We start from the raw sequence: 224,419 nt of genomic DNA, 5'->3' as shown, positions 1-224,419 counted from the left end.
CAAAGACCTGAATTGCATCTAATTTTTCCTCCTGCAAGTGCTGCATGAGAGAATATTACATACCAAAGTAATCTAAGAGATTCCATATACAGTCTATTGACAAGATGTAAACCAAAATTCAAAGCAACTTTGAGAGCGGCTAACCAAAGGACGAAAATAAGAAAATACCTAATATATGATAAAATTACAAGATATCATAATGGTTCTAATAGACAAAAGGATTCTTGCTGGAGGAATAGCACTCTTAGTGGTAGGATTTACACTGACAATTAGCATAAGCAGCACCATGCCTATAGGCCAGGCAGGAATGACCGAAGAAGAGGCAATGAACCTTTTGATAGCCCAGCAGGAAAATGAAGATTATACAACATTATCTGGAATGTTAATCGGAGTTGGATTTCTCTTGATTTTGATAAGCTTTGGTGCTAGAAGAAGAAAGGGAAGTGCAAAAAAAGAAGAAAAAAAGCCAGCTGCAACAGAATAAAAAACAAACACAAGCACCACGTGCTCAATTTGACAAACTTAAAACAAAACTGCCGACAGCATACAGATACGCATGATTCAAGCTGAAATCAGTATTTACCCAATGGCTACAAAGACAACAAGTGCAAGTTTTTACATTGGAAGGGCAATAGAGGCAATCAAGAATTTGGAAAATTTAAGATACGAAATAAATTCGATGGGAACCATTCTAGAATCAAAGGATATTGATGTAATTTATGATGCAGCAAAAAAAATGACAGAGGCAGTTCACAATCTTGGAATTGCGAGAGTAGAGACAATAATCAAGATTGATTCAAGAAAAGACAAAGACAAGAAAATGGAAGAGAAGGTAGAATCTGTAAAAAAGATTATCGAAGGTTAAAGAACAAAAAAATAGTTTAGAATTTTCTTAAGATATCAAAGTGGGTGTTTCTCTGTGCAGGGTTCCTTCCAATCTCTTTTACCATAGTTGCTAGTTCTTCAACAGAAGATGCAGTTGGCTTTCCTGCAGCACGGTAAATTTCTTCAGAAAATGCAGTGCCAACAAGATCACTTCCGCCATTTGATAGTGCCACTTGTGCAAGCTTCTTTCCGTATGCTACCCAGTAAACTGAGATGTTGTTAAGATAGTTTGCAAGCATTAATCTTGATAGAGCAATTACTCTCAAGTCATAAACTGATGAACACTCGTTGTTTACCAAGTGTTCTTGCTCTAGCTCTGTGTTATCAAGACTGAACTTTAGCGGAATAAGAGTAATGAAGCCGTTTGTTTTTTTCTGCAGTGCTCTGATTTTTATTAAATGATCAATGATATGTTCAGGCTTTTCAATGTGACCGTAAAGCATTGTGACGTTGCTTTGAATTCCCATGTTATGGGCCTCTTCAATCACATCAAGCCACTGCTGTCCTGTGCATTTTCCTCGAACTATCTTGCCTCGAATATCAGGATGAAATAGTTCTGCTCCACCGCCAGGCATTGAATCAAGTCCTGCAGTCTTTAGTCTAGATAAGATTTCTTTTGTGGAATTTTTTGTAAGTTTAGACAGATAGTAAATTTCAGCAGCAGTCAGTGCTTTGATGTTAAGGTCTGGATGATTCTTTTTTATTATTTTCATCATGTCCTCATAATATTCCAGAGGAAGTTTTGGATGAAAGCCGCCAACAATGTGAACTTCTGTTGCACCCATCTGTTTTGCAATAGATACGCGTTGCTCAATCTCTTGAGGAGTTAGTGTGTAGGCATCATCTGCGCCATCCTTTCTGTAAAATGCACACATCTGGCAGCTAGCAGCGCAGACATTTGTGTAATTCATGTAGTAAGATGCAGCAAAGGTAACAGTATCTCCAACAAGTTTCTTTCGAGCGGTATCTGCTACTGCGCCTAAAAGATGCAAATTATCATAATTCATTAGTTCCAAGCCATCTTTGTAGGATAGTTCCTCTCCTGCAATTGCTCGGTCTAGTGCCTGAGAGTCGCCTATAAGCTGCTCTAACATGCTCTGCGGTATCTTTGTCATGATATATTCCTTATCTGTTTAAAGAAGCCATGAGACGCTGCATTTTAGACATTATAATTGGCCAGCAACAAAAAACTTCCTAATCACCATAATCAAAGATCTATTTTAGAATTAACAGATGTTTTGATTATTGCTATCGGTCTTGTAGATGAAGCACGTGAAAAAATTTCAGTACAAAAGCCTTTCTAATCTTTGTACCAATTCCTTTATTATTTAAAATCACTAAACAAAGACAAGCGCTTATTCATATCGCTTAACCGACCGACTGACATAGTTGTCATCCAGACCTGACTGCACTGCCATCGAGTCATTGAGTTGCAGTCAGGTTTAATTTTAAAATTAGACGCTAGGAGTGTTTGTAATTCTCAACATGAATAGCAACTCTGAAGAAATAAGTACTCAAATATACAATTAGCATCAATGGTGCTTCCATTAGTTGATGAAGATAATCCAAAATGCTACTTGTGCCATGAAGGATTTGAGAACCTTGAAGGACTCAGAGACCATCAGAATACGGTGCACAAGGACTTTTTTGAAGAACATGAAAAACAACTGGCAAAAGAGCCTGCGCCAGGAGATGTCACAGTTTTTTAGACAATTGGGCCTTTTTTTCTGTATTTATCGATTTTAGCAGATCTTGGGCAATCTCCTTTGAAATGCTTGCCAATTCAAACTGACTGTCAATAGACAGTGCTTTTTTGAAATGTTTGATGGCATTTTGTAATTCTCCCAATTCACCTAAAGAGAGTCCTTTGTAGGCAAGTGCCATAGCACATTTTTGATCAATTTTCAGAGCAGCATCATAACACTCTATTGCATGAGAGTATTTTTGAGCAGAATGAAATGCCGAACCCTTGTTGATTAAAGCGTCTAAATTTTCAGGCGACAAAGACAAGGCCTTATCATAAGAGCGAATTGCAAGTGAGAGTCGTCCAAGATTCTGCAGTGTGACACCCTTGTCAATCAATGCCAAAACGTTTTGAGGATCTTCAGCTAAAGCCAGATTATACAATTTTAGGGCATCTTCAAAATTTCCATCTTCAACATTTTCATATGCCTCAGCTAGCATCTTGTCTATTTTCTTGTGCACTATACCAGATAATGTTTTGTTAATAATATACACTTCTTTTAAGTCGATTCTTAGAATATTGTAAGTTTTTAACTAGTTTTACAAGATGCGAATCAATAAACCGACTCTGATTAACATAATGACAGAGATAAAATCAATAGTCCTCACTTCTGCTTTTTAGCCATTTGAGCCATCGTTGTAAATCACTTTCAGACATGTTCTGTTTTACGTACTTTGCAGCGCCCCTCATTATGTCTCTTGGTTGTAGAAAGTCTTCCAGTATCATATATGGGGTTGACATGGTATTTCCAGGTTCTGGATCATGTGACAATCCAATACCGTGACCAAATTCATGTCGCAACACCCCATCCAAATCAATAGTAGAGCCACGTACATGGGTGCCCGGAGAATAATTCTCGGGATCTATCAAATTCATCGGAACCCCTTCACCATTAACAGTATAATAGAAATTGGGATTTATAACGCATAAACCTCTCAAAGGATGATCCACATCCATGATTGGAAAATAATGATACATTATTGTGTTATCGTCCATCTCCCCACGTTCATCATTTTCAGGAGTCCTGATGAGTACACGAAAATCAGGTTGTTCTCCAGATTTTGCTTGTCTTACATCAAAATTCAGCCTTATTGTCCAAGATTTCCATGCAAATTTTGATGCACGGTTCAGCATCTTTTCTGTAATTTCTTCATTGTTTTTATCTAAGATTTTAAATGTAAAATACTCACACCATTACGTGGTTGCATTATTCCATATTTTTTTGTCATCTTCTATAATATCACCAGTATCGCTACCTACAGGGGCAGCAAAATTTACTTTTTTTGAATCAGCAGCATATACAGCTCGGCAGAAAATAGGTTTATTTTCGGTTCCAGAAGTTCCGGTTCCAGAAGTTCTGGTTCCAAGTTTATTCACACCAGTTTTTTTAGCAACAGCATCAATTCCGGCAACAGTAGCTATCAAAGTGCGAGAATAAGATTACCTATAAGATCATTTTCAGTCATTTTTTGAACTTGGGGCAATACCAAAATCAATCCGCTGATGGTACCCACTAGAGCAGAACGGCCTAACTTTGATAGATCAAAAGACGCCCCATCAGGTTTTATTGTCTTGGTTTTCTCAACATCACTTAGTAGATTAAATTTAAGAATCTCCGATTCGTTTTGTTTTCTAGCACGTCCATATCCTAATGTAGTATGCAATATTATGCCCAATCCAACAATAATTACAGAAATAATGACAACTTGGATATCAGATAACATCTTGGTATCTATGTTGTCAGAAGAAAGAGCAGTTTCGGCAAATGCAACCGAGTCTGTCAAAATACCTATTGCAATAAGTCCAAAAAACAAGATCCTATGATGTTGAAACTCCCAATTAGCAATTTCATTAAATTAATATACTCATATAATATTCATAAGCTTTTCTTTTATTCTTATTTTAACAACATTAAGATGCAGTAAAGAAAATCAAAAATTCTTGCATATATGATGTGTAAACTATTTAAGAAAATAAAAGAAAAAAAGGAAATTTTGAAGTTATACTTTGTGAGTTCTATTTCTTGTCAGATGTCTCGTCATCAATGACATTCAATGGATCTAGTTGTGAATCCTTTAGGGATTTTAGATAGCTAGTCATTTCACTACCACATAGATCAGCCTTGAATTTGCCTTTTGACTGACATTGTTCAACAGTTTGTTGAATCCATCCTTCGTAAACATTTGGAATTGCCAAGACGCCTTGACCACCCATACCATCATAACCAATTACTCGGTCATCACTATCAGTGTCAAAGGTACTTGTTAGAACAATAGAACCTGCAATCTTTGCATCAGAGCCATCACCGTCTCCGTTTGGATCAGGATCAACTACATGCATTGCATTTGAGAATTTACTTGATACGTATGCATAGTATCCACCGTCCTTCTTTGCACCCCATTGTACGCCATGACAGCCAGGATCACAAGGAAGTATTGCAACTACATCTCCAGGATCTGAGGAAACATCAACAACACCTATCTTGCCTCCAAGTGTCAATGCAACAACCATCCAACTATCTGTAGGATCAATCGGGGATTGAATTGGAAGACCCACGAGTCCTGCACCAAGATCTGCACCTGCCTCAAGCCAGTCAATGTGACCTACAATTGAACCATCAGATGGATCTATAGCAGTCATTGAATTTCCAAGGAAGTCAGCAGTATAGAATACTGACTCGTCACCTTTCATTCCAGTTGCAATCGGACCATACAGGATAGACTGAGAGCCAATAACACTTGTTGTGTCTGAACCCAGATCAATTATAGATGCTTTGAGGCCAAGGAAGTCAGGAGTCACGACATATTGTCCTGAGCTGCTAACCCAATGTCCATGTGGATGAGATCGGAAACCAGTTGAGATTTGTCGAGTCAACTCAAATGTTTCCTCGTCAAATTCGTTTACTGTTTCTTCACCATTCATTGCAACGTAAATCTTTCCAGTGTCAGGAGAGGTCATAACATGAGATGGAGATTGTCCTGTAAACACTTCTGTAATGAGTTCACCACTCTCCCTATCAATTATTGCCATATCAGTTCCAAACCATTGGGTCTGATAGACTACCTCATTTTTGGCATCAGCCCACATGTTGTGGGGATGATTCATATCAATTTCCGGTAATGCTATCTTTTGATCAATATTCCATGTCTTTGTATCAACTACAGTAATTGTTCCGGGTTTGTCACCGGGAGTTCCTTCATGGTTTTTGTCTGCCGTTCTCTCAAACTGAGTATCAACCCAGACCTCACCTACGCCTTTCTTTTTTGGCGCTTTAACATCAGGAATTTCCACGGTAGAATCCAATCCAAGTCCAATAACAGTAGTGGGTACAGAACCATTCAATGTGGTCAGATGCAATTCACCGGCAGCAAACTTTGTTGTTGCCGTGTCATATGCAAGTGCTGCCACGATATTCTCATCTCCAGGAGTTACCAAAACAGGAGGCAAGCTTACCGTCCAGTTTTCCTCATTGTAATCCTTCCAGTTGTTAGGATCAGTAATCACATAGAATGTTTTGAGCAAGGTTGTTGCCAAAACATGAGTTGGTTCAACTGTTGTTGGGAACGTTGTTGCAGGACCAGGCGCCACAATATCACCAGTTCTAGTCAAAACAGTAAGATTTGGAGACAAGTCAAGCAATGGGAATGGCAATAATTCATCAGTTGGTTTAATGGTTCCATCCTCATTTAATGTTCCACCAATGTAGAGATTAGTTGTAGGATCATCTACAATGACTGCACTGAACATGTATGGATGTATTTTACATACAAAGACATACAGCCCAGGAGTGTCTAATCCAACCGGATGGCCAGCAGCATTAAGAATCATAGTAGATCCACGAATTCCTAATTGTTGATCAAAGTGTCCAATACCTGCGGCTGTAAGAATTCCGTTTCCTCCAGGAGGAATGTCAGGGAGACCACCATCAGGATCAGTAGCAGTTTTTGGATAAATCAGGGTAGTTATCGTATGCTTTGTCTGAGAATCTTTCATTCCAAACAGCACTGTCTCTCCAGGATTGATTACAGCAAGTGAACGTCCTTCAGAATTTGAAAAGTTAGTACCAGCTCCAGGAACTGCATTTTCTAATGCATCGCTAATGTAAGACAATGGGAAACCTGTTCCATCTCGTGCTTCAATTAGTCCTAGTTCTGCAAGATGGTTATCCAGTTTGTCTGCAACACCTGCATCAAGTGTTTTCATCCATAGTCCGGGCTCATCACTTAATGTGAAGGTTGCACCAATTACAGGAAGATTATCACTTTGTCCTGCAGGCAAGACATGCATCATACCGGTCATTCCCTGTTTCATGTGATCAAGCACATGACAGTGATACATCCATCCTTCATTTCCATCTGTGGTGTCAGCTGAATCATTGTCACTTGCAGTAATCAGGAATGTATGTCTCTGTAGAGGTGTTATTTCCTTTACATCGATGATGTCTTCAACTGCAGCACTTTCATGAATATCTTCAGTCCATCTATGCCCATGAAGATGGAAAGCATGTGTTTCATCTCCCAATCCAAGAACATGAATTCGGTAGATTTTTCCTTCTTCAGTTACAAGGTTAGGATTTGTCCATAATGCAGTCTCACGTATACTACTAGGAGAACCAGAATAATCAACAGTGGAATAATCTATTTCATTTCCATAGAAGATGCTTCTTCCAAGAGTTTCAGTAGAGACCATCCACAAAACAAATTCTTTTTCTACGTTGTCTATATGTACGGAATCAACAACACCGTCATCTCTGACTAGTCCATTGACCATGCCGTCATATGGGTTAATTATCAAAGTTCCAAACAGCCCCAATTCCTCAGCACCAACTTCGTTTATTGCAAACGTATGGTCATGATATGGCCATGCACCTGCAGTACCAGCTGCTGCAACCCATTTGTATTCAATGGATTCACCACACATTGCACCGGAACTCTCTTGCATATTCATCCTAGCATATGATGCATCATCCGTGATGTCATAGTGAACACCATGAACATGCATTCCTAGCAAAGACGTCTCAGAAAATTCGGGCAATAATGGATTCAAGGGATGCTCAGGACCATTAACAAAATTATCATCACAAGCATCATTAAACAGAGTAACTGTTGCAGTATCACCTTCAGTCATGATTATTGTTGGTCCTGGAATCGATGGTTTGTCAGTATATTGACTTCCAACCAAATCAGGCCCATCAACACCTTCATTCTCGATGACATAAGATACCATTCGATATGCATACATACCATCAGGCATCGCAACTGCTTCCATCGTTATTTTATGATGATTGTTAGATAGAGCTTCTGCGGCAAATGGAATATCATTATTGTTTATTGATAGATTATCGTTTGTATCAAATTCAAATGCAAAAACAGATGTTAGTGCAATTGAAAGTATAACTGTCGTCATTATCATTGTATTTGTTCGTTTCATAAGTTATTGGTACAACTGATAAAGTAGATTAATATAAGTAAATCCTTTATTCATACAATATTAAAAAGCGTATTTCAAAATTAATGTAAAAAGCAACGATATTAGAATCGATCTTTTCTTTCAAGGCTAAACAACAGATATTTTCAACAAGTCAATAAATAGCAGAAATGTACAATTATACAAGCAAGTCAAGTCAAATTCAGATTTGAGGGTAACTGAGAAATGAATAGTACAAATCATTCATCTTCCATAAATACAAATTTTGCAAAAGACATTCATGACAATAATGTTTGTACCTGTTAGACCTGCCCGTAGAGAAGAAGATTCAGACGATAGAGATGGGGATTAAGCCAAATTAGGTTTAAGAGAAAGATCTTAACGATATTCATCACCACAATCTCCGATAGATTCAAAGAGATTGTTGGATTTATCAAGAACAGAGTTTATTTTAGAATGATCCTCATCATCAAGGGACACATCAAAGGTTTTCAGATTATCTTGAATGTGTTCAGATATTCCAAGACGTGTGCCAACAATTACTGCAGACACTGAAGGTTTATCCAAAACATATCTAGTAGAGATATTAGATATGCTGACATTGTGTTTTTGGGCAACGTCATTTAGCACAGACAAAAGTTCTTGGAATAGATTCCAGCCACCCCAAAAATCAATCATGTTCTTGTATTTTTGAAGACTGGAGGTTGTCAGTTCCATCCTTGTGGGTTCAGGTTTATTCAAATATTTTTCAGATAAAAATCCCCCAAGCAACGTCCCATAACAAAGCAAGGTTATTTTATTTTCCTGACAAAAGTCAGTCATTATTACTTGAGGTCTTTGGTCAAGTATTGAATATTGAACCTGATTAGAAATAATTTTTATTTTCTTGTCGACCATTATTTGCATTCTGTCAGTATCAAAGTTGGTCAGACCAACATGACGAATTTTTTTTGCGTCATCACGTAGAATTTCTAATTGTTTTAGCGCATCAAGATATCTTGAATCATTATAGTCCCACCAGTGAAACTGCAACAAGTCAATTATCTCCAAGTTCATCCTTTTTCTTGACTCATCAACATAATGCTCAACAATACTTCTAGTCATAGGTCCAGGATTTGGGACAAATTTAGTCAAACCAACAGAATTTTCAAAATATTTTTTGTCTTTTCTTTTTTGGAACTCCCCAAAAAAACTTTCAGCAGGACCGTAAATATCTGCCATATCCCAAGCAGTCAGGCCTGCATCATGATATTGAAACATTTCAGATATTGCTTTCTCAGAGTCAATAATTCCATGACCTCCTGAAACTTGCCACATGCCATTGACAATTCTAGGAATCTCAAGTCCGGGTGCCAAAGTAGCATAATCAATGTTAGTCAACTATATCTTCCAAAGAAGCATTACATTATAAATTCAAAGAAAAATCAAATCCCAAACCAGCAACAAATGCAAAGCATTGTACTAAGAGGCTTTTTTATCACGAGGATCAATCTCCAGTGATTTGTTAAAACAATCCATTGCCTCTTGGTGTCTTCCTATGCTTCGAAGGGCCACGCCCTTGTAGTTCCATAAATCAGGATCATCTTGGTTTAACAGCAAAGCTTGTTCAAAAAAAGCAAGGGCCTCATCAAAACTTCCCTCTTCTAGAAATGATTTGCCCCTCTCTACCAATTCCTGGATTTTATCCATACATTTGATAATGTTGTGTTTGTATAAAGTCTAAGATCACAGAAAAATATCAGGCACATCAAACATATTTTTAAGTATTTTATGAAAATTTAAATAAATTTTTCTTCAATATTAGATGTGAATTTAGACAAAACAGATGAAAAAATCCTAAAAAACCTCATGGTAGATGCAAGGCTATCTGCAAGGCAACTTGCCTTAAAGCTAGGGATGTCAACTGTAACAGTGCTCTCAAGAATAAAGAAGCTAGAAAAAGAAAAGATAATTCACGGATATACTGCAATAATTGATCACGAAAAGCTTGGGTATTCTCTTACTGCGATAATTGAGATTATGGCCAAAAAAGACAAGATTGTAGATATTGAAGAGGAGATATCAAAATTTGAAAACGTGTGCGGAGTCTATGACATTACAGGATCTACAGATACTGTAGTAATAGCAAAATTCAAAGAAAGAGGGGAACTAAGCAAATTTGTGAAAAGCCTAGCTGCAATCCCAAATGTAGAAAACACGAATACACATGTAGTCCTCAACACAATCAAAGAAGACTTTAGATTAACATAGTAGGCAGACCAAATTGAAGCAACAAGTAATATTTCTAATTTTTGTAATTTTCTTTAGCAACATCATACAAACATCATACCAACAATCGGATGAATTAGACATGGAATTGGTAGTGTCAGATGAAGAAAAGATAATGCTTTTTGGCGGTTTTGCAATTGCAATCATTGCAATTTTCCTGTTTTTGGCAAGAGACATCATACTTAGAAAGAAAACAACATACGACAAAGAAAACCTTGAGTCAAAAAAAGACAAGACTTTTGAAAAATATCATTCAGATTGGGGGGATGATTATGAAGATTTAGGAAAGAGAAGGAATACAAAAAGAGACAAAAAATTCAGAGAAGCTGCAAATAAAGGAAAGATGCCAAATTATTATGAGGTTCTAGGAGTTACACCAGATGCAACATTTGACGAAATAAGAGATAATTTCAGAGAGCTTGCAAAAAAAATTCATCCCGATAAAACAAAGGATGAAGACTCTGAAGAAAAGATGGCAGAGATAAATGAAGCATATGAAATACTCTCAGACAAAGAGAACAGAGAAAGTTATGACAGATACTTGAAAAAAGATTAGAGAAAAATCAAACAAACATCAGAAAAAAATTTTTCTTTAGCAATAGTCAAGTTCAATTATTATCATGCTAAGTTCAATAGAGTTTGGGCTCTGAACGCTGTTTGTAAGATTAGTAAAGATTTGAATTGGCATTTTTTTTCCATCAACCTCAATGTTGCTAGTGATCTTGAGTCTGCCAAATTCTGTATTAGGACCCAACATTTTCTTGGTCAATGAAGATACGACAGAAAGATCATGCAGAGTTCCCTTCATTTTGTATGCAAATTTGTCAGAAAAGTAAACGCCACCACGGGTAGTGGGCTCATTTACAGGGGTCGGAGAATTCATTATAGATACACCGCCAATTGGAAAAACAAAATCATTAAGATGTAAGAAAAATTCAAGTGTGTTGTCCTCCTGAGTGTTTTTCATTAGAATTTCAAGAAGATCTGGGTTTACTGACATTCAAGATTAGCCAGACCATAATTCTATTGAGTGTTTCTAAAAACTTCAAAAATTAATCAAAGATTTGGAATTTCCAAAGTCAACTTTAAAAACTTCAGCCATAAACGATCTGTATTGCAGCAGTATGCAAATACCCACTCAATGAGAAATGAGATTCTAAGTTTAATGGTACAAAATGAGTTTGAAGGAGACTGCTTTGTAGAAATGCTAGACTATACCATTGATTTATTTGAGAGTCAAGTTCTAGGTAGTGATTATTACGGATACCACAATATCGACCATGAACTAGAGGTTACCTACGTTTCCCTTTTGGCATCAAGGCAAGAAAAAATTGCTTTTTCAAAAGATGATCTGAAATACCTGTATGTGGCAGCCTTGTTTCACGACTTTGATCCACAAAAAAATGTGGACAAGCCACACGAAGAAAGTGTTTTACGATTTATTTCAATGGATAAAAAACTAAGAGAATTAATCACTACTGCTAATTTGGATTTGGAAATAATCAAGGCTCTAATTTTAAGAACCACATATCCATGGGCAGGAAAACTAAAAGAGAAAGCCCAAGAGCAAATCAAGCAGTGTTTCCAAAATTCAGATTTGACTCGCAATGATCAAAAATATCAACAGCACATCATGGATATGGGATGGTATCTCTCAGTAGTAGATAGAATAAGTGGTTATGCATTGGGCGATTTTTCAAAGGCAATGGAAATGGCAAAAATGAACGCACATGCTCTTGCATGGAGTCCATCACTGATTGTAAGAAGTTCAGTCGCATATTTTGAAGAGTTGCTAAACAAAGAAACAGACATGTCAAAGACAATTCTCAAGGCTATTCCAAAACAGATGCGCAAGAATTTTTTTGATACTGTGTTGTCATTTATGAAAATAAGACAGCAAGAGATAAGGATTCAAGCTGACTATTCATATGAAAATTTGAAACTAGTACCAACAATAGAGAACATGTCTATGAGAAAAGATGAGAATTTCAAAGATGCGTTGTATGACATATTTTTAGAACTACCAAGACCTTTGCAATTTGAAAAAGAAAAATTCAAGGAATCATTAGAAGATCCTCAGACTATTCTAAACACACTTCGATTAAATGGTAAAGATGGGGAAATTGTAGGATTTTCAAAAGGAGGCCCACTAGAAAAATACAAACTTCGCGAGGAGATTAGAGATGAAAATTATGGATTAGGAAATACGATATTCCTAGAACCATTAGCGCTGAAAATGGGGTATTGGGGACTCAAGGGAGGAAGCGAGATGCGCCACCTATTCATAATGCAAGCTCACTCAATGAAATACAGATATCTTACAAGCTTTGCACTAAGAGATGTGATACGTGCTAGAATAACCAAAGAACAAGCAGAGTTTGTAACTCTATTTGATCCCGAAAGATGGGATTATTACAGAATCAAAATATAGTCACAATCAAATGAAAAAAACAATATTCACCACTTTAGAGAATAAGATAGAAGGAGAGGTACATTATTCAAAATATTTCAAAGAGTTTTATTCTTTGGATGCCAGTTCGTACCAAATCATTCCAAAAATAATAGTTATTCCAAAAAATGACAGCGATGTAATCAACACAATAAAGATTGCAAGAGAATTCAAGATGGGAGTTACACCAAGAGGTGGCGGTACAGGACTAGTTGGAAGTGCATTAAATAAGGGAATAATTTTAGACATGAAAAATTTCAATTTATGTAAGATACGAAAAACTCATGTCAAAGTAGGTACAGGAATAACAAAAGGATTTCTGGATAAAAAATTAAAAAAACATGGAAAATTTTTTCCGCCAAATCCATCCATTGGTATGTTTTGTACAATTGGAGGAATGCTTGGCAATAATTCTAGTGGAAGTAGGAGTTTAAAATATGGAAGTATGATAGACAATGTCTCAGAAATTACATTTATAGATGGAAGAGGGAAAAAAATTATTCTTCCAGGAGATGAAAATCAATACGTAAAAAAGATCTTAAAGATTGCAAAAAAAATAGACAAATCCAAGATCCCAAAAGTAACCAAAAATTCATCAGGATATAGATTAGATAAAGTAGAAAAGTTAAGCGACATCTACAAGACAATTATTGGATCAGAAGGAACGTTAGGGATTATTCTGTCAGTAAAATTAAAGATAAAAGACATTCCAAAACAACGCGTTCTGTTCATAACAGGATACAATTCAGAAAGGGACGCCTCAGAAGAATGCATCAGCATAATCAAAACAAAACCCACAGCATTAGAGTACGTTGACAGAAATACAATAAAGAAAGTAAATTTGGAATTAGGAGAAAAATTCAAGAGTTTTTTATTTGTAGAATACGACAGTGAGATTCAATCAAAAAAGAGTAGATTCAAAGATTCTATAAACAAAGGAGAAATAATAAAAGAAACAAAGAAAGAAGAAGAGATTTCTCAATGGTGGCGATACAGAGATTCTTCACTTCATTATAGCCTAAAATCGATTAAAAAAGAACAGCAAATACCACATGTGATTGAAGATGCTGCAGTTCCTCTGGAAAAATTACCAGCATTGTTTGAAACAGTCAACAAGATAAACAAAAGATACAACACAAAATCCATAGCATATGGGCATGCAGGAAATGGGAACATCCATGTCCGATTAATCGCAGATAGAAAGAATACAAAAATGATTAAAAAAATTGCAATTGAGTACTTTGATGAGATAATAAAGATGAGAGGAACAATTACTGCAGAACACGGAGATGGTCTTGCTCGCTCAGAATTCATAAAAAAACAATACGGACCAAAAAATTACAGACTATTTACAGAGGTCAAAAAAATATTTGATCCGTGCAACATTCTCAATCCAGACAAGATCATTACAGATCATAGTACAGTTATCAAAAACATGTAAGAAATTTTTACAGATGAGCACATAAAGAAGATAGATTAGAGAAACGCTTTATTATCAAAAAAAAATCCAAAAAATCGTGATTATTGAGAAAACAGGATTGTTATTTGCCCTATTAACAATATCAATAGGAATCATACCAGCATTTGCTTTAACGGAATTAGAAAGATCGTCAATTGAAAATCCAAGACTTGAAAATGCATTTGGAGCACCAATTGCAGATACTGTCAATGTTTATCAGCAAATCCTAATTTCATCAGACGTAAAAAATCTTCAAAATGAATCTCAGACATTTGTATACATTGTTCAAATTAAAGACAAATCAGAAATGACCGTTTCAGTAGGTTGGGTCAGTGGGGCACTTGCACCAAACCAGAAATTTAGTACATCATTGTCATGGATTCCAGAAAAAGAGGGAGAATATGTTGCAGAGGTTTTTGTATGGGAAGAGTTGTTAGAGCACAACGCATTATCAAACTTCAAGACACTGAAAATCAACGTAAGTTAGACGAAAGAGACATCAATTTAGAGGACATATTTAATGAATTCTAACAAATTGTTCATTTTTTTCAAAAATAAATATCAAAAAATCGAAAAAAATCAAAAATGCCACAATTTCAGATACAGGATTTGCCTAATAGTGAAAAAAAATCAACTCGATCTCGCTAATACGACATAATAGTTTTAGCTAGTATGACAATAGGATATTGTGTAAAATGTCGAGACAAACGCGACATTAAAGGTGCAAAACCATACACGATGAAAAACGGCAAACCAGCAGTCAAAGGCACATGCCCAACCTGTAAAACAGCCATTTTCAGAATAGGTAGAGGATAAACTCACTATTAAGAAAATTCAGTAATGCCATTCATCGGTAAGACCATTCCAAAGCGAACGCATTGAGGATGGATCTTTTTCTATTTCTTCCATAATTCTGTTCTTCAAAACGAAGAAGAAATTTTCCAAAGCATCAACACCACCATCATCATACAACTCTTTTCCAATTTCAGAAATTCGTTTATGCTTTTCAGGTACTTCAGAAGATTCTGGATTTTGTAAACAAAAAGTCATCAAATCAATGAGTTCTTCTTCTAGCATAAAATCCATAAAAAATTACGATTTGTTAATAGATAAAAATGATTGTTTTGCAAATATGGTTTTAAAAAAATTATTCAACAATAATTTTTTAGAATAAAATTGAAAAGAGAAAACAAACTACTTCAAGCGTTTGTAAATCTCTTTGAATTCAACAGACAGATTATATGACATGTTAAGAAGATGAGCAAGTTGGTTCATAGAGGTCTTGTCATGTCCTAGCTGCCTTAACAAAGTCAATGCTTTTTGTGGAGAGCTCACTAAGAGAGGACTTTTTCCAGACCACGTCTTAAAAGCCTCTTCCACATCCAAACTGAAATTCAGGACAAATTCTTTCCAATTTGGCATGGATTTGAGTGCCTTTTCAGTTAAAAGCACCTGACTAAGTTCTCGAAATTCATTTTTGCGATCCATATATAGCATTTCAAGAGCCTGTGGTATCTTTTCTTCTTGGTACTCACTAGAGTTTAACATATACATTCCTGCAATACTCATGGGTTTTTTTCGCAATAGTCAAAAATAAGTAGGCCACTTGATTATCTGAAAATTTATTAAATTTTTAAAAAAAAAATTAACATTTGTCTAGTTTTAAAAAAATGAAAAAATAGTGGATCTTCATTGGAAGGGGTCAATGAATGGACAGTTTACAATATGATCACTATCCATTGGACGTGCAATACCAATGTCGATTAGGCCAGCTTCTCTGTATGCGTTGATGTCATCAATGGTTTCAAGTAACTGAGCTTGATCTGGATTATCCCAACCAATCATGAATATTCTCCACATCGGGGAATAGTTATCATCACCAGGAGCACCTGCTGCTATTCCAGGTTGGAATCCCAATGGACCAGTACTTTTCAGACCATTTTTGAACTGATACAAGTCTACAGCTGCTGAATTTGCAATCAAACTTGCAGAGGTAGGGGAACTAACAACACCCATCATACCAGCAGGACCACTAGGAGTAGCATCAGTTACAATGTAATAGATTGTTCTACCATCAGGTCCCCATCCACGATGAGCAACGAAAGTTACAGTCATCTCTTCTGTATCGATTTCAAGAACTTGTCCGCCACCGTATGGAGTTTCATCTGTGAGAGTTTTGTCTTCTTTCACAATCATCTGACCTTCAGGCCAAATGATTTGTGGCATGTTCAAGACTACTTCAAGTTCTGCTAGAGAAATTTCTCCATTATCAGCTGCTTCCATAATTGCAGATTCAGAATCAAGTACTCTCGGAGTAGCCTCTTGTGTCCATGTTGCATGTACATGAGAGGTCAATGCACTGTATACATCAGGTTGTGCAGGAGTACTAGTGAAGACTTCACCTTGAAATCCGTGAATGCCATCACCTTCAACACCATTTGTAAACACAAAAATTTTAGACAGTGCATCTGCAGGGGTGTTTTTCAGTAGAGGGGCAAGTTCCACTTTCCATCCTTGATTTTCTGTAATCACATCGGCGTGAGTAGGATCACTAGAATCAGTGACGATAAAATAAACATCTCCACCGTTGTAGTATCCCTTATGCATTGGAATTTCAGCTGGGACATTTGCTCTTGATAATCTAAGTTCAGAGCCCAAGTCAGCATCAGTCATCTTAGAATCATGATCTTCATCAGTCATCTGAGTTTCTGGTGCATCAGCAGGAGTTGTGCTTGTTTTTTGTTCTGCCATCCATGCGGCTTTTCCGCCTGGAATTTCCGAACACAGTTGTAATCCACAGACATCAGTTTGAGAACCATACTTTGAAGTTCCCACTCCTTGGCTTTTTAGGGCCTCAGCTTCTGAGACATAATCAGTGCCCAATCCGGCTGTAAACAAGGGCAAAATTGCAAGAAGTGCAATGTATCTTAGACTCTTGTTCATGTAGAGAAAAATTCGATTTAACTTTAAAAGAATTTGTCCAAATCAGACAATTATCCAGAAACTTCAGCGAATCTGTTTTCAACAAAATCCCAATTAATTACATTCCACCATTCATGAACATAATCAAGTTTTTGGTTTTGATATTTCAGATAATATGCATGCTCCCACATATCTAAAGCAAGTAAAGGAGTTTTTTGCATAGTCCAAGGACTAGTTTGGTTCGGAGTGGAGATGATTTCGACTTTATGAAAAGTATGATTAAACACTAACCAACACCAACCACTTCCTTGTATTGATGTTGCAGTATCTGAAAAAATTTTTTTAAAATTTTCAAAGGTATCAAAATATACTTCAATTGAATCTGCAAGTTTGCCACCAGGAGCATCACCGCCATCAGGAATAAGCACATCCCAAAAAAATTTATGATTCTCAAAACCCCCTCCAAAAAAATCAACATAGATACGCATTTCCTCAGGCACAGATTTCAGATCAGATAAAATAGATGAAATGTATTTAGGATGAGATGCAGCTCCTATTTTCAGAAGAGAATCATTCAATCCATCAACATATGATTGATGGTGGATCTGATGATGTATTTGCATTGTCTTTTCGTCAATGAAAGGTTCTAGATCACCATAATGATAAGACAGTTTTGGCAGTTCATAATGAACCATAAAAAAAATGATTCATGACCACATATAATTTTGAAGAAAGGACAAATCACGTTTTTAAGGATATAAAAAAATAGAAATTAATGATTCATCCACAAATTCAAAATTTTTTCCCAAATAATGAAGAAACATTAGAGACATTCTCAGATATCTGTAATCATTCATCAAAAAAAAATACAGAGTTGTTGGAATTTATCAAGTGGCATAAGGACACCAACAAACAGGTAATACAAGAAATCGAAAAATCTCAAGAGATAGATTTTGAAGATGAAATTAAAGGTAAACGATGGGCAGAAAATTTTTTGTCAGATTATGATGAAAAAATTAGAAAAATGAGAACGATAAGCAACAGCGTTTTTGAGAGATTTCATATTTTGAAAAAAACTCAATTTGAAAAGTTGATTTTACTAAAGCCTGAAAATGAGAAAAAAATAGTAAAAATTATGAATGTTTTTCTTAACAAGGAAGAGTTACTGATTGGGAAAATAATTTTTGCATACAGGGAAATGTGGTTTTTGGCAAAAAGTATCAATGACCCTAAATTTCGACTGGGATCAATTAATGAATACAAAAAGTGGGTTAATGCCAACATAGCCAATTTAAAAAAATTAGATAAATCTTTAGAAATTATTTCAATGGAAATTAAAAGGTGGAAAGAGTGATAAATATTTGGGAATTTAAAAAATCATGAGAAAGTTAGGTACCGTAGATTTAGAAATTTTGCACCTAGCTATAAAAGAAAATGGAACATTTGATGAAAATAATCTAGAGAATTCAAATCTTAAGAGACTAGGGGTTGGTAGATTATTAGATGCGCTTGCATCACTCAAAGATAGAAAATTAATTTCATTAAACACCAACGGATCATTTTCAATTACAGAAATTGGAAGAGAAACATTATGGAGTGAGAATATTCCAAAATGGGCCAAAATATTGAGATTGCTACAAGTAAGATCTTGTAATACAAACGAGATAGCAGATTTTCTTAGAGAAAAAGAAGAAAACCTCACTGAAGATATTGAAAAATTAAGAAAAAATCAATTTATTCTAATGTCTGCACAAAGGCAGGAAGAAAAAATAATCAAAGTTTATGAAATACTTCCAGAAGGAATAGAAAAAATTGACAGTACTGAAACTTTAGGATTTGAAAATAACGAGATTTCAAATCCAACTGTAGACACAGAAGTTTTTAGCATAATTAATGAAATAATAAAAGAAATACAAGATTCACAGATTGAAGAATCAAGCAAGAATGAAATTGTAAAAAAAGTATTCAAACTAAAAGAAAAATTAAGAATTTAGGGTAGCAGAAATTATTTAGTGCGGATTTTATCTTGTATTTGAGCCAAGATTAGTTCGGCTTTGGTTTTGTTTTCATAATTATCGGTAGACTCATCCATTATCTCATCAATCTCATAGCTCTTATCAACCAAAATATTTGCCACATGATCATCAAGAGTGCCGGTGCCTATCAAATAATATGCAAATACAGTATTCTTTTGTCCTATCCTATGGAGTCTATCTTCAGCTTGCCTATGAATGGCAGGACTCCAATCAAGCTCTGCAAAAATAACATACTTGGCACGAGTCAGGTTAATACCTACATTTCCTGCACGTAGGCCAGCAATCATTAGTTTTGATTCGCCTTTTTGGAACTTGTCTATTTGATCTTGCCTCATATTATCAGATTGGCCTCCAATAATAGATACAGGAGAGAATTCCTGAAGACTCTCATGCAGTAATTTGTGGATTACCTTATGATGACAAAAAACAACAACACTTTCTTCTATTTCCATTATGTTTTTAACAAAATTGATTACGTGAGGTAGCTTGGCAACACCTGCAATTTGTCTTTCACTTTGAATTGCTCTGTGATATGACGCAGATTTTGAAAACTCTGTTTCTGCTTCTTTTTGTTCTTCTTCAAGTCGTTTCCATATTTTATCTAATTCTTCAAGATAATAATCAGTGTCAGAAGCAATAACTTCCTTGTAGCGTACCTTGTCTTTTAATTCCTTTAGCACATCAGATTTTTTTCGTCTTAGCATCACATGCTTTTGTAATTCGTTTCTTAGAGAAGCACGTTTGTTTTCTAAAACAATTGCTTTTCCTTTCTCATTGACATAACAAAAGTATTCACAGAATTCCTTAAAGCTTCCAAGCAACCCAGGTTTGATAATATCAATGATAGGCCAGATTTCAGAACCCCTATTGTAAATCGGAGTTCCTGAAAGACCAATTCTATACAGAACAGTTTTCAATGCTGCAAGTTTTTTTACAGATTTGTATTTTTGAGTAGTCTTTGATCTCAGGTTGTGTACCTCATCACACACTATTGTTTTTATTCCAACTTTGGCAAGATCATTATATCTCTTGAAGAGTAATTCATAATTAATTACATAAATGTCAGTTTTTGGAAGTTCTTGTGATTTTCCTGTTCGAATAAGTGTTACACTAGGGGATTCTGATTCAATAATACGTCCATTTCGGCTCTTCTTTTTTAGAAATTTTCCTATTTCTCTTTCCCAATTGTTCAATGTTACCAATGGGGCAACCACCAATAATGGGAAAGTTTGTTTTTCAGTCGCCACATATGATAGAGTTTGAACTGTTTTACCAAGTCCCATTTCATCTGCAAGTAATGCATTACCTGAAGATTTTAGAAGAAAATCAAGTCCTTCTTTTTGAAAATTTAATAGTTTTCCACGAAATTGAGAACCAGTTTTTGCTCGTTTAAGTTTGTGTTTCACAGGAGGAAGCGTAGGTTTAGGAGCAAATGTTTTGACAATTTTTCTTTGCCATGCAGATTTTGACAGTATTTCAAGAGGATACCTATCAAGGATGAGCTTAATCTGTTTGACGCTTTCTTCGCTATCAGGGATAATCACTTCATTAACATTTTCGCCATACCAAGCCTCTGGAACTAATCTAGAAATCATACCAACTGCACGATCTCCGGTAATTTTCCAACTCCAAATTTTAGAATATTTGTCAAGCACATACTCTAATGTTCCAATATTTTCCATGGATGTTTCCATAATTTGTGGATAAGACAATTTTTTGCCTTATGAATCTTCATATTTTTGCAGATCAAAAAAAAAATACAAATAGACTGTAATGATTAAAATATGATGAAATACTAATTTTTAGGGAAAATTCATCAATTTTTTCAAGCCTAGACTTATTCACAAAATTCAAAATTAGCATACATATTAGAAAAGAAATAAAGAATTCGATCAAATAGAAAGAATAAAAAAAATAAGATCAAATTTTTTAAAATCTAGGAATTTTCTGCAACAACATATGTTTAAACAAGATTAGGTTTGAGAGAAGAGATGGAATTCATTCAAGAAGATGAACCTGTTGTAAAAAAACCAATAGTAATTGCAGCAATGCAAGACATGGGAAATGTTGGTAGTATCGTAATAAATTTTCTAAATGATTCCTTAAGAACAAAAACTTTCAGGACAGCAAAGACATCGTATCCAACATATGTAGTTGATAAAGGAGGATGCATTGATGTTCCAAATGAGAGTTGGGAATACAGATACACAGAAGATCTTATAATTTTTGGTGGAGGGAAAGGTCAACCTCAAAATAACAATGAGTTAAACGCATTATGCCAAGACGTAATAGACATTGCAAAAAAATATTCTGCAAAATTTATCTATACATTAGGAGGGTTCCACACTAAAAGGAGATTCCAGAACACTCCAAGAACATACATAACTACAACATCAAGGGAATTAACAAAACAGATGGAAGGATTAGATATGCAGACTACACCACAAAAATCTATAATTACTGGATTTAATGGCTTGATTTTGGGATTTGCAAAACAAAACAAAATACACGGAATTGGTATGTATGGAGAGTTAAATGAGCCTGAAATTCCACAATACAGATCAGCAATAAGCATCATCAAAACACTTGAAAAACTAACCTATAGAAAATTAGGAGATACAAGCCATCTAGAAATAATGGCCCAAGAAGTGGAAAGAAAGTTTAGAAATTAGGGTTAGTGAGACTTTCCAACTTCATGAGGTTCAGTATTTTCATCATGACAATCACAAGAACAAAGGTAAGTTTGATGATTATTCATACAGTCTATACACTCATAGTGTTTACGAGTTTCACATGCAGCGCAGATCATCAAAAATTATTAAACAACAGATGAATTTGAATTTTTTCTAAGCCAATTCAAACTAGTATTTAATTTGGCCATACCCAAGAAGGTTTTGAGTCAGTTCTACATATCTTTGTGGATCGATTTCCTTTGCAAAACTTTTGTCTATATTTATTAGATAAATAGAATGCAAACGAGCATTTAGAATATTTTCATAGGATATAGGCGGATTTTTGTAATAAAGATCACAAAGAGATTTTACAGAATCTATATCCTCAGGCTTTCTTGCACTTGGGGGCAGCATAAAGATTTTAGGAATAGGTAAAATTCCAGTAACAGGAGTAGCAAGAGAAAATTTTGAGCAATATTGGCTATATCTTGCAATTTTACTCATAATTCGAGCTGCAAAATAGTCAGTAGTATCCATAGCATGCTCAGGTGGGGTAAATCCAGTCTCAATCTCAATAATAGTGTCACCGCCTCCCTTTTTTGCATAAATATCGCAAACAAGAATGTCAGAAACGCTTTTTTCAACATCAACAGCATATCCTCGGGAAATGAGATTACTTGCACATATCAATTCCAGAATGGAGTGATTGATTTTTACCAAATTTTTCTTATACATTCCAATAAGTTGCAACCTAACATAGTCAAGTTTTGGAAAATCAGATTCGCCTACATGCTTAGATAAGCTATTAGTCATAGCAGAAACATCTTTTTTGAATTTTTCCAAGTCCATTAAAAAGAATAGAGAGTTTCAGGGTTTAAGAATTGGTAGTAGAAGAGAATAGACCATAATAAGCAAATACAGTTACTTAAAAAAAATTGAAAAAAAGCAAATTTTTTTTCATACTGGATTTTAACAATTCAAAATGAAAGCCAAATCGTGCACAAAATTACTCTAACAGCATTAACAGTAATGTGTGCTTTATCGTTTTTTGTGGGAATTTCAACTAATGCCAATGCAGAACTCTGGGAGTTGATTGTAATTTCAGAGGTTGACAAAGGAGCAATATATCAAGGAGAATCAGTGAAAATTAAAGGCAAGATAGTTGATCATGCCTATGAGCCTATTAGAGGGGCAGAAGTGCAAGTAAGAACAGGGACAGATACAATAAAGACATTCACTGATCCATATGGTAAATTCACAGCAGAGTTTAAGGATTTTAAGAAAACCCCAGGAACTTACAAAATCAACATAGTAGCAACATGGTATGAGATGATGGGTCTTACCAGTATGGAATTTCAAGTGAAAGGAGAAGTAACACCAATATCTGCATTACAAGAAAAATTATCTACAGAACAAGCTAGAAAATATTTAGGCTCAAAAGAAACAGATTTTGAGAAAGACCCAATAGGTCAAACATTATTCAAGTATTACCACAAACTTCTTGTAGAACTAATTGAGGAGAAGAGCAAATTGAGAGAACCTATTAAAGATCAAATTTACTTGGAAGAGCAAAGAACCATAGCAGAAAACATTAGGAAAGAAAAATTAATTGAATCAAAAGTAGGTGCTGGAATTTATGAAGGATATTTCTATGACAGTTATATTCAAAGTCTCAATCCAGAAATAAGAGAAACAATAGCATCACAAATGAATTTTACAAAAAATATGTTTAAAGAAGCTCAAATGATTCAAGATGAAATTATTGCGAGTGGAGGAACATTTGAAGAAGCAAGAAAAGCATACTTGGATAAAATTTCAATATCCAAAAAAGAATTAGAAAAATTCAATGAAGAAAATTCTGAAGAGATTCCTGAAAAAAATCAAGATGAAAAAGAATCAGAAAGAATAGAAGAGGTTCAAAATGAAGACAAAGATTCTCAGAATGATGAATAATTGATAAATTCTATGTTGAGTTTATAACATGATTTAGAAAAGAAAAAAAATGAAAATTGCATATCAACACCTTGTCTAAAATGGAGAGGAAGGGTACATTCTATTTCCTACAAACTCACATTATCGATTTTAAAGAAAAGAAGTTGGCAGATATGTAAGGAATGTAGTTTTTAGCAAAGTTCTGAAGATTTTAAAAAATTGATTCGCAGTACTTGAATTGATTTTCAACCCTGTAAACAATTTTTAAGGTAAAATAATCTATTAAAATATTGAAAATATATCACAAATCATCTTGTATTACATGTAAGAAAACAATTTCAGAACTAGAAAGATTGAATTCAGATATTGAAAAAAGGGATTTTTTCAAAGACCCATTATCAGAAAAGGAACTTACAAAAATATTGAAGTTAACAGGTAAAAAGCCATCAGAACTTATCAGAAAGAGAGACAAAATGTACAAACAGTTGAATCTTGAAAATAACGAAAAAACAGAAACAGAGATCATAAAATTAATGGTGAAATATCCGGGTTTGATCATGAGGCCAATCATAGTAAAAGGAAATACCGCCGTTGTAGGAAAGCCAAACAAGACATGAAAAATAAATCATTTATCAGACTGTGTTTCTTTGAATATACGTATGGCCTCAAGATGAGAGCAATTTGCTTTTAATCCCTTGCCATGATGAAATTTATAGAAATTTTTGAATCCAGGGCATTCACATGTATCAGATGTTACAAAATAAGATTTAGTTGGATCAGATAGAGATTTTATCTGAAATAAATCATCTTCAATTTGAGCTACGCCACCACTCTCAACTAATTTTTTTGCTTTTCTAATTGTATTTGCACTCATAATATCGCCTGTACTTTGTTATCGTTATTTTTTATTTTTTTAATTTTTTCATGGTATTTGCCCATTCCTTATCCTCTTTTGCCATAGCATTCTCATAAAGCAATTCAAATGTCCATTGAATAATTTCACCCCAAATTGCTTTTAGCGATTGGTCATCAGTCCATAAAATACTTGTTTTGACTGCATTCATAGCTAGGATATTTTGAGCATTCGCAGTTGGATCTTTATTCCATTTTTTTAAAACACGATCACAGAAATTCAATATTTCAGGTTTTGTTAGATTCAGTACATCTGGATCAAATTTTGTTTGCGTCATATGAGTATATGAGTAAACTAAACTATAACATTTTTTAAATTAAAAAGAGATTTAGATAATACAAGATAACAAATATTTCAAATTTCGATCAGTATAAAATTCAAAAAAAATAACGACAATCATTAGTATTACCTGTACTCAGAGTCAGTATGCAGTGTATTGGCAATTGTAAAAAATACAAATCAAAAATCAATACATATGAAGGAGGAAGGTACGAACAGGGACAAAAAAGATGTCACAAATGTGAGACATTCATCACGTGGGAAGGATTATGGTGTCCATGTTGCGGACATCTATTAAGAACAAAACCCAGAGCTACAAAACCAAAAAGAAGAATCTCATTAATGAGAAAGAGGAGAAAAGAGGACTTTTTAGAATACATCACAAGTTACAAGAAATAGTTTTGGAAAATATTGATCAATAATAATTACAGGCAAATAAGAGATAAAAAGAAAAAATCACAAATCTGAAATTATTTGTACTAATGAACGAGATGAATTTAGATAATCATTATAACCTGTTTTTCTCATTTTAGAGTGTGGGATTAAAACGGTATATCATAACAAGAGGAATTACAATGTTTGGGGTGTTAATGATCACATTATTCATCACAATAGCACTAGTAGGTTCCAACATGGATACAATACTCAAACAAGGAATTACATTTCAAGTGCGAAGTGAAATTACCGAAAATCCCGGAATAGCTAAAAGTTTTTCAACAGTAGAAGAATTTGAAGAATTTGTACAGAATAGTATTGACCAACGGATTAAGGAAACAGGGTTAGATCAGCCATGGTATTCACCAAAAAGAATAGGATTAACAATGTACAAGATTTTATTATTAGATTTTGGGCATGCGACATTTCTGAGTAGTGATTCTGGATCATCGGATGTAAAAGACATAATTTTTGAAAAACTGCCAAGAACAGTGTTATTATTTACAAGTGCCACAATAATCATCTCAATCATAGGAATTTTTTTGGGATCAATTTCAGGAAACAAAGTAGGTTCATTAGTAGACAGATTTACGTCAAGTTTTGCAATAATTAGTTCCAGTTTTCCAGTATGGTGGATAGGAATGTTAATGATATTTTTATTCTCCTTTACATATCAAATCTTTCCTTCAAGAGCTACACCAGATATTGGTCCATCAGAACCTGGATATTTGGTTGCTTTACTATATCATATGACATTACCAATAATAACAATCGTAATGATAGGATTTGGATCTTGGGCATATCTTGTAAGAAATTTCATGGTGGGAATAATGCAAGAAGACTATATCATTGCAAAAAAAACAATAGGAATCAATCAGAAAAAAATTGTATATTCACATGCTCTAAAAAACGCTGCACCACCAATTGTCACCATTTTAGCTTTGAGTCTATCAGGATCACTTGGTGGAGCAATAATCACAGAAGCAGTGTTTGATTGGCCAGGAATGGGAAGACTGTATTTTGAGGCAATCACAGTGATGGATCTACCAGTAATCATTGGTGCAACATACATACTTACTGTATTTTTTCTAGTCAGCATATTCATAGCAGACTTGCTTTATGGTTACTTTGATCCAAGAATCCGCACCAGTACTAACACTTGAATCTATTTGTAACGCATTATCGGATTGAATCTTTACTAATTTGGACCATAATTGCGTTGAATCTGACTCTCATTTCTTCAAATCACGTCTTGTTCAAAGAATTCAAGAATGCAAAGTATTGCATGAGAAAAATTGTTGAAAATCAGATAACGAGAAATGTTTATTTGATTCCAAATTGAACATGATCAATTTCGATTGAACCATAGCTAAAACCTACATACATTTGTTTAATTCCTTTATCATATATTGCTCCAACAAATAGATCATCAGATGTAGGTGGCCCAATATTCTGGTGAGGAATAATTTGATTTTGGACCACTTTACCATCAACATCCATAACCATAAACATTAATTCGACATTTTCAGGACTGTTCTCTGCCCAAGTATTGTCAGTAACAACAATTCCAACATGAGTGGGTAAATCACCAAGAAGGTTTTCATCAAAGGTAAAAATTAGATAGTTGTTATCTTTATCTGAATGATATGAATGTCCAGAATAACCATCACCATCAATATTTCCATCATCACCATCTACCGAACTAACGGCTGTTGCAAATTCAGGATTTAAGATTCGGCCTACATTTACACTGACGCCCTTTACTTCCCATTCATTTTCCTCAAAATCTTCCAACTCAAACAAAGTCAAATCAGATTCAATATTTGCAAAGGGAGAATCAGAAAATGAAGAGTACCCTGATTTTAAAATTATTTTTTCAGGCATTTCCGACATACAAACATCATTAATTATTTCACCTTGTGGACAAACGTTTTCTTTAAACTCGTCAAATTGCATTTGGAGATTATTTTTTTCTTCTTCGTAATTATCAAGTTCTGACTGCTTTAACTGAATTTCTTTTTTCAAATTATCCACCTCTATTTGACTATTTTCAACAGTATTATCAGATTTTCCAAAAATAAGATTTTCAGTTTCCTTATTCAAATCGTCAATTTGTATATTCAGATCATCAATTATGTTATTCAAATCGTCAATTTGTGTATTCAAAAATGCCACCTCAGAAATATGTGTAGTTAATTGTTCTTCAAGATTAGACTTGGTGTTTTTTCCCTCTTGTAATTCTTTCATTAATTGTTTATTGTCATTGTTTAACATCATCTTTTCTTCAGTTAGATTATTGTTAATTGATTTTAGAGATTCGACAGATCGGTTTAATATCTCAATTTTGTTCTCAAGTTCATCACTGTTGATAATAGTCAAATAATGAAAAAATCCTGCAATTGTAAATCCAATTATTATAGAAATGCCGAGAACAGAAATAGGAGACAAGAGTAATTTTATCTTAATATCATATATTTAAATTTTCAAATAGTATTACTTCCGGTTCATCTCTACAACTTACCACCACAAAAGTGGCAGGTAACTATGTTGTTATCTGTCAAAGAACCCCTGCCGCTTTGCCTTGAGAATCGTTCCCATACTGTCAATACACTCAATCACTTCATCAAGTCTTGAAATGACAGAGTCATCATAATCCATGGCAAATGTATTCAGTTCAACATCCAGCAGAATCTCCCGAGCCCTGTCAAGCACATAGTCATCCGGAATGTCTTCTCTGAGCAGTCTGAGAAATCTTTTCAGATCATCCTTACGGTGTGTTTCGATGATGTCACAATAGTGACCTGCAATGAGTTCTGTTTTTTTCTGTTCATCTTGACTGGAAAGTTGTGATGCCTGTTCCTCATACTTTTTGTCACGGGATGAATCAGGTACCTTCTCCAGATATTTTGGAATCAGTTTTGTCGACAGTCTGACCTTTGGATACATCATTATGCTGTCACCATTTCCTTTTCGTCTTCAAGTTCATCAAGCAACAGTTGTGCCTTGACGTAATCCGGTTGCTTGATTGCATCAGCTGCTGCCTGTGCCTCATCAAATCTCTTGATGAAATCAAGTGCCTCTTCTATTTGGTCACAGTATTTCATGGCATCAATACCAGTGTCAAAGCCGTCTGCGATGACGGCCCATCTGTTTTTTTCGGACTGGATGATTTCGAAAGGCATCAATCTAGCAGCCTCCTTCGTTGAAGCTCCAGGTGGGCTGCGATGCGGATGTCCGGATCAAAGCCTCCGCGGTCTGAGACGACCTTTTGGAGAAAGGCACTGTTGGACTTGTAAACAATGCCCAGAATTTTCTGTTTTCTTGGTGTGATTTGGTTGATTGTTTTTTGCATAATAGTATATTGTCGGGCCGACATAAATAAGTGTCGGTTCCGACATGCTTATTAAATATCGGTACCTACAATAGGTAATGATTAAACAAGAATTGAAGCTTCAAAAACAATTTGATAAAAAACGAGAGACGAAGAAAGGTATTACTGAATATCATAAGTATGTGTTTGTCATTCCCCCAGACGTCATCAAGCTGATGGGTTGGGACGATGACAAGCTAAAGGACGTGGAGTTTGAGGCAAAGGCCCATCCGAAGACAGGCAAGCTGACGATTGAGAGGAAATAATAGTAACTCATAACTACAAGCCCTCTTTGAATCATAGTAGTGATATCTGTATTAAAATTCAGTTTCATTTTAGGTATGCTTTTTGTGGTTGCAGTACCAATGTCTTTTGCACAAGAGTCCACAGATAACGCACCCACAAAGACACCTTTCGATAACAAAGTAACAATCACACCGGCCCCAGGTTCAGGCGCACTAGGATGTGAGCAGACATCTGACGGATGTTATTATCCTAAGACTGCCTTTGTGGAAGCCGGCGGTATTGTTGTTTTCAAGAACACAGACACTACAGCTCACACATGGACAGCCGGTGATCCTGATGGAGGACCATCAGGTGAGTTTGACACAGGTCTGCTCATGGTAGATAACTCATACAAATGGAAAGCAGAAACCATTGGAGAGATTGAGTATTTCTGCATGGTACATCCGTGGATGAAAGGTGTAATTATGGTTGGTGAAAAATACAATGATACTCCTCAACCTCAACAACCACCAACATCAACTGAAGTAGACAAATTGTTAATGGAAAACAAGAGAATGCAAAATGAAATTACAGAACTGAAATTGGAAAATAAAGAACTAAAGAATGAGATAAACAGACTTAGAGAACAGATTACTTCCATGTCTGGAGAATTTATAGAAATGATAAAGACACAGATGGAATGGTTTAGAGGACAAATCAGTTCTAAGTAAATCGCGCTGATGCATTAAATGAATACCAACTACCATCTGAATTTCTTACAAACAATCTTGCGTTGTCAGTACCCGGAGTTGTCGGTTCATCAAGTCCCGCCGCACCTTTGTGATCACCAAACTCCGCGTCAAGCTGTGCAGCTGTTGGTGAAGTTACCATGTTATGTGTTGGAATTGCCATCATACCACTTGTACCGACTGTAAATGAAACATTATCCTCTACTGCAATTCCAAGCTGGTTGACAACAGGATAGACCTTCAAGTCGGTGCTTCCGGATTCCTGACCAAACAACAGATCCGATGCAATCCGCGTGTTTACCTTGTGACTGTGAGACTTTGAGCTTATATGCTCGAAATACGATTCCCTAGTCAATGGCTTGTCAAGGTATGACGACGACATTACGGTATTTTTGTGGCATTTTGGCTAATAAGCATTCAAAGGGTGAGTATGAATGCGAACACTTTGATCCAAGGGTGAAGACATCCCAATGAGTAGTTTCACCCCAAATGAGATCAGACAAGAGTTTCTCAAAAGTAAAATCGGGTTAGCAGGCATAGCAATTTTGACTATTCTCATAATCACCTCAATTGTAACCATTGTTTTAATTCCGATTGACACATTTCAAGAATGGAACAATCCAAGCAACTGGATTTCAAATCCAAAAATTGCTATGCCAATTTGGTTCAATATGTTATTGATTGAAAAGATTCCAGAGCATTTGATTTTGGAAAATCCAATAGTTCAAACAATTTCAACAGGAGATACGCATCTAACATCTCATGTATTTGAGTTTATTTTTGAGTATGACCAATTTCCAAATGATTTCATCTATGAATTTTCATCAGAATATTCAGGATCGCCGTTATTGCAAATATCTGTAATTAGACCAGACGGAATTAAATTTAATTTAGTATCAACCTCAATGCCACATTCAGATTTAGAAAAAAGTCACAGTCAGAAAATATTTTCTACAGATTCCAGCATAAAGAAGAACATAACATTACAGTCAGAAAATTTTTCTTTTGAATTAGATAGAATGTCATCTGAAGATATTTTATTTTCAAAAATGGATAAAAATGAACCACTGAAGGGAAACTACATCTTTGTCATAGATATGTACAGTACAAATACAAACAATCAGATTTCAGAATCAAAATTAATCATAGGTGGAAAAGCCTTTGGAATCATGGGAACAGATGAGTTACGTAGGGATTTAGCAATTGGCTTGTTATGGGGAACACCCCTTGCTTTGTTTATTGGTCTTGCAGTATCGATTGCATCAGTTGTCGCAGGATTACTTTATGGAGTTTATGCAGGATTCAAAGGAAGAAAGACCGATGAAGTGATGATGAGGTTCAATGATGTGGTATACGCTTTACCAGCACTACCCTTTTTGATCATATTATCAGTGACGATAAGCAACAGTATCTTTGTCATGATAGGATTTCTAATGATATTTGGTTGGGTAGGAATAGCAAAAGTTACCAGAAGCATGTCTCTTCAAATTAAGACCAAGGGATATGTAGATGCAGCAAATATGATGGGTCAAAAAAACTCCAAGATAATTCTCAAGCACATATTACCACAATTGTTGCCTTATGCTTTTGCAAGCATAGCAATTTCAGTGCCAGCTGCAATCACCACAGAAGCGGGACTTAGTTTTTTGGGTTTAGGAGACCCAACATTTCCCACATGGGGACAAATTCTTCATGACGCAAATACATTTGGTGCAGCGGCTAGAGGATTATGGTGGTGGATTGTTCCGCCAGGAATCATGATTGCAATTACAGGTTTGGCATTTGTGTTTATTGGGAACGCACTAGATGCAATAGTGAATCCAAAGTTAAAACGATGATCAAAAGTAGCTTCGTATTATTCCTAACGCACTATCACTCAATTTGATGGTATAAACCAAAGAGTTAGGATCGTCTTTTGTTTCAGCAAGAGTTTCTGCAAATTTTGTTTTTTCCTCTTCAGTTGCTCCTGCATCGTGTGCACATAGATTGAAGGCCTTGAGGTTCAAATTATTTTCAAGCAAGTGGGAAATGAATTTTTTGTAATCTTCAGTATTTGTCCAGGGAATATTTTTTTCGCCACACGCTGCAATCCAAACATCAACCGAATTGTGAAAAATTACTTTTTTACGTATATCATCAAGGGACATTTTATTTCAGTCAGAAATCAGCACGTTGCATTTTTGAGCCACAGCGTGGACATGAACCACCCTTGTGTTTATTGTTGCATACAAGACAAACATATCTAACACCGCCAGAGCCAGCATTAGAGCCCATTCCAAAGAAGCCTCCACCGCTTCCACCTCCAGAGCCAGAACCGCTTCCACCATAACCACGCATACGATTCATGTATTTTCTTCTCAGCAATAATGGAAATGCAATAAAAATTGCCAGGGCAGCACCTAATCCATATGGGAAAGGAAGAATCATCTGCAAACCTATGCTTATTGCAAGTGAAGCAAATAGAAATGTCAAATACGACTTATAATTAAACAATACATTATCATTACTTCGAAAAAAGCTTATAAAGTTTTGTCAATTTTTTTGGGCTTTGATTAAAAAGTAATCTAATCAATGGCAAGAGGAACAGAATTGCCACCACTATCCCATGCAAAAATTGAATCATCATCATAAGGAGATGTTACAATTAGCAATATCAAACCAAAAAAATTATTGAGATCAGTAACAGAAGGTTCAGCACTTCCACTAGGATGAGAATGCACTATACCGACATAGCTCATATCAAAAGGTAAAAAAGAATGAGGAAAGCCTGCAAAGGTAGAACCAGTATAATCAAACGGAGGAACAACTAGTCCATCAATTTTGATTTCGCCGTTTTTGGACTTTCCTTTCAGAATCAGAATCCCTTCATCGGGATGCTTCATCTGACAATAAGATAAAATGCTATCTAGAACATCTTTTCTTAACAAAACTTTACGTTCAAATTTTTTCTTTTTCAGGAACATACAGATAATTGATTTCAGAGCTAATTTAGTTTTAAGATGAAGATAATACAGTGTATCTGGTGTTTGAGAGTGTCCTTAGATTAGATTCGATTTCAGAAATAAGTCGCGGAATTTTTGTTTTTATTTCAGAAAGATCATCTTCAATTGAACTAAACTTGGTTGTAAAATCTTCTTTGTCAGAAAGGTGTTTAGAAAGATCTGTTTCCAGGGAGGTTAAGTTTTGAGGATAAGATGAATTTAATTCATTAGTGAGCCGTTCTTGCTCCTCTAAAAATTCAGACACATTTTTGGCAAATTCATCAAGCATTTCTTCTGTTTCAGTTATGTAAGAAAGAGATTTTTCAACATCTTTTACAGAGATAGAACCAGCAGAAATTGCTTTTCGTACATTTTCCAAGATAATAATCACGTTGTCTTTATTTTTAGGAAGAAGGGCATCAAACGGGTTCTCCACTAATTGAGTCAAAAGTATTTTTTGATCCTTTTCTAACGAGGAGCCGTACTCATATCTCCCAAGAGGTCGAGAGATCTTTGTAAACTGAGAATCAATGTCATTTTTTATCTTTAATTTTTTTTCATTAAATAATTCAAGTTTGTTTTTTAAATCAAGATAGTTTTTGTATTCATCAGATGACTTTGTTTGGTCAATATCCTTTTCAAGCTTTGAAATTTCTTTATCCAATAAATTTAGGCGTTCTATAAAATCAGAATGTTTTTTTACTTTTTCAATTTTTGAATTTTCAAGTGATTTGATTTGTTTTATCTGATCATTTATTTCTGAAGCAAGTAGGTTGGTGGAATCGTAATTTTTAATCAGTTTGTCAATTTCAGAATGGTTAGAATTCATAACTTCAAGATTATCTTTTAGTTGACTGGCATATTTTTTTGCAAAGATGTGAATTACTCGAGTTTGTCGTCCCAACACATCTCCAACTTTTTTAAGAATTTGATTTAAAGAAGAATTTAGTTTCTTTACGTCATCAATAGAAGATAATTCAGGTAGATGGGTAACATCTTTTTTTATCACATCTATAACCTGTTTTTTTCCTCTGACTACAATTATTGCAAGATGTTTATCAATATCATCAATTTTAAGATTATCTTTTGAGAGTAAACTACCTATTTTGATTAATTCATCAATTAGTGGTTGGGTACTATTTCTCAAATGTTTTATCTCAGATAGCGTCTGAGTTGTACGTAGTTGTTGAATTTCAGAAACAGTCGTAGGTACATCAGATAAGGAAATTTCTTTACTTTGAGGGGTAGGAACGTCAGATTTTTGAGGGATTTCCTTTTGCTTCTTTTTTCCCCATCCAAATACCATTTGGTATTATAAAGAATAAGGGATTAAAAAATGTGTTATAATAAAAATTTAAAACTCTATGAATTTTTTTAAATGATAAATGGTAAGAGTGTCAAATAGAACATTTCATACAGGAACGATAAAAAAAACAATAACAATCAAGGCTGCAAAAGAAAAGGTTTGGAAAAAAATAAGTGATATTGCAGGTCTCCCAAAATGGGTAATAGATGTTAAAAAAACAGTTTATCTTTCACGTACAAAAAAAGGAGTAGGAACAATCAGATTAATTACATTTGCAGACAAAAGTCAGATAGAGGAACATGTCGTTGCATGGAAAGATAAGGAATATTTCACATACATTGCAACTGAAGGATTACCATTGCGCGCATATGTCGCAACAATATCGATAAAGATAAAATCAAAAAATAACATCATTGTAACGTGGCAGTCATACCTAAACAGCAAGAAAATGCCCGAAAAAGAATTTTTAGAGTTTCTGGCATTCATGGGATCATTTTATGAGGCATCACTTGAAAACCTGAAAGAGCAACTAGAAAAATAACACCAGGACTGTTTTAGACTAAAGTGTAAATACGATTAATTTAAAAAAAACGTATGAGTGACATGCGATTTACCATTATCGGGATTGGGTTAATTTTTGTAGGATTTATCATTTTAGGAACATTAGGAGAAAGTTATCAAGCTGCAACGTTTGAATCAAATGAATTTGGGACATGTTACGAATATTCAGAAGATATGCCGCCAGTAGAAATCAATTGTTCATACAAGATTTTTGATCAGACAGTATTCTTTGGAGTCGTCATAGGATTCATCATTGCAGGAATAATATCATTGGTAAAGGGAGTGAAAGGAGATTGGGATAACAAAGTAAGGCCAGAAGACATGATAGGTCCTGGAAACAACAACACAAACAGCCAGAATAGTGATTCTGATGAATCAGACAAAAAATAAGAGTCAGCCCATAAGAGATTTTTTAAATTTTAATTTCTTAAAATCTTCTGGGTCTTCTTCTTCCAATCGTTGCAAATAGATTTCTTCATAAGGCATTTTAATCAAATAGTTATTGCAAAATTTACATTTAAGCGCATGATTATTCTAAAAATAAGCAAAGTATTTTCAGGATTCAGATTCAATAATGTTTTTCATAGAATCTACCATTTGACCAATCTCAGACATCCTCTGATCAAATTGCTTATCAGATAGTTGAGAAGGTTTATTCAAAGTGATCATAACCTCCGAATAATCCCCACTTGAGACTACCCTCATAGGAACATCCCAAACAGATTCTTCATCCTCATAATTATGATCTAAAATACCAAAATCTCTATTTTCATTGAACTTTAGTTTTGATTTCCCATGAGGTCCTGTAAATGACCACCAACCATCATCATTTAATTTTGCATCTGGCATCATCTTAGGTGGAATTTTCAAGATTGCATCAAATGCATCTCCAATATTTTTTTTAACTGTAATACACAAAGTCCTAGATCTAATCACGTAGTTAATGTCAAATAATGATTAAAAAAGATATAGTAGAAATAATAGGTATCAAAGATACTGGTTCTTTAAATTCCATAAAATGCAGTGGTCAGGATTTGTTAAGAATTTTTTTGATTTTTTTTAGATTTACAACATTTGATTCATGAAACATGGTTACAGATTCGGAGAGAGTTTTGGGGAGAACATTTTGTAGATTTTTTACTAATTCATCTCCACTGGATATCATATCGTCAATTAAATTATCAATTTCGTTTTGCTTATCATCAGTCATGTTGATGTATTGAGAGGTAGTTTAACTTAATTATCTTTTTTTATCAAAGTCGAAGTTGAGCGTACCTTTGGTAATTTTTGGATATTCCAAGACACGATTTCCCTAACCTTTTCGAAATTTTCTGCTTGTAATTTTACCAGCATATCATGAGTTCCTATAGTTTCAAAAACAGCAGTTACTTGTTCTAGTTCCTGTAGTTTTTCAATAATTTCAGCCTCTGCTCCCAAATCACAGTTAAGCATTACATATGCATCAGTCATTAATAATGACAAAGATCAATGATTATTTAAAGATGGAGATTTTCAGGATCACCAAACAACATGCACTAGATCTTTGAGATTTCGCCTTGGTTTTGGGAACTTTGTTTGTTTTGGATAACCAATACACAAAACAGATGAAGGGATCAAGTCAGTTCCAATGACATCCATTACTTTTTGTTCATCAAACATGCCTATCCAAATTGAACTCAATCCTAGTGCCTGAGCTGCCAATTGAGAATATCCAGCAGCCAATGTAGCATCTTGAATGGCAAATTTTTTTAGCACATATTCTGGAAAATCAAATTTAACTCTAGAGGGATTTTTGCAAAAAACCAGAACAACTGGTGCGTTCACATAAGGCTGACCATTACATGCATCAACCAACAATTTTTTCTTTTCAGGACCTTTAACATAGAAGATTTCAAAGCCTTGGTAATTGCCAGCAGTTGGTGCAGTGTCAGCAGCTGCAATAATTTTATCAATTTTTGTAGTTTCAACTGGTTTATCAGAAAACTTGCGTGTTGAACGACGTTTTGCCATGACCGCAAAAAGATCAGTATCAACTACTTCTGATGGTCCAGACTGCAAGATAAGATTCAGCAGCTGGTTTCTAATCATGACATCAGGTTTATCTGGGACGGTTTCAGGCTCATATCCTTGAGGATAGATCTTTTCTGGTTCGCCATTATTATCAGAATTCACAGATAAACTTAGAAAATTATCCTATTAAAGAATTGGATTGAAGTAAAAATCAACTATCATTCTGGATCAAAGTGATCACATCCGGAACTACATGGTTTATTCATCACACCCTCACAAGATCCAAGATCATTATGCATTATTCGATGATGACCACATACCTTACATTTTTCTCGAAAGTGTGCTATTAACTCAGCAAGAGGGATTCCAGATTCAGAAATTTTGGATTCAGTGGTACTTGTCAATAGATTTTGTTAATTGATTCAACTTAAAAATTTTGAATAAAAATTAGGCATAATAGATGTAAATATTCAAAGTAGAAGATCTTTTAGAACATACAGTAAACATCAAAAAAAAGAGAATCGTCTAAGGAAGGATAGAAAAAAACGGCTTTTTGGAAATTGATTATACCCTACATGTTCTTTGATGTTCTTTTACTTCATCTTGTATGAGAAAATGCCTATTGCATTTATCACATATGTTATTGATGTAAAATACATCAACACCAGGGATTCCAACCGGTGGTTTCATTTTTTTATAAAGGCAAATCCAAAATAACTCAATGCTGAATAAATTTAACACACTTTATTGTTAATTTTTTACGCATCAAAATTGAACTGTAAATCAACAGAAACTCTACTTGTTGAATCCTTGGTTATGGATCACATTTATTGTGGTTGTAGATTTAAGATTGGGAATTTTTCGAATCTTTGTACTAATGATTTGAGATATTTCATTATATGTAGGGGCCACTATTTTGCAGATTATTTCATAATTTCCAACCAGAATATCAGCAGAGATAATTTCAGGAATTTGTTTCAAATTTTTTAATACGTCAGATTCGTTTGTTGTAGAACAGCGAATCAAAACATATGCTTGTGCCATATGATCCTCCAAAACTTTTTCTTCTGATCTATTTGTTTTTGAAATTCCAGGTTTGGAATCTACAAGCAGTGTCAAAGTAGATCTGATGTTAGATATTTTTCGTATTTTGTCAGAGATGTCTTTTTGGATATTATCTTCATTCTCAGATTCTAGTTTTGCAATTATATCATAAGCACCAAAAGTCCCAAATGCATTCTTTACACTTGAGATTCCATTTAGGTTAGATAGAACAGAATCTTCTTTACCAGATTCGTTAACAATTAAAACAAATGCTTTTGCATCCATGTCTTTAGCTTTGTCCTTTGATTCCCATCAGAGTAAGAGTAGAACGAACATGCTGTATTTTACGTATGTTCCAAGTAATAGTATCTCGGAGTTTCTCTCTTTCAAGATTTTCAATTTTTGCAATTATATCATAAGCACCAAAAGTTCCATGTACTTCTTTAACAGTATCTATGTGTTTTAGATCTTCAATAACAGATCCTTCAGAACCAAGATCACAATTAACCAAGACATAAGCAGTTTCCATAATGAAACTACGAATAAAAATTATTTAAACTATTTTCAATTTTAAGTAAAATTTGTAAGTAATATTAGAAAATATTTGTATAAATAATAAAACTTTAAGAATAAATTTTAACAAAAATGAATTATTCATACAAAGTATCAAATTAAAAGAATAGATGAATTGCACGACAAACCTATAACCAATATGAAATGATTTTCAAAAGTGAACTATACAAAATATCTTAATTGTATAGAGTGTCAAGAAGCAGGTCTATACTGTGTAAAACATAGAATAGAAGTTGAAAGAAATTTAAGAAAAAGAGAGATTAGAAAGACATTACAAATCAAGGATCAGCAATCAGATCAATACAAACATGCAATCAAAGGTTTGTTAGAATCTTATGATATTTGGAAGTGTACTCCTTGAATAGAAGATAGATAGTTTGAAAAGTTATTGCTTGATTATAAATAGAAACAACAAGTCTTCATAGAGAATACTCATCCCAAAATTTTCGTCTACAATTAAAACAAGTACCTCGAAAGTATCTTGTATCTTTTTTACATATCTTACATCTCTCATTGTTTAACATTAAAATCACCTACAGTGTTAAGAAACAAGAGCATTTGAAATCCACATTTTTTATATTATCTTTTTCTTTCATGAAATAATTTTTGAATTATTGTTTAAAGGTTCTATGAAAACATTGTTAACTTTGTTATCATCAAGACACAGATTAAAAATGGAAAAATTCTTTAGAAAATAAAAAATAATTCAAATGTCGTACCATGTTAGTAATACACCCAACAAAAGTAATTCAAAATAAAGTCAGGCATTCAAATAATCGTAAAAATTTCAATTAATGAAAATTTAAAATTAAAATTGTTATTCGGCGAGATCATCAACTATAATGTTTGGCATTAGAGACTATAGATGTTTCAACAACAGAAAATGAAAAAATAATGAAGAAATCATGAGATGTTCAAGTGATTTTTTTAAGAAGAAATGACCTGACTGTGAAAACAACTCCTAGGTCCAGCCAGGCAGGCAATTGGTCGGTACGTGAAAATTAAACGATTAGGACGTTTAATACAAAAAAACTACATCAAAATAATATTTAAGTTGTACTAAAATTTTTAGTAGGTACTAGTACCATTGATTACAATAACAGATCAAAAAAATAGAAATTCTTTATTATAAAAGAGGAAAATATTGCTTATTGGAACCTACTTTAGTAGCATCATTCATCATGACTATCGTAATAATGAATTTTGGGCATGTTTATGGAGAAGACAAGGAAGAAATTGTGTATTTTTCTCTTGAAGAAACCCCAGAAATAACCAAACAAAAGGCATCAGACGCTTTTTGGAAGAATCCATTAGATACACCGGCCTTCTTGATCCTTTTAGGACCAATAGCAATACCCATCTTTGTAGCATGGAAACGAAAATGGCACATACATGAAAAACAAAACAAACAAGAAAAAAGAATGAAAACAATCACAAGAAAAAAGAATTGAAAAAGAAATGACCTAAAAACAAATTAAATTTCAAAAATCAACCATAATCGATCTTCTTTATTCTTACATTACTACCCTTAGATTCAAGATAATGTCCAACAAAATTTGTTAACTGTTCACCTATTCGGTAACCCAACGCGCCTTTCATCATACCAGATTTTTCAATTATGTCAACAAGGTCTTCACTTAATTGAATGTTAAAAAAAGTCCAGCCAAACTTTGTAAAAGGTTCTTCAATTTGATATCCATTTTTGACATTACATTCCTTTTCTAAATCAATTAGTGCTTGAGTCACTAAAACAATTTCTTCACCATATTTTCTTGTACTAAGCTGGAATAAAGGGTTCAAGTCACTTTTAAAAAAAGATGACGCATATATGAATACAGATTAACAAATTTTTTACCAGAACTTTACATCTTAGACAAAATTGATGTAATAGTTTTTATTCAAATGGTTTTTGATGTACTACAATATGGCAAAAAGAGTAACCATAATGATCGATGATGATTTGGATAAAAAATTACGACAGATACAGGCAAGAATGATTCAGAAAGAAAACAAGTCTATCAGTTATTCTCATGTAATAAACACAATGTTGAAAAACCAAAACAAAAAGTAATTAGAAAAACCTAGAAAAGTTCACAACAACTTCCACTCATAGTCAAACAAATCACTACACCAAGAGACAAATCTTTGATCTTTGCTAAACATAACATTATCAAAATCAATGGAACCATTTTCATAAAATAGTGCAAGAAATGCTGCTTTTTCAGAAACGCACAACAAAAGAGGCATATTTTTTGTCACTTTCATTTCAAAATATGAAGAAATTTGAGATTTCTTATCAGAGATTCCTGTAGCATCATTTTTTGAAGAAAAAGAGGAATTTTCATCAGCAATATAGGATATTTTGACCTTTTTTTCTACTATTTTGGAAGTTAGTTTATCATCTAAAACAAAATAAGGTTGTTTTGAAAGAATCTTTACATATTTCTTGGATTCACTAAAAAACTCATCAAATAGAGTATCATTCATGCTAGGAGATACAATTTCAAAGTTTTCTAAAGCTCCAATTCTCTGCAAAAATTGAACAGGTAACAAAGATAGCAAATGACTTTGCAGAAAAGATTTGTTATCAGATAAAAAGTCTATTGAAGAAAGGTTCATTATCAAAACACGACCTATTTCAGTTAAGTAGCCTTTACCATTGTTTTTCTTTTGAATAATTTTTGCATCAATTAGCTTAGGAAGATGTTTTTGCATTGCTTGCAATGTCATTTTTTGAGTTTTTGCTAATTGAGAAATAGTCATTTCTTTTTCATGTAGTTCCATAATCATAGAACGACGCAATTCATTACTTAGTACAGAAAAAAGATCATTTTTTTGAGGGTTTGTTTTTCTAGAAAATTCTTTAATCTTTTGATTAGCAGGAACAGCGTTTTTCCACAAGCTGTTAAAAAATTGTTGTTGTTGTTCTACAATATCACTAACGTTACTGTATACAACCTGAGTCAAAGGCTTGGATTCATGTAAAATATTAGTTGCCATGTATTCTTTTTCATTAATTGCAGTGCCACCTTGAACATTGTCAAGATGACGAAGCTCATCAACAATTTTTGATAGTTCCCTACATGATTCAAAATTATTTTGGGTTATTTCTGTAATGACTCTTATTTTTCCTCCTCTTTTTCTCACATCAATATATCCATTTTTGTAATCATCAACATTCAATACAATAGATGGAGCGTTGCTGTCAAAACACAGATCCATTTTTTTTTCTACATTTTTCATAAATTCAACTCCTTTAGAAACGGCATCTTTTGCACCATAGATAATCTGCATTGTGTCATTTGCATGAGAATAGTTTGTTACCTTCAAATTGGGAGTTTTTTTTTTTTCAGAACCTTTTTTGTTTGATTTGTTCATTGTTGGTGTTACTCACCTAATGACATTACTAAACTATTTGGTTTATTTATAATCTCTTTTGTTGCTAATTTTTTTTATATTTTCATTCCTGAGGAAAAAAATGAAACCAGAATCACGCAGTTGTGACACATGTAAATCAGAAATCACAGATGACTTGTGTAGGTTTTTTGTTTTAGATGATAAAGATCATAATCCACGAGTAGTTTTTTTCCATTGGTTTTCCCCTTGTTGGAAAATCGAAGAATTTTCTCAAAAGTATTCCAATTTCAAAATCATCAAAACAGGATGTGATGTGGATGAAAAAATATACAAAAATCCAAAATTCAAAAAACAGTTAGAATCAGATTTAACACTTTGGTTGTAATTTTCTTATTTTGAAACGCCAGGTAAGGGATTCGAACCCCTGCACGCTTGCGCGTAGCCGTTTTCGAGACGGCCGCCTTACCACTTGGCTAACCTGGCATCAAGTCTTGAATTTTCAGGGTAATAAAGCAAATCCATTATTGAAAAAACTTAGAATTTTTTATCGATATCAAAAAGTTCGTCATTGAATTTTTTTTTAATCTGATCTTTTGTTTTCTCCCATTCTGAAGCAGACACCCTATCTACAAAAATAGAAGTAAACCCATCAAAGGATCTTCTTTTTAGGATCAAGAGTATTTCTTGTTTTTCAGATTCAGAAAATGGGAAATAAGAAACTATTTTTGAGATGTTGTTATTTGAATCAGATTTAATTTCAAATATTTTATCCTTGAGACGATTAGGAAAATCTACATTCATCGAGTTTATAACAAAATTCCAATATTAAAAGGAAATTCAACAAGAAGAGTACAACAACATCAAAGAAAAATACAAAAGTGTATAAATAAATGAAAATTTGCATGGGATTAAACCTCAAAGACATTGTAATAAGAGAAAAAACAACATTAGAGGCATTTTCAAATAAAATAATTGCAATTGATGCATACAATGCAATATACCAATTTCTTGCAAGTATTAGAGGTCCAGATGGATTACAATTATCGGATTCAGAGGGAAGAATCACCAGTCATCTAAGCGGGTTACTTTACAGAAATGTCAATTTTTTATCTTTGGGAATAAAACCAGTATATGTTTTTGATGGGAAACCACCATCATTAAAAACAGCAGAAATTGAGCGTAGAAAACAAATCAAAAAAGATGCGACCGTCAAATATGAAAAAGCAATCGCAGAAGGAAACTTGGAAGATGCAAGAAAATATGCACAACAAACAACCAGCATGAAAGATGGGATGGTACAAGACTCCAAACAATTACTAAAATTATTTGGAATTCCATTTATCGAAGCTCCCTCTGAAGGAGAGGCAACTGCTGCTCACCTTACCAATACGGGTCAGGCATATGCATCTGCAAGTCAAGATTTTGATTCAATTTTATGCGGTGCCAAAAGACTAGTGCGTAATTTTACAAACAGCGGTAGAAGGAAAATCCCAAACAAGAACACATACATCGATATCGTACCAGAAATAATAGAAACGCAGAAAACTCTTGATTCTATAAAATTGACAAGAGAAGAACTAATTGATGTGGGTATTTTGATTGGGACTGATTTTAATCCAAATGGATTTGATAGAGTAGGCCCCAAGACAGCTTTGAAAATGATAAAACAGTATTCAAGATTAGAAGATATTCCACAGATACAAGATCAGTTAAAAGAGATAGATTATGAACAGATAAGAAAAATATTCTTAGAACCAGATGTTGCAGATGTAGAAGAAATAATTTTTGATGATGTAGATTATGAAGGAATTACAAAATACCTGACAGAAGAAAGGAGTTTTTCTCAAGACAGAGTTCAATCAACATTAAACAGATTGAGAAAGGCAATGGAGAAGAAGAGTCAAAATCTTGACCAATGGTTCTAAATTATTTCAATTTAATAAGCAGTAATAATAATTTCAAAAAGTGATTCAAACAGAAGCAAGAAAAACACTCAAAGACGCTCCGATAATGTGGAGAAGAATTAACTCCATTGGAATAATATTAGATTGTAATTCAACTTATGCTGCAAATCTAGGATATGCAAAATCAGAGATACTCGGAAAGCCAATATTTGAACACGTTCCAAAAGAATCTTGGGAATCCATGAATAATTCTCTGAAGGTATGGTTTGAGACAGGAAAAGTCACCAACAGAAGAATTACTTTTAAACGACAAGATGAAACAACATTTCCAGGATTATTGCAAGCCACTAGTCTTTATGATGAAAATAAAAATTTGATTGGAAGTAATACCGTAATTTTTGATTTAACAAAGATGAGTAATGAACAGATTAGAGAATATCAAAAATTTGTAAAAGATGCAAACAAAAAACTAGAGGAAATAAAAGAAAAAGAATATGACAATTTGGATAAAAATTCAAGGTCAGAACACGATGGTCTAAAAAAGATGTTTGAAATGCTATCAAAAATAGATTTTGAAGTGTTAAAAAAACAATAACTAATCAGAGTAAACGTATCAAATATTCATAGAGCGTCTAAGATCTTCAACGGATTGTTGTACTTCAGATACAGCAGCACCATCCTCTAAGGTACTTACATCTCCAATTTTTTCATTATTTGCAATAGATTTTAGCAATCTTCTCATAATTTTACCACTTCGAGTCTTTGGAAGTTTTGTTACAAAATAGATTTGTTTTGGAGTTGCAATGGCACCAATATCATTCCTAATTTTTGTAGATATCTCTTTTTCCAGAAGAGCAGAATCAGTAACACTTGCATCAACATCATGGTTTAAGACAGCAAATGCAATTATGACCTCACCCTTAACATCATCTGGAATTCCACATACAGCAGCTTCTGCGACACTATCATGAGACACAATACAGCTTTCAAGTTCTGCAGTTCCAATCCTATGACCTGCAACTTTTAGAACATCATCTGCCCTTCCGAGTAACCAAAGATAACCATCCTCATCCTTGAGAGCATAATCACCGGGATAATAACAGTTTTCATATTTTGACCAGTAAACTGTTTTGTATTTTTCATCATCATTCCATAAGGAAAGCAGCATGCCAGGCCAAGGGTTTCGAACTACCAGATATCCTTTGGTGTTCGGAGGCACATCAACTCCATTCTCATCAACTACAGATATATCCACTCCAGGAATTGGACGTGCTCCAGATCCAGGCTTTAATGGAATGGTTTCAAGACCAGGAAGAGGAGAAATAAGCATCCCACCAGTTTCGGTTTGCCACCATGTATCAATGATAGGACATTTTTCTTTTCCAATTGTTTTGAAATACCACTTCCAGACTTCGGGATTGATAGGTTCACCAACAGTACCAAGTAATCGTAAAGAAGAAAGATCAAATGAATTTGGAATTTCATCTCCAAATTTCATAAACATTCTGAGTGCGGTAGGAGTAGTGTAAAAAATAGTAGCTTTGTATTTTTGTAAAATATCCCACATTCTAGAGGCATCAGGATAGTCAGGAGCTCCTTCATACATTATTTCGGTAGCACCATGAAGTAATGGTGCATATACGACGTAGCTGTGTCCAGTAACCCATCCAATGTCAGCTGTGCAGAAAAAAACATCAGTATCTTTTATGTCAAATGCCCATTGGAATGTAGAATAAAGATGTGTCAAATAACCTCCAGTACCATGTAAGACTCCTTTTGGTTTTCCAGTAGTTCCAGAGGTATACAAAATGTATAGAGGATCTGTACTGCTCAATTTCTCAGCAGAGCAAATTTCTGAAGCATCTTTCATCAAATCGTCCCAGAGATGATCCTTTGAAGTCATGGAGATTTTATTCTTGGTTCTTTCCAAAACTATGACATGTTCAACAAAATCAAGATCAGATACAGCATCATCAATTACATCTTTTAGTGGCACAGTTTTACCACGTCTGTATCCACCATCAGCAGTTATTATCACTCTAGATTTAGAATCATCAACCCTATCTTTGATAGAAGCAGAACTAAATCCAGAAAACACAACAGTATGGATTGCCCCAATTCTTGCACAAGCAAGCATCGAGATAGGCAGTTCAGGAACCATAGGCAAGTATATTGTGACTCTGTCGCCTTTTTTCACGCCCAATGATTTTAGCACATTTGTAAATTTTTGTACAGATTTGGCCATATCTCCATATGTTAGAGAACGAGAATCACCATTTTCACCCTCCCACAAAATAGCAGGTTTCTCTGCTTTTTTGTCCAAATGTACATCTAGAGCATTGTATGATGCGTTGATTTTACCATCGACAAACCATCGTGCAAAAGGGAATTTCCAGTCAAGAGTCTTACTCCATGGAGAAAACCAACTAAGTTGTCTTGCTTGTTCATCCCAAAAAGAAACATAATCAGAAGAGGCTTTTTTCCGAATCTCAGAATCATTGTTTCCAAGTCCTATATCATAAATCTCCGACATCAAAAATGGTATACAGGTAGAGCTTTCTAAATGTTAAAGAAAAAATATTTAAAAAAAAATTATTGAGCTTCCATTCGGGCTAACCAATCATTATCATTATTATCTTCTTTAGGAGTTTCTGTTTTCACCTGTTGGGGCGGTTCTGGAAAGTTGACAGATACTTCAGGTTCAGTATTAGGAGGTTCAGGTATCGAAGTAGATGGATTACCTGCCTCAACAGATTCTGAAGTAGTTGATTCTACTGATTCAGTTGGTGCCTCTGGAAGTATGGTCTGGACTACTTGTTCTGGTCCAGGTGTCTCCAGATATGAAACGGCTGATTCTTGGATATTTTGTGGTTGGTTAGAAGTACTGGTTATTTCCCTTACCTCTAACTCAAGATTTGAAATTCTAGTCTGCACATTTGAGATTTCTGCGGTTTCGTGAGTTACATGTTCAATTACTTCAGTGGTACATGATTTCACTTTCTCAAAAGTTGCATCAGAGATTTCATTGCTCTTGTATTGTACTTTTGCATCAAACAATAACATCTTTGCAGACTTCATTTGTTCATCTAACTCTGTCAATCTTGCCTCAAGTTTGGCACTGATGTGTCTTTGTGTTTCATCCAATGTTACAAGTTTTGACTTGTATTTCTCATGAATAATTTCTGCATCTGCTTTCATGTCATCATTTTCAGAAACAATGTCAATCAGAGCCTTTAGACGACGTAGCGTTAGTTGTTTTTCACGAATGAGTCTTTGAGAGTCTAATCTCCATTTTGGAATGAAGATAACGACATCGCTTTGTGTAACAAGCTGTTCATATGAGATTTGCTGTAATCCTTGTGAACCACAATCAATACCTACAGATTGGATGCTACCATCAATGTCAGTTACTGTTCCTATGACTTTACCCATGAATGTTCCGTACATGTCTTTGACGTTTTTACCGATTAGATCGATATCGTCTTGGGTCATAGTGCAAAGTCATGGGATCTATATAACCAACAAAGTGTAAGTAATGTTTTTAGTTTTAGTAAGATTATTTTTACAAACTCAAAAAAGAGGTTAAATTGCAGTAATTTTAAAATCTAGAGAGGGTTTAGAGAAGACATGATTCAAAGAGAAGAACTTGAGCAAATTCTAAATTTTGTGGCAAGTAGATGGACAGAAGCAACAAAAGATCCAAACAACAAGGCCTTGGAGAGTTTGCCAAGTGATTTTTGGATGAATTCAGTGGGAGGAAAAACAGCAAAAGGCGGACATTGGATTACAACTCTGATGTACACCGAAAATGACATGGATGCCATCTCCTTCAAAGAAGTGCTGCTAAGATGGCAAGCAAAAGGAAATGAAAAAGACAAAGACAAGGGTCCAGATCTAATTCAAATCGGCAAAAAGAAACAGAATATTAATAATTGAAAATCTCAGACAAACATTGTCAGAATTTTCAACTAAGGAAAAAAAGATACTTTCAGATCATTTTTCAAACACAGATGGTAACGTATTTGCAATAATAACTCCGCGTCAGGTTGATCGTGGAGCATTAATGTCAAGATACAGCAGAACCGATAAAAGCATGAGACGAATTTTTCTTGATGAGTTTTTAAAAAATAAAAACAGAGGAGAGGAATTTTACAATAGAGTTCTTTTAGAATACGGAGATGATTCAGTTGCAGAATTAGGGGAGGCACAAATTGCAATTGAAGGTTTGACAAACATTGCTGTAAAAAAAATAGAAGACAGAAGAATTGGTTTATCATACTTGGAAAAATCTTCAAGATATGTTGCTTGGAATAAAAAAGAAAATGGAAAATACAGATTTTACAGAGATCCTGAAATTATTAAATCAAAATTTTCTGATATGTACGAAGACGCATGCAATTATTCATTTGATGTATATTCAAAAAATATAGAACCGATGATAAAATATGTTAGAGAAAAATATCCAATTGAAAAATACAAGTTTAAAGATTCTATAGACAAAAAAGAAAAATCATTTTCTAAATTAAAAAGAGAAGAAGACATCAAGTCTGCAAATATGATTTACAAAGGATCTACCAAAGCAAAAGCACTGGATATCTTACGAGGATTACTTCCAGCATCAACTATGACAAATGTTGGAATCACAGGAAACGGTAGAGCGTTTGAATACCTCTTGACTGTTTTGTCATCCTCAGAATTAAAAGAAGAGCAAGATTTAGCCTCAAAAATTAAAAAAGAATTAGACACAACAATCAAATCTTTTGTAAGAAGAGCAGACGACAAATATGGTAAAGAGTTTCAAAAATACCTCAAAACTCTAAAAATAAAATCAAGAAAAATAACCCAAAAAGAGATCATTCCAAACCAAAAAATCGGAAGTATGACAAAGATTGTAGATTGGGAGAAAGAGGAAAATGCAATAGACAAAACAATCACCAGTATATTTTATGAACAATCTCCCAGTACATCATATCAAGACATTCTAAAACAAGTAAAAAAATTCTCAAAAGCAAAAAAACAAAAAATAATTCAAGAGTTTGTAAAAATTCGAAAAAATAGAAGACACAGACCGTCACGCGCGTTTGAAAATGTATTTTATACTTTTGATTTGTGCAACAATTTTGGAATGTTCAGAGATTTTCACAGGCATAGAGCACTAACATTAGAGAGACAGTTATTGACAACAGACCATGGATACACCATTCCAGAAGAAATCAACACGCTTGGAATTACAAAAGATTTTACAGATTGTATGTACAACACCAAAAAAACTTTTGAACAGATTAGAAGGAAAAATCCAGAACAAGCACAATATGTTGTAAATTTTGCTTTTAATTATCGCTATTTTATGAAGTTTAATCTAAGAGAAGCATGTCATTTAATTGAACTCAGAACAGTACCCCAGGGACATGTAGATTACAGAAGAATAGCTCAGCAGATGTACAATCAAATAAACAATGTTCATCCTACATTGAGTAAGATAATGAAATTTGTGGATCTGAAGGAATATGATTTAGAAAGATTTGAATCAGAAAAAAGGACTGAAGAGAAACGTAAAAAACTAAAAAAATAAAGAATGTTATAATAATTGAAAAACATAATCACATCATGGTAGATAAAATAACCAAAACTCCTGAAGAATGGAAAAAAGAGCTTACATCAGATCAGTATGAGATTTGTATCAACCACGGTACCGAACCTCCTTTTTCTGGAAAGTATAACAGTACAAAATTAGAAGGAATATTCGAATGCACTTGCTGTGGAGAAAAATTATTTTCATCAGATGCAAAGTTTGACTCAGGTTCAGGATGGCCAAGTTTTTGGGAACCCATTTCAGAGGAAAAAATAGAATATGTTTCTGACAACTCCTACGGCATGTTACGCACTGAAGTCAATTGCAACAAATGTGGAGCGCATTTAGGCCATGTTTTTGATGACGGACCAAAACCCACCAATCTAAGATATTGCATCAACTCAATTTCTTTACAACACGAAAAAGACAAAGAAGAAGAATTAGCATAAATGGGACAAACAGTCACAATATGGAATCAACAATGATGCAACATTCAAAAATTATTAATAAAACACCACAAATGATAAGAAAATTAAACGAGAAAAAATGAAAGGCAAATTCAAAACAAAAAGAGATGATAAAATCTGAGGATAATATTATGTGGTTTTGGTGTAGTAGGACAGAGCCTGGTGAAACTATTTGACTCCAGAGCAGAGGATCTGTATGCCAAATATGGATTAAAACCAAGAGTTGTTGCAGTGTTTGACAGTAAAGGAAGCGCAGTGGATAAATCAGGATTAGACTTTGACAAATTGGTAAATACAAAGAAAAAATTTGGCACAGTAAAAAATTATGCAAACGTCAAAAACAAGATGACAGGTGTAGAAATCCTAAAAAATATTGAAGCAGATGTGTTAATTGAAACTACTGCAAGTAACTACAAAGATGCAGAACCAGGAATGACACACATTACAACTGCAATGAAAAAAGGAATGCATGTAATTTCAGTTAACAAAGGTCCACTTGCATTAGCATTCCCATCGTTAATGGAATTAGCAATATACAATCAAGTGATACTAAAATTCAGCGGAACTGTAGGAGGAGGCACTCCAATTCTAGATTATGCAAAAAATAGTTTACGAGGAGAAAGAATAACATCATTTGATGGAATTCTAAACGGAACTACCAACTACATTTTATCAAACATGACAACGGGATTAACATTTGAAGATGCGTTAAAGGATGCAAAAGAGAAAGGATATGTTGAAGCAGATGAGTCTCTGGACCTTGACGGATTAGATGCAGCAGCCAAATTAGTGATACTTGCAAATTGGATAATGGGAATCAAGGTCACTATGCCAGATATTGATTGTACAGGAATAAGAAAAGTTACAACAGAGGACATCAAACGGGCCGCAAAAAAGAATTGTGCAGTAAAATTGATTGCATCATGTAATGATAAACTTGTAGTAGGTCCAAAAGAGATACCAAAAGATGATCCATTGTGCGTCAATGGAACTTTGAATGCAATAGCATTTACTTCAGAACATTCAGGAACTCAAACAATAATTGGACGGGGGGCTGGAGGAATTGAAACTGCAAGTTCAATCTTAAGAGACCTATTAGACATACGAGAAGAGATTTCGCGAGCATGAAATCAAATTTAATTTCAAAAAGCGAAACAACATCACTCTTGAAAACAGTTTCAGAGAGATGGTCAATAGAATTACCTAAGAATAAAAATCTAAAAGTTCATCAGATTTCAAATGAAGCCCAAATAATTACGGGTAACGGGATAAAAATACTAAAAATCAACGAGGATTATTTACCATTTTTGTCTGAAACAGAGATTTTGAAGAAATTCCCAAACGTTACTGTAGACATGGGGGCAATCAAATTCATGTGTAAAGGAGCCAATGTGATGAGGCCAGGAATAAAAAACTATACAGAGTTTGAAAAAGACAAAATGGTTTGCATAGTGGAAGAATCACAACACAAGTATTTGGCAGTAGGTAAATCACTAGTAGACAGTTCAGAGATGGAATCAATAGACAAAGGAGAGATAATAAAAAACATGCATTATATCTCAGACAAATATTGGGAAATCGGAAAGACTATCTACGACTAGAACAAGAAATTTTTCAAATATAGAAATTAATTGATTTTTTCAGTGTATTCTTCTGTACCGTCATTTGTGATGACAAGAACATCCAAACCATCACCGCTTGCAGAATCACGTAAAGATGCAGAACGAACAGCGCGTTTTGCTAGATCAATTGCTTCATCTTTTGACATATTTGGTTTGTATTGAGGATCTAAGACTCCCAATGCCATTTCAGCACCTGTTCCAACTGCAGCATACTCATCAGGTAAAACAGAACCGAGAGGATCAAGAGTATACATTATAGGTTTATCCACAACACCGCCAACTATTACCTGAGTCAATAAAGGAAAGTATCTTCTTTCATACATCATATTTGACATCATTTTAGCAACAGTGTTAGGAGGAACGTCTCTTTTTAGTTCCATCTTTCTAATTTTAGCAAGAGCAGAAATTTGTAATGACAAAATTTGCATGTCTGCTACCAGTCCGGCACATGTTGCGCCAACTTTGGGAGTTATTGGAAAAGTCTTTTTTGTAGATTTACTGACAAGAAAATTACCAAATGCGATCCTTTTTTCACTTGCAAAAACGACACCTCCATCAAAGGTAATTCCAACAGCAGTTGCCCCTGGCATATACATTGACATAATTCAAATGAATTTGCAGCATAATAAAGGGCTTTCTACATATAGTATGGATTAATGAGCAAAATAATTATACTAAAAATTGGAAATTTACACATTGGCCACAAGTGAGATCAAGGAAAAAATTCTCAACGACGCGGTGTTTATGGGATTACGATCAGCAATAGGAGTAATCTTCATAGTTCACGGTATGGGCAAATTCAATCCAGGATTTGCAGAATTTTTGCCGAACTTGGGACTTCCACCTGAATTGCAAATTCCAATTGCATTAGCAGAACTCGTACCAGGCATACTCCTAATAATCGGGGTGCTTAGCAGGTTGTCATCAGCATTACTTTCAATCATAATGATTGGAGCAATATTTCATGTTAAAGGAGCACAAAGTCTGACAGGAGATTCAGGAGTAGAACTAGATTTGATATTGTTGGCTGCTGCCCTAGTGATAATGGTTGCAGGGCCAGGAAGAATTGCGCTAGCACAAGCAGTTAAAAAATTACCAAGATGTTTGCATTAGAATTGGAAATGGCAGTTTTCAAAAGACAGGAACAATAACGAAATTTAGATTGTCTGCAAAATGAGATCAAGAACGAGTAGCAATTTAACACAGTAATTAATGTCAGATTATCATCATCCATCATCGGATTTTTCTGATTCTTGGGCACACATAGGGCAGGTTTTATCATTTTCATCACCATAAAAATAGAACTGCAGATCATGTATTTCACATCTCTTCCTGACTATTGAGCCCCTAGGATCGTTAGTAGGGGTTATCCCATAGGTTATGTCCTTCATAGTTTACCGTTAGTTTCAGATTAGATAAATTTTCTGACTAAAGTATTTTCAGATAAACATCACAAAAGAAGATTCATAATTATTCATATGGTTAGTATGTTTTGTGCTTTGGTATTTTGTTTTGTTTTTATTTTGTAGAGCCAAAATTTTGCAAAATCAAACAAATGCATTTTGTTGTTTTCTTTAGCAAGTCGATTCTTGCAAATTCGTTTGGAGAATGAATTCTTGAGAACATGTACGTACTTCCAATAGAGATACAGGGAGCCTTTAGGATATCAACAAAAGGAAACATAGGTCCCGTGCCGGCATTTGACACGTTAAGAATTGAAGTTCCAAATGACTTGTCTGCAGCACTCTTAACTTGAGAGACAAAAGGCAAAGAGGAATCAGTTCTAGCTGCAGCCTCTCCATGATAAATCTTAACTGTGATGTCAGAAAATCCCTTTAATTTTAGGTGTTTTTTTAATCTCATGATTTGTTTTTTTGGATCCATTTTAGGAACCAAACGAAAATCAATTTTTACCAGAGCCTCAGAAGGAAGAACTGTTTTGGCACCTTCACCAGTATAACCAGAAACAAATCCTGCAATGTTACAGGTAGCACCTCCAACAAGAGCCTTTTTAGCATCAAGACTGCTCTTTTTATTCCCAACAAAAGATTTGATTCCAAATTCTTTTTGGAATTGATTTGCATCAAAGGGTTCTTTTGAGATTAGTTCCAAATCTTTCTTGGAGAAAGGAGTCACTTCTTTGTACCAGTCCTTTATCAAAATTTCACCATTAGAATCTCGTAGTGTGTTAATTGCCTCAATTAATCGCCATGTAGGATTTTTAATAATGGCAGCAAGACTAGAATGAGCATCACGTATAGATTCTTTTACAGAGAGTTCAACAAACAGCAAACCTTTCATGCCCAGACCTATGATAGGCCTATTTTTTGCATCTACATACCCAAACTCCCAAATTACTGCATCTGTGGAAAATTTCTTTTTGAATTTCTTCAAGTATGATTCAATGTTGGCGCTTCCAGTTTCCTCTTCACCCTCAATTACAAATTTGATGTTACATGGAACATCACCACTAGTTTTCAGACAAGCTTCAACTGCTTTGATTCTAGTGATTAATTCTCCTTTATCATCAGTTGCACCTCGACCAAATATTTTATTACCTTTTCTTATTCCATCAAATGGAGAATATTCCCAAAGATCAAAAGGCTCAGCTGGTTGAACATCATAATGGTTATAAAACATTATAGTTTTGTTTGGATTTTGTTTTGATTTTACTTCACCATAAACAATTGGAGCCACTCCTTTCCTAAGCCTCAATATTTCTGATGAAATTCCTGACTTTTTCAATAATTTTTGTACAAGAATAGCACATTCTTCAATACCTTCATTTTTTGCAGAAACACTAGGTTGTTTGATTAAAACTTGCAGGTCATAAATTAGATCATTCATGTGATTATCTACATGCTTTAGTTCATCCATACAAATCACACAATTCTATCAAAAGTTTTCATTACAAATGGTAGCTCCTCAAGAACATCCATTGATGTAATGTGTAAGCCTAATTTTTTCTGAGCTGCTTTGCCTGCCAGTCCATTGATAAAAGTAGCTGTTGCTGCAGATTCCAAAGTATTGCGGTTTTTTGATAGGATACCTGCAACTAACCCAGAAAGAACATCGCCTGTTCCACCAACAGTCATGGCAGGTATTTTTTTTGAATACAAGAAGGTGTCAGAACCATTTGAGATAACATCAGTTGAACCCTTTAGTAAAACTGTAATTCCATATTTTTTTGCATTTTTCTCCACCAATTTGATTCGTTCATTCTTTGAAGAAGGAACAGTTTGTCCAAACAATCTTTTAAACTCTCCAGCATGAGGAGTCACAACGACATTCTTATTTTCTAAAAGCGGAAGAACATCAGGAATTAAAGCACTAGCATCTAAAGAAAGTCTCACATCCCTATCTAACAAAGATTTTACCAAATTAAGTAATGCATTTTTTTCTTGTATTGCCAAACCCATTCCGATAGTAGCAGAATCCAGATTAGGTGGTATTGCCCCTACTAATTTATTCACAGCACCACGAGTAAGTTTTTGATCAACTAGAGGAATAACAATAAGATTTGGAGATATTGCACGTGTTGGAGCCACGTTGATTTTTGGAACAGAAGTATAAACTAGATCAGTACCACACCTGAGAGCAGCTAAAGAAGATAAAATTGGTGCGCCGTGATATATGTAGCTTCCCCCCACCACCAAAACTATACCGTTATCGCCTTTCCTAGATGTAGATTTTCTTGCAGGAATGAATTTCTTAACGATTGAAGGTGAGAGGTTTTTTTCCGTCAACACAAAATGTTTGAGAATATAGACGAATAAATCTTGTTTTGGTTAATAATTGGAGATAGGATCATTGTTTTTTTGTTAAATTCTTATCCTTGGAATTTTTTCGTGATTCTCTGTCAAAAAATGCTTTTCTTGCAAAACAAAGGTATGTAGTGTGTCCAATGCCTTGAAATGAATGACGAGTCTTGCCTTCTCTTGCCTCAATGGTTCTCAAGATGTGTTCAGTGGATTCTATGTCTGTGAACTCATTTTCAACTAAACTGGCAGTTAATTTTTCTAGCTGATTCATCGTAGGACAAATTGCAAAAATACATCCACTTCCTTTTAGCATTTTTCTTACCTGAGGAATTACAGTCCAAGGATCACCCAAGTCAATTAGTGCTACATCCATTTCTGAAAGTGGCATTTTTTTTGCAGTTTTCAAGTCTAGGTTATGCTGTGTTACATATTTTGAGACTCCTGCTTTGAGTATGTTTTTTCCTGCAATCTGCATGAATTTCTCATCTACATCAAAAGTAAACACGTGCCCACGTGGTTTGACAATATTTGCAACAAAAGATGTAAGAGAACCACTTCCAGTCCCAATCTCTAAAATTTTCTGACCACTTCCAATTCCAGCTCGAGCAACAATGTAACCAAGATCTTTAGGATAGACAATCTGGGTGCCATGTTGTATTTTCATCACATAGTCATACATCGTAGGCTTTAGAAGATACACATACTTTTCTTTGTTTGTGACTAGTCGTGAACCATATTCTTTGCCGATTGCATCAACATGTTTAATCACACCGATATGAGTGTGAAGAGATTCTTTTTTTGAAATCTTTACAAGCCACTTTTTTGAATTATTAAAGTAAAATAAGACTGATGAGTTTTGTTTGATTTTATCCATAAAATTAGCCTTAAAATTTTAGATAAGAATCTACTGATTCGTAAGCAAATCAAGAAAGAAGACTCACAGGGATTAAAACACAAACAGGAATTACCAAAAAAATAGAAACATTACAAATAGTTTTTAATAACATAAAGAAAAGTAAGACAAGATGGCAGAATTCAAAGTTCAGGGTTCAGGAGGATACATCATTGCAGAACTTACAGAAGAACAGGCAAAAAAGGCAGATTTAGGTGTTGGAAAATTGTTTTTGGCACCAATTGGAAAAATCGAGAAAGAAAAGATGTCAAAACATTATTGCAATAATTGTGAAACAGAATTTCCAAATCCTCCCAAAATACAACTAGAAGAAAACAACAATGAAGAAGTTGCGGAGAACTTGGTATTAGTTGAAAGAGGTCAATATACATGTGAAAAATGCAACTCAATAATTGGAGAGTACAGAGTTTTCCAGAAAAATGATGAATCCGGAGAAATTGGAAAAGCTAAACCATCAAGCTAAGATCAAGAATTCTTAAGGATAACAAATCACGTATTCAATAAATAACCGAGTTATTTTAGCATCATTATGACAAGCATAAAATGTGTATCGTGTGGAATTAGTTTCTTCTCTCCAATGGGATCAGACAAATGTTCCAGATGTTCAGGAAAAGAAGTAGAGGGTCATGGAGGCCATGATTCTTGTGGCTGCGGTCATAGCCATTAAGAATTTTTTTTCTTTAGTTCTATCATGCATATATTACACAAATAAAATTGAAAAATAATGGTCAAGACATCTGAAGAAATGAAAAATGCAGTTGAAGAATTCATCAAAATAACAAATATCAATTATGAAGATCAGACAGAAAAAGTCAGAGAGAAAAGCGAGATAATAGAATGGCAGTTTCGTGTAGGAGTAAATGTAATAGTCAGCAAGAACAGAAACAGAACAGACAGGATACACATCAACGTAAACATGCGATTTCCTCCAGAAGATTCCAAGTTATTGGAAATCAAAAACCCATCATTCTCAAGGGCAATTATGGAAATCAGTGAGATTTGTACAATTTGCGGCGTAGGCCATCAATGGATAAAGGACAAAGAGAGGGTAATCGGGTTAGCTATTTTTTCACATGTGGATGAAAGTATTCTGGATAGGGTTTCATTTCATAATGCATGGGATAAGGTGTCAAGAGTGTCAGCACACATACAAAAAATTCTTCGCTCTAATTTCAGTGGATTTTCATCCAAGACAAATTCATCTGAAGAGACCACAGACAAATCCATGTATGGATAAAAGAACGATTCAAGATCACATACACATTATTTTGAATTAAGTAAAACAACGAGAAATACGTGGAAAACGCTCGAACATAGGACCACGTTCATAACATGAATTGTTTTCCATACCTATCTCCTACTACGCAGAAAGACGGCTTCTCGTTATTATAGTTACGTCAATATCATATTTAACAATGATCTAAATTTTCCACTAGTAGCAATAACCAAACAACACAAAAAGATTAGAAATTTGGATTATTAAAAATAGAAACAGATGAAGGTTATTCTTCAATCATACAATGAATGCACATTCTTTTTCCCTGAATGGCAAACCATGAAAAATGATGTTTGTATCCATCTTTACAATCAGTCAAGAATTAAGATAGTATGACATTTTGATTTGAATCATCAATGTTTGAAATAACATCGATCAGAGTCAACTATCTTCTCGATCAGAAATGTATGAAACTAAACATATTCAAACAAATTTGAGCTTAAAATACAGAAATAAGAACAAACTATACCAGTCAAGAAAGCCCATAGAAGAGAATTCGGCACAAGATAAATTATCAATTCAAATCCAAAAAATATGGCAGAGCATGAATCTTTAGCAATAATTTATGATGCAATGATCGCCATAGGCATCGGTATTGGAGTGGCTGCAGGATTAATGCTACTTTCACGAGTATTTTCAAAGCTACGAAAAAAGAAAAAAACTACAGAAAAAAAATAGCAGGTTATCCTGCAAAACTATCTAATGAATATGAAGGAGCTTTAGTGGATTTGCTTTTCAGTTTTGTATGCACATTCATAAAATGAATGTATAATTCGCCTGGTTCCTCAGTAGAAAAGGAACATTCTACACAATGATTTTCCATGAGAGGATAAACATGATCAGAAATTAATTTTGTTGTTTTGAGATAATGTTGATTGATAGTTTAATGGATTTTCATGAAAAAACAAATTCAGGTACACGTCCAGTTTAGAATAATTCAAAGAAATTGTTTTTAATATATCAAAAAATAAAATGGCAATTTTTTAGAAAAAAGCCCAAAAAAGAAGTAAAATTATGAATCAGATTCAATCATGCAGCCATGTTTCTGAGCCCATGAGTCAGATCCAAATTCACTGGAACTACAGAATCTAGAATCCAAATATCCTAGACCTGAATCTAGTAATTCTTGATTCAAAATCATATCATTGCAATGAACAACTCCAATTATTCTACTATGACCTTCTGGGATTTGTCCATCATCCTCGTTAACTAGAGCTTCAGAGCCAACAGGACAAATAGTTTGAATGAATGTTTTAGAGTCAGCACCATCAAAACCTTTCAACTCAGGTGCAGATGCCAATGCAAAACGTACGGATTGATCATTCACATGAATAGTATCACCATCAATTATCTTAGTTACAGTTCCTGAGAAACATTTTGCACTTCCAGAACAAAGTGGGTTAGAAGACATAAGAGAAGGAGAATCAGGAGTGTTAGGATCAAGAGAGGTTTCAACATCAACATCCTCAGGCATATCTGGAGTTTCAGAGCCAGATGTAGCAAGAATGAAAATCAAACCAATCACAGGAATTATTGCTAATCCAATTTTCTTCTTATCCATAGCATTTTTAGAAAAAGGTCATTAATTTTGTTTTTCTTTTCAAGTCAGACTATATTGAAAAAACTAGTAAAATTAGATTTTCAGGCTATTATGACAAAGAATCAGATAATTTGCGATAAGTTTCACTACGAACCTTTTGCTCTTCCATTACCAAGGGAATCAATTCAGGATGTTCTTTTTTTGAATATTTTTTAAGGAAATTGATAGTTATGTCACAGTCGTGAATCATCCCCAATAATGTTTGAAAAGATTTCATATTATCTACCATATGTTGATGTTTTTTTTCAGGATCAATTTCTAAAATGTAGCGTAACTTTTTTGCGTTCTTTCTCATAGAATGCAATTCTTTCATTTTAGATTCATCAGACAAAACAATTGGCAGATAATTTTCAATTTTTGTAAGTAATGAGAAAATTAATTTATCATGTTTTTGAGTGATTTTTTTATTATCAATTTTTTTGAGGTTCGAAAATTTTAGATCAGATAATTTTTTTGCCTCTTTTAAGATTTTTTTTAGTTTCTTGTTCTTTTGTTTAACAATATTTTGCATTATTTCAGTATTTTTTGGCAAATTATATTGCAACAGCTTTTCAAAAATCACATCCAGATCCCGAATTGAACTATTTTTTTTAAACAATGAGTTGTAGGAAGATACAAAGTAATCAGTTTTTTTTCTTTTGCACGAGTTTGGAAAAATAATGTATGATGCTTGTAGTCTCCTAATTGATGTTCGTAAATCATGTATTTGTTTTTCACCAGGTTCTTTTAGAAAATCGTCTAACTGTTTTTTTGACTGAACTTGTTTTTCATGAAAAATGTTTTGAAAAAAATCATTTTTCATACTCATGATATTTTTGAGAGATATTTGCTAATTTGTCTTTCTAATCTTTTGTGGGTTTCCTCAATCCCATAGTTTCCATTTACAGAAGTAAGACCATATTTCTTTTTTAGGACCAAAAATTCTTTAGCTAGTTTTTGTTGATAGGTGATAAATGATTCAAACATATCATCAGACAAGCCCAAATCTGCGCCTGATTCATAATAATCTAAGCTTTGTCTTTTTTCAAATACACGATGGACCAATGAAAATGGGTCAACATCAATGTAAAATGTCATATCTGGAATCAAGGCAAAACTAAAAAGATCACTAGACCATTTTCTCTTAATTCCTCTGACAGTATTTCGGGCCATTAATGTATAGATATATCGATCTGCCAGAACTACATATCCAGCTTGAAGTGCAGGAATTATTTTTTGTTCTAATTGGTCGGCAAAATCAGCTGCATAAAATAATGCAAGAGTTCTTTTACCAAGTGAAACATTTCTTTTAGCTTCCAGGATTCCTTGACTGATTAAATCAGAACGATTCAAACCAGTATTCAGAACAGCATAACCATCTGCCTCAAGTTTTGCAGTTAGCATTTCAATTTGAGTACTCCTTCCAGAAGCGTCTGGACCTTCAATTACAATTAATCTTCCAGAAATTTCCAAATCAGGAAGATAAGGCAAGCCTCCAAATTTTTTCGTTCCATACCATTTTGGTTTCCTATTTTTTGTTCCACGAACTAAATCAGATATTTAAGGCACCTCCATCACTGTTTTCTTTTTTAATTTCTTTGGAAGGAGTTTCCGTACTTTTTCTCTCATAATTTTTTGCTGTTCTTGAATTTGAGCAGTAGCATCCATTATGTAGAAATCCTCTCGCTTACTCATTTCTTCATATTGATCTACAATTTTACTTTGAAAGATTCTAAAACTATCATAGATGTCTTTTGATAAATTAAGATCCATTCCAGCCTCATAAAATTTTAGTTTTGGCCTACCTGAAAGAATTCTATCCATTGCAGTGTCTAGTGGAACTCGAAAGTAAAATGCAATGTCGGGTTTGATTGCAAAATCATAGACCTTTCTAACCCAATTAGGGTTACATCCTCTTGTAACATCTCTTGCATATGCAGTATAGACATATCGATCCGCTAAAACAAAATAGCCAGATCTCAGAAGGGGCAGTATATTACGTTCAAATCTATCTGCAAAATCAGTAGCATGAAGTAGGCTAAAAGTAGTAGGAGTGAGAGTTTCTTTCTTTTTTCCTTTTGAGGTGATTGATTTAACCAATTCAGAAGAATTCCATTCGGTTCTAAACACCTCAAATTCATTATATCGTAACCACTTTTCCAATAAACGGAGTTGGGTAGATTTGCCAGACCCATCTATTCCTTCTACAACTATTAGTTTTCCAGGTATGTCATAATTCTTGGAATTTTTTCTCACATATAATGACAATTCTATTTTATCGATATGACAAAGTATCTATAAATTTTCTATATGTTTTACGGAAACTACGTGATTCCAAGGGGTTTGAACTTAGATTGTTCTGATGTTTCATAATAAATTGCAAGTTTGACTTGGATCCCAAGAACATTTTCTAATTTTTTGCATGCTTGATTCAATAACACTTCTGGAAAATGATTTTTGGAAACATGAACCTTCAAAAGTATTGAATCAGGATTGTCAGATTTTGATGTAAGTAGCGTTCCAGTTTTATGAGATATGTCACAAAGGGAGACCACAGCAGATATTTTTTTGATAGTTTTCTTGTCTGCAGAATCTAGAATTTTTTCAAATCGTGTAATCAACGATTCAGATTTCTTTTTCTTTTTTGAATAAATTAGCGATAATGCAACGATTAATTGTTCTCTATGAGATAAAATACTGTCATTATCAAGGATAGTGTACAAAACATTATCCACATCTCTAAAAGATGACAATGTGTCAATATAGGAAATAGATTGAGCTAACAAAACTCGTTCTTTGTCTGAAATTAATTTCATTGAAAACAATAATCTGACTAAATCTTCTACATATTCAGACAAAATGTCAGGTTGACATGATAATTGAATTAATTCTTCTACATGAGATATATCAATTTCATGTTTAGAAAATTCTTGTCTGTATTGTAACGACAAAGACAGAGTGCCTTCTCTGAGACCCTGAGCACTGACAACCAAAGATGAAAAATCAAGTTTTTTCATCAATTCAGATACTACAACAAGTCCAGCTTTAATGGTGTCAGATCTGCCACTACCGATAGATTCTATTTTTGAAAGTTCTTCATTATTTTTATTGGAAAAATCATTTAAAGTGTTCTTTAGAGAGTCAAGAGATAACAAGTAATTATGCAGTTTTTTTAATGGGTAGTTTGTTTTTTCTTGATTGTATTTCGCAATTGCACGAAGGGTACCTCCAACTCCAACCAAGACTATAGAATCAGAGTCAGAAATGCCCAAAGATTCTCGTCCAGGTAAGAGTTTTTGAACATACATTTTGATTTCAGATAGCGTTTTTTCAGTAAATTCCGAATCATTAGAAAATTTTTGCGTTAATCGTAAAGAACCAAGAGGTAAAGAAATCACTTTTTGAATCTCGAAATTTTTTGAAGAGACTATTTCAAGGCTCCCGCCCCCAATATCAAAAAATACGGTTGAGGGCAGATTTAATGATCGAACGGCACCAGCATGAGAGTAAATAGCTTCTTCATGTTCAGATAATATTTTAAAATTGAATCCAGTTTCTTTTTGAATTTGTTCAATAAAATCTTCTTTATTTTTTGCATCTCTAACTGCACTAGTGGCGACAGCTAGAACATAATCAATTTGTTCAAAATCGATAATGCTTCTAAATAATTTAAGAGAATCAAGTGTTTTTTCAATGTGTTTTTGTTGTATAACCCCATCGACTAGCCCTTCAGCAAGCTTGATACGAATTGACTCTTGATGATATGGCTTGTATGTGTTATGAGAGTCAATGTTATAGTTTACCAGTTTTACTGAATTAGAGCCAAGATCAATAACAGATGCTTTTCCCGATCCATCTCTAGAATTGGGCAACTTTTTCAATTCAATATTTTTTTCAGCAATCATAGATTTATTCTCACCAAATTAAAAAAAATTACCTATCTGCATAATTTCTTAAGTTGTTTAGGAGTCATTATACTACGAAGAGATCCAGATACAGTATTCTTCGTAACGTTACATTGAATGTGAACAAGTCCACCCTTTTTTAACAAAATGTCCAAAGAAGAATCGTTGGAGATTATCGTTGCGATCAAGCTTGTCAAATGAGGTTCATGTCCAACTAACAAAACAGAAGATTCAGGTTTAAGGGAAGATAATTTTGCAATTGTGTTTTTTATATCGATTTCAGGTTTTAACTCATTCCAAATTTTAATCGAGTTTTTGTTATTTTTGAGATGTTTTTTGACAATTTCTGCAGTTTGTTTTGCGCGTATCAAAGGACTAGAAAAAATATCATCAACTTGAATTTCCAAATTTTTGATTGCTTTTGCAATAACCTCCAATTCTTTTTTTCCTGCTTCGGTCAATTGTCTTTTAGCATCACCTGAGATAGTTGTTGCATGTTCTTGGGCTTTACCATGACGTAACAGGTATAATTCCATATACCTAGTAGGAACATCAGTTATTTTATTGATCAGGAATTATTTTGTAAGAACTATATAGAATTTCATTTGATTTACATAAAGTTTATCGAAAAATTACAAATTATTCAATATGTGTAAAGTAAAATCAAATCTTAACCACCAAGATTGTTTTTTGAAACGGATTAAGGATGTTTATTCCATATGAGATAATTAGTTATCAAGGTATCAACCCCAAACCATTGGCAACAATAACACCATCATTACAGTAATGATTGGAATGCAGATTAGATCAAAAGGAAGTCCATATCGTACCATCTGTTTTATTGACACATGTCCACTACCGATTGCAATTGCATTTGGAGGAGTTCCAACTGGCATCATAAATCCATAACTTGTAGCAAAAGCGACTGGTGCCATAAATAAGATAGGGTCCAATTCAGTGGCAGAACCTAAAACAGCTATTATCGGCAACAGTAAAGCAGCTACTGCAGTATTGCTCATCAGCTCACTAGTAAGCATTGTAATGGTAACAATAATCAGAACAATTAAGAAGAAATCAAGATCTCCAATAAACAACAACTTGTCAGATATCCAAGTATCAAGTCCTGTTGCAGTAAACCCACTAGCTAAAGCCAGGCCACCCCCAATCAAAACTAAAACACCCCATGGAATCTTACTTGCTGTTTTAAAATCCAATAAACGTTCTCGATTTTTTCCAGATGGCAATATCATCAAGGCAGTTACTGCAACTAGAACTATCACATGATCTCCCACAAAGGGTGCTAAATCTTTCCAAAACAATCCTCGTGTCACCCATGCAATTGCTGTTGCAGCAAATATTATCAGAACAATTTTTTCATTCCTACTCCAGTTTCCAAATTTTTTTAATTCTTCTGTGATGACATTTCTGCTTTTTAGAACTGGCATACGATTATCCAGCTTTGTTGATGTAGTCATGTATATCCACAAGACAAAAAGAGAAACAGCACTAAGCGGAACACCAACTAGCATCCAATCAAAGAAAATCACTTCAACATCAACCAAAGACTCACTTAATGAAGCAAAAAGAGCATTTGGTGCAGTACCAATCAATGTGGACATACCTCCCAAGCTAGCAGCATATGCAACTGAGAGTACCAAGCAAACTGCAAATTGTTTTTTCTGTGCAACATCTACTTGCGAGATTACTGCAACTGCAATTGGGAGTATTAACAGAGTTGTTGCAGTATTTGTGATCCACGCACTAAGGCATCCAGTGACAATGATGAATCCTAAAATGATATTTTTTGGTTTTGTGCCAACTATTTTCAGAGTATTTAATGCAAATCTCTTGTGGAGATTCACTTTTTCTATTGCCTTTGCAACAAGAAAACCACCCATCAACAAGAAAACTAGTTTGTCACCATACGCAGAAATTACTTTGTCAATATCAGCCACATTAAGCAGAGGAAATACAAACAATGGAATAGATGCAGTAATGTAAAATGGAATGGCCTCAGTACCCCACCATATTGCCATCCATACGGCCAAACCTAAAACAAGTTTTGCCTCAAATGTCAGATCATCAATAGGAGAAGATAAAATTATCATAAACAAAATAGGCGAGAGTATTAAACCTGAAAATCGCAGTCTGCTGCGAAATGAAATCCACTTGTTTAAATTATTCATTAAATTATTCTTAGGGGATTGTATTTAAGATTGAATTAGACAGAAGAACTTATTTTGTATGTCCTAAATGTTTATTGGAAAAAATAGATCACCAAGTATTGATTGGTTTGGATCCGACAAAGTTAACAAATGTTTACGAGATTTTAATCAGAAGTTAACCACAGGATTCATTACAAATCAGAAAATATCACCCACATCATGAAAGGAATGTGTCATCTTTGTCATTCATCAGGAGTGGAATTGGTACTTACAGAAGTTGAATCCACAGTAGAAAATCCTGTAGGGGTCATTTTGGTTCCAGTATGCGATAAATGCAGAGCATAATCAAATATTTTTTTATTTTTTAATTGTCAGACTATGTTGAAGACAAAAAAGGTTAGTTTTGTTTGGTTTCCCAAACACCCAGTAGAACAGTTTCCCTATCAAAGGAATCAGGATCTATTTTCTGTATTAACACTTGTTTTACCAAAGTCGTCACCTAACATCGTTTGAGATTTGTTCTTTTAAGTAGATAGTATACAGTGCAATCAATCATTCGGTAAGTAACGGTAAATGATCGATTGAATATTGGGAATAGTATACAGTTCTTCTATAGTAATTGTGTCATTCAGTTCATGAATCATTAGATCCAAACGTTTATGGCATAAAATAATTCGATAAACAGTAATTGGTTTGCACGCCAACAACCCAGAGAGGACAGAACATGTTTTCTCTGGGACATTACATTCTTTGAGGAGTTGTAATTCCAAGTAGGTTTGTTGCTTTTTCCAATGTTGATTTAAAAGACTCAACTAGACACAACCTACACTTTTCAAGTTCTTTATCATCCAAATCCAAAACCTTGACATGTTCATAAAACGAGTTAAAAGAAACTGCCAAATCATGACAATATCTTGCAATTACTTTTGGAGACAAGTTATTTGCAGAATCTCTCACTTGAATTCCAAACATTCCAATGGTTCTAATCAAATCTAATTCAGATTTTTCAGACAATAAAGAAAAATCAACATCAATAGTAGGAGTTAAGTTGGATTTTTCAATAATTCTTGATGCACGTGCAAATGTATATTGTATGTAAGGAGCAGTATCACCTTCTAAGCTGAGTGATTTTGTAAGATCAAATGTAATGATTTTATCCAAATCCTGTTTTATCATTTCATAACGTAAAGTACCTACAGAAACACAATGTGCAATGTATTCAATTTCAGAGTCATTCATTTCAGGATGTCTTTTTTTTGTCTCATCTTTTGTTTTTGTTTTTAAAAGATCATAGACAGAATCTGCATTAACATATACCCCCTTTCTTCCAGACATTTGTGCCTGTTTTCCATCAGTATTCAATCCAAGTGTTTTTGCAGTTTGAGAACTAAGAGTTACTGATTCATAGCCAAGATGGACATAAGCATCAGAATCAGATTTGAACTTTCCCATAAGAGAAGTTATTATCTTCTGTAGGCGTGCTTGGCGTGAATCAATCACTGTAATCACCTTATCTCCAGTAAAATCAGGATGAGAAGGGGAATCATTTGCATCAGAAGTACCATTTAAGGTCGTTTGCCACAAAACACGCGAGCCAGGTTGCTTTTTTTGATATTCTTCGTATCCAAAAGGATCTTCTAGCAAACCAAGTTTCCATGCAGCGTATGGAATATCTTTTGCAATGTATGTTGCCGTGCCATTACTTCTAACAATGACCTTATCTTCATCTTTATCATCTCCGGGAATTACCCAACAACCAGAATTTTTTCCATCTGTTTCATATTTTATCAGATTCATTTGTTGGAGTTTTTCAAAAATTTTACCCCATAATCCAGATCGAATGATTTGAGATTCAAAGTTAAGGCAATCATAAGACACTGCAAGATTCCAACATGTTTCCAATTGGCTTTCTAGCACTCTTCGAGTAACCTTGTCTGCGAAAACTGCAGTTTCAGAATCACCATCTTCAATTTCCTTTAACACATCTTTTCGAATTTGTTCTAAGCTTGAATCCTGTTCGTATTTTGCAGTAGTTTGAACATAAACATCATCACCACAATAATGATCAAATTTTTTGCCATCAGATGGTTCTAAATCAAATCCAAAGTGTCTGAATCCAATAACAATATCAGCTACCTGAAGACCAGAATCATCAATATAATTTAGAATCTTAACGTCATAATTTGATTTTTCCAAAATTCTTGACAAGGTGTCTCCAATGACAATATTACGAATGTGCCCGATATGCAGAGCCTTATTGGGATTAACACTTGTATGCTCTACAACTACACTTGAGTTGTTACCAATATCCACATCTCCATATTCATCAAGATAAGATTCAGATAGAATCAATTGAGAAAGTTTAGTCCAATCTGCATAGAAATTCAAGTATCCAGAATTATGTGGTTGGGATCTCAAAACAAGAGTAGAAGTACATGAATTGTATTTTTCAGAAAGCATTTCACTAATCTCTTTTGGGCTTTTCTTCAAAGTCTTTGCAAGCAAAAAGGCAATATTTGAGCTAACATCGGCAAATCCAGGTTTTGCAGGCTCAACACTAAACTGCACATCAGAAATATTTAGATCAAATAAGATTTTGTTTAAGTTATTTTCAATTTCATCAATAATAGATTTAAAAGTCATCTTATATCTTCGAAAATGTAGGCGCTAATTTATCTAATGCCTCTAGAACTCCATCACCAGCTTTAGCAGAAACGACCATGCTTGCTTCAGATTTTACTTGATCGGATGCGTTTCCTAAAGCTATGCTAGTAGCAGACACATTAAAGAGTGGTATGTCAGTGGCACTATCGCCTATGGAAATAACATCTTCTTTTAGAATAGAAAATTTTTTCATTATTTCACTAAATCCTCGGCCTTTATCAATCCCGGCAGAATTAATATGAAATGCGTATTGACTGTCAGATAATTCAACATGAATATTATTTTCAGACAAAATCTTTCTTGCATCATTCAAATCAAACGTGCGTTCTAAAACAACTTCAGTCATCCTTGGAAAAACAGGTTTTTTTTTCACACCATCTAAATTTTTTTTAATTACATTTAGAGCCGTGTTACATTCATCAATGTTTCCTAACAAGATGTGTTCATTTGAATCAGTGGTTATACAACCACCATTTTCACCAACTGCAATTTTAGTTGTTCCTCCAAATACAGATAGTAAGAATCCTTCAACAGAAGAGCGGCCTGTTACAAAAATAACATTATGTCCCATTATTGTCAATCTTCGTAATGCATCAAGGGCTGCAAGATGTATTCTTCCACCTCCATTTTCAGTAATGGTTCCATCAATGTCAACTGCAAAAGTTTTTTGTTTCATATGCACCAATTTTAATGCCAGATAATATTTGCTACGCAAAAAAAAATTATTTTTCAACCATTAGAATTTTTTTAGAGAGTATTTTTGAGACTAAAACACCTGCAATACCGGCAACAATAGCAGGAATAGTGGTTAATAGTAACACAGTTTGAATCAATTCAAAATAAACAAAATAGATCAAGCTTGGTGAAACCAATTTCCCAAGCAAGATTTCATTAAAAGTATACATGACATATGGATACTGAACCATATAAAATACTGAGCCTAGAATACCTCCAACAAATAGAAAATATTTTTTAGATTTATTGAGAAATAAGATAAAATCAGACAAAACAAAAGGTATCAAATTCAAAGAATAGAACAAAACAGAATCAGAAATTGCAAAATTGGGAATAATTGCAGTAGAGCTAGAAACCAGTAAGAATAAGCCACCTAACAAACTCAACACACCAAATCTTCCACCTACAAGTCTAAAGCACAAAAGTAAGGAAAATGAAATCAGAAATGGAAATCCAACAGTAGCAACAACAAAAGCAAAAGTAGGTTCAGGATTAAATTCAAAGTAATCAGTATTAGAGAAAGGAAGAGAAAGAGAAGACACAATTCCGGATCCCGAAAGCCATACTGGGAGAACTGCTAAAACCAACAAAAGATAAAATAATTTTTTTTCAAAATTATGGATTTTTAGAAATCTGGAAATTCCAATCATTGCACCAATACTACACAAAAACATTCCCGAAATTAGTGTGAGATGAGGAGGACTCAATAATCCATCTAAGCCAAAATTCGAATGCCAAACAAAATCAAGAGGTCCAGCACCTACAAGTAATGCAATTCCAATCAATTCAATTTTCAGAGATAAAAAATAGACATCACTATGATGTTTTAAATTTTTCCACCCAACAAAAGAAAATACAGTTCCAATCAAGGATATTGCAACGCCAATATAGATCAAAGCATGTGGAGGAGAGAAGAAAGTTTCAGGTTTATTTAACAAATGATTTGTAATATCCCAGCTACCACCAACAGTAACAAGTAAAATACCAAAACTAACAAAAATAGTTCCAATAAGAAAGATTTTTTCAGAATGATCTCTAAAAAATAAATTTAAAGAAAACGCATTACCACTCATAATGAAAACATCTCCGTAATTTTCAAGGAGTTACACCTACAACAAATGATAAGACATGTTCATTTTGATGATCCAGAATCCCAGTTTGAGGGAAATGAGAAAGAACATCAGTGTGAGGAATATTAATTGATTTTACATAAATTGTAAAATTTCCAGTACTTTGTGGAGTAACAATAAATTCAATGTTATGTGTTTGTCCTGAACGAATAGGCCTACTCATTGATTCAATAGATGGGTATTTGGATACAACAGATTCTAATCCTCCGCTATAGTTTGAGCCTATCGCATCTCCAGGAAGAATGTATTGCGGAGATTGAGTAAAATCATAGGTAGTTATCTGTACAACATCGTTCTCAATTTCATGAAGGTCTGGAAATGCAACAGAAACAATATGAATATCACCATAATCACCAATATTTTTTGAAAAAATACCAATATCAAAAGACTCATCCAAATTGATTTCAGATTCAGACAAATTGATTTCAAGATAAGGTTTTGGAACAAGTTGATCATTTGAAAGGTAATTTTCAGGAAGTACAAAAATAGTCAATACAAAGTACACAGCAAGAAAGAAACAAGCGATTGTCAATCCAAGCTCTTTTTTCATAAAAAAAATCAACTTGACACTGTTAAAAAAGGATAAGAAAATTTGAACAAAGCCAAAATTGGTTATTCAGGACAAAAAACAACCAACATAGCAACAAAAAAAGAAATTTTTGAATAATAAGATTTTATTTGAAAGTATTTTTTTAAGAAATGATAACAATTGGGAATTCCTGAAAAGATCAAAGCCATACAAGATGAGATGGCTCGTACTCAAATTAACAAAGCAACAGAACATCATTTAGGGCTACTTAAAGCCAAAATTGCCAAGTTAAAAAGAGAACAAGAAGAAAACATCACAAAGAAATCAGGAGTAAAATCAGATGGGTTTGATGTCAGAAGATCCGGAGATGCCACAGTTGTTTTCATAGGATTGCCAAGTGTAGGAAAGTCCACATTACTCAACAAGTTAACAGATGCAAAATCAACAGTAGGAGCTTTTCAATTTACAACACTAACGGTAGTTCCAGGAATGATGGAATATAGAGGTGCAAAAATCCAAGTTCTGGATTTACCTGGAATTATCAAAGGAGCATCTACGGGAAAAGGATTAGGTAAAAGAATTCTTTCAGTTGCAAGATCTGCAGATTTAGTATTACTTGTTTTGGATGTGTTTCAACCTTACCATGAAGACGTGTTAGTAAATGAGCTAGGCAACATAGGAATTAGATTAAACCAACTACCACCAAACATTACAATAGAAAAAGCATCCATGGGAGGAATTGCAGTTGCACAACAAGTCAAACTTACAAAGATTACTGAAAAACACCTAAAAGATATTTTGCATTTGTACGGAATTGTTAGTGCTCGTGTAGTTACAAGAGAAGATATTACATCTGAACAGTTAGCAGATCATATTGCAGGAAACATTAGTTATTCCAAATCTCTTACAGTTCTAAATAAAATTGATCTAGTAGATGAAGAATTTCTTGAGGATTTAAAAACAAAAATAAAATCAGAAGTAATCAAAGTTTCAGCAAATTCAGAGATAAACATAGAAACATTGAAAGAAAAAATCTATGAAAAATTGAAATTTATCAGAATATACATGAGGCCAAAAGGCGGAGAAACGGATTTTAAAGAACCACTAATTGCTCGTGAAGGAGATAGTGTAGAAGATATTTGTAATAAATTACATCGAAGAATGAAAAGAGAATTCAGATACGGTTTAGTTTGGGGCAAAAGTGTCAAATTCGGAGGACAAAGAGTGGGTTTGAATCATATTTTGCAAGATGAAGATGTACTAACAATAATCAAAAGACGAGGAATATGATCAAAATTACAACAAAGTTAGAAGTTAATTCATCAAACAAAAAATAAGAAAACAAAATTAAAAGATCAAAAAAGTAAAAAGAAAAACACAGCTAAAAAGATAATGAAAATTCCGATCATTAAAAAAAATTAGAAAAAAATTACTTGACAAATTGTTATCACTTAGTGTAACTTTCTTTAGTTTCACCACTGAAAAACAATGAAAATGTCGACACAACAATGGCTATAAAAAGAAAAGCAGCTCCAAAGAGAAAAGCTTCTACTAAAAAAGCAGCAGCTCCAAAGAGAAAAGCAGCTCCAAAGAGAAAAGCTTCTACTAAAAAAGCAGCAGCTCCAAAGAGAAAAGCTTCTACTAAAAAAGCAGCAGCTCCAAAGAGAAAAGCTTCTACTAAAAAAGCAGCAGCTCCAAAGAGAAAAGCTTCTACTAAAAAAGCAGCAGCTCCAAAGAGAAAAGCTTCTACTAAAAAAGCAGCAGCTCCAAAGAGAAAGACTGCAGCTAAAAAAGCAGCAGCTCCAAAGAGAAAAGCTTCTACTAAAAAAGCAGCAGCTCCAAAGAGAAAAGCAGCTCCAAAGAGAAAGACTGCAGCTAAAAAAGCAGCAGCTCCAAAGAGAAAGACTGCAGCTAGACGACGATAAGATCGTTAAAAAACTAACAATCGTCAATCAAACGGCGAATTGTTTTCCTTTTTCTAAATTTCAAGTTAGTGGTAACTAAATTAAAAAATATACAACAAAATATTGTAAAATAAACATTATAAAAAATAAGAAAACAAACTTGCTTCGGATTATACATTAAACAAAAAAATCAGTACAAATAACTCATTAATTTAATTTGTTCTTCAGTAGTTATGATATTTTTGTTTGTGAGGATCTCTAAAAGATCTTTAAAGATTGCTTTTTGTTCTGAAGACATTCCACCAGCAGGTCCTTTCTCACCGGGTGGACCGGGTGGACCACGTGGACCAGGTGGGCCTACAGGACCTTGTCCTCCTAGTGGGCCTTGTTCCCCTAGTGGACCGATTGGACCTACAGGACCTCTTTCGCCTTGTGGACCTTGAATTCCCTGTGGACCTTGTGGACCTTTTTCGCCGGGAGGACCGGTAACTCCACGTTCTCCTTGAGATCCTTGTGGACCTTGTGGACCTTTCTCACCTACGGGTCCTTCATTTCCAGTAGGACCTTTCTCACCTTGCATCCCAGTAGGACCTTTTTCGCCTTTTTCACCTTGTGGACCTGGAACACCAGTAAGACCTTTAGCTCCAATCGGACCTTGCGGACCTTGTGGACCTTTCTCACCTACGGGTCCTTCATTTCCAGTAGGACCTTTCTCACCTACGGGTCCAGGAGAACCGGTAGGTCCTTTTTCTCCAATCGGTCCAGTAGTTCCTTTGTCACCTTTTTCACCTTGCGGACCAATAGGTCCCTTGTCACCTTTTTCACCTTGCGGACCAATAGGTCCAGTTAATCCTTTAGCTCCAATCGGACCTTGTTGTCCTTGTGGACCTTTCTCACCTACGGGTCCAGTTAATCCTTTGTCACCTTTGTCTCCCTGTTGACCAATAGGTCCTTTGTCACCTGTTGGTCCGGTAGGACCTTTTGAACCTATTACACCAGGAGGCCCCTGGATTCCTTTCTCACCCTGAACACCAGCTTGTCCGGTAGGACCTTTTTCACCTGCCAGACCTGTTGGACCTGTAAGACCTTTGTCGCCGGGAGGACCTGTTGGGCCTTTTTCTCCTTTGTCGCCGGGAGGACCTTTAATTCCGGAAGGGCCTTTGTCGCCGGGAGGACCTGTGAGTCCTTTGTCACCGGTAGCCCCTGATGGTCCCTTAAGACCTACAGGACCTTTATCACCAATCATTCCGGTAGGACCTTTTTCTCCTTTGTCGCCGGGAGGACCTGTTACTCCTTTGTCACCTTTGTCTCCTTTATCACCTTTGTCTCCTTTATCACCGGTAATTCCTTTATCTCCAGTTAGTCCTTTGTCACCTTGCGGGCCTTTGTCACCAGTTGGGCCTTTGTCGCCAGGTGGTCCTTGAGGACCCGTTGGACCCTTAAGACCTACAGGTCCAGGAGAGCCAGGAGGTCCTTGTTGTCCTTTGTCACCTGTTGGGCCTTTGTCGCCAGGTGGTCCTTGAGGACCCGTTGGACCTTTGTCTCCTTGAGGACCCGGATATCCAGTGGGACCTTTATCACCTTGCGCGCTAACAGTAGGTTTTTGAATATTATTTTTTGTAGATTTTGTAACAGGTTTTTCTTTTGTTTCAACTTCAGCAGGAGTATAAGCAGAAACACTAGGCCTTTGTAATGGAACTTTAATGATAGAATGTAGAGAGGAAAATAGATCGGTCACAACAACCCATACGGCATCCAATTGTTCAATAGATGAAGGGATAGGATTTGCAGTTGAGCCCAGAGTCTCAGAAAATTTGCCATCACGTACTCTTAAATGATAATTGCCTCTCCATATTGAAGAGAATTTTTTAATTTTAACTGCCTCAGGAGAGGGTTCATGTTCAGATATAGCAATTTGAACCTCATATACACCTGATTGCTTAAATGGTGCCTGTCCTTGAACTGTTAATCGTGACTGAGATGACACATTCGTTTGTGTATATTCCAAGTATTTCTGTATTTAGATCGCAAAAACCATTCAATGTTAAAAACTAGACATGATTTTGAGCTTGAGGGATAGTATTTATCTAGATTAAATTGCATTTTGAGCTAGTGAAAAGACCTTTCGGAAAAAAATCAAAGGAACCAAAAGAGGAAGAATCAGAAAAACCAGAGAAAAAAGAGATCACTAGTTTAGTTGATTCAGACTATAACAGGAAAAAGCTGTTCAAGAGAGGAGTCAATTTAATGGCAGATGAGAAGCTGGAAGAAGCAATAGTAGTTTTTGAGCAGGCGTTAAGAATAGATCCGGACAACATTGAAACTTTGATGAAATTAGGATATGCAAGATTCCATTTAGATGAACACGGAGAAGCACTCAAAGTATATGATAAAATTTTAGATATTGATGTAACCAATCCCGAAGCTTGGAATCTAAAAGGACTAGTTCACTATGAACAAAAAAATTGGGCAAAAGCATTAGACTCTGCAGAAAAAGCTATTGAGTCAGATCCTACATACGGAATGGCATGGTATAACAAAGCATGTTTTTTGTCACTTCTAAATCAAGTACCAGAATCATTAGAAGCACTAAAACGTTCAATTGAGATAGATGTGAAGAATGCAAGAAAATCAATACGAGACAAAGATTTTGCAAATGTAAGAATCGAGGAAGGGTTCAAGAGAATTGAAGAAGTAGTGGTTTTAGAATCAGTAAGACAAGGATATCACACGATAGGATCAATTGTATGGACGACATTTCTTGACAAAGTAGATGCAGAAAAAGCGTTAAGAAAATTAATTGAGAAAGGATTAATCATACAAAATGAGAAAAGAGACGGTCTCAGTAAAATTCCAATATATGATCTTGCACCAAATGTTGCAGAAAAAATTGGAAGGGAGAAGAAAGGATTATTCGGAATTACGAGAAAGAAATTACCAAAGCCGGTAAAGAATCTAAAAGAATTAAGTCAAGTAGTTCAAGCAGCAAAAGAGTCAATAGAAGAAGAAGACGTAGAAAAAACCATCGACATTTTTGAAGAATTTATCGACCCAACAAAATTAGGAGAACAAATGATTGAAACATTCTTTGATGAACATAGAGAGATTAGATTGTGGAAAATTAGATTAAAAGACAGAGGAGAAGATTACCTAATTGAAAACAAAGAAAAGATGTTAGTCTTGTTTGACAACATAGAAGCAACAGTTACAAAAAAGCTTAGAAATGAAATTTCATAAATTTATTCAGCAGATAGATCCCAATAACTTGCATCTTCTTGTTTTGCAGTTGGTTTTTTGAGATTTTTCCATTCTTTAAATGAGCGAACATATAGTTTTGTGTTTGGTAATTCAGCAGATTTTAATGCATAATAAGCAAGTCCAGAAAGAGTACCAACGCTACCACAATAAGTAATGATTTCAGCATCACCAGAAATTCCTCTATTTCCAAGTAGTCTGCACATGTCATCCTTTGAACGTAAAATCTTGTCATTACTTGCAAGTGTTCGATAAGGAAGACTGATTGCTCCCGGAATATGTTGTTCAAGAAAATTTAGACGTTCGCGATTATCAATCAATATGACATCGTCTCGTTGTTTTGCGCTCTCCAAGTAGTCAGAAGTTGCCAAAATTTCAGGTCTCAAGTTCATAGAATGCTCTTTGTTTTGGATTTCAGGAGTTTTAGAATCAGTTTCAAGCCCCAATTTTTTCCAATTGCTGTATGTTGTTTCAAGAAGTTTGACGTCAGAATGTCCAAGATATTCCAAAGTCCAAGCAACACGAGATGCAAGTGCACCAAAAGTGTCATCATAAACAACAACCCTAGTTTCGTCATCAATACCCATGGAATTGACCAATTTCAAAACGCGTTCTGGAGAATCATCAGATAAGAGATTAGCAAGAGGTAAATTTACAGAATCAGGAATATGATCTTGTTTGTAATCATTTTCTCGTCTTACATCAATAACCCTAACACTCTTGTCTCTTATTTCAGACCGTAATGAATCAATGTCAGATAAAACATTTTTTTCAGAATCTGTCAAGCAGCACATTCACCCTTACCAGTCTTTGTATGATAGCTCGTATCACTTCCGTAATCCAAGTAAAAGTCAGGATCTTCATCTTTGGTAGGAGGAATAATAAGAGGCTCCAATATTTTTTTAATATCACTGATCGATTGTATTTGAGAATCTTCATTTCCATTGACAATTCTATGAAGCCAAGACTTTAGAGTATCACCATCTTTTTTGTTTTGTTTGAACAAATCAATTATTTTTAAGATAACAGGAATTACTCTTTTTGCAGGTACTCTAAGACATGTTTGTCCCAACATAGTATCTCCATCAGAACGTCCTCCCAGAGACATTTGGTAATTAGGATACATGTCGCGGCCTACTCGTGCACCTCCACCAAAGAATCCAATTGTCGCAATTCCATGTTGTCCACAGGAATTTGGACAACCACTGATCTTAATAGAAGAATCACTTAGATCTTCGTCTTCATCAAGTTTCAATTCTAAAAATTTCCTTTGAATCTCTTTAGCGAGTCGATGAGAATTAGTCAAGGCCAAATTACATGACGTAGTACCAGAACAACCAATTGGAGAAGTCATTGTCAAGGCACCAGATTTTGCCAAACCTACGCTTAGAAGTTTAGAGTATAAAGCAGGTAAATCGTCTTCGTGTACATAACGTAAAGCTACGTTTTGGACAAACCCAGATCTAGCTTTTCCTTCTGCAGAATATTCACGAATTATTTCAGCTAAATCCCCTAATTGGTTTGCAGTAATATCACCTGACTCCAATGTAATAAACACAGAATAATTTTCAGATTGTTTTTGTTTTACGGCGTTTGTTTTAAGCCATCTAGCAAAACCATCAGGAGTTCCTGAACCAGACTCATCAGAGATTCTAACAGGACGTTTTATTTCAATTGGAGTATGATCAACATCGAGTTGTGTTACCACTGATTGAGTAGCTTTGACAATAGCACGCTCTTTTAGTACAAGGCTTTGAAACTTTTCCCAGCCCATATCATGTACAAGATAACGCATACGATTCCTTGCAAGATTTTTTCTATCACCTAGTCTATCAAAAATTCTCATTACAGCAATAGAAGTATAAAGTAAATCTTCTTCTGGAGTAAATTCTTCAAATTGATGTCCAACGTAAGATTTGTTTCCCAAGCCACCGCCAAGAAAGATCTTAAAACCTCTTTGTGGTTTTCCATCTATATTTCGAATTTGAGGAATCAATCCAACATCAACCATTCTCACCATTCCATGTTTTTCACAACAAGTGAAATTGAATTTGAATTTTCTAGGTAGATTTTGAGCCATTGGATTTCGTAAAAAGAATCCAGCAGTTGCTAAGGCATAGGGGGTAGCATCAAATTGTTCATCAGGACAAACTCCAGACAACGGACTACACATTACATTTCGTACTGTATTGCCACATGCTTCTCTAGATGTCAACCCAACCTCAGCTAGGCTGCGTAAAATTTCTGATACATCTTCAAGAATAACCCAATGCAGTTGTATATTTTCTCTTGTAGAAAAATGAGCGCTTCCTATAGAGTATTGCTCACTTAGTTGAGATATTTTTTCAATTTGATTAGGATAAATCTCACCTGCAGGTAATTTGATTCGGACCATAGCATAATCACCGGTCATGCGAGTTCCATAAGCACCATGTTGAAGTCTAAATCGTCTAAAGCTGTCTTCATCATACTTGCCTTGTCTATACAATTTTACGGTTTTTGCAAAATTGTCTGCTTCCTCCATTCTAGCCCAATTGATTTTAGGAGTAACAGAAGAATCAGATTTGATAGTGCTTAGGTCAGAGACAGTCAATACAGAAGGACTTCTTTGAGTTTGGTTATAAATTTTTGACATTTGGAGGTTTTAGGCAGATAAATTTCAACATCATACATAATTTTCCTCTTTTTTAGAGAAACAAACAGAAAATGAAAATCAATACTTAGTATGACCTAATTTTCAGAAACATTGTGGGAAAGTATTAATTGTTTATAGAATGACCAACGACATGCAAGAAGCAACAATTGCAGAACAATCATCTAAAATATTTACAGACGTACGAGAAGTTGAAATTACACGTGCTATTGCCAATGAATTTCATGATGTTTTAATTGATAGAGCCGATTCAGATGTTATAATTATAGGTGCAGGCCCTGCAGGACTTACTGCAAGCAGAGAATTATCCAACATGGGATTCAAGGTCCTAGTCATTGAACAAAACAACTACCTAGGAGGAGGTTATTGGTTAGGAGGATATATGATGAATCCTGTAACTGTGAGAGAACCAGCTCAAAAAATATGGGATGAACTAGGGGTACCTTACAAAAAAGTTGCAGAAGGATTGTATTTGACTCCAGGACCACATGCAGTATCAAAACTGATTGCAGGAGCTTGTGATGCAGGAGTGAAGTTCCTAAATCTTACAAAATTTGATGATCTAGTAATGAAGGATGGTAGAGTGGCAGGAATTGTTGTCAACTGGATGCCAGTATCTGCATTACCACGTAATATTACATGTGTTGATCCAGTCGCCTTTGAAGCAAAGATGATTATTGATGCATCAGGTCATGATTCAGTTGCAGTAAAGAGATTGGTAGATAGAGGATTAGTAGATTGGAAAGGAATGAATCCAATGTATGTAAATGAAGGAGAAGAACATGTTGTGAACAAAACAGGTGAAGTATATCCAGGACTAGTTGCAGCAGGAATGTCAGTTACAGAAACACATGGATTAGCAAGAATGGGACCAACATTTGGTTCAATGCTATTTTCAGGAAAACGTGCAGCTGAGATAACAGCAGAAAAAATAAAAGAATTAGAAAGGTAGAAACTATTCGCCTGTACATCTTGAAGATATCAAAAATCATTCTATATGATGAGCCTTCTATTCCAGAAATAAAGATAAAAGAAATAGAAAGATTTCTCATAGACACATTTTCAGTCAGAGTAGAAATAAGAGGAAATTTTATCGATTATTTCAAAAATAACGTTGCAGAAAAAATCGAAAAAACAATAGTATTTGATACAAAAAAACCATTTCAAAAACAAAAAGACAAATCACATACAAACACAAACCAAGAAAAAGAGACACCACTATACGACGGATTTGAAGTTTACAAAATAATCAAAGAGGCAATACCAAAAAAAGAAAACAAATTAGATATTTTACACATCATCATTACAGAACTATTAACATGCACATACGATGATGATGATTTCAAATATCATGCAAGAACTTCTATCAATTCAAATCCAACAATAATTTCAACAACAGGAATTGTAGAGGGACCAGCCAAACCTAGAGAATATTATTTAGATTCAATGATGTGTTTTCATCCTGAGGAGTTAGATGAGATTAAAAAAAAATACAAGGATCAGTTTGTAGATTATCATGATGTGAGATTATCAGAAATAATCAGAGGCCTCATTTTACAAAGCATATTGTATTATGAAACAGGAAATGCATTTTGTAAACAAAAAGATTGTAGATTGTTTAATGCACATTGGCAAAAAGATCTAATATTTTCACAATTAGAAAATAGAAAATTATGTAAATTACATTCAGACATTCTAACAAAATTAAAAAAGACAAATTGATGTGATGAATCAAAAATGGATCAGTTAGAAAAGACATTCACTTAAATTATTGAAAGATAGTAGATGAAACATAATGATGGCAGCAGATGCAGGAGCTACAGTATTAGAAACTAATGATGAAAATCCAAAAGCCCCAGACAAAAAGAAAACAAAATTTGATATTGTAATTATAGGTGCAGGCCCATCAGGGTATACTGCAGGGATTTACTGTTCAAGAGCAGGATATGACACACTGATTTTATCTGGAATATTACCAGGAGGACAACTAGTCAATACAACAGAAGTTGAAAACTATCCAGGATTTGAAAATGGGATTATGGGGCCTGACCTGATGATCGATATGAGAAAACAGTCTCAAAGGATGGGCACAACAATAATAGACGATGAGGTAGTGAATGTAGATTTCAGACATAAGCCATTTAAGGTTTTGACAGCATCAGAAGAATATGAAGGACGTGCTGTGATCATTGCAACAGGTGCAAATCCAAGAAAACTAGGATTAAAGGGAGAACAAACATTTGGAGGAAAAGGAGTTTCATATTGTGCCACTTGTGATGGACCATTTTTTAGAAATCAAGAATTGGTAGTGGTAGGAGGAGGAGACTCTGCAATAGAAGAGGCCACATTCCTAACAAAATTTGCAACAACAGTACATCTTGTCCACAGAAGAAGCGAGTTACGAGCAAGCAAAGTAATGCAAGAGAGAGCCTTTAACAATGAGAAAATAAAATTCCATTGGGATTCAGCAGTAATAGACATCAAAGGAGACCAAAAAATGCAACAAGCAGTTTTAAAAAATTTGAAAACTAATGAGGAGACTACCATTGATGCAGGAGGTCTTTTTGTTGCAATAGGACATGAACCAAATACAAGCTTATTCAAAAACCAAATTGACTTAGACGATGAAGGATATGTTGTCTTAAAAAATAAAACACACACAAATATCGAAGGAGTGTTTGCAGCAGGAGATGTACATGACAGAAATTACAGGCAAGCAATTACTGCAGCAGGATTTGGATGCATGGCAGCAATCGATGTAGACAAGTACCTTACAGAAACTTCTTAACAAAATATGAAAAACGCAAAGTGCCAAAAATGCTTAAACAAATTTCATGAAAAAGATATTTACACAATACAGCAATTTCAGTATAGAAAGATACCATCATACAAGTGGTCCATAGAATTTTTCAAAAAACTAGAAATTACTGAATGGGATTCATTTTGTGAAAATTGTATTACGGCATATTCACAGATGTCATACCAGGCATGGGAAAATGAAAAAGACAAGTAGATACTCTTTATTTACGCAAAACTAAAGGAAACTATGGAAAACAGTTCAGAGAAGACAAAAGAGATAGTAAAAGAACACAGTAAAAAATTAACGGAATTAGGAAAAGAACTGAGTAAAAATCCTTTCAGTTACAAGGTAGAAGAAAAATCATCAAAAGAATATTGGGAAAAAAGAATCAAAGATTTTGAAGACCATAGCAAGAAGAGCCTACAATACTACCAGCAGGTTCACGGAATAATCAATGCCATTAACAAAGAAGATGCCGAGATGTTTCTGTTACGATTAGGAAAATTTCGTCAAATGAGTGTCAAATTAATAGAATTTATGGAAAAAATCAAAGAAAATCCATCAATCATCAATTCCAAAGATAAGCAACAAAGCACCTGGAGCAAAGACATCAGACAACAAATAATAGATCACAGCAATGATTGCTTGAATCACGAAAAACAAGCAAATGAGTATTTTAGAGACTTTTATGAAAAAAACATCAAGAAAATAATGCAGAATTAATAAGCAAGATCAGACATGTATTGAGCCTTTGCTACAGCATTATCAAATTCTTGTTTGGATAGAATATTCTGATTAACATAAACGCTCTTGAATTTTCTTCCATCATCAGCAAAAATCCCCACTACACATGCATCATCACTATCAGGAATAGAGTATTTTTTCATACATGCATAAACTGCTGCAGAAGAAGGGCTAATGAGCAATCCATCTTTGTTGAAAACTTCAGTTACAACTGAAAATGCCTCATCATTAGTTGCAGAGACCCAATCATCAACAACATTTTCTCGTTTTAGAAACAAATCAGGTTTTGCAGATTCTTCAAAATTTCTCCATCCTTGGATTAAATGATTTTGTTGTGGTTGGCAACCAATAATCTTAATGTCGGGATTTTTTTCTTTAAGGAAAGTCCCAATTCCAGTTATGGTTCCTCCAGTTCCCACCCCAGTGAAGAAATGAGTCACCTTACCTTCAGTCTGTTTCCAAATTTCAGGACCGGTTCCAACATAATGTCCCTTGAAGTTTGCTTCATTAGCATATTGGTTTGGAGAGTAGTATGTATCAGGTCTTGAAGATGCAATAGAGGTGGCTAGTGCTATGCTTTGATCAGTTCCAGCTCCTACCTTTGGACACAGATCATCACTGGTTTCAAAAACCTTAGCACCCAAATGTCTAATAATATCCTTAGTTTCATCACTTGCCTTTTCAGGAATGACAATCTCAACTTTGTAACCCAAAAGATTAGCAATTCCAGTTAATGCAATTCCAGTGTTGCCAGAAGTAGGTTCAATAATTATGCTCTTTCCTTTTTTTAGGATCCCTTTTTCCTCACCATCTTTGATCATCCAATAAGCAGCTCTGTCCTTTACTGAACCAAATGGATTATGACCTTCGAGTTTTGCAAAATACTTGTGATTGTCACTAGAAAGAGAGTTTAATTTTACAAGAGGAGTATTGCCAACTCGATTTAAAACATCTGTATCTGTATCAGTTACAGTAGTCATAGTTTTTGTTTATTTCACCTTTTTAATTTGAAATGTGATTACATCACCATTCTTAGACATGTCTATTAGTTCATGCCCATTTCTTGTAACCCATCTTGAGATATCATCTTCAGCTGCAGGGTCATCGGCAGATACAACAAGAACATCTCCAACCTGCATTCGTTCAATTTCAATTTTTGTTCTAAAAACAGGCTCAGGACAAAATAATCCGGTTGCGTCCAGCTTTTTTTCAGAAGATTCAGACATGATATATGTTGATAAAAGACGATTTGTCATATTAAAAGCTATTTGAGTTTAGGGCACTCTAAATCACAATGCCATTTTAAACATAGTAGCAAGATTCCGGTCTTTCATAAAGCTAGGATCCTTGTTTTGAAAATTGATTTTTCTAGATATTCGTTTCATAAGAAAAATTGCGACATTATAGAAGAGAGACCACATGTGACTGTTTTGGCTAGAGTCATAAATTCTCAATAACAGGTTCAAAATCCATTTTGCATTAGGATAGTTTTCAGATATATATTCAGTCAAATATTCTTTGGAATTATTAATTTTATATCTTAGGTGATCAAGTGTTTCATTTTGTAGTGCATATCCGGTCTGAGAAATTTTTATTTTGCCACGTTTCATTGCACGTAAAACATCATCAAGATTCCCTTCTGAATCAACTACATTCACACATCTCCCAAGGGTAGATAAAACATGAGAATCACTTCCTGCCACTTGAACCATCTCATTATCTAAAGCAAATTTTGTTGCTCGAGCATTAGATAAGACATCAACATTGTTACTATTGAAGACTTCAACCATGTCACATTTTTTTGCATTAGTTCTCAAGGCATCAAGTAAGCTGAAAGGATGAGGAGCAGAGGAGACACCTCCTTGAGCATTTACTTGATCAATTACTTCATCTAAAGAGATACCAGAATCAATTGTGTCATGAATCCCATATGCTAAAACATGAGCACCTGTATCAATTGTGATTTCTTCGGCAGGAAATACATCAATATTTTTGAATTTTTCATGATCATTTTTGTACTCCAATAATTGAGAATATCCATCCAAGGTGTTGTGATTAGTAACAAAAATGGCATCCAACCCCAAGACATGTGCTCGTTCTAATTGGTCACGAATAGAAATATCACAATCATATGGAGGCTCATCATCACCAACATGAAAATTTGAAAATGAATTGTGGCAATGAAGTTCAGTTTTTATTGGCATTGAAATTTAGGCTCAATCTTTAGATTATAATCTTATTGAAACCAGAGCATTGTTATCTGAAGAGATCTTCATTTTCAGGCCGGATTAGATCAGATATCAAATGATTCTCAGAGTCAAAAACATAATCTCTAGCAATTGCGACAGGACAATTCAGAGTTTTCCCCATCACCAATTCAGCAGCAGATGAAAGCTCATCAGCTATAGCTATAGCAGTAACACGTAAAATTTTATTAAAATTATCCAAACTTCCTTCATAATCAAGTATTGGGTTTATCCCAGAAGTTCCAATTGCATGATTTGTCTGTCCCATTCTAAATGGACGTCCAAAAGTATCAGAAATAACAACAGCCACATTTTTTTTAGATAGGTTAAAGATCTTTTCCCGTATTTTTTTTGCTGAAAAATCAGAATCAATTGGAAGTAAAGTAGCATAACCATTTTGCACATTACTTTCATCAATTCCTGCATTTGCACAAATAAAACCATGATTAGTTTCCACGATCAGAATTCCATTACTCATACGAACTATGCGTTTGCTTTCAGACAGGATCAATTCAACGATCCTAGGATCTTTTCCATATTGAGAACTAATCCCTTCAGACAACAGAGAGGGTTTCACAGTGGATAAGTCAACCACCCTTCCTTCTTGTTTTGAAACAATCTTTTGAGCAATTATAAGAACATCTCCATCGCATAAATCAGATGAAGAAATAATCATTTCTGCAATATCATCTGAAGAATCAATTTCTTTTTTTAATTTAACAGGGATAATCTGCAAACAATATGACTAATTGAACGGTATAAAAAATTGTTTATGTGCAAATAGACTATAGTTCTATTTTGTAATGTCTACGAATTATGTCCAAAATCTTAGAAAGATCCTTTTCTTCAAGAGTAGTTGTTGCAAGATCCTTGACTAGATCTTGAGCTCGATAGGCAATTCCCAAGCCACAAATATCAAATAATTTTACATCATTTGCACCATCTACTACACATACAATGTCTTCCTTTTTTTCATTCCATTCAGCAATCTTAATTTTGGCAGATTTTGATTTATCTGAATCCACGTTAATTTTTACACCATCCAATTTACCATCATTAAAAATTAGTTCATTAGAATAGACATAATCCAATCCTAATTCCTTTTTTAACCGATCCATCATAATAGTAAAACCTCCAGAAACAGCCATCAATTTCCAACCAGCAGCCTTTAAGGCCCTACAGGCTTCTTTTGCACCGGTCATGATAGGTAATTCATCAGATACCTGTTGACAGATTTTTTCATCCAAGCCTTTAAGCGCGGCAACTCTTGTTCTAAGTCCTTCTTCCCAGTTTATCTTTCCTTGAATTCCCTGACGAGTGATTTCCCAGATTTCGTCTTCCTTGCGAAGTTTTTCTGCGAGGATCGGTAGATATTCTTCGTCATACAAAACACCTTCAACATCAAAAATTATTAGCAAATGATTTCTGTTTTGCAAATTTTTGCTAATTATATTAAAGTACTGACCATTTTTTAAAAATTTGTTTCTAGAATAGATTGATCGAAGGGATCGTCATTACGTTATCATAGAAAAAAAATAAAGAAACAGACAAATTATTTTTTCATAATATTCCTCAAGGTAATTGAAAGATACATAACAACAAGATTTCTCCTAAATTATTCGTGAACAATCAACTGCTTAGTTCTATTCATACATTTAGAAATTTTTTGTAGAAAAAATTAAGCAAAGCCATCAATAAATGGAACAAAAATTTCTTGTTTTATTCTGCTTATTCATCTGTAATTTTTCAGAGAAATACATTGTCAGTTGATTAAAACAAATTTTGTGAGGACAAAGTCATTTTTATTTTCAAAAAAGGTCTATGCATCAAGGCAAATTTTTTTTAAAGTTTGAACTAATGTGAAATTAACTCAAATTTAAAATCAATCAAATTCAATAAATTTGCTGAAAGTCAAAGAAAAATCAGATTAAAGGATTCCCGGTATTAGGAAAAGATACTATCACAATTTGAAAGAAAATAATAAAAATCACAAAGAACAAGACAATTTTAAGAATAAATCATACGTGTCATTTTAATATTAAAATTCAAAAATATCACTATGCAATGCGATGAGTCAGGATGTCATGTATTAGAATTAAAAATCAAGAAGTACAAATACGCATACGAAAAAACGACTGCAATAACGAATTAACAAAGATAGTTTAGAGACAACATATCAAGAATCAATTTTTTGTAGTTCTTTTTTTATTTTTTGAACATTTTTTGTCCATATCAAGATCATTTCACGATGAAATGAGATTTCCTTTTGAACATCTTTTGATTTTAAATCAGAACTGGAATTAATTGTACTTTTTAGTTTTTTTTCCATATCAGTATGAAATTTTATTTTTGATAACGCATCATCAAGTTTTTTTTCTTGGTACTGTTTTACTTTTTTCTTCAAGAATTCCAAAATATAAAATATCAAAGTAAAAGCAAATACAAGAACTTTTGTTTTTGTGAAATAAAATATCTTTAGAGCATTATTCATTATAAAATAAAACATCTAAAGAGATTTTTGGGTTTGAGAAATTGATAAATTTTATTTATAGTATAAAAAGAAAAAATAATTTCTTTAAGAAATATTCTTCTTTAATATAACAAAAATCGTTAGTAATAAATCACAGAGATTCCCCACATTCCATATGGATGAATTAGAACACAAATACGAAGTAGATATAGAACAAACTGAAAAAAGACAAAGACTTCCTCAAAATATCAAAGACGAGTTAAAGGCATCAGGTATGATGGATGACAAGGGCAAATTAAAATTAAAAGGAGTTAGTCCAAAAATGCTTAAACGAATGAAACAGGAATATGTAAACTGTCCTGTTCTTAAGGAAGAAACACAGTTCATCCAGTGTTTTGTATGTCCAAACTTTCAAAGTAGAGTGACAGGTAAAGTTCTATGTAAGGGAGACTCCCTATAATCTAAAATAGGAAATAAACAAAAGTTCACGAAAGGCTCATTAGTTAAATTATTTTTTGGAATTCCAGTTGAACAAAGAAGACATAGGAATCACAATTTCAAAGAAAGAAGATTTTAGCGAATGGTACACACAAGTAGTTTTAAAAGCAAAGCTTGCAGATTATGCTCCAGTTAAAGGATTAATCGTGTTAAGGCCAGATGGTTATTCAATTTGGGAATCATTAAGAAACACGTTTGACAAGAAATTTTCAAAAAATGGAGTCAGAAATGGTTTTCTACCTGTGTTGATTCCAGAATCATTGCTAGGCAAAGAACAAAAACACTTTGCAGGATTTAATCCCGAAGTATTTTGGGTGACACATTCAGGAGAAAATGAGGTAGGAGATAGATTAGCTCTAAGACCAACTTCTGAGACATTAGCATACACACTTTATTCAAAATGGATTCAAAGTTGGAGAGACTTGCCATTAAAAATCAATTTTTGGAATACGGCATTAAGAGCAGAGATCAAGGCCACAAAACCGTTCCTTAGAACTTCAGAATTCCTTTGGCAAGAAGGACATACAGTACATACAACAAAAGAAGAAGCAGAAGAAGAAGTACTCAAAATATTAGATATTTACAAAAAAACGGTAGAAGAAGAGCTAGCAATACCAGTAACTACAGGTAAGAAGAGTGAGAAGGAAAAATTTGTAGGAGCAGCATACACAACCACAATGGAATCTATAATGCCAGATGGTAAAGCATTACAGATGGGCACATCTCATTTTCTAGGACAAAACTTTTCAAAACCATTTGAAGTAAAATTTGCAGATAAAGACAATATAGAACACTTTGCATGGCAAACATCATGGGGCATTTCATGGAGATTAATCGGAGCCATGATTATGACACACGGAGATGATCAAGGTTTAGTCTTACCACCAAAAGTAGCACCAATACAAGTAGTAATAGTACCAATTTACAAAAATGAAGAGAGTAAAAACAAAGTAATGACAAAAAGCCAAGAGATTTTGGACAAATTAGAATTACAGAACATCAGAACGCATGTAGATGATAGAGATGAATTATCTCCTGGATACAAATTCAATGACTGGGAATTAAAAGGAATTCCAATAAGAATAGAAATTGGCCCAAAAGACATAGAAAAACAAACCATAGTAGTAGCCACTAGATACAACAGAGAGAAAACAAACTTGGGCTTTGATGAAATTACAAAAATACCAGACATTCTAGAAAAAATACAACATAATATGCTAGAAGCCGCAAAGATTCAAGCAGAAAAAAATACAAAAGAAATAACAGATTATTCAGAATTTAAATCAAATATAGAAAAAGGAGGATTTTTCAAATCCCCATGGTGTGGAAAAATCGAATGTGAAGAAAAGATAAAGGAAGAAACATCAGCAGACATAAGAGTAATTCCGTTTGATAGTGAGGACTCAAGCAGAAAATGCATTTATTGTCAAGAGCAATCTATCTCAATGCCAATTTTTGCAAGAGGGTACTAGTAGAAAAATACAACAAACATAATAATAGAAAAACACATTGCATCAATAATGAGTTCAAATCCTCAACTTCGACAAGAAAGATCACTGATAGAGCAGTTCAAAGAAACAAGAGAAAGGACATTAGAGTTGGTCAAGACTTTAGAAAAAGATGACTTTGTAGTACAAACGGCCTTTTTTATGAGTCCTCCAAAATGGCACATAGGTCACGTCAGTTGGATTTATGAAGCAATAATGGGAAAGATAGACAAGAGTTATGAGTTTTATTCAAAAGAATTTTCAGAATACCTCAATTCATACTATCAACAGTTTGGCATTCCTCATGATAAAGGCCTAAGAGGAATAATTTCAAGACCCACCACAGACCAGATTTTTCAATACTTCAACACTATTAACCGAAGAGTAGAGCAATTCATCGAATCTCATACTCTCAGTAATGAACAAGTGCGATTAATCACCATGGGATTTCATCACGAATGTCAACATCAAGAATTACTAGTCTATGATTTACAACATCTACTCGCAGAGCAATACAGGCCAACCAAGAAAAATGCAGTTCCAACACCAGCAGAAAACATTGAAGAAAAATCAACCATCATCAAAGGAGGCATTTACACCATGGGATACAACGGAAATGATTACTGTTACGACATTGAGTTGCCAGAACACAAAGTCTTCTTGAATAATTACAAAATAGACATCTATCCAATCACAAATGAACAATATCTCAAATTTATCGAAGATGGGGGTTATCAGAGTTACAAATATTGGTTATCAGACGGATGGGAGAAAGTTAAAAAAAATAATTGGAAAGCTCCAATGTATTGGGAAGAAATAGATGGAAAGTGGAATGTAAGAGACTTTTTAGGCATAAGGGAAATCAACCCAAAAGAACCAGTATGTCACGTAAGCTTTTACGAAGCAGATGCATATTGTAAGTGGGCAGGAAAAAGATTACCAACAGAAGCAGAATGGGAAAAAGCAGCTTGTTGGAATGAAAACACACAGAAAAAGATGGCTTTCCCATGGGGCAATGAGAAACCATCAGAAGAAAAGTGCAATTTGTTAGAATCATATCATTGGGGATGCACAGAGATTGGATCATATCCAAATTCAGCTGGCCCATCAGGATGTCAACAAATGATTGGAGATGTATGGGAATGGACAGCATCAGAATTTTCAGGATATCCAGGATTCAAATCAGGATTTGATGAATATAATGATAAATGGTTTACTAATCAAAAAGTTCTACGAGGAGGATCGTTTGGAACTCCAAAAATGTCTATCAGAGGAAGCTATAGAAATTTCTTCAGATTAGATGAAAGATGGCTTTTCTCGGGATTCAGATGTGTAGAAGATATCTAATTTTTAGATAAAAGAGTAAGTGAAAAATATTTTTTTTCATCAAACCACGTCTGCTTAATTTCAAATCCAGTTTGTGTGAAAAGATCAGTCATCTGAGAAATTTGATATTTATGCGAGTACTCTGTATGAATTAGTTCATTCTTTTTTAGATTTAAGACAAGATTTGGTTTAGATAAAACTATTGATTGATTTACAAGAGATTTGAGATACATTTCAATTCGATTGTGTTTTTCATTATAAGTGATTGAATGCTTAAAATTTTGTAAATTAAAATCGCCATCAAGTTCATCATTTATTCTAGATAAAACATTGAGATTAAACTCAGCAGTAATTCCTTGAGAATCATCATATGCAGATTCTAAAATGGATTTGTCTTTAACCATATCCAAGCCAATGAGAAATAGATCATTTGATTTCATAGTGGAATAGATTTTTTTCAGAAATTCAAATCCATCATCAGGAGAAAAGTTACCAAAACTAGAACCTAAAAAGAGTATCAAATTTTTTGTATCATCATAGTCCTTAAGAAATCGCAGGCCACCGTCATAGGTATCCATAATGCCCGTAATCCGAAGATTCGAATAATCACGTAACAATTCTTCAGAGCTTTCAGTAAGAATTTCAGACACATCGATAGGAAAGTACTCTAGATGTTCTTGCAATTTTACAAAAATATCAAGAATTAGCCTGATTTTCACTGAAGAGCCACTGCCCAACTCGACTATTCTAAATTTATCATTAATGAATGGGGGTAAATTTTTTTTTAAATTCTCCAGTATTGAAATTTCTGTTCTAGTGGGGTAATATTCCGGAAGCAAACAGATTTTTTCAAATAATTTGGAACCTTTTTTATCATAAAAAAATTTTGGATTTACAAATTTAGAAGAACGATTTAGACTAGAAGAGATTTCCTCAGAGAAAGTTTTTTCAATTTTTGTTGCATGAGGCTTAAAATATTGAAGGTTAGAATTAACAACATATTTTTTGTAATCATGTTTTTTTTGACTTGTGATTACCAAGCATTAGATCATAATGGTTTAACATAAATGCGTTATCATATGTTTAAACCAAACATTTTTCAGGAGATTCACATATTCTAGAAATCATTGACAAGTGACATATTAGAGGTTAGCCATTTAAAAAAATATTTTATAAAAAAAGGATTGTTAGATTCTAGATCAACGACAGTCAAGGCTGTAGATAACATATCATTTTCATTAAAGAAGGGAAAGGTTTTTGTTCTTGCAGGAGAATCAGGATCTGGAAAGTCAACTATCGCAAAAATAATTTTACAATCAATCAACCAGGATTCAGGAGAAGTTTTTTTTGAAGGGCTTGAAATTGGTAAGAATAAAGAGAATTTGAAAAAAATCAGAATGAATTGTCAGATGATCCATCAGGATCCATATGATTCTATCAATCCAAGAATGAGAATAGGAGAAATAATTTCGGAGCCATTAGAGATTCATAATATTGGAAATAAAAAAGAACGAGAGGACAGAATTACAAAAGTATTACAAGAAGTAAAACTAGAACCAAGCGAAGAAATCATAAAAAAATATCCCCACATGTTATCCGGAGGTCAAAGACAGCGTGTAGTACTAGCAAGAGCTTTGGTGATAAAGCCAAAGATAATCATAGCAGATGAGCCAGTATCCATGTTAGATGTATCAATTCGGGCTGAGATGCTTGAACTTATGCATGAATTACAACAAAAATACAATATTTCGTTTATTTACATTACTCACGATCTAGCTACTGCAAGACATTTTGGTCAAAAAATAGGAATTTTGTATAAAGGAAAGATTGTTGAAATAGGTGCAATTGACAAAGTTTTATTAGCTCCAAAACATCCATACACACAAGCTCTCATAGATGCAATCTCAGAACCAGACCCAGAAAATTTACACAGAGAACGAAAAATCCGAATTAACGAACCAAGGAATTTGGATGAAAACGAAGGTTGTAAATTTAGAGCTAGGTGCCCATACATGATTGATGAGTGTATTAATGAACCAAAACTGAAAAAAGTTGCAGAGGATCACTATTCAGCATGTCATGTTGAAATTGATCACGAAGAGGTTTGAACAGAAGGCATTCTCTTGTCCTTATATGTCACAACATGAGACACACCATTTTTTGGGAAGACTCCGTAAATCAGTTTAGCCTTTTGCACAACAGAGTCTTTCAATGACACCATTATGAATTGACTTTCCTTTGAACGTTCTTCTAAAATCTTTGATAGTCTTTCTGAGTTAGGTGCGTCAAGATGTGCATCAACTTCATCAAACAAGTAAAATGGAGATGGTTTTAGTTTCTGAAGAGCCAAGACAAAGACAATGGCTGCCAATGTTTTTTCACCTCCACTTATTGAAGTAGACTCTCTTTTAGGCTTATTTGGGAATTGAATCAGGTAAGAAATTCCCGAATTGAATATATCATCTTCATTTTGTAATTCAAGCCAAGCATTACCACCAGTCATTTTATTGAAAATAGAACGGATTTCTTTATCCACTTTATCAAATGCATCCAAGAAAGTTTGTCGTTTGTCTTTTTCAACATCTTCAATAAATTTCACAATTGAGTTGCGCTCTTCCTCTAGAGAATTTTTCCTAGTAGACATTGAACGATAACCATGGGAAATTTCCAAATAAGTTTCAGGAGCCTTTGCATTTAGTGCGGTAAGGGAATTCAATTCCACAGTCAAACCATTAATGATAGATTCAACATCAAAAGTTTCCATATTTTTATCAAAACCAAAAGCAGTAAGAATTTGTTGTAACTTATGCTCATTTTCTACCAAGTCATTTAGATCACGATTTAATGAGTCAGATTTACGTTCAAGAGTATTGATTTGTTTTGTAACTGAACGATCTTTTTCAGTCAAAATCCTTAGTTTATCATCAAATTCTTTTAATTGCCCAATAGAGGAGCCAGACGTAGAGATAAGATCTTGTTCTTTTTCTCTTAATTTAACCAGAATTTCACTTTTAGATTCCTTTTGTTTTTCAGAATTCTGAATCTTTTGAGATAATTCTTGTTTCTCAACAACTAAAGAATTTTCTTCCTCAAAAAGGCGTTTGGATTGAGAGTGTTCACCGTCAAACTTTGTCTGAAGACCAGTTAATTTAGAAGATTCATCTCTGAATTCATTCATTATAGTAGTATACAGTTTTTCCACCTCAGATTTTTTTATGTTAATTTGAGATAGTTGTTGGGCAATCTCATTTTGCTGGGCTGGAGAATAATTAGCTTCAAGAGCATCAATTTGACCAGTCAATAACTCAATTCTTGATTCATGCGAGGATATCTCAGCGTCAAAAGATTGACTTTTGGATTTTAGGTCATTGATTCTTTTTATCATCTGTTCTTTCGTTTGGTTAGCAGAAGACAATCTAGATGCCAAATTGGAATGATTTTCCTTAGAAGAAGTTAATGATTTTTCAGAAACAGATAGTCTATTTGTGTACGATTCAATTGAAGCATCTATTTTTTTTAGGGAATTTTTTTTCTTTAACATGTATTTCTTGATTATTCCAATAGATTGGAAAAGTCCGTCAATATCACCACTCATTGCAATTAATTTGGTGAGTTTTGAAATTTTAGAATTAATATCAATGACTACGGTTCCACCCTTTGCTTCAAAAAATTCACCATCAACAGTCACAGATTTGTATCCTAATTGAGAGACGGCATAAGCAGACTCTTTATTTTGAGTTAAAATGACGTTGCCAAACAAAAATGTCTTGAGAGCAAGAAATTCAGGCTTGCATGAAACATAATCTGACAAAACTCCAACTACCCCAGATTCTTTAGGCAAAGTAAGTTTGAATTTAGGAATTGCATCCAAGGGAATAATTTTCAATTTAGGGAGTTTTTTATTACGTGCAAATTCTGCAATACTAAGCAATGTTGCAAAGTCCTGCACAACAATTGCTTTAATCCAATCAGAACTAACAGCCATAATTGAGCGCTCATATTTTTTATCCCATGAAATCATTTCATATACAAGTCCCAAGATTCCGAGTTCTTCAGATCTTTCTTTTAGTTTTGCAACAGTATAGTCTTCATGCATAAATCCCTTTACCGTTTTTATTTTAGATTCATAATGAGTTGCAGCTTTATTTGATTTCTCTAAGATTAAATCTAATTCATCCATATCATTTATGATTTTAGATTTTCTCTGTTGTAATTTTTCTATCCTAGATTTTATTTCTAAAATTGAATCATCATGATTTTTCATCATGGATTCTAATTGATCCTTGTATTGGGATAATTGATTTACATCTTTTTCTAAATTATCTAATCGAACAGTATTATTTTGAATTTTATTTTCAAATTCTGTTTTACTATGTTGAGTTTTTGATAGTTTCAATTTCGAATCATTGAGGTTATTTGTCAGTGTCTTTATTTTGTTGTCAATCTCAGTTTTTTCAGATGCCAATTTGGATTGCTCTGTCAAGATTTTATTGCGTTCTGAGTCTACAGCTAGAAGGTCATCATTAACCCTATTTTTTCTATCAGTAGTTTTTTGAATGGACTCTTTGATTATTTGCATTTGATCTTGTATTTTTTTTTGGTTTTCAGAAATTATCTCATGTTCTTTTTTAATATCAGGAATACGATTTTCTATTTGAGAGATTCTTTTTTTGGAAGCAGAAATGGAGCTGTTGTCAATTTCATATTGCTCCATAGCAGAACTTATTTCCGCATCCAAAGCAGCTTTTTCTTTGCTATAGTCATTAGCTAGAGTCATCAGTTTTTCTTTTTCAGCCTCTAAATCATGGATTTCAGATTGTAAGCCATTTTTTTGCTCTGTTAAAGTGGTTATTTCAGACGTGATATCATTAAGGCTTGATTCTTTGGAAGATTTTTCATTCAAAACCAATTTGAGTTTATTTGCAGCAGATATTGCCTTATAGCGATTAATTTCACGCCCAATGAGGTCATGTCGTAGTTGCTGGTTCTTTTCTTCTTCTAGCTCATCAATTCTTTTTTTGATTTCTCCCATTTTTGCAAGTGCAATTTCTAATCTACGATCTGCCTCATCCAGTTGCTTTACAGCCTCAGTTTTCTTTTCATCAAAATAAGACAAACCAATCAAGTCTTCAATGGTTTTTCTTTTTTCCTCAGAAGTAAATTCAGATATACGAGTAACAGTACCTTGTTGGACAGCATTAAGCTGACCCAAACCGGCATTGGCCATATCAAGTAGATCAAGGATATGACTACGGTTTGTTTTCTTTTTGTTCAGATAATAGGTATTATCTCCTTGGTCATCTAGCTCCCTTGTAATTTCAACGATGTCTGAATCAATAGGAATTTTTCTATCAGTATTATCAAAGTGAACACTAGATCTGGCCATCCTTGTTCCACGACGGTTACCTTCAATATCATGGATTAATGATCGAAGTTTGTCAACTCTCATAACCTTGGGTTTGTTCTCTCCCATTGCAAAAATTATTGCATCTAAAATGTTACTTTTTCCAGAACCATTAGGGCCGGATATAGACACAAGCCCAGGTTCAAAATGAACAGTAGTATTCTTAAATCCAAATGATTTGAAACCAAAGATCTCAACTTTTTTTACGTGGACCAATAACAATAATTTCACAAAACGTAGGATAACCGATGTTTAACAAGTTTAGTTGACACAATTGCATAATTTTTCTTGTTTTGATACTACTTTTTTCGTATCGGAAATGTAAAGAAGATCAAGATACAAAATGTGTAACTATAATTATCAATCAACAAACAACGGATCATGGTAAAATTAGGAATAATTCAAACTAAATCATGCAACACCAATGAAGAAGGAGTGGAAAGAGTTGCAAAAATACTAAACAAATTAGGCAAAAAAGAAACTCAAATTGTTTGTCTTCCAGAACAGTGGCTAAAAAATAACAAAATACTTGATTTTGACACGACTTTTGCAAGATTTAAAAAAATAGCAAAAGAGTACAACATGACTATTATTCCAGGTGCCTTTTATCATACTGAAAAAAGAAATACCTCCATTGTTGCACCGATTATTAATTCAGAGGGAGAAATTCTTGAAAAACAAGAAAAAATTCATCCTTTTGACTATGAAAAAGACATCATAAAACCCGGAAATGAGGCAAAAATTTTCAAGGCAGACAGGCACAAATTTGGAATTATTGTGTGCTACGACATGGTTTTTTCAGATGTTTCAAACAAACTAGTAAAGAAAGGAGCACAAGTGTTGATATCCCCAAGTAGAATAGTTAGACGTGGAATTGAACCATGGCGCATGTATGTTCAAGTCAGAGCACTAGAAAATAGAATTCCTATTCTTGCAGCAAATGTCGAAGATAGGAAGTTTGGAGGAAAAAGCATGCTCGTAGATTTAAAAGAGAAAAACAAGGTCATGATCCCAAAACTAACAACATTGAATGGAGAAGTTGGAGTTACAAAAGATTTTGAACTAGACATATACAAAAAGAGTAGAGAAATCAGATTTTCAGACTCAAATAGATTCGACTAAGAGTTGTCGCCAGCAACAAATTTTTCACATGCAGATCTTGCTGCAACATCAGATGTTTGTTCAATTGGATGCTTCATCAAATATGCACTTGCTGGTTTAATAGGTCCTCCAATTCCACGATCAAGAGCAATCTTTGCTAGCCTAATTGCATCAATAACAATTCCTGCTGAATTTGCTTTGTCATCAACTTCGAGGCGAACCTCCATGTTGTATGGAATATTCGCCCACTGACGTCCTTCAATCCTCATAAACATAAGTTTAGTATTTCCTAAGAATGGAATAAAATCCGAAGGACCAACATAAATTTGATCATCATCAAGTCTTTCATCAAGTTGGCTTTGAACACTTTCTGTTTTTGATATTTTCTTAGATACAAGACGTTCTTGTTCTTTCATATTCAGAAAATCAGTATTACCACCAACATTGATTTGATATGTTTTTTCAATCTTGGTACCTCTATCATTACATAATTTAGCCAAAGTTCTATGAACTATAGTTGCTCCAACTTGTCCCTTAATATCATCGCCTATACAAGGAATGTTTTTTTCTTGGAATTTTTTTGCCCAATTTTCATCAGATGCAATAAAGGAAGGAATACAATTAACAAACGCAGTGTTAGTGTCAAGACAAATCTGAGCCCAAAACGCAGTTACTTTGTCTGAACCAACTGGCAGATAAGACACAATAATTTCAGCACCAGAATCTTTAATGATTTTTTTAACTTCTTCTGCAATTTGTTCAGTGTTTTTGTTGGTCTGAATTGGTTTAACACGATTTTCAACCCATAAACCTACACCATCTAAAATTGGACTCTCGTACACTTTGGCTTCAGTCTGAGGCATTTCATCTCGAGGTATCCAATCAACCATGTTAGGATATTCATAAATTGCCTGGTTGAGGGGCTTTCCCACTTTATTTTCACCCACATCAAACCCACAAACAAAGTCAATATCATGAATTCCATATCCAGCAAGTTTATCATGAATAATTCCAATTACTTGCTGTGAAGGGTTTTTTCGATAATACTCAATACCTTGAATTAATCCTGAAAAACAATTACCTATGCCAACTAAACCAACTTTAATTCTGTCTACCATTCGAAATTTGGTGTAATTAGGCGGGTTTAAAGTTTTCTTACAAAAATCACAAGAAAGATCAATCAAGGCAGAATTTTATACTTGCCTTTTAAAAATCAAATATCATGGTAATTTCTGGGCGTCCAGTAAGAGACATTGAGATTAATCATAATACATCGATTGAAAAAATATTTGATGAACTGTCGCAATCAGGAGGGTTTGAATCAGTCAATTTATCAGACGGATTAGAAATTTTATCAAAAATGATTTCAGATGAAAAATGTCTCAAGTTTGTTTCTTTTGTAGGAGCAGTTGTATCAACAGGATTAAGAGGAATTATCAAAAACATGATCAAAAACAAATGGTTTGATGTAGCTATAACCACTTGTGGCGCATTAGACCACGACATTGCGCGACATTTTTCTCAATACGAAGAGGGATCGTTTACTATGGACGACATGGAGTTAGCTGATCAAAACATCCACAGACTAGGAAATGTGTTAGTCCCTATGGACAGTTATGGACCACTCATCGAAGAAAAGATGCAGGAGTTTTTAGAAGAAGAATATCAAAAAGGAACCAGAGAAATGAGTACTTCAGAGATATGCAAGATGATAGGAAAACACCTAGGAGAAGATTCATTTCTTTTTTGGGCAAACCAAAATGGAGTGGACGTAGTAGTTCCCGGAATTATGGATGGAGCAGTTGGAAGCCAAGTGTGGCTATTCATGCAAAAACATAATGATTTCAAGCTAAACATGAGAGGAGATGCGGATTTATTGTCAGGGTTGATCTTCAAAGCTGAAAAATCAGGCGCATTTATGATAGGAGGAGGCATATCAAAACACCATACATTATGGTGGAATCAATACAGAGAAGGGTTAGATTATGCATTTTACATTACAACTGCACAAGAATTTGATGGAAGTCTCAGTGGTGCACTAGTAAGAGAAGCAATATCATGGGGTAAAGTAACCCAAGATGCAAGGCAAGCAACATTACATGCCGAAGTTACAACAATATTGCCATTTATTTATGCAGCATTATTGTCTAAATTACTACCAAAGAAATAAGATTAGATAAAAACTATTATTTTACAAACACAAGATATGATCATTGTTTCCAAAAATTAGAATTAAAGAATTAATGAAAATTGACTTGGCTGACGGATACCTTGTAGACGGATTTCCATCAGTAGGATTTAGTAGTGCCATTGCAACTGAATCAATGATCCAAACTTCAAATTTTCAGTTGGCAGGAATTATTGACTCAGATAAATTTCCTCCAATTAGCGTAGTAAAAGAAGGAAAGCCAAATTTTCCAACTAGAATTTTTCTTAATCAAGAATTAAAGGTTGGAATATTTTTGTCATATCTTACTCTTGAGCAAACATTCCATCGTAGTGTAGCAAAATCAATGTTAAATTGGGCTAAGAAACACAGTATAAAGTTTGTTGTAAGCAGTGTTGCAGTAAAGTCACCAGACGGTAACGAAGAAGTGCTAGCAGTTGGAAGTACTGAAGTTGCTCGTGAAAAAATAAAAGAATCAGGACTAAAATTATTAGAGCATGGAACAATACCCGGAATTCCCGGAACATTGCTTAATGAAGGCAACATAACGGGACAAAATGTAATAGTTGTTGTTTTTCATACAGAAGGAAATAGTCCAGATTTTAAATCAAGTGCAAATCTCTGTAGTGCAATATCACAACTAATTCCAGGGACTTCATGCAATATACCAGAACTGCAAAAAGAAGCAGAAAAAGCAGAAGTAGTAATCAAAGAGACAGAAGAAGAATCAAAGCATCTCAAAGATTCGATGTATAGGTAGTCCAAGTAGATTTATTTCATAATTTAAGACAAAAACCATAATTGATTGAAATACTAGGATTTGCTCTTGCAGTAATTACAATATCTGCATCAGGAGTTATGGCTCCCGGTCCGCTCTTTGCTGCAAACATGACATATGGCTTAAAACACGGCACAAGATCTGGAATCAAAATAGCATTAGGACACACAATAGTAGAATTACCTTTAATTATTTTGTTGGGAGTAGGAGTCTTCTCATTAGAATCATTTCCAGAATTCAGACCAACAATTACAATTTTAGGAGCAATCACATTATTTGTTTTTGCAGGGGTTCAGATCAAATCAGTTTTAAAACAAGGTAAATTTGTTCAACAAAATCAAAAGAATAATCCAATAATAGTAGGGATAGCGTTTAGTGCATTAAATCCGTTTTTCATAGTATGGTGGATAACAATAGGATTCAAGTTAATTTCAGATGCAATGATGATGTGGTCATTTTTTGGAATTTTAATTTTATTTGCATTACATATATGGATGGATTTTGTATGGCTAGGTGCAACTGCATTTTTGGCATCAAAGAGCTCAAAATTAATCAGAAACAAAGGATACAAAATACTAATCACAGGACTTAGTTTAACGTTAATCTATTTTGGAATTACATTCTTACTACAAGTATAAACAAAATAATTTTGATTTCACATACAATAAATTTTCGACAGGAATTGTAATGAATGCAATCTAATCAAGGATTCAATTGCTATTAAAAATAATAAAATAAAACACTAGATTATTTTTTTGAAATATCTATTTCCATAGTAGAAACACTTCTTTGTTTTCCATCTTGAGAAGTTAATGAATCAGAAGAAATTCTTACATCACTAACAAAATAACCCACAGAATCCATTCGTTTGACAATCATTTGTGAAACATCAACTGCTTGTGTGATTCTTTTACCTCTTGCCTTTATTGTTACATTAGATCTAGTTGAAAGTTGGGTTAATGTTGCAGAAACGTATACCATTATTGGTTTTGTTCCAACAAAAATGACATCTCTGTCCTCTGAGACGGAAGAATCCGGAGTTGGTTCTGGCGTTGGTTCTGGCGTTGGTTCTGGCGTTGGTTCTGGCGTTGGTTCTGGCGTTGGTTCTGGCGTTGGTTCTGGCGTTGGTTCTGGCGTTGGTTCTGGCGTTGGTTCTGGCGTTGGTTCTGGCGTTGGTTCTGGCGTTGGTTCTGGCGTTGGTTCTGGCGTTGGTTCTGGCGTTGGTTCTGGCGTTGGTTCTGGCGTTGGTTCTGGCGTTGGTTCTGGCGTTGGTTCTGGCGTTGGTTCTGATTTAGATTTGTTTCTGGAATCAAACTCAGACAATATATCTTCTGCATCTTTGGATTTGTTTTGTGAACTCAATTTAAAATTCCTTTTATAACAAAACCTTACTTCGCTTTTATTTAATTTTTAAGATTCTGTCCTTTCATATAATTCTCAAATAACAATTCAAGTTCATCATCGTTGTTACATTTTTTAATTTTTTCAACAAGATCTTCTTGCTCAATTTCATAACAATTTAGAACATCTTGAGAATCTTTGAAAATCAAGATTGCTTTTTTCTTAAATATACAATGATAGAGTTTTTCTCTTTCCATTTTTTCAGGTTTTAGATTTACTCCATTATCATCTACAGATAAAGGATAATCTTCAACCATATAGAGAATAGAAATAGTCAGTATTTAGATTAATGCAAAATACAATAATATTCAACCAAACAAGAATGCTTATTGGAAACAAGGATAGTGTTCCACATTGATTTTGATTATTTTTATGCCCAATGTGAAGAAATTCGAGATTCGGGACTAAAATCGAAACCGGTATGTGTTTGTGTTTTCTCAGACAGAGGAGGAGACAGTGGCGCAATAGCAACTGCAAACTACATTGCCAGAGAATTTGGAGTCAAGTCAGGCATGCCCATATCTTTTGCAAAAAATAAATTAGCAAACAGAAAAGACGCCGTCTATCTAGGAGTTGATTTTGATTACTACATACAGATGTCCGAGCAAGCAATGAAAATCATAAAAGATAACGGAGATATTTTTGAATATGTAGGAAAAGATGAAGCATATTTAGATGTGACAGATAGAATCGGTAGCAATTTTAAAAATGCAAGTCATTTAGCACAGCAAATAAAAAACGAAATAAGAGATAAAATCAAGCTAAGTTGTTCAATTGGAGTTTCTCCTAACAAACTAATTTCAAAAATTGCATCAGATTACAGAAAACCAGACGGGCTTACAGTTGTTACTCCAGATGAAGTTGAAGATTTTTTAAAACCAATGAAAATTAGAAAAATTCCAGGAATTGGAACTAAAACAGAACGAAAAATGAACGACATGGGTTTAGAAAAAATCCAGGATCTAAAAAAATTAGACATATTTACATTGAATAAAGAATTTGGAAGAAAAAATGGAACCTATATCCATAATGCAGTAAGAGGAATAGATTCCACTCCAGTCAAAGAGAGAGAAGCAAGCGTGCAATATAGCAAAATAATCACGCTCAAAAAAGATTCTAAAGATTATGAGTTTCTAGGAGAAAACTTGAAGGAAATATGTAAAGAATTACACAAAATCATAATTAAGAATAATAAAATGTTCAAATCCATAGGAATATCTTTTGTTCAGTCAGATTTGTCCAATAAATCAAAATCAAAAATGCTAAGAAACTCAACATCAAATATTGATGAGTTAGAAAAAGTCTCAGACCAATTGTTAAAAGAAGCACTAATCACACAAACAACGACAATAAGAAGATTGGGAATAAGAGTATCTGATCTTTCAGATAAACAAGGTCAAAGCGATATCACTAATTTTTTCTAGTTTGTTTGGGATTGAGATTCTGATTTCTTTAGTCTTCTAGACTCAATCAAAACAACAACTAAAATAAATGCAAATAGCCAAGGTAAGAACATTATTTCACCTGCAATCTTATGATATTCTTCCCACGCGACTGGATCTGTTGTTACTTTCAGTGCATACCAAGATAAAGAAAAAATTCGTATAAGATTAACAGTGATTGTTCCTATAATACCCAGAATAAAGTATCCAACCTTTCTGTTTCTAGGGATGTTCATTTTTAGCATAAATGCTCCAATGACTAATGAGAAAATTATGATACTATGAACTCCTGCAGAAGGCCAGAAAACTTGCAAGGCCATTGAACCATGGTCACCACGCAAAAACATCACATTATCTCTAGCAATGGCAGTTCCCAAATCTAGCAATGTAATTACCCAGACGTTTGCTTGTACAAAGTAAGGAACAATGTATTGTAAAGGTCCCAGTGTATCATATGGGAAAAACGCATCAAGAGACAAAATAATTGCAGTACCAGTTAGAAAAATTGGTCCAGCAGGGGCAATTCGAATCCATCGTTTTCCAAAAAATACAGACAATGCAACAACGACAAAAATTGCCATAACAATAAAGTCCCACATCCAAGTCCAGGAGTAAATTAACTGAACATCAAATTGTGTTGCAGATTCTACAATGTAATCCCTCAAGCCATATTCTAACGAAATTAAATACACGATTGTAAGTACCGCCATAGGAATTACTGCCAGGAGTCTCTTTCTAGATATAACTAGTTTTAATCCGATCAGCTCAGCTGCTACAAAAACAAGTGCAAAAAAGTAACCGCCTCTCCCCTCATTCCAACTCCATGCAATAGAATCAGGAAAAGCAATCATGGAAAACAAGATAGGGCTTGAAATGATCATAATACCCGATATAATATTCCAGTTTACCATTATGGGTATCCCAAAAATGGCAAATAAATAGCTCGACATCGTGTGTAAAAAATTTTGAATAGTCAAGATTCAACTAAAAAGTATCAACAGAATATATCAAACCATGAGAATAGATTCTACCCATACAGAGAAGAAGATATGGTTTTTTAGATCTAAAATTCAAAGTATTTAATCTAAGAATCAGGATTTAGGTTTGATGCTACATTCTGTTTTTAATGATTTTATGGTTGTAAAGTAGGTGAGAATTAGGATGGCAATGGCAATAATTCGTATTGGTATTTCATAGTTGGTCAGGAAAGAAGTAGCAGTAGCACCAACGGAACCAAAAGTAGAGATAACTGCAAACCCTACAGGACCACAACTGCAAGCACCTGCAGAAGCACCAATTATTGAACCAAAAAGGCCACCGCCAATTTTTTGCTTTGAAGTTTTTAGAATTTTAATTCTAAAAATATTCAGGGGGATTACCAATGCGGATAATGCAGACAAAATAACAATTAGTGCAAATCCAAATTCACTTCCAGAAGGAATATGACCAACAACATATGGTTCTAAGAAAATGTATTCAGATACAATTAACAAACCAACCAACATGGTAGAAAAAATTACGACAGATAATACAATGTATGAAAGATTTGAGAATACAGTCCGTATCATAGAAGTCATTTAGACCATCGGATCCAGGATTTGTTTGAAAACAGAGAAAGGCTGTGCACCTCTAACAAATTGTTGTTGATCAGGCCCAATTATAAAGAAACCAGGAGTACCACGCACACCATGATCTCGTGCTTGTTGGACATTGTATTGAACTCGTTTTGAGTATTTTCCAGAGTCAAGACAACTTTCAAAAAGTTCCATATCAAGACCTAAGCTAAAAGCAAATGCTTTAAGTCGCTCTGAGTTTGCCCAGCCATTATCAATTTTAGATTCTTGCGATATGTATAGAAGATCATGATAATCCCAGTATGCATTTTGATCCTCAGCACAATAGGTAGCTTCAGCTGCTTTAGGAGAGTCTCTTCCCAAAAAAGCCAAGTCTACAAAAACAAGATTAACTTTACCAGTATCAATATAATTTTCTGAGATAGCAGGTTTTGTATTATGAAACCAATCATAACATTGATGACATTGATAATCACCAAACTCAACAATAGTAATTGGAGCTGAAGGGTTACCCAAGATAGGAGAGCCCATTGCAGTAGAAATCGTACCATGAGTACGCTCCATGTCAAGATTTACAGTCTCAGTAGAATTAGGAGATAACGTTAATGTAACACCTATGCCAATTACAGCACAAATAACTCCAATAGAAAATATCTTTTTGTTCACGTTCAAAAATTAGAAAATAGATTAAAAAAACTTATTCCAAATTACGAGATTGGTTTCTTCTAAATAGATTTACAAATTTTTCAATTGCGGTATCCACGGGACAAGTCTCACATGCAATACCAGAAAAGTGGCGATCAAAATGTTTGTTAAATTCATCTCTGGAAGTAAATATCATATCACATTTTTCACAATAAATTTTGGTCACATTTTTTCTTGTTTGTTTTTCCACGTCTGAGTTGAACAACTAGTGCTTATAAACATCCTGTTGAAAATCACATTATGGAAAAATTTTATGATAAAGCCGTAACATGTTTTTTTGTTGTGATATTAGGTGCCATATGGTATCTTAGCACGAAATATCATGTCAAACAAAATTACAATATAACAGTTTACGATATGTTAGGAAAACAAATCATAATAGATGGACTAAGAACTAATTTTAAAAATCAAAGAGTTGCAAGATCGTACATATTAGAATATCAAAAGAGATTCGTACAATACGAATTTTTTATTTCATCAGATTCGCATGCAACTAAGGAAAAATTTATTCCACGTCTACTAAAGAATTTTCACAAATAATGGATTCTCATGTGAACATCTAGTTCAATTTGATATTGTGTAACAAATCCACAATGACTACATGAGAACATTTCAACTTGATTTACGGATTCTTTTTCAATAGAGTTGCCAAAAACGGATTTTATGCTTATTAAATCAGCATTAGAGATGACGGCAAAATTTTTTTCTTCGCCAATAGATTCCAAAAACTGTTTAATGGCAGATACAACCTTTTCTGTATCGATATAATCATCATCCAATGTAGATAAGGTGAACTGATGATTCTTCAAAGTAGGAATTGCAGCTATTTCGTCTGAGACAAAAACAACAAGATCATTTTGTATTGCTAAAACATCTTTACAGTCAACAGTAAGCATGATTTTTTAAAAATAGATCATTATTTTAGTTTAACAGCATTCTGAAAATGATTATTATGGATTAGATTTTGACCTTAAATTAATGAGAGATTCAGAAACATTTGGGGTAGAAAAAGATCATGGAGAAGAGGTAACACAGTGGCTAAATGAACAAGCAAAATCTCAAGGGTTAAAATTAGAAGCAAGATTGTACGGATATTCTATTAGTACAAAAAACTTTGGAGATTTTGAAATGTTTTCATGGATGGGAGATGTTCAGATTGCAAGAAAACTAATCATCAAGGCAAGCAAAAGATTCAAGATAAAAGTTATCGAGGGAGGATACAAACCAAAGGAAAGAGTGTTCAGAATGAAAAAATTTGATTATGCAAAAGTCAAGAAAGGTGATAAAACTATAGGTCAAATTGAATTTGCGGTATCAAGATTTGGAAATAAGCAATGGGAGATTCAAGATGAAGAAAGGCGTTAAAGGAAATGTGATCAAGTAGATGGACAGAATAGGAATCATCGGAATTGGGATGTTAGGAAATGCAGTAGCATTACATTTGTTAGATTTAGGATATAAAATAACAGCATTCAACAGGACAAGAGAGAAAACAAAACAGGTTGAAGAGAAGGGAGGCATAATTGTAAACTCACCAAAAGAAGTTGCAATGAATTCAGATTTGGTAATAACAATTGTCAAGGATTCAGAAGCAGTCAAGGAAGTTTCATTTGGAAAAGACGGAATTGTGTTTGGCAAACATGAAGGATTAATTGTTGCAGATATGAGCACGATCAATCCAACTGAATCTAAAAAAATAACAAGTAATTTTCTAGATTACAAGATTGATAAAATAGACGTACCAGTTATGGGAGGTCCAAATGTTGCCATTTCTGGAGAACTTGTAATGATGGTTTCTGGAAATAAAAAGACATTTGAAAAATGCAAAAAAAATCTAGCAAATATTGCTAAAGACTTATTTTTCTTAGGAGAAAGCGGAGTGGCTCATTCTGTCAAGTTAGCAATGAATCTACAAATCACCATGTTGGCACTATCGCTAGCAGAAGGAATCACTTTAGTGAAAAAAACAGGAACAGACCCAAAAGTTTTTCTTGAAATTTTGAATTCAACTTATTTTAAAACTGGCATGAGTGAAAAAAAAGCCTATAAGATGATTGATGGGGAATATGATGCCACATTCACACTGACAAATTTAAAAAAAGACATCAACATAATGAACAAAACCGCGACAGAATTAGGAATAACTTTGCCAATGATAAAAAAAGCAGAAGAAATCTACGAAGATGCAGTTAAAGAAGGGTTTGGAGAAATAGATTATACAGGAATTATCAATTATATAAAAAAAATAAACGATAAATGATAATCAACAAAAATTCTATAAGTTATAACCACCACGATAGATCATGAGACTACAAGACAAAGTAGCAATTGTTACAGGAGCTTCGAGTGACATAGGTAAAGAAATAGTAAGAAGATTTTCAGACGAAGGAGCAAAAGTAGTAATGATTGCTAGAAAAATCGAAGATTTGGAAAAAGCCAGAAAAGAAATAGGAAATGAAAAAAACACAGTTTCAATTTCATGTGACATAACAGATGAATCCCAGGTTTTACATGCAGTAACCCAAGTGGCAGACACATATGGTAAAATAGACATACTAGTAAACAATGCAGGCACAATTAACAATCCTGTCCATTTTCACCAAATGCAAGATTCAGAAATGAAAAAGCTGATGGACGTCAATATGTCAGGAGTATTCCAGATCACAAAAGCAGTTCTTTCAAAAATGACAGAAGCACAGAGTGGAGTAATTGTAAATTTGGGATCTATTGCAGGTGAAAGAGCAATTCAAAGAGTACATTTAGCAGTGTATTCAGCAACAAAGGCTGCAATCTCTATGTTTACCAAAGCAATTGCAGTAGAATATGCAAGAAAAAACATAAGATGTAACTGTGTAAATCCAGGAATTATTAATTCTGGGATGATAAAGACATATCTTGATGATCCTCAAGCAAGGAAAGTACTAGAAGAGAGATTACCTCTTGCAAGAATCGGAGAGCCAATAGATGTTGCAAATGCAGTACTGTATTTGGCATCAGATGAAGCCAATTGGGTTACAGGAACAATACTCAATGTAGACGGTGGAAAGACTGCTTCAGAAGGATAGTAAAATGCTTTGAGATAAATTTAGATATTTTCAAGAAGCATCAAACCTATTACCCTTTTTTCTCAAATAAGATCTATAACTTATACCAGTCACAGTCATTGCAATACCCGTCACTACAGACCACATTACAAAAGACAAAATTTGAGATTCTTCCACAAGACAAGTTTAACAAAAAAGCATCTAAAGGTTAGGATTAAAGTAATTTTGAAGAAATATCAAAGCCTGAAACATCTAAATAGATTTGATTTTGAGTTAATTTATGCCAGAGTGGACTTGTCCTGATTGTGGAAAGCGTCTTTTTCATGAGAACGAGACAACTCTAAAAATTGAAGAGACAATTCATTCAAAATTCTGTCGTAAAAAAGAAGGAGAAACACATAGCTATATGCACAGGGATCCAGCACACATGGAGACGTTTGATGCAGAAAGAGAAAATGATTCAACGGGAACCCCAGTTTTAAAGAAATAGCACCTTTTGCCTCAGAATTATATTTTAGTCCAGAGAACTCAAAGAGATTGTCCAAAGTACATCATTATGATTTAGTTGTAGTGGGAGGAGGGCCAGCAGGATCATCTGCAGCTTATGTGGCAGCTAAAAATGGAATTAAAGTAGCACTAATTGAAAAAGAAGAAACAATTGCAGAAAGTGTTAGAACAAGTGGAGTAACATGGATTCAAAACATAAAGGAATTTGGAATTCCAGACAATTGCTTTAATACAATCAAAAATTTTTCATTTTGTTCTCCAAACAACACAGTAACAATAAGCGACACAGTTGCAAGAGCCGCAGTTTTAGACGTTCGAAAAACATACAGATGGTTAGCAGAAGAGGCAAAAAAAGCTGGGGCAGATATTTTTGTTAAAACAAATGTAAATGAGGTAATAAAAAATGAAGAAAATGACATTGTAGGAGTAAAGGCAACAAATCCAGATGAAAAGATGACATTTTTGTCTAAGATGATAATAGATGCTACAGGATTTCCATCTACAGTTGGAAAAGCTATGGGGTTTGTTAAACAGTGGAAAAGATTTGGGGCAGGGGCAGAATACGAAGTCAAAGTAGAACATGTAGACTCTCAAACATGGTGGTTGATGGTTGGGCAACAATATTCACCTGCAGGATATGCATGGATTTTTCCTCTGGGAAATAACATTGTAAGAATAGGAGTAGGAGTAGGAAAACCAGAATCAAATGTAGACCCTAAACAGAGATTAAAAGAATTAATAGATTCTAAAATTGGACCAATAAAGGATTTAGGAAACATAACGCAGATAGAATTCCATTATGGTTTAATTCCAAACGAAGGAGTTTCAAGAAAAACTGTGTTCAATAATTTGATATTGGTAGGAGATTCTGCAGGACAAGCAAATCCGCTTGTTTTAGAAGGAATCAGATATGCAATAAAATTTGGAAGATTAGCAGGAGAAATATCATCAAACGCAATAAAAAATGGAAGAACAGACGAATCAGCATTAAACACATATGAAGAAAAATGGAGAAAAGAAGTAGAATCAAAAATAAACTCAGCTGTAAAGGTACAGAATAGATGGATAGGATTATCAGATGAAGAATGGGATAGAGAATTAGATATTATTAAAGAATTGAGTTCTGAAGAATTTCTTGATTTCATAAAGGCAGAATTTGGCCTCTCAAACATGGTTAAATTAGCAACACATCATCCAAAGCTTGCTGTAAGGCAACTATTCAATTTAATTAAAAACAAAAAATAGAACAATCATGGATAAGGTTAGAAAAAAATTTAACACCTGGGCAAAAAATGGAAAAGCCGAGTTAATGGAAATTGAGCATGGAAAAAATGTTTCAAAATTTTTAAGATCAATAAAATTTGAAGAGCCATTTGTGTTTCTGGATGTAGGGTGTGGTAACGGATGGACAGTAAGAAAAATAGCTGAAGAAGAAAATTGCAAGAAGGTAGTTGGAATAGATAAGAGTGAGAAGATGATTGAACAGGCAAATAAAAACAAAATAAGTTCAAAAGAAAAATTCATTGTCACAGATATAGAATCTATGAATTCAAGGATGAAATTTGATTTTATTTTTTCAATGGAAGCACTGTATTATTCAGATTCAATAGAAAAGGCCCTAGCAAAAATATACAGAATTCTAAAACCAGGTGGACAGTTTTTTTGTGGCACAGATTTCTATACAGAAAATAATGCAACTAGAAGATGGGCAGAGATTATGAAAATTCAGATGCACCTTCATTCAAAAAAAGAATGGAAAGACATGTTCAAAAATGCGGGTTTTAGTGTCAAAATAAAACAAATCAAAGATCCCCACAACAAAAAGAAATGGAAACGTGAACTAGGAACATTATTCATCATAGGCACTAAAGGAACAAAGTAATACTCAAATCCAATAGCAGTTTGTTTAAAGTGTGAGCTGGAGCACGAAACGCTGCTAAGGCAGAGGAAACTCCTCCCTCCATACAGGAAATATGATCCGGAGATGGATAACCAGAGATGGTTGGCAACGGAGCAGAAAAGAATCCAATATGGAGTACTATGATGGTAAAACCTGAGGTTCCCATAAAAGGAATGAAAAAAGCCGACCCATATGGAGCAAAGCCAAACAGAACCCAAAGATCCTGTACTTGGTTCAGGTAGGCTGCAAAGCGAAATATCGTGAAAACAGAAGGAGGGTTACTCCCAGCACACAAAATTTTTTTACTAAAATTAACTCATTGAACGAACTTGTTCTTTACAAATATCGGCATTACACTTACATGTTGCATCACACAAACATGAACCTTGCATTTCACAATCACATTCTGAACCCATTTCAGCAGAAGCAGCACAACCACATGCAGCCTCTTCTTGATTAGATGCAGGTTCTTGTTGTGGGGGTGGTGCTTGTTGGGAGCTTGATTCACCCTCATAAACGCTACGAGTTTGCTGGTAATCAGAATCCCCTCTTAGTTGGGCTTCTCCTCTGTTTGTTTGGTATCCGCCTGAAGAGGAACTTGTTTGATATCCAACTAAATTACTTGGATCAATTCCCTGTTGTCCTACTTTTTCATTCTTTAGAGCTCTGTTACTAACAAAGAAGAACGCAATTCCTGCAATAGCAGCCATGCCAGCCATACCATAAACTATGAAAATTGGAAAGTCACCAGTAGATGTTGTCGCATAACCTTCAGGAGGAGTTGCAGTAACACCTGCTATTTCAACACCATCCAACATATCCAATGAACCAAATCCAATGGTGTAAAGGTTGCCTTGATCACTAGATTGAACACTTCTTACAAAGTAAGTTTGATCAGAGGAGACTTGTGCCTCAAACACTCTCTCAACTTGACGTCCTTCTCTTATGCTGCTTTCACCCATAGTCCAGCTGGACACCACAAATCCTGCAATATCCTCACTTAGTCCAAAGGTTCCAGCATCTACGTTAATTCCAGTAGGATCAAACAAAAAGTGCCAGTTAGTTAATGGTTGTTCTAAAATAAAATCAGCATTAATCAAGTGTTTGTCAAGAACAGTATCAGCTTCAGTTCCTGCCAAAATTGCATATGCTTCAGGTTCTTGATCTCTTAAAATGTTAATCGGAATATTAATTTCAACTCCGTCAATGGTAATTGGTTTATCAGTACTCAAACCTCTCCAACCCAAGTCAACCAGACTTCTTTGACCATCATCAGTGATTACATAATCAGTAAGAGTGCCTTCAATAATAACACGATAATCAACTGAAGTATTGATATTTCTTGCTTTCAAGTGGAAATCATATGCGACATTCAAGTCAGAAATTCTTGCATGGCTACCATCCTCTATGATGCCTTGATTTAGTTCTGCCATAAGTTCCTGAACTCCAGGGTTTGAAGAATCAGCTGTTCCAGATATAGTCCACTCTTTGCCTTGCAAGATGTCAAAGAGGTTTCCACCGTTTGGATATTCAATGAAAACTGTTTTTTGGTAATTCATCTTAAAGGGAGATGATTCATTGTTTGGATTAATTCTAGCATCTAATTGGGCAGCCCATGCAGTAGAACCACTAGTTCCAACCACCACAAGCCCAGCAAGTAAAATTGTTAAAACTAAAGCCCTAGACACGAATAAAGGCGACAATACAACAGTAATAAACTTATCCAAGATTATGATCGACGCTATTTGAAAAGGTAATATGGAGTGATAAAATAAGACTTTGCAGTTTTAGGAGAGAATGTAATGATTACAGTATTAGCAGGGGGAACAGGATCAGTAAAATTAGTTCGTGGACTAGTATCTCAAGAATCAAAAGTCAACGTAGTCAGCAATGTAGGAGACAATTATTGGCTATACGGTCTTTATGTATGCCCAGACATCGATACCATTGTTTATGGATTAGCAGATTTGCTTGACCAAGAAAGAGGATGGGGAATTAAAAAAGACACATTCAACTTTTTGCGCCAAATGGAAGTTTTTGGAGAAGAGACATGGTTCAGAGTAGGAGACAGAGATGCAGCTACACATCTTATCAGAACAAACATGTTAAAGAATGGAAAGAATCTAAGTGACATTACAAAATGGATGTGTGAAAAATTTGCAGTTAGTGCAAACATCATACCAGTTACAGACAACAGCATAGAAACAAGAATAATTACAGACAAAGGAGAATTACATTTGCAAGAGTATTGGGTAAAACACAGAGGAAAAGATCCTGTAGAAGGAATTCAATACATCGGTGCAGACAAAGCAAGACCTAATCCAGAAGCAGTAAATGCAATACATGATGCAGACATGGTAATATTGGCTCCAGGAAATCCACTGACATCAATAGGCCCAATGCTCCAAATTAAAGGAATAAGAAAAGAATTATCAAAAATTAAGAAAAAAGTGGTTGCAGTTAGTCCGCTAATTGGAGATAATGCAATAAGTGGGCCGGCAGCAAAATACATGCAAGCAGCAGGTATTGAATCAAATGCATATGGTTTGGCAAAGATGTATTCAGATGTGTGTTCCAACATTATTGTAGATGCAAAAGACAGAATGCTATCAAAGAAAATTCAAAGTCTAGACATGAAAGTCTTTGAAACAAAGATAACTATGAAAAATAAAATTGCAGAAGAAGCTTTAGCAAATTTTATACTAAAACAAGTACACGTCTGATTTGAAAATAGCAGCAATAATCCCTGTGAAAACTTTTGCCAATGCAAAGACACGGTTAGATATATCATCATCTCAAAAACAGAAATTATGTGAAATTATGTTAGAAGAAATTTTACATACGATATCAATATCACCGCAAATAGAAAAAACAATCATCGTGACAAAAGAAGAAAAGGCAATCGAGATTGGAAAAAAATTCAATACAATTACAATTATAGATGAGAAAGAAGAAAGCGTAAATAATGCAGTTTCTCTTGCAGACAAATATCTAATTGAAAATAATTTTCATGCATCAATTGTATTTCCACAAGACATACCATACATTAAAACTCAAGACATTGATTTCATGCTGAACTACAAAGCTCCGCCAAACTTTGCAATAATTGTACCGTCAAGAAGATTTGATGGCACCAATGCATTGATGAGGATGCCAACAGATTTGATGGAAACACATTACGATGAAGATAGTTACAAAATCCATATGAATATTGCCAAAAAACATACATTGAATGTGGCAATGGTTTTTGTAAAAAGAATAATGTGGGACGTAGACAACATAGAAGATTTAGAATTTCTATTGCAGCAAAATGAAAAACCAGATGTAGGGAAAAAGATTAAGGAAATACTAGAAGAAAAGTAATAAAAACATAAAATACTACTTTTTGTCGATCAACAACAGACTTATAAGTGATAATTTAGAAAATGTTAAATATTATCATAAAAGGTTTTGAGAAATAAATGGTTAAGGCGATAAATCCAAAAGACAGATGTCCAAGATGTGGGAAAGGAACCCTAGTTACAGATGCAAACACAGGGGAAAATTTCTGTGGCAAATGTGGTTTTGTAATTACAGACAAAGTAGAAGAATCAGGGCCAGAATGGAGATCTTTTTCCAATGAAGGTGAAAATAAGAGCAGAGCAGGAGTTCCAACATCACTTGCTATGCACGATATGGGACTAGCAACTGTAATCAATCCTCAAAACAGAGATGCTACTGGAAAACCGTTAACTGCATCCATGAAAAGTACAATTGAGAGACTTAGAACATGGGATAGCCGAAGCCAAGTACATGAACCAGTAGACCGAAACTTTAGACAAGCTTTTAGTGAATTAGACAGATTAAAAGACAAGCTTGCAGTTGGGGATGCAGTTATTGAAAAGGCGGCATACATTTACAGAAAAGCTTTGGAAAAAGGATTGGTGAGAGGCCGTTCTATTTCAGCACTGATTGCATCAGCATTATATGCAGCATGTAGAGACACAGAGACTCCAAGAACACTAAAAGATATTGGACAAGCAAGCAACATTAAGAGAAAAGACATTGCAAGATGTTATCGTTTATTGTTAAGAGAGTTGAATTTGAAAATGCCAGTCGTAGATCCTATCAAGTGTATTGCCAGAATTGCAAGTAAATCAGGGTTATCAGAAAAGACAAAGAGAAAAGCTACAAAAATATTGCAAACAGCAGAAGAAAGAAAAATCTCAGCAGGCAAAGATCCAATGGGATTGGCAGCAGCAGCGCTATATGTCGCATGTGTTACCAATGGAGAAAATAAAACTCAGAGAGATGTTGCAGAAGCAGCAGGGGTAACAGAAGTTACAATTAGAAATAGATACAAAGGTTTGAAGGTGGCACTAGACCTCTAAATCAAATTCAGTTTTAGAAAAAAACCTACTAGTAAATAATACTGAAACAGACACTGCTCCACAAACTAGGAACAACAACTCTAATGAAGACATTAAGGAATGAGAAAAAGCAGATTCCAGTGAAATAGAATTTAATTGAGAAACAAAGTTGGCATATGAAAAAATAAAATAATTTGTAGCCCAATGAATAAGAACTGAGGCTACAAACCCATATCTAAGATAGACCCATCCAAGAATAATTCCGCTTGCAGTAGCTTGGGCAAATTTTCCATGACTCCAAGATTCCCCAAATGCAATGTGAGCAAATCCAAAAAGAACCCCAACAAATACAATTAACAGAATTGCTTTTTTGGAGTCGTAGATATTCAGATTATCGGGGTTCCAAAGTGATTTTAAGAAATATTTCAGAGAGGATCTATTAGAGTAAAGAGCGAAAAGAGGGATTCCAATCAACAACAAACGAAACCCAAATTCTTCCATCACAGGTGCAAGACTAACATAAAAAAATTGAATCAAGTCATTAGTTGCAGTAGGAGAAGTTATTACAATACCAAATTTTTCTTGAACAGTATTGATCAAAGCTGAAACTAAGATCAAAATTGAAAACCATTTTGTAACGCCAACCATATAATTTAATTTGGAAAAGAAGTTTCCAGATGAAATCATAGGAGAAATAGATTTCAAAAAATTTTGTTTGGGCCCAAGAAGAGCAATAGTAAAAAGAATCACATAGAAAATCCATAAAACAACAAAGACATCACCTATACTAACATCAACATTGGACTGATAAAATGAAGTGCCTTCAAATAATTTGAGATAACTAAAAGGATATTCAAAATTTATGTCATCACCAATTTCACTTTCAAATACAACATAGATTCCCATTGGAAAAGAAACCAAAAACAAACCAAGCATTACCGATAAAAGTGCAGTATATGGAATTCCTATAGCTTGAAGTAATTTGTTGGAGTTTTGCAATTTGGTTTAATGTAATTCTATGCTGTCTTCAGGAAATCCAAGAGTAATCAGAGTATCCTTGATAGTATCTCTATGATCACCCTGTAAGAAAATATATCCTTCTTTTGCAGTACCACCACAAGCATATTTGTTTTTGAGATCTTTGGCAACAGATTCTAAATTATTGAGTTTGGGATCCAAGCCCTCAATCATAGTACCTTTTTTCTTAAATCTTCTAGTTTCTAATCGAATGATAATCTTAGTACTGTCTTTGGCAAGCTCACCACAAGCACATAGATCTTCGGGAAGACCACAAGTATTACAAATTACTGCCATTTATTCGAATAAATTCAATAATACGTACTATTAAGCCTTGTTTGAGTACAATCAAAAGAAAACAAGGTATTTTTTAATTACAAAAATGAGGGAAAACGATGACGGATAATAATTTGACTAAGAAAGCTGCAGAAATGTTACTAAAAGGTGCGACTTTACTCAGTGAACCATGTCCATATTGTTCAGGAGTAAGAGTGATGAAAGAAGGACATGCACTATGTATTGGGTGTGGAAAAGAGCCTGAAAAAAGGGATATCCCAGAAAAAGAACCACCAAAACCAAAATCACAGTTAGAAAAGACATTGGAATTAAAACTAGAAAAGTTATCAAAAGACCTTGAACAAGAAGAGGATCATAAAAAACAACAAGGGATCTTACAGTCAATTAGATCCATAATAGAAACCATGGAGAAAATAAAAAAATGAACAATAAAGTATTTATGTTAAAGTCAGGATTTTCGAAATGTAATGAGCAGTAAGAAATCAGCCCCACTTCCAGCATCAAGTGGAGGTCTCATGAGGTTCTTTGAAGATGAGACAAAAGGATTCAAGATAGATCCAAAAATTGTAGTATCAATTCCCATTAGCCTAATTTCAATTTCATGGGTAATCGATATCTTCCTTTCTCCGTGAAAAAACAATGGAAAAAGCACCAGATGATGTTTCAAATATACACAATAGGTTTTCCCTTACTCTAGTGAACCCATCGTCACATTATTTCTCTCTAGCTGCATCGTTGGCAATAGCTGCAGTCATTGCAATTACAACATATTTTGGATATCCTAATAATTTTGACGTCAATGAGGTATGGTATAGACTTCCAGGAATAATAGTGGTACTAGCTGTAACTCAATTGCTAGACACCAGATTCACAAAAAAGAAGGAATACTCAAAGTCTCTACACTCATCTTTATTTGGAAACATGTTATGGATAGTCACCCTTCTTATGGGATTATTAGCTAGTATAGTACTATCAAAAGAGGCATCATTTTTTTTCCTAGTACTAGGAATGTTCCTGTTTGCCAGTTTCAGGATAGGAATTTACACAACAACATTAGGAGCAAGTATCAAAAAAGCATGGGCCATATGCTTTGTCCAACCATTAGCAATGTTTCTGGTCTTAATTCCTCAAGACATGTGGTTTCCCATATTGAATAATCCAATAGCATTAGGATATGGAATATCATTTATGATCATCGCCAGCGTATGGTCCATACTTACAGACAGGGCAGGAAGACCAGGAATGCATAGTACTCATAAAACAATTCAAGCATATCTTGCATCACAAGGAAATGATTTCACAGAAGCAGAAGAGATAATGGAGCAGCGCTCAAGTGAAAAAAAAGTATCCACATCACAGATAAAATTATCCTCACCAGATGGAGAAATACAATTTAGAATGGTGTTACCTGAAATCCATCCTGGTCCATACCATCCAGTTGGAGGAAGTAACATACCATATCTCATTTACAAAAATTTGAATTCATCTGCAATGGTAATGCACAGTATTTCAGATCATGCTCTAAATTTACCATCAAAAAATGAAGTCGAGAATTATTTAAAAAATCTAGAAAACAGTGAAGTCAAAGAAGAAGGACTCAAGTGCACAGAACCAGTAACAGTACAAATAAACAAAGCCAGAGTAATAGGCTTACTTTTTGGCAATAATCCATTATTGTTTTTATCATTGTCACCACACGGAATGGAAGACATTCCAAACTACATGAAAATAGAAATTGAGCAATATGCAAAGAATAGAAATTACAATAGAACGATGATAGTAGACTGCCACAATGCAATGGGCGCAGAAATTTCAAAGGAGGACGGAGAAGACATGTTAAAAGCTGCAAAATCCTGCTTAGACACTTTAATACAAAAAGACAGCTTCCCAATCGAGTTTGGATATGCAAATTCAGATGACATGGATGTATGGACAGAAGATTTAGGCATGGGAGGATTAGGAATAGTTTGTTTAAAGATAGACGATAAAAAATATTTTCTAGGATGGGCAGATGCGAACAACATGGAAAATGGAATAAGAGAGAAAATCATAGAAAATTTTGCAAAAAAAGAATACACACTACTTGAAATATGCACTTCAGATACGCATTACGCACCAGTCAAAGCTAGAAACAGAAATGGATACTATCAATTAGGATTAATCACAGGAGCAGACAAGCTTTCAAAATGGATGTTAGAGATTGCTAAAAACGCAGAGGCAAAAACAACATCGGCTAAATTTGAAATTTTAGAAAATGAGACAGAAGTGAAGATAATGGGAGATGGAATTTATCAAGATTATTCAAAAGCACTAGATAACTCCCTCAAAATTACAAAAGGATTTGCAATAGGTGGAGTATTATTTTTCATTACTAGTTTGTTCCTATAGTCTTCATCTGGTCTAAATTTCCATAGAATTCATCTACAAATGACGCAAATTTGAAAATGGGCACGATAGGAACATTTTCAATAAAATTAATTTCATCCTGATACAATGTAACAATTATCGGGACACCGCTAGAACCAGGTGTTTTTTCAACGTATTTTTTTGTTCTTTGGATTTGCTTATGAACTGCGGCAGTTAAAGATGAACGGTTGGATCTTTTCCAATGTTTACAATCAATCAGCAAAGCAACTCCCAATCTTATTCCAATTACATCAATCTCCATTCTAGGTTTGGTGAGAATCATATTTTTTATGACAGCAAAATCTTTAGAAGATAAAACTTCAGCAGTTAATCCTTCAAAATCCCTCCAATCCAGAGCAATTGAAATTTCATCTATTGGAAATCCTTGCTCTAGTAAAGCAATAGCGGTTTTTAACTTGTCACCATCTTCAAAATAGTAATTATCATCTTGCTTTGTTCCAATTTGATTTTTTAGCAGTTCATTTAGAAACTTTCTTGAATCAATGGGAGTCATTTTAGTTGCAGCACAAAAGTCTTCAATTGAGACACCTCCAGGTATCATACCAGATAAACCAACAATCATTTTTGGATGAATTCTCAATGGGGTTGTTGATACCATAGAAAATATAGGTTTTAGGAAGAGGGATTGGATCAAGAAATAGGTTTTATTACAAGATTTAGAGATAAGCAATATGAAAAAATGGCTAGTAATCACACTAGCTCTTTCAATTTTTTTATTCATTGGCAATGAAGTATACGCTGAAAAGAATACATTTTTTGATTCTGTAAAGTTCATCCAATACCTTGATGAAAACACTGCATTAGAAGAAATAAGAAATGGAAACTTGGATATTTATTATCAAAGAATATCATCGGACAGATTAGAAGAACAAGATTCAAGAAAAGGATTGCAGATATTTGACTCCACAGGAGGATCATACAGTATTCTTGTAAACCCTGCAGAATCAGACAAGTTTAATCCATTTTCAAATAAAGATGCAAGATTTGCACTCAACTACCTAATAGATCGAAAATTAATTGTAAATGAACTCATGGGAGGTTCAGGAATTCCAATCACGTCATATTACGGACCATCAGATCCAGAATATCTTACTGTAATTGAAGATTTAGAGAAATTTAATTTCAGATATAACCCAACACTAGCAGAAGAGATCATATCAAACACGATGGAAGAAAGAGGAGCAGTCAAACAAAATGACACATGGTATTTTGATTCAAAACCAATCGAGATAACAATTTTTGTACGAATTGATGATCCAGTTAGAAAATCAATTGGAGAGATTTTGGCATCAGAATTGCAAAATATAGGCTTTACAGTCAAAAAAGACTTTGGAGATCTTAACAAGGCATTTGTGGTAGTTTATGGATCTGATCCAAAAGAGATGAAATGGAGTATGTACACAGAAGGATGGGGAAGATCTACATTTGTCAGATATGATTCAGTAGGATTAGGGCAGATGTATGCGCCATGGTTTTCATACATGCCAGGATTTAATGAGCCATCATATTGGAACTACAAAAATGACAAACTAGATGAATTAACCCAGCAAGTATACACTGGAGATTTCAAATCACCTATCGAAAGAGCAGAAATAATTCAAGAAGCAATAACAGAAGGAGTCAATGAATCAGTAAGAATTTTCTTAGCTAGTAAAACAGACCAGTACGTTGCCAACAAAAGAGTAGAAGGAATAGTTAATGACTTCGGTGCAGGAGTCCCAAGTAGATTCACTCCAATAAATGCCAAAACAGACAACGATGAGTTGGTAATAGGAGTAAAACAGATCTATCAAGGAGCATGGAATCCAGTAATGGGTTTAACAGATACATACAGCAGACAAATTTGGGAAGTAGTTTCGGATCCAGGTACATTTAAGCATCCTTTTACGGGAGAGACGTTTCCTGTTAGGGCAAACTGGAATGTTGAAACAAATGGACCGGATGGAAAATTAGAAATTCCTCAAGATGCAATAATATGGGATCCAAAATCACAAAAATGGGAAAAAGTTGGACAAGACACTCTTGCAACAAGTAAGGTAACTTTTGATTTTATATTCAGCAATTGGCACAATGGGGTAAAAATGGATATGAATGACATAATACATTCACTATACTTTACAATTGAATGGGGCACTCAGACAGATGAAAACGACAAAACTTTTGATACAGAATTTACGCCAAGAGCAGCGCAAAGTGTGAAGACTATCAAAGGAATAATCCCGATAGATGAGAACACAATTGAGGTTTATGTAGACTATTGGCATTTTGATGAAGGAGAAATTTCAGATTGGGCATTATTATGGAGTTCAACACCATGGGAAATATCGGCAGCAATGGAAAATGCGGTAAAAGATAGAAAATTATCATTTTCAAGGTCAGGTGCTACAAACAATAATGTAAATTGGCTATCATTAATCATCCCAAACGATGCAGTAATCATCAAAGAGTATTTGGAGAAATTCCGAGACAACAGTCACATGCCCCCCTCAATTATTAAAGAAAACAGCAACAGTATTTCACATTATAACGACAGATATCAAAAATCGATTGAGTGGATTGAAAACAAAAATCATGCAATAATCAGCAACGGTCCATATTATTTGGAGTCATATACGCCGGAATCAAGAACGATTACTGTGAATGCATTTGAAGATGATTCATACCCATTTGCAGCTGGAAAATGGAAAGAATTTCAGAAAACAGATTATCCTACAATCAAAGAAATCAAAATGGAGAAGATAATTCAAAAAAATAAAGATCTGGTTATTGAAGTTAAAACAAACTTTGTAGATTCAATCATGTATTTTTTGACAGACAGTAAAGGAACAACTATATCGTCAGATGCTTTGAATATCAATTCGGAAAAGGAAACCATCAAGATAGAATCAGATGAGATTGAAAGGTTAAGTCTAGGAGCAAACAATATCAAACTATTTGCAATTTCAAATTCAGTCTTCAAACCAGATTTTTACGAATCTAGTTTTTTTGTTGTGGAGAATATTCAAAATATTCCAACTGGAACATATGAAAATAACGTAAGTCTTACAAAAGAAAATGACTCATATTTTCAAATTGTAGTTATTGTAATTCCAGTAATATTAGCAATGATTGCCGGACTATGGATTCATCTTAAGAAGCATTAAGCAGACAAACCATATTCTTTTAGAATTATTTGAATTTGATCTTCATTTTCAATTTTCGAATATTCCTCTAACAAGTTTTTATTAAGATCATAAAACGTATGACCCCACTTGAACTTGTCTAGCAACTCCAATCCTTGATGAGTCATGCCCATAATTATTAACGAAGCTGAAATAGCCTCCACAGTAGTAAGTTTGTTGATTTTCGAATAATTCACAGGATTTCCAGCCAAGAGAGGAGGAAGTTTTCTTTTGATGCCATGGAAATTTTTGGAGAAGGCTTGATTAGCTAGATTCCATGAACAATCTATTCCAATTATAGAGTTAACAAGAGATTTATCTTTAGGAAGTAGTGTTTTTTCAGAAAAAGGATCCAAAACTAATCCTTTAGAATTGATTCTTTTAGTTTTAGATGCAAGACCAAATTTAACAATCTTTGCAGCAGTACATTTTCTAGGATCATCCTGATAGAACATCAAGACTTGTAGTTTCATATTAAAAATATCATACTGGTAATATTTTGAATTTACTCAGAAAGTTTGTAGGTAATTTTGTAATAAAAGCGAGAAACTTGTTCGCCATCTTTTATAATTTCAATATTCCATATGGTATCAGGTAAGAATTCATCAAAGGATTCAGGCAATATGCTAAATTTCTCTAGTCGTACATCAGGCCCACTATATCTCACATTAAGAGAAACACCATCAACTTCTACAACTTCATAAATTTTCCCTGGTTGTCTAGTAGATTCACTAATCAAACAACTCTTATCGCTTCCAATAACACAAGTACCAGAAAATGTAGACACCTGTAGATTAACATTTGATTCTTCTCCTCTGGAAGGAGTGATCATGGAGCCAGAAAGGACTCTAGGTTCAAAAAGTACATCATTTGAGGTTTTGTCCTCTACAAGGATAGGAATTTGTTGTTCAGATATTCGGTTAACTTTGTCAATCAGAGTACTAAGGATTGGCAATTCAGGTTTTTCAGTCACAATAAAAGTCAATGATTTGGTTTCAAAATCAGCATCAACTGTAATTTCATACAAGCCGAGAGAAGAAGAGGATTCATCAATTACAAATTGATAAGTAAAAGAGCCAGATGGTCCGGGACGAACAGTAGTAACTGGACCCATATGTTTACCACAATAAAAGGAGCCACAGGTTATTTCAGAATCAGATTTTTTAATAATGCTTACATCAAATTCTTCCAAATAAATTAACTTGTTTGGTTTTCCAGTTATTGTAACTGTGTCTCCAGGATGATATTCAGATTTATCAGTATTCAACAATAAAGAAACTGGTTCATCAGAACCAAAGGCAAAGTCATTTACAACACTGAAAGTGGTTTGGGTTTGAGCCCTAAGATACAATGCCTTTACAGTGTAGGGGCCCTCACTAAAGACAGTTGGAGGCAATTCAAAGAGACTAGAAAAGTAGCCACCTTGATCTGGATATACAGAAGATTCATGAATTTGAGGATATGGGAATTCACCATCAAGTACTTTTATAACAACACGTTCAGGAACTACCAATCCTTCATCACCCTGATCACGTTTGATAACATTACCTTCCACCTTGAGTTTTTCCCCAGCTTGGTATAGAGATTTTTCAGTAGTTACAAAGATAGGTACAGTAGAGAGAGAATCATTTTCAGGATCAGAGGATACTTTGAAGAACAAATCTTTGCTAAATGAGTCAGTGGATACTTTTATCTTATAGACACCAAAGTTTGATTTGATTACATCTCTCCCATCATCTGTTTTTATATTCTGAACTTTTTCAGCAATTGGAGTTTTCCAAGACCAAGAAAAGCGTTGATTATCAATAGTACTTCCAGAATTAATTACAGTGCCATCAGGTTTTGTGAGAGAGATATCAACTGCACTAGCTCCGCTTGGAGGAATAACACCGACGAGACTCAGAGATTCTCCAAGACCATAAACCTCTTTGTCAAGAGAAATTTGTGCACCATCTGTCAAATTTAGAGGATCAACAACATGAAATGGCAGAGTTGCAACATCGTCTAAATATTTTGCAGTAACAAGATAACCACCCTCAATGAAAATATTTTTAGGAATGTCAATTTGAGTAGAAAAACTTCCAGATGTCTCAGGTATTGCTGTAAAGTCGTAAGACACAATCACACCGCCATCATGTCTGGTTTTAGAACCTGAAGACAAACCAACAATTTCTAATGGAGTGCCATCTTCATGAGTAATAGATATCTTTACCGGAGTTCCAGAGGTATAGCTAGAATTGCCAAATGGATCTTCAATAAATCCATTAAGGAGGATAGTATCTCCAATTTCATACATTTGTTTATCAGAATTCAAAGTTATAGGTTCATCAGATGCGACAAAGGCTTCTGGGTCAGATACGGCATGAATCACCTTTTTAGCAGAACCTATATCTTGTGAAACCATAATTTGATAGGTTCCCAATCTTTTATCATTATCTGGAATAGTAAAAGTATACTTGAAAGATCCATCACCTAGAATTGTAACACCATCTAAAATTTTGAAACCACTAGCACTGCCAGTAGAAGAACTTCCAATAGAAGTTTGTTTGGTTTGCAATATTTCCAGATTCATTGTGGCAACCCAAACTTGATTTAGCCTGCCAGTTATGTGAACCTGCTCTCCTAATTCATATGCAGTTTTGTCAGTCCACAGCGATATAGATACATCCTCTTTGATATCTTCGACAACATCAAATGTAGATTGAATTGATTTCTTGTCATATTCAGCATTGATTTGATATGTACCAAATGCGGGATTCACAGTTGTTATATAGACACTTGTTGTAAATTTCCCATCAACTGGAAACAATTTTCCATTAGCAATAACTTTTTGATCAGGATCAGTAATGGTAAATGTCATTCCTTCAAATGGAATCATCTCAGAAGAAGTAGCAATAAGAGAGACAGATTGTCCCGGAATATATTGAGATTTATCAGTTATCAAAGTAAGTGCAGAATCAACAATCTCTTCTTTTTCAGTTGTTTGCATACCTACTGAAAAAGTGGTAGATGAAGTTGCTCCGGCATATTCAACTGAAACATCATAAGAACCCTCGTTGATGCCAAGGATTTGATGTAAGCTGAGTTTAGTTTGAAAATTCTTGTTAAGATCTGGATAAAGAGTCAAAGTTTTGAAAAAATCAGGTCCAGTAATATCAACTACAATTTGTTCAGGTTGGAAAAATGGTTTGTAAATAAAGACTTCTTCGGAAATACTACCTTTAAGAACTGCAACTTCATCAAAAACATAGGAGTCTTTTTCAGATGAAATTGTCACAGAGACGTTTCCAACATCTTCATTTAATACGAGTTTTCCATTAGATGATCCTGCCGTAGATGTTACAAATTTCCAATCATCAAAATTATCAAAATCATAAGCATCGTAGATTCTTTGCCAAGATGTAAAATCATTTTTAATGTCTGTGATAGTTGGAGTTTTGTCAATCAGAGCACCAGTTGGATCTAGTAGTTCAATTGAATCTCCAGAATCAGTAAACCAAATCGGTTGGTATGAGAATGTTAAAAATTGTCCAGGTTTGATTATAGTTCCTTCAGAAATAGTCATTGTTTTTTTCAATACGGTAGTTGATGCTATTTTCCAATTTCCCAAGTTAACTTCAGAGTCAGTGGGATTGTAAATCTCAACCCATTCAGATATTGTTTTAGCGTCATCTCCTGGAGGATTAGTGTCTACTTCATTTATTACAATATGATCATCTGTTGTTTGAGCATATGCAGGCACAATAAGGCCAGCAAGTAGAAAAAATGAAAATACCAACATCAAATTATTGTTCATATTGTTTTGACCTACTTTGATTGAAAAACAGACTCATTTTAGAATGAAATAGAGTAAAAGTTGAGCTGTTTGTTAAAGTCATATATCTTAAAACCACAGTAAAAAATAGTTTTTTTAGTATTAAGGCATACGAAGGACTTATTCTTTGTCAGAAATGTCACAATGAGGGCACTTTTTATTTACAATTTTAGAACCACAGTCCATACAGAGTCCTTCTAATCCAATATCCCTCTGAATCAACTTTGTTCTTCTACCAACATAGAATTTGACTCCAAAATACATCAAAGATACGATAAGTACAGCATAAAGAGGAGCCATAAAAGGCAACAAACCTACCATGAAAAGTAACAAACCTGTAATTAAAATAACATCTCTTTTCTCAAATTTCACAAATTTCTAGAATGACAGAATTCATAAAAAGATGCCGGAGCTCAGAGCCATTAATTCACTTCATTTCAAAGTCATCACTCTAACTCTTCCTCATTGCTCGGCACAAACAGTAGGAACCTATTTGATAATAAGATAATGATGATATGGGATCGGCGAGATTTGAACGCGCGACCTCTGCGTCCCAAACGCAGAATCATACCAAGCTAGACCACGATCCCAGTAAATCCTAAAAATTGCCCAATTTAAGCTTCACAGATAATCATTTTAAAGGCAAAAAAAAGGATCAGAGACGTGAATATAGAAGATTACGTCAAGGCAGGGAAAATTGCATCAGAAGTAAGAGAGAATGTAAGAAAAAAGAATTGGATAGGTAAAACAGTTTATGAGATATGTGAGGAGATTGAAGGTGAAATTAAGAAAAGAGGAGCCAAATGTGCTTTTCCTGTAAATACAAGTATTAACGAAGTCGCAGCCCACTACACGGCAGAACCAAATGATCCAATCATGATTAAAGACACGGATTTGGTAAAGATCGACCTAGGTGCTCAAATTAACGGATACATTGCAGACACAGCAGTGACTGTTTGTTATGATGCACAGTTTGACGGTATTGTCAATGCAGCCGAAGAGGCATTAGGAAATGCAATGGCAATGATAAAAGACGGAGTCAAGGCAAGCGACATTGGCAGAGCAATTGAAACCACAATCAAACAATTAGGATGCAAGCCAATTGCAAATCTAAGTGGGCATTCGTTGGATCAGTACACAATTCATGCAGGCAAATCAATCCCAAATATTTGGTCAATTGGTGGATTTTCATTGTCCAAGAATTCAGCTTATGCATGTGAACCATTTGTGACAACTGAACAAGGAGGAGGATTCGTTAGAAATGGACAAATAAAAAATATCTTTGCGTTGAATTCCAGGAAAAAAACAAAAAATGAGGAAGCAGATAAGCTTCTTGATTTTATCTGGGAAAATTTTAACATGTTGCCATTTGCATTAAGATGGATTACGACAGAAATCGAAGAGAAAAAGGCAAGAGAGTTGTTAGACATATTGGTTAAGAAAAAAGCGGTTCAGGCATATCCAGTATTAATTGAGGTCAACGAGCAAAGAGTAGCTCAAGCAGAACATACCTTTATCCCGTTAGAAGACGGAGTAACAATAACTACTAAAGCACAATAAAACACATCAATTATAGAAGTAATTTGAGTGAAGAGATAAGGCCATGTCCAAAATGTGGAGGTTTAATGTTCAGAGAACAAGGAGAAGGAATATCGTGGTTTTGCCCATCATGTAATATCAAGTTCAAAACAAAATAATGAAAAAACTACTGTTCTAGAGTCTCGCCAAAAATTTTCTCAATTTGCATCATTCCATCACATGATGAGCATTTTGAACTTTCAGTAAACAACACATCACCGTCAGAAAATTTTCTTTTTTTTATGGTATGACATTTTTTACATTTCTCTACAGTGTATTCTAAAGTAATTTTTTTCTTGGAAAATATCATTGAGGAACTCCAGATGTATTACCAACACCAATAATTAAAATAGATTGTCCCTCAGATGTGTTGTCTCTAATCATATCATGAACTTGCAATAGAACATTTTCAGATTCACCTGCAATTTCTTTAGTCATCAGAGTTATTGCTTCTTTTACAGATTGTTTTATGACTATAGAGAATACAGGAATGGAGTTATTTGTTGCAACAGATTCAATTTCAAATTTTTCAGTTCCGATTCCACCAATAGCAGCTCCAAATCCCTGTGCGACAGATGCAGAATCTTCCCCTTCGAGCTTTAATGCGGCGTCAATCATGATGATTGCATCTAATTTGTTTTTTTCAATTATTTTTTGTAATGCATCAGCAGGCCTACCTACAGTAGAAGCGGGTCCTTCAGCCTTTAAAAGGAAAAGGTGTCTATTTTCAAATTCAGTTTGCGCAAGGACTGTTTGAAATGAAGCAGATTCCTTTTCAAGTCCCAACATCATTTTGCCTACAACCATAGGTCCTATTCCATCACCCACAGGTTGTCCTTTCTTAAATGCAGGAATTGCATCTTTCATTGCCTCTGCTTGCTCCATGATAAATGGTAGAAGCATCTGCAATGGTAGTATTAACGGATAATTATTTTGTTTTTTTGCAGTGAGAAACATATGGTTTATGATTTTGTAAATCATTTGTAATGAAGAAGCAATCTCCAACAGGGTTTGAACTTTAGCCAATTCCAAATCATTTATTCCAGGAGAAAGTAACTTCACATGTTCTCGGGTATAATCATCTCTTGATCTTACGGTATGTTTTACTTTTTCAACTATTCCATTAGGATCCATATCAACTGGCATGATAGTAAAATAATCCAAAAATCTATCAATTTTGTTTACATAGTCATCGTGAGTCATACAATTCTTTTCAACATACTTGATTAGTTCAGTTCTTGATTCAGAACGAAATCCATCTAGTTTCTTTATCCCTTTCTTGATTTCACCCGAGGTGATATAGAGTTGAATGCGTTGACCGTAAAATACGAATATAATGATTGGAACAATCCAGATAAGCATCATAAGTGGATTAGTATCATCACTCATTCCAAACAATTGGTCAAAATCAAAATTGGTAAAATTCACTAATCTCAGCGATCTTCAAATCTAAATTAAATCATTCGTAAAGCCAAAATGGAAAATCCTCAAGAAACCCAAAAACTGCAGCCTAAAGCCAAATTGATGGCGAGTGCTTTTATTATAGTTCAAATAGAAAAAAGCTGAATATGCCACAAACAAAACCCATGGTAAGTGTTGAAAATGTAGTAGCATCAGCTTCTGTGGACCAAAAAATGGATCTAAATGAGATTACCAGAACATTTCCAGATGTAGAGTATCACCCGGATCAATTCCCAGGACTTGTTTTCAGATTAAAGAGCCCAAAAACTGCAACTTTGATTTTCACTTCAGGTAAAATGGTATGTACAGGTTCAAAATCTGAAGAAATGGCCAGAAAGGCCGTAAAGACAGTAGTACAAAAACTTCGAAAGGGCGGAATTAAGGTAAAAAAAGATGCAGTGGTAGAAATCCAAAATATCGTAGCATCAATCAATCTCGGAGGAAAAATCCACTTAGAACAAGCTGCAAGAACACTTCCAAGAAGCATGTATGAACCAGAACAATTTCCAGGATTAATTCATAGGATGTTAGATCCAAAGACAGTCATTCTGTTATTCTCATCAGGAAAACTAGTTTGTACAGGAGCTAAAAAAGAACCAGATGTATACAGGTCTGTAAATAACTTACACGTATTATTAGAAGAAAAGGATCTAATGATATACGATTAGTATAAAAAGACCACCTACAACTTTCTATAATTTTTAATTTATGAAAATTTAGATTTTTTTTATTTTATTGGACTTCCTAGTGGAACTTCTCCATCTACTGTTAACCAAAAGGGCTTATCATCCACATCAGCTGCCAACAGCATTGCATTAGATTCAACTCCAGCCATTTTTTTTGGTTCAAGATTGGCAATGACAATAACAATTTTTCCAATTAAATCATCATGACTATAATACTGCGCACCTCCAATTATCACATCCCGTACATCATCATTACCCAAATCAACTTGTCCTTGAATGATTCTGGATTTTCCTTCTATGGGTTGTGTTGAAATGATTTTTGCAACTCTCAAATCCAGCTTTGCAAAGTCATCATAAGAAATATTCATCATGTAAAATTTGCAATAAATCTCTTTAAAATGAATTTCGAAATTATTTTAAATCGTTTTTATTAATACAACTAGTTTCAATATCATATTTTAATGGCGCAGGAAGTTCAGAATATTTTTTATTAACCAGAGCTATAATCTGATCTTCAGGAACATTTACCTTCTTGAGTAACTTCCCACGTTGATGAGCGTAGGCATTTTTCCAAAATCCTGCTCCGTCAAAGGTTCCAATTTTTGGCATATATTTTGAGGGTTTCATTTTCTTTCAAATATTAGTTGACTGTGACGGAAGAATGGCAAATGCCATTAGAACTGGAGTTACTGTTCTGGATTTTAGGCATATTGCCCATCACAGTCTGTATGAAAAGATGTGAGAATCTAATATATTGTATACGGTAGATATTGTCCACCTTAAAACCATGTCTGCACAATTATAGATGGTTTTTTGGTGATTATAGACTGAAATTACAAGATCAACATAAAGTTCTAAGTTTATTTAGACAAAGAAATAAGCCAAAAATTATGGCTGACGAGGAAAAAGAAGAGAAAGCAACTCTGAAGACAGAAATACTAGACAAGATATCGGCTCTAGTTACTGCAGCATTTGGTTTGGTCGCAGCACTTGCTTGGAATGACGCAATAAAGGCAATCTTCAAAGAAGTTTTTGGAGAAGCAGGTTCAATTGGTCCAATGATACTCTATGCAGTAATTGTTACCATAATTGCAGTAATCCTGACAATAATTGTGGCAAGGGCAGTTGCAAACGCAAAGAACAAGTAAATAATTTTTCTATTTTTATTTTTTTAAATGATATTAAATTAATTTAGCATAAATTTGGTTCAGAATATTTAAAGAAACGTTGCCAAACGCTAGGTAAGGGATTTTTCATCATAGAGGAATATCCCCATAGATCAAACATGAATGGTATCTAAAATTACATTTTTGAGGGGTGTCAAGACATATCTTTCTGTTGAAAACAACCCACCAGAAATTCAAAGAGGAAAATTTTTCATAATCTTAGATAGGATTATGAAAAAATGGAATATGTGGGACAACATTTTCTATGAATAGTTTTAAAATTATCACATACAATCAGAAATAGTGACGAGAAAACCAGGCTCTCCTAGGCAACAAAAAATCTACAAATGTCAATCTTGTGGTTATGTCTGTAAGAAACATGCTACTCTAGTCTTACATGCAAAAGAATTCCATAATATTGAACTCTGAGAGGATCAATCATAATCTTAGATATGATTATGAAAAAATTAAGAAGTGGCCTTTGCTGCTGCACGTGCTACAATTATCGTCATGCAATGTTGGATAACAAATAGTCAGGTCGTGGTTTGTTGTGCCTAGAGACATGACAGAGGTTTTCAATCAAATGACAAAATGTGGATTATGGTCTAATTGAAGACGAACGTCATCTGCCATGTCCGGTAGGTGTATGATGTCTTACAATATAAAGGAAAATTGAAGGTTATTCAGATGCTGTCTCTTCTGGAGGAGTAAAAGGAATTTCATCGTGGTGTCCTTTGCCACGAATGATAAAGCATGTTACTGCAAGTGCAATTGCCATGCCAATGACCACTCCAAATGCTATAATGCTAGCTTCTGTCATACCTCTTGGCCTTTGCAAACAATATTTAGATTTTGAGAATTTCTGATCACCTATTGAACATTGTAAAAAAGTAGGGCTTATGACCATTGATGCTACTACACCAAGTAAGAGATTTGCATGATTGATTATACATCCCAACCAAAGAATTGCTTTCAGTCCACAAACGGGCAGTATTTAGAAATTTCAAAATATTGAATCCATTACAATATATTTAATGCGGTTCAAGTAAATGATACTAACCATGACCACAATAGAGGTTGAAGTAGAAATCGACGCATCGCAAGACAAAGTTTGGGAGGTCATTTCTGATATTGACAATGAACCAAAATTTTGGAAAGGGACAAAGAAGGTAAGGAACATATCAAAAGAAGGAAACAAAGTCAACAGAGAGATCATTATTGCTTTTAGAGATCAAAAATGTCTGCAAGAGGTCACACTTCAGCCAAAAGAGAAAATTGAGGCAAAATTCACAAAGGGGATCATTCAAGGAGAAAAAATAGTCTCAATAATTCCAAGAGATAAAAAAGTAATACTCAAAACTATATGGAATATTAAGTTGACAGGATTAATGGGAATGTTTACAGGAATGATCAAAAACCACATCAAGAGCGGTACAGAACAAGCAATGCAGAGTATCAAAAACGAAATAGAGAAATAAGTACATGGAATTAATTTTTGAAATTTTAATTTATTCATTAACAGCTATCTTAATTGGAATTATAGGAGCATGGGTATTTTTGATAAAATCAATGTCGGATTCATTCAGATTAACACCATACCTTGACAGATTTGAAGAAAAGTCAGAAATCAAAAATCCAATAGTTTCAATCATTTTACCTGCAAGAAACGAAGAAGAGTTTATTGGAAAATGTCTAGATACATTAGTCAATCAAGATTACAGGGATTACGAAATAATTGTGATTGATGATTCTTCGGAGGATGACACAAGAAAAATAATTTTAGAGTATGCAAAAAAGTGCAAAAAAATTGTTCCAGTATTTGCCAGATCCAAACCAGATGGCTGGATGGGAAAAAATTGGGCATGTATGGAAGGATATAGAAAAGCAAAAGGGGACTTGTTGTTATTTACAGATGCAGACACAACTCATTCAAAGAATGTGATTTCATTGGCAGTAAAACATCTAAATTCATTTAATCTAGATGCATTGTCTGCAATTCCAAAAATGCTAACATTTGATTTTTGGACAAAGATAACACTTCCAATGATCTCGACATTTCTTCACACGAGATTTTCTGCACTTAATGTGAATGACCCCAATAAAAAAACAGGGTATTTTTTTGGCAGTTTTTTCATATTGCAAAAAAAAGTCTACGAAGAGGTAGGCATGCACGAAGGTGTAAAACATGAAATTATCGAAGATGGAGCACTAGGAAAAAAGGTGAAAGAATCAGGATACAAGATGAAGATGGTAAGAGCAGAACACATAATAGAAGCAGTATGGGCACGAGACAAAAGCACATTATGGAATGCCTTGAAGAGATTAATGGTACCTCTCTATCTGCAAAGTGGAAAGATTGCAATAGGGATTTTTTTTGCAGTAGTTTTTTTGTTGTTTGTTCCATTTCTTATTCTTGCAGTAACAACAATATTCCCAATAGAAACCCCATCTATGAAAATATTATGCATTAGTGCTGCCATTGCTTCACTTTTGATTTACACAGGTGCCATAATAGAAGCAAAATTTGGATTAGGTTTAAGACTGCCACATGCATTGTGTGCACCGCTAGGAGGATTAGTGGTGGTGTCAGGATTCCTGTCAGGATTATTACAGGCAAAAAGTTCTTCATCAGTTTCATGGAGAGGAAGAAGTTATTCTATGAAGGACCACAATCAAAGCTCAATTAGCGTATAGCAATCCTTTTACGTATAAAATAGAAAATAGAAAATTACTTGGATAAATCAGGAATTTTTGTAGGAGGTGCAATAGGAATAATTTCAGTGATTGCAGTTTTTGGTATTTTGTTCACAATACCATCCGAAGTACCTAAACCAGAGATTGCAATAGGCAATGAAAATTCCTTGAACAAAGTTGGAGACTCAGTTACCTCAACTGCAACTTTAGAAACTACATACTCAGAAAATTTATCATTAATTGAGATATTTGAAAAATCAGAACCAGGAGTAGTAAGAGTCAACGTACAAAGAGCAGAATCAATAGAAGGAGTAGGAGGAGTGGGCTCAGGTTTTGTATTTGATAAGAAAGGTCACATAATCACAAATGCTCATGTTGTAGACAATGCAAGAAAAGTAGTTGTCACCTTTTTGGATGGAAGATCATACAATGCAAATATCATAGGTTCAGATGACTATACAGACATTGCAGTCATCAAAGTAGATGCAGATTTATCAGATTTACAACCGTTGTCAATTGGAGATTCTTCAAATTTGAAGGTAGGAGAACAAATAGCAGCTATAGGAAACCCATTTGGATTATCAGGATCAATGACGTCCGGAATAGTTAGTCAACTTGGAAGACTATTGCCATCAAGTGGCGCAGGCTATTCAATACCAGACATAATTCAAACCGACGCTGCAATAAACCCAGGAAATTCAGGAGGCCCATTATTGAATATGAGGGGAGAAGTAGTAGGAATAAACACAGCAATTCAATCAGCTACAGGAGAATTTACAGGAGTAGGATTTGCAGTGCCATCTCAAACAGTAGCAAAGATAGTACCCATACTAATCAATAAAGGAGAATACAAACATCCTTGGATTGGAATTTCTGGAACAGATATTGAACCAGACCTGGCAAAGGTTTTGAAATTAGCAGATGCCGTAGGATTTTTAGTAGTAACAGTCATCAAAGACAGTCCGGCAGATAAAGCAGGAATAGTCGGATCAACAAAAGTAATGGAAACAGAAACCGGTAGATATGCAATAGGAGGAGACATTATTTTATCAGTAGATGGAAAGGAAGTAAGACAGATTGACGATATTTTGATCCATCTACAAAGGGCAAAATCTGTAGGAGACGAGATGATTTTAGAAATACTCAGAGACGGCAGAACGACAAACGTAACCATCATCCTACAAGAAAGACCAAATGGTAACTAGTACAGTACAAGCATAAATACTTCTAGGCAAGAATGTTTCTGTTGAACAAGCTTGTTTTAGACTCTGAGAGCTTAAACCATGTTTTAGAGAATAAACAGATTTCACGTCAGGAGATAATTGAGATTTACAACAATGCAGTAAGAGACCCTAAAGAATTATTCTCAGTAGCACATAGACTTAGAAACAAAGCAAAAAATAACTCGGTGACATTTTCTAAAAAAGCATTTTTTAACATCATTAATTTATGTAAAGACACATGTTCGTATTGCACATACAAAGCAGAACCAGGAGAAAATAAGCTTTCATTAATGTCAAAAAAACAAATTTACGAATTATTACAATTAGCTAAAAAATACAAATGTGTAGAATCTTTGTTTGTAACAGGAGAGCAACCAGAAAAAAAATATCCTGAAGCAAAGAAATGGTTAAGAGAAAATGGATTTACAAGTACAGCAGAATATTTGATCCATGCATCAGAATTAGCATTAGAAATAGGATTGTTCCCACATACAAACGCTGGAAATCTAAACTATCAGGAAATGAAAGAATTGAAGAAAACAAACGTGTCAATGGGAATAATGTTGGAAAATGTAAGTGAAAGGTTGTCAGAAAAGGGAATGCCGCATTACTTGGCAGCAAGTAAAAGACCAAAAACCAGATTGCAAATATTAGAAAATTCAGGCAAATTAGGAATACCAATGACAACTGGAATCCTAGTAGGAATAGGAGAAAATATTGAGGAAATAATAGACTCTATACTTGCTATCAAAAAATTACATGAGAAATATCAAAACATACAAGAGATAATTTTACAGAATTTTCAACCAAAAGAAGATACTGTTATGAGAAATACCCCCTCAGCAAATGAAGAATACTTCAAATTGATTGTCGCACTAACCAGAATAATAATGCCAGATATGAATATACAAATCCCACCCAACTTATCACCAAAATCATATCAGAGTTTCCTATCTGTAGGAATTAATGATTGGGGAGGCATATCTCCACTAACTCCAGATTTTGTAAATCCAGAATTTTCTTGGCCGGAGATAAGTAGTGTGGAAGAAAATTCAAAGAAGGCAGGGTTTGACTTGAAGTGTAGATTTCCAGTGTATCCAGAATTTTCATCACTAGTTAGCAAAGAGTTAAGAGACAAGATGATTGAAATTGAAGATGAAGAGGGCTTGGTAAGAGGGGATTATTGGAGATGACAAGTAACATAGAATCATTGTTTAAGGTCATAGATCCGGTAGTTGCCAAAATTCTAGAAGATGCCCTTTCAGAGAAAGAGATTTCAGCAGACGAAGGTTTAGAGTTATACAAAACAACAGGAATTGAATTTCATTTAGTAGGATTAGTAGCTGATGAGCTTAGAAGAAGAAGGGTAGGAGATATTGTATCATATGTTGTAAACAGAAACATCAACTTTACAAATGTCTGTATCAAGCAATGCGGATTTTGTGCATTTAGCAGAGATTTTAGAGAAGAAGAAGGGTACTTTTTACCTACCGAGGAAATTGTACGTAGGGCAAAAGAGGCAAATCAGTTAGGAGCAACCGAAGTATGTATCCAGGCAGGACTGCCACCAGACATGAAAGGAGATCTTTATGAAGAGATATGCAGAGAGATAAAAAAGGAGATTCCAGACATCCATATTCATGGATTCTCTCCCGAAGAAATATTGTATGGTGCAAAAAGATCCGAAGTTTCAATTGAAGAATTTTTAAAGAGATTGAAAGAAGCAGGGGTAAACACACTTCCTGGAACGTCAGCAGAAATATTGGATCAAGAAATCAGAGACAAGATATCACCAGGTAGAATTAGTGTGAAAAATTGGGAAAAAGTCATCAAAACTGCACACAAAATGGGAATTAACACTACATCAACGATGATGTTTGGACATGTTGAAACTACAGAAGACAGGGTTTTACACATAGCAAAATTAAGAGAGATTCAAAAGGAGACTAACGGATTTACTGAATTTGTTCCATTAAATTTCATCCACACAGAAGCCCCGATGTACACACATCAATTACATGAAGGAATAAAACAAGGTGGAAGTGGGAAAGATGTTTTGTTAACTCATGCAATTGCAAGAATCATGTTAAACAATTCAATAAACAACATCCAGATGTCATGGGTTAAAGAAGGGCAAAAAATGTCACAGCTTCTACTGATGTGGGGTGCAAATGACTTTGGTGGAACTCTAATCAACGAAAGCATATCAACATCAGCAGGTTCTGAACATGGACAATTACTAAGACCAAAAGAGATACGAAGGATGATCAGAGAGATAAATAGAATTCCAGCTGAGAGAAATACACACTATAAAATTTTGAAGAAATTTGAAGGAGATGCAGAAATTGAAGAAGATCTAGACAAAGTAACAGATGCCTCGCAATTTGGATCATATCCAGAATTAATAAAAATCAACAAATTCAATTACAAGAATCCAAGGAGAAAATAATTGTCTGCCTTAGAAAAGGCATTAATCCATTCAAAAAACATAGGAATAGACGAATGTGAGGTTGTTTATACCAGAAAAAAGATAACGACAATCAGAATTACAGATTCAAAAATAGCTGAGATTAAAAAAAATATTGAGAAAAGTTACGGTATTAGATTAATCCACAAAAAGAAAATTCTTTCGGTTCAAACTACAGATGAAAACAAAATAGAAAAAATGATAAAAGAAGGCTTTGAATCGTTGCAGAAGATAAAACCAAGCCTATTTTGGAAAGGTTTGCCAAACACAAAGAATCAGAAAAAGATCGAACGAACATACGATAAAAAAATAGATGAACTATCAGATTCAGATACAATAAATATCGCACAAGATATGATTGATTCGGCAAAAAACTCAAAAATCAATACGATTACAGGATCTTTAAATATCGTTTCAGAAGATTTTAAGATTGCAAACTCCAATGAATTGAATCTAGAAGACAAAGGCACATACATTTCTGGAATAATAAATGCCGAATCAGAACACAGTACAATCCCAGTATCAGGAATAGGCCATTCATGTGGCAGGACTTTAGAAGGTTTTTCTGCGAATGAGATTGGAGAGGACGCAAAAATCATGTGTCTGAAATCAATAAATCCAAAGAAAATCGAATCAGGAAAATATTCAATTATTTTTGAACCGTATTCAGTTGGAGAATTATCTTCTTTTGTTATTTCATCAAATTTTAATTTCAAAACATTTTCAGAAGAAAAAAGCTGCTTTTCGGGAAGACTTGGAGAACAAATAGCAACCACAGAACTAAACATAATGGATAATCCGCACATGCCAGACGGTATTGGTTCAAAAATTTTTGACGATGAAGGAGTAAGAACAAAAGAAGAATATTTTGTAAAAGATGGAATTTTTCAAAATACTTTTTCAAATTTATTTGATGCTTACAAAGAACATAAAGATTCATCAACAGGAAATGCAGTAAGATCGGGCTCACCAATGGGCAGGAGTTCAGAACAAATCACAACATCCTCACCACACAATCTAAAAATTGATTCAGGAGATGCAAGCAAAGAAGAATTAATCAAAGACACAAAACATGGTTTGTTGGTGGGAAGATTATGGTATACATACGCAGTAAATCCAATACGAGGTGACTTTTCATGTACTGCTAGAAGTGGAATTCAAATCATAAAAGATGGAGAGATATACACGCCAGGGAAATCCGTAAGAATTATTGACAATTTGCCATCAATGTTAAAAAGAATATCACAAATCGGAAAAGATCAAAAAAAAGTAATACAATGGGCATCGTCTGCATCAGCAGTTCCATCCATCAAGGTTGAAGAGATCAAAGCAAATTCAATATAAGAAAACAGTCTAAAATTTATTTGAAGAACGCACTAATCAGATACGCAACATACCCCATAACCAAAACTATACCTGCCACCTTGCCAATAACTTTGGTTTTCAATGCAATAAACAGCGAGAGGCTAAATAGAATCATGATTGCATAGTCAACATACACATCAGAGGTAATCATCACGCCACCAAGAGCGGCACCAACTCCCATTATCATCAAAATATTATAGATATTACTTCCTATGATATTTCCAACTCCAATGTCGGTGTGGCCTTTTCTAATTGCAATTACAGAAGTAATCAATTCAGGAAGAGAGGTTCCAATTGCAATTACAGTCAAGCCAATAATTTTTTCAGAAAGGCCAAATTCTTTTGCCAAAATTACAGAGTTTTCAACAGTCAGATATGCTCCCACGTACAAAAGCACAATCCCAAGAGCAATTAGTCCAATTGATTTTGGATAAACACTACGTTTATCTTCAATCATAGTTTCAGGATTTTTTTCACGATGTTTCATTGCATCATTGTATGTGAAAATTGCAAATACACCCAAACCTACAAGAAACAAAATTCCATCATATTGAGATAGTTCGCCATCTAAAGAGACTAAAATTAACAGAAATGAGACACCAAGCATTATTGGGATTTCTTTTTTCAAGACAGACCTACTAACAGCAATAGGAATTAGGATAGCAGAAACTCCAATTACCATTCCAATGTTGGCAATGTTACTTCCAACAATATTTCCCAGAATAATTGTGCTGTGTTCACCTGCAGCAGCAATACTTGCGGCAAGTTCAGGAGTAGAAGTACCATAAGCAACAATGGTCATACCAATAACAAGACTACTTATGCGGAATTTCTTAGCAATTGCAACACCACCACTAACTAACCAGTTCCCTCCAAAACACAGCATGATCAATCCAACTACAGTCAATATGCTGCTGATAAGAACAACTTCCATAGAATAATTTGTAATTGAGGTTGTTTAAAGGAGATGATTTACTAGAAATTTACAACTTTAACAACAAGAATAACGTTTGTTTATAATTCAAAAATAGTACTAGTTGAGGATATCAGGAACTTTCAGGAGAATCAATCAAAGAGCGGATATAATCAATTACTTGGAGATAATCTGCACGTGGTTCAGTACTTGTCAAGAATAATTCTTGGGAATTTATCGGTATGCTTATCAAAGTTACTTTTTCGTATTCGGTAATAGAAGATCTTTCGTTACCAATCTTATATGCCAAATTTGTGTAAAGATCACGTTTCTGCAATGCATAATGAATAGACATTTTTGTTTCATTTTCATCTAACATTTTCTCAATGTTATCTTTTTGTCCACCTGCAATCATTTCGCCTTTACTGTTTGCAACACCTGCAAATCGTATTTGCGGATCAGAGTCAAGAACTTTTTTTGTTATTTCATCATAATTAAGCGACATATCTATACCTCATTGTGGTTTTCTTCGTACGAAGTACCTCATCGTGGTATTTTAGTCCATCTGTATGGACATGTTGGCATAATTTGGATTTCACATATTAGAAATAAAATTCCAATTTTATTTCGATTTCCCCAATGATTTGAAAGTTTTTTCGTCTAGATGCAATTTTGATCTTTTCAATAATAACCTTAAGAAAACAACACGTTATGATGACCAAACATTTCAAAAACAGTCCAAACAGGGGAACACATACTACAACAATGTAAAAAAAGAAGACATAAAGATCAACAAGAACGATGTTAAAGATTAATAAGGTAATGTACCGTACTATACGGTATGATGCGAGCAAGACTAACATATGTGCCATTAGAGGTGGCAGATCAATTCGAAGATTTCATTATAAGAAGAGATGAACAAATATTGGATGCCGTAAAGGCAAAAACACGCGATTATAGCACACTGTCATTATTGAAACTGTTGTACCAGTTGAGAGGAAACCCAATGACATTCTCAAACCTGTATTCAAAATCAAAAATAAGAATGAAGAAATCATTTTTGAATTACTTACATTTATGCGTGGACTATAACTTTGTGAGAAAGGAATCAGTAGGATCAAATGTGATTTACTCAATCACAGACAAAGGAAGAGTCATGCTGAGTCTCTTTATGGATAAAAACAACATTCCAAATCAAGAAATACCAATAAAAAATTAGTTATCAAATTTACATTGCAAAAAATGAGAAAAACAGAAAAGAAAACTAACCAAAAAATTGATCTTAGAACATAAAATTACTAAAAAGTACCTACTAAAAGAGTCCAAAATGCTTAGTTAATACGTAATTAAACAGAAAAAATCGACGTAACTCGTGCAGAAGAAATTCCCAGAAGCAGAGGTATTTGAAATAAAAAAGACAGAACTAAAAAGTCCCGTAATATTTGCAGGGTTTGTAGGTGCAGGACTTGTAGGGCCTGTTGCAATTAACCACATCATAGAAAAATTAGAGATGGAAGAAATAGGAGTGATGAGATCAAAGTATCTCCCACCATCAACTGTTTTCATGAGAGGCAGATTACGACATCCATTTAGATTTTATTCAAATCATGAAGGAACAATTTGTGCAATAATTTGCGAAATTACATTGAGGATGGAAGGATTATACTCATTGGTTTCATCAATTTTAGACTGGGCAGCACAGAAAGGTTCCAAAGAGATTGTAATATTGGATGGAGTTGCAAGTACAGAACATGACGACAAGGCCTATTGCGCAGCAGAAGAGGACCTAATACGAACAATGGCAGATAAAAATATCAGTATGATTCCTCAAGGATTCATTACTGGAATACCAGGAGGAATACTGAATGAATGCCTAGTAAGAGAAATCCAAGGCCTAACATTATTGGCAAAGGCAAACAAAATTGCACCAGACTCAGCAGCGGCAGCCACATTAATTGAGGCATTAAATCGATTTTACGACATGGACATAGATACGACAGAACTTCAAAAGGACAAAGATAGAATTCATTCAGAATTTAGTGAATTGTCTCAGAAATATGTAGAACATAGAGAAGAGATAGCTGGAATGTACATGTAAAAATACATCAAGCAAATTCTTTTATTCATAACAGATACGCATCAAATCATGACATTCACATACAAAAAAGCAGGGGTAGATATTTCTAAAATAAAACAAAGCCAGATGGCGATAGGCAAACTAATTGAGTCCACACACAAATTACAAAAAAAAGCAAAGATCGCACACGGTTTTGGACACTATGCAGGAATTGTAGAAATACCAGGAGGCAAACTACTAGCAACGCATACAGACGGAGTTGGAACAAAAGTAGTAATTGCAAACAAGATGAAAAAATACAACACAATAGGAATCGACTGTGTTGCTATGAATGTCAACGATATCATATGTATTGGAGCAACACCAATATCGTTTGTAGACTATATTGCAGCAAACAAAAACGATCAGAGAATATTTAAAAAAATTGTCGAAGGGCTAGTCAAAGGTGCAAAGAAATCAAAAATGCCAATAGTAGGCGGAGAAACAGCAATCATGCCAGACGTAATCGAGGGTAAGGGATTTGCATTTGATTTAGCAGGAATGGTAGTAGGACTAGTAGAAAGAAAAGAGATGATTCTTGGAAATAAAATCAAACCAAGAGATGTAATAATTGGTGCAAAGAGTACAGGTATTCACTCAAACGGATATTCCTTGGCAAGAAAGGCACTTTTGACAAAATATTCTGTTAAGGACAAGGTCAAAGGAGTAGGAGTGATAGGAGATGCATTGTTAAAGCCTACCGAAATATACACAGAACCAATACTTGAGATGGTAAAAAAGTGCAAAATTAACGGACTAGCACACATAACTGGAGGAGCATTTACAAAATTGATGCGTCTCAAAAAAATAGGATACGAGATTAATGATCTTCCAAAAACACCCCCCATAATGAAATTGATTGGAGAACAAGGAGTAAAGTCAGAAGAAATGTACAAGACATTCAACATGGGAGTAGGATTCTGTGTGATAGCACCAAAAGATCAGACAGCAAGAATAAAATCAATATTCAAAAAATCAAACATATCAAGTCAAGAAATTGGAGAAATAACTTCTAGAAAGGGCGTATTTGTGAATTCATTGAAGATCGCGTAAAACAAAACACAACCACAGATACAATATCACCTTATATGACAGATTTTTTTAGGCTAACATAGAAAGATGGCTGCAGAAGCGCATTTTATTGAGACGATCATAGGAGTAGGAATTTTACTCTTTGCAGCCAAATTAATGGCAGAGCTTTTCCTCAGACTTAAACTCCCAATAGTTTTGGGTGAACTTTTGGCAGGAATGATTGTAGGCCCATTTGCATTAGGGGCATTTTTTGTTGTGGATGGAAAGCAACTATTGCAGATAAACGATGAAATTAAAATCCTAGGGGAGATGGGTGCAATCGTAATCTTGTTCATGGCAGGATTAGAGATGACACCAAAGGAGTTTCTCAAAGGAGGAAAGGCGTCATTTACAGTAGGAACATTGGGAGTCGTAGTTCCATTCTTTGCAGGTCTAGTAGTATTTGGCATGTTTGGATTTGATGCATTACAATCCATGCTGATTGCAACAGCATTGACTGCAACAAGTATTGCGATTTCAATTCAGGTGCTAAGTGAATTTGGTAAAATCAAAACACCAGAGGCAAGACTAATCATAGGTGCTGCAGTAGTAGATGACATTTTGGCAATTGCAGTATTATCAGTAGTAACATCAATTGCAGGATCAGATGCAGGAGTTGACAGTATAGACCTAACAGAAGTCATGATTACAATCCTCCAAGTCCTTGGATTCTTTGCAATCATGCTAATAGTGGCAGTAATAGTAATTCCAAAGATAATAACTCCACGATTATGGAAAGCCAAGGGAAGTGTTGAAGGTATAGCGACAGCGTCGTTTTTTGGAGCTGCTGCGTTAGCAGGGTCAATAGGGTTGTCACCCATCGTAGGTGCATTTGCAGTAGGCATGGCATTATCAACCACCAAAGTGTTTGAAAAGGTTGAAAACTATATTGGTAAAATTGGTTTGATTTTTGCACCCTTGTTCTTTGCAATTATTGGAGCACAAGTAGATCTAAGAGCAGTTGATTTGAATGTCTTAATGCTTAGTGGAGTGATTATCATAGTTGCAATTGCAACAAAATTGTTTGGATGTGGACTGCCTGCAATGCTATTTCTCAAAAATAAAGCACAAGGAATGAGAGTAGGAATAGGTATGATATCAAGAGGAGAAGTAGGACTCATTGTGGCAGGAGTGGGGGTGACAGCAGGTGTGTTGACATCAGAGGTATACTCTACAATTGTAATCATGGTCGCAGTTACAACAATAATCACACCAATTTGGCTTAAAATGGAATATAGGAAAGAGCAGAGGAAAGAGAGCGGTGGCGGAGACGCACCAAAAAATGAAACCAAGACAAAACCAGAAGCATAAGTCTTAAATCGTTCATGTAGTTCTTCAGTAAAACATATGTCTGCAGAAACAAACAATGAGGGATTCAGAGCAGAGATGCTTAAAGAAATTAAAGAAATCCAAGAAGAGATAGCAGAGTTAAGAGAGGCAGAAATTCTTGATGAGATTAAAGAAATCCAAGAAGAGATAGCAGAGTTAAGAGAGGCAGAAAGAAAAATTTCAGAAGCAAAATCAAAAAGTGAAAAAAAGAAAACAACTGCTAAGAAGAAAACAACTGCTAAGAAGAAAACAAAGCGATAAATTCAAAAATACATATTTAACGAATTTATGCCCAATCATAAAATAGAAAATATGAGTAATCTAGACAGTGTATTTACAAAAGCTTGTACCGAGATTACTGAAAATTTACTTACAATCAAAGAGCCAAACAAAGGCAAAATAAGAGAAGAAATCAAAAAGATTTGTGCAAAATATGCTCTTGAAAGAATTCCAAAAAACCATGAAATTCTATCAGTTGTTGATGAATCAGATTTTAACAAATTAAGGAAAATCCTACTAAAAAAACCCGCAAAGACAGCATCCGGAGTTGCAGTTGTTGCACTTATGCCAAAGCCATTTGCATGTCCACATGGAAGGTGCACATATTGCCCAGGAGGAATTGAATTTAATTCACCAAATAGTTATACCGGAAATGAACCATCAACCCTAAATGCTATAGAAAATGAATACGATCCCAAATTACAAATAATATCAAAGATTGACAAGTTGGTTGCATTTGGGCATGACCCATCAAAGATGGAAATTGTGATTGTAGGAGGAACATTTCTGTTTATGCCAAGAGATTATCAAGAAGAATTCATCAAATCATGTTATGATGCTCTAAATGGCACAGTTTCAAAGAATTTGCAAGAGGCAAAATCAAACAACGAACATGCAGCAATCAGAAACGTAGGATTCACAATTGAGACAAAACCAGATTATTGTAAAAAAGAACATGTAGATTGGATGTTAAACTATGGAATTACAAGAATAGAGATTGGAGTTCAATCATTACAAGAAAGAGTATACAAAAAAGTAAACAGAGGTCACAACTACAAGGATGTAGTAGAATCATTCCAAATATCAAAAGACGCAGGATACAAACTTGTTGCACATATGATGCCAGGATTGCCCACAATGACACCAGAAGAAGACATTAATGATTTTAAAAAATTGTTTTCAGATCCTCAGCTACGTCCAGACATGCTAAAGATTTACCCATCGTTAGTAATTGAAAATACACCTCTTTATGACGAATTCAAAAATGGCGATTATACACCATATTCAGACGAAGATATGATCAAGGTTCTAACAGAAGTAAAGAAAGAGATTCCAAAATGGGTAAGAATAATGAGAGTGCAACGAGAAATATCAGCAAATGAGATAATTGCAGGACCAAAGTCAGGCAATCTCAGACAGATAGTACTTCAAAATCTAAAAAGACAAGGACTTTCTTGCAAATGCATAAGATGCAGAGAGGCAGGCCTAAAAAACAGCAAAACGAACCCAAAAGAATTAGAACTAAAAAGAATCAACTATGATTCCTCAGAAGGAAAAGAAATCTTCCTATCATATGAAGACAAGGATGAATTAATTTATGGATTTTTAAGATTAAGAAAACCAAGCAACGCAGCACATAGAGATGAGATAAAGGATCACACATCAATTGTAAGGGAGCTTCATGTTTACGGTAAATCATTAAAACTGGGCGAAAAAGGAGAAAATGAAATTCAGCATTCAGGACTAGGTAAAAAATTGATGATGGAGGCTGAAAAGATATCACAAGAAGAATTTGACGTAAAGAAGATACTGGTAATCAGCGCAGTAGGAACTAGAGAATATTATCAAAAGTTAGGGTATTCGTTATATGGCCCATACATGTCCAAGACATTGAAATAAGGAACGGAAATGTCAGAGCAAGAGATTATTGGTAAGGGAACATGGATCGACAAGCTTGCATTTGAGTTACTTGAAAGAGAGAAGAAATTAGGCAGAAATACCGATTTGCTCAGAGTTGAAAGTGGTCTTGGGGCATCTGGAATACCACATATAGGCAGTCTAGGAGACGCAGTAAGGGCATACGGGGTCAAAATGGCGTTAGAGAATTTTGGCTACAAATCAGAATTAATTGCATACTCTGATGATCTTGACGGATTAAGAAAAATCCCAGAAGGATTTCCTGAAACATTGCAAGAACATATTGCAAAACCAGTATCATTGATTCCTGATCCATATGGTTGTCACGAATCATATGGGATGCACATGAGTAGTCTATTGTTAGAAGGACTAGACAAAGTTGGAATAAAATATCAGTTTAGGAGAGCTATTGACACTTACAAACAAGGATTGTTAAAAGATCAAATACACATCATTCTAAAAAATGCCACAAAGATTGGAGACAAAATTTCGGATCTTGTAGGTCAGGAAAAATATCAAAAATATTTACCATACTTTCCAGTTTGCAGAAATTGTAATAGACTGTACACTGCAGAAGCAACAGAATACATCGAAGATGAAAGAAAAGTAAAGTACAGATGTCACGATACAAAAATTGGAGACAAGACAATCAAAGGATGCGGACACGAAGATGAGGCAGACATTGCAAAAGATCTGGGCAAACTAGCTTGGAAGGTAGAGTTTGCTGCAAGATGGGCTGCTTTTGACATACGATTTGAAGCATACGGTAAAGACATTATGGATTCAGTCAAGGTAAATGACTGGGTTGCAGATGAAGTACTAAACTTTCCACATCCCCATCATGTAAAATACGAAATGTTTCTAGACAAAGGGGGTAAAAAAATTTCAAAATCTCTGGGAAATGTTGTGACTGCTCAGAAATGGTTAGAGTTTGGAAGTCCAAAATCTATTTTGTTACTATTGTACAAAAGAATCACAGGAGCTCGGGAATTAGGTTTTGAAGACATACCATCATTGATGAATGAATACAATGAATTAGAAGACATTTACTTTGGACGTATAAAGATAGACAACAAAGCCAAGATGATAAAATCAAGAGGCCTCTACGAATATGTCAATCTACTAAATCCTCCAAAAAATCCAGAGGTACACATCAATTATAGACTATTAACAGAATTGACAAAAATATTCAAAGAAAATAGAATCGAAAGAGTGATGAAAAAACTACAAGACTATGGAGTTATTAAAAATCCAGAACCTTCAATTGAAAAGCTTATTGAGATTTCAGGTAATTTTTCAGATGAATTTGATGAAAGAGAAAAAACAGACATTGACATCGAGGATTCAGTGAAAAAGGCACTAAGAATACTAGCCGAAGAGCTTGGTGCAGATAAAGAACCAGAAGACATACAAAATACAATATATCAGATTGCAAAATCAAACAATATACAGCCAAAAGAGTTTTTCAAAATACTTTATCAGGTTATTCTTGGAACGTCAAGAGGTCCAAAAATAGGTCCATTTATTTCAGACATAGGAAGAAAGAAGGTTTCAAAGAGTATTTTGGAGCATATCTAAATGGCCCATAGCGAGCACAACAGATCAAAAAACAGCGGAGGCTTTGTATTGATAATTTTTGGAGCGCTATTGTTGTTTCTTGCTCCAAACATTTATCCAACAATGCCAGAGCTTGGAACAGTGTCATTAATTGGAGGATTTGTAATAGGAGCAATCGGATTTTATTTGAAATTTCTAAAGGGGCGAATGATTCAGAGATGAAAAAATATTCATTTTTAGGATACAGACACAGAGTGTGACAGAATATGGGGTTTTTTGGAAGGAGAAAAACAAGAGAAGAAAAAGTCGAAAACGAAGATAAGCCAGAACAAAGTCTTGAAACGGTTGAGAACAGTGAAGAAATTACATTAAAGAAAGAATCAGAAGTAGAAGGATTACAAAAAGAATTCCGAAACAAGCAAGAGGAGATAAAAAACATCAGTGAAAAAATTCAGACTGTAAAGGACGAATATGACTCCACTGTCAGTAACCTGATGTCAGTAAAAAGAGAATTAAACCAAAAGAAGATGGAATTAGATGTTATACAAAGAGAACACAAAGAACTAGAAGAAAAGATAAAAAAGTTAGAAGAGCAAAAAAATTCTAAAACTACTCAAGAATACAACAGAACAGAAGAAAATCTCATCAAGGTAAAAAAAGAATTAGAAGAGATCACAAAGAAACAAGAAGAGACAAAGGAAGAAATTGCAAACGAGCAATCAAAATTACACATCATTAGAAAACAACAGATAGAGGCTCAAAGAGAGCTTGATGAGGCAAATTCAAGATTATACAATGCAAAAGAAGAACTTGAGAAAAAAGATCATTTTCAAGATACAAATATTCTGACTCCAAAGGAGCAAGAATTTATTCAAGGTGAAACATCAGATCAAAAGAGTTCAGCAGGAATTATTGAAGCTGCAAGTGCTGTCGTAGGATCTCTAAAATCAAAGCTCAATACAACACAAAAAGAACTTGAAGCAGTTCAGATACTCTTGGAAAAAGAAAGAGAAGAGCATGAAAAAACAAAAAGAGAATTAGAATCACTCAAGTCAAAATCAGAGAAAACAGAGGATTAGAGGCCAGCAAAGTGTTTTTTCCATTTTGATTTGATTTCATCTTCAGAAATTCCCATATCATACAAAGGAGAAGTAACCTCAGACACAGATGTAACATCCACTAAGACTAGGGATTGTATTTGACTTTTGATGCCTTTATTCCTATAATGTTGCAATAGTTCATCAAACAAGACAGAATCAGATACAATGCTTGCTTTTCCTTCAAAAAGGTATCCTTTTCTAATGAGAGGATCAATTACATTAATTTCTACAAAAGGATTGGTTTGTAAATTCTTCATCGTATCAGGAGAGCGAATATCTGCAAAAGCCAGCGTGTTTTCAGTCCAACCAATTACGGTACCCTTAGGAGACAAGTTAGGTTTGCCGTCAGGAGACACAGTAGCAACATATCCGAGTTTTTGAAGATCAAGAAAATCCCTAATTTCTCGAGTAATCATCAACAATAACTTCAAAAAACAACAAAGAAAGGTTTTTCGAAAATTACCTCATCACTTCAGTCAGAGCCTGAGATAAGAAGAAGAAACCAATGCCTCCCCCAATAATTGCTATCCATGCTGCAATTTGTTTAATTTTAGACATTCAAAATGTTACATTCAGTCTTGTTATTGAATCTAATCAAATTCTAGACAGTTATAATTATGTCAAATATAGAACATCATGGTGGTCAATATCAAAGATATCGGTAAATTTTTTATTTTTATTGTAGGAGGGATTGTAGCCATTATAGTAGGATCTTTTATGATTCGTGGAACCATGCACATGTGGGATAAACCAGAAGCAGAAAAGAAAGATAGTGATGAAAATAACGACTAAAAATAGGCAATGCTAAACAATTTTTAGAATTGCTACAGGATTCATCCATACGAAAGTCATTAGACCAATACATACAGCGGAGAATACAAGAGATTCCAAGTGAAATAAAGCAAACTTTTCCGAATATCAAGCAGATCTGGAGATGTCAAGATGAGCAAGATTTCCTGTACGGATACTATGTGGGAAAGATAGAAGAAGGTGCCCTACATTACTTACTCAAAGCAACTAGAGCCTCGGCTGGAGGGTACGTAGATACATTTGAGATAAGAGGAATAATTGAAACTCACAAAACAGAACTACAAAAGGTAATCAAAGACCAAATCGGCAATTAGTGAAGTAAAAATACTACAAATTAAAACATAACACATGGTTGGGCCACAAGATGGAGGATTCGGATTTGATCAGTCAAAAAAATACACCACAATTGAAAACATAGATGAGATATGTGTACAATGTCAAGCAGGTCAACATAAAAAATGTCTTAAAAAATCAAAGCAACAAGAAGTCTGCGAATGCGAACATTGCTTGATTTATGGATAATAAAACAAAATAGAATTCAAGTAATTTTTTAATAATATTTAGAAATAATCTTTTTGTGTCAAACCAATATTCCTTTGATTGTAAGTTTTGCGGTATGAATTTTGGGGACAATGTAATTGAATTGGCAGCACATATTGGCAAAGTTCAGGACATCCCAAGAGGAATCAAAAAACAAAATAAAAAGTCAAAAACTAGGTAGAATCACAAATGAAATGTAGCAACAAAGAAATTGGGTGTTATCATGATAACGCAATACATCTTGATGGAATAGGCAAATGCATTGTAAAAGGATGCAAATGTGAAAAATTTGAACCGAGTTAAAGACTCTGACGTTTATTTTCTAAGTCTTGAATCTCTTTTTGATATGAATCAGATACCTGTTTTGCAAATTCTTCGTGTGCAGATATAATAGATGATAAAGCGTCTTTGTAATTTGGATCTCCCTCTTTTATCAAATCACATGACTCAAGAGATGTGATGTGTCCAGTGACAGTTGCCATAGAGCCTTTTTGATTAAACTTGACAATGCCTCCAAAGGCCTCAATTAGCATAAATGCAGAATCTGCTTTGCATTTGTATGTTACCCGTCCAGTTTCAGTATTAAACAATTGTGTAATCCCTCCAGGTTTTCTGGTAACAGTAACAGTCATGAAATAGATGAAAAGTAAGGAGTATTAATTATTTTATGACTATGCGTTTCCAGAATCAGCAGGTGGAAGAGTAGCCATCCCATTTAGAATTTTGTCAATTTCATTTATGGCAAGTTTGTCTCTTCCGATAAGATCAAACTTTTGCAACAAAGTTTCGAATTTCTTTTCTTCTTCTACTTGTTCATTTACAAACCATTCTAGAAATGCATAAGTGGAATGATCCTTTTCTTTTTGTGCAAGTTCAACCATACTATGAATTGCCTTTGTGACTACCATTTCGTTATTTAGAGATGTTTTTAGAATTGATTCAAGTGATTTGAAATTAGAGGCGGGAGATTTTGTTCCTGGAATTGTAGCTGTTGCTCCAATATCGTTTAGATAGTGAATGAATTTGAGCATGTGTTGGCGTTCTTCTTCAGCTTGAACATAATAGAATGCAGCTGCTCCTTCATACCCAGTTGTTTCGCACCATGAAGCCATTGCCAAATAAGTATTAGATGCGTCTGCTTCAAGTGCTGTTTGATCGTTTAGTGCTTTTTTCATTTTACTAGAAATTTTCATAAAAATACTTGCAAGGCACTGTTAAAATAGTTTCTGGGAATCAAAAGTCCAAAAAATATTTCAGGCAATATTTGGTAAAACAAGATAAAAAAATCAGACTCAAGAAAATCTAGTAATTAAAAAGATCAATGCAAAAATAATCAAAAATAAAATTCCTGAAATACTTAGTATTTTCAGTCCCAGTGAGGGTTGAGAATCTTCTGACAAGAACTTTCCTGTTACCAATCTGAAATTAAATACTGCAACTACAGGTGCAATTACAAAAGATAAGACAGTTGCAAAGTCAACTAGTTCCCGTAAGTTATTTTCAAATTGCAAGATCACAACAAGAGAACCCATAGAGAGAATCAGTAACAGAGTAGTGTAAAAAATTCGTATTTTTTTATCAGATGTTTGAATTTTGTTCTTTTCTTTGTCCTGAATTAAGAAGATTGTTCTCTGTAAGGACCTAGAATAGCCATCAAAAACAGCAATAATTGTGCCAAACATCACAGTAAAAGCAGAAGAAGCAATCACAATATAGCTCCAATCCCCAATAGTTGCAGTATACAGGGTAACCACCTTATGTGCAAATAGAGAATTGTTGTTAGGTAATTCCTCCCCAGAACCATAGAAAATAAATGAACCCAGAGTTACAAACACTACAGCTAGAAATCCTGTAATAACATAAGCAAGTCTAAATTCAAACAAAGTTTCCTTTAATTTTGGTTTAAATTTTGTCTGTTTCATTCTTTCCAGAGTCCACAAACTATTCCAACTGGACAGATCTAATGCAGTAGGCATCCATCCCATCAGTGCAAGAAGAAAAAATATTCCAGATGACGTCCAAAGCTCTTTCGGTTCAAAGTTGAGAACTTGTTCTGTAGGACCATGATACAAAGCAAACAAGAATGCAGAAACTGTAGAGATTAGCAAAACTATTGCAACTACTTTGATTAAACTATCAAGAATCGTATATCGTCCTATTGCCAAAACTAAAACACATACAGCAAATAAAAGGACCACAGTCCAGTCTCCGAGAAAATCAACTCCAAATAGGTTTTCTAAAAATCCTGCAGTAACAAATCCAACTGCACCAGTAACAAAAAACATCGATGAAATTGTTAATATAAAATACAACCAAAGTGCAGGCTTACCAAGTTTTTTGTAACCATCAATTATGCTTGTTTGAGTAGAATTAGCATAACGAGAACCATACTCAAAGAATGGGTATTTGAGCAGAGCTGCAATTATTACAAATCCCAACATCAACAAACCAAAATCTGCTCCTGCACGAGTAGATTGAACCAAATGTGAAACGCCTATGGCAGTACAGGCAAATAAAATACCAGGTCCAGCAGTTTTTGATAGTCGTGATAATTTTTCATTCATTGTAGATAATCATCATGAAAAAATCTTCAATATAACTAAAATTTTGCATAATGAAACAAAATTGAAAATAAGGTAAAGAAGACAAGCCTAGAATGTAATCATTTCAATTTTGTTGTTGACACTCAGTATATCTAAAACATGCAACAGTATGGTCATTTACCATCCCAACTGCCTGCATAAGGGCATAACAAATGGTGGGCCCAACAAAGGTAAATCCTCGTTTTTTGAGGTCTTTGCTGAGATTTGTTGAAATTTCAGTAGAGGCAAGCAGATCAGATGATTTTTCATATTCATTCAAGATAGGCCTGAAATCAACAAAGGCCCACAAATATTTGTCAAAAGAGCCAAATTCTTGCTGAATTTCAAGGAAACATTGTGCGTTATTTATGGCTGAATTGATTTTGAGCCGATTTCGTATTATCGACTTGTCTTGCAGTAGGGTTGCAACTTTTTTTTTATTATATTTTGATACAACTTTTGGATCAAAATTTGAAAATGCTTTGCGATAGCCATCACGTCTATTGAGAATAGTAGTCCAGGTCAATCCGGCCTGAGCTCCCTCAAGTATAAGGAATTCGAATAATTTTTGATCATCATGTTGAGGAATCCCCCATTCGGCATCATGATAAGTTATGTTTGGTTCTGATTTTGCCCAATCACACCGTATAATCATGCTTGACATACCAGTTAATCCAAAATATGAGTTACCAAACAAGAAAAAAAGGTAGAAAATAGAAAATGAATGGGAATCAACAACTTTTAAGGATAAACAGAAATGTTATCATCTGTTTTGTAGTATCTGCATCATTATCAGCGGTAGTTGCTCAAGCATTAACAGAACAAGAAAATTATCTTAACACTACAATCACAATAATTTTTGGATATGTAGTTTATTTTGGAATCTTTTCTTGCTTGTTTTATTCAGATAACAAAAGTCGTTACAAATCTATGCAATCAAAACAAATCAAAAAAGAATTACTTGCGTTAATTTCCTCATTTGGAGTAGGAGAAATAATCTATTTGTCTGTTAGATGGCCAACATTTTACTATTTTTTAGAAATAGAAATTGAGCCATTTTTAGCATCATTAGCATCAGAGATCATTGCAACTGGATGCTACATGGCAGCAGTAACAGTATTTCTGAGAAAAACTAAAACATATTGATATTTTTCGGGTGTTTGACAAACCAGTAGAAAATATCAAAGGAATTTTCAAAATTGGCAATCTACCTATGTCCGCAAATGATTTCTTTGATTCAGATATTCAATTTTATATGATTTTCAAAATTACAGTAATCATAAAATCTTGAGGCATAATTGGTGCCAAATATTCTGAATTTATTTTATTTACAAAATTATAATATGTTATATATTTATCAAACAATTATCTGTAATTTAAAGAATTTACTTTAGATTTGACTCACACTAATTTTTCATATAAATTGGAATTCATAACAATTGGAAAGTTTTGCATAATAACAATCAGAAGAGGATAAAATTTTAAAGATTTTTAAAAAAAGATGCATCAATGAAATTGTGAGTAAAGAAGTTAAGATCAAAATAACCAAAGAAGAATTAAGTGAAATAATTACGTGTTTTGAAAAAGACAGGGAAATGATCAATCAAAAAATCAGATATGATGAAAATGCAGAGATGTGTTTACATCTTTTAAAATCATTTGAGCAGCAGATTCTTGAAAATCAAGAAAACGCTGATAAATTTGAACGCATGAAAAATAAAATCAGAGATAAGAAAAAATTTCATTTAATATGTGAAGGAAACGCAGGATCTGACTCAAATTTGGGAAAACACCACCATACAATATGGGAAGAGTTAAACCAAATATACGGAAATGAGTCCTAAAAAATTCGAGTTATTTTGAATTGTAAAAAAAAGTCTTTATTAAAAACAGAGAAAGTTTTGATAATAATCAATACAATACAAATCAAAGATAAGAATACAAAATCCAAATGAAAAATTTATAGAAATAAAGGGAATAATCAACATAACCAGACAAAGGCTTTAGAAATGCAAAAGGAACAAAAAACAATCATAGGAATTTTAATTTCTATCTGTGTGGTAGGGCTGATTGGAATTCAGATAGGCAATCCAAAATTTATGACAAATGCAATAATACTTGAATCAGTTTTCATCATATTAACAGCAATAGCAGTATGGAGGATAAGATATACGCTTATCCCAAACATAGCAATTGCAATCATTGTAATAATAGGAAATACTGCATCACCAAGACATATTGAAATTATGAGTACGCTTGAACCATTTTTAAATGGAATTGTACTAATCATTGGAGGATATATTCTACAAGGTACCCTTTTAGGAATAAGCTCATACATGTTCATAAAACAGAGAAAACAAGAAAAAATACCAAAAACAAAAAGACAATAGATTCGAGAGAAAAAGAACCATACAGGTTACTACTTAAATTCATGAAAAAAAATGGAGATTATGAGTCATCAAGAAGAAAACAATCAAGACAAATCAGCTTTTAACATGATAGAGAAAAATACCGATGCGTATTGTCTAGACATTGAAAGTCACGTACCCCATATCCAACAAATTTTGTTTGACTTACAAAATGAATACTATAAGGCATGGAAATCAACTATCAAAACAAACATTTTGCTGCAAAAACAATTTACAGAAAATTTAGGATTAAAACAACATATCTCAGAGAATTCATGGAAAATATTTGAAGACATGCATGAGGACATTAAAAAATCTCGTGCTATGAATCATAAATTACTAGTGTCAGTAATTGAAATAAATAAAAAAAATATCAAGACTTGGAATCAAAATGTAGAGAATTTCTCAGAATTTAATAAAAAAACAATAGAGTTTTGGACATCGTTACTAAACCCAAAACAAGAAAATAAAAAATCATAAAATAGAATAAATCAATCAAGGCTTTCGTCTACAATTGAAAAAATTATTCCAAGTTTTTCAAGATATCCAATTTCAATTATTCGAAATCCCATATCTTGAATGTTATGCAGTATTTCAGAATCTACAAAATTATCATTTGTGTTGATTTTCATTGTATCATTCTCAAAAATATAATTCCAAGCAGGTCTTTTTTCAGACAAAAGAGTTCTAATCTGTTCATAAATTAACTCTTTCATTCTTTTTGATGTTTTTTGGAATAAAAAAATTATCTTTTACCATACTATTTTAAATTCAAAAAGAAAAATTATTGAAATACAGACCAACCTTTCTTTGGAGGATTGAATTTTTTACATTTACATAATTTACAATTAGTTCGTATTGGTTCATCAAGTGACGGAGCATGAGGAGGAAGAAATTGCAAATCATGGGATAGTCTAGGATTAGAAGAGACAATTCTTTTTACAAAGTGTTCACTTTCAAAATGATCACATGAACATTTTTTCCCAAATGGCTCTCTATTCAAATTTCTTAACCTAAAATCACAATCGATCTCAAGTAATTAAATCCCCCAGAAACAAATACGAACAAGAAATCAGGCACAACTCAGAAATCTTTGAGTTTTCTATTTACAAAAAATGCAACTACAAAAAGCATAACTGCAATTACAATATAGTTCAGATAGCCAAAAAAGATGGGGGTATTGCTTATTCCTCCACCATAGAGATTAACTACGGCCCTTACATCATAATCAGTTATCGTGTATATCATATTATTTGGCAAAAATGGATAAATTTCAGGAGTCACCATTATTGAACGAGAAAATATCATTCCTTCATCATTTAACCAGTATGGCAATCCATCATACATTTCAGTAAATACTGGATGGCCTAGTCCCAACACATGTCCAATTTCATGTGTAATGACCATATCAACATTAGATGCAATTTTATCTTTGGAAACAGGATCTAGATAAAAAATTACAACATCAGAGAATCCGTAATGAGATAATGCAGTCTCACCTCGTACAATTTCTAAACCACGAGGAGGAAGTGCCTCAAAGGTTATTGTTGCATCACATCCAAAGTCTGCAAAGCTGGAATTTTCAGGAATGGTTTTGTATTCAAAATTCCAGACACCAGATGTTTGAGTATATTGTTCAATTCTGCTTTGCCATAGATTAACTGATTCACCGGTTTTTGACAACAAATATTCAGTTGAATCTGGAAAATTTGGATCTGAGAATTCTTGAGCACAGAAAAGAGGAGATTTGTTTAATCTGTAATCAGGAATGTGATAATATTTTTCAGAAGCAAATTCATCATTCATGGAAACAATGCCACCTAGGACTGCAATAGATAGTGCAGCACCAACTAATCCAAAAATAATGAATTTTTTCTTTTTTTTACCGGATGTGTTGGAATTTCGAGGATGTTTTTGGAAATACTTTTCCTTGTCTTTTTCCATCCAGTTCCAAAATTTGTCATCATCAGATTCATCTTTGGTCCAATCAGTCAAACACTAATTGTAGATAATGATATAATATAATCATGTGTTACGTATGGGTACATTCACATTAAAGATTGTACAAACAATTCAATAGATCTTTAACTAATTTCCACGTACGGTTACCTGATTTCCAACTGAGTGATTGACACCGACAACGGGTCCAGGGTTTGGAGTTATTATCATCAAGGTCTCACAATCCAGGCATAAAGACGAGGGAACATAATCAGCATTTTTTTCAGAAATACCAGTGGTGACCAGAACAGCATCATCTTTTAGGTTTGAGCTACGGCAATTTACGCACAAAGATGGCTTGTGAGGAGTGTGTTTTATCTGGTTAATGAAATAATGAACCAATATACAGGACACTGGAAACACACGGTCTTAAATTAATTGTTTTTTAGTAACAAATAATCAAAAGAAGAAAAGGAATGCAATAGCATCATCATGATGCAGTCCAAAAAAACCAGATTTGATGAAATAAAATGACAGTGGAAAATAATGAAAAGATTACGCAAGAAGAATTACAAGACAATTTTCCACAAGTAAAAAAAGATGTCCAGTTCAAATATTCTGGAAAATGTAAATATTGTAATGTTGAAATTCAATTTTCAAATATGGTAGAAGTAAAGATCAGAAGAGATTCAACACGAAGACTCTTGCTTTATCACAATGGATGTTATGACAGATATTTTAGAAGAACGTTAGACTAAAAATTATCAAAAAACCCAGTATTCAAATTCAAAGAATAATTTAATTTTATCTTGTAGAAATTAAAACAGTAATTAATTCATCAAGAATTTTGACTTTTTCATTTACAGAATTTTGGTCAGTAGAATTAGCAGTAGAGTATTCAGAAACGGGTTCCAGCCTAGATTTAAGATCATCTTTTACAGAATATTTTTTCATATCCCTTGTAAGGACATCACACAACTCAGTTAGCTTTGCATAGTCATCTGTGAGTAAAGCGTACTTGAGATCAGAGAGATCTTGAGCAATGATTCGTTCATTTTTTCCCATCTTAGAAAAAACAACAACAAAGGATTGTTTAATCATTTGTGTATTCAAAAACAACTAATTCAATTTCATTTTTTAGAAGAGATGATCTCACCAATATGTTCAATCCATTGCATGTTTTTTTCAGACTGCAATACAATCCTGTTGAATTTATGGCCTTGAAGTTCAATGGTGATGATTTGTGCAGTATTTCCATCTTTTGTAAACCAAAACTCAGTATTCTTATTTTCTGTAAGATAGGTACCAGCCTTTATCAAACCAGATATTGCAGTTCCGGGCATTCTAACATCAGTATCACTTACAGTTGGCAGGAGAGCATTGGCGTCCACCAAATTCTCAAGAGGAATTTCAATGAATTCATCATGTACTGCCAAGAACCTTGCCTGTTCGTTGAGAATTATCTTCAAGGATTCATCCCCAAATTCCAATTCCACATTGCTTGCTTGTATAGAATCGCCCAAAAAGAGCCTATCCATGCTATCTAACCCAGGTATAAGCCCTATTCCAAAAAGCATGTTTACAGCAAACAAAGAGGCACCAATAATGAGACATCTTTTGGCTTTAACAGAGTCATCATTTCTCATTACAAGATATGCAATAATGCCACCAACAATATTGAAGAATATAGGTAACAAGTACCATGCTTTTCGTCTAGTCCTCACAGAATCAGATGACACAAAATTACTTTGTATTCAGCATTAATTAATTCTTAAATCAGATCTGAAAAGAAAAAACCAAGCTTTTCCAACACGTATTAACAAATTAGTGTTGTAAAATATCATTTTCAAGTTCTTCAAAAAATGAAGATAGCTGCTAGAAAACGTACAAAATGCACGGTAATAGAGATCACCACATCCACTTCAGCATACAAAAAGGTTAGATATTTTGTAAAAGACACAGAACCATGAGCATAGAGTCTAGAACTCCTGAAGAAATTGAAACTGAAATTCAGCAATGCATAAAAAAGACGCATGACAATGTCAATGACAAAGAAAAATTAGCATTTTGGGAAGGCAAGCTTGCTGCACTTAGATGGATACGCGGTAGAGGTTAGAATCAACGGTATTCAATAAACAATATCATCACAATAATGTATTGTGGTGGCGTCTAGACATCCAAAATGGATTATGTCATATCAAAATTAACTGTCATTATCATGAATGTTTTTGATCAAATTTAGTATTTCAGAGATTATATTTTGATGATCATTTTCAATGCTTGTGTGAACCATCAGCAGATACTTGTCATTTATTGGAAATGATATTCTTTTCATCTTTTCATATTCGCCCATAGAATACTTTGTTTTTCCAATTCTGTGTTCAATATTTTTTCTTGTATCCCATCGCTGCACCGCATAAAAGTGAACCATCTTTAATTCATCATCAGTAAGTACAGGTTCCATTTCTGCTCTATAGCCTCCAAACATTTTTTCACCATTCTTGTGCAAAATTGCAGCATATTGGACTGATTTGTCTATGTTCATTATTTTATTGTAGAAATTTTCAAAATCCATTAAATTATAGGATTAATACTTCTTAAAATAAGATCTTATTCGAATAAATACTATTTTACAAATTTATCTAAAATTACCAAATAAATTTTTTGAAAATTCTTCTAATCTTCAAAAGTCACAAAATATGTTGAGATTAATCACAAAAAAAGCAAGATTGGATCAATTAGAGAGAAGACTAGGAGCTCATTAACAGGAAGATTTTGAACCTGATCTTGTATTTCTTTGTTGATTTTGAAAATCAGTCGAGGAATTAATTATTAATAATAGGCTTTTTCATCTAACGTGAGATGGATTTTGATCAACTATGTAACAAATTTCTGAAATCTAGTGAGAAAATAAGATTTGTAGGAATCATAAACCCTAGCGGGAATTTGATCCTACAAAAAAATAGAAAAGACACCACATCCTTGTTGAGCGATGATGAAACTAACATGCTCATCCATTACTCATTTTCACGATGGAAACGCCTTGAAAATATAGAATACAAACTTGGAAAAATAACAGAGACAGTTACTAAATTTGAAAAAGTAAGCACAATCATGTTGTTTTATAATCAAAATCTATTCTTGATTAGCACTGACCCAAAATCCAATAATTCAAAAATAATTTCAGATCTATGGAGAATTATTGATGGAAAACCAGCTAGAACAAGTGCATCAAAGAAGAAGAAGACAGCTGCTAGAAAACCAGCTAGAACAAGTGCATCAAAGAAGAAGAAGACAGCTGCTAGAAAACCAGCTAGAACAAGTGCATCAAAGAAGAAGAAGAAGACAGCTGCTAGAAAACCAGCTAGAACAAGTGCATCAAAGAAGAAGAAGAAGACAGCTGCTAGAAAACCAGCTAGAACAAGTGCATCAAAGAAGAAGAAGAAGACAGCTGCTAGAAAACCAGCTAGAACAAGTGCATCAAAGAAGAAGAAGAAGACAGCTGCTAGAAAACCAGCTAGAACAAGTGCATCAAAGAAGAAGAAGACAGCTGCTAGAAAACCAGCTAGAACAAGTGCATCAAAGAAGAAGAAGAAGACAGCTGCTAGAAAACCAGCTAGAACAAGTGCATCAAAGAAGAAGAAGACAGCTGCTAGAAAACCAGCTAGAACAAGTGCATCAAAGAAGAAGAAGACAGCTGCTAGTATTTCCAAAGATTATGTGAGTCCAGAATTAAAGTCAAAACTTGACCAGTTAGAAGAATATGCAAATTCACTTTATCAAAAAATCAGAAAATAATATTTTATTGAATGGTTTTATGACATTTAACACAACCCTGTATTATCTGACTAGTCTTCACAGATTCTTTTGATTTTTACCATTTTGTTTTTTCAATTAGTTTGAATAAAGTCCATTACAAGTTTGCCAACGTATTTTGGAGCATCTTCAAGAGAGTAATGTCCTACACCAGGTAGAAGGTGTGTTTGACCATTTGGAAATGCCTGTTTGAATAATGGTAAGAAGATCTTGTGATTTAGTGTCTTATCTTCTTGACCCCAAATTGCAAGTGATGGTTTTTGAGATAACAAAATCTTGGTTTTATCATCAGGAGATTCAAAAATATGCTCATTTGTTGCAAATCCCTTGGCCCAAGCAACTGCACCTAGAGCGTCTTGAGATGATTGAAATGGAGATCGATATGCTCGAATCCAATTTTCAGCAATTATCTCGTTTCTCTCAAAGCCATTTAGTTTCAGTGTTGATAAAATATTGTAATCAAGATGACCCAAGACTTGTTCTAAAATGCCTTCATTTTCTGCCTTGATTATGCATTGAAACCAAGGAGAAAAAGAGGTATTTTCTATAATTTGTTTAATAAGATTAGGTTGTCCTACAGGTGTTGGTCCATTGATTGAAACAATTCGTTTTACTAATTCTGGATGACGTATAGCAAGTCCCATTCCGGTTGGTCCACCAAAATCATGCAGACTAATGTTAAATCATCCAATCCGAGATCAAAGACAAAATTTTCTAGATTATCAATATGGTTCTGAAGCCAATACGGTCTGTTTTGAGGAGTTTCACTTTTTCCAAAACCCATATTATGGTCTATTGCTATAACTCGATACTTTTTTGACCATTCAGAGATTTGATGTCTAAAGAGATAACCCCAAGTTGGTTCACCATGAAGCAATAACAAGGTTTCAGGACCACGACCTTCATCAACATAGTGCATTTGAAAACCTGATGCAGTATTATATTTTGGAGAATAAGGCCATGTTCCACCAAATGTACTATCAAGTCTATTTGATACTGCAAGAGTCATTGTAGAAATATTTGAAAATTAGTTTAAAATCATTATACCAAGTAACTCCCAAATTATAACAAAATTTGAAATCCGTACGATTTACAATCATATTTTTCAATGTCTCTGAATTTTTAACATAACCAACAAGGCATGATAAATAGCAGTGACCGTTTTTTACCCATAAATAGTTTCATTTGGACTCAGCATAATTTTGGGTTGTTTTAGGACACCATCTTAAAACAAATTTTGATTACATCATTTTAGAAATATGGAATTAATTCTAAGATTAATTGTAAATCACGTATTTCACCAAATCTTTTTACAACAAATTGTATTTCTTATTTTTTGTGAAAATCATAACAACTATTTTATGAAACATACATTAATGGACGGCATGTCCGAATCAAAAAAGCCAAACGTTGTTGGAGTAAATGTTCTAAAACAAAATGGCGTTGATGTTGATGAGCTAATCAAAGAATTAGTAAAGAATGCAGCAGTAGAATTTACAGCATACTACTACTTTACCAATCTCAGAGCTCATTGTACAGGAATGGAGGGAGAAGGACTAAAAGGAATTATCGAAGATGCAAGGATGGAAGACCTTAGTCACTTTGAATCATGTATTGAGAGAATCTACCAGCTTGGAGGTTCTCTTCCAAATGATGCAACAGAATTTATCAAGATTTCTGGCTGTGAATTCCTTCAGCTTCCAACAGACCCAACTGATCACATGGCAATACTTGAGAAATGTCTCAAAGCAGAACAAGGGGCAATTGTAAATTGGGACAAAATTTGCAAGATGACTCTTGGAAAAGATCCTGCTACCTACGATATTGCAAAAGATATCCTCATAGAAGAGATAGAACACGAGTCTTGGTTCCTAGAATTAATCTATGGAAGACCATCAGGACACATGCGAAGAAAATTCCCAGGTGAAAGACCACATACCAGAGGTCACTCCAGAGCACTAGATATGGCATAAAAGCCACAACCACTTTATTTTATCATGATTATCACATTCAACAATCGGTGTTTGTAATGCAAATCAATTTTTAATCATAATTATCTACAAAATGCTAATTCTCTAGAAAAGCGGACCCGACCGGATTCGAACCGGCGACCTAACGCTCCGCAAGCGTTCGCACTATCCAAGCTATGCAACGAGTCCAAAAGATTTTCAGAATTGACGCTTAATTTGGATTGCGATTAACTGCAATCATATTCTGCAAATACGTACGGCGTCTCATCAGGTTCATGAAATGTCCACACAGTTGGCAGTAAAACAGTCATAATGTGTTTAAGATTATTATCTTCAATCAGCGTTCCCCAACCTGCATGATTTTTTAGATCAGGACTATACTTTTGAGACAAAGTTCCTGCAAAGGCCCAACCAGTATTCTCAAGAGACAGTATAGAATTAATTTTTTTGAGTACACCTGTTGCAAGTTCTTTTCCACCCATCTGAGCAAGCCCTCCAATGAAAAATACAGGATTAGTCAAATTCAGAGAAGAATAATCAAACAAGGTTGCATCAGAGCAAAAGGGATGAAAATCAAGTGTGGTTGTTAGATGTTTTTGCAGATCAACTAACATGTCATCAATCTCGATGCTGTATGATTCCATTTCAAGAACCTTAGCGCAAAATGCAATCCTTCCATCACCAGAACCAATATCAATTAGTTGTTCATATCCAAGATTTTTTGCTGCAAGAGATCCAACATACGCAGAAAGAATCCACGTAGGAGAAAAGGGAGCATGACTAGAACCATGTTGAATACTGTTTAGCCAATACTTGTTGATATCACCCTCATACACAACACAAGAAATGCTGTCGATAGTTTCTTCAAAAGAATTGTAATAGATAGGATTTTTTGTTGCAAATTGATGAAGAAGTTCCAGATCAGATTGGTTAATTGGAAACTTTTCAGACTCTAAAGACGGAATTACTTCTTGAATCTGACTTTTTCCTTGATAGGTTTGTGCAAACGCTTTTTTCAATGAGATTAAATTTTCAGAGAGTTTCTCAACTGTCATCTTAAGCCCTTGTCATATTGCTCAACAAATTCCTTAGTGCTCATCATCTCACGCAGTTGTTCAAAGTTTTTTGCTTGATTTTCAATGTCTTCTTTAGATTGATCTGAAGAACTTGAAGATTGCAGTTGTTTGGTCATATCAGCAATAGAGTCTGCAAGATATTTTATGACAAAAGGATGCAGGTTCTGATCAAATTTTTCAGATATGAATTTTTGAGTTTGTTTTATTTTAGATAAATTTGAATCAGAGGCACCATTATTACTTTCAAGTTGTGCCACTAGCATCTGTGCCAATGAATTCACATTTGTTGTTTGATAGTATGCCTGAATTATTTCTGAAATAGAAAGATCAGATTTTGATAAAGCATCCAATACAAGGGATTCTAGTTTACCACTCTCAGTTAAAAAAATCTGAAAAATTTCATCAATGTTATTTGAACCTGGGATCACAGAAGAAAAACAATATCAAATTTTTAAAAACGTTGGTATTTGTAAAATTATGCTTCTTTTTCTGCCTTGTTGACAAAGACATAATTCATGATTATACCTGCAATTATTCCTCCTAAGATTGGAGCTGCCCAGTATAACCAATGGAATTCCCAGAATCCAGATATCAATGCAGGACCAAAGGTTCTTGCAGGGTTAACTGATGCGCCGGTAAGAGGCACAGCAATCAAGTGTATAAGAAATACCATTCCACCTATTGTAAATCCATGCCATCCAGGAGAAGCCTTTTTGTGAACTGCACTCATGAAGATAACTGTAACTAAGAAGAATGTCAAAATTGCTTCTATTGCAAATCCAGAACCTATGCTGTTATTGATTAAATCACTTGGGCCACCTTGGGTTGCAAAATTAACCTTTGCTCCAAGCTCAGGAAGAATTGCCTTTAAGGTAGCTGCTGCTGCAACTGCTCCAATCAACTGGGAGGCAATATACCCGATACCATCAGTGATTCCAATCTTTTTTGTAATCATCATAGGTATTGTAACTGCAGGATTGATGTGAGCTCCAGATACATGTCCAAATGCGTAAATCATCAAAGCAATTGCACCACCGTGACCAAGAGAGATGAAAAGTACTGATTGTGTGGTAAGTTCCTCTCCAAAAGAGGCAATTGCCAAAATTACAGATAATGGTCCAAAGAATACTAAACCATATGTTGCTATTGCTTCAGCAAGATATGCTCTTGGATTAACCATTAAGCAACTGGCCTGCCAATTTCCATATAAAAGATTCGGACATGTAAGATCACCTAAATTTTCAAAAAGTAATTAATTACAGCACAATCCAGTTCAAAGCAATGATTTCTGAAGGAGACACAGTTCCAAAATTTGAGATTCAGGATGCAGATGGCAACAAAGTAAAATCCACTGACTTTAAGGGCAAGAAACATGCAATCTATTTTTACCCAAAGGACTTTACTCCAGGATGCACTACTGAAGCAGATGAATTTTCAAAGAATTATTCAAAATTCCAAAAAGAAGGAATTGAAATTATAGGAATAAGCCCAGACGATGTAGAGTCTCATAAGAAATTCTGTGAAAAAATGAAGATAAAATATCCACTATTAGCAGATGTCGATAAGGAAGTCTCAAAGATGTTTGGAGTCTGGGGCAAGAAAAAGTTCATGGGTAGAGAGTACATGGGAGTAATGAGAAGCACTTTCTTAGTAAACGAGAAAGGAAAAATTTTCAAAATTTATCCCAAAGTGAAACCAGCTGGACACTCAAAACAAGTTCTAGAAGATTTTTTGAATTAAGCAAAAATAAGTAAAAGAAAGGGTCTAAAATTTAGAAGCCTTTTGGTAGTGTGCCTCTAGATTGTTTTGGAGCCTCAGGTTCTGGTTGTGGTTCAAAGCCCTTTGGTAAACTTCCACGGGTACTTTGAGATTTTGCTTGTGCTGCAGCTTCAGCTGCAATAGCTTCTTGTTCTGCTTTTTCTCGGGCTATCTTTTCCTGTTCAATTCTTTGCAAGTACTCTTTTTCATATTCTTCAAGATGCTGCTTTCTTGATTTTCCTTCGTTGTTATTACTGGTTTGTTGTGGAGGAGGTGCTTGTTGTGTTTGAGCTTGTTCCATTCCCTTTGGTAGTGTACCTTTTGGTTTTGGTGGTGGAGGGGGGGGAGGTGCTTGTTGTGTTTGAGCTTGTTCCATTCCCTTTGGTAGTGTACCTTTTGGTTTTGGTGGTGGAGGGGGGGGAGGTGCTTGTTGTGTTTGAGCTTGTGTTGCAACACCTTCAAAGGTCATATTTGTACCACTAAAGCTACCAAATGTTTTGTCAGGTGGATGGTATGCTATTCTTGCTCTTGTTGCAAAGTACTGGTTTGATACTGCTGTATAACCTGTAACTTTTGTTTTTTGATCATTCCAGTTTGTTGTTGGAACTTTTCCGACAGGAGCAGTTCGTCTAACAAAGTATCTGTTAGGTGCTGGAGAATAACCAGTAACTTTTGCTCTGTACTGATGGAAATCAGTCATCGGAGCGTCATAGTATGCCTTCTCTAATGCCTCTTGTGCTGTAACTGGAAGTTGTGCAGTTGTCTCAGCTGGTTTTGGTGCTTCCTCTGGTTTAGGGGTAGCCTCTGCTGGTTTGTCACCGAATCCTTTTGGTAGTGTACCTTTTGGTTTTGGTGGTGTAGTCTCAGCTGGTTTTGTCTCAGCTGGTTTTGTCTCAGCTGGTTTTGTCTCAGCTGGTTTTGTCTCAGCTGGTTTTGTCTCAGCTGGTTTTGTCTCAGCTGGTTTTGTCTCAGCTGGTTTTGGCTCTAATTGTGTAGATAGTTTTGAGAGTTTTGCCTCTAATTGGGCAATTTTGTCTTCAAGATCTTTTTTAGTACCTGGTTTGCGTTTTTCTGCCATTTCTTACAATAAATACCGTATTGTTTATTTGTATTTTGATCATAATATGATCGATTCAAAATAAATTAGTAAAATGAGTCAATATTATGTAAAAATTACATAATATTCTAGCAAAAAATTTTGATGAATTTTACATTTAGTCAGGTTCCCAAAATTGCATGACATACATGCAGTTGTTACATCTCCACAATCTAACATGAATTCCATTATTAGTATCTGCAGCATACTTTCCATCTTCTAATCGAATCACTCGTGGAAGATAACTTAATTCAGGATTTTCAAGCCATTCATTTTGATCACAGTTAGGGCAAGGGATTTTCGGAGCCATAAGAATACATCGTGCGGCAACAGAAGAATATTGCTATTAAAAATATAAAATAAAGAAGTTGTAGAATTAGAAACCTTTTGGTAGTGTACCTTTTGGTTTTGGTGGTGGAGGGGGGGGAGGTGCTTGTTGTGTTTGAGCTTGTGTTGCAACACCTTCAAAGGTCATATTTGTACCACTAAAGCTACCAAATGTTTTGTCAGGTGGATGGTATGCTATTCTTGCTCTTGTTGCAAAGTACTGGTTTGATACTGCTGTATAACCTGTAACTTTTGTTTTTTGATCATTCCAGTTTGTTGTTGGAACTTTTCCGACAGGAGCAGTTCGTCTAACAAAGTATCTGTTAGGTGCTGGAGAATAACCAGTAACTTTTGCTCTGTACTGATGGAAATCAGTCATCGGAGCGTCATAGTATGCCTTCTCTAATGCCTCTTGTGCTGTAACTGGAAGTTGTGCAGTTGTCTCAGCTGGTTTTGGTGCTTCCTCTGGTTTAGGGGTAGCCTCTGCTGGTTTGTCACCGAATCCTTTTGGTAGTGTACCTTTTGGTTTTGGTGGTGTAGTCTCAGCTGGTTTTGGTGCTTCCTCTGGTTTAGGGGTAGCCTCTGCTGGTTTGTCACCGAATCCTTTTGGTAGTGTACCTTTTGGTTTTGGTGGTGTAGTCTCAGCTGGTTTTGGTGCTTCCTCTGGTTTAGGGGTAGCCTCTGCTGGTTTGTCACCGAATCCTTTTGGTAGTGTACCTTTTGGTTTTGGTGGTGTAGTCTCAGCTGGTTTTGGTGCTTCCTCTGGTTTAGGGGTAGCCTCTGCTGGTTTTGTCTCTAATTGTGTAGATAATTTTGACAGTTTTGCCTCTAATTGGGCAATTTTGTCTTCAAGATCTTTTTTAGTTTGCTTTTTAGCTGACATTACTCAACATCAAAGTCCGGGGTTTATGTACATTTGGGTCGATTACTACAGACCAAACCGGATCAAGTTTTATATGCATAAGAGACATACAAGATGCAATGGATGATTTTGAAAAAGAATTTCCAGACTTTGATTGGAAAAATACTCCTGCATACAAACATCCAGGTGGAAAGAACTGCCCATGTCCAAAACATGAATACATTAGAGAACAGATCAATTTTACAAAACAAGTAAATGAAAAAGGAAAAGAACCAGCCAAAGTCACACTAAAGTTTTGTCCAGACCATTATAGGGTATACATGGAAGAAGTCATACCTGCAATGCCACTAAAATACAAGATTCTTACCAAAATTGCTTTAAAGTTAGGAGCCATACAGGTAGAACAACTAAAGTACATGGAATCAGAGTTGTGTTTTTACTGTAAATTTGGATCAGGTGGTCACGACAAAAAGAATGAACTGCCACCAATGTAAGGATCCAAGATCATAACCATTAAGCAAATTAAACTAGAGAATACAAGGGTAGAAAACATCTTACAGCGAGATTTTAACAGGTATCAAAAATTTGAAAAAATGATCTGTAATAATTAAGATTAAGAGTACTAAAAATCTAGTTAAGCTTATACTTGAACTAGCTTCAAAAAAAGCGATGCCAATAGATGATATTCATAGTTTTATTTCAGAATTAGAAAAAAATGGAGAACTAAAAAGAGTCAAAGTCCAAGTGGACTCAGAATTAGAAATTGCAGAGATTATGAGAAGGGAGATGTATTCTAATGGTCCTGCAATACTTTTTGAAGATGTCAAAGGTTATGACATGCCGATTTTAGGAAACGCATTTGGATCAATGAAAAGATTAGAGATAGGTCTGGAGATGGAAGACTTTACAGAAATTGGTCAACGAATAGTTGACATGACCAAGATGGACATACCTTCAGGTTTTCTAAACAAAATAAAAAAACTTCCAGAATTATCCAAAATGACTGCAGCTTTTCCAAAGGCAGAAACTAGTGGTCCGGTAACTGAAATCACATTACAAGAAGACAAAGCAAGTTTTGACGATTTGCCGATTCTTAAATCATGGCCAAAAGATGCAGGCAGGTTCATAACTTTAGGATTGACTGCAACCAAACATCCAGAGACAGGAGTTCGCAATCTCGGAGTTTACAGAATGCAAATCATAGATAAAAACCACGCATCCATGCATTGGCAAAAACACAAAAGAGGAGCTCATCATGGAGACATTTCAAAGGACAGAGGAGAAAAAATTCCAACTGCAATAATTATTGGAGGAGATCCTGCAACAATATTTTCATCAATTGCACCAGTTCCAGAAGGATTAGACAAGTACTTGTTTGCAGGAATCACAAGAAAAGAAGGAATCAAGACTGTAAAATGCAAAACAATTGATCTAGATGTTCCAGCAAATGCAGAAATTGTTTTAGAAGGATATGTTGATCCTGCAGACATTCGAGACGAAGGTCCATTTGGAGATCATACTGGATACTACACGCCTGTGGAACCATATCCAACTTTTACACTTACAGGAATAATGCGTAGAAAAAATCCAATTTACGTAACTACAGTTGTTGGAAAACCAATACTAGAGGATGCGTATATCGGTAAAGTAATCGAACAATCATTTCTCCCACTCATACGTATGTTCCATCCAGAAGTTATAGATTTTAGCATGCCAGCAGCAGGATGGTTCCAAGGATTTGCAATCATATCAATCAAGAAGAGATATCCAGGACAAGCAAAAAAAGTCATGATGGGTCTTTGGGGTATGGGACAATTGTCACTAACCAAGATGTTTGTTGTAGTAGATGAGGACATTAACGTTCATGACATCAATGATGTTATCTGGGCAATTACCACAAGGGCAGATGCAGCAAGAGACACCATCATAATAAACAATACACCTACCGATACGCTTGATCCCGCATCACCTCTTGTAAATTTAGGCTCTAAGATGGGAATTGATGCTACACAAAAGACAAGTGAAGAAGGATATCAAAGAGAGATTCAAGAACAAGTCAAAGCAGATGAAGAGACAAAGAAAATAGTAGATTCAAAATGGCCCAGTTATGGATTATGATATGGAAACAGAATTGTAAAAATTATCTCTTTCTTCTACCTGATAACCAATTTGATGTATGGCATCACTGATAATTTTATCAGTCAATTCAGTGGAACGAGCACCAGTACAAGAAACTACTTCTTCACCAATTAAGGTCCCACCAAAATCATCAGCACCGTATTGTAAAGCAAGTTGAGCCATACCAACTCCATTTGTAAGCCATGAAGATTGTATGTGAGGAATCAAACCATCAAAAACCAATCTGGATATTGCTATCATCTTTAACAGTTGAATTCCACCAGTACCATATTCAACTATACCTTCTTCATGCATCAAAGTATTGTTTGGTTCAAAATTCCAAGGAATAAAGGCCATGAATCCTTTGGTTTTTTCTTGCAGTTTTACAATTTTAAAAAAATGATCAACAATGTCACTCTTTTTTTCAACATGGCCATACATCATAGTTGCAGAAGCTGAAAGTCCAAGAGAGTGTGCCTCATCCATAATACGAATCCAATCAGCACTAGAAATTTTCTTTGGACTAATTACATCTTTTACAGAATCAACCAAAATTTCAGCTCCTGCTCCAGGAATCGATTGTAAACCAGATTCTTTTAAACGAGATAAGACTTCGTAGGTAGAAGACTTTTCAACACGTGCAATCATGTCAATTTCAGAAGTTGACAAGCCGTGAACTCCAACTTGAGGGAATTTTTCTCGAATCATTCTAAAAGCATCTTCATAATATTCTATCTTCAAGTTTGGATTGTGTCCACCCTGAATCAAGACTTGCCTTATCTTAAACATCTCAGAGGCAGCCTGTACACGGGATTTAATTTCATCTAGAGTCAAGGTGTAGGAATCATCAGCACCAGGAGAACGATAAAACGCGCAGAACTTGCAATCAGTAATGCAGACGTTAGTGTAATTGAGAATAATATTATTTACAAAAGATGCCTTTCTACCAAATTTTTTTCTGGTCAAATGTCCAGAAACAAGTCCCATAAGATGAACATCATCAGATTCTAAAAGTCTCATACAGTCCTCAGGACCGGGCCTATGACCGTTAATAGAATTTTCCAAGATATCTTTGATGTCGCTTTTTTGTATCTGCTCAGTAGTCTGACTCAACTGATTTTAGTCATCAGAATTTCTATTTAATCCATGCTCATTAACAATCAAAAACGTGGAAAATTCGTGTTATTTAAGTAGGGCACAAAAATGAACTAAGAGCATGGTATCAGGCAATCAAATCAGGCTAAATAGAATTTTAAGAAAAGGAAAGATGTTATGCATTCCAATGGATCACGGAATCTCCAACGGCCCCATGGAGGGCTTGGAAGATCCTGCATCAACAATTTACAAATGCGAGGGGCATGGACTAACAAGCATAATTATCAACAAAGGAATTCTAAAATCATTACCAAAACCACCCAAAATTGGGACACTAGTTCATTTTTCAAGCAGTACAGCATTATCATTATCACCAAACCGTAAAATGCTAACAGGAACAGTAAAGGAGGCAGTTGCAATGGGAGCAGATGGCGTTTCATTGCACATCAACATAGGAGGAAAAGAAGAGCCAGAAATGCTAGAGCAGTTAGGAATGACTGCAGACCAGTGTCACAAATGGGGAATGCCATTGTTGGCAATGATGTATCCAAGGGGAGAAAACATTCCAAATCCACACGAACCAGAAGTTGTTGCACATGTGGCAAGAATAGGTGCAGAATGCGGAGCAGATATCGTAAAAACGCTTTACACAGGAGATATTGACTCCTTTTCAAAAATTGTCAAGAGTACACCAGTGCCAATTGTGATTGCAGGGGGTCCTAAAGCAAAAACAGATTTAGATATTCTTCAAATGACAGAAGATGCCATGAGTGCTGGTGCTAAGGGAGTAACATATGGCAGAAATATTTTTGCTCATAAAAAACCAGAAAAAATGGTAGAAGCCTTGGCAGAAATTATTTTTAGAAAACAAACAGCAAAGGAAGCAATGAAGAAAGTTGAATAAAAAAAGAGAATTAATTATTCTACCCAAAGCAACACAGAGTCAGTTAACAAAATTTCTACCACAATTAGAAAACGAAGGAATTAAGACTGTGTATCTTGACCCAAAAAAAAATGCAAAGTCAAAACTACAAACAATTTTTCCATCAAATAATGCAAACCACATAGTACTTGAAAGAGAAATAAAGGCAAAGCCAAAGGGAAAGAAAGTAGGCAGAAAATTTCAAGTTTTATCAAATTCAGACATTGAAGATATACTCTCAGTTGCTAAGAAGGGATTGGATTTTGTCATAGTAGAAGTAAAAGATTGGAAGATCATACCTCTTGAAAATATTATTGCAAAATTACATAAAATCAATACCAAAATTTTTGCCATGGCAAAGACACCAGAAGAGGTGAGAAAGATGTTCTCAATTTTAGAGGTAGGTGTGGATGGAGTAATTTTCAGCACATCATCAATTAATGAAGTAAGAGAAGCTATGGTGTATTTGGGCACAAGAAGTTTTGAGATGAAGCCTGCAAAAATTATTGAGATCAAAGAGGTAGGAGACGGTGAAAGAGTCTGCGTAGACACTGCATCTATGCTTCACAAAGGCGAAGGAATGTTGATTGGAAGCAGATCAAATTTCCTATTTCTAGTTCATAATGAATCAGTAGGATCATCATTTACATCACCGAGACCATTTAGAGTCAATGCAGGTGCAGTTCACTGCTATACCCTTTCACCAGACGGAACTACAAATTACCTATCAGAAGTAGAGACAGGATCTGAGGTACTAATCTTAAATTCAAAAGGAACTGCAAGACGAGCAACAGTGGGAAGATCAAAGATTGAGAGAAGACCCATGTTAATGATTAAAGCATCAGCAAATGGAGAAATTGGAGGAATTATTGCACAAGATGCAGAAACAATTAGGTTTGTTAAGCCAAATGGAAGTCTAGTTTCAGTCACACATCTAAAAAAAGGAGACACAGTCATGGTTCATGCAAAGCCTGCAACGGGTAGACATTTTGGAATGGAAGTCTCAGACGAATATATTTTAGAAAAATAAAATAAAAGAAAATGAAATTCAAGACTTGTGTATCAATAGCTGAAAGAACACCAAACAAAGTAAACCAAGTATTAAAAATCGCTCTGAAAAAATCAGACTATGCCGAAATTAGATTTGACTTTTTAAAAATAGAACAGATTCCAACAACGTTGAACTTGATTAAAAAAAATCTAAACAAAACAGTTTGTACGCTTAGACCAAAAAATGAAGGAGGGCAATTTGAGGGAAGTGAGAAAGAGAGAATAAGAATTCTGAAATTAATTGCAGAGTACAATCCATTTTTACTTGATGTTGAGTTTAACACTTTGCAAAAAAATTCAGAGTTAACAAAATATTTGAAAACCACTAAGACAAAAATTTTAGTATCTTGGCACGATTTTAAAAAGACTCCAAATTCAACAGAGTTAAAGAAAAAATTAACCAGTATGGGAAAGTTTTCACAAAATATCAAAATTGTAAGTACAGCAAAATCAACTGATGACTCTACTAGAATGTTGGAATTGTACAGTAAAAAAGGAAAGAGAAACCTAATAGCACTTTCAATGGGAGACAACGGAAGAATATCAAGAATTTTGTGCCTCTATCTTGGAAGTCCATTTACTTATGTATCACTTGGAAAGCCTGTAGCCCCAGGGCAATTCAGTATAGACGAGGTAAGAAAGATCACAAACCTCAAAAAATGAGAATTTTAATTGAGAGTTTAAATCAATCATTTAATTCAGAGGATATAACATGGGAAAATCATTTGCAGTTATTGGAGATCCAATAGATCATTCTCTATCACCTAATATCCATAATGCCGCTTTTAGAGAATTGGATTTAGATTCATCATACATCGCATACAGAATTCCCAAAGGAGAGTTAAAAGAAGGGATTGAAGGATTAAAACAAATCAAGATAAACGGATTCAACGTTACAATCCCGCACAAAATTGAAATGATGAAATATTTAGATAAAATTGACGAGTCCTGTAGCATCATTGGTGCGGTAAATACAGTAGTAAACAATGATGGGATCTTAAAAGGGTACAATACAGACATGGATGGATTTTTGGATCCCTTTCGAAAGAAAGAAATCAATATCTCAAATGCAAAAATATTACTCCTAGGTGCAGGAGGAGCTGCAAGAGCAATAGTGGCAGGTTTTGCAAAAGAGAAAGCAAAGAAGATAACAATAGCAAATAGAACCTTGCAAAATGCAGACAAGCTTTCAGAGTTTGCCAAAAAATTAGGATTAGAATCAGAAACGAAAACGATAAATGAGATTGAAGGAACACTAGAGGATTACGACATAATTGTCAATGCAACCTCTATTGGACTAAAAAATGAGCAGAGCCCCATATCATTTGAGGGATTAAAAGAGAAAACAGTAGTGTACGATATCGTATACATGCCAATGAATACAGATTTCATAAAAAAAGCCAAAGAAAAAAAAGCGACAATTATTTTTGGATATGAGATGCTTTTGGGACAGGCAGTTAGAGCCTTTGAAATATGGCACGACAGAGAAGCACCTTATAATGCTATGAAAAGAGCATTGTTAGGGGGATTTTGATGGCAAAGGCAAAGGCAACCATACATGGAGCAATATCACTTGTAAATGCAATAGCAACCCAGAAAGGGGCAACAGTGGGAATTGCACTAAAAGTAGAGGTAACGGCAGAAACTTTGCCAGGAAAAGGCATAGTAATACAATCAGAAAACAAAAGTCTCAGTTCACGTCTTATTAACAAAACAATAGAAAAGATAGTTTCAAAAAAAGATCTGGAGGAAAATAAGATTATCATTACATTAGAATCAGAAATACCTACAGGATATGGACTAAAAAGTTCCAGTGCAATCTCATCTGCAGTCGCAATGGCATGTGCAAAAATTTTCAAACCGAAATTAACTGATCAACAAATATTACTTGCAGGAGTAGATGCATCAGTTGAAACAAAAGTAAGCATAACTGGCGCATATGATGATGCATGTTCATGTTATTATGGAGGATTCAATATTACAGATAATTCAAAGAGAAGGAGAATTCATTTTGAGAGGGCCCCATCTAATTTGGTAGCAGTGATTTTTATTCCTAAAAATCGGAAAAGAGGGAATCTAAAAAACCTAAAGATTCTAGATTCAGTATTTGGCATTGCTTGGGAGCTAGCAAAAGAAGCAAACTATTGGAAAGCAATGACGATTAATGGATTAGCAACAACTGCAATATTGAATTCCCAATCAGACATCATCACAACTTTGATTGAAAAAGGGGCCATAGGAGCTTCAATGTCTGGAAATGGCCCATCAATTGCAGCAGTTGTAAAAAAAGACAATGTTGTAAATGTAAAGAAAGTTTTCTCAGCATTAGAAGGAAACATAATTGTCTCAAAAATAAATAACAAGAAGGCTGAAGTCCATGAGTTGTAGGGTAGGTAAATCAAAAATTTCAGGTCAAATAACATGCCCTCCAAACAAAAGTTACACACATAGAGCCATCTTTTTGGCATCTCTGGCAGGCAATGGAAGTAAAGTTGAGAATGTTTTATTCTCTGAAGATACAAACGCAACAATAGATGCATGTACCAGTTTTGGAGCTAAAATAAAAACAGACAAATCGACAATTACGATAGAAGATGCAATAAATACAAGCACAAAGGTGTCAATAATCGATACAAAAAACTCTGGAACTACAATTAGAATCGCAGCTGGAATTGCAAGTCTCTTTACAGATAAAATCACATTGACAGGAGATGAGAGTTTGCAGAAAAGGCCAATGCAACCACTATTGGATGCATTATCAAGTATAGGTGCAAAATGTAATTCAACTAATGGGAAACCACCTATCGAAGTACAAGGAAAGATTTCAGGAGGAGATGTAAAAATACCAGGTAATTTATCCAGTCAGTTTATTTCATCATTATTGATAATCGGTCCACTTACAGAAAAAGGAATCAATCTAACAATTGAAGAAGGATTGGTTTCAAAACCATATCTAGATGCTACCATTGCAACTATGAGAAAATTCGGCGCATCAGTTCAAACACTAATTCCATACAAGAAATACAACATAACACCTCAGGTTTACAATAATACTACTTTCGCAATCCCAATTGATTTTTCTAGTCTTGCACTTCTTCTTTCTGCTGTAGTTCTCAATGGAGATAAAGTGTCAATCAAAGGAGACATCGGAACATTACCACAAGGTGACGAAGTTTTTTTGGACATATTAGAACAATTAGGAGTCACAGTAAATATCGAAGACAATGAGATTAATGTGGACACTCCTGAAAAATTAAACGGAGGTAAATTTGATTTGAGTAATTCGCCAGATCTACTTCCACCACTATCAATATTATCACTAAAAACATCAAAGCCAATAGAGATAGTAAATGTCAAACACGCTAGACTAAAGGAAACAGATAGAATATCCATAATAGCCCAAGAAATATCCAAACTTGGAATCAAAGTTCAAGAAAATGAAGATGGAATGATTTTAGAATCATCTACAAAAATCACTGGTGCCAAATTAAACTCTGGAAATGACCACAGACTATTCATGGCATTTTGCATAGCAGGAATGTATGTTGGAGATTGTGTTGTAACACATCCAGATTCTGTAAAAGTGTCATATCCTAACTTCATAGAAGACATGAATAGATTGGGTGCTGATATTAAAATTGAACAGTAATTTTTTGATATAACTAAAAGATGAGAGGCGCGACCCTGTATAGAGTGAAAAGCTTTCTCTTCACCCACAACGCCATTGCGTAGATAACATGTCTTTTTCGCAGAGTCGCGCAGGTTATGCAGTTAATTTTTCAATTTTTTGCATAAATCATGTAAGTTAAAATGATATTTAAAATTATATTAAAAAATTTACAAATTATAACACATATTTTTATAATATTTTGTAATTTAAAACAACCTAGAATAGATCTAAAATTAAAAATCAAATCAAAGAATGAGGAATTATAAGCATCATTTAGTTTTGATATTATGTTGCCTGGGAGTTCAATTGGTCAGCATCTTGTATTAACTAGTTTTGGAGAGAGTCACGGTAAATCAATAGGGGCGGTATTAGATGGATGCCCTGCAGGATTAGAGATAGATGAAAAAGAAATTCAGACGATGTTAGATTTTAGAAAACCAGGACAAAATCTAATTTCAACACAACGAAAAGAAGGCGATGTAGTTGAAATAATTTCTGGAGTGTTCAGAGGATATACAACAGGATCCCCAATCACCATGGTGATTTGGAACAGTGATCAGAAATCAAAAGATTATGAAAATCTACGAACCAAATTAAGACCTGGCCATTCAGATTATCCTGCAATGATAAAGTATAATCAATACAACGACTACAGAGGAGGTGGAAGATTTTCAGGAAGATTAACTGCAACACATGTAATGGGAGGAGCAATTGCAAGAAAATTACTAAAAGTAACATTAGGGATTGAAACTAATTCATATACAACCCAAATTGGAAAAACAAAATTTGAAAAAAAAATTAATAAAAAAATGATTGAAAATATTTACAAAAATGAAGTGAGATGCCCTGACACCAATACTGCAGAAAAAATGAGAGCAGACATAATGAATGCAAAAAAGAAAGGAGATTCATTAGGAGGAATCATAGAGTCGGTCACCACAAATGTTCCAGTGGGTTTAGGGGAACCAATTTTTGATTCATTAGAATCTAACTTAAGTAAAGCAATTTTTTCAATTCCCTCAGTAAAAGGAATTGAATTTGGTTCAGGATTTGCAGGTTCGGAATTAACTGGGTCTCAAAATAATGACTTGTATTCAATCAAAAATGGAAAGATAATTACCACCACCAACAACTCAGGTGGAATTCTAGGAGGCATTTCAAATGGAATGCCCATAACAATGCGTATTGCGTTTAAACCAGCATCATCTATTGCACAAAAACAAATTACAGTAGACATTAAATCAAAGAAAAAGGCCACACTACAAGTAAAAGGAAGACACGATCCATGCGTAGTTCCAAGAGCACCACCAGTAGTAGACTCACTTGTAGCATTAACAATAGCAGATCATGCATTGATTGCAGGTAAAATAAAACCAGTTTTGTAGAAAATGTCAGACATAGACACGCTCAGAAACAAAATGGATGAAGTCACCTTAGAGATGATAAAGATGTTAAAAACTAGAACAGATATTGCCAGAGAAATTGGCGATGTCAAAAAAAATATCGGGAAGGCAATAACAGATGAATCTAGAGAAGACAACCTAAGAGAAAAGGTAGTTGCCTTATCTAAAGAGATTAACCTGGATGAAGAAATTGCAACAAAATTCTTTAATTTTCTACTTAACGAATCAATAAAAGTTCAATCTACAAACAAACAAACCCATTTATCGATTTTTTTGAAAGCTAAATCACTTGAACAACAAGGTAAAAAAATCATACATATGGAAGTAGGGGAACCAGATTTTTTACCACCACCAATCGTAAAAGAAGCATTAGGTGAAGTTTATGATAAGGGATTTGTAAAATATGGACAAGCAAAAGGAATTCCAATTTTTCGAGAGACTCTTGCAAAATACATTTCAGAAAAATTCAATGTGACAAATGTAACTTCAGAGAACATTATTGTTAGTCCAGGAGCAAGATTTTCAATATTTACTGCGATAACTGCACTTCTCAATCCAGGCGATGAAATTATAGTAATAGAGCCCGCATGGCCTGCATACAAAGATTGTGCATTAAATTCAGGAATCAAGATAAGAACAATCAACACCACATTAGAAGATAATTGGGAACCATCAATAGAAAAAATAAGAAAAATGATCAACTCAAACACTAAGATGATTGTGTTGAACTATCCAAACAATCCCACAGGCAAAATCCTTCCTGAAAAATTGCAAGATGAAATAGTTGAAGTGGCAAAAGAAAATGATCTCTACATACTGAGTGACGAAATATATTCAGAGTACAAGAAAACAAAGTGGAAGAGCATACTTTGTTACAATTATGAAAAAAGCATTGTAACTCAGTCATTTTCAAAGTCACATGCAATGACAGGATTCAGAATAGGGTATGCAATTACAGATCATGTAATAGTTGAAAAAATGGCAAAATTACAAGCATTATGCCTTACCAATGTTTCAGAACCAATTCAATATACAGCAATGAAGGCATTAGAGGCAGACACGTCCAACAATACTAATACAGTTGAAGATCGACTAAAGATATTGATAAAAGAAGCTGAGGAAATTGGATTAGATTTTGTTGTTCCAGATGGGGCAATGTACCTATTTGCACGGGTTAACAAAGAAGGATTTGATGGAGTAGAATTTGCCAACAACACATTAGACAGAGGTCTGGCAATAGCACCAGGAGAAGGTTTTGGAAATTATAAAGATCATATCAGAATTTCAGCTTGCCAGGATGAAAAAACATTAACAGAAGGAATGAATATACTTAGGGAGATCCTCAGTGAATAGAGATGAAAAAAGTAACAATTGTCGGGGCAGGAGGCCAAATGGGACAATGGTTTGCAAAATATTTTGCAAGCAAAGGTTTTGAGGTCACAGGTCACGATTCAGAAAATAAAGTTACAGGCAAAGACATTATCGTATCAGATTCGCTGGTAGGAGCAATTTTGAAAGCAGATTATGTCGTCTTGTGCACACCTACAAGAAGAACCCCAGAAATCATAAGATTAATCGCAAAGGAAATGAAACGAGGTACTTATTTAATTGAAATTTCTTCGGAAAAATCAAAGGTGGTTTCTTCACTATCAAAGATGCCAGCTAAAATCAATCCAATTTGCATCCATCCGATGTTTGGTCCAGGGGTAAAAACAATAAAAGGCCAAAATATTATTTCAATTCCAATCAAGGATGCAAAACAAGAATTAAACGTAGTAAAATCATTGTTTGAGGGGGCAAATTTTGTCACCATTGACGCAATAGAGCATGATAAAAAAATTGCAGTGATATTAGGATTAACTCATCTGATGAACTTAGTTTTTGCAAACATTGTTTCAAAAGATGAAAAAATGCTTTTAACAGAAAAAATGTCAGGTACAACTTTCAGAGTACAAAAAACACTAGCTGAAAGCATCATGACAGAGTCTCCAGAATTAATTGAGACAATCATTGCAAACCCAGAGATAAGAAGAGTTGCCGAGGAGCTTTGGAAAGACATAGGAAGGTTACTCACAGCAGTACAAGAATCAAAAACAGAAGAAGTGGTCAACTACATCAAAGAGTGTCAAGAAAGACTTTCAAAACATACAGACATTAACGAATCCTACAAAAAGCTTACAAAAATGGTAAAAGCTGTTGAAAAATAAAGAATATGCGATCTACTAAGATTGTTACATCTTTTATCACCAACAAAGACAAAGTGTTGTTACTAAAACGAAGTAACAAAGTCAAAACAATGAAGGGAATGTGGGCAGGAGTCAGTGGAATTATCGAAAAAAATGAAGATCCATTGTGTAGAGCAAAAATAGAGATTTTTGAAGAAATCGGAATTGTTGAAGAAAAAATCACATTATTGAAAACATCAGAGAAACTAAGAGTAAGTTCTCCACAATACCAAAATCACGAATGGGAAATTTTTCCATTTTTATTTGGAACCGAAGATCCAACCATTAAACTAAACTGGGAAAATTCAGAATATAGATGGATTGACGCAAACGAAATAACAAATTATGAGACGGTCCCTAGTCTTCAAAAAGTATTATTCAATTTGCTCTAGTTTGTCGGTTTCTTTTTCATATTTTTTCTGTTGTGGCAACATCATGTAGACACACGCGCCACCACACATAGTACATGGGACGTTGTTTCCAGGATGTTGTCCAGTTCTGCTATGAATTTTTGCTGCCTCTTCAGGATCAATAGACAATGCAAGTTGCTTTTCCCAATCCAAGGTACGACGAGCTTCGGTCATAGCCATATCCCACTTAATTGCCTTGTCACGAATTTTAACAAGATCACCTGCATGAGCAGCTATTCTATACGCAATTAATCCTGCTTTGACCTCATCTGCATTAGGCAGTGCCAAATGTTCAGAAGGAGTAAGATAGCATAAAAGATCAACGCCTTCGCTAGCAGAAATTGCAGCTCCTATTGCACTTGCAATATGATCATGACCGGATGCTACATCAGTCACCAATGGACCCAGAACATAATATGGAACATCTCCAATAAGCGATTTTGCAAGTTTAACGTTTGCAGCAACTTCATCTAGTGGAACATGTCCTGGACCCTCAACCATTACCTGAATATCTTGTTCATGGGCTCGCTTTGTTAATTGCGAGATGTTAATCATTTCTTGCACTTGTAACTCATCATGAGAATCCAAAATTGAACCGGGTCTAAGAGCATCACCAAGACTAAAGGTCACATCATATTTTTTGGCAATTTCAATCAAATAGTCATAGTGAGTCAAATAGGGATTTTCTTTATCATGTTTTAACATCCATGCAGCAGTAATAGTTCCACCTTTACTAACCACACCACCATATCTTTGTACTTTTAAGATTCTTTTTGCAATATCCTTAGTAATACCACAATGAATTGTGGTATAGTCAACACCATCTTTTGCATTATTTTCAAATGCATTAAGAAAATCATCTTCAGTTAAATTCAACGGATTTTTGTGGACTTCTACTCCATAGTTATATGCCTCATAAATCGGAACAGTACCAAAAGTAATATGGGCAGTATCCAACAGAGTTTTTCTTATTTCTTTTACATTTCCACCATCACTAAGATCCATCATAGTGTCTGCATGATATTTTACTGCAATTTTGGCCTTTTCGATTTCTTCTTCCAAATTTACGTTCAGAGTAGATGTGCCAATGTTAACATTGACTTTGGTTTTCAGACCTTTACCAATTCCAACATTATGTATTTTTTGAGGTCGTACATTATTGCTCGGAATAATTATTGATCCACGTGCAATTTTAGACAAAAGCCAATCTAAGGACACATCCTCATCACGTGCAACCTGTTTCATTTGTTCAGTTGGAACACCTCTACGTGCAGCACTCATCTGCGTGGCCATAATATAATTCAGGCATTGCCTGATTTAAACAATCGTTAACCCCATAAAAATAACAGATTCAATATAAAATCAAATTGTGGAAAAAGAGGACAACTTGATTACCAAGTATAATCTAAAAAACAGTATTTTCAAGCATATTACTATGAAATCAGGTCAAATCCAATTCTTGTTGTAGAATTGATTTTTCAGACTCTATTCTAGAAATTCGATCTACAATAGGAGATACGAGATGATTAGAGTCATCAGAATTTGGAAAATTATTCTTAATTTCACGTACTCTTTGCTTTAATTCAATTTCAGCTTGAATCAAGGAGATATAATTTCGTAATTTCACATTTTCAGATCGTAAAGTCTCTAATTCAGAAATACTAGTCATCTCGGAGGACTCCAACTTTCATCTATAGAATATTCATTATTTCCCGAAACTAGAAATTGTTTTCCACATTTGAAGCATTGCCAAAGAAATTTGTCATGTTTTTTTGTTTGATATTGAAGGGGCAACAGACAAGTTGTGCATTTTAGTTCCCGGATAGATGAATCAGAGAGAGGAATTTTTTTCATTAACATAATCAAAAAATAATGATATAAAACCGCTTTTGAAAAATAGAACTCTCAGAAATCAAAGATGAAAGAAAAATAGATTAGTAAAATGAATAGTAAAATGACATGAATTTACTCACAATAGGAGGATCAGATCCTTCTTCAGGTGCAGGAATTCAGAGCGATGTAAAAATATTTTCGTCACTCAAGGCATATCCTCTAACAGCAATTACTGCCATAACAAGTCAGAATACAGCAAATTTTGAAGCAATAGAACCAGTATCCCCAAAAATGGTAAAGAACCAATTAAAAACTATTTTTTCAGATTTTAAGATAGATGGAATAAAAATCGGAATGGTGTTTGATTCTCAGATAATCAAAGTATTGCACAAAGAATTAAAAAAATTAAAGATCCCAATAGTAGTAGACCCAGTAATCAAATCAACTACAGAAGGTAGGTTAATCAAAGATTCCGCAATTCAAGATTTTAAAAAATTTATAATTCCATTGGCAACAATAATCACACCAAATCAATCAGAGGCAAGCATACTAACAAACATCAAAATTAAATCAAAACAATCTGCGTTAAAGGCTGCAAAAAGAATCCAGGAAAATGGAGCAGAAAATGTGATAATTACAGGAGTAGAAACCAAGAGAGATAAAATCACAGACATAGTTGTTGGAAAAAATGCAGAATTTTTTATTTCAAATAATAAAATTAATTCCACAAATCACGGAAGTGGATGCAGTCATTCTGCTTTTGTTTTATTTTCTTTTGTAAAGAATAAAGATATTAAAATTTCAGCAAAATTCGCAAATAAAGAAACAAGATATGGAATAAAAAATGCAGAACAAATCGGCAAAGGCGTTGCAATGATTACAAATATCAGAAAAGAAGACCCATTGAAATTAGAATTAACAAAAGCAATAGAAGAATTTACAGAGATCAAAAATATTTATAAAAATATCCCAGAGTGCCAAACAAACTTTGTCTTCACAAAAGCAAAACCAATTTCAACAGATGAGATTTTAGGAATATCAGGAAGAATTGTAAAAACAGGAAAAGAAGTCACAGTTGCTGGAAATCTAGAATACGGAGGTTCAAAACATGTAGCAACAGCCTTGTTGGAATTTAACAAAAAATTTCCCAACACTCATTCTGCAATAAATCTAAAATATCAAAAAACAATAATTAAAAAAATTGAAAAATCAGGGATGAAAATTGCCGAATATGACAGAACACAAGAACCTAAAAAAGTAAAGGATAAAGGTTCAACAATAGAATGGGGTACAAAAACCGCCATAAAAAATTTAGAAAAACCACCAGATATCATATATCACAAAGGGGATTTTGGTAAAGAACCAATGATTATAGTATATGGGAATGATCCGCAAGACGTTCTAAAGAAAATTTCAATCATAGTTTGACCAAATGATTACCAACAAAGATAAAATATATCAACAATACGCTCAGATACAAAGAGAAATCAACAATGAGTGAACCTATAATCAGAGAATTAAGAGAGGAAGATCTATGGAACGGATTTCTGACATCACTTGATTCATTACGGATGGCAAGTGACATAGACAAAGATAAAGCAAAGCAAATTTTTAAAAAAATTAATTCTAATGAAGATCACATTATTGCAGTAGCAGAACTAGATGGTAAAATTGTAGGATCTACAACACTTTTGATTGAAACAAAATTTATCCATAATGGAGGATTGGTAGGCCATATAGAGGACGTAGTAGTAAATGAAAAATACCACGGAAAGAAAATAGGTCAGAAAATTATGAAATACCTTCTCAACATTGCAGAAAAAAGAGGATGCTATAAAACAATTCTAGACTGCACTGATGATGTAAAGATATTTTATGAAAAATTAGGGTTCAAGCATACTGCAAATGAATTAAGATATGATCATAAACTTTAGTAATATTCTTTTTTAGGTCTTTTCTTCTTCTCTTTGAACAAAGAAAAACCAACAACCATAACAGGAATAGACAAACCCATGAATAACAAAGGAACATTTTGTAAAGCATCAGTAACATAGGATTCATCAATATTTTCTATCAGAGAATAGCAGACAAACATTCCAACCAATAGAACGACTCCGCCACCAACAATCATTGAACCAATAGTTTTCGAGCCATATTGTTTAGACATAATAAACGCTACAGCAGCAAAAACTCCTGCAGGAGCCACACCAATAGATATGAACTGCAAAATTTTTGGATCAGCTGAAAACGATTGAGCGTATTCAAAATCTTCAGGAACATCACTCATAAAATAGTAAACAGAGATCATTTCCCCTGCAAACATTGCAAAAAGTCCAATACTAGTAACGGCAAGCCATTTTTCAAGTGCCATGAAAATATCTGGTTTTAGTTAATAAATAAACCATTCAAAAATTAGATAATACCTACAAGATTAGCCAATTCTTTTCTGCAAGATGCACCAAGTTTCTCAGCTGCTTTTTCAGGAGATATATCATTTAAGAAAATACCATATCCACGTTCAAGACCAGACCATAGCTTTGTAATTGGATATATTTCAATATGCCAATGAATCTGTCTACTGTTTTTCTTTTCAGGAGACAGATGAAAAACCAAATTATATGAAACATTTTTGATAGTTTTTGACAGACCACCAAGCGTTGCTCTCAGAATTAAAGATAAGTCATTAATTTCTTTTTGAGTAATTTTTGAAAAACTAGTAGTGTGTTTTTTTGGAGAAATCCAAAACTCATAAGGATAAGAAGGAGACCAAGGACAAAAGGCTACAAAACCTTCAGTTTGAAGAACTTGTCTAGGACCGCCAACTTCTTCATTCACTGTCTGGCACATTGGGCAAACTCCCTTCTCATTTAAGATCTTATGAGAAGCTTCTGTTTCAGCATCAATAACTGGAGGAATAGTAGAGAAAGTAAGTATGTTCAAATGAGGATGAGGATTATCACTACCAGCTAATTCGCCTTGATCTGCATAAATGGATACATAAGTGACTCCCTTTTGAGTATAAAGCCACCTCAATCGATCCTGTACAACGACTAGAAGGTTCGACCATTGTTCAGAATCAATTGTTGCAAAAGTATCTTTTTGATTAGGAGATGCAACTACGATATAGTGATAACCATAAGCAGGTTCACTGTAAAAGGGTCTGTCACTGTATGAGTTTTCAGTATCTACTGAAACAATAGGATTTTTGCTTTCAAAAACTCGGATAGACCAACCTTCAACATATTCATCTTCATTATCTTGAAGACGCTGCAACATACCACCTTTTGCAACCAAAGATAAAACAGAAGGATTTGTCATAGATTCATTACCTGGAGAATAAGGAGATTTTTTTGGATTAGTAATTTTTTCATTTTTTTTAGAAACTATCATGAAACGCTCAGAAACATAATCTTTGCGCATATCACCCATAATGGTTATTGGAAGTCGATGTCTGTTAAAATGTTTACTAAGATCCAACAATAAACAAAAAACAAAGGAATGAAGAAAAAAATACTTATTTAGAAAATTTAGTTTTGTGAAATTTTGTTAAGAATATAAGAACATAAGAAATTCTTTTTATGATTTTGATCGGAATATATAGATGCAAGATTTAAAGGAAGGTACAAGTTTGACATAACAAGTAATCATGAATAATTCAGATGTTCATTTAGTATACGTTCTATTAGATGGAGTAGGAGACCTTCCACATCCAGATTTAGATGGTAAAACGCCACTAGAAGCTGCAAATACACCATCTTTAGACAAGATTGCATCTAATGGAACTATAGGAGAAGTAATATCAGTTGGAAAAGGAATTGCGCCGGAATCAGACATTGCAGTATTCAATATGTTAGGATACAAATTCGATCATGCTGATTATGCAGGTAGAGGAGTTATCGAAGCCATAGGAATTGGCATTGATTTTAAAGATGGAGATTTGGCATTACGAGGTAATTTTTCGACATTAAATGATAAGGACATAATAATTGATAGAAGAGCAGGAAGACATATTGAAAAAGAAGATGCATTAGGCGTTGCAAAAGAAATCGAGGAGAAAATAAAATTTTCAAATCCTGAAACTTCAGTTGTAGTTTCACCAACAATTGGACACAGAGTAACTGTGAGAATCAGAACAAAATCAGAGAAATTATCTTCAAGGATTACCAATACAGATCCTGCCTATAGCAACATAGGAGGAATGGGAGTAGCAAAAGAAGTAGGCAATGAACTTAAGGTTGAAAGTTGTACAGCATTAGAAGAAACTGAAGATGCAAAGGCTACCTCAAAAATAGTAAATGAATTTTCAGAGCAATCCATTAAGATTTTGAGAGAAAGCAGCATTAACAAAAAAAGGACAGAACAGGGCAAGAAAGAACTTAGTTGCATATTACTCAGAGATGCAGGAAACAAATATCCAAAAGTTGTTCCAATAAACGAAAGATATGAAATGAATTTTTCATGCATAGTAGACATGCCAGTAGAATTGGGAATTTCTGAAGTACTCAAAATGAGAGCCTTTGAAGCAGGAGGTCTAACAGATTATGAAGAAAAAGCAAAAGTTGCTGCAAAAGCAATGGAAACTGAAAATGCAATATACGTTCATCTCAAAGGACCAGATGAATTTGGTCATGATGGAGATGCTATTGGCAAGATGAAAAATATCGAAGAAATTGATCAGAGATTTTTCAAAACGCTTCTAGAAAATATCGATTCAGATAAAGTGGCAATAATTATTTCTGCGGATCATTCAACACCATGTATTAACAAAGGACATAGTGATGACCCAGTTCCGCTGCTGGTATCAGGAAATTTTATTGAAAATGATGGTACAACAAGGATGACTGAAGAACAAGCAAAGAAAGGAAAGATAGGACTACTTCAAGGTGCAGAAGTAATTACCAAGTCTTTAGAGATAATTAAATCTCAAACATAGACAAATTATTGGTTTGTTGCATTTGAATAGTTTTATTTCGAATCCTGTCAACATCAATTGAATGATAAACAGATGGAGAATCACCTAGTTTTTCCATGGCTCTCCCCAACATACCAAGACCAACTCTAACTTCATTTCTTTGAGCGTGTGCAAATGCCACAGCTATCAAAATAATTCCTTGGACTAGTTCTTTTTCTCTTCCAAAGCATTTTTTCCAGACCCCTTCAAAGGCTTCATGGCTTTCCCAAAACCGTTCTGTATTAAAATAAAAAATACCATCAACAATCCCTTGTTCCTTTTCAATTTCTTCTTCAAATACATGTCTAATGTTATCTACAGGTCCAATCGGAGACAACTTTTGGACAAGTAAATCAAGTTTTTCGGGTTCTACAGAAACGTCTAATTCCACAAAATTACTGGCAATTCTTGCAACTCTTACAGAGGCATTAAGATCAGCCACAAGATCTCTGGCATAATATACTACATCTCGTGAATGTTCAGGCGTATATCGATCATTTTTTAGATGGATCATATAGCGTTCCATAGGTACATTATGAGCGAATTTCATAAATTTCTTCTGTATGTACAATCAAGGTTTATATGAAATATCAAAAGGATTTTGGATACATGTCTATTATCAGTACAGTCACAGATATCAATAACACATTTCTCTCAAGGCGAGAAATCACATGTGATTTTGCAGGTTTAGCAGGGAAGCTAAAAAAAATAGAAGCAATAGATATGATAACAAAGGAATTCAAATTAGAAGGAAAAACAGTAATTCCAATGCGACTCAGAACACATGTAGGAAAGCCAACAGTAACAGGTGTATTTTACATCTATGAAGATGAAAACTTGGCCAAGAAACATGTCAATCCAACAATATTTTCAAGACTAGAAAAAACAAAGGCAAAACAACAAGAAGATGAAGCAAAAGAAGGAGAAGGATCTGAGACAAAAAAAGGAACGGAAGTAGAAGCAAATACAGAAGAAAAGAATGAGGAGAAATCAGAATAATGGCAGGAAAAAAAGGATCTAGTCCAAATGTATACAAATATTTCAAAATAGAAGGAGACAAAGTTTCAAGAATTAGAAAAATTTGTTCACGATGTGGAAAAGGAGTTTTCATGTCTGAGCACAAAGACAGACACACATGTGGAAAATGTGGATTAACTGAGTTTAATCAATAGAAATTGCAATAAGAAAATATAATCAGTATAATCTTTTTTTACGAATTTTAGATGATTTTTCAGATAGTTTGTCTATTTTAGAAATAAACTCAGGATCTAACTGAATTTTTGATAAAGAGTCAGCAGACAGTTTCACAGTATTCTCATCCAGAGAGATATTAGTAGTAGGCAAATTAAGATTAGTCCAAAATTTTGTAACTTTGTCTTCAAGTTTATAATCACGAAAACCTGCTGGAAATTTTTTTGTGATATGGTTTAGTAAAGTACGATCATTAAATACAGCTCTTGGTTCAAACAATCTTGTTTCATCGCTATACATATTCTCAAATAGATTTCCAGAAATTTCATCAGAGACTAGGTCCATTTTAGAAATCTTTCTCATCAATTCTAAGAAGTGTAAAAACTCATGGGCCAAAATTGCATGAATGGTACCTTTAAGACCATATGCTACAAGCGGAGCCGAAATTTGGATTACGACCTGAAATTTGTCTTCAAATAATACCGGAATTGTTCTTGCAAACAAAATTCCATATTCATACGAATCAGATTGAGAGGAAGAAATTACCAGAGATGGTTCAACGTATGCTACAGGGTACTGAAACCCAGATGCTTTTTCTATCCGATTGATCCCAGATACAGTAATTGGAAATCGTTTTACGACCAGATCAAAAATGCTATCTGGGATAATCCCTTGATCATGTGCATGTTTTAAACGTACAAGTGGATCCAAGCAAATCACCTAAAATTATAAACATAATTAAAAAAGATCAGGATCTAGGTTTTCCAGCCTTTGCTTGCTTTTTTCTACGTGTTTCAGCTCTTTGGTCAGCATGTCTTTGATGTTTACCTTTTTTTCTCAATGGCATGAAAAGTTACAAAACTTAGTGATAGTTAATTGTTATCATTGCAAAACCACATCAAGAATATCAAATTCAACACACTTGCAATGAGTTTCAAGAGTATCAGAAACATTGGGATTTACATTATCACCAGTTACAAGTCTTTTAATTGGTAATCCACCTTCAGCATCAATCAACAAAGTGAATTCATTCTTAGAAATCTGAGAATAACCTAATTTGAAAATTTTTTTTTCAAAGCGTTTGCCAGACTTTTCATAGACCACAATAGGAACAAGGAGTAGATTTTCTAACTTTTGCAGATATTCGTGTTCGATCTGGGATTCAGAGATAATAGATAATTTTATTGATGAAATAAATTTTAACGGTTGTTTTGGAGATTCCTGAACGACTTTAAGATTCTTAATTTTTAGGGATTCAAAAGATGTAGAACTTGATTTAACATTTCTTTTAAGGGGATTTTGTATTTTGACAAAAAAGGGCCGTCCTTTACCCAAAACAAGACTAGTTTTATCCTCACCACCAATCCAAGTAAATTTTGCAATAGTTCCACCTATTTGATCAAACAAAAATTGAGATATTTTTCCTTCAATACTATTGAACTGATCTATTCCATGAAAATTACACATACGACAACCTTTACCAGAGCAATTTGTGCAAGAGGGTTGTTTTTGGGCAAAATTTCTAGTTTTTTTCACATATCTGCCAAACAATGTGATAGGTTTTGAACGAATGGCACACGAGGATTCTTTGATATTTATTGTAAAAACAACATCAGGATCTAAAACATCAATAGTTTTTTTGGTCTTTTTAGAAAATATTTTACCTAACTCGCGCGTAACATCTGTTTTTATCGCATCTATCCCTCTGAGTTTATACTTGGAACGGATATAATCATCCCTATCTGCAATTGAAGGTTTGATAATTGTCCCCACATTAAATGTCGAAAAAACATAACCATCAGATGAATCAACCATCAAATTCAAAAAAGAGTTTATAGAGTCAAACAAATTTTTGCAGATAAAACATTTTGTATTACTCTTGAGATTATTTTGTAATTTTTTTCCAAGAATCTTATTTGATTTAAGTCCTAATTGTTTAGAAAACAATCGTCCCAAGCAATGATTACATAAGCTATGATTTTTTAAAATTTTATTTGCAGTTGGAGTAATTTTTTGGTAAATAGACAATACAATGAATTTTTAGGTCGGAAATTTAACCCAATCCCATTCTTCTAAGGGTTCCTTGCATTTGCCTTCCTTTGGAAGCTTTCATAACATTTTTAGAATTTTTATAATTTTTTATTAATTCTTTAACTTCACCTTCCGGCCAACCAGAACCACGAGCAATTCTTTTGATACGAGATGAGTTAAGAAGATCAGGATCAGCTTTTTCTCCCTTAGTCATACTTTGAATTATGTAGCGCCATTTTGAAACTCTATCTTCCATTTGGTTTAATTGATCATCTTTTACCATGCCAGAAAAACCAGGCATATTTTCGAGAAATCCCTTCAGAGAACCCACCTTGGTTACTTCCTCTAATTGATAAAAGAAATCATCCATATTCATTTTCCCACTAGAGATTCTTTTCATTCGTACGTCATCACCTTCATTTTCCAGACGTTTTGCTAAATCCAAAACTGCTTGGATATCACCCATTCCAAGTAAACGTCCTACAAACCGAGTAGGAGAAAACTTCTCCAAATCATCTATTCTTTCTCCAGTACCAATGTACATTATTTGAGCTCCAGTAGCAGCAGAAGCAGCAAGGGCACCTCCGCCTTTAGCAGAACTATCCAATTTAGTGATAATAACACCACCCACAGGAATTGTTTTGTGAAAAGCCTCAGCTTGATTGAAACATTGTTGACCAATTGTTCCATCAATCACAAGTAGAGATAAATCAGGATCCGACACTTTATTGATCCTATCCATTTCTTCTAAAAGATCTTGTTCTTCTTTGTGACGTCCAGCTGTATCAATTAAAATTACATCCAAAGGTTGTTCTTTGAAATATTTTAATCCATTTTTTACAATACTAGGAGAATCTTTATTGTTTTCTTCACCATATACCTCAACATTGGACTTTTCACACATTGTTCGAAGCTGGACCAAGGCACCAGGTCGATATGTATCTGCACCAACAACTCCCACTTTGTAACCCTGACGGGTTAAAAATCTGGCAAGCTTGGAGGCAACAGTTGTTTTTCCACTTCCCTGAATTCCAAGTAAAATTATTTTATTTTGTTTTCCAGGTTGAAAATCAAAATCAGACTCATTTCCAAGTAATTTAGACAATTCATCATACAATATTTTCACAATGTGATCTTTGCGTGAAAGTCCAGGAGGGGGAGTCTCATTAAGTGCTCGCTCTTCAAGTTGTTTTGTTATTTCAAGAACTAGCCTAACGTTTACATCAGATTGCAATAAAGCCCGTTGAACATCCTTTGAAAGATCTTTGATGAGTTCTTCATCTATGCCAGAAGATTTAACAATTTTTTTTATTGCAGCACCTAAACTATTTTTAAGACCATCAAGCATGTCATTTCAAATTTGCATCTACTATTTCAAACCTTCCTCTATAACCATCCCATTCTTTCACCGATCTGTTAATTTCTATAGGATTAGAAAAAAGAGGACAGTCAATCACGAATGTTTCAGCTTCGCCTCCTTCAAAATTTAGATTAAAACCAAATTTACTAGACAAATTTTTTAATATTTCAATGTCAGGTTTTGCAATAGTCTTTCCTAACCACGTATCATCAAGGCCGCCAGAAGAAACAGAGGTGATGATAAAAATAAAATTTGAATTAAGTAAATCAAGCATGTATCGTTCGGGAGGTAGATCCCACAAAGGAGTAATAGAGGTCAGATTTAAACTTGAACATAGTGAATTGAACTTTTCCTTTTGAAATTTACTTTTAATTCCACCATGAACAATTCCTTCAATTGGAAACTTGTTTTTTGCGATTCTCAACAATTTTTCTAATAAAGATACTTCTTCAGCAGTATTATCAGAGTTAGATGAAATTGATAGTTGAGGGATGTTCATTGATTTAGATTGTAATGAGGTCCATGAAATATTTGGATGATGAAGTAAATGACTTTCCTCAGATTTAGGAAATAGTGTCAACAGACATAAAACTTTGTGTCCTTGTTTTTTTGCAAGATAGATAGAGTATGTACTATCTTTGCCTCCAGAATAAAGAGCGGCGACATTCATGATTTACAAAATACTAGATTCAACAAACAGTAAATCATTTGTTGAATCAAGATGCCTCATTACTCATAATCCTCATCAAAAATCAGACGGCTTTTCCGCTCATCATCAGCATCAAAGTTAATTATCAATGCGTATGATTTTAGTCATACGGTTAGATGGCACATCATATTTGTATTGTGTCGATAAAGTCATCATTGTCATTAATTATAAAATGTAATATCATTATTTAATTGAAGATGATGTAAACACCAGTTCTAAAAAAATAATTCAAATGTTCACATTGATGAAAATTTTTTGAAGTTATGAATTTGTGAAATCAATTATCAAAATTGTTGAATTAAAAGGAAATACAATTAGGATTATTTTTGGGTAAAAATGAAGCCACATCAACATTAATTATAAAAACAGATACAGTTAGATCTTGTAACTGATCTTAGCCAGAGATGATTCAGATTTGATATCTAATCCAATTGAAGAATAGTAACAATAATGCTAGGTATTGCAGGTTCACCATCCGGTTCAATTGCCTCAATTCCCAATCCTTCATCCTCAGTTTCCCCAGACATCATTATGTTTAGAGCATCCCCTCGATTTAATGGCATCACCACATTAAGGGGAATAACATCTTTTTCTTGAGAATCAGTATCACTCTTCGGATGTTTGAGTGTGGGACATCTACATTATTTACTCGTACCCAGAAATCAATCCAACGGCTTCGGGTACCCTTTGCTTTGCCAACTTGTGGTGCAGCTATAATCAAATACATACCAGACTGCTTAATCATAGTGTCACTTTTTTCAAAATCTATAGTATGAATTCCTCCTGCAACATCCTCTTGAGTGTCTAATTCGATTTCAAGGGGCTTTAATGTATCAATTCGTTGAGTTTTTGTAGATGCCAATTGACCAAATGCTTTTCTATATTCCCGTTGATTAGTAGAAGATTCAGCCATTCTCATTTTTTTCCTTTGTCATCGAATTTAAGATTTTTCTATGATTTTGAGTTTGTTTCATATACCTGAAATTCTTCTTCGTTTAATTTTCTAAAAGAATGTGATTCTATAGTATATGTATTGAGTTTTTCAATCACGTATTTTATTTTCTTTTTGCTTGTTTGATATTTTGGAAAAGAAATTCGATTAAAAGAAGAAACCTCTAATTTGATTTCACTTAGATACATACACACGCCCTCTATTTGATTTACAATCTCTGGTTCTAATACATCATTTACAGCAAGTAGATTGTTTCTAGTAGTATCAATTACTCGTGCTAATCGATTTTCTTCATTTTGAATTTCTTTTCTCAGTATTTCTTGCCTCCATTGCCTTTCTTTTTGATCAATATCCTGATCAAAAACAGAATTAAAATTTAATGCAGATTTGTTAACTTGACCTAAAATGTGGAGCATATGAGTGAATAAATTTTTCAAATTAAAAACAGAATAATCTTTCCTTCGATTTCTTTGTTCTTCTTGCATTTCAATAATTTTTTGAATAGTTTTGGCATTATTTTCAAGTTTTATGTTACTACGATGAGCCAAAATATGCAGAAATATTGCAAGTAGTGCACCAATTACTATATCACCTAAAATAAGATGCATCCAACCACCCAATTCACAACCCGCTTTGATATCAAACATACCACATCCAGGAGTTCCTCCAGCAGTAAATGCAACTCCAGTAAAACCGGCCTTAAGTAAAAATCCAGACAGGAGAAGATATGCAATTGTTTTGATTCTAATATTCAATATTTTTTTAACGAAACTTTAAACAAAGAAAAGGACATAAAAGTATCAAGTCATTATGAAATAAAAATATGACATGTTCAAATAATACATGCCATACCTTGTATAATTTTCAACGCATAAAGAATGAAGAAGAATAAAAAATGAAAAATATTCAAAAGGTGTTAATAAATTTTCAGAGGAGTATTTCCACAATAGGACCTGCAGTATTAAATAAATGACATAAATTAAAATGAAAAAATTTTAAAAAAACAGGTTTAAAGTGAAAAACAAGTTTAATTTTTAATTCTCATGATTTTGGTTTTATCCATTACAACCCAATATTCAACATTCTGGCCATTTTCTAACTTGCCTTTAACTTCATCATCAATTAGAGTTACATCTAAAGTCTCAAAAGTTTCAGAATCCATTACCTGAACTGTATCGCCATTAATAGATATAATTTGGCCAACTTTTTTGTTAATCATTGGAACGTGAATTTGCATACTGACAGGTCCAACATGTGGTCTTTTTTGTCCATCAAAAATTCCCTCACCTACAATTCTAGCTTTTGCAGCACCATGTTTTCCAGGTTTGGATGTATCATATTCAACGATTCTACAAGGTTCGCCACTTGGTTGGTCAGAGTGAGGCAACAAAATGTAAGAACCAATTTTTAAAGATCCAAGATCAGCAGGTTTACTCATGAAAAATCAGGTTTTAGTCGAATATTTAACTTCTACGCACATAAAAAAAGGACAAAAACAGATGGAAGAAAATTAAAAAAAATAGAATTTTACTTAAAAAAAATTGTTAAACTAGAAACAGCTTTCAACCACAACCAGTTTCATAGAAAAGAAAATAAAAAATCAATCTAGTTTCAAACATCAAAACTAAATCAAGACATATTATATCATCTTAAATTGAAAAATGATTTTTTTATTTAAGATGTTCTAAAATAGATAGGCTCACTAAGTTAGTAAGAGTTAGTCCTTTTCTGTTAACATCACGTCTGGTTTGGTCACAATATTTCTTTACGCTCTGGTAACTCTTTTCACTTGCAACCTCAATTACAACAATATCTTCAGAATAGGGGAAAGTGAATTTAGAAGGAGTAAGACAAAAGGTTTTCATATTCCCAGATCCTGCTTTTTCAATTTTATCTCGTCTCAGTAACAAATTTGCAATTTCATAAAGGTCATCTTCTTCCCCATACTCAAGATAATAGACAGAAATAAAATTTGTTTCACCATTAACTTCTCTTTCAAAAAGATCATCCTTAATGTTAAAAATAAAAGATGTTTTATCTTGATTGTGGCCTAACAGATCTTTTGAGACAATTGAGCTATCTTTGAATTTTGCCAAAAGATAATGATTAACAGAATCTGAAAAATAGGGTTTGCTTTCATTTGAAAAGGTTCCAGTAACAAAAAACAATTTTTTAATATTTTCAGAATTCATCCAAGAATCTTTAAGATCAATAGAGTCGTGATTATGCAAATATGGAGCTAAAACATAACCTGAATAAGATAATTCTAACTCAGACACAAGTCATCAAAAACTCTGAAGGGTATTTATGCTTATACTGAATTTGAACATATTTTCACATAGTTCTTGACGATAGTTTTTTAATAGCATAGATCGTCATTTTTTTGTCCCAAGCTAGCTCAGCCTGGTAGAGCTTCCGGCTGTAGTTGTTGGCTTAAGATGGCTGACCGAATAACAGCATATCAGGCATACAGAAACCGGGTTGTCGAAGGTTCAATTCCTTCGCTTGGGACCACAATATACCTCAAAATTAAATAAAATTATAAAAATAATAAAAAGATAGACTAATTTAAGAAAACAAAGATGAAGTCTTAAATTAAAAAATTTATTGTCTAATCTGATTTCTTGACTTTTTGAGCTGCTGGTCCTTTTCTACCTTCACCAACTTCAAACTCGACTTTATCTCCTTCATTGATGAATCCATCAACATCTGATTTGTGAACAAATAGATCGTCACCAGATTCTCTTTCGATAAAACCAAAGCCCTTAGTACGGTTAAACCATTTTACGGTACCTTGTTCCATTTAATTTGGCAATGATTTACTGACTATATTAAGTAAGTCGTCAGACCAAACAGACAGAAGGTTTCGTGAAATTTAGAAATCTTTTGGAATATGATTATTTTCCTTGAGCCATTCTACCTGAGGCAAGGTAAATCTCCAAACTATATCACCTCGTTCACTATCCTTAAAATCCCAAGGGGCGATAATGACAATATCATTATCCCTGATCCAAACTCTTCGTTTTAATTTTCCTCTAATACGTCCTCTTCGGGTAACGTTATCATCACATTTGATCAACACATTTTCTCCACCGAGCATTTTTAGCACTCTACCAAAAAGTTCTCCTTCTTCAGGTAGTCGAATTTCTTTAAGTGCACTTTCACTTTTTACTTGGCGTTTACCCATATTTCTTATTCATATCATAACCATATAACTCATAGGTTTTTGCAGGCCATCATGGCATTCAGTTACAAAAGAGATTTTATCAAGTAAGGAAAAAATCAACATGTGGATTTTAGGTGTATTGAAGAATGTGCTCAGTGTTGCATTGAAAGAGAGTATTATCCCAATAAAAAATTTGGAAAAATAGGTGTGCTGTTACTTCCTGAAGAGAAGAGAAGAATAGAAAGATTAGCTGAAGAAAAAAAGCTAAAAATAACCATACTTCCCAGAATTGGAATTTCAGAATCAGAAGAAGAAATGCCAAAGATATTGGCTCATCAACTAATGGGAGTTGAGAGTAATGGCAACAGGTGTCCTTTTTTGGATATAGAGAGTGGTGCAAAATCCACACATGGAGGATTTCCATGTATGATTTATGATGAAAGACCGTTGGCTTGTAGAGCTTATCCAGTTATTGAATCAGAGCCAATCACATTAGATGAAAAATGTAAGTTTTGCAAAGAGCATCAAAAAGCCGATGGGAATTTAAATTCTGAGATAGAATCACTTGTACAAATCAAAGAAAAAATGTCTGGAAATTTTTCAAAGGTATGGAGGTTTGCCACAAAAATTGGAGAAAAAGATGACATGAATGAAATCAAACAAGGTTGGATTTTAGAACAATAACATTAGCAAATTCAATAAAAAACAAATAAAATAAAATGTAAAAGATATGGTCTAAATTTTACAAATTATAGATTATGGGTTTATTACAGCACGACCTACAATTTTACGTGCTTTAAGATCTTCTAATGCATTATTTGCTTCATCAAGAGTATATCTTTTAGAGATTACAGGATCAATAATTCCTTTTCTGGCAAGATCAAGAAGCTCAACCATGTCATCATAGTTTCCAGTGTATGCACCTTGTATAATAATAGACTTTAGAGGAATAGTAACCAAAGATAGTTCAATAGAACCTCCAAACAACCCAACGAGTATCAGATTTCCTCGCTTTCTCAACACTGCAAGGTCCAACTTAGCAGTAGGAGGAGCATTTACAAAATCCACAACACTATCAGCTCCTTTACCATTACAGATTGAAATGATTTTTTGTGCAGTTTCAGGATCTTTGGAATTAAGAATATAATCTGCCCCCATTTCTTTTGCAGTTTCCAATTTTTTATCGTCTAAGTCAACACAAATTATTTTTGCATTTGTAATAGCTTTTGCGATTTGAACTCCCATTAATCCCAGTCCACCGGCACCAACAATAACAAGAAACTCAGGTGAGTTTTGGTTAGATTTTTTGATAGCAGTATAAGCTGTTAAACCAGAACATGCAAGTGAGGTAGCAGAATCAGGATTAACCCCATCAAGAAGTGCAAGATACTTTGAATCAGGAATCAGAGCATAATCAGAGTAACCTCCATCTTGAAATACACCCATAGATTTTGGAGTATCGCACAAATTTTCATTTCCTACTTTACATGCAGGACAGTCACCACACCCTATCCAAGGAAAAACTAAAACTTCATCACCTAATTTAACATCAGAAACATTACTGCCAATTTTTTCAACAGTTCCAACAATTTCATGTCCCGGAGTAACAGGATATTTTACGCCTCTATCAGTAACTTTCATGAATTGACCATCACCTAGGTCGTATCCACCTTCCCACAGATGTAGATCACTATGACAGACACCAACTGATTTTACTTTAACTAGAACTTGGTTGTTTTGAGGTTCAGGATTATCAAAATCAGATACTACAAGAGGTTCATTTGGACCGGTAATTTTTGCAGATTTCATGATTATTTTCTTCATTATAACAATATAAGAGTTGACTGGAAGTGAGAAAAAAATAGAGCCTTTAGATATTATCAGATGATAAAATACCAATTATGTGAACGAGACATATGCTCCAAATAGTATTTCTCAAGAACCCGTGAATATTCTATTTAGCCCCTCATCTGTGGTGAAAAAAGATGTTTGGGAAATTAATCTCATAGAGATTTTAAATTTATTAATAAAAATTTTAGAAAAATCAGGTAAAAAGGATCTCAAAGTTGCAGGAATGGCAGCATTATCTTCATCCTTAATTTACAGAATGAAAGTAGAGAGTATTTTTGCATTACAAAAAGCAGCAATGGAAAAGAAGCAGATACAGAGAAGAACAGATGTAGATATTGATCTAATTGATATCCCATACAGACATGAATCCACATATCCAGTTTCACTAGATGATCTATTAGGATTGTTACAAAATTTGATTGGATCTATTGCTAATCCAAGATCAAGAAGAAATAACCAATTAGAAATAGAACCGGTGGATGTTCCAGATTTTCAAGAATATTTTATTTCTCTTGAAAGTATTATAGGGAAATATGAAGATTTGATATTGAAGAAAATTTCTTCAAAAGGTTTTGGTTTACTTCAAGACATTATTGCAGAGTTAGATGAAATTGATTCGATCAGATGTTTCTTTGCATCATTGTTTTTGGCAAGAGATCAAAAAGTGGACCTTGAGCAAATATCAGACGATATCAAAATTACAATCAAAAAAGAAGAAATAAAAAATTAAACTCATGGAGAAATTAATTCAATTAAAATTCAAAAGAGGATACAATGGTAAAAATCGAAGATGAAGTAGAGGCAACAGCAAGGATAGAGGCTGCATTATATTCAGCAGGAAGACCTCTGAGAGTAGAAGATTTAATCAGAGCATCAGGCACGGAATCAAGGACTAAAACTATGCAGTTACTAGAAAACATAATAAAAAAAACAAAGACAGCGTTCAAAGCAATTGAAATAATCAAGTTGCCAGATGGAACATATGTATTTCAATTAAAACCAGAATACAGTTCTACGGTTAAAAGATATGCATCAAAACCGATACTTCCAAATGCCACACTCAAAACACTATCATATATTGCATACATGCAACCAATATCATCTAAACAATTAGTAGAAACAAGAGGATCTGGGGTTTATGCACATCTTAAAGAATTAAGACAGTTGGATTTCATCAACCATCAAAATGTTGGGAGATTAAAGATCTACACAACAACAGAAAAATTTCAGAAATATTTTGGAATTCAAGGAGATGTAGAAGATCTTAAACAAAGACTTTTTTCAAAAGTAAGAAAAACCGCGCGAATGAAACAAACAGATATTCAAGTTAGTCAATTACAGAAAAATTAGTTTAGCAAGCACAGTTTTTTGCGTTTTGTATAAATTAGAGTGAAATAGACAACTTTTTGTGAGAAAATCCGTAGAAAATCTAGCTACCAGTAAAACAACTGGAGGTAGAAGACATCCGCTTAGAATAAGAAGAAAGTATGAAACGGATAGATATCCTAACGAAGCGGTTAATGGAGCTCAAGTTACAATAACTAGAAGAGTGCGTGGAAACAATAGAAAAACATCTTTGAAAACAATTGATTTTGTAAATTTAGCTACAGGCGAATCAAAAGTAAAAAAATCTAAAATTCTCAAAGTATTAGAAAACAGTACAAACAACGATTACAAAAGACGAGGAATAATCACAAAGGGAGCCATCTTAGAAACAGAAGAAGGCAAATGTAGAGTAGTATCCAAACCTGGTCAAAACGGTATAGTAAACGCAATATTACTTAAGGAATAAAATGAAAGATTACGAACATATCGTAATCTGGTTGGATTATTTTAATAAGAATTTGAAAAAATCAAAAGGCAGGAGAATCGGGTTAGAAAAATGCGTTTTTGATCCATCTTTAAAAGAATTAGAAGATGCCACAAAATCTGCAGGATTCAAAATTACAGAATCAAACGACAAAGTGAGATTTCCAAGAAGACCTTTTGTAAGATCAGGGTATATAGTATTGCCAAAAGGATCCCCTAAGACAAAAATAATTAACAAAATTTCCGAAAAACTAGTATCAAAAAGAGTCAAACAATCAAAGTGAGATCAAATATAGCTCTTAGCTAAAGTAAATTTGACAGAAGTCTATGAAAACAATATCATGATTATCCTTCTTAATTGCAGGAGGTAGGCGAAATAATGCACCTAGCCGGAAGCGGTAGGGTAATCATTCAACTATCTAAAGAATTAGTTGAAGGACAAATACTCACAGATGCCAAAGGAACTAGAGTTGCAAAAGTAATGGAACTAATTGGTCCAGTAAGGAGACCATTTGCATCAGCAAGTCCATTAACAAACAACATAAAAAAATACATAGGAAAAAATGTTTTTGCCGATGATAATTCTCCTGCAAACACAAAAAAGAAAAACAGGAGACGAAAAAAATGAACGTATTAGAAAAACAAAACTGCCCTGAATGTCAATCAACATTAGTAGATGACATACAGAATGGTGAAATAATCTGTTCAGGATGTGGCGTTGTAGTCGCAGATCAGATTGCAGATTGTGGTCCAGAAATAATTAGTTCAAATCTCGAAGACAAAGCAAAGCTTGCAAGAGCAACAGGCCAAACAACATATTCACAACACGATTTGGGAATAACAACTGAAATTTCAATCAGTGCAAAAGACTTTAGTGGAAAATCAATTAATCACGAAGTCGCAAATCAAATGCAAAACTTGAGAAAATGGCAACAAAGAGTTCGAGTTTCATCACCTAGAGAAAGGAGACTAGCCAATGTTTTATCTAAAATGGGTGAAACTTGTGATAGCCTAAGTCTTTCAAAAAATGTGTTAGAAACAGCTTCTATGATCTATCGAAATTTGGACGAGCATATAGAAGTAAAAGGCAAATCAGTAGCAAGTATCACTGCAGCTACAATATACATGGCTTGCAAACAATGCGATGTAGTAAGATCATTAGAAGAGATTTGTAAAGGAATCTGCGCCCCAAAGGATGTAAAATCAAAAACAAAACTTGCAGCTAGATATTATAGAACCATGGTAATGGAAATGGGTCAATTAACAGCACCAGTTGTCACCATGGACAAATACATATCAAAAATCGCAAACATGACACAAACAGAAGTAAGAGTTGAGAGATTAGCATTAGAAATTGCAGAAAAAACTAAAGACAGCAGTATAGCTGATGGAAAAGCACCTAATGGAATAGCTGCAGCATATCTGTATGTTGCATCAGTTTTACTAGGACAAAATGTGCTTCAAAGAGATGTTTCAAACATAGCAGGAGTAACAGAAGTTACAATTAGAAACAGATGCAAAGAAATCCTGACTTGCTACAAACTCAAAATAACTTTAAGACCATCATTGGCTAGAATCTAACCACAACTCCCCCTTTCATTTTATTATTAGCAACTCATTAGGATTAGCTAAATTTCGCCTGTATTATATATAGAAACATAACAAAATCGACCATGGCAGTTTTAGAAATAAAAGATCTTCATGTTACAAGAGAAGGTAAAGAAATTTTGAAAGGAGTAAATCTCAAAACAGGTCCAGGAGAAGTTCACGCCATCATGGGTCCAAATGGATCTGGAAAAAGTACGTTAGCTTATACATTACTTGCACACCCAAAATATGAAGTTACAAAAGGAGATATTCTATTAGACGGAGAGAGCATTCTAGATTTAACGGCTGATGAGAGAGCAAAGAAAGGATTGTTTTTGGGCTTTCAATACCCAACTGAAGTTGCGGGTGTCGGTTTTTCTCACTTCTTGAGAACAGCATACAATTCATTAAGTAAGGCACTTGAAGGAGACGACAGAGAAGTATTCATCACAGTCAGAGAATTTCAAAAGTATTTGAAAGAAAATTTAGAAAAAGTAGGTCTAAAAGAGGAATTTTTATCGAGATATCTCAATGAAGGTTTTTCAGGAGGAGAAAAGAAACGAGCAGAAGTTTTGCAAATGGCAGTACTCAAACCAAAAATTTCAATATTAGATGAACCAGATTCAGGCTTAGATATAGATGCAGTTCAAGCTGTTGCCAAAGCAATCAGTCAAGTCTCAGGAAAAGAAGCAACAGTAATTGTGATTACCCACTACGCCAGAATTCTCAAATTCTTAGACAAATTAGATTTTGTTCATGTCTTTGCCAAAGGGCAAGTCCTAAAAACAGGAGATGCATCTCTGGCAGACAAATTAGAGAAAGAAGGATACGATTGGGTATTAGAACAAACTGCATAATAAAAAACCCCATAACAAATCCCTTTACATACAAATGTGATTTATAAAATCACGTCAAAGTTTTCTAAACTTTTAGAGATGTGAGAAAAGTAAACCAATTAACAAAATCAAGTAAGAAGAGATAAGCAATTAAAAATTCAGTAAAAGAATCCATAGATCATCATTTCATATTTAGAACAAATCACAACAGAAGAATCTCCAGAAAAGAGTAAAGTTTTAGATCAGAAAATTGAGTTTTTTATTTAAATAGGGTTCTAAATTGAAGAAAGCATGTCAGAAAATAATGAACAATATTTTTTTAATTTCTCATTTTTCAAAGTAGATCCAAAATGGAGATGGATGGCAGACTTAGCAAAAGAAGAATCAGCAAAAGAAGTGGAGAACATAATAAAAAATTCAGGAATAATGTTTAGATCATATTCAAATTTAGGCTTAAGAGATGATGCAGATTTTTTGTTTTGGTTTTCAGCAAAATCAGTAGAAGAAATACAAGTAGCAATTGAAAAGTTATACAAAACAGTGTTTGGAAAATACATTATTCCATCGATGACATTTTTGTCATGTACTAGACCATCAATTTATGTTAAAGAACAAAAGCCTCACGGATTTGTAACAGGTAGTGAACCCAAAAAACACGTCATAGTATATCCTTTTACAAAAACAAGAGAATGGTATCTCTTGCCAAAAGAGAAGCGTCAAGAAATAATGGATGAGCACATAGAAGTAAGTAAAAAATATCCACAGATAGTACTCAACACGACATATTCTTTTGGAATTCATGACGAAGATTTCATGCTCGCATTTGAAGTAGACGATATCAGAGATTTTCAGGATTTAATCATGGATTTAAGAGAGACGCAAGTATCAACATATGTAAAAAATGACATCCCAATGATAGTATGTGTTAAAAAAGACATTGTTCCATTAATTTCTAGTTTAGGATAGAGAATTTAAAAACACAAAACTTGTCGATTAGTCTCAAAAATTGAATATCAGCAATGCAAATCTTGGATAAACATAAATGAATAAATCGTAGAATATAAGCAAAATAGATAATCATAGAGATGAAAAAAATGAATTATAACAAATTAGGGAAAACAGATATCAAAGTTTCAGAATTAGGATTTGGCGCATGGTCTATTGCCTTAGATTGGTGGGGTAAAAAAATAGAAGAAGATGAAGCAAAAAGAATGTTAAAAAAAGCATATGATGTAGGAATTAATTTCTTTGAAACAGGAGACATGTATGGGAAAGGAAAAAGCGAGAAATTAATCGGCGAAGTATTCAAAGACATGAGAGAAGAAATAGTCATATCAACAAAATACGGTTATGATTTTTCAAAGGTGGAACAAATCGGACATAGCGAACTACCACAAAAATTTGATGAAGATTTTACAAGAAAAGCATTAAGAGGCAGTCTAGAAAGATTACAAACAAACTATCTAGACATGTATGGATTACACAATCCAAAACTAAACCACATAAGAGATGATTCAATTTTCAATGTTTTAGATAGTTTTATTCAAGATAATTCAATTCGAACATATCAAGTTGCTTTAGGACCAGCAATAGGGTGGACCCAAGAAGGAATTGAAGCTATGGATAGAAAAAATATCAGTGCAGTTCAAACAGTGTACAATATTTTAGAACAGACTCCAGGTAACGAATTGTTCAAAAAAGCCGAGGAAAAAGATGTAGGAATCTTGGTAAGAGTTCCAGAAGCATCAGGAATACTCACAGGAAAAGTAAATGCAGATACTAAAATTGATGAAAATGATCACAGATCCGTCAGAAAAAGAGAATGGATAAAAGCATCATTAGAAAAAGTAGAACAACTAAGACCAATTGCAGATAGAAATGGACTTACAATTACAGAATTATCCATGAAATTCATTATGACAAAGAAAGGATTTGCATCCGTTTTCCCCACGGTGGTAAGTGAAGAAGAAATCATCAATTATGTAGACATGACAAAAGGAGAGTACATACCTGCATCAGACATGAAGGAAATAGATGATTTGTACAACACTTGGCCTGCATACGAATTAAAAGCCACAACTCAAGCTAGCTAGTCTACAAATGAATTCACCCATAGATTCAAAAAAAACATTAGAAATAGCAGAAAGAATGCAACTTGCAAAAATTGGAGAATATAAAAAATGGCAAAACATAATTAACAAAATAAAAAAAAATCAGCCTCTAAATCCTGCTGAACATAGATACTATACAAATATGACAAGAATCTATAAGGACTCAAGCATATCAAATAGAAGTAAAATATATCACTCAAAACTATCCGAACAAGACTACAAACCTACTTGTCACATTTGTGATCAAAGATCATCATACTATTGTAACATGAATGACCAGTATTTTTGCACTATTCATGTTGTAGGTCACGACGAAAATGAATTTTAGGAAACAGAAACGGTTTCTTCCAGTGTAAAAGAACTCCCTACAAAATATTCAACCCGAGTTTTCTTGAATTCACGAGAGCTGAAAAGAATTCTGAAATCATCTACATGTATTTGATCTTGAATTGTCTTTGCCATATCATTTGCTTCATCCTGGGTTTTACAGTGAATCATAGAAAAAACATTGTATGGCCAATCAGGATATGTTGGTCTTTGGTAACAATGACTTATTTGAGGAAATGATCCTAATTTTTCTCCAACTTCAGCAATACGATCTTCAGGAACTTTCCAAACAATCATACCATTTGCAGTAAAACCTACTTGACGATGTCTCAAAATTGCAGCAAAGCGTCTCATCACGCCAATATTTTCATAATATTTCATTTTTGAAAATAGCTCATCTTCAGTAATTCCAAGATTGTTTGCCGCCTTTACGAAAGGTTCATCAATAATACTCATGTCTTTTTGTAGTTCACGTATGAACTCTTTGTCTTCTTCAGTTGGATTAAATTTAACATTTTTAATTTCTTTTTTTTCTTCAGTCGGAGCTACTTCATGTTTCTTATCTTCAATCATATCTAACTTCACACCTATCTTAAACAATTGTAAAGTTGGAAGCATTCTTACTTTCTTTATTCCTTCAAGCACATCAAACTTTTTCAATTCGGTTTGAAGATCTGACCCAGGAGGAACAGCTAACGTAAACCACAAGTTGAATTGGTGATCACGTTCATAGTTATGACTTACGCCAGGGTGCCGATTAATTTGATTTGCAATAAACTCTAGTTTATCGGGTTCTATCTCCATGGCAACCAAAGAACTAGAATAACCAAGCTTTCTAGTATCAAAAATGGCACTTAATTGTCTTAAAACACCGATTTCTTTTAGATGATTCAACCTGGTTTTCACGGTCTCAGGACTGACATCAAATTTTTTTGCAATAGCATCAAAAGGCCTAGTTACTAAAGGAAAGGTCCATTGAATTTCATTTAAAAGCTCTTTGTCCAATTCGTCCATAGAAGTCATACGAATTCTGACTGATAGATTCAATTAAAAATGTAGCTAGTAAATTGAGCCTGAAATTTTTTAATACATAAATAGAAACTGAAAACTTCTTGATCGATGATAGTAGATCTTATCATTAATCAGAAAAAAATTCTAGTGATAGGTGGAGGAAAAGAAGCTCTAAAGCGAATCAGATCAATAATAAAAGAGCAATGTGAGATTATCATCATTAGCGAAACCATTAGCGAACAGATAAAAAATATAGCAAAAACAAAGAAGATAGTAATTAAAAAACAAAAAATTACAAATTTACAATTTATTGCAGAATACAAACCAGACATAATCATAACAACTACAGATAACAAAGAACTAAATCAAAAAATCATCAATGCTGCAAAAAAAAGAAAAATTCTTGTATATAGTTCAGATAATCCAGATAACAGTGATTTTTCAAATCCTGCAATAATGGATTTTGAAGACATAATAAAGATCGCAATATTTACAGGAGGCAGTAGCCCAATCATAGCAAAAAAAATTAAAGAAAAATCAGAGGAAATATTCAAAAAAACAATTACAAAAGAAGACATAGGTCAAGCAAAAATTCACAAAAAAATAAGAAAAGTAGTAAAAAATGTAATTTCTAGTCAAAAACAAAGAAAAAGATACATGGAAAGCATAATGAAAAACAATGAAATTGATCAATTAATAAAAGACGGCAAATTCAAAAAAGCTGAAAATCGAGCCATATCGATGATGAGAGATTGGAAATGAGTCAAAATATTGTAAATGCACGTGTAACCTTTCGAAATTCACCAATTCATGTTTTAGAACAATTTACAATAAAGGATATGGATAATGCATATGATCAATTCAAAAAACACTCTGGATTGGACGAGTGTGTAATTATCCAGACATGTAATAGAATCGAATTATTTGGAAAATCAAAATATCATGATCCAAATAAGATTAAAAAAACATGGGCATCATTAACAGGACTTGAAGAAGAGATATTTAATGAAAACATAGAATTTGTTGAAAACAAAGATGCCTTTCATCATTTGTTAAAATTAACATCAGGATTGGATTCAATGGTGCTAGGAGAAGAGCAGATTTTAGGTCAAATAAAAAATTCTATAACATCTGCAAGAGAAACAAAAGCATCAGGTCAACATCTCAACACATTGTTTGATAAAGCAATCAGAATAGGTGCAAGGATTAGAAATTCTAGTGGGATTGGAAAAGGAGGCATTTCAGTAGGCTCAATGGCAGTCAAACTTGCTGAAGAAAATGTGGATGAATTAAAAACCAAGAAAACATTATTGATTGGAACAGGAGAAGTGTCAACTTTAGTTGCAAAGTCATTAAACAGGAGAGGATACAGCTTTGATGTCACCAGTAGAACCATAAGTAGATCACGCATGTTTTGTGAAACAATGGGAGGAAACCCAATCAAATTTGAAGATATCCTTACGAGATTTGATAAATATGATGTCATATTTGTAGCAACAACTGCACCATATTTTCTGGTAACAGAAGAAAAGATCACGAATGCAATGAAAGACAAGAATAAAGGAATAATGATTTTGGATCTATCTAACCCAAGAACAGTTGATGAAAAAGTAGCAACAATCAGAGGGGTTAAGTTGATGAATCTAGATCAAATTGCAGAAATTGTTGAGAAAAACATGAATGCAAGACAAAACAAAGTGAAAGAAGTTGAAAATATTATTAATGAAGAAGTAATGATATTAGAAGCCTCAATGAAAAGATTGGATGCTGAACCACTTGTAAAGGAAGTTTTCAAAAACATCGAAAGTTTGAGAGAAAAAGAACTAAGAAAAGCATTACATATGCTTGATGAAAAAGATGAGAAAAAAATAAAGATTATAGATGAATTAACAAAGGCAGTAGTAGAAAGCATCGTTTCAACTCCAATGAACAATATTAGAAAAGCCTCAGAACAGGAAAAATCAGACTTGGTAAATTTGGCCACAAAATTGTTTGACTATAAAAAACAGGATGCTGCAGACTAGGATTATATTTTAGCAGATGAGAATTTAGATATGTCATATCCCTTAAGAAGATTAAGACGATTAAGAACATCTGAAAAAATTAGACAGTTAGTAGAGGAGACTACCTTGACTCCCAAGGATTTCATATGTCCAGTATTTGTTCAAGAGGATCTCAAAACAAGATTAAAAGTCGAATCAATGGAAGAAATTGAAAGACTTCCGTTAGATGATGTTACAGATGAGATTGGAACAATCAGTGATTTAGGAATTCCTGCAGTAATGTTATTTGGTATTCCTTCCCAAAAAGACGAAGAAGGATCATCAGCATTTGATGACAAAGGCATTGTTCAGAAGGCAATCTCACAGATTAGAAGTAATTTTGGAGACAAAATCGTAATAATGGCAGATGTTTGTTTGTGTCAATTCACATCTACAGGACATTGTGGAATAATAAAAGAGAATAAAATTGACAATGATACAAGTCTTGAGACTCTTGCCAACATTGCACTCAGCCAAGCAAAAGCAGGGGTGGACACGGTGTCACCTTCAGCCATGATGGACGGACAAGTTTCCGCAATTCGGAAAAAATTAGATGACGAAGGTTTTACAGATGTCTCAATAATGTCACATTCTGCAAAACATCGTTCAAATTTCTATTCTCCATTTAGAGATGCAGCAGAATGTGCTCCAAAATTTGGAGACAGGAAAACCTATCAGGTACCGTACACAAATTCCAGAGAAGCAATGATGGAAGTAGAGACAGATGTTAATGAAGGAGTAGACATTGTAATGATAAAACCAGCTTTATCTTATTTGGATTTGATTGCAGAAACAAGAAGAAGATTCAATTTGCCTGTTGCAGCATACAGTGTTTCAGGAGAATACGCATTAGTAAAAGCAGCTTCAAAGTTAGGATATGTTAATGAAAAAGACATCAGAGAAGAAATTTTGTATTCTATCAAAAGAGCAGGTGCAGATATGATAGTAACATATTTTGCAAAAGAAGCTGCAAGGTCTCTTCAAGAATCATGAGAAACGACGAAAGATTTGAGATTGAAAGAGCCTTTGATCTATTACCTCATGTGGTGGGTGCAAGTTGGGCATCAATATGGTTTAGGATGAATGGAATCAAGAATCCAACTAGAGAAGAGTTCAGAAATAAAACAATAGAATATTTTGAAAAACTCGAAATCGTTTTCAATTCTTATGAAACAGAAGATCAAGCAGATTTTGGAGAGATTTGTAAATACATCAAGTTTAGAAAAAATGAAGAATATGCCAAAATCAAATCAGGTCAAAACAAAGAGATTGAAAAAAGATATGATAGGTATGTAGATTATGGGTAATTCAAAAGGATATTTTCCAAATTTAACGAATAAGCAAATAAAATGAAATATAACTAAAATTAAATCTCTTTTTGCAAATCAGCCAAAAATTTCTTTAAGATTTTTGTTCTTCTTTTGGCTTCGATTTTTCCGTATTTTGTGTTCATTTTTGATTCCAAAAGAAATAATTTTTGAAAAAAGTGATCTACAGTCCAAATATTATCTTCAGGATTTCTTTTTTTACAAAATGGGTCTTCAGAGTTATAAAATACTCGTCCTAGAGAACCTCCGGTTGCAAAAACTCTTGCAATACCAATAGCGCCCAATGCATCCAACCTATCTGCATCTTGAAGTATTTTTCCTTCCATAGTATCAGATACAGAATTTTGAGAGAAGCTATGAGTAAGAATTGCCTCATAAACTATATCGATTTCAGAATATGAATAATCATACTTTTTTAAAATTTGTCTAGATTTTTTTGCGCTTTCTATTGAAGAGTTTTTTGATCGTTTATCAGATTTAGGATAAGAAATAATATCGTGTAAAAGTACAGCAGCAAGAACTAATTTTTCATTTGCTTTTTCATGTTTGCAAATCATTTGAGCATTTCTATAAACTCGCATAATATGCTCAAAATCATGAGCAGGATCGTTTTTCAGTTTGTCTTTTACTTCTAATTTTAACAAATCAATAGATTTCATTTAGAATCTCCATATTTTTGGTTTGACAAATTTTATCTTTTTTTGTGTGATTAGTACGGTCCAATTTATCGACGCAAAAAGAAAGATAACGCCAATACCAACACCATCAATCAATAGAATTCCAAGAAGTCGATCCTCAAATATTGCCAAGAATGGTCTTAAAACTGCATTACCAAAGTAAATCATGATAACATAAGAGATAGTTCTTCCAGACCAAAATCCAACATAAATTCCAAGACTCTTAGCGCGCATCAATCCATATGTGATAAACAACATGTTACTTGGCAAAGGAGTAGCACCAAAGAGAAAAGATGCTATTACATATCCATATTTTTTTCCATTTAGATAATCACCTATCATATCCAAATTGGTTTTTTGTTCTTGGCCAATAAATTTTCGAAATAAACCACTAATTTTCTTCAGCACGAATCTTCCAATTGTTGCAGCTGTTGCTCCAACAATTGCAAGAAGGAAAACATCAAGAGTAGGATCCAGAAGATAAAATGATGTCAATACAATCCAACTAGGAGGCATCAGAATTGGAGATGCATTAATTCCAATCAGAACTAGAAATATACCAAAGTAAGAGTATTCGCCAAAAATTTCAAAAATATCAACCATTGCTCAAAAATAATACTTTTTTTTTATTTCTAAACCCTTGGATCGGATATAGTCATGAAGAATTTCATTTTTATCCTAAAAATTTAGAATTATCATATTTTTTTGAAAACAAATCCAGGAAATTCCAAAAAACATACCAATCATTCAATATATTTATAAACAATTTTTACCTATAATTCCTATGTCCGAGATTGTATGGAAATGTTTTAGGTGTAATCTATCTTTCAAGGATGAAGAAATAGCTGAAGTTCATAAACAAATTTCAAAACATTCAGTTAGTAAAGAAAAAACAATTTTTGCCTGATTGGTTAGAGAAAATCAAGTAGTTTGGATCAAAATTTAGTGCAGAGGGTGGGATTTGAACCCACGAACTCCTGAGAGAAGGGATTTCTTATTATTGAGATCTTGAGTCCCTCTCGGTTGACCGGGCTTCGATACCTCTGCAATAATACATCAAATAGACCAATATTTCTCGATTACTATTAGAAAAAATCAAAAAGAGATTTTCAAAAAAACAGATTATTTTTAACAAAGCTTATAATCGTCCAAATTCGATGCAGAAACAGATGGCAGAATTTATACCAATTTCACAAGTAAAGAAAATGCGCAGTGGAATTAATGCTAAAGCAGAAGTTAAGAGTAAAGGAGATCCTCGTACTGTAAATCTCAAAAGTGGAGGAACCGTTGATGTGTGTGATGCAATCATAGCAGACGGAGAAACAGAAGAAGATCAGATGAAATTAACTCTGTGGGGAGACGACATTAAAGCAGTAAACGTTGGAGACATAGTAGTAATTACAAACGGATACACCAATGAATTCAAGGGAGAAGTGTCTCTAACAAAAGGTAAGTTTGGTCAGATGGAAGTTAATCCCCAATAATCTCTTTCCATTATTTTTATGAATTTTTTTTAAAAAATTATAATTAATTTTTTAAACAATAATTAAGATAGTTGAATTTAGTTTTCAATATTGAAATGAATATTTTAAAAAAAATTCAAATCCAATAAACCATTAATTCTTAACGTTTTTTCTTAGATGCAGCTGCCTTTTTGGCTGCAGTTTTTCTCTTTGGAGCTGCTGCTTTTCTTGCAGGCTTCTTTTTGGCTGCAGCTGCCTTTTTGGCTGCAGTTTTTCTCTTTGGAGCTGCTGCTTTTCTTGCAGGCTTCTTTTTGGCTGCAGCTGCCTTTTTGGCTGCAGTTTTTCTCTTTGGAGCTGCTGCTTTTCTTGCAGGCTTCTTTTTGGCTGCAGCTGCCTTTTTGGCTGCAGTTTTTCTCTTTGGAGCTGCTGCTTTTCTTGCAGGCTTCTTTTTGGCTGCAGCTGCCTTTTTGGCTGCAGTTTTTCTCTTTGGAGCTGCTGCTTTTCTTGCAGGCTTCTTTTTGGCTGCAGCTGCCTTTTTGGCTGCAGTTTTTCTCTTTGGAGCTGCTGCTTTTCTTGCAGGCTTCTTTTTGGCTGCAGCTGCCTTTTTGGCTGCAGCTGCCTTTTTGGCTGCAGCTGCCTTTTTGGCTGCAGCTGCCTTTTTGGCCAACATTTCTTTGAGTTTTGGCAATAGACCATCCAAACTCTTAGTAACGGCACCCTCAATCTTCATTTTTTGAGACAGTAGTGTACTAATTTTTTCAGCCTCTTTACGACTATTATTAACGAGATCACGGAAAGAAGGCTTAGATTTAACATATTTTTGAATTTTTGAATTAATATTTGATTGAAGACTAGAATATTTTGAAACTTCCTCAGAAATTTTTCGAGCAGTTTTCTTTCTATTTTGAATTTCAGACTCTAATTCTTTAACATGAGAATTTAGAGAATTCAATCTAGATTGGATGTCTTGTTTTTCATCATCATTTTCGGAAAATTCAATTTCTTGTTCAAGTTGTTCAATTGATTCTTTATCACGAAGTATGCGCCCTTCTGCTTCAGAAATCAGTCTTTCAATACTTTCTAATTGAGAAGTTTTTTGGTTTAGAATATTTGAAATTTCAGAAATATTTTCTCTTTCTAACTCTATTTTCTTATCAACTGAAACAAGACTTGAAGAAGATCGTTTTTCAGTAGATCTAAGATTTTTTAATTGCTGTTCAATTTTTTTTCTTTCTTTGATTGCAATCTGCTTTTGTTTTCGCAAATCATTTACCTGGTTTTCTAAAGATGCCAATATCAAAATCAGAGCAGAAGACGTGGTTAAGTGGTTAATATAATCAGGAGTTGACTTACCAGTTAAGAAAATTAACTAAGTTTGATCGCAATATTCATTTTTTTAAAAAATATTAATTAAGAAAAAGTATCAAAAATATGGAATTTCATCCAAAGAACATACCAATTTTCAAGACATTTGATCTAAGAGATGAAAAAGATGCATCAGATGCTGTGGAAGAAATGGTAAATTTAGGATTCAAGGACAGAAAAGAAGGATTCAAAGTATTAATGCCAAAAGAATCAAAACGTGCAAAAAGAATCGGGTATACAGTCACAACAGGAGTTACACATGGACTTAGACAAAAAAATGAGATAAGAGATGTCAGATACTGGACATATCACCATGATGCAGAACATTATGCAATTGTGTTAATTAGTAGCAAAGCACTAACGGAATTAGGTTTTTGATTTATCAAATATCTTGTATAACTTTGTTCTTTTTGCCATAACCCCTGCAAGCATAACTCCAATAACAGTACCGCCAATTACATCCATGGGGAAGTGTTGCAAAACATAAACCCTACTTAGGGATATCATAGCAGGATAAATAAAGACCAAATATGCTCCTCGTGGGAATCTTTCAGATAAAGCATAACCGAAAATAATACCAAATATCATTGCTCGGGCAGCATGTCCTGAAGGATATGATGCATTGAAACCACCTTCACAAAATAAGGCATAAGTATCCTGACTAATTTCAACAGGGAAAGGGACACCCTCATATTCAAAATCAGGTCTGTCCCTATCAACACCGCATTTAATGTAACCAGTAAGTAAAGTAGCAATAACTATCAAAATCATAAGTGTAATCCCAATTCGACGGGTTTTTGGTATTAATAAAATCAAAATACCAAATGCCATCATATTGAAAACATCTCCACTTTCAGTGACATACTGCATGAAAATATCAATTCCAGAATTTCCAGTATTCTGAGCAAAAAATGAGATCACAGCTTGATCAAAACTTTCAGTTACTTTAAAAAAAACAAGTGCCGTGATAATTAGAAATAAAAATGTTAGCAATACAAATGAGCGAGATCTAATATCAAAAAGCCAATTTTGCAATGGATTAAATCAGAATTAGGTGTCTTTTAATTTTTGTTAGCTAAAATATTAACAAACACATGCAATAAATCAACAAGACTAATAGTAACAGGAGAAAAAGGAATCAAAAATAGTAAAACAGAATAATTGAGACTAGGAATTTAGAGATGATTTACAATTGGGGTTTGGACACAGTCGTTCTTCTGAAATTCCAAGATAAACATCTTGACTACAAGCATCACAATGAATCTTTTCAACTGGATCAAATAATTTCATCCAGATAGTAGTGAAGTTCTGGGCTATGTTTCTTGCAAGTCCAGAATCACAGATGTCTTTGAAGAAAGGTTCAAGATCATCAATTATCCAAGATTTGTCAATATCACCATTTTTCTGTATGATCTCAAAGATTTCATCGTTTGTAAATTTGGTATCAACATCATTATATTTTTCAAAAATTATTTTTCTAATTTGTAAAGCAATTGGAGTTGTAGGAGTAAAATCACTCATACTAATACAGATTGGCAGCCTCTTCTTTTAGCTTCTCAACATCTTGACTATCTTTCAGATGTCCAGCAAGATAGGTGTAAAGAGCAGATTTGAGTACCTTTAGAGAAAGCAAGGCACATTTTATCCTAACAGCCTGGAGGTGTTCCAGTCCCAGTTCACCAAGAACGTCATTTTTCTCAATATTTCTTACATCATCAAGTGTCTTGCCTTTTGTAATTTCAGTTAGAACAGATGAACAAGCCATACAGATTGCGCAGCCTTTACCATGAAATTTTATGTCTGTGACTTTATTGTCAGCAATTTTCATGTCAATATCGATACTGTCACCACAAAGAGGATTAGCGTCATGAAAGGTTACGTCGTGATCCTCAATTTCACCATAATTAACAGGATTTCTGGAATAATCAACTATCATCTCATGATAGATGTCAGCATTACTACTCATAATTTAAACAACCTCGCCACAGTATTTAACGAATTCACTAAAACGTCAATATCCTCTTTAGTATTGTAAATGTAAAAGCTAGCACGGGATGTGGCTGCAACATTCAGACGTTCCATCAATACTTGTGCACAATGATGACCTGAACGTACTGCGATTCCCTCTTCATCGATGATTTGAGCAACATCATGAGGATGAACATCAGCAAAATTAAAGGAAATTACACCACCTCTTTTTGAAATATCTTTAGTTCCGTAGATGTGAAGTCCCTTAACTTTCGATAGTTGTTCTACAGCATATTTTGTCAATTCAATTTCATGTTCTCGCACGTTATCCATCCCAATCTTAGTTAGATAATCAATTGCGGCACCAAGTCCTACTACATCAGCAATATTAGGAGTGCCTGCTTCAAATTTATAGGGCAAATCATTCCAAGTTGTTTCGTATTTGTGCACCTCTCTTATCATATCACCACCACCATGAAATGGACTCATTGTTTCTAAAACAGATTTTCTAACCCACAAAACCCCTATTCCAGTAGGTCCCAACATCTTGTGTCCAGAAAAAGCAAAAAAATCACAACCTAATTTTTCAAGGTCAACTTTCATATGAGGTACTGCCTGAGCACCATCAATTAATGTAGGAACTCCTGCAGCTTTGCACTTTGAAATTATTTTTTCAGCATCAGTTATTGTGCCAAGTACATTAGACATTAAGCTAAACGTTACAAGTTTGACTTTTCCAGTCGATAGATATTTTTCAAGATCATCTAGAATTAATTCACCATCATCATTCATTCCAATGTATTCTAATTTGGCTCCTTTTTCCTGAGTTAAAAGTTGCCAAGGAACAATGTTACTATGATGTTCATACTCAGTAGTGACAATTATGTCACCTTCCTTTATGTGAGGGCGACCCCATGCATATGCTACAAGGTTAATAGCTTCAGTAGTACCCCTAACAAAAACAATCTCTTTTCGGTTTTTGATGTTAACAAATTGTGCTATTTTGTCTCTTGTAGATTCATAAGCTTCTGTTGCTTCTTCTGCGAGTGCATAAACAGCTCTATGAATATTTGCATTGTGGTTTCGATAATAGTCATTAATAGAATCAATTACCTGATTTGGTTTTTGAGTTGTAGATGCGTTATCTAGATACACCAAAGGCTTGTTGTCTCTAACAGTTCGTTGAAGTATTGGGAAATCTTTTCTCAAGTTTTCAAAAGATGTTTGTGTACTTTGCATTTCTTATACCTCCACGTAAATTTTGTTATCATCTATTTTAACATTGTACACTTTAACAGGCTCTTCAGCTGGAAGATTTTGAGGTTCGCCCGATTCCAAATTAAAGACAGATAGATGTAATGGACATCTTACTCCTTCATCACTTAGGAATCCAGTAGATAGATCTGCATCAGCATGAGTACATATCAAATCAGTCGCATGAATAGTACCCTTAAGATTAGCCAACAGTATTTTTTTGTCATTACAAGTAAGACCAAAGAGCTGACCTTCTTTTACTTGGTCCAAATTACAAGCCTCAACCCATTCAGACAAAAGATCACCGATACTTGTAATGTTGTTCTATTTCAGCATCTTCATTGTAGCGTGTTTCTTCAACTTCAACGAATTTTGCAAGTTCTTCATCAGTGTTAATTGTAAGCTCACGATTATCCCATTTGGATTCAATCAAATATGCTATCCAAGCCCTAACTTGGAAAGACATTTTCCTTGAAAGAGGTTCCAAGAATCCTTCAACTATAGTTCGTTCAGCTTCCTCATGACTTAGACATCTACTTTTAAGATAAAATATCTGCTCTTCATCAATTTGAGCTACAGATGCAGAATGTGTTGCCTTGACATCATTTGTGAAAATTTCCAGTCCAGGGATTGCGTCAGATTTTGCATCCTTGTCCAAGAGTATAGAACGGCCAGACAAAAAGGAATTGGATTTTGATGCATTCTCTTTGATTCTAATCATTCCTTTGAAGAGGGATTTTGATTTATTTCTAAGGATAGATTTTTCCACCACCCGACCTTCAGTAGATGGGCTTTCATGATTTACATTAGTTTGAATATCAAAGGATTGATCATTATTTCCAAAGATTACTTCAGAATCATTAGAAGAAGCTCCAGTTCCGTTTAGGAAATAATCAATTTTGTATCTAGATAACATAGTTCCAAACAAACCAGAATACCAATTTATTTTTGCATCTTGAGCTAAATCGGTTCTACGAGTAGAAAAGTTAACTGCGTGTTGATCCATCATTTGTAAAGTAGTTACATCCAAGTGTGCATTTGAAGCAAGATTAGTATGCAGTAATTCAAGGTATGCTTGCTGAGTAGTGGTTTTTGGAGAATACAGTTCCTGAACAACTACGGCTTTGCTGTTTTCATCTGCAAAAATAATATTTCGAGATATGGTAGACATGCCATCATCAGAAAGACAAGATAGAAAGTGAATTGGTTTGTCTAATACGAGATTTTTTGGAACATGAATAAACACACCAGAGTTAAATGCAGCATTGTTTAATGCAGTAAATTTGTCATCTTTAGAATTAGAAGATTCCAGAGCTTGTTTTATCAATTCAGAATTATTCTTGATGGCATCAGATATGGAAGAGATAACTAGTCCTTTTGATTTTAAGTCATCAGAGAGATTAATTTTGTGTATATTAGTCCCGATTTGAATAATGCAAGTCTCATTTTCTAATTCACCTAGTCTTTTTTCAAGGAAACTTGGAATTGTATTTGTAGTAGAAGTTGACAAAGATACTTTTTCAGGATCCATTTTTTTTGCATCAGTGTACTTATTGTATAGTGGAGACATCTCAATAGGTAGACTATCGTAGACAGAAAATGAGCTATTTCTATAATCCTTTAGCCACTCAGGTTCGTTACGTGAAGAAGAGATATCACTAATATGATTCGCGTTTAGTTTTGAGAGAATTTCTTGAGACATGGTAAATCAAAATAAAGTGGAGAGGTTATCCCACAGAATCATCCATCTCCAATTTAATGAGACGGTTTAATTCAACGGCATATTCCATTGGAAGTTCTTTTGTGAATGGCTCCATAAACCCATTAACAATTAGAGATAAGGCTTCTTCCTCATCAAATCCTCTACTCATAAGATAGAAAATTTGCTCATCTCCAATCTTCCCCACAGTAGCCTCATGAGTGATTGTAGCGTCTTCTTGGTTAATCTCCATGTATGGATATGTGTCAGTTTTAGAAGTGTCATCTAGCAATAATGCATCACATCTTACAGTGGATTTCACATTTGTTGCGCCCTTTGCAACATTGAGTAAGCCACGATAAGTTGAACGACCATCTAACCTACTAACAGACTTTGATGTAATTTTGGATGTAGTATTAGGTGCAAGGTGAACCATTTTTGCACCAGTGTCTTGGTGTTGTCCTTTTCCTGCAAATGCAATTGAAAGTGTTTCACCATATGCTCTTTCACCCATAAGATACACTCCAGGATATTTCATTGTGAGTTTACTACCAATGTTTCCATCAATCCATTCAACAGTTGCACCCTCGTATGCATAAGCACGTTTTGTTACAAGGTTGTAGACATCATTACTCCAATTCTGAATAGTGGTATATCTCAAGTGAGCATCTTTGTGGGCTACTAGTTCTACAACAGCAGAATGAAGTGATTCAGATGAATACACAGGAGCAGTACATCCTTCGATATAATGTACATCAGCACCCTCATCAACAATAATCAAGGTCCTTTCAAACTGTCCAATGTTTTCAGCATTAATTCTAAAGTATGCTTGTAATGGCATGTCAACTTTGACACCAGGTGGAACATAGATGAAAGAGCCACCACTCCAAACTGCACTGTTGAGAGCAGCAAATTTGTTGTCCTCAGGAGGAATTACCTTACCGAAATATTTTTTGAAAATCTCGGGTTGTTCTTTTAGAGCTGAATCAGTATCCAAGAAAAGAACACCTTGTTTTTGTAGGTCTTCTCTCAAGTTATGATATACAACTTCAGATTCATACTGAGCACCAACTCCAGCCAAAAATTTCTTTTCGGCTTCAGGAATACCCAGTTTGTCAAAGGTATTTTTTACATCTTCAGGCACATCATCCCAATTTTTTTCAGTTTTCTCAGATGCCTTTGCATAATAGTAAATATTTTGAAAATCGATCACACTTAGATCTCCACCCCAAGTAGGCATTGGTTTTTTCATGAAGATTTCATAAGAACGTAATCTAAAGTCAAGCATCCATTGAGGCTCATCCTTCATTTTGCTAATTCCAATAACAGTTTCCTTAGTCAGGCCTTTCTTGCTAAGGTGAACATACATCTCAGTTGAATCTTTAAAGTCATACTTTGAATAATCCATATCTAGATTTTCAGTTGCCATAAACGTGATAACCCCGTTATATTATAAATACATGAGGAAAAATAGGCAGAGCTAAATAGCTTTAGCTAAAATTTAGGATTCGTAACCAACGGTTCTCATACCAAAACATGGTTTGTTTCCCTTAGTCCAGCATTTACAAGAACAGGAAACTGCTTTTCCACTTTCCAAGTCTTTAACAACTTTATGAAAAACACCCTCTCTAACCTTTGATTCAATTGTTACTATTTCAAATTTATCAGATTCTTTACTCATTGTTTCATCCTCGTTGTTGTTCCAAATATCAAAACTCCCATTATAATTTGATTCTACCCTAAATCCAAAAAAAGCAATTAAGAAGAAATCAAGGTTTGTTATTTAAACAAAGATCATACAACAGCAAGAGTATTTTTTATTGCATCAAATGCACCTGCTACAGTATGCACTTCAGCAACAGTATTTTTGACCTGAAATTTTTTTAGTTCATCAGATGTAAAAGGGCCAATTGAAACTACAGAAAGTTTTTCAAGATTTGCCAACAATGAATCAATGTCATAATCTTTAGACATTATTTCAAAAAATCCTCTTACCGAGGAAGCACTGGTAAAAATAATACCATCAACATTATTTTTAGAAAATAACTCTCTGAATTCATTCCATTGAGTAGTATCTCTAAAGGCACAAACATCATACAAATGAATCTCACATACATCAATTCCAATTTTGTTTAGTAATTCTTTCAAAAAGGGAGTAGATGCACCACTTCTTGGAACAATTACTTTTTTTCCTACAGCATTGATTTTTGTAAATTCTTCACCAACACCTACAGAGGAAAAAGTAGACTGAGGTTGTAGATTCACCTTGATTCCTTCATTCTCAAGAGAAACAGTAGTTTTTGGCCCAACTGACATTACAATGGTATTTGCAATTGCCAACTTTAATGGCTCAAGTTTTCCAACATTTCTTGCAGTGTCAAACAAAAGCTTTACTGCTTTTGAGCTCATAAAGACAGAATAGTCAGGATCATATTTCTTAACAGATTCCAAGAATTCTTCAACTATTTTTTCACCTTTGCTTACAAGTTCGATAGTAGGTAAGGGTAAAGGAACAGCATTGTTTTGTTTTGCAAGCTCAATAAACTCTGCAGCGTCATCTTTTGAACGAGTGATTGCAATATTTTTTCCATCCAACATTACTTCCACCCTATGGTATCCGACAAATCAACCACTTTACCTATGATGATATTTGTCGGAGGTGTTATTTTATTTTCTTTAACTTTTTTTCCGATATTACTCACATTTCCTTTAATCATTTTTTGTTTTGAGGTAGTTCCATTTTGAATTACAGCAACAGGAGTTTTTTTATCCATACCGCCAAGTATGAGTTGTTTACAAATAATATCTATTCTTGACAAACCCATCATAATCACAATGGTATCCACAGACTTGGCAAGACGTTTCCATTTAACGACTTCATTTCTCTTTTCAGGATCCTCATGACCTGTAACAAATACAACAGATGAAGCATGTTTTCTATGAGTAAGAGGGATTCCAGCATAGGTTGCAGAACCAATTCCAGATGTGATTCCAGGTACAATTTCATATTTTACTTTGTTATCTTTTAGAAACTCGGCTTCTTCTCCCCCACGACCAAAAATAATAGGATCCCCTCCCTTTAGACGAACAACATTTTTTTTGGATTTTGCATACTTTACCATCAAGTCATTGGTGGTATTTTGATGGGCGGTATCATCACCTACAGCACGTCCAACGTAAATTTTTTCAGCAGATTTTGGAATCATAGAAATTATTTTTTTGCTTACTAATCTATCGTATAATACAACATCAGCTTTTTGTATTAATTCAACTGCTCTAACAGTAATTAACTTACTGTCTCCAGGACCTGCACCCACGAGATAGACTTTTCCAGTCATGTTCTGTTCCACTCCTCTACTTTTTCTCTCCAATTTAATGCAAGATCATTTACTCCTTTGGACTGAAGTTCTAATCCGACATTTTTACCCAGAGATTCAGGATTCTCTTTTTTTCCAGTTTTACTGACTTGAATTGACTTTTTTCCATCCACAGAAAAAGCACTAACAGTAAGAGTCATTTGAGAATCAGAGGATTTAGCATAAGCACCCAAAGGAAACCTGCAACCAGAATCCACAAAGTCAGATAAGGCTCTTTCAGCTTCAATTTCCAATCTTGAATCAGCATCTTCAATTCCACGAAGCATAGAAATTGTTTTAGAGTCATCTTCTCTTGCAACTATTGCTATTGCGCCTTGTCCAGGAGATGGAGAAAATTCATCAGTAGATAAAGGAGTATACTGTACGTCAATTCCTAATCTAGAAAGTCCAGCTTGGGCAAGAACTATTGCATCGTAATCGGAATCAGATATTTTTCTTATTCTGGTTTCAACGTTACCACGAATTGGTTTCACAGTAACATCGGATCTAATTCTAGAAATTTGTACAGCACGTCGAAGAGAACTGGTTCCTATGATTGCACCAGATTTGATAGTTGTAAGAGCGGAATTATCCAATGAGATGAAAACATCATTTACTTTTTCTCGTTTTGGAATACATGCTATTACTAGACCGTCATCTAGTTGGGATGGAACATCTTTTAGACTATGTACTGCAAAATCAACATCTCCAGTTGCAACTGCTCTATCAACCTCTTTTTCAAAAATTCCCTTCTGATCAATAGTAAAAAGAGGCCTGCTATCAGTATCTCCTTTAGTGGTAATTTTGTTTAGTTCAAATTCAGAATCAGGATGAATTTTAGTTAACTCAGATATTACCCAATTAGTTTGAGCAACAGATAGTTGACTACCTCTCGCACCTACAACATATTTCAATTTTTCACCGATTTTAAAGCACTGTGATATGCATCAAGTGTTTTGTTTAGATCTTTTTCAGTATGAGCATCAGAAAGAAATACCACTTCAAATTGAGATGGAGGTATGAATACACCTTTTTTTAACAATGTCTTAAACAGTTTTTGGAATTTTTTTACATTTGTTTTTTTGGATGTGGCATAATCAACAACAGGTTTGTTTGTAAAGAAAATTTGGAACATAGAAGATGTGAAGTTGATTTGATGAGGGATTTTCATATCTGTTGCCATATCATCTAATGCAGATACAAAGGACATGTTAAACCTCTCAAGTTTTGAATAAAGTTTGTTTTTGATCTTATTGATTGTTTTAATAGAACTAATTGCAGCACTTACAGATACAGGATTACCTGCAAAGGTACTAGCTTGGTACACTTTACCTCCAGGAGAGAGCAGATCCATTATTTCTCTTCTGCCTCCTAATGCTGCAATACCAAACCCATTGCTCAGAGCCTTTGCCATAGTTGTGATGTCTGGTTTGATTCCAAAGTATTCTTGTGCTCCTCCAGGAGATATTCTAAAGCCAGTTACTACTTCATCAAAGATTAATGGAATGTTATTTTCAGATGTGATTTTTCGAAGATTGCCCAGGAAGTTTTTTTCAGGCAATACCAAACCCATATTAGCCAAGATAGGTTCAACAATTACTCCTGCGATATCTTTCTTATTTTTTCTGATTGTTTTTTCAAATTCTTCAATGTCATTATAGGGTACAACAAGAGTATTTTTAGAGACTTCATCTAATCCGCCATCAGATACAGAAATTCCATTATGTGCAGAACCTGATCCAGCTTTTACCAAAACAGAATCATGAGCACCATGATAACACCCTTCAAATTTTAAAATCTTTTTCTTTTTTGTATAACCGCGAGCTAATCGTATGGCAGTCATAGTTGCCTCACCGCCAGTATTTACCAATCTAACTTTGTCAATTGAAGGAAAATTTGCTTTGATTAATTTTGAGAGTTCTATTTCAGCTAAAGTAGGAGTGCAGTACAAAGTACCTTTTGAGAGTTGACTTGATACGGCATTGATAATTTCTTTTCTCCTATGTCCCAGCAACAATGCTCCATAGCTGTTACAGAAATCTATGTAACGAGTATTTTCTTCGTCCCACAAATAGGCGCCATCAGCCTTTTTGGTGAAGAATGGGTAGGGTTCAAAATATCTAACAGGGCTATTAACTCCTGAGGGGATCACCTTTTTTGAATCTGAAAATAATTTAGAATTACGCATATAGTATCCCATAACAGGTCATTATTATTCGTAATTTGAACGCCTTTGTGCTTGAAATTTTTTCCGAAATAAAAATCCAATAATTGCAGTTCCAACAAAAGGAGCGGTCCAATACAGCCACAAATCATCAAAGACTCCTGAAAAAAGTGCAGGAGCAAGAGCTCTTGCAGGATTCATCGAGGCTCCAGAAATAGATGCTAAAAATAAAATATCAAGACCAACAATTCCTCCAATTGCGATACCGCTAAACCCTCTCAATCCTTTTGTATACACAACATAAAAAATTACACCCATAAGCATGGCAGATGCCAGTATCTCAACTGGAAAAATCAAAGATAAAGGGAATTCAGGATTAAATGCATTTGCTCCAAGATTTGCACTTTTACCAATAAACAGCATCACAAACAAAGAACCCAAAATAGCTCCAATGATTTCAGCAGCAAAATAATAAAGAACTTGTAATTTGGATATATGACCAGTAATATAGTAGCCAATTGTTACTGCAGGGTTAAAATGAGCTAAAGATATTTTTCCAAAAGAATAGACGCCGATATTTAATGCAATAAAAGGAGCAAGAGCAACAAAGGGAATTCCTAGTTCACCATCAAAAATTTCAGCATCATAAACAATAGAGCCAGTAGCAAAAACTACCAAGATAAAAGTCCCAATTAATTCAACAGTAAAAATTTGTAAATTAGAGTATGACAATAGAAATGCATCTCATATGATTTGTTAAAATTTTTCTGGCCTAACAACTCCCACATCACTTACATGCAGCACTAAAGCAAAATTGGCAAATAATGTTCTAGAGATTTCTTCAACTATATCCGATAGTTTTTCATCACGCATAATTACTTCAACCTTGACATTTTTTTCAGTTTTTAATCCCTGCCCACGAATACCACGTGCACCATTTCCATCAACTTCATAAGTGGTATAACCAGTTATTTCGTGTTTTTTGAGAATCTCAATTATATTTTCTTGTGCTAAAATTTCACAAGTGATTGTAAGGAGTTTAACGTTGTATAGTTTCACAAGAATCCTCCAGTAATGTAATTGAATAAGTCTATCGTTCCCTCACCAGCATGAACAAGTGTTGAAATTGTAAAGAGTATCGGCAAGGTAACAATAATGTTGAAAGGGAATGTAATTCCCAAGGCAGAAGTTATGTATAGACTTGGTTTTGCTTGAGGAATTGCGTGACGTAAAACTGCAGGAGCTGCAATAAATGAGGCGCTTGCCATCAACAATCCAAACATAACCGCTCCTCCTATGCTCAATCCCAACACAGTTGCAACCAGAACTCCAATTATTCCATTGAATAAAGGTATGAGTATGGCAAATGCAGTAAGAAAAATACCAACTTTTTTAATATCATCAAGCCTTTGTCCAGCAATAATACCCATCTCAATCATAAAAATTACTATTGCCCCAGTAAACATGTCATCAAATACAATTTTGATTGATTCAAAACCCTCCTTTCCAATTATGTAACCAATTACAATACTACCCAAAAGAATCACAATTGCTTTTCCAGTAATGGAATCATGAAGAACTTTAGAAAGTTTTGTCTTTGTTTGGTTTAAGCCAACATCAATTTCTCCAGAATCAACATCTGTAAAAGATTGTTTTTTTTCTTTGATCTGTTTTGATACTGCCATATTTGTCATGAATATTGCTAAAATGAATGCAAGAGGTTCTAATACTGCAAGTATTGCTGCAATGTATCCCTCAGAAGTTACTCCTTGATTTTTCAAAAAGGACAAACCAACAGAAAAATGTACAGCTCCTACTGCACCATAAGTTGATGCTAATGCATACGAATCAAACAAATTGAATTTGCCAAGCCTTCTAAGAATTTGATAATGATTCAAAGTAAATAGTAAAGACAATCCAATTGCCACAAACATTGGAATCAGCATATTTTCAAACCCAGTGTTTCTCATTTCGATTCCACCATGAAGTCCAATTGCTGCAAGAAGATAGATTGGCAAGAATTCTGAAATTGCTTCAGGAATTTTTAGATCAGATTTGATTCTAGATGCTATAATCCCAAACAAAAAGAACAGAATTATCGGAGTAAGAAGATTTGATTGTATTAATTGTAAAACATCCATTTGAATATTTCAAAAATTTTATCCTAAAATAAAAACCAAGATGTTTAATAGAAAATTAAACAAACAAGTGGATTAGATATGTAAAGCCTATACCTAGTAAAGCACTGCCTGGAATTGTTATTACCCAAGCAAAAATAATCTGTCTTCCAACTTTCCAACGAACCGCACGTTTGCGTCGTGCAGCACCAGCACCCATGATAGTACCAGTAATTGCATGGGTAGTACTAG

275 protein-coding genes, 5 tRNA genes and 1 other RNA gene (1 of these 281 cut by a window edge) are annotated in these 224,419 nt (G+C 34.2%); 136 read left to right on the top strand and 145 right to left on the bottom strand.

The window, feature by feature from the left end:
* Positions 1-199: 199 nt before the first annotated feature.
* Both ACOQN3_RS03700 and ACOQN3_RS03695 read left to right on the top strand, forming a co-directional pair.
* On the top strand, positions 200-484 hold the full coding sequence (locus ACOQN3_RS03700) for a hypothetical protein (RefSeq protein WP_420545138.1): 285 nt from the start codon (positions 200-202) through the stop codon (positions 482-484).
* A gap of 72 nt (positions 485-556) precedes the next feature.
* Entirely contained in the window at positions 557-865 is a 309-nt protein-coding gene (locus ACOQN3_RS03695; protein WP_420545137.1) for an MTH1187 family thiamine-binding protein, read from the top strand.
* 16 nt (positions 866-881) lie between these two features.
* Here the strand turns inward: ACOQN3_RS03695 and ACOQN3_RS03690 are convergent, their stop codons facing one another.
* Positions 882-1,979 (bottom strand): radical SAM protein, encoded by a 1,098-nt coding sequence (locus ACOQN3_RS03690; RefSeq protein ID WP_420545136.1) that lies wholly within the window; start codon positions 1,977-1,979, stop codon positions 882-884.
* Positions 1,980-2,057: 78 nt separating this feature from the next.
* Between ACOQN3_RS03690 and ACOQN3_RS03685 the strand changes: the two genes are divergently transcribed.
* Together ACOQN3_RS03685 and ACOQN3_RS03680 are read left to right on the top strand one after the other, a co-directional pair.
* Positions 2,058-2,189, top strand: coding sequence for a hypothetical protein (locus tag ACOQN3_RS03685; RefSeq protein WP_420545135.1), 132 nt, complete (start codon positions 2,058-2,060; stop codon positions 2,187-2,189).
* A 231-nt stretch (positions 2,190-2,420) separates the two neighbouring features.
* A complete protein-coding gene (locus tag ACOQN3_RS03680; protein ID WP_420545134.1) occupies positions 2,421-2,594 on the top strand; it encodes a hypothetical protein in 174 nt (57 codons plus the stop codon).
* On the opposite strand, the gene ACOQN3_RS03675 is transcribed toward ACOQN3_RS03680, so the two are convergent.
* The 7 genes from ACOQN3_RS03675 to ACOQN3_RS03645 form a co-directional block, all read right to left on the bottom strand.
* Positions 2,581-3,090, bottom strand: coding sequence for a tetratricopeptide repeat protein (locus tag ACOQN3_RS03675; RefSeq protein ID WP_420545133.1), 510 nt, complete (start codon positions 3,088-3,090; stop codon positions 2,581-2,583). The two genes, ACOQN3_RS03680 and ACOQN3_RS03675, sit on opposite strands and share 14 nt — an antisense overlap.
* Before the next feature lie 133 nt (positions 3,091-3,223).
* Positions 3,224-3,799: a matrixin family metalloprotease gene (locus ACOQN3_RS03670; RefSeq protein ID WP_420546593.1), complete on the bottom strand. Its 576-nt coding sequence runs from the start codon at positions 3,797-3,799 to the stop codon at positions 3,224-3,226.
* 24 nt (positions 3,800-3,823) lie between these two features.
* Positions 3,824-4,054 (bottom strand): hypothetical protein, encoded by a 231-nt coding sequence (locus ACOQN3_RS03665; protein ID WP_420545132.1) that lies wholly within the window; start codon positions 4,052-4,054, stop codon positions 3,824-3,826.
* Positions 4,051-4,443: a hypothetical protein gene (locus tag ACOQN3_RS03660; protein ID WP_420545131.1), complete on the bottom strand. Its 393-nt coding sequence runs from the start codon at positions 4,441-4,443 to the stop codon at positions 4,051-4,053. Before ACOQN3_RS03660 ends, ACOQN3_RS03665 begins: the two co-directional genes overlap by 4 nt.
* Positions 4,444-4,645: 202 nt before the next feature.
* Positions 4,646-8,035: a multicopper oxidase domain-containing protein gene (locus ACOQN3_RS03655; RefSeq protein WP_420545130.1), complete on the bottom strand. Its 3,390-nt coding sequence runs from the start codon at positions 8,033-8,035 to the stop codon at positions 4,646-4,648.
* Positions 8,036-8,434: 399 nt separating this feature from the next.
* Complete coding sequence (locus ACOQN3_RS03650; protein WP_420545129.1) at positions 8,435-9,436, bottom strand: aldo/keto reductase; 1,002 nt, start codon at positions 9,434-9,436, stop codon at positions 8,435-8,437.
* An 81-nt stretch (positions 9,437-9,517) separates the two neighbouring features.
* Positions 9,518-9,745 (bottom strand): tetratricopeptide repeat protein, encoded by a 228-nt coding sequence (locus ACOQN3_RS03645; RefSeq protein WP_420545128.1) that lies wholly within the window; start codon positions 9,743-9,745, stop codon positions 9,518-9,520.
* A 117-nt stretch (positions 9,746-9,862) separates the two neighbouring features.
* Between ACOQN3_RS03645 and ACOQN3_RS03640 the strand changes: the two genes are divergently transcribed.
* Both ACOQN3_RS03640 and ACOQN3_RS03635 read left to right on the top strand, forming a co-directional pair.
* Positions 9,863-10,306, top strand: coding sequence for an Lrp/AsnC family transcriptional regulator (locus ACOQN3_RS03640; protein ID WP_420545127.1), 444 nt, complete (start codon positions 9,863-9,865; stop codon positions 10,304-10,306).
* A 13-nt stretch (positions 10,307-10,319) separates the two neighbouring features.
* Positions 10,320-10,880, top strand: a complete 561-nt coding sequence (locus ACOQN3_RS03635) for a DnaJ domain-containing protein (RefSeq protein WP_420545126.1) — start codon at positions 10,320-10,322, stop codon at positions 10,878-10,880.
* 36 nt (positions 10,881-10,916) lie between these two features.
* Here ACOQN3_RS03635 and ACOQN3_RS03630 read toward each other — a convergent pair whose 3' ends face one another.
* Positions 10,917-11,324 carry a hypothetical protein gene (locus ACOQN3_RS03630; RefSeq protein WP_420545125.1) on the bottom strand — a complete coding sequence of 136 codons (408 nt, stop codon included), beginning with the start codon at positions 11,322-11,324 and terminating at the stop codon, positions 10,917-10,919.
* A 114-nt stretch (positions 11,325-11,438) separates the two neighbouring features.
* Between ACOQN3_RS03630 and ACOQN3_RS03625 the strand changes: the two genes are divergently transcribed.
* The 4 genes from ACOQN3_RS03625 to ACOQN3_RS03610 all read left to right on the top strand — a co-directional run bounded on the left by ACOQN3_RS03625 (position 11,439) and on the right by ACOQN3_RS03610 (position 15,048).
* Entirely contained in the window at positions 11,439-12,755 is a 1,317-nt protein-coding gene (locus ACOQN3_RS03625) for an HD domain-containing protein (protein WP_420545124.1), read from the top strand.
* Positions 12,756-12,765: 10 nt separating this feature from the next.
* Entirely contained in the window at positions 12,766-14,214 is a 1,449-nt protein-coding gene (locus tag ACOQN3_RS03620; RefSeq protein ID WP_420545123.1) for an FAD-binding oxidoreductase, read from the top strand.
* A 76-nt stretch (positions 14,215-14,290) separates the two neighbouring features.
* Entirely contained in the window at positions 14,291-14,719 is a 429-nt protein-coding gene (locus tag ACOQN3_RS03615; protein ID WP_420545122.1) for a hypothetical protein, read from the top strand.
* Between the two features lie 185 nt (positions 14,720-14,904).
* Positions 14,905-15,048: a DUF5679 domain-containing protein gene (locus ACOQN3_RS03610; protein ID WP_420545121.1), complete on the top strand. Its 144-nt coding sequence runs from the start codon at positions 14,905-14,907 to the stop codon at positions 15,046-15,048.
* Between the two features lie 18 nt (positions 15,049-15,066).
* Here ACOQN3_RS03610 and ACOQN3_RS03605 read toward each other — a convergent pair whose 3' ends face one another.
* From ACOQN3_RS03605 to ACOQN3_RS03590, 4 genes are all read right to left on the bottom strand, one after another.
* Entirely contained in the window at positions 15,067-15,318 is a 252-nt protein-coding gene (locus ACOQN3_RS03605) for a hypothetical protein (protein ID WP_420545120.1), read from the bottom strand.
* A 108-nt stretch (positions 15,319-15,426) separates the two neighbouring features.
* Complete coding sequence (locus tag ACOQN3_RS03600; RefSeq protein ID WP_420545119.1) at positions 15,427-15,801, bottom strand: hypothetical protein; 375 nt, start codon at positions 15,799-15,801, stop codon at positions 15,427-15,429.
* A gap of 120 nt (positions 15,802-15,921) precedes the next feature.
* A complete protein-coding gene (locus ACOQN3_RS03595) occupies positions 15,922-17,175 on the bottom strand; it encodes a DUF7482 domain-containing protein (RefSeq protein ID WP_420545118.1) in 1,254 nt (417 codons plus the stop codon).
* A gap of 50 nt (positions 17,176-17,225) precedes the next feature.
* A complete protein-coding gene (locus tag ACOQN3_RS03590; protein WP_420545117.1) occupies positions 17,226-17,849 on the bottom strand; it encodes a superoxide dismutase in 624 nt (207 codons plus the stop codon).
* A gap of 80 nt (positions 17,850-17,929) precedes the next feature.
* Here ACOQN3_RS03590 and ACOQN3_RS03585 point away from each other — a divergent pair, with 80 nt between their 5' ends.
* Both ACOQN3_RS03585 and ACOQN3_RS03580 read left to right on the top strand, forming a co-directional pair.
* Positions 17,930-18,508: a hypothetical protein gene (locus ACOQN3_RS03585; RefSeq protein WP_420545116.1), complete on the top strand. Its 579-nt coding sequence runs from the start codon at positions 17,930-17,932 to the stop codon at positions 18,506-18,508.
* 25 nt (positions 18,509-18,533) lie between these two features.
* A complete protein-coding gene (locus ACOQN3_RS03580) occupies positions 18,534-19,148 on the top strand; it encodes a hypothetical protein (protein WP_420545115.1) in 615 nt (204 codons plus the stop codon).
* A gap of 11 nt (positions 19,149-19,159) precedes the next feature.
* Here ACOQN3_RS03580 and ACOQN3_RS03575 read toward each other — a convergent pair whose 3' ends face one another.
* Positions 19,160-20,884 (bottom strand): DEAD/DEAH box helicase, encoded by a 1,725-nt coding sequence (locus ACOQN3_RS03575; protein ID WP_420545114.1) that lies wholly within the window; start codon positions 20,882-20,884, stop codon positions 19,160-19,162.
* 297 nt (positions 20,885-21,181) lie between these two features.
* Here ACOQN3_RS03575 and ACOQN3_RS03570 point away from each other — a divergent pair, with 297 nt between their 5' ends.
* Complete coding sequence (locus ACOQN3_RS03570; protein WP_420545113.1) at positions 21,182-21,862, top strand: PAC2 family protein; 681 nt, start codon at positions 21,182-21,184, stop codon at positions 21,860-21,862.
* Between the two features lie 189 nt (positions 21,863-22,051).
* On the opposite strand, the gene ACOQN3_RS03565 is transcribed toward ACOQN3_RS03570, so the two are convergent.
* On the bottom strand, positions 22,052-22,711 hold the full coding sequence (locus ACOQN3_RS03565; protein WP_420545112.1) for a hypothetical protein: 660 nt from the start codon (positions 22,709-22,711) through the stop codon (positions 22,052-22,054).
* Positions 22,712-22,858: 147 nt separating this feature from the next.
* Here ACOQN3_RS03565 and ACOQN3_RS03560 point away from each other — a divergent pair, with 147 nt between their 5' ends.
* Positions 22,859-23,815 (top strand): carboxypeptidase regulatory-like domain-containing protein, encoded by a 957-nt coding sequence (locus tag ACOQN3_RS03560; protein ID WP_420545111.1) that lies wholly within the window; start codon positions 22,859-22,861, stop codon positions 23,813-23,815.
* Positions 23,816-24,084: 269 nt separating this feature from the next.
* Entirely contained in the window at positions 24,085-24,411 is a 327-nt protein-coding gene (locus ACOQN3_RS03555) for an arsenate reductase family protein (RefSeq protein ID WP_420545110.1), read from the top strand.
* Between the two features lie 8 nt (positions 24,412-24,419).
* Here ACOQN3_RS03555 and ACOQN3_RS03550 read toward each other — a convergent pair whose 3' ends face one another.
* The gene (locus tag ACOQN3_RS03550) at positions 24,420-24,668 is read right to left on the bottom strand and encodes a hypothetical protein (RefSeq protein ID WP_420545109.1); all 249 of its coding nucleotides are present in this window, start codon (positions 24,666-24,668) and stop codon (positions 24,420-24,422) included.
* Positions 24,669-24,699: 31 nt separating this feature from the next.
* A complete protein-coding gene (locus ACOQN3_RS03545) occupies positions 24,700-24,984 on the bottom strand; it encodes a hypothetical protein (RefSeq protein ID WP_420545108.1) in 285 nt (94 codons plus the stop codon).
* 149 nt (positions 24,985-25,133) lie between these two features.
* Here ACOQN3_RS03545 and ACOQN3_RS03540 point away from each other — a divergent pair, with 149 nt between their 5' ends.
* Positions 25,134-25,385 carry a hypothetical protein gene (locus ACOQN3_RS03540; RefSeq protein WP_420545107.1) on the top strand — a complete coding sequence of 84 codons (252 nt, stop codon included), beginning with the start codon at positions 25,134-25,136 and terminating at the stop codon, positions 25,383-25,385.
* Positions 25,386-25,561: 176 nt separating this feature from the next.
* Positions 25,562-26,584, top strand: coding sequence for an ABC transporter permease (locus tag ACOQN3_RS03535; RefSeq protein ID WP_420546592.1), 1,023 nt, complete (start codon positions 25,562-25,564; stop codon positions 26,582-26,584).
* Positions 26,585-26,744: 160 nt separating this feature from the next.
* Here ACOQN3_RS03535 and ACOQN3_RS03530 read toward each other — a convergent pair whose 3' ends face one another.
* The 3 genes from ACOQN3_RS03530 to ACOQN3_RS03520 form a co-directional block, all read right to left on the bottom strand.
* A complete protein-coding gene (locus tag ACOQN3_RS03530) occupies positions 26,745-27,869 on the bottom strand; it encodes a hypothetical protein (protein ID WP_420545106.1) in 1,125 nt (374 codons plus the stop codon).
* Between the two features lie 102 nt (positions 27,870-27,971).
* Positions 27,972-28,370 carry a hypothetical protein gene (locus tag ACOQN3_RS03525; protein ID WP_420545105.1) on the bottom strand — a complete coding sequence of 133 codons (399 nt, stop codon included), beginning with the start codon at positions 28,368-28,370 and terminating at the stop codon, positions 27,972-27,974.
* Complete coding sequence (locus ACOQN3_RS03520) at positions 28,370-28,603, bottom strand: hypothetical protein (protein ID WP_420545104.1); 234 nt, start codon at positions 28,601-28,603, stop codon at positions 28,370-28,372. Before ACOQN3_RS03520 ends, ACOQN3_RS03525 begins: the two co-directional genes overlap by 1 nt.
* A 247-nt stretch (positions 28,604-28,850) precedes the next feature.
* Here ACOQN3_RS03520 and ACOQN3_RS03515 point away from each other — a divergent pair, with 247 nt between their 5' ends.
* Both ACOQN3_RS03515 and ACOQN3_RS03510 read left to right on the top strand, forming a co-directional pair.
* Positions 28,851-29,057: a hypothetical protein gene (locus ACOQN3_RS03515; RefSeq protein ID WP_420545103.1), complete on the top strand. Its 207-nt coding sequence runs from the start codon at positions 28,851-28,853 to the stop codon at positions 29,055-29,057.
* A 75-nt stretch (positions 29,058-29,132) separates the two neighbouring features.
* Complete coding sequence (locus tag ACOQN3_RS03510) at positions 29,133-29,747, top strand: hypothetical protein (RefSeq protein WP_420545102.1); 615 nt, start codon at positions 29,133-29,135, stop codon at positions 29,745-29,747.
* Here ACOQN3_RS03510 and ACOQN3_RS03505 read toward each other — a convergent pair.
* Positions 29,740-30,147, bottom strand: a complete 408-nt coding sequence (locus ACOQN3_RS03505) for a hypothetical protein (RefSeq protein ID WP_420545101.1) — start codon at positions 30,145-30,147, stop codon at positions 29,740-29,742. The two genes, ACOQN3_RS03510 and ACOQN3_RS03505, sit on opposite strands and share 8 nt — an antisense overlap.
* An 88-nt stretch (positions 30,148-30,235) precedes the next feature.
* Between ACOQN3_RS03505 and ACOQN3_RS03500 the strand changes: the two genes are divergently transcribed.
* On the top strand, positions 30,236-31,603 hold the full coding sequence (locus ACOQN3_RS03500; protein ID WP_420545100.1) for an ABC transporter permease: 1,368 nt from the start codon (positions 30,236-30,238) through the stop codon (positions 31,601-31,603).
* Here ACOQN3_RS03500 and ACOQN3_RS03495 read toward each other — a convergent pair whose 3' ends face one another.
* The 4 genes from ACOQN3_RS03495 to ACOQN3_RS03480 form a co-directional block, all read right to left on the bottom strand.
* Positions 31,604-31,912 carry a hypothetical protein gene (locus ACOQN3_RS03495; RefSeq protein WP_420545099.1) on the bottom strand — a complete coding sequence of 103 codons (309 nt, stop codon included), beginning with the start codon at positions 31,910-31,912 and terminating at the stop codon, positions 31,604-31,606.
* Positions 31,913-31,922: 10 nt separating this feature from the next.
* Positions 31,923-32,192 carry a hypothetical protein gene (locus ACOQN3_RS03490; RefSeq protein ID WP_420546591.1) on the bottom strand — a complete coding sequence of 90 codons (270 nt, stop codon included), beginning with the start codon at positions 32,190-32,192 and terminating at the stop codon, positions 31,923-31,925.
* 137 nt (positions 32,193-32,329) lie between these two features.
* A complete protein-coding gene (locus tag ACOQN3_RS03485) occupies positions 32,330-32,728 on the bottom strand; it encodes a Mov34/MPN/PAD-1 family protein (protein ID WP_420545098.1) in 399 nt (132 codons plus the stop codon).
* A 31-nt stretch (positions 32,729-32,759) separates the two neighbouring features.
* Entirely contained in the window at positions 32,760-34,052 is a 1,293-nt protein-coding gene (locus tag ACOQN3_RS03480; RefSeq protein ID WP_420545097.1) for an exonuclease SbcC, read from the bottom strand.
* Positions 34,053-34,131: 79 nt separating this feature from the next.
* On the opposite strand from ACOQN3_RS03480, the gene ACOQN3_RS03475 reads away from it, so the two are divergent.
* Both ACOQN3_RS03475 and ACOQN3_RS03470 read left to right on the top strand, forming a co-directional pair.
* Positions 34,132-34,593: an SRPBCC family protein gene (locus ACOQN3_RS03475; protein WP_420545096.1), complete on the top strand. Its 462-nt coding sequence runs from the start codon at positions 34,132-34,134 to the stop codon at positions 34,591-34,593.
* A gap of 62 nt (positions 34,594-34,655) precedes the next feature.
* A complete protein-coding gene (locus ACOQN3_RS03470; protein ID WP_420546590.1) occupies positions 34,656-35,003 on the top strand; it encodes a hypothetical protein in 348 nt (115 codons plus the stop codon).
* Between the two features lie 165 nt (positions 35,004-35,168).
* Here the strand turns inward: ACOQN3_RS03470 and ACOQN3_RS03465 are convergent, their stop codons facing one another.
* The 7 genes from ACOQN3_RS03465 to ACOQN3_RS03435 form a co-directional block, all read right to left on the bottom strand.
* A complete protein-coding gene (locus tag ACOQN3_RS03465; RefSeq protein WP_420545095.1) occupies positions 35,169-35,549 on the bottom strand; it encodes a hypothetical protein in 381 nt (126 codons plus the stop codon).
* A 91-nt stretch (positions 35,550-35,640) separates the two neighbouring features.
* Positions 35,641-35,823 (bottom strand): hypothetical protein, encoded by a 183-nt coding sequence (locus ACOQN3_RS03460; RefSeq protein ID WP_420545094.1) that lies wholly within the window; start codon positions 35,821-35,823, stop codon positions 35,641-35,643.
* Between the two features lie 26 nt (positions 35,824-35,849).
* Positions 35,850-36,083, bottom strand: coding sequence for an Lrp/AsnC ligand binding domain-containing protein (locus ACOQN3_RS03455; protein ID WP_420545093.1), 234 nt, complete (start codon positions 36,081-36,083; stop codon positions 35,850-35,852).
* 48 nt (positions 36,084-36,131) lie between these two features.
* A complete protein-coding gene (locus tag ACOQN3_RS03450) occupies positions 36,132-36,785 on the bottom strand; it encodes a nitroreductase family protein (protein WP_420545092.1) in 654 nt (217 codons plus the stop codon).
* Positions 36,786-36,841: 56 nt separating this feature from the next.
* The gene (locus tag ACOQN3_RS03445) at positions 36,842-37,027 is read right to left on the bottom strand and encodes a hypothetical protein (protein ID WP_420545091.1); all 186 of its coding nucleotides are present in this window, start codon (positions 37,025-37,027) and stop codon (positions 36,842-36,844) included.
* A gap of 391 nt (positions 37,028-37,418) precedes the next feature.
* Positions 37,419-37,952: an Lrp/AsnC ligand binding domain-containing protein gene (locus ACOQN3_RS03440; protein ID WP_420545090.1), complete on the bottom strand. Its 534-nt coding sequence runs from the start codon at positions 37,950-37,952 to the stop codon at positions 37,419-37,421.
* A gap of 4 nt (positions 37,953-37,956) precedes the next feature.
* Positions 37,957-38,196, bottom strand: coding sequence for an Lrp/AsnC ligand binding domain-containing protein (locus ACOQN3_RS03435; RefSeq protein ID WP_420545089.1), 240 nt, complete (start codon positions 38,194-38,196; stop codon positions 37,957-37,959).
* A 201-nt stretch (positions 38,197-38,397) separates the two neighbouring features.
* On the opposite strand from ACOQN3_RS03435, the gene ACOQN3_RS03430 reads away from it, so the two are divergent.
* On the top strand, positions 38,398-38,601 hold the full coding sequence (locus tag ACOQN3_RS03430) for a hypothetical protein (protein WP_420545088.1): 204 nt from the start codon (positions 38,398-38,400) through the stop codon (positions 38,599-38,601).
* 790 nt (positions 38,602-39,391) lie between these two features.
* On the top strand, positions 39,392-39,691 hold the full coding sequence (locus tag ACOQN3_RS03425; RefSeq protein ID WP_420545087.1) for a hypothetical protein: 300 nt from the start codon (positions 39,392-39,394) through the stop codon (positions 39,689-39,691).
* A 37-nt stretch (positions 39,692-39,728) separates the two neighbouring features.
* On the opposite strand, the gene ACOQN3_RS03420 is transcribed toward ACOQN3_RS03425, so the two are convergent.
* A complete protein-coding gene (locus ACOQN3_RS03420; protein WP_420545086.1) occupies positions 39,729-39,986 on the bottom strand; it encodes a hypothetical protein in 258 nt (85 codons plus the stop codon).
* Between the two features lie 178 nt (positions 39,987-40,164).
* Between ACOQN3_RS03420 and ACOQN3_RS03415 the strand changes: the two genes are divergently transcribed.
* The gene (locus ACOQN3_RS03415) at positions 40,165-40,311 is read left to right on the top strand and encodes a hypothetical protein (RefSeq protein WP_420545085.1); all 147 of its coding nucleotides are present in this window, start codon (positions 40,165-40,167) and stop codon (positions 40,309-40,311) included.
* 20 nt (positions 40,312-40,331) lie between these two features.
* On the opposite strand, the gene ACOQN3_RS03410 is transcribed toward ACOQN3_RS03415, so the two are convergent.
* Entirely contained in the window at positions 40,332-41,618 is a 1,287-nt protein-coding gene (locus tag ACOQN3_RS03410) for a transcriptional regulator FilR1 domain-containing protein (RefSeq protein WP_420545084.1), read from the bottom strand.
* A gap of 100 nt (positions 41,619-41,718) precedes the next feature.
* On the opposite strand from ACOQN3_RS03410, the gene ACOQN3_RS03405 reads away from it, so the two are divergent.
* Complete coding sequence (locus ACOQN3_RS03405) at positions 41,719-41,982, top strand: hypothetical protein (RefSeq protein WP_420545083.1); 264 nt, start codon at positions 41,719-41,721, stop codon at positions 41,980-41,982.
* 16 nt (positions 41,983-41,998) lie between these two features.
* Here the strand turns inward: ACOQN3_RS03405 and ACOQN3_RS03400 are convergent.
* Both ACOQN3_RS03400 and ACOQN3_RS03395 read right to left on the bottom strand, forming a co-directional pair.
* Positions 41,999-42,080 (bottom strand) — tRNA-Ser (locus ACOQN3_RS03400).
* Positions 42,081-42,131: 51 nt separating this feature from the next.
* A complete protein-coding gene (locus tag ACOQN3_RS03395) occupies positions 42,132-42,398 on the bottom strand; it encodes a hypothetical protein (protein ID WP_420545082.1) in 267 nt (88 codons plus the stop codon).
* 101 nt (positions 42,399-42,499) lie between these two features.
* On the opposite strand from ACOQN3_RS03395, the gene fen reads away from it, so the two are divergent.
* Both fen and ACOQN3_RS03385 read left to right on the top strand, forming a co-directional pair.
* A complete protein-coding gene (fen, locus tag ACOQN3_RS03390; RefSeq protein WP_420546589.1) occupies positions 42,500-43,522 on the top strand; it encodes a flap endonuclease-1 in 1,023 nt (340 codons plus the stop codon).
* Positions 43,523-43,562: 40 nt separating this feature from the next.
* Positions 43,563-44,096 (top strand): PAS domain-containing protein, encoded by a 534-nt coding sequence (locus ACOQN3_RS03385; RefSeq protein WP_420545081.1) that lies wholly within the window; start codon positions 43,563-43,565, stop codon positions 44,094-44,096.
* An 18-nt stretch (positions 44,097-44,114) separates the two neighbouring features.
* Here ACOQN3_RS03385 and acs read toward each other — a convergent pair whose 3' ends face one another.
* Together acs and ACOQN3_RS03375 are read right to left on the bottom strand one after the other, a co-directional pair.
* Positions 44,115-46,034 carry an acetate--CoA ligase gene (gene acs, locus ACOQN3_RS03380; protein ID WP_420545080.1) on the bottom strand — a complete coding sequence of 640 codons (1,920 nt, stop codon included), beginning with the start codon at positions 46,032-46,034 and terminating at the stop codon, positions 44,115-44,117.
* Positions 46,035-46,093: 59 nt separating this feature from the next.
* Entirely contained in the window at positions 46,094-46,993 is a 900-nt protein-coding gene (locus ACOQN3_RS03375; protein WP_420545079.1) for a CdvA-like protein, read from the bottom strand.
* Positions 46,994-47,128: 135 nt separating this feature from the next.
* Here ACOQN3_RS03375 and ACOQN3_RS03370 point away from each other — a divergent pair, with 135 nt between their 5' ends.
* The 5 genes from ACOQN3_RS03370 to ACOQN3_RS03350 all read left to right on the top strand — a co-directional run bounded on the left by ACOQN3_RS03370 (position 47,129) and on the right by ACOQN3_RS03350 (position 51,141).
* Complete coding sequence (locus tag ACOQN3_RS03370) at positions 47,129-47,437, top strand: hypothetical protein (protein WP_420545078.1); 309 nt, start codon at positions 47,129-47,131, stop codon at positions 47,435-47,437.
* A gap of 16 nt (positions 47,438-47,453) precedes the next feature.
* Entirely contained in the window at positions 47,454-49,073 is a 1,620-nt protein-coding gene (locus ACOQN3_RS03365) for an FAD-dependent thymidylate synthase (protein WP_420545077.1), read from the top strand.
* Positions 49,074-49,108: 35 nt separating this feature from the next.
* Positions 49,109-49,522, top strand: coding sequence for a peptide-methionine (R)-S-oxide reductase MsrB (gene msrB, locus ACOQN3_RS03360; RefSeq protein ID WP_420545076.1), 414 nt, complete (start codon positions 49,109-49,111; stop codon positions 49,520-49,522).
* Positions 49,523-49,657: 135 nt separating this feature from the next.
* A complete protein-coding gene (locus ACOQN3_RS03355) occupies positions 49,658-50,668 on the top strand; it encodes a homoserine dehydrogenase (RefSeq protein WP_420546588.1) in 1,011 nt (336 codons plus the stop codon).
* A complete protein-coding gene (locus tag ACOQN3_RS03350; protein WP_420545075.1) occupies positions 50,665-51,141 on the top strand; it encodes a PUA domain-containing protein in 477 nt (158 codons plus the stop codon). The genes ACOQN3_RS03355 and ACOQN3_RS03350 overlap by 4 nt, the downstream gene beginning before the upstream one ends.
* Before the next feature lie 26 nt (positions 51,142-51,167).
* Here the strand turns inward: ACOQN3_RS03350 and ACOQN3_RS03345 are convergent, their stop codons facing one another.
* Complete coding sequence (locus ACOQN3_RS03345) at positions 51,168-51,764, bottom strand: proteasome subunit beta (RefSeq protein ID WP_420545074.1); 597 nt, start codon at positions 51,762-51,764, stop codon at positions 51,168-51,170.
* A 94-nt stretch (positions 51,765-51,858) separates the two neighbouring features.
* Between ACOQN3_RS03345 and ACOQN3_RS03340 the strand changes: the two genes are divergently transcribed.
* Positions 51,859-52,275 carry a DoxX family protein gene (locus ACOQN3_RS03340; protein WP_420546587.1) on the top strand — a complete coding sequence of 139 codons (417 nt, stop codon included), beginning with the start codon at positions 51,859-51,861 and terminating at the stop codon, positions 52,273-52,275.
* A 113-nt stretch (positions 52,276-52,388) separates the two neighbouring features.
* Here the strand turns inward: ACOQN3_RS03340 and ACOQN3_RS03335 are convergent, their stop codons facing one another.
* From ACOQN3_RS03335 to ACOQN3_RS03320, 4 genes are all read right to left on the bottom strand, one after another.
* Positions 52,389-52,553 (bottom strand): hypothetical protein, encoded by a 165-nt coding sequence (locus ACOQN3_RS03335; RefSeq protein ID WP_420545073.1) that lies wholly within the window; start codon positions 52,551-52,553, stop codon positions 52,389-52,391.
* A gap of 127 nt (positions 52,554-52,680) precedes the next feature.
* Entirely contained in the window at positions 52,681-54,039 is a 1,359-nt protein-coding gene (locus ACOQN3_RS03330) for a M20/M25/M40 family metallo-hydrolase (RefSeq protein WP_420545072.1), read from the bottom strand.
* A 5-nt stretch (positions 54,040-54,044) separates the two neighbouring features.
* The gene (locus ACOQN3_RS03325) at positions 54,045-54,908 is read right to left on the bottom strand and encodes an NAD(P)H-hydrate dehydratase (protein ID WP_420545071.1); all 864 of its coding nucleotides are present in this window, start codon (positions 54,906-54,908) and stop codon (positions 54,045-54,047) included.
* A 61-nt stretch (positions 54,909-54,969) separates the two neighbouring features.
* A complete protein-coding gene (locus ACOQN3_RS03320; protein ID WP_420545070.1) occupies positions 54,970-55,797 on the bottom strand; it encodes a tRNA (adenine-N1)-methyltransferase in 828 nt (275 codons plus the stop codon).
* 151 nt (positions 55,798-55,948) lie between these two features.
* On the opposite strand from ACOQN3_RS03320, the gene ACOQN3_RS03315 reads away from it, so the two are divergent.
* The 4 genes from ACOQN3_RS03315 to ACOQN3_RS03300 all read left to right on the top strand — a co-directional run bounded on the left by ACOQN3_RS03315 (position 55,949) and on the right by ACOQN3_RS03300 (position 57,790).
* Positions 55,949-56,299 (top strand): hypothetical protein, encoded by a 351-nt coding sequence (locus tag ACOQN3_RS03315; RefSeq protein ID WP_420545069.1) that lies wholly within the window; start codon positions 55,949-55,951, stop codon positions 56,297-56,299.
* Positions 56,300-56,365: 66 nt separating this feature from the next.
* The gene (locus tag ACOQN3_RS03310) at positions 56,366-56,503 is read left to right on the top strand and encodes a hypothetical protein (protein ID WP_420545068.1); all 138 of its coding nucleotides are present in this window, start codon (positions 56,366-56,368) and stop codon (positions 56,501-56,503) included.
* A 57-nt stretch (positions 56,504-56,560) separates the two neighbouring features.
* Positions 56,561-57,073 carry a hypothetical protein gene (locus tag ACOQN3_RS03305; RefSeq protein ID WP_420545067.1) on the top strand — a complete coding sequence of 171 codons (513 nt, stop codon included), beginning with the start codon at positions 56,561-56,563 and terminating at the stop codon, positions 57,071-57,073.
* Between the two features lie 573 nt (positions 57,074-57,646).
* Positions 57,647-57,790 carry a hypothetical protein gene (locus ACOQN3_RS03300; protein WP_420545066.1) on the top strand — a complete coding sequence of 48 codons (144 nt, stop codon included), beginning with the start codon at positions 57,647-57,649 and terminating at the stop codon, positions 57,788-57,790.
* A 334-nt stretch (positions 57,791-58,124) separates the two neighbouring features.
* Here the strand turns inward: ACOQN3_RS03300 and ACOQN3_RS03295 are convergent, their stop codons facing one another.
* The 7 genes from ACOQN3_RS03295 to ACOQN3_RS03265 all read right to left on the bottom strand — a co-directional run bounded on the left by ACOQN3_RS03295 (position 58,125) and on the right by ACOQN3_RS03265 (position 64,782).
* Entirely contained in the window at positions 58,125-58,673 is a 549-nt protein-coding gene (locus tag ACOQN3_RS03295) for a thermonuclease family protein (RefSeq protein ID WP_420545065.1), read from the bottom strand.
* Between the two features lie 88 nt (positions 58,674-58,761).
* The gene (locus tag ACOQN3_RS03290; RefSeq protein WP_420545064.1) at positions 58,762-59,520 is read right to left on the bottom strand and encodes a CHAD domain-containing protein; all 759 of its coding nucleotides are present in this window, start codon (positions 59,518-59,520) and stop codon (positions 58,762-58,764) included.
* The gene (gene tmk, locus ACOQN3_RS03285) at positions 59,517-60,182 is read right to left on the bottom strand and encodes a dTMP kinase (protein ID WP_420545063.1); all 666 of its coding nucleotides are present in this window, start codon (positions 60,180-60,182) and stop codon (positions 59,517-59,519) included. Before tmk (ACOQN3_RS03285) ends, ACOQN3_RS03290 begins: the two co-directional genes overlap by 4 nt.
* A gap of 69 nt (positions 60,183-60,251) precedes the next feature.
* Positions 60,252-60,959 carry a dTMP kinase gene (gene tmk / locus ACOQN3_RS03280; RefSeq protein ID WP_420545062.1) on the bottom strand — a complete coding sequence of 236 codons (708 nt, stop codon included), beginning with the start codon at positions 60,957-60,959 and terminating at the stop codon, positions 60,252-60,254.
* A 56-nt stretch (positions 60,960-61,015) separates the two neighbouring features.
* Positions 61,016-62,596, bottom strand: a complete 1,581-nt coding sequence (locus ACOQN3_RS03275) for a hypothetical protein (protein WP_420545061.1) — start codon at positions 62,594-62,596, stop codon at positions 61,016-61,018.
* A 32-nt stretch (positions 62,597-62,628) separates the two neighbouring features.
* Positions 62,629-63,132, bottom strand: a complete 504-nt coding sequence (gene sixA, locus ACOQN3_RS03270) for a phosphohistidine phosphatase SixA (RefSeq protein WP_420545060.1) — start codon at positions 63,130-63,132, stop codon at positions 62,629-62,631.
* A 207-nt stretch (positions 63,133-63,339) separates the two neighbouring features.
* Entirely contained in the window at positions 63,340-64,782 is a 1,443-nt protein-coding gene (locus ACOQN3_RS03265) for an SLC13 family permease (protein WP_420545059.1), read from the bottom strand.
* 198 nt (positions 64,783-64,980) lie between these two features.
* Here ACOQN3_RS03265 and ACOQN3_RS03260 point away from each other — a divergent pair, with 198 nt between their 5' ends.
* On the top strand, positions 64,981-65,106 hold the full coding sequence (locus tag ACOQN3_RS03260) for a hypothetical protein (protein ID WP_420545058.1): 126 nt from the start codon (positions 64,981-64,983) through the stop codon (positions 65,104-65,106).
* A gap of 396 nt (positions 65,107-65,502) precedes the next feature.
* Here ACOQN3_RS03260 and ACOQN3_RS03255 read toward each other — a convergent pair whose 3' ends face one another.
* The 4 genes from ACOQN3_RS03255 to ACOQN3_RS03240 are packed head-to-tail and all read right to left on the bottom strand — an operon-like array spanning position 65,503 to position 69,840.
* Positions 65,503-67,404, bottom strand: a complete 1,902-nt coding sequence (locus ACOQN3_RS03255) for an arginine--tRNA ligase (RefSeq protein WP_420545057.1) — start codon at positions 67,402-67,404, stop codon at positions 65,503-65,505.
* Between the two features lies 1 nt (position 67,405).
* Complete coding sequence (locus ACOQN3_RS03250) at positions 67,406-68,101, bottom strand: phosphoglycolate phosphatase (protein WP_420545056.1); 696 nt, start codon at positions 68,099-68,101, stop codon at positions 67,406-67,408.
* Positions 68,102-68,147: 46 nt separating this feature from the next.
* Positions 68,148-69,233, bottom strand: coding sequence for a hypothetical protein (locus tag ACOQN3_RS03245; protein WP_420545055.1), 1,086 nt, complete (start codon positions 69,231-69,233; stop codon positions 68,148-68,150).
* Positions 69,234-69,255: 22 nt separating this feature from the next.
* Entirely contained in the window at positions 69,256-69,840 is a 585-nt protein-coding gene (locus tag ACOQN3_RS03240) for a hypothetical protein (protein WP_420545054.1), read from the bottom strand.
* 159 nt (positions 69,841-69,999) lie between these two features.
* On the opposite strand from ACOQN3_RS03240, the gene ACOQN3_RS03235 reads away from it, so the two are divergent.
* Both ACOQN3_RS03235 and ACOQN3_RS03230 read left to right on the top strand, forming a co-directional pair.
* A complete protein-coding gene (locus ACOQN3_RS03235) occupies positions 70,000-71,109 on the top strand; it encodes an OBG GTPase family GTP-binding protein (RefSeq protein ID WP_420545053.1) in 1,110 nt (369 codons plus the stop codon).
* Between the two features lie 218 nt (positions 71,110-71,327).
* Complete coding sequence (locus ACOQN3_RS03230; protein ID WP_420545052.1) at positions 71,328-71,744, top strand: hypothetical protein; 417 nt, start codon at positions 71,328-71,330, stop codon at positions 71,742-71,744.
* Positions 71,745-71,913: 169 nt separating this feature from the next.
* On the opposite strand, the gene ACOQN3_RS03225 is transcribed toward ACOQN3_RS03230, so the two are convergent.
* Positions 71,914-73,710, bottom strand: a complete 1,797-nt coding sequence (locus tag ACOQN3_RS03225) for a collagen-like protein (RefSeq protein WP_420546586.1) — start codon at positions 73,708-73,710, stop codon at positions 71,914-71,916.
* Between the two features lie 125 nt (positions 73,711-73,835).
* Here ACOQN3_RS03225 and ACOQN3_RS03220 point away from each other — a divergent pair, with 125 nt between their 5' ends.
* The gene (locus ACOQN3_RS03220; protein ID WP_420545051.1) at positions 73,836-74,960 is read left to right on the top strand and encodes a tetratricopeptide repeat protein; all 1,125 of its coding nucleotides are present in this window, start codon (positions 73,836-73,838) and stop codon (positions 74,958-74,960) included.
* A 2-nt stretch (positions 74,961-74,962) separates the two neighbouring features.
* Here ACOQN3_RS03220 and ACOQN3_RS03215 read toward each other — a convergent pair whose 3' ends face one another.
* Positions 74,963-75,763, bottom strand: coding sequence for a sulfurtransferase (locus tag ACOQN3_RS03215; protein ID WP_420545050.1), 801 nt, complete (start codon positions 75,761-75,763; stop codon positions 74,963-74,965).
* Positions 75,760-77,613, bottom strand: a complete 1,854-nt coding sequence (locus ACOQN3_RS03210; RefSeq protein WP_420545049.1) for a nitrite/sulfite reductase — start codon at positions 77,611-77,613, stop codon at positions 75,760-75,762. The genes ACOQN3_RS03215 and ACOQN3_RS03210 overlap by 4 nt, the downstream gene beginning before the upstream one ends.
* A 151-nt stretch (positions 77,614-77,764) precedes the next feature.
* On the opposite strand from ACOQN3_RS03210, the gene ACOQN3_RS03205 reads away from it, so the two are divergent.
* The 4 genes from ACOQN3_RS03205 to ACOQN3_RS03190 all read left to right on the top strand — a co-directional run bounded on the left by ACOQN3_RS03205 (position 77,765) and on the right by ACOQN3_RS03190 (position 81,154).
* On the top strand, positions 77,765-78,583 hold the full coding sequence (locus tag ACOQN3_RS03205; RefSeq protein WP_420545048.1) for a sulfide-dependent adenosine diphosphate thiazole synthase: 819 nt from the start codon (positions 77,765-77,767) through the stop codon (positions 78,581-78,583).
* Between the two features lie 20 nt (positions 78,584-78,603).
* On the top strand, positions 78,604-79,353 hold the full coding sequence (locus ACOQN3_RS03200; RefSeq protein WP_420545047.1) for a DUF6775 family putative metallopeptidase: 750 nt from the start codon (positions 78,604-78,606) through the stop codon (positions 79,351-79,353).
* A 73-nt stretch (positions 79,354-79,426) separates the two neighbouring features.
* On the top strand, positions 79,427-80,419 hold the full coding sequence (trxB, locus tag ACOQN3_RS03195) for a thioredoxin-disulfide reductase (protein WP_420545046.1): 993 nt from the start codon (positions 79,427-79,429) through the stop codon (positions 80,417-80,419).
* 258 nt (positions 80,420-80,677) lie between these two features.
* The gene (locus ACOQN3_RS03190) at positions 80,678-81,154 is read left to right on the top strand and encodes a hypothetical protein (protein ID WP_420545045.1); all 477 of its coding nucleotides are present in this window, start codon (positions 80,678-80,680) and stop codon (positions 81,152-81,154) included.
* Here ACOQN3_RS03190 and ACOQN3_RS03185 read toward each other — a convergent pair.
* From ACOQN3_RS03185 to ACOQN3_RS03160, 6 genes are all read right to left on the bottom strand, one after another.
* Positions 81,151-82,155 carry a cysteine synthase family protein gene (locus ACOQN3_RS03185; protein WP_420545044.1) on the bottom strand — a complete coding sequence of 335 codons (1,005 nt, stop codon included), beginning with the start codon at positions 82,153-82,155 and terminating at the stop codon, positions 81,151-81,153. The two genes, ACOQN3_RS03190 and ACOQN3_RS03185, sit on opposite strands and share 4 nt — an antisense overlap.
* A gap of 9 nt (positions 82,156-82,164) precedes the next feature.
* Positions 82,165-82,401: a sulfurtransferase TusA family protein gene (locus ACOQN3_RS03180; protein WP_420545043.1), complete on the bottom strand. Its 237-nt coding sequence runs from the start codon at positions 82,399-82,401 to the stop codon at positions 82,165-82,167.
* Positions 82,402-82,464: 63 nt separating this feature from the next.
* The gene (locus ACOQN3_RS03175) at positions 82,465-83,379 is read right to left on the bottom strand and encodes a PHP-associated domain-containing protein (protein WP_420545042.1); all 915 of its coding nucleotides are present in this window, start codon (positions 83,377-83,379) and stop codon (positions 82,465-82,467) included.
* A gap of 52 nt (positions 83,380-83,431) precedes the next feature.
* A complete protein-coding gene (gene cofE / locus ACOQN3_RS03170) occupies positions 83,432-84,157 on the bottom strand; it encodes a coenzyme F420-0:L-glutamate ligase (RefSeq protein ID WP_420545041.1) in 726 nt (241 codons plus the stop codon).
* A 49-nt stretch (positions 84,158-84,206) separates the two neighbouring features.
* A complete protein-coding gene (serB, locus tag ACOQN3_RS03165; protein WP_420545040.1) occupies positions 84,207-84,857 on the bottom strand; it encodes a phosphoserine phosphatase SerB in 651 nt (216 codons plus the stop codon).
* 740 nt (positions 84,858-85,597) lie between these two features.
* Positions 85,598-85,912 carry a hypothetical protein gene (locus tag ACOQN3_RS03160; RefSeq protein WP_420545039.1) on the bottom strand — a complete coding sequence of 105 codons (315 nt, stop codon included), beginning with the start codon at positions 85,910-85,912 and terminating at the stop codon, positions 85,598-85,600.
* A 154-nt stretch (positions 85,913-86,066) separates the two neighbouring features.
* Here ACOQN3_RS03160 and ACOQN3_RS03155 point away from each other — a divergent pair, with 154 nt between their 5' ends.
* The 3 genes from ACOQN3_RS03155 (at position 86,067) to egtB (ending at position 89,223) form a co-directional block, all read left to right on the top strand.
* Positions 86,067-86,351 (top strand): hypothetical protein, encoded by a 285-nt coding sequence (locus ACOQN3_RS03155; protein ID WP_420545038.1) that lies wholly within the window; start codon positions 86,067-86,069, stop codon positions 86,349-86,351.
* A 67-nt stretch (positions 86,352-86,418) separates the two neighbouring features.
* Positions 86,419-87,861, top strand: a complete 1,443-nt coding sequence (proS, locus tag ACOQN3_RS03150; RefSeq protein WP_420545037.1) for a proline--tRNA ligase — start codon at positions 86,419-86,421, stop codon at positions 87,859-87,861.
* A gap of 48 nt (positions 87,862-87,909) precedes the next feature.
* On the top strand, positions 87,910-89,223 hold the full coding sequence (gene egtB, locus ACOQN3_RS03145) for an ergothioneine biosynthesis protein EgtB (RefSeq protein WP_420545036.1): 1,314 nt from the start codon (positions 87,910-87,912) through the stop codon (positions 89,221-89,223).
* Here the strand turns inward: egtB and egtD are convergent.
* Complete coding sequence (gene egtD / locus ACOQN3_RS03140) at positions 89,220-90,242, bottom strand: L-histidine N(alpha)-methyltransferase (protein WP_420545035.1); 1,023 nt, start codon at positions 90,240-90,242, stop codon at positions 89,220-89,222. The two genes, egtB and egtD, sit on opposite strands and share 4 nt — an antisense overlap.
* Before the next feature lie 144 nt (positions 90,243-90,386).
* Between egtD and ACOQN3_RS03135 the strand changes: the two genes are divergently transcribed.
* Positions 90,387-91,310 (top strand): ABC transporter ATP-binding protein, encoded by a 924-nt coding sequence (locus ACOQN3_RS03135; protein ID WP_420545034.1) that lies wholly within the window; start codon positions 90,387-90,389, stop codon positions 91,308-91,310.
* Here ACOQN3_RS03135 and ACOQN3_RS03130 read toward each other — a convergent pair.
* The gene (locus ACOQN3_RS03130; protein WP_420546585.1) at positions 91,295-94,822 is read right to left on the bottom strand and encodes an AAA family ATPase; all 3,528 of its coding nucleotides are present in this window, start codon (positions 94,820-94,822) and stop codon (positions 91,295-91,297) included. The genes ACOQN3_RS03135 and ACOQN3_RS03130 overlap by 16 nt on opposite strands.
* Positions 94,823-94,987: 165 nt before the next feature.
* Here ACOQN3_RS03130 and ACOQN3_RS03125 point away from each other — a divergent pair, with 165 nt between their 5' ends.
* Positions 94,988-95,728 (top strand): carbon-nitrogen hydrolase family protein, encoded by a 741-nt coding sequence (locus ACOQN3_RS03125; RefSeq protein WP_420545033.1) that lies wholly within the window; start codon positions 94,988-94,990, stop codon positions 95,726-95,728.
* Here ACOQN3_RS03125 and ACOQN3_RS03120 read toward each other — a convergent pair.
* On the bottom strand, positions 95,725-96,825 hold the full coding sequence (locus tag ACOQN3_RS03120; RefSeq protein WP_420545032.1) for an inositol-3-phosphate synthase: 1,101 nt from the start codon (positions 96,823-96,825) through the stop codon (positions 95,725-95,727). The two genes, ACOQN3_RS03125 and ACOQN3_RS03120, sit on opposite strands and share 4 nt — an antisense overlap.
* Positions 96,826-96,929: 104 nt before the next feature.
* On the opposite strand from ACOQN3_RS03120, the gene ACOQN3_RS03115 reads away from it, so the two are divergent.
* Genes ACOQN3_RS03115 through ACOQN3_RS03105 form a run of 3 tightly spaced genes read left to right on the top strand, consistent with a single transcriptional unit; the run spans position 96,930 to position 99,290 of the window.
* Entirely contained in the window at positions 96,930-97,877 is a 948-nt protein-coding gene (locus ACOQN3_RS03115; protein ID WP_420545031.1) for a deoxyhypusine synthase, read from the top strand.
* Between the two features lie 43 nt (positions 97,878-97,920).
* Positions 97,921-98,634, top strand: coding sequence for a proteasome assembly chaperone family protein (locus ACOQN3_RS03110; RefSeq protein WP_420545030.1), 714 nt, complete (start codon positions 97,921-97,923; stop codon positions 98,632-98,634).
* Between the two features lie 41 nt (positions 98,635-98,675).
* A complete protein-coding gene (locus tag ACOQN3_RS03105; protein ID WP_420545029.1) occupies positions 98,676-99,290 on the top strand; it encodes a LysE family transporter in 615 nt (204 codons plus the stop codon).
* Between the two features lie 109 nt (positions 99,291-99,399).
* Here the strand turns inward: ACOQN3_RS03105 and ACOQN3_RS03100 are convergent, their stop codons facing one another.
* Complete coding sequence (locus ACOQN3_RS03100; RefSeq protein WP_420545028.1) at positions 99,400-99,633, bottom strand: DNA-binding protein; 234 nt, start codon at positions 99,631-99,633, stop codon at positions 99,400-99,402.
* Between the two features lie 22 nt (positions 99,634-99,655).
* Here ACOQN3_RS03100 and ACOQN3_RS03095 point away from each other — a divergent pair, with 22 nt between their 5' ends.
* The gene (locus tag ACOQN3_RS03095) at positions 99,656-100,033 is read left to right on the top strand and encodes a hypothetical protein (RefSeq protein ID WP_420545027.1); all 378 of its coding nucleotides are present in this window, start codon (positions 99,656-99,658) and stop codon (positions 100,031-100,033) included.
* 22 nt (positions 100,034-100,055) lie between these two features.
* On the opposite strand, the gene ACOQN3_RS03090 is transcribed toward ACOQN3_RS03095, so the two are convergent.
* Complete coding sequence (locus ACOQN3_RS03090; RefSeq protein WP_420545026.1) at positions 100,056-100,310, bottom strand: hypothetical protein; 255 nt, start codon at positions 100,308-100,310, stop codon at positions 100,056-100,058.
* 72 nt (positions 100,311-100,382) lie between these two features.
* Here ACOQN3_RS03090 and dinB point away from each other — a divergent pair, with 72 nt between their 5' ends.
* On the top strand, positions 100,383-101,477 hold the full coding sequence (gene dinB / locus ACOQN3_RS03085) for a DNA polymerase IV (protein WP_420545025.1): 1,095 nt from the start codon (positions 100,383-100,385) through the stop codon (positions 101,475-101,477).
* Here dinB and artG read toward each other — a convergent pair.
* From artG to ACOQN3_RS03065, 4 genes are all read right to left on the bottom strand, one after another.
* Positions 101,474-102,406, bottom strand: coding sequence for a thaumarchaeosortase (gene artG, locus ACOQN3_RS03080; RefSeq protein WP_420545024.1), 933 nt, complete (start codon positions 102,404-102,406; stop codon positions 101,474-101,476). The genes dinB and artG overlap by 4 nt on opposite strands.
* Positions 102,407-102,586: 180 nt before the next feature.
* Entirely contained in the window at positions 102,587-103,072 is a 486-nt protein-coding gene (locus tag ACOQN3_RS03075; RefSeq protein WP_420545023.1) for a hypothetical protein, read from the bottom strand.
* Complete coding sequence (locus ACOQN3_RS03070) at positions 103,073-103,735, bottom strand: DsbA family protein (protein ID WP_420545022.1); 663 nt, start codon at positions 103,733-103,735, stop codon at positions 103,073-103,075.
* A gap of 569 nt (positions 103,736-104,304) precedes the next feature.
* The gene (locus ACOQN3_RS03065) at positions 104,305-104,670 is read right to left on the bottom strand and encodes a C2H2-type zinc finger protein (RefSeq protein ID WP_420545021.1); all 366 of its coding nucleotides are present in this window, start codon (positions 104,668-104,670) and stop codon (positions 104,305-104,307) included.
* 82 nt (positions 104,671-104,752) lie between these two features.
* On the opposite strand from ACOQN3_RS03065, the gene ACOQN3_RS03060 reads away from it, so the two are divergent.
* The 7 genes from ACOQN3_RS03060 (at position 104,753) to rnpB (ending at position 109,518) form a co-directional block, all read left to right on the top strand.
* Positions 104,753-105,139, top strand: a complete 387-nt coding sequence (locus tag ACOQN3_RS03060; RefSeq protein ID WP_420545020.1) for a hypothetical protein — start codon at positions 104,753-104,755, stop codon at positions 105,137-105,139.
* A gap of 19 nt (positions 105,140-105,158) precedes the next feature.
* Entirely contained in the window at positions 105,159-106,034 is an 876-nt protein-coding gene (locus ACOQN3_RS03055) for an NAD(P)-dependent oxidoreductase (RefSeq protein ID WP_420545019.1), read from the top strand.
* Positions 106,035-106,077: 43 nt separating this feature from the next.
* Positions 106,078-106,839: an SDR family NAD(P)-dependent oxidoreductase gene (locus tag ACOQN3_RS03050; protein WP_420545018.1), complete on the top strand. Its 762-nt coding sequence runs from the start codon at positions 106,078-106,080 to the stop codon at positions 106,837-106,839.
* 259 nt (positions 106,840-107,098) lie between these two features.
* Positions 107,099-107,308, top strand: coding sequence for a hypothetical protein (locus ACOQN3_RS03045; protein ID WP_420545017.1), 210 nt, complete (start codon positions 107,099-107,101; stop codon positions 107,306-107,308).
* A gap of 47 nt (positions 107,309-107,355) precedes the next feature.
* Positions 107,356-108,570 carry an NAD(P)/FAD-dependent oxidoreductase gene (locus ACOQN3_RS03040; RefSeq protein ID WP_420545016.1) on the top strand — a complete coding sequence of 405 codons (1,215 nt, stop codon included), beginning with the start codon at positions 107,356-107,358 and terminating at the stop codon, positions 108,568-108,570.
* A 7-nt stretch (positions 108,571-108,577) separates the two neighbouring features.
* Entirely contained in the window at positions 108,578-109,207 is a 630-nt protein-coding gene (locus ACOQN3_RS03035) for a class I SAM-dependent methyltransferase (protein WP_420545015.1), read from the top strand.
* Positions 109,208-109,238: 31 nt separating this feature from the next.
* An RNA gene (gene rnpB / locus ACOQN3_RS03030) (RNase P RNA component) lies at positions 109,239-109,518 on the top strand.
* Positions 109,519-109,536: 18 nt separating this feature from the next.
* On the opposite strand, the gene ACOQN3_RS03025 is transcribed toward rnpB, so the two are convergent.
* A complete protein-coding gene (locus tag ACOQN3_RS03025) occupies positions 109,537-110,913 on the bottom strand; it encodes a hypothetical protein (RefSeq protein ID WP_420545014.1) in 1,377 nt (458 codons plus the stop codon).
* A 114-nt stretch (positions 110,914-111,027) separates the two neighbouring features.
* Between ACOQN3_RS03025 and cofD the strand changes: the two genes are divergently transcribed.
* The 3 genes from cofD (at position 111,028) to ACOQN3_RS03010 (ending at position 113,595) form a co-directional block, all read left to right on the top strand.
* The gene (gene cofD, locus ACOQN3_RS03020) at positions 111,028-111,948 is read left to right on the top strand and encodes a 2-phospho-L-lactate transferase (RefSeq protein WP_420545013.1); all 921 of its coding nucleotides are present in this window, start codon (positions 111,028-111,030) and stop codon (positions 111,946-111,948) included.
* A gap of 1 nt (position 111,949) precedes the next feature.
* Complete coding sequence (gene cofC, locus ACOQN3_RS03015) at positions 111,950-112,588, top strand: 2-phospho-L-lactate guanylyltransferase (RefSeq protein ID WP_420545012.1); 639 nt, start codon at positions 111,950-111,952, stop codon at positions 112,586-112,588.
* A gap of 98 nt (positions 112,589-112,686) precedes the next feature.
* Positions 112,687-113,595: a transcription initiation factor IIB gene (locus tag ACOQN3_RS03010; RefSeq protein ID WP_420545011.1), complete on the top strand. Its 909-nt coding sequence runs from the start codon at positions 112,687-112,689 to the stop codon at positions 113,593-113,595.
* Here ACOQN3_RS03010 and ACOQN3_RS03005 read toward each other — a convergent pair.
* Both ACOQN3_RS03005 and ACOQN3_RS03000 read right to left on the bottom strand, forming a co-directional pair.
* Positions 113,584-114,573, bottom strand: coding sequence for a CPBP family intramembrane glutamic endopeptidase (locus tag ACOQN3_RS03005; RefSeq protein ID WP_420545010.1), 990 nt, complete (start codon positions 114,571-114,573; stop codon positions 113,584-113,586). The two genes, ACOQN3_RS03010 and ACOQN3_RS03005, sit on opposite strands and share 12 nt — an antisense overlap.
* Positions 114,574-114,579: 6 nt before the next feature.
* Positions 114,580-114,888, bottom strand: a complete 309-nt coding sequence (locus tag ACOQN3_RS03000; RefSeq protein WP_420545009.1) for a translation initiation factor — start codon at positions 114,886-114,888, stop codon at positions 114,580-114,582.
* 98 nt (positions 114,889-114,986) lie between these two features.
* Here ACOQN3_RS03000 and ACOQN3_RS02995 point away from each other — a divergent pair, with 98 nt between their 5' ends.
* The 3 genes from ACOQN3_RS02995 to ACOQN3_RS02985 are packed head-to-tail and all read left to right on the top strand — an operon-like array spanning position 114,987 to position 117,276.
* The gene (locus ACOQN3_RS02995) at positions 114,987-115,313 is read left to right on the top strand and encodes an Sjogren's syndrome/scleroderma autoantigen 1 family protein (RefSeq protein ID WP_420545008.1); all 327 of its coding nucleotides are present in this window, start codon (positions 114,987-114,989) and stop codon (positions 115,311-115,313) included.
* Positions 115,314-115,355: 42 nt separating this feature from the next.
* Positions 115,356-115,520, top strand: a complete 165-nt coding sequence (locus tag ACOQN3_RS02990; RefSeq protein ID WP_420545007.1) for a preprotein translocase subunit Sec61beta — start codon at positions 115,356-115,358, stop codon at positions 115,518-115,520.
* Positions 115,521-115,527: 7 nt separating this feature from the next.
* Positions 115,528-117,276 (top strand): DUF2070 family protein, encoded by a 1,749-nt coding sequence (locus ACOQN3_RS02985; RefSeq protein ID WP_420545006.1) that lies wholly within the window; start codon positions 115,528-115,530, stop codon positions 117,274-117,276.
* On the opposite strand, the gene ACOQN3_RS02980 is transcribed toward ACOQN3_RS02985, so the two are convergent.
* Complete coding sequence (locus ACOQN3_RS02980) at positions 117,260-117,895, bottom strand: hypothetical protein (RefSeq protein ID WP_420545005.1); 636 nt, start codon at positions 117,893-117,895, stop codon at positions 117,260-117,262. The genes ACOQN3_RS02985 and ACOQN3_RS02980 overlap by 17 nt on opposite strands.
* Positions 117,896-117,986: 91 nt before the next feature.
* Between ACOQN3_RS02980 and ACOQN3_RS02975 the strand changes: the two genes are divergently transcribed.
* Positions 117,987-120,458, top strand: a complete 2,472-nt coding sequence (locus ACOQN3_RS02975; RefSeq protein WP_420545004.1) for an ABC transporter substrate-binding protein — start codon at positions 117,987-117,989, stop codon at positions 120,456-120,458.
* Here the strand turns inward: ACOQN3_RS02975 and ACOQN3_RS02970 are convergent.
* The 4 genes from ACOQN3_RS02970 to ACOQN3_RS02955 form a co-directional block, all read right to left on the bottom strand.
* Positions 120,455-120,949, bottom strand: a complete 495-nt coding sequence (locus ACOQN3_RS02970) for a DUF367 family protein (protein ID WP_420545003.1) — start codon at positions 120,947-120,949, stop codon at positions 120,455-120,457. The two genes, ACOQN3_RS02975 and ACOQN3_RS02970, sit on opposite strands and share 4 nt — an antisense overlap.
* Positions 120,950-120,981: 32 nt before the next feature.
* Positions 120,982-124,218, bottom strand: a complete 3,237-nt coding sequence (locus tag ACOQN3_RS02965; protein ID WP_420545002.1) for a lamin tail domain-containing protein — start codon at positions 124,216-124,218, stop codon at positions 120,982-120,984.
* A gap of 192 nt (positions 124,219-124,410) precedes the next feature.
* The gene (locus tag ACOQN3_RS02960) at positions 124,411-124,662 is read right to left on the bottom strand and encodes a hypothetical protein (protein ID WP_420545001.1); all 252 of its coding nucleotides are present in this window, start codon (positions 124,660-124,662) and stop codon (positions 124,411-124,413) included.
* 144 nt (positions 124,663-124,806) lie between these two features.
* Positions 124,807-124,880, bottom strand: a tRNA-Pro gene (locus tag ACOQN3_RS02955).
* Between the two features lie 73 nt (positions 124,881-124,953).
* Between ACOQN3_RS02955 and map the strand changes: the two genes are divergently transcribed.
* Entirely contained in the window at positions 124,954-125,850 is an 897-nt protein-coding gene (map, locus tag ACOQN3_RS02950; RefSeq protein WP_420545000.1) for a type II methionyl aminopeptidase, read from the top strand.
* Positions 125,851-125,995: 145 nt separating this feature from the next.
* On the opposite strand, the gene ACOQN3_RS02945 is transcribed toward map, so the two are convergent.
* Positions 125,996-126,178 carry a hypothetical protein gene (locus tag ACOQN3_RS02945; protein ID WP_420544999.1) on the bottom strand — a complete coding sequence of 61 codons (183 nt, stop codon included), beginning with the start codon at positions 126,176-126,178 and terminating at the stop codon, positions 125,996-125,998.
* A complete protein-coding gene (locus ACOQN3_RS02940) occupies positions 126,175-127,296 on the bottom strand; it encodes a DUF1512 domain-containing protein (RefSeq protein WP_420544998.1) in 1,122 nt (373 codons plus the stop codon). Before ACOQN3_RS02940 ends, ACOQN3_RS02945 begins: the two co-directional genes overlap by 4 nt.
* Before the next feature lie 140 nt (positions 127,297-127,436).
* Here ACOQN3_RS02940 and ACOQN3_RS02935 point away from each other — a divergent pair, with 140 nt between their 5' ends.
* Positions 127,437-127,997 (top strand): TATA-box-binding protein, encoded by a 561-nt coding sequence (locus ACOQN3_RS02935; RefSeq protein ID WP_420544997.1) that lies wholly within the window; start codon positions 127,437-127,439, stop codon positions 127,995-127,997.
* A gap of 59 nt (positions 127,998-128,056) precedes the next feature.
* Here ACOQN3_RS02935 and ACOQN3_RS02930 read toward each other — a convergent pair whose 3' ends face one another.
* Both ACOQN3_RS02930 and ACOQN3_RS02925 read right to left on the bottom strand, forming a co-directional pair.
* On the bottom strand, positions 128,057-128,386 hold the full coding sequence (locus ACOQN3_RS02930; protein ID WP_420544996.1) for a tRNA-binding protein: 330 nt from the start codon (positions 128,384-128,386) through the stop codon (positions 128,057-128,059).
* 40 nt (positions 128,387-128,426) lie between these two features.
* Positions 128,427-128,624, bottom strand: coding sequence for a hypothetical protein (locus tag ACOQN3_RS02925; protein WP_420544995.1), 198 nt, complete (start codon positions 128,622-128,624; stop codon positions 128,427-128,429).
* Between the two features lie 281 nt (positions 128,625-128,905).
* Between ACOQN3_RS02925 and ACOQN3_RS02920 the strand changes: the two genes are divergently transcribed.
* Complete coding sequence (locus tag ACOQN3_RS02920; RefSeq protein ID WP_420544994.1) at positions 128,906-129,163, top strand: DUF5654 family protein; 258 nt, start codon at positions 128,906-128,908, stop codon at positions 129,161-129,163.
* A 697-nt stretch (positions 129,164-129,860) separates the two neighbouring features.
* Here the strand turns inward: ACOQN3_RS02920 and ACOQN3_RS02915 are convergent.
* Positions 129,861-130,001, bottom strand: a complete 141-nt coding sequence (locus tag ACOQN3_RS02915) for a hypothetical protein (protein ID WP_420544993.1) — start codon at positions 129,999-130,001, stop codon at positions 129,861-129,863.
* 241 nt (positions 130,002-130,242) lie between these two features.
* Between ACOQN3_RS02915 and ACOQN3_RS02910 the strand changes: the two genes are divergently transcribed.
* From ACOQN3_RS02910 to ACOQN3_RS02885, 6 genes are read left to right on the top strand one after another with little or no spacing between them, the layout of a single operon-like run.
* Positions 130,243-130,659, top strand: coding sequence for a type II toxin-antitoxin system RatA family toxin (locus tag ACOQN3_RS02910; RefSeq protein ID WP_420544992.1), 417 nt, complete (start codon positions 130,243-130,245; stop codon positions 130,657-130,659).
* A gap of 4 nt (positions 130,660-130,663) precedes the next feature.
* Complete coding sequence (locus ACOQN3_RS02905) at positions 130,664-131,875, top strand: glycosyltransferase (RefSeq protein WP_420544991.1); 1,212 nt, start codon at positions 130,664-130,666, stop codon at positions 131,873-131,875.
* A gap of 38 nt (positions 131,876-131,913) precedes the next feature.
* Positions 131,914-133,080 carry a S1C family serine protease gene (locus ACOQN3_RS02900; RefSeq protein WP_420544990.1) on the top strand — a complete coding sequence of 389 codons (1,167 nt, stop codon included), beginning with the start codon at positions 131,914-131,916 and terminating at the stop codon, positions 133,078-133,080.
* 41 nt (positions 133,081-133,121) lie between these two features.
* Entirely contained in the window at positions 133,122-134,291 is a 1,170-nt protein-coding gene (cofG, locus tag ACOQN3_RS02895; protein WP_420544989.1) for a 7,8-didemethyl-8-hydroxy-5-deazariboflavin synthase subunit CofG, read from the top strand.
* Complete coding sequence (gene cofH / locus ACOQN3_RS02890; RefSeq protein WP_420544988.1) at positions 134,288-135,547, top strand: 5-amino-6-(D-ribitylamino)uracil--L-tyrosine 4-hydroxyphenyl transferase CofH; 1,260 nt, start codon at positions 134,288-134,290, stop codon at positions 135,545-135,547. Before cofG ends, cofH begins: the two co-directional genes overlap by 4 nt.
* Entirely contained in the window at positions 135,548-136,909 is a 1,362-nt protein-coding gene (locus ACOQN3_RS02885; RefSeq protein WP_420544987.1) for a TldD/PmbA family protein, read from the top strand. It abuts the gene before it with no gap.
* A 16-nt stretch (positions 136,910-136,925) separates the two neighbouring features.
* Here the strand turns inward: ACOQN3_RS02885 and ACOQN3_RS02880 are convergent, their stop codons facing one another.
* Complete coding sequence (locus tag ACOQN3_RS02880) at positions 136,926-137,864, bottom strand: calcium/sodium antiporter (protein ID WP_420544986.1); 939 nt, start codon at positions 137,862-137,864, stop codon at positions 136,926-136,928.
* Positions 137,865-137,976: 112 nt separating this feature from the next.
* Positions 137,977-138,348 carry a DUF6659 family protein gene (locus tag ACOQN3_RS02875; protein ID WP_420544985.1) on the bottom strand — a complete coding sequence of 124 codons (372 nt, stop codon included), beginning with the start codon at positions 138,346-138,348 and terminating at the stop codon, positions 137,977-137,979.
* Positions 138,349-138,684: 336 nt separating this feature from the next.
* Between ACOQN3_RS02875 and ACOQN3_RS02870 the strand changes: the two genes are divergently transcribed.
* The 9 genes from ACOQN3_RS02870 to ACOQN3_RS02830 all read left to right on the top strand — a co-directional run bounded on the left by ACOQN3_RS02870 (position 138,685) and on the right by ACOQN3_RS02830 (position 146,912).
* A complete protein-coding gene (locus ACOQN3_RS02870) occupies positions 138,685-139,062 on the top strand; it encodes a hypothetical protein (protein WP_420544984.1) in 378 nt (125 codons plus the stop codon).
* 153 nt (positions 139,063-139,215) lie between these two features.
* Complete coding sequence (locus ACOQN3_RS02865) at positions 139,216-139,941, top strand: proteasome assembly chaperone family protein (RefSeq protein WP_420544983.1); 726 nt, start codon at positions 139,216-139,218, stop codon at positions 139,939-139,941.
* Positions 139,942-139,989: 48 nt separating this feature from the next.
* Positions 139,990-141,012, top strand: coding sequence for a phosphoribosylformylglycinamidine cyclo-ligase (gene purM / locus ACOQN3_RS02860; protein WP_420544982.1), 1,023 nt, complete (start codon positions 139,990-139,992; stop codon positions 141,010-141,012).
* A 66-nt stretch (positions 141,013-141,078) separates the two neighbouring features.
* Positions 141,079-142,341: a cation:proton antiporter gene (locus ACOQN3_RS02855; protein ID WP_420544981.1), complete on the top strand. Its 1,263-nt coding sequence runs from the start codon at positions 141,079-141,081 to the stop codon at positions 142,339-142,341.
* Between the two features lie 36 nt (positions 142,342-142,377).
* On the top strand, positions 142,378-142,620 hold the full coding sequence (locus ACOQN3_RS02850; RefSeq protein ID WP_420544980.1) for a hypothetical protein: 243 nt from the start codon (positions 142,378-142,380) through the stop codon (positions 142,618-142,620).
* A 51-nt stretch (positions 142,621-142,671) separates the two neighbouring features.
* Entirely contained in the window at positions 142,672-144,258 is a 1,587-nt protein-coding gene (locus ACOQN3_RS02845) for an elongator complex protein 3 (RefSeq protein WP_420544979.1), read from the top strand.
* A gap of 9 nt (positions 144,259-144,267) precedes the next feature.
* Positions 144,268-145,854 carry a lysine--tRNA ligase gene (gene lysS, locus ACOQN3_RS02840; RefSeq protein ID WP_420544978.1) on the top strand — a complete coding sequence of 529 codons (1,587 nt, stop codon included), beginning with the start codon at positions 144,268-144,270 and terminating at the stop codon, positions 145,852-145,854.
* Complete coding sequence (locus tag ACOQN3_RS02835; protein WP_420544977.1) at positions 145,855-146,055, top strand: hypothetical protein; 201 nt, start codon at positions 145,855-145,857, stop codon at positions 146,053-146,055.
* A 44-nt stretch (positions 146,056-146,099) separates the two neighbouring features.
* Entirely contained in the window at positions 146,100-146,912 is an 813-nt protein-coding gene (locus ACOQN3_RS02830; protein WP_420544976.1) for a DNA repair protein, read from the top strand.
* Here the strand turns inward: ACOQN3_RS02830 and ACOQN3_RS02825 are convergent.
* Positions 146,909-147,349, bottom strand: a complete 441-nt coding sequence (locus ACOQN3_RS02825; RefSeq protein ID WP_420544975.1) for a pyridoxamine 5'-phosphate oxidase family protein — start codon at positions 147,347-147,349, stop codon at positions 146,909-146,911. The two genes, ACOQN3_RS02830 and ACOQN3_RS02825, sit on opposite strands and share 4 nt — an antisense overlap.
* A gap of 220 nt (positions 147,350-147,569) precedes the next feature.
* Here ACOQN3_RS02825 and ACOQN3_RS02820 point away from each other — a divergent pair, with 220 nt between their 5' ends.
* From ACOQN3_RS02820 to ACOQN3_RS02805, 4 genes are read left to right on the top strand one after another with little or no spacing between them, the layout of a single operon-like run.
* Positions 147,570-147,725: a hypothetical protein gene (locus ACOQN3_RS02820; protein ID WP_420544974.1), complete on the top strand. Its 156-nt coding sequence runs from the start codon at positions 147,570-147,572 to the stop codon at positions 147,723-147,725.
* A 29-nt stretch (positions 147,726-147,754) separates the two neighbouring features.
* Positions 147,755-148,057: a hypothetical protein gene (locus ACOQN3_RS02815; RefSeq protein WP_420544973.1), complete on the top strand. Its 303-nt coding sequence runs from the start codon at positions 147,755-147,757 to the stop codon at positions 148,055-148,057.
* Between the two features lie 34 nt (positions 148,058-148,091).
* Entirely contained in the window at positions 148,092-148,265 is a 174-nt protein-coding gene (locus tag ACOQN3_RS02810; protein ID WP_420544972.1) for a hypothetical protein, read from the top strand.
* A 55-nt stretch (positions 148,266-148,320) separates the two neighbouring features.
* Positions 148,321-148,464 (top strand): hypothetical protein, encoded by a 144-nt coding sequence (locus ACOQN3_RS02805; protein WP_420544971.1) that lies wholly within the window; start codon positions 148,321-148,323, stop codon positions 148,462-148,464.
* 118 nt (positions 148,465-148,582) lie between these two features.
* Here ACOQN3_RS02805 and ACOQN3_RS02800 read toward each other — a convergent pair whose 3' ends face one another.
* The 4 genes from ACOQN3_RS02800 to ACOQN3_RS02785 all read right to left on the bottom strand — a co-directional run bounded on the left by ACOQN3_RS02800 (position 148,583) and on the right by ACOQN3_RS02785 (position 151,520).
* The gene (locus ACOQN3_RS02800) at positions 148,583-148,915 is read right to left on the bottom strand and encodes a hypothetical protein (RefSeq protein WP_420544970.1); all 333 of its coding nucleotides are present in this window, start codon (positions 148,913-148,915) and stop codon (positions 148,583-148,585) included.
* Between the two features lie 39 nt (positions 148,916-148,954).
* Positions 148,955-149,476, bottom strand: a complete 522-nt coding sequence (locus ACOQN3_RS02795; RefSeq protein ID WP_420544969.1) for a ferritin — start codon at positions 149,474-149,476, stop codon at positions 148,955-148,957.
* Between the two features lie 99 nt (positions 149,477-149,575).
* On the bottom strand, positions 149,576-150,847 hold the full coding sequence (locus tag ACOQN3_RS02790) for an NRAMP family divalent metal transporter (protein WP_420544968.1): 1,272 nt from the start codon (positions 150,845-150,847) through the stop codon (positions 149,576-149,578).
* A gap of 103 nt (positions 150,848-150,950) precedes the next feature.
* The gene (locus ACOQN3_RS02785) at positions 150,951-151,520 is read right to left on the bottom strand and encodes a DNA-3-methyladenine glycosylase I (protein WP_420544967.1); all 570 of its coding nucleotides are present in this window, start codon (positions 151,518-151,520) and stop codon (positions 150,951-150,953) included.
* Positions 151,521-151,585: 65 nt separating this feature from the next.
* Between ACOQN3_RS02785 and ACOQN3_RS02780 the strand changes: the two genes are divergently transcribed.
* The 4 genes from ACOQN3_RS02780 (at position 151,586) to ACOQN3_RS02765 (ending at position 153,753) form a co-directional block, all read left to right on the top strand.
* A complete protein-coding gene (locus ACOQN3_RS02780; protein ID WP_420544966.1) occupies positions 151,586-152,011 on the top strand; it encodes a hypothetical protein in 426 nt (141 codons plus the stop codon).
* A 371-nt stretch (positions 152,012-152,382) separates the two neighbouring features.
* Complete coding sequence (locus tag ACOQN3_RS02775; RefSeq protein ID WP_420544965.1) at positions 152,383-152,709, top strand: hypothetical protein; 327 nt, start codon at positions 152,383-152,385, stop codon at positions 152,707-152,709.
* Positions 152,710-152,874: 165 nt separating this feature from the next.
* Positions 152,875-153,255: a hypothetical protein gene (locus tag ACOQN3_RS02770; RefSeq protein WP_420544964.1), complete on the top strand. Its 381-nt coding sequence runs from the start codon at positions 152,875-152,877 to the stop codon at positions 153,253-153,255.
* 60 nt (positions 153,256-153,315) lie between these two features.
* Positions 153,316-153,753, top strand: coding sequence for a hypothetical protein (locus ACOQN3_RS02765; protein WP_420544963.1), 438 nt, complete (start codon positions 153,316-153,318; stop codon positions 153,751-153,753).
* A gap of 11 nt (positions 153,754-153,764) precedes the next feature.
* Here ACOQN3_RS02765 and ACOQN3_RS02760 read toward each other — a convergent pair whose 3' ends face one another.
* From ACOQN3_RS02760 to ACOQN3_RS02750, 3 genes are all read right to left on the bottom strand, one after another.
* Complete coding sequence (locus tag ACOQN3_RS02760) at positions 153,765-153,989, bottom strand: hypothetical protein (RefSeq protein ID WP_420544962.1); 225 nt, start codon at positions 153,987-153,989, stop codon at positions 153,765-153,767.
* Positions 153,990-154,356: 367 nt separating this feature from the next.
* Complete coding sequence (locus tag ACOQN3_RS02755; RefSeq protein WP_420544961.1) at positions 154,357-155,268, bottom strand: hypothetical protein; 912 nt, start codon at positions 155,266-155,268, stop codon at positions 154,357-154,359.
* 93 nt (positions 155,269-155,361) lie between these two features.
* On the bottom strand, positions 155,362-155,625 hold the full coding sequence (locus ACOQN3_RS02750) for a hypothetical protein (RefSeq protein ID WP_420544960.1): 264 nt from the start codon (positions 155,623-155,625) through the stop codon (positions 155,362-155,364).
* 116 nt (positions 155,626-155,741) lie between these two features.
* On the opposite strand from ACOQN3_RS02750, the gene ACOQN3_RS02745 reads away from it, so the two are divergent.
* On the top strand, positions 155,742-155,969 hold the full coding sequence (locus tag ACOQN3_RS02745; RefSeq protein WP_420544959.1) for a hypothetical protein: 228 nt from the start codon (positions 155,742-155,744) through the stop codon (positions 155,967-155,969).
* 46 nt (positions 155,970-156,015) lie between these two features.
* Here ACOQN3_RS02745 and ACOQN3_RS02740 read toward each other — a convergent pair whose 3' ends face one another.
* Positions 156,016-156,276: a hypothetical protein gene (locus ACOQN3_RS02740; RefSeq protein WP_420544958.1), complete on the bottom strand. Its 261-nt coding sequence runs from the start codon at positions 156,274-156,276 to the stop codon at positions 156,016-156,018.
* A gap of 65 nt (positions 156,277-156,341) precedes the next feature.
* The gene (locus ACOQN3_RS02735; RefSeq protein WP_420544957.1) at positions 156,342-156,950 is read right to left on the bottom strand and encodes a hypothetical protein; all 609 of its coding nucleotides are present in this window, start codon (positions 156,948-156,950) and stop codon (positions 156,342-156,344) included.
* A 227-nt stretch (positions 156,951-157,177) separates the two neighbouring features.
* Here ACOQN3_RS02735 and ACOQN3_RS02730 point away from each other — a divergent pair, with 227 nt between their 5' ends.
* A complete protein-coding gene (locus tag ACOQN3_RS02730) occupies positions 157,178-157,327 on the top strand; it encodes a hypothetical protein (protein ID WP_420544956.1) in 150 nt (49 codons plus the stop codon).
* A gap of 87 nt (positions 157,328-157,414) precedes the next feature.
* Here the strand turns inward: ACOQN3_RS02730 and ACOQN3_RS02725 are convergent, their stop codons facing one another.
* The gene (locus ACOQN3_RS02725; protein WP_420544955.1) at positions 157,415-157,786 is read right to left on the bottom strand and encodes a DUF6659 family protein; all 372 of its coding nucleotides are present in this window, start codon (positions 157,784-157,786) and stop codon (positions 157,415-157,417) included.
* A gap of 287 nt (positions 157,787-158,073) precedes the next feature.
* Here ACOQN3_RS02725 and ACOQN3_RS02720 point away from each other — a divergent pair, with 287 nt between their 5' ends.
* Positions 158,074-159,009, top strand: coding sequence for a hypothetical protein (locus ACOQN3_RS02720; RefSeq protein ID WP_420544954.1), 936 nt, complete (start codon positions 158,074-158,076; stop codon positions 159,007-159,009).
* 92 nt (positions 159,010-159,101) lie between these two features.
* Here the strand turns inward: ACOQN3_RS02720 and ACOQN3_RS02715 are convergent, their stop codons facing one another.
* Together ACOQN3_RS02715 and ACOQN3_RS02710 are read right to left on the bottom strand one after the other, a co-directional pair.
* The gene (locus ACOQN3_RS02715) at positions 159,102-159,671 is read right to left on the bottom strand and encodes an alpha/beta fold hydrolase (RefSeq protein WP_420544953.1); all 570 of its coding nucleotides are present in this window, start codon (positions 159,669-159,671) and stop codon (positions 159,102-159,104) included.
* Positions 159,641-160,036: an alpha/beta fold hydrolase gene (locus tag ACOQN3_RS02710; RefSeq protein ID WP_420544952.1), complete on the bottom strand. Its 396-nt coding sequence runs from the start codon at positions 160,034-160,036 to the stop codon at positions 159,641-159,643. Before ACOQN3_RS02710 ends, ACOQN3_RS02715 begins: the two co-directional genes overlap by 31 nt.
* 376 nt (positions 160,037-160,412) lie before the next feature.
* On the opposite strand from ACOQN3_RS02710, the gene dps reads away from it, so the two are divergent.
* A complete protein-coding gene (gene dps / locus ACOQN3_RS02705) occupies positions 160,413-161,000 on the top strand; it encodes a DNA protection during starvation protein (protein ID WP_420544951.1) in 588 nt (195 codons plus the stop codon).
* A gap of 111 nt (positions 161,001-161,111) precedes the next feature.
* Here dps and ACOQN3_RS02700 read toward each other — a convergent pair.
* The 4 genes from ACOQN3_RS02700 to ACOQN3_RS02685 form a co-directional block, all read right to left on the bottom strand.
* A tRNA-Arg gene (locus tag ACOQN3_RS02700) sits at positions 161,112-161,186 on the bottom strand.
* A gap of 38 nt (positions 161,187-161,224) precedes the next feature.
* Positions 161,225-162,052: a hypothetical protein gene (locus ACOQN3_RS02695; RefSeq protein WP_420544950.1), complete on the bottom strand. Its 828-nt coding sequence runs from the start codon at positions 162,050-162,052 to the stop codon at positions 161,225-161,227.
* On the bottom strand, positions 162,049-162,501 hold the full coding sequence (locus tag ACOQN3_RS02690; protein WP_420544949.1) for a hypothetical protein: 453 nt from the start codon (positions 162,499-162,501) through the stop codon (positions 162,049-162,051). Before ACOQN3_RS02690 ends, ACOQN3_RS02695 begins: the two co-directional genes overlap by 4 nt.
* Before the next feature lie 47 nt (positions 162,502-162,548).
* The gene (locus tag ACOQN3_RS02685) at positions 162,549-163,253 is read right to left on the bottom strand and encodes an MIP/aquaporin family protein (RefSeq protein WP_420544948.1); all 705 of its coding nucleotides are present in this window, start codon (positions 163,251-163,253) and stop codon (positions 162,549-162,551) included.
* A 101-nt stretch (positions 163,254-163,354) separates the two neighbouring features.
* Here ACOQN3_RS02685 and bcp point away from each other — a divergent pair, with 101 nt between their 5' ends.
* Positions 163,355-163,813 carry a thioredoxin-dependent thiol peroxidase gene (bcp, locus tag ACOQN3_RS02680; RefSeq protein WP_420544947.1) on the top strand — a complete coding sequence of 153 codons (459 nt, stop codon included), beginning with the start codon at positions 163,355-163,357 and terminating at the stop codon, positions 163,811-163,813.
* A gap of 31 nt (positions 163,814-163,844) precedes the next feature.
* On the opposite strand, the gene ACOQN3_RS02675 is transcribed toward bcp, so the two are convergent.
* From ACOQN3_RS02675 to ACOQN3_RS02665, 3 genes are all read right to left on the bottom strand, one after another.
* Complete coding sequence (locus tag ACOQN3_RS02675; RefSeq protein WP_420544946.1) at positions 163,845-164,909, bottom strand: trans-sialidase; 1,065 nt, start codon at positions 164,907-164,909, stop codon at positions 163,845-163,847.
* A gap of 136 nt (positions 164,910-165,045) precedes the next feature.
* On the bottom strand, positions 165,046-165,237 hold the full coding sequence (locus ACOQN3_RS02670) for a hypothetical protein (RefSeq protein ID WP_420544945.1): 192 nt from the start codon (positions 165,235-165,237) through the stop codon (positions 165,046-165,048).
* Between the two features lie 66 nt (positions 165,238-165,303).
* Entirely contained in the window at positions 165,304-166,137 is an 834-nt protein-coding gene (locus ACOQN3_RS02665; protein WP_420544944.1) for a trans-sialidase, read from the bottom strand.
* Between the two features lie 98 nt (positions 166,138-166,235).
* Here ACOQN3_RS02665 and ACOQN3_RS02660 point away from each other — a divergent pair, with 98 nt between their 5' ends.
* Both ACOQN3_RS02660 and ACOQN3_RS02655 read left to right on the top strand, forming a co-directional pair.
* Positions 166,236-166,610, top strand: a complete 375-nt coding sequence (locus ACOQN3_RS02660; protein ID WP_420544943.1) for a hypothetical protein — start codon at positions 166,236-166,238, stop codon at positions 166,608-166,610.
* A gap of 175 nt (positions 166,611-166,785) precedes the next feature.
* Positions 166,786-168,234 carry a menaquinone biosynthesis decarboxylase gene (locus ACOQN3_RS02655; protein ID WP_420544942.1) on the top strand — a complete coding sequence of 483 codons (1,449 nt, stop codon included), beginning with the start codon at positions 166,786-166,788 and terminating at the stop codon, positions 168,232-168,234.
* On the opposite strand, the gene ACOQN3_RS02650 is transcribed toward ACOQN3_RS02655, so the two are convergent.
* A complete protein-coding gene (locus tag ACOQN3_RS02650; protein WP_420544941.1) occupies positions 168,229-169,347 on the bottom strand; it encodes a CofH family radical SAM protein in 1,119 nt (372 codons plus the stop codon). The genes ACOQN3_RS02655 and ACOQN3_RS02650 overlap by 6 nt on opposite strands.
* Before the next feature lie 103 nt (positions 169,348-169,450).
* On the opposite strand from ACOQN3_RS02650, the gene ACOQN3_RS02645 reads away from it, so the two are divergent.
* The 10 genes from ACOQN3_RS02645 to ACOQN3_RS02600 all read left to right on the top strand — a co-directional run bounded on the left by ACOQN3_RS02645 (position 169,451) and on the right by ACOQN3_RS02600 (position 178,991).
* Complete coding sequence (locus tag ACOQN3_RS02645) at positions 169,451-170,233, top strand: 2-amino-3,7-dideoxy-D-threo-hept-6-ulosonate synthase (RefSeq protein WP_420544940.1); 783 nt, start codon at positions 169,451-169,453, stop codon at positions 170,231-170,233.
* On the top strand, positions 170,226-171,281 hold the full coding sequence (locus tag ACOQN3_RS02640; RefSeq protein ID WP_420544939.1) for a 3-dehydroquinate synthase II: 1,056 nt from the start codon (positions 170,226-170,228) through the stop codon (positions 171,279-171,281). Before ACOQN3_RS02645 ends, ACOQN3_RS02640 begins: the two co-directional genes overlap by 8 nt.
* 11 nt (positions 171,282-171,292) lie before the next feature.
* Positions 171,293-171,964 (top strand): type I 3-dehydroquinate dehydratase, encoded by a 672-nt coding sequence (gene aroD / locus ACOQN3_RS02635; protein ID WP_420544938.1) that lies wholly within the window; start codon positions 171,293-171,295, stop codon positions 171,962-171,964.
* Between the two features lie 49 nt (positions 171,965-172,013).
* Positions 172,014-172,835 carry a shikimate dehydrogenase gene (gene aroE / locus ACOQN3_RS02630; RefSeq protein ID WP_420544937.1) on the top strand — a complete coding sequence of 274 codons (822 nt, stop codon included), beginning with the start codon at positions 172,014-172,016 and terminating at the stop codon, positions 172,833-172,835.
* Positions 172,835-173,689 carry a shikimate kinase gene (locus ACOQN3_RS02625; protein ID WP_420544936.1) on the top strand — a complete coding sequence of 285 codons (855 nt, stop codon included), beginning with the start codon at positions 172,835-172,837 and terminating at the stop codon, positions 173,687-173,689. The genes aroE and ACOQN3_RS02625 overlap by 1 nt, the downstream gene beginning before the upstream one ends.
* Entirely contained in the window at positions 173,679-174,950 is a 1,272-nt protein-coding gene (aroA, locus tag ACOQN3_RS02620; RefSeq protein ID WP_420544935.1) for a 3-phosphoshikimate 1-carboxyvinyltransferase, read from the top strand. Before ACOQN3_RS02625 ends, aroA begins: the two co-directional genes overlap by 11 nt.
* A 308-nt stretch (positions 174,951-175,258) precedes the next feature.
* Positions 175,259-176,356: a chorismate synthase gene (aroC, locus tag ACOQN3_RS02615; protein WP_420544934.1), complete on the top strand. Its 1,098-nt coding sequence runs from the start codon at positions 175,259-175,261 to the stop codon at positions 176,354-176,356.
* A 33-nt stretch (positions 176,357-176,389) separates the two neighbouring features.
* The gene (locus tag ACOQN3_RS02610; protein WP_420544933.1) at positions 176,390-177,727 is read left to right on the top strand and encodes an aminotransferase class I/II-fold pyridoxal phosphate-dependent enzyme; all 1,338 of its coding nucleotides are present in this window, start codon (positions 176,390-176,392) and stop codon (positions 177,725-177,727) included.
* 2 nt (positions 177,728-177,729) lie between these two features.
* Positions 177,730-178,581 (top strand): prephenate dehydrogenase/arogenate dehydrogenase family protein, encoded by an 852-nt coding sequence (locus tag ACOQN3_RS02605; RefSeq protein ID WP_420544932.1) that lies wholly within the window; start codon positions 177,730-177,732, stop codon positions 178,579-178,581.
* 5 nt (positions 178,582-178,586) lie between these two features.
* On the top strand, positions 178,587-178,991 hold the full coding sequence (locus ACOQN3_RS02600; RefSeq protein WP_420544931.1) for an NUDIX domain-containing protein: 405 nt from the start codon (positions 178,587-178,589) through the stop codon (positions 178,989-178,991).
* Here the strand turns inward: ACOQN3_RS02600 and thiC are convergent.
* Together thiC and ACOQN3_RS02590 are read right to left on the bottom strand one after the other, a co-directional pair.
* Positions 178,974-180,302: a phosphomethylpyrimidine synthase ThiC gene (gene thiC / locus ACOQN3_RS02595; protein ID WP_420544930.1), complete on the bottom strand. Its 1,329-nt coding sequence runs from the start codon at positions 180,300-180,302 to the stop codon at positions 178,974-178,976. The two genes, ACOQN3_RS02600 and thiC, sit on opposite strands and share 18 nt — an antisense overlap.
* A 148-nt stretch (positions 180,303-180,450) precedes the next feature.
* The gene (locus ACOQN3_RS02590) at positions 180,451-180,678 is read right to left on the bottom strand and encodes a hypothetical protein (protein ID WP_420544929.1); all 228 of its coding nucleotides are present in this window, start codon (positions 180,676-180,678) and stop codon (positions 180,451-180,453) included.
* Positions 180,679-180,968: 290 nt separating this feature from the next.
* Between ACOQN3_RS02590 and thiD the strand changes: the two genes are divergently transcribed.
* Together thiD and ACOQN3_RS02580 are read left to right on the top strand one after the other, a co-directional pair.
* Positions 180,969-182,270 (top strand): bifunctional hydroxymethylpyrimidine kinase/phosphomethylpyrimidine kinase, encoded by a 1,302-nt coding sequence (gene thiD, locus ACOQN3_RS02585; protein WP_420544928.1) that lies wholly within the window; start codon positions 180,969-180,971, stop codon positions 182,268-182,270.
* A gap of 65 nt (positions 182,271-182,335) precedes the next feature.
* On the top strand, positions 182,336-182,776 hold the full coding sequence (locus ACOQN3_RS02580; protein WP_420544927.1) for a GNAT family N-acetyltransferase: 441 nt from the start codon (positions 182,336-182,338) through the stop codon (positions 182,774-182,776).
* On the opposite strand, the gene ACOQN3_RS02575 is transcribed toward ACOQN3_RS02580, so the two are convergent.
* Both ACOQN3_RS02575 and ACOQN3_RS02570 read right to left on the bottom strand, forming a co-directional pair.
* The gene (locus ACOQN3_RS02575) at positions 182,773-183,213 is read right to left on the bottom strand and encodes a hypothetical protein (protein ID WP_420544926.1); all 441 of its coding nucleotides are present in this window, start codon (positions 183,211-183,213) and stop codon (positions 182,773-182,775) included. The genes ACOQN3_RS02580 and ACOQN3_RS02575 overlap by 4 nt on opposite strands.
* A gap of 41 nt (positions 183,214-183,254) precedes the next feature.
* Complete coding sequence (locus ACOQN3_RS02570; RefSeq protein ID WP_420546584.1) at positions 183,255-184,271, bottom strand: HIT domain-containing protein; 1,017 nt, start codon at positions 184,269-184,271, stop codon at positions 183,255-183,257.
* A gap of 217 nt (positions 184,272-184,488) precedes the next feature.
* Here ACOQN3_RS02570 and ACOQN3_RS02565 point away from each other — a divergent pair, with 217 nt between their 5' ends.
* Positions 184,489-185,775 carry an alkaline phosphatase family protein gene (locus tag ACOQN3_RS02565; RefSeq protein WP_420544925.1) on the top strand — a complete coding sequence of 429 codons (1,287 nt, stop codon included), beginning with the start codon at positions 184,489-184,491 and terminating at the stop codon, positions 185,773-185,775.
* Here ACOQN3_RS02565 and ACOQN3_RS02560 read toward each other — a convergent pair.
* Complete coding sequence (locus tag ACOQN3_RS02560) at positions 185,759-186,319, bottom strand: DUF309 domain-containing protein (RefSeq protein WP_420544924.1); 561 nt, start codon at positions 186,317-186,319, stop codon at positions 185,759-185,761. The two genes, ACOQN3_RS02565 and ACOQN3_RS02560, sit on opposite strands and share 17 nt — an antisense overlap.
* Before the next feature lie 83 nt (positions 186,320-186,402).
* On the opposite strand from ACOQN3_RS02560, the gene ACOQN3_RS02555 reads away from it, so the two are divergent.
* Together ACOQN3_RS02555 and ACOQN3_RS02550 are read left to right on the top strand one after the other, a co-directional pair.
* Positions 186,403-186,792 (top strand): hypothetical protein, encoded by a 390-nt coding sequence (locus ACOQN3_RS02555; RefSeq protein WP_420544923.1) that lies wholly within the window; start codon positions 186,403-186,405, stop codon positions 186,790-186,792.
* Positions 186,792-186,965 carry a 30S ribosomal protein S27ae gene (locus tag ACOQN3_RS02550; protein WP_420544922.1) on the top strand — a complete coding sequence of 58 codons (174 nt, stop codon included), beginning with the start codon at positions 186,792-186,794 and terminating at the stop codon, positions 186,963-186,965. Before ACOQN3_RS02555 ends, ACOQN3_RS02550 begins: the two co-directional genes overlap by 1 nt.
* A gap of 22 nt (positions 186,966-186,987) precedes the next feature.
* Here the strand turns inward: ACOQN3_RS02550 and ACOQN3_RS02545 are convergent, their stop codons facing one another.
* From ACOQN3_RS02545 to ACOQN3_RS02510, 8 genes are all read right to left on the bottom strand, one after another.
* Positions 186,988-187,695 (bottom strand): hypothetical protein, encoded by a 708-nt coding sequence (locus ACOQN3_RS02545; RefSeq protein ID WP_420544921.1) that lies wholly within the window; start codon positions 187,693-187,695, stop codon positions 186,988-186,990.
* Positions 187,696-187,866: 171 nt separating this feature from the next.
* The gene (locus ACOQN3_RS02540; RefSeq protein WP_420544920.1) at positions 187,867-188,940 is read right to left on the bottom strand and encodes a tRNA pseudouridine(54/55) synthase Pus10; all 1,074 of its coding nucleotides are present in this window, start codon (positions 188,938-188,940) and stop codon (positions 187,867-187,869) included.
* Between the two features lie 97 nt (positions 188,941-189,037).
* Positions 189,038-190,363 (bottom strand): signal recognition particle receptor subunit alpha, encoded by a 1,326-nt coding sequence (locus ACOQN3_RS02535; RefSeq protein ID WP_420544919.1) that lies wholly within the window; start codon positions 190,361-190,363, stop codon positions 189,038-189,040.
* 1 nt (position 190,364) lies between these two features.
* The gene (locus tag ACOQN3_RS02530; RefSeq protein WP_420544918.1) at positions 190,365-191,045 is read right to left on the bottom strand and encodes a diphthine--ammonia ligase; all 681 of its coding nucleotides are present in this window, start codon (positions 191,043-191,045) and stop codon (positions 190,365-190,367) included.
* A 601-nt stretch (positions 191,046-191,646) separates the two neighbouring features.
* The gene (locus ACOQN3_RS02525; protein ID WP_420544917.1) at positions 191,647-191,997 is read right to left on the bottom strand and encodes a hypothetical protein; all 351 of its coding nucleotides are present in this window, start codon (positions 191,995-191,997) and stop codon (positions 191,647-191,649) included.
* Positions 191,998-192,035: 38 nt separating this feature from the next.
* Positions 192,036-192,791, bottom strand: coding sequence for a hypothetical protein (locus ACOQN3_RS02520; protein WP_420544916.1), 756 nt, complete (start codon positions 192,789-192,791; stop codon positions 192,036-192,038).
* A gap of 272 nt (positions 192,792-193,063) precedes the next feature.
* Complete coding sequence (locus ACOQN3_RS02515; protein ID WP_420544915.1) at positions 193,064-193,474, bottom strand: translation initiation factor IF-5A; 411 nt, start codon at positions 193,472-193,474, stop codon at positions 193,064-193,066.
* A 232-nt stretch (positions 193,475-193,706) separates the two neighbouring features.
* Complete coding sequence (locus ACOQN3_RS02510) at positions 193,707-194,315, bottom strand: hypothetical protein (protein WP_420544914.1); 609 nt, start codon at positions 194,313-194,315, stop codon at positions 193,707-193,709.
* A 108-nt stretch (positions 194,316-194,423) separates the two neighbouring features.
* Here ACOQN3_RS02510 and ACOQN3_RS02505 point away from each other — a divergent pair.
* Positions 194,424-194,550: transfer RNA gene (locus ACOQN3_RS02505), tRNA-Tyr, on the top strand.
* Positions 194,551-194,647: 97 nt separating this feature from the next.
* Here ACOQN3_RS02505 and ACOQN3_RS02500 read toward each other — a convergent pair.
* Both ACOQN3_RS02500 and ACOQN3_RS02495 read right to left on the bottom strand, forming a co-directional pair.
* Positions 194,648-194,839, bottom strand: a complete 192-nt coding sequence (locus ACOQN3_RS02500) for a cold-shock protein (protein WP_420544913.1) — start codon at positions 194,837-194,839, stop codon at positions 194,648-194,650.
* Between the two features lie 72 nt (positions 194,840-194,911).
* Positions 194,912-195,223, bottom strand: a complete 312-nt coding sequence (locus tag ACOQN3_RS02495; RefSeq protein WP_420544912.1) for a translation initiation factor eIF-1A — start codon at positions 195,221-195,223, stop codon at positions 194,912-194,914.
* 102 nt (positions 195,224-195,325) lie between these two features.
* On the opposite strand from ACOQN3_RS02495, the gene ACOQN3_RS02490 reads away from it, so the two are divergent.
* A complete protein-coding gene (locus ACOQN3_RS02490; RefSeq protein WP_420544911.1) occupies positions 195,326-195,886 on the top strand; it encodes a YkgJ family cysteine cluster protein in 561 nt (186 codons plus the stop codon).
* 72 nt (positions 195,887-195,958) lie between these two features.
* Here ACOQN3_RS02490 and ACOQN3_RS02485 read toward each other — a convergent pair whose 3' ends face one another.
* A complete protein-coding gene (locus ACOQN3_RS02485) occupies positions 195,959-197,011 on the bottom strand; it encodes an alcohol dehydrogenase (protein WP_420544910.1) in 1,053 nt (350 codons plus the stop codon).
* A 94-nt stretch (positions 197,012-197,105) separates the two neighbouring features.
* On the opposite strand from ACOQN3_RS02485, the gene ACOQN3_RS02480 reads away from it, so the two are divergent.
* From ACOQN3_RS02480 to ACOQN3_RS02435, 10 genes are all read left to right on the top strand, one after another.
* Complete coding sequence (locus ACOQN3_RS02480) at positions 197,106-197,783, top strand: chromosome segregation protein ScpA (protein WP_420544909.1); 678 nt, start codon at positions 197,106-197,108, stop codon at positions 197,781-197,783.
* A 44-nt stretch (positions 197,784-197,827) separates the two neighbouring features.
* Entirely contained in the window at positions 197,828-198,403 is a 576-nt protein-coding gene (gene scpB / locus ACOQN3_RS02475; RefSeq protein WP_420544908.1) for an SMC-Scp complex subunit ScpB, read from the top strand.
* Between the two features lie 58 nt (positions 198,404-198,461).
* On the top strand, positions 198,462-198,845 hold the full coding sequence (locus ACOQN3_RS02470) for a 30S ribosomal protein S8e (protein ID WP_420544907.1): 384 nt from the start codon (positions 198,462-198,464) through the stop codon (positions 198,843-198,845).
* A gap of 1 nt (position 198,846) precedes the next feature.
* Entirely contained in the window at positions 198,847-199,146 is a 300-nt protein-coding gene (locus ACOQN3_RS02465; protein ID WP_420544906.1) for a signal recognition particle subunit SRP19/SEC65 family protein, read from the top strand.
* A gap of 95 nt (positions 199,147-199,241) precedes the next feature.
* Positions 199,242-199,490, top strand: a complete 249-nt coding sequence (locus tag ACOQN3_RS02460; RefSeq protein WP_420544905.1) for an H/ACA ribonucleoprotein complex subunit GAR1 — start codon at positions 199,242-199,244, stop codon at positions 199,488-199,490.
* Positions 199,487-200,443 carry a transcription initiation factor IIB gene (locus ACOQN3_RS02455; RefSeq protein ID WP_420544904.1) on the top strand — a complete coding sequence of 319 codons (957 nt, stop codon included), beginning with the start codon at positions 199,487-199,489 and terminating at the stop codon, positions 200,441-200,443. Before ACOQN3_RS02460 ends, ACOQN3_RS02455 begins: the two co-directional genes overlap by 4 nt.
* A gap of 92 nt (positions 200,444-200,535) precedes the next feature.
* Positions 200,536-201,306 (top strand): Fe-S cluster assembly ATPase SufC, encoded by a 771-nt coding sequence (gene sufC, locus ACOQN3_RS02450; protein ID WP_420544903.1) that lies wholly within the window; start codon positions 200,536-200,538, stop codon positions 201,304-201,306.
* A 270-nt stretch (positions 201,307-201,576) separates the two neighbouring features.
* Positions 201,577-202,251 (top strand): chlorite dismutase family protein, encoded by a 675-nt coding sequence (locus tag ACOQN3_RS02445; RefSeq protein WP_420544902.1) that lies wholly within the window; start codon positions 201,577-201,579, stop codon positions 202,249-202,251.
* 128 nt (positions 202,252-202,379) lie between these two features.
* Positions 202,380-203,378: an aldo/keto reductase gene (locus ACOQN3_RS02440; protein ID WP_420544901.1), complete on the top strand. Its 999-nt coding sequence runs from the start codon at positions 202,380-202,382 to the stop codon at positions 203,376-203,378.
* 7 nt (positions 203,379-203,385) lie between these two features.
* Positions 203,386-203,724, top strand: coding sequence for a hypothetical protein (locus tag ACOQN3_RS02435; RefSeq protein WP_420544900.1), 339 nt, complete (start codon positions 203,386-203,388; stop codon positions 203,722-203,724).
* Here ACOQN3_RS02435 and ACOQN3_RS02430 read toward each other — a convergent pair.
* Complete coding sequence (locus ACOQN3_RS02430; protein WP_420546583.1) at positions 203,721-204,737, bottom strand: Lrp/AsnC family transcriptional regulator; 1,017 nt, start codon at positions 204,735-204,737, stop codon at positions 203,721-203,723. The two genes, ACOQN3_RS02435 and ACOQN3_RS02430, sit on opposite strands and share 4 nt — an antisense overlap.
* A 105-nt stretch (positions 204,738-204,842) precedes the next feature.
* Here ACOQN3_RS02430 and ACOQN3_RS02425 point away from each other — a divergent pair, with 105 nt between their 5' ends.
* The 4 genes from ACOQN3_RS02425 to ACOQN3_RS02410 are packed head-to-tail and all read left to right on the top strand — an operon-like array spanning position 204,843 to position 208,083.
* Positions 204,843-205,496, top strand: a complete 654-nt coding sequence (locus ACOQN3_RS02425) for a precorrin-2 dehydrogenase/sirohydrochlorin ferrochelatase family protein (protein WP_420544899.1) — start codon at positions 204,843-204,845, stop codon at positions 205,494-205,496.
* A complete protein-coding gene (hemA, locus tag ACOQN3_RS02420; protein ID WP_420544898.1) occupies positions 205,493-206,758 on the top strand; it encodes a glutamyl-tRNA reductase in 1,266 nt (421 codons plus the stop codon). The genes ACOQN3_RS02425 and hemA overlap by 4 nt, the downstream gene beginning before the upstream one ends.
* A 30-nt stretch (positions 206,759-206,788) precedes the next feature.
* Positions 206,789-207,769: a porphobilinogen synthase gene (gene hemB, locus ACOQN3_RS02415; RefSeq protein ID WP_420544897.1), complete on the top strand. Its 981-nt coding sequence runs from the start codon at positions 206,789-206,791 to the stop codon at positions 207,767-207,769.
* A complete protein-coding gene (locus ACOQN3_RS02410; RefSeq protein ID WP_420544896.1) occupies positions 207,766-208,083 on the top strand; it encodes a hypothetical protein in 318 nt (105 codons plus the stop codon). The genes hemB and ACOQN3_RS02410 overlap by 4 nt, the downstream gene beginning before the upstream one ends.
* A gap of 59 nt (positions 208,084-208,142) precedes the next feature.
* On the opposite strand, the gene ACOQN3_RS02405 is transcribed toward ACOQN3_RS02410, so the two are convergent.
* The 3 genes from ACOQN3_RS02405 to ACOQN3_RS02395 all read right to left on the bottom strand — a co-directional run bounded on the left by ACOQN3_RS02405 (position 208,143) and on the right by ACOQN3_RS02395 (position 209,828).
* The gene (locus tag ACOQN3_RS02405; RefSeq protein WP_420544895.1) at positions 208,143-208,763 is read right to left on the bottom strand and encodes an HD domain-containing protein; all 621 of its coding nucleotides are present in this window, start codon (positions 208,761-208,763) and stop codon (positions 208,143-208,145) included.
* The gene (locus tag ACOQN3_RS02400; protein ID WP_420544894.1) at positions 208,764-209,384 is read right to left on the bottom strand and encodes a hypothetical protein; all 621 of its coding nucleotides are present in this window, start codon (positions 209,382-209,384) and stop codon (positions 208,764-208,766) included.
* Between the two features lie 343 nt (positions 209,385-209,727).
* Positions 209,728-209,828 (bottom strand) — tRNA-Leu (locus tag ACOQN3_RS02395).
* 122 nt (positions 209,829-209,950) lie between these two features.
* Between ACOQN3_RS02395 and ACOQN3_RS02390 the strand changes: the two genes are divergently transcribed.
* Entirely contained in the window at positions 209,951-210,265 is a 315-nt protein-coding gene (locus ACOQN3_RS02390; RefSeq protein WP_420544893.1) for a DNA-binding protein, read from the top strand.
* Positions 210,266-210,404: 139 nt separating this feature from the next.
* Here ACOQN3_RS02390 and ACOQN3_RS02385 read toward each other — a convergent pair whose 3' ends face one another.
* The gene (locus tag ACOQN3_RS02385; protein ID WP_420544892.1) at positions 210,405-211,538 is read right to left on the bottom strand and encodes an ATPase V; all 1,134 of its coding nucleotides are present in this window, start codon (positions 211,536-211,538) and stop codon (positions 210,405-210,407) included.
* A 137-nt stretch (positions 211,539-211,675) separates the two neighbouring features.
* Between ACOQN3_RS02385 and ACOQN3_RS02380 the strand changes: the two genes are divergently transcribed.
* The gene (locus ACOQN3_RS02380; RefSeq protein ID WP_420544891.1) at positions 211,676-211,987 is read left to right on the top strand and encodes a hypothetical protein; all 312 of its coding nucleotides are present in this window, start codon (positions 211,676-211,678) and stop codon (positions 211,985-211,987) included.
* On the opposite strand, the gene ACOQN3_RS02375 is transcribed toward ACOQN3_RS02380, so the two are convergent.
* The 16 genes from ACOQN3_RS02375 to ACOQN3_RS02300 form a co-directional block, all read right to left on the bottom strand.
* Complete coding sequence (locus ACOQN3_RS02375) at positions 211,976-212,644, bottom strand: phosphatase PAP2 family protein (protein WP_420544890.1); 669 nt, start codon at positions 212,642-212,644, stop codon at positions 211,976-211,978. The two genes, ACOQN3_RS02380 and ACOQN3_RS02375, sit on opposite strands and share 12 nt — an antisense overlap.
* A 132-nt stretch (positions 212,645-212,776) precedes the next feature.
* Positions 212,777-213,130, bottom strand: a complete 354-nt coding sequence (locus ACOQN3_RS02370; RefSeq protein WP_420544889.1) for a hypothetical protein — start codon at positions 213,128-213,130, stop codon at positions 212,777-212,779.
* A gap of 1 nt (position 213,131) precedes the next feature.
* Complete coding sequence (locus ACOQN3_RS02365; RefSeq protein ID WP_420544888.1) at positions 213,132-213,575, bottom strand: iron-sulfur cluster assembly scaffold protein; 444 nt, start codon at positions 213,573-213,575, stop codon at positions 213,132-213,134.
* Positions 213,572-214,816 (bottom strand): cysteine desulfurase, encoded by a 1,245-nt coding sequence (locus ACOQN3_RS02360; protein ID WP_420544887.1) that lies wholly within the window; start codon positions 214,814-214,816, stop codon positions 213,572-213,574. Before ACOQN3_RS02360 ends, ACOQN3_RS02365 begins: the two co-directional genes overlap by 4 nt.
* A gap of 3 nt (positions 214,817-214,819) precedes the next feature.
* On the bottom strand, positions 214,820-215,128 hold the full coding sequence (locus ACOQN3_RS02355) for a Rieske (2Fe-2S) protein (RefSeq protein WP_420544886.1): 309 nt from the start codon (positions 215,126-215,128) through the stop codon (positions 214,820-214,822).
* 4 nt (positions 215,129-215,132) lie between these two features.
* Positions 215,133-216,533, bottom strand: coding sequence for a Fe-S cluster assembly protein SufD (sufD, locus tag ACOQN3_RS02350; RefSeq protein ID WP_420544885.1), 1,401 nt, complete (start codon positions 216,531-216,533; stop codon positions 215,133-215,135).
* Positions 216,534-216,558: 25 nt separating this feature from the next.
* The gene (sufB, locus tag ACOQN3_RS02345; protein WP_420544884.1) at positions 216,559-217,959 is read right to left on the bottom strand and encodes a Fe-S cluster assembly protein SufB; all 1,401 of its coding nucleotides are present in this window, start codon (positions 217,957-217,959) and stop codon (positions 216,559-216,561) included.
* A 72-nt stretch (positions 217,960-218,031) separates the two neighbouring features.
* A complete protein-coding gene (locus ACOQN3_RS02340) occupies positions 218,032-218,211 on the bottom strand; it encodes a hypothetical protein (protein ID WP_420544883.1) in 180 nt (59 codons plus the stop codon).
* A 113-nt stretch (positions 218,212-218,324) separates the two neighbouring features.
* Complete coding sequence (locus ACOQN3_RS02335; RefSeq protein WP_420544882.1) at positions 218,325-219,128, bottom strand: uroporphyrinogen-III synthase; 804 nt, start codon at positions 219,126-219,128, stop codon at positions 218,325-218,327.
* Positions 219,128-219,868 carry a uroporphyrinogen-III C-methyltransferase gene (gene cobA / locus ACOQN3_RS02330; protein WP_420544881.1) on the bottom strand — a complete coding sequence of 247 codons (741 nt, stop codon included), beginning with the start codon at positions 219,866-219,868 and terminating at the stop codon, positions 219,128-219,130. The genes ACOQN3_RS02335 and cobA overlap by 1 nt, the downstream gene beginning before the upstream one ends.
* Positions 219,865-220,800, bottom strand: a complete 936-nt coding sequence (gene hemC, locus ACOQN3_RS02325; protein WP_420544880.1) for a hydroxymethylbilane synthase — start codon at positions 220,798-220,800, stop codon at positions 219,865-219,867. Before hemC ends, cobA begins: the two co-directional genes overlap by 4 nt.
* The gene (hemL, locus tag ACOQN3_RS02320; protein ID WP_420544879.1) at positions 220,797-222,086 is read right to left on the bottom strand and encodes a glutamate-1-semialdehyde 2,1-aminomutase; all 1,290 of its coding nucleotides are present in this window, start codon (positions 222,084-222,086) and stop codon (positions 220,797-220,799) included. The genes hemC and hemL overlap by 4 nt, the downstream gene beginning before the upstream one ends.
* 12 nt (positions 222,087-222,098) lie before the next feature.
* Positions 222,099-222,782 (bottom strand): MIP/aquaporin family protein, encoded by a 684-nt coding sequence (locus ACOQN3_RS02315; RefSeq protein WP_420544878.1) that lies wholly within the window; start codon positions 222,780-222,782, stop codon positions 222,099-222,101.
* Positions 222,783-222,806: 24 nt separating this feature from the next.
* Positions 222,807-223,109, bottom strand: coding sequence for a P-II family nitrogen regulator (locus ACOQN3_RS02310; protein WP_420544877.1), 303 nt, complete (start codon positions 223,107-223,109; stop codon positions 222,807-222,809).
* Positions 223,106-224,191, bottom strand: a complete 1,086-nt coding sequence (locus ACOQN3_RS02305; protein WP_420544876.1) for a sodium-dependent bicarbonate transport family permease — start codon at positions 224,189-224,191, stop codon at positions 223,106-223,108. Before ACOQN3_RS02305 ends, ACOQN3_RS02310 begins: the two co-directional genes overlap by 4 nt.
* 55 nt (positions 224,192-224,246) lie before the next feature.
* Positions 224,247-224,419 carry the 3' portion of an inorganic phosphate transporter gene (locus ACOQN3_RS02300; protein ID WP_420544875.1) on the bottom strand. It continues 814 nt past the right edge of the window, so the window shows 173 of its 987 coding nt (coding positions 815-987); the start codon falls outside the window, past its right edge; the stop codon is at positions 224,247-224,249.

This window comes from Candidatus Nitrosopumilus sp. (assembly GCF_965223225.1).
Lineage (GTDB): Archaea > Thermoproteota > Nitrososphaeria > Nitrososphaerales > Nitrosopumilaceae > Nitrosopumilus.
This window is presented reverse-complemented; position numbering and strand designations above follow the sequence as displayed.

What these genes read in the sequence shown, in the direction of transcription:
- ACOQN3_RS03600 (WP_420545119.1), bottom strand. Translation starts at nt 15,801, where the DNA reads ATGAGTATTGCAGGAATGTATATGTTAAACTCTAGTGAGTACCAAGAA.
- ACOQN3_RS02455 (WP_420544904.1), top strand. Translation starts at nt 199,487, where the DNA reads ATGAACGTATTAGAAAAACAAAACTGCCCTGAATGTCAATCAACATTA.
- ACOQN3_RS02855 (WP_420544981.1), top strand. Translation starts at nt 141,079, where the DNA reads ATGGCTGCAGAAGCGCATTTTATTGAGACGATCATAGGAGTAGGAATT.
- ACOQN3_RS02785 (WP_420544967.1), bottom strand. Translation starts at nt 151,520, where the DNA reads ATGATTATACGGTGTGATTGGGCAAAATCAGAACCAAACATAACTTAT.
- ACOQN3_RS03410 (WP_420545084.1), bottom strand. Translation starts at nt 41,618, where the DNA reads ATGAACAAATCAAACAAAAAAGGTTCTGAAAAAAAAAAAACTCCCAAT.
- ACOQN3_RS02550 (WP_420544922.1), top strand. Translation starts at nt 186,792, where the DNA reads ATGGCAGGAAAAAAAGGATCTAGTCCAAATGTATACAAATATTTCAAA.
- ACOQN3_RS03490 (WP_420546591.1), bottom strand. Translation starts at nt 32,192, where the DNA reads ATGATTCTTCCTTTCCCATATGGATTAGGTGCTGCCCTGGCAATTTTT.
- thiC (WP_420544930.1), bottom strand. Translation starts at nt 180,302, where the DNA reads ATGGCCACGCAGATGAGTGCTGCACGTAGAGGTGTTCCAACTGAACAA.
- ACOQN3_RS03210 (WP_420545049.1), bottom strand. Translation starts at nt 77,613, where the DNA reads ATGTCAAAAATTTATAACCAAACTCAAAGAAGTCCTTCTGTATTGACT.
- ACOQN3_RS03580 (WP_420545115.1), top strand. Translation starts at nt 18,534, where the DNA reads ATGAGAAAGTTAGGTACCGTAGATTTAGAAATTTTGCACCTAGCTATA.
- ACOQN3_RS03290 (WP_420545064.1), bottom strand. Translation starts at nt 59,520, where the DNA reads ATGAGTATGAAAAATGATTTTTTTCAAAACATTTTTCATGAAAAACAA.
- cofH (WP_420544988.1), top strand. Translation starts at nt 134,288, where the DNA reads ATGACAAGTAACATAGAATCATTGTTTAAGGTCATAGATCCGGTAGTT.
- ACOQN3_RS03620 (WP_420545123.1), top strand. Translation starts at nt 12,766, where the DNA reads ATGAAAAAAACAATATTCACCACTTTAGAGAATAAGATAGAAGGAGAG.
- ACOQN3_RS02730 (WP_420544956.1), top strand. Translation starts at nt 157,178, where the DNA reads ATGAGCATAGAGTCTAGAACTCCTGAAGAAATTGAAACTGAAATTCAG.
- ACOQN3_RS03295 (WP_420545065.1), bottom strand. Translation starts at nt 58,673, where the DNA reads ATGGATAAGAAGAAAATTGGATTAGCAATAATTCCTGTGATTGGTTTG.
- cofD (WP_420545013.1), top strand. Translation starts at nt 111,028, where the DNA reads ATGATTACAGTATTAGCAGGGGGAACAGGATCAGTAAAATTAGTTCGT.
- ACOQN3_RS02400 (WP_420544894.1), bottom strand. Translation starts at nt 209,384, where the DNA reads ATGGTTGATATTTTTGAAATTTTTGGCGAATACTCTTACTTTGGTATA.
- aroE (WP_420544937.1), top strand. Translation starts at nt 172,014, where the DNA reads ATGGGAAAATCATTTGCAGTTATTGGAGATCCAATAGATCATTCTCTA.
- ACOQN3_RS03265 (WP_420545059.1), bottom strand. Translation starts at nt 64,782, where the DNA reads ATGAATAATTTAAACAAGTGGATTTCATTTCGCAGCAGACTGCGATTT.
- ACOQN3_RS03610 (WP_420545121.1), top strand. Translation starts at nt 14,905, where the DNA reads ATGACAATAGGATATTGTGTAAAATGTCGAGACAAACGCGACATTAAA.
- hemB (WP_420544897.1), top strand. Translation starts at nt 206,789, where the DNA reads ATGTCATATCCCTTAAGAAGATTAAGACGATTAAGAACATCTGAAAAA.
- ACOQN3_RS03695 (WP_420545137.1), top strand. Translation starts at nt 557, where the DNA reads ATGATTCAAGCTGAAATCAGTATTTACCCAATGGCTACAAAGACAACA.
- ACOQN3_RS02430 (WP_420546583.1), bottom strand. Translation starts at nt 204,737, where the DNA reads ATGGACGAATTGGACAAAGAGCTTTTAAATGAAATTCAATGGACCTTT.
- ACOQN3_RS02990 (WP_420545007.1), top strand. Translation starts at nt 115,356, where the DNA reads ATGAGCAGTAAGAAATCAGCCCCACTTCCAGCATCAAGTGGAGGTCTC.
- ACOQN3_RS03320 (WP_420545070.1), bottom strand. Translation starts at nt 55,797, where the DNA reads ATGGATAAAATCAAACAAAACTCATCAGTCTTATTTTACTTTAATAAT.
- ACOQN3_RS02835 (WP_420544977.1), top strand. Translation starts at nt 145,855, where the DNA reads ATGGCCCATAGCGAGCACAACAGATCAAAAAACAGCGGAGGCTTTGTA.
- ACOQN3_RS02580 (WP_420544927.1), top strand. Translation starts at nt 182,336, where the DNA reads ATGAGTGAACCTATAATCAGAGAATTAAGAGAGGAAGATCTATGGAAC.
- ACOQN3_RS03405 (WP_420545083.1), top strand. Translation starts at nt 41,719, where the DNA reads ATGAAACCAGAATCACGCAGTTGTGACACATGTAAATCAGAAATCACA.
- ACOQN3_RS03275 (WP_420545061.1), bottom strand. Translation starts at nt 62,596, where the DNA reads ATGATTGCTGAAAAAAATATTGAATTGAAAAAGTTGCCCAATTCTAGA.
- ACOQN3_RS02795 (WP_420544969.1), bottom strand. Translation starts at nt 149,476, where the DNA reads ATGAAAATTTCTAGTAAAATGAAAAAAGCACTAAACGATCAAACAGCA.
- ACOQN3_RS03690 (WP_420545136.1), bottom strand. Translation starts at nt 1,979, where the DNA reads ATGTTAGAGCAGCTTATAGGCGACTCTCAGGCACTAGACCGAGCAATT.
- ACOQN3_RS03395 (WP_420545082.1), bottom strand. Translation starts at nt 42,398, where the DNA reads ATGAATGTAGATTTTCCTAATCGTCTCAAGGATAAAATATTTGAAATT.
- ACOQN3_RS02370 (WP_420544889.1), bottom strand. Translation starts at nt 213,130, where the DNA reads ATGAGTGATTTTACTCCTACAACTCCAATTGCTTTACAAATTAGAAAA.
- ACOQN3_RS02600 (WP_420544931.1), top strand. Translation starts at nt 178,587, where the DNA reads ATGCGATCTACTAAGATTGTTACATCTTTTATCACCAACAAAGACAAA.
- ACOQN3_RS03440 (WP_420545090.1), bottom strand. Translation starts at nt 37,952, where the DNA reads ATGGATGCAAAAGCATTTGTTTTAATTGTTAACGAATCTGGTAAAGAA.
- ACOQN3_RS02765 (WP_420544963.1), top strand. Translation starts at nt 153,316, where the DNA reads ATGAGTCATCAAGAAGAAAACAATCAAGACAAATCAGCTTTTAACATG.
- ACOQN3_RS03700 (WP_420545138.1), top strand. Translation starts at nt 200, where the DNA reads ATGGTTCTAATAGACAAAAGGATTCTTGCTGGAGGAATAGCACTCTTA.
- ACOQN3_RS02945 (WP_420544999.1), bottom strand. Translation starts at nt 126,178, where the DNA reads ATGATATTTTCCAAGAAAAAAATTACTTTAGAATACACTGTAGAGAAA.
- purM (WP_420544982.1), top strand. Translation starts at nt 139,990, where the DNA reads ATGACATTCACATACAAAAAAGCAGGGGTAGATATTTCTAAAATAAAA.
- ACOQN3_RS02850 (WP_420544980.1), top strand. Translation starts at nt 142,378, where the DNA reads ATGTCTGCAGAAACAAACAATGAGGGATTCAGAGCAGAGATGCTTAAA.
- ACOQN3_RS02720 (WP_420544954.1), top strand. Translation starts at nt 158,074, where the DNA reads ATGGATTTTGATCAACTATGTAACAAATTTCTGAAATCTAGTGAGAAA.
- aroA (WP_420544935.1), top strand. Translation starts at nt 173,679, where the DNA reads ATGAGTTGTAGGGTAGGTAAATCAAAAATTTCAGGTCAAATAACATGC.
- sufB (WP_420544884.1), bottom strand. Translation starts at nt 217,959, where the DNA reads ATGGCAACTGAAAATCTAGATATGGATTATTCAAAGTATGACTTTAAA.
- ACOQN3_RS03525 (WP_420545105.1), bottom strand. Translation starts at nt 28,370, where the DNA reads ATGATGTATCCAAAGGTCAGACTGTCGACAAAACTGATTCCAAAATAT.
- ACOQN3_RS02760 (WP_420544962.1), bottom strand. Translation starts at nt 153,989, where the DNA reads ATGAAAGAGTTAATTTATGAACAGATTAGAACTCTTTTGTCTGAAAAA.
- ACOQN3_RS02405 (WP_420544895.1), bottom strand. Translation starts at nt 208,763, where the DNA reads ATGAAATCTATTGATTTGTTAAAATTAGAAGTAAAAGACAAACTGAAA.
- ACOQN3_RS02665 (WP_420544944.1), bottom strand. Translation starts at nt 166,137, where the DNA reads ATGTCAGCTAAAAAGCAAACTAAAAAAGATCTTGAAGACAAAATTGCC.
- ACOQN3_RS02725 (WP_420544955.1), bottom strand. Translation starts at nt 157,786, where the DNA reads ATGGATTTTGAAAATTTCTACAATAAAATAATGAACATAGACAAATCA.
- ACOQN3_RS03645 (WP_420545128.1), bottom strand. Translation starts at nt 9,745, where the DNA reads ATGGATAAAATCCAGGAATTGGTAGAGAGGGGCAAATCATTTCTAGAA.
- acs (WP_420545080.1), bottom strand. Translation starts at nt 46,034, where the DNA reads ATGTCGGAGATTTATGATATAGGACTTGGAAACAATGATTCTGAGATT.
- ACOQN3_RS02930 (WP_420544996.1), bottom strand. Translation starts at nt 128,386, where the DNA reads ATGATGAATATTTCTTATGATGACTTTGCAAAGCTGGATTTGAGAGTT.
- ACOQN3_RS03680 (WP_420545134.1), top strand. Translation starts at nt 2,421, where the DNA reads ATGGTGCTTCCATTAGTTGATGAAGATAATCCAAAATGCTACTTGTGC.
- ACOQN3_RS02670 (WP_420544945.1), bottom strand. Translation starts at nt 165,237, where the DNA reads ATGGCTCCGAAAATCCCTTGCCCTAACTGTGATCAAAATGAATGGCTT.
- ACOQN3_RS03520 (WP_420545104.1), bottom strand. Translation starts at nt 28,603, where the DNA reads ATGCCTTTCGAAATCATCCAGTCCGAAAAAAACAGATGGGCCGTCATC.
- bcp (WP_420544947.1), top strand. Translation starts at nt 163,355, where the DNA reads ATGATTTCTGAAGGAGACACAGTTCCAAAATTTGAGATTCAGGATGCA.
- ACOQN3_RS02655 (WP_420544942.1), top strand. Translation starts at nt 166,786, where the DNA reads ATGCCAATAGATGATATTCATAGTTTTATTTCAGAATTAGAAAAAAAT.
- ACOQN3_RS03565 (WP_420545112.1), bottom strand. Translation starts at nt 22,711, where the DNA reads ATGGACTTGGAAAAATTCAAAAAAGATGTTTCTGCTATGACTAATAGC.
- ACOQN3_RS03485 (WP_420545098.1), bottom strand. Translation starts at nt 32,728, where the DNA reads ATGTTCCTGAAAAAGAAAAAATTTGAACGTAAAGTTTTGTTAAGAAAA.
- ACOQN3_RS03455 (WP_420545093.1), bottom strand. Translation starts at nt 36,083, where the DNA reads ATGACTGATGCATATGTAATGCTTAACTGTGATTTGGGAGCAGAGGCT.
- ACOQN3_RS03595 (WP_420545118.1), bottom strand. Translation starts at nt 17,175, where the DNA reads ATGAACAAGAGTCTAAGATACATTGCACTTCTTGCAATTTTGCCCTTG.
- ACOQN3_RS03475 (WP_420545096.1), top strand. Translation starts at nt 34,132, where the DNA reads ATGGTAAGAGTGTCAAATAGAACATTTCATACAGGAACGATAAAAAAA.
- ACOQN3_RS03000 (WP_420545009.1), bottom strand. Translation starts at nt 114,888, where the DNA reads ATGGCAGTAATTTGTAATACTTGTGGTCTTCCCGAAGATCTATGTGCT.
- ACOQN3_RS03035 (WP_420545015.1), top strand. Translation starts at nt 108,578, where the DNA reads ATGGATAAGGTTAGAAAAAAATTTAACACCTGGGCAAAAAATGGAAAA.
- ACOQN3_RS03630 (WP_420545125.1), bottom strand. Translation starts at nt 11,324, where the DNA reads ATGTCAGTAAACCCAGATCTTCTTGAAATTCTAATGAAAAACACTCAG.
- ACOQN3_RS03510 (WP_420545102.1), top strand. Translation starts at nt 29,133, where the DNA reads ATGCTTTTTGTGGTTGCAGTACCAATGTCTTTTGCACAAGAGTCCACA.
- sufD (WP_420544885.1), bottom strand. Translation starts at nt 216,533, where the DNA reads ATGTCTCAAGAAATTCTCTCAAAACTAAACGCGAATCATATTAGTGAT.
- ACOQN3_RS03505 (WP_420545101.1), bottom strand. Translation starts at nt 30,147, where the DNA reads ATGTCGTCGTCATACCTTGACAAGCCATTGACTAGGGAATCGTATTTC.
- ACOQN3_RS02610 (WP_420544933.1), top strand. Translation starts at nt 176,390, where the DNA reads ATGGATGAAGTCACCTTAGAGATGATAAAGATGTTAAAAACTAGAACA.
- ACOQN3_RS02715 (WP_420544953.1), bottom strand. Translation starts at nt 159,671, where the DNA reads ATGGGACTTGCTATACGTCATCCAGAATTAGTAAAACGAATTGTTTCA.
- ACOQN3_RS02360 (WP_420544887.1), bottom strand. Translation starts at nt 214,816, where the DNA reads ATGCAAAGTACACAAACATCTTTTGAAAACTTGAGAAAAGATTTCCCA.
- ACOQN3_RS02485 (WP_420544910.1), bottom strand. Translation starts at nt 197,011, where the DNA reads ATGAAATCTGCAAAAATTACCGGTCCAAATGAACCTCTTGTAGTATCT.
- ACOQN3_RS03115 (WP_420545031.1), top strand. Translation starts at nt 96,930, where the DNA reads ATGGTAATTTCTGGGCGTCCAGTAAGAGACATTGAGATTAATCATAAT.
- ACOQN3_RS02410 (WP_420544896.1), top strand. Translation starts at nt 207,766, where the DNA reads ATGAGAAACGACGAAAGATTTGAGATTGAAAGAGCCTTTGATCTATTA.
- msrB (WP_420545076.1), top strand. Translation starts at nt 49,109, where the DNA reads ATGGTAGATAAAATAACCAAAACTCCTGAAGAATGGAAAAAAGAGCTT.
- ACOQN3_RS03230 (WP_420545052.1), top strand. Translation starts at nt 71,328, where the DNA reads ATGGCTATAAAAAGAAAAGCAGCTCCAAAGAGAAAAGCTTCTACTAAA.
- sixA (WP_420545060.1), bottom strand. Translation starts at nt 63,132, where the DNA reads ATGGAATTATACCTGTTACGTCATGGTAAAGCCCAAGAACATGCAACA.
- ACOQN3_RS02875 (WP_420544985.1), bottom strand. Translation starts at nt 138,348, where the DNA reads ATGTCGCTTAATTATGATGAAATAACAAAAAAAGTTCTTGACTCTGAT.
- ACOQN3_RS03435 (WP_420545089.1), bottom strand. Translation starts at nt 38,196, where the DNA reads ATGGAAACTGCTTATGTCTTGGTTAATTGTGATCTTGGTTCTGAAGGA.
- ACOQN3_RS03655 (WP_420545130.1), bottom strand. Translation starts at nt 8,035, where the DNA reads ATGACGACAGTTATACTTTCAATTGCACTAACATCTGTTTTTGCATTT.
- ACOQN3_RS02515 (WP_420544915.1), bottom strand. Translation starts at nt 193,474, where the DNA reads ATGAGTAAACCTGCTGATCTTGGATCTTTAAAAATTGGTTCTTACATT.
- ACOQN3_RS02770 (WP_420544964.1), top strand. Translation starts at nt 152,875, where the DNA reads ATGCAAAAGGAACAAAAAACAATCATAGGAATTTTAATTTCTATCTGT.
- ACOQN3_RS02800 (WP_420544970.1), bottom strand. Translation starts at nt 148,915, where the DNA reads ATGACTGTTACTGTTACCAGAAAACCTGGAGGGATTACACAATTGTTT.
- ACOQN3_RS03500 (WP_420545100.1), top strand. Translation starts at nt 30,236, where the DNA reads ATGAGTAGTTTCACCCCAAATGAGATCAGACAAGAGTTTCTCAAAAGT.
- ACOQN3_RS03055 (WP_420545019.1), top strand. Translation starts at nt 105,159, where the DNA reads ATGGACAGAATAGGAATCATCGGAATTGGGATGTTAGGAAATGCAGTA.
- ACOQN3_RS02565 (WP_420544925.1), top strand. Translation starts at nt 184,489, where the DNA reads ATGAATAATTCAGATGTTCATTTAGTATACGTTCTATTAGATGGAGTA.
- ACOQN3_RS03010 (WP_420545011.1), top strand. Translation starts at nt 112,687, where the DNA reads ATGGTTAAGGCGATAAATCCAAAAGACAGATGTCCAAGATGTGGGAAA.
- ACOQN3_RS03180 (WP_420545043.1), bottom strand. Translation starts at nt 82,401, where the DNA reads ATGTCTGAATCTTCTGAAAAAAAGCTGGACGCAACCGGATTATTTTGT.
- ACOQN3_RS03300 (WP_420545066.1), top strand. Translation starts at nt 57,647, where the DNA reads ATGGCAGAGCATGAATCTTTAGCAATAATTTATGATGCAATGATCGCC.
- ACOQN3_RS02745 (WP_420544959.1), top strand. Translation starts at nt 155,742, where the DNA reads ATGACAGTGGAAAATAATGAAAAGATTACGCAAGAAGAATTACAAGAC.
- ACOQN3_RS02340 (WP_420544883.1), bottom strand. Translation starts at nt 218,211, where the DNA reads ATGAGTAAAGAATCTGATAAATTTGAAATAGTAACAATTGAATCAAAG.
- ACOQN3_RS03250 (WP_420545056.1), bottom strand. Translation starts at nt 68,101, where the DNA reads ATGAAACAAAAAACTTTTGCAGTTGACATTGATGGAACCATTACTGAA.
- ACOQN3_RS02390 (WP_420544893.1), top strand. Translation starts at nt 209,951, where the DNA reads ATGGCAGAATTTATACCAATTTCACAAGTAAAGAAAATGCGCAGTGGA.
- ACOQN3_RS02810 (WP_420544972.1), top strand. Translation starts at nt 148,092, where the DNA reads ATGGTTGGGCCACAAGATGGAGGATTCGGATTTGATCAGTCAAAAAAA.
- ACOQN3_RS02625 (WP_420544936.1), top strand. Translation starts at nt 172,835, where the DNA reads ATGGCAAAGGCAAAGGCAACCATACATGGAGCAATATCACTTGTAAAT.
- hemA (WP_420544898.1), top strand. Translation starts at nt 205,493, where the DNA reads ATGAGTCAAAATATTGTAAATGCACGTGTAACCTTTCGAAATTCACCA.
- ACOQN3_RS03305 (WP_420545067.1), top strand. Translation starts at nt 56,561, where the DNA reads ATGGTCAAGACATCTGAAGAAATGAAAAATGCAGTTGAAGAATTCATC.
- ACOQN3_RS02905 (WP_420544991.1), top strand. Translation starts at nt 130,664, where the DNA reads ATGGAATTAATTTTTGAAATTTTAATTTATTCATTAACAGCTATCTTA.
- ACOQN3_RS03205 (WP_420545048.1), top strand. Translation starts at nt 77,765, where the DNA reads ATGCAAGAAGCAACAATTGCAGAACAATCATCTAAAATATTTACAGAC.
- ACOQN3_RS02445 (WP_420544902.1), top strand. Translation starts at nt 201,577, where the DNA reads ATGTCAGAAAATAATGAACAATATTTTTTTAATTTCTCATTTTTCAAA.
- ACOQN3_RS03480 (WP_420545097.1), bottom strand. Translation starts at nt 34,052, where the DNA reads ATGGTATTTGGATGGGGAAAAAAGAAGCAAAAGGAAATCCCTCAAAAA.
- ACOQN3_RS03585 (WP_420545116.1), top strand. Translation starts at nt 17,930, where the DNA reads ATGATTCATCCACAAATTCAAAATTTTTTCCCAAATAATGAAGAAACA.
- ACOQN3_RS03095 (WP_420545027.1), top strand. Translation starts at nt 99,656, where the DNA reads ATGACATCTCTGTCCTCTGAGACGGAAGAATCCGGAGTTGGTTCTGGC.
- ACOQN3_RS02535 (WP_420544919.1), bottom strand. Translation starts at nt 190,363, where the DNA reads ATGCTTGATGGTCTTAAAAATAGTTTAGGTGCTGCAATAAAAAAAATT.
- ACOQN3_RS03540 (WP_420545107.1), top strand. Translation starts at nt 25,134, where the DNA reads ATGCAGTGTATTGGCAATTGTAAAAAATACAAATCAAAAATCAATACA.
- ACOQN3_RS03310 (WP_420545068.1), top strand. Translation starts at nt 56,366, where the DNA reads ATGACAAGCATAAAATGTGTATCGTGTGGAATTAGTTTCTTCTCTCCA.
- ACOQN3_RS02605 (WP_420544932.1), top strand. Translation starts at nt 177,730, where the DNA reads ATGAAAAAAGTAACAATTGTCGGGGCAGGAGGCCAAATGGGACAATGG.
- ACOQN3_RS03330 (WP_420545072.1), bottom strand. Translation starts at nt 54,039, where the DNA reads ATGGATGAACTAAAGCATGTAGATAATCACATGAATGATCTAATTTAT.
- ACOQN3_RS03515 (WP_420545103.1), top strand. Translation starts at nt 28,851, where the DNA reads ATGATTAAACAAGAATTGAAGCTTCAAAAACAATTTGATAAAAAACGA.
- scpB (WP_420544908.1), top strand. Translation starts at nt 197,828, where the DNA reads ATGGTAAAAATCGAAGATGAAGTAGAGGCAACAGCAAGGATAGAGGCT.
- dps (WP_420544951.1), top strand. Translation starts at nt 160,413, where the DNA reads ATGTCCGAATCAAAAAAGCCAAACGTTGTTGGAGTAAATGTTCTAAAA.
- ACOQN3_RS03185 (WP_420545044.1), bottom strand. Translation starts at nt 82,155, where the DNA reads ATGACTACTGTAACTGATACAGATACAGATGTTTTAAATCGAGTTGGC.
- ACOQN3_RS03175 (WP_420545042.1), bottom strand. Translation starts at nt 83,379, where the DNA reads ATGCCAATAAAAACTGAACTTCATTGCCACAATTCATTTTCAAATTTT.
- ACOQN3_RS02740 (WP_420544958.1), bottom strand. Translation starts at nt 156,276, where the DNA reads ATGGGAAAAAATGAACGAATCATTGCTCAAGATCTCTCTGATCTCAAG.
- ACOQN3_RS02910 (WP_420544992.1), top strand. Translation starts at nt 130,243, where the DNA reads ATGACCACAATAGAGGTTGAAGTAGAAATCGACGCATCGCAAGACAAA.
- egtB (WP_420545036.1), top strand. Translation starts at nt 87,910, where the DNA reads ATGAGTTCAAATCCTCAACTTCGACAAGAAAGATCACTGATAGAGCAG.
- ACOQN3_RS02915 (WP_420544993.1), bottom strand. Translation starts at nt 130,001, where the DNA reads ATGACAGAAGCTAGCATTATAGCATTTGGAGTGGTCATTGGCATGGCA.
- ACOQN3_RS03590 (WP_420545117.1), bottom strand. Translation starts at nt 17,849, where the DNA reads ATGGTTCATTATGAACTGCCAAAACTGTCTTATCATTATGGTGATCTA.
- ACOQN3_RS03315 (WP_420545069.1), top strand. Translation starts at nt 55,949, where the DNA reads ATGGCAGAATTCAAAGTTCAGGGTTCAGGAGGATACATCATTGCAGAA.
- ACOQN3_RS02495 (WP_420544912.1), bottom strand. Translation starts at nt 195,223, where the DNA reads ATGGGTAAACGCCAAGTAAAAAGTGAAAGTGCACTTAAAGAAATTCGA.
- ACOQN3_RS02685 (WP_420544948.1), bottom strand. Translation starts at nt 163,253, where the DNA reads ATGGTTAATCCAAGAGCATATCTTGCTGAAGCAATAGCAACATATGGT.
- ACOQN3_RS03335 (WP_420545073.1), bottom strand. Translation starts at nt 52,553, where the DNA reads ATGAAGGACATAACCTATGGGATAACCCCTACTAACGATCCTAGGGGC.
- ACOQN3_RS02460 (WP_420544905.1), top strand. Translation starts at nt 199,242, where the DNA reads ATGCACCTAGCCGGAAGCGGTAGGGTAATCATTCAACTATCTAAAGAA.
- ACOQN3_RS02560 (WP_420544924.1), bottom strand. Translation starts at nt 186,319, where the DNA reads ATGGAACGCTATATGATCCATCTAAAAAATGATCGATATACGCCTGAA.
- ACOQN3_RS03550 (WP_420545109.1), bottom strand. Translation starts at nt 24,668, where the DNA reads ATGAGTGCAAATACAATTAGAAAAGCAAAAAAATTAGTTGAGAGTGGT.
- ACOQN3_RS03060 (WP_420545020.1), top strand. Translation starts at nt 104,753, where the DNA reads ATGAGAGATTCAGAAACATTTGGGGTAGAAAAAGATCATGGAGAAGAG.
- ACOQN3_RS03090 (WP_420545026.1), bottom strand. Translation starts at nt 100,310, where the DNA reads ATGGTTGAAGATTATCCTTTATCTGTAGATGATAATGGAGTAAATCTA.
- ACOQN3_RS02435 (WP_420544900.1), top strand. Translation starts at nt 203,386, where the DNA reads ATGAATTCACCCATAGATTCAAAAAAAACATTAGAAATAGCAGAAAGA.
- ACOQN3_RS03370 (WP_420545078.1), top strand. Translation starts at nt 47,129, where the DNA reads ATGATTCAAAGAGAAGAACTTGAGCAAATTCTAAATTTTGTGGCAAGT.
- ACOQN3_RS03535 (WP_420546592.1), top strand. Translation starts at nt 25,562, where the DNA reads ATGTTTGGGGTGTTAATGATCACATTATTCATCACAATAGCACTAGTA.
- ACOQN3_RS02555 (WP_420544923.1), top strand. Translation starts at nt 186,403, where the DNA reads ATGTCTATTATCAGTACAGTCACAGATATCAATAACACATTTCTCTCA.
- ACOQN3_RS03345 (WP_420545074.1), bottom strand. Translation starts at nt 51,764, where the DNA reads ATGTCAATGTATATGCCAGGGGCAACTGCTGTTGGAATTACCTTTGAT.
- ACOQN3_RS03605 (WP_420545120.1), bottom strand. Translation starts at nt 15,318, where the DNA reads ATGGATTTTATGCTAGAAGAAGAACTCATTGATTTGATGACTTTTTGT.
- ACOQN3_RS02675 (WP_420544946.1), bottom strand. Translation starts at nt 164,909, where the DNA reads ATGGCAGAAAAACGCAAACCAGGTACTAAAAAAGATCTTGAAGACAAA.
- ACOQN3_RS02790 (WP_420544968.1), bottom strand. Translation starts at nt 150,847, where the DNA reads ATGAATGAAAAATTATCACGACTATCAAAAACTGCTGGACCTGGTATT.
- ACOQN3_RS03065 (WP_420545021.1), bottom strand. Translation starts at nt 104,670, where the DNA reads ATGCTTACTGTTGACTGTAAAGATGTTTTAGCAATACAAAATGATCTT.
- trxB (WP_420545046.1), top strand. Translation starts at nt 79,427, where the DNA reads ATGATGGCAGCAGATGCAGGAGCTACAGTATTAGAAACTAATGATGAA.
- ACOQN3_RS02830 (WP_420544976.1), top strand. Translation starts at nt 146,100, where the DNA reads ATGGGGTTTTTTGGAAGGAGAAAAACAAGAGAAGAAAAAGTCGAAAAC.
- ACOQN3_RS02380 (WP_420544891.1), top strand. Translation starts at nt 211,676, where the DNA reads ATGGAATTTCATCCAAAGAACATACCAATTTTCAAGACATTTGATCTA.
- ACOQN3_RS02425 (WP_420544899.1), top strand. Translation starts at nt 204,843, where the DNA reads ATGATAGTAGATCTTATCATTAATCAGAAAAAAATTCTAGTGATAGGT.
- fen (WP_420546589.1), top strand. Translation starts at nt 42,500, where the DNA reads ATGGGATTAAACCTCAAAGACATTGTAATAAGAGAAAAAACAACATTA.
- ACOQN3_RS03120 (WP_420545032.1), bottom strand. Translation starts at nt 96,825, where the DNA reads ATGGTAGACAGAATTAAAGTTGGTTTAGTTGGCATAGGTAATTGTTTT.
- ACOQN3_RS02880 (WP_420544986.1), bottom strand. Translation starts at nt 137,864, where the DNA reads ATGGAAGTTGTTCTTATCAGCAGCATATTGACTGTAGTTGGATTGATC.
- ACOQN3_RS02570 (WP_420546584.1), bottom strand. Translation starts at nt 184,271, where the DNA reads ATGGGTGATATGCGCAAAGATTATGTTTCTGAGCGTTTCATGATAGTT.
- ACOQN3_RS02305 (WP_420544876.1), bottom strand. Translation starts at nt 224,191, where the DNA reads ATGGATGTTTTACAATTAATACAATCAAATCTTCTTACTCCGATAATT.
- ACOQN3_RS02710 (WP_420544952.1), bottom strand. Translation starts at nt 160,036, where the DNA reads ATGACTCTTGCAGTATCAAATAGACTTGATAGTACATTTGGTGGAACA.
- ACOQN3_RS03570 (WP_420545113.1), top strand. Translation starts at nt 21,182, where the DNA reads ATGGAATTCATTCAAGAAGATGAACCTGTTGTAAAAAAACCAATAGTA.
- cobA (WP_420544881.1), bottom strand. Translation starts at nt 219,868, where the DNA reads ATGACTGGAAAAGTCTATCTCGTGGGTGCAGGTCCTGGAGACAGTAAG.
- ACOQN3_RS03125 (WP_420545033.1), top strand. Translation starts at nt 94,988, where the DNA reads ATGGTAAAATTAGGAATAATTCAAACTAAATCATGCAACACCAATGAA.
- ACOQN3_RS02575 (WP_420544926.1), bottom strand. Translation starts at nt 183,213, where the DNA reads ATGGCACTTGAAAAATGGCTTGCCGTTACTAGTATTGGACTTTTTGCA.
- ACOQN3_RS03375 (WP_420545079.1), bottom strand. Translation starts at nt 46,993, where the DNA reads ATGACCCAAGACGATATCGATCTAATCGGTAAAAACGTCAAAGACATG.
- ACOQN3_RS02985 (WP_420545006.1), top strand. Translation starts at nt 115,528, where the DNA reads ATGGAAAAAGCACCAGATGATGTTTCAAATATACACAATAGGTTTTCC.
- ACOQN3_RS03415 (WP_420545085.1), top strand. Translation starts at nt 40,165, where the DNA reads ATGGCAAAAAGAGTAACCATAATGATCGATGATGATTTGGATAAAAAA.
- ACOQN3_RS03460 (WP_420545094.1), bottom strand. Translation starts at nt 35,823, where the DNA reads ATGACTGATGATAAGCAAAACGAAATTGATAATTTAATTGACGATATG.
- ACOQN3_RS02365 (WP_420544888.1), bottom strand. Translation starts at nt 213,575, where the DNA reads ATGAGTAGTAATGCTGACATCTATCATGAGATGATAGTTGATTATTCC.
- ACOQN3_RS03575 (WP_420545114.1), bottom strand. Translation starts at nt 20,884, where the DNA reads ATGGAAACATCCATGGAAAATATTGGAACATTAGAGTATGTGCTTGAC.
- ACOQN3_RS03100 (WP_420545028.1), bottom strand. Translation starts at nt 99,633, where the DNA reads ATGGTATACGTTTCTGCAACATTAACCCAACTTTCAACTAGATCTAAT.
- ACOQN3_RS02845 (WP_420544979.1), top strand. Translation starts at nt 142,672, where the DNA reads ATGAGTAATCTAGACAGTGTATTTACAAAAGCTTGTACCGAGATTACT.
- ACOQN3_RS02920 (WP_420544994.1), top strand. Translation starts at nt 128,906, where the DNA reads ATGGCTGACGAGGAAAAAGAAGAGAAAGCAACTCTGAAGACAGAAATA.
- ACOQN3_RS02970 (WP_420545003.1), bottom strand. Translation starts at nt 120,949, where the DNA reads ATGAAACTACAAGTCTTGATGTTCTATCAGGATGATCCTAGAAAATGT.
- ACOQN3_RS02465 (WP_420544906.1), top strand. Translation starts at nt 198,847, where the DNA reads ATGAAAGATTACGAACATATCGTAATCTGGTTGGATTATTTTAATAAG.
- hemL (WP_420544879.1), bottom strand. Translation starts at nt 222,086, where the DNA reads ATGGGATACTATATGCGTAATTCTAAATTATTTTCAGATTCAAAAAAG.
- ACOQN3_RS02820 (WP_420544974.1), top strand. Translation starts at nt 147,570, where the DNA reads ATGGTGGTCAATATCAAAGATATCGGTAAATTTTTTATTTTTATTGTA.
- ACOQN3_RS03050 (WP_420545018.1), top strand. Translation starts at nt 106,078, where the DNA reads ATGAGACTACAAGACAAAGTAGCAATTGTTACAGGAGCTTCGAGTGAC.
- ACOQN3_RS02825 (WP_420544975.1), bottom strand. Translation starts at nt 147,349, where the DNA reads ATGATTACTCGAGAAATTAGGGATTTTCTTGATCTTCAAAAACTCGGA.
- ACOQN3_RS03470 (WP_420546590.1), top strand. Translation starts at nt 34,656, where the DNA reads ATGCGATTTACCATTATCGGGATTGGGTTAATTTTTGTAGGATTTATC.
- ACOQN3_RS02935 (WP_420544997.1), top strand. Translation starts at nt 127,437, where the DNA reads ATGCCACAAACAAAACCCATGGTAAGTGTTGAAAATGTAGTAGCATCA.
- ACOQN3_RS03245 (WP_420545055.1), bottom strand. Translation starts at nt 69,233, where the DNA reads ATGAGTGGTAATGCGTTTTCTTTAAATTTATTTTTTAGAGATCATTCT.
- ACOQN3_RS02440 (WP_420544901.1), top strand. Translation starts at nt 202,380, where the DNA reads ATGAATTATAACAAATTAGGGAAAACAGATATCAAAGTTTCAGAATTA.
- ACOQN3_RS02780 (WP_420544966.1), top strand. Translation starts at nt 151,586, where the DNA reads ATGAATGGGAATCAACAACTTTTAAGGATAAACAGAAATGTTATCATC.
- ACOQN3_RS03255 (WP_420545057.1), bottom strand. Translation starts at nt 67,404, where the DNA reads ATGACTTTTAAATCTATTATTGATGAAATTGAAAATAACTTAAACAAA.
- ACOQN3_RS03240 (WP_420545054.1), bottom strand. Translation starts at nt 69,840, where the DNA reads ATGAAAAAAGAGCTTGGATTGACAATCGCTTGTTTCTTTCTTGCTGTG.
- ACOQN3_RS02660 (WP_420544943.1), top strand. Translation starts at nt 166,236, where the DNA reads ATGGATGATTTTGAAAAAGAATTTCCAGACTTTGATTGGAAAAATACT.
- ACOQN3_RS02695 (WP_420544950.1), bottom strand. Translation starts at nt 162,052, where the DNA reads ATGACAGTTGAGAAACTCTCTGAAAATTTAATCTCATTGAAAAAAGCG.
- ACOQN3_RS02525 (WP_420544917.1), bottom strand. Translation starts at nt 191,997, where the DNA reads ATGGCTGAATCTTCTACTAATCAACGGGAATATAGAAAAGCATTTGGT.
- ACOQN3_RS02645 (WP_420544940.1), top strand. Translation starts at nt 169,451, where the DNA reads ATGGTATCAGGCAATCAAATCAGGCTAAATAGAATTTTAAGAAAAGGA.
- ACOQN3_RS03075 (WP_420545023.1), bottom strand. Translation starts at nt 103,072, where the DNA reads ATGACTTCTATGATACGGACTGTATTCTCAAATCTTTCATACATTGTA.
- thiD (WP_420544928.1), top strand. Translation starts at nt 180,969, where the DNA reads ATGAATTTACTCACAATAGGAGGATCAGATCCTTCTTCAGGTGCAGGA.
- ACOQN3_RS03160 (WP_420545039.1), bottom strand. Translation starts at nt 85,912, where the DNA reads ATGAATAATGCTCTAAAGATATTTTATTTCACAAAAACAAAAGTTCTT.
- artG (WP_420545024.1), bottom strand. Translation starts at nt 102,406, where the DNA reads ATGGTAAACTGGAATATTATATCGGGTATTATGATCATTTCAAGCCCT.
- ACOQN3_RS03495 (WP_420545099.1), bottom strand. Translation starts at nt 31,912, where the DNA reads ATGTCCCTTGATGATATACGTAAAAAAGTAATTTTTCACAATTCGGTT.
- aroD (WP_420544938.1), top strand. Translation starts at nt 171,293, where the DNA reads ATGAAATTCAAGACTTGTGTATCAATAGCTGAAAGAACACCAAACAAA.
- ACOQN3_RS03155 (WP_420545038.1), top strand. Translation starts at nt 86,067, where the DNA reads ATGGATGAATTAGAACACAAATACGAAGTAGATATAGAACAAACTGAA.
- aroC (WP_420544934.1), top strand. Translation starts at nt 175,259, where the DNA reads ATGTTGCCTGGGAGTTCAATTGGTCAGCATCTTGTATTAACTAGTTTT.
- ACOQN3_RS02925 (WP_420544995.1), bottom strand. Translation starts at nt 128,624, where the DNA reads ATGCCAAAAATTGGAACCTTTGACGGAGCAGGATTTTGGAAAAATGCC.
- sufC (WP_420544903.1), top strand. Translation starts at nt 200,536, where the DNA reads ATGGCAGTTTTAGAAATAAAAGATCTTCATGTTACAAGAGAAGGTAAA.
- ACOQN3_RS03045 (WP_420545017.1), top strand. Translation starts at nt 107,099, where the DNA reads ATGCCAGAGTGGACTTGTCCTGATTGTGGAAAGCGTCTTTTTCATGAG.
- ACOQN3_RS03260 (WP_420545058.1), top strand. Translation starts at nt 64,981, where the DNA reads ATGAAAGGAATGTGTCATCTTTGTCATTCATCAGGAGTGGAATTGGTA.
- lysS (WP_420544978.1), top strand. Translation starts at nt 144,268, where the DNA reads ATGTCAGAGCAAGAGATTATTGGTAAGGGAACATGGATCGACAAGCTT.
- ACOQN3_RS03545 (WP_420545108.1), bottom strand. Translation starts at nt 24,984, where the DNA reads ATGACGCAAACAAAATTTGATCCAGATGTACTGAATCTAACAAAACCT.
- ACOQN3_RS02995 (WP_420545008.1), top strand. Translation starts at nt 114,987, where the DNA reads ATGACGGATAATAATTTGACTAAGAAAGCTGCAGAAATGTTACTAAAA.
- ACOQN3_RS02975 (WP_420545004.1), top strand. Translation starts at nt 117,987, where the DNA reads ATGAAAAAATGGCTAGTAATCACACTAGCTCTTTCAATTTTTTTATTC.
- ACOQN3_RS02590 (WP_420544929.1), bottom strand. Translation starts at nt 180,678, where the DNA reads ATGACTAGTATTTCTGAATTAGAGACTTTACGATCTGAAAATGTGAAA.
- ACOQN3_RS03190 (WP_420545045.1), top strand. Translation starts at nt 80,678, where the DNA reads ATGGAAAACAGTTCAGAGAAGACAAAAGAGATAGTAAAAGAACACAGT.
- ACOQN3_RS02530 (WP_420544918.1), bottom strand. Translation starts at nt 191,045, where the DNA reads ATGAATGTCGCCGCTCTTTATTCTGGAGGCAAAGATAGTACATACTCT.
- ACOQN3_RS02335 (WP_420544882.1), bottom strand. Translation starts at nt 219,128, where the DNA reads ATGTTGGATGGAAAAAATATTGCAATCACTCGTTCAAAAGATGACGCT.
- ACOQN3_RS02870 (WP_420544984.1), top strand. Translation starts at nt 138,685, where the DNA reads ATGATGCGAGCAAGACTAACATATGTGCCATTAGAGGTGGCAGATCAA.
- ACOQN3_RS03350 (WP_420545075.1), top strand. Translation starts at nt 50,665, where the DNA reads ATGAAATCAAATTTAATTTCAAAAAGCGAAACAACATCACTCTTGAAA.
- ACOQN3_RS02500 (WP_420544913.1), bottom strand. Translation starts at nt 194,839, where the DNA reads ATGGAACAAGGTACCGTAAAATGGTTTAACCGTACTAAGGGCTTTGGT.